Source organism: Streptomyces sp. NPDC085946, assembly GCF_044540485.1.
GTDB lineage: Bacteria > Actinomycetota > Actinomycetes > Streptomycetales > Streptomycetaceae > Streptomyces.
Genome location: NZ_JBITSF010000012.1, coordinates 1 through 230,686, shown reverse-complemented (window position 1 = coordinate 230,686; position 230,686 = coordinate 1). Strand labels below are relative to the sequence as shown.

The 230,686-nt window shown below is 74.8% G+C and carries 168 protein-coding genes and 7 pseudogenes; 99 read left to right on the top strand and 76 right to left on the bottom strand.

What is annotated here, in order from left to right; all coding sequences use genetic code 11:
- Window positions 1-83: 83 nt before the first annotated feature.
- Together ACIF8T_RS24200 and ACIF8T_RS24195 are read right to left on the bottom strand one after the other, a co-directional pair.
- Window positions 84-530, bottom strand: a complete 447-nt coding sequence (locus ACIF8T_RS24200; protein WP_400038182.1) for a type II toxin-antitoxin system PemK/MazF family toxin — start codon at window positions 528-530, stop codon at window positions 84-86.
- A gap of 28 nt (window positions 531-558) precedes the next feature.
- A complete protein-coding gene (locus ACIF8T_RS24195; protein ID WP_400038181.1) occupies window positions 559-1,998 on the bottom strand; it encodes an amidase in 1,440 nt (479 codons plus the stop codon).
- Between the two features lie 259 nt (window positions 1,999-2,257).
- Here ACIF8T_RS24195 and ACIF8T_RS24190 point away from each other — a divergent pair, with 259 nt between their 5' ends.
- A complete protein-coding gene (locus ACIF8T_RS24190; protein WP_400038180.1) occupies window positions 2,258-3,643 on the top strand; it encodes a glycoside hydrolase family 43 protein in 1,386 nt (461 codons plus the stop codon).
- 30 nt (window positions 3,644-3,673) lie between these two features.
- Here ACIF8T_RS24190 and ACIF8T_RS24185 read toward each other — a convergent pair whose 3' ends face one another.
- Entirely contained in the window at window positions 3,674-4,870 is a 1,197-nt protein-coding gene (locus ACIF8T_RS24185; protein ID WP_400038179.1) for a hypothetical protein, read from the bottom strand.
- A 131-nt stretch (window positions 4,871-5,001) separates the two neighbouring features.
- Between ACIF8T_RS24185 and ACIF8T_RS24180 the strand changes: the two genes are divergently transcribed.
- The 13 genes and pseudogenes from ACIF8T_RS24180 (at window position 5,002) to ACIF8T_RS24120 (ending at window position 21,049) form a co-directional block, all read left to right on the top strand.
- Window positions 5,002-5,979 carry an ABC transporter substrate-binding protein gene (locus ACIF8T_RS24180; protein ID WP_400038178.1) on the top strand — a complete coding sequence of 326 codons (978 nt, stop codon included), beginning with the start codon at window positions 5,002-5,004 and terminating at the stop codon, window positions 5,977-5,979.
- Window positions 5,980-6,080: 101 nt separating this feature from the next.
- Window positions 6,081-7,040, top strand: a pseudogene (locus ACIF8T_RS24175) (FecCD family ABC transporter permease); the annotation flags it as partial.
- A 350-nt stretch (window positions 7,041-7,390) separates the two neighbouring features.
- On the top strand, window positions 7,391-8,398 hold the full coding sequence (locus ACIF8T_RS24170) for a FecCD family ABC transporter permease (protein ID WP_400038177.1): 1,008 nt from the start codon (window positions 7,391-7,393) through the stop codon (window positions 8,396-8,398).
- Between the two features lie 283 nt (window positions 8,399-8,681).
- Window positions 8,682-9,504 (top strand): annotated as a pseudogene (locus tag ACIF8T_RS24165) (ABC transporter ATP-binding protein).
- Between the two features lie 56 nt (window positions 9,505-9,560).
- A complete protein-coding gene (amiA, locus tag ACIF8T_RS24160; RefSeq protein WP_243900507.1) occupies window positions 9,561-9,674 on the top strand; it encodes a streptamidine family RiPP in 114 nt (37 codons plus the stop codon).
- 107 nt (window positions 9,675-9,781) lie between these two features.
- Complete coding sequence (locus ACIF8T_RS24155) at window positions 9,782-10,612, top strand: hypothetical protein (RefSeq protein WP_400038176.1); 831 nt, start codon at window positions 9,782-9,784, stop codon at window positions 10,610-10,612.
- A complete protein-coding gene (locus ACIF8T_RS24150; RefSeq protein ID WP_400038175.1) occupies window positions 10,609-12,090 on the top strand; it encodes a CocE/NonD family hydrolase in 1,482 nt (493 codons plus the stop codon). Before ACIF8T_RS24155 ends, ACIF8T_RS24150 begins: the two co-directional genes overlap by 4 nt.
- On the top strand, window positions 12,087-13,466 hold the full coding sequence (locus tag ACIF8T_RS24145) for a YcaO-like family protein (RefSeq protein WP_400038174.1): 1,380 nt from the start codon (window positions 12,087-12,089) through the stop codon (window positions 13,464-13,466). The genes ACIF8T_RS24150 and ACIF8T_RS24145 overlap by 4 nt, the downstream gene beginning before the upstream one ends.
- An 85-nt stretch (window positions 13,467-13,551) precedes the next feature.
- A complete protein-coding gene (locus ACIF8T_RS24140; RefSeq protein WP_400038173.1) occupies window positions 13,552-14,871 on the top strand; it encodes a SagB/ThcOx family dehydrogenase in 1,320 nt (439 codons plus the stop codon).
- On the top strand, window positions 14,868-16,607 hold the full coding sequence (locus ACIF8T_RS24135) for an ABC transporter ATP-binding protein/permease (protein ID WP_400038172.1): 1,740 nt from the start codon (window positions 14,868-14,870) through the stop codon (window positions 16,605-16,607). The genes ACIF8T_RS24140 and ACIF8T_RS24135 overlap by 4 nt, the downstream gene beginning before the upstream one ends.
- Window positions 16,604-18,361: an ABC transporter ATP-binding protein gene (locus tag ACIF8T_RS24130; RefSeq protein WP_400038171.1), complete on the top strand. Its 1,758-nt coding sequence runs from the start codon at window positions 16,604-16,606 to the stop codon at window positions 18,359-18,361. The genes ACIF8T_RS24135 and ACIF8T_RS24130 overlap by 4 nt, the downstream gene beginning before the upstream one ends.
- A gap of 343 nt (window positions 18,362-18,704) precedes the next feature.
- Window positions 18,705-19,502 carry a serine/threonine protein kinase gene (locus tag ACIF8T_RS24125; RefSeq protein WP_400038170.1) on the top strand — a complete coding sequence of 266 codons (798 nt, stop codon included), beginning with the start codon at window positions 18,705-18,707 and terminating at the stop codon, window positions 19,500-19,502.
- Window positions 19,499-21,049 carry a serine/threonine-protein kinase gene (locus tag ACIF8T_RS24120; protein ID WP_400038169.1) on the top strand — a complete coding sequence of 517 codons (1,551 nt, stop codon included), beginning with the start codon at window positions 19,499-19,501 and terminating at the stop codon, window positions 21,047-21,049. The genes ACIF8T_RS24125 and ACIF8T_RS24120 overlap by 4 nt, the downstream gene beginning before the upstream one ends.
- A 424-nt stretch (window positions 21,050-21,473) precedes the next feature.
- On the opposite strand, the gene ACIF8T_RS24115 is transcribed toward ACIF8T_RS24120, so the two are convergent.
- On the bottom strand, window positions 21,474-22,112 hold the full coding sequence (locus ACIF8T_RS24115; RefSeq protein ID WP_400038168.1) for a LysE family translocator: 639 nt from the start codon (window positions 22,110-22,112) through the stop codon (window positions 21,474-21,476).
- A gap of 238 nt (window positions 22,113-22,350) precedes the next feature.
- Between ACIF8T_RS24115 and ACIF8T_RS24110 the strand changes: the two genes are divergently transcribed.
- Window positions 22,351-22,779, top strand: coding sequence for a VOC family protein (locus ACIF8T_RS24110; protein WP_400038167.1), 429 nt, complete (start codon window positions 22,351-22,353; stop codon window positions 22,777-22,779).
- A gap of 64 nt (window positions 22,780-22,843) precedes the next feature.
- Here the strand turns inward: ACIF8T_RS24110 and ACIF8T_RS24105 are convergent, their stop codons facing one another.
- The gene (locus ACIF8T_RS24105; RefSeq protein WP_400038166.1) at window positions 22,844-23,296 is read right to left on the bottom strand and encodes a YbhB/YbcL family Raf kinase inhibitor-like protein; all 453 of its coding nucleotides are present in this window, start codon (window positions 23,294-23,296) and stop codon (window positions 22,844-22,846) included.
- A gap of 107 nt (window positions 23,297-23,403) precedes the next feature.
- Between ACIF8T_RS24105 and ACIF8T_RS24100 the strand changes: the two genes are divergently transcribed.
- Complete coding sequence (locus ACIF8T_RS24100; protein WP_400038165.1) at window positions 23,404-24,423, top strand: RNA polymerase sigma factor RpoD/SigA; 1,020 nt, start codon at window positions 23,404-23,406, stop codon at window positions 24,421-24,423.
- 272 nt (window positions 24,424-24,695) lie between these two features.
- Here ACIF8T_RS24100 and ACIF8T_RS24095 read toward each other — a convergent pair whose 3' ends face one another.
- Window positions 24,696-25,820 carry a CapA family protein gene (locus tag ACIF8T_RS24095; protein ID WP_400038164.1) on the bottom strand — a complete coding sequence of 375 codons (1,125 nt, stop codon included), beginning with the start codon at window positions 25,818-25,820 and terminating at the stop codon, window positions 24,696-24,698.
- A 78-nt stretch (window positions 25,821-25,898) separates the two neighbouring features.
- Between ACIF8T_RS24095 and ACIF8T_RS24090 the strand changes: the two genes are divergently transcribed.
- The gene (locus ACIF8T_RS24090) at window positions 25,899-27,323 is read left to right on the top strand and encodes an RtcB family protein (RefSeq protein WP_400038163.1); all 1,425 of its coding nucleotides are present in this window, start codon (window positions 25,899-25,901) and stop codon (window positions 27,321-27,323) included.
- A 108-nt stretch (window positions 27,324-27,431) separates the two neighbouring features.
- On the opposite strand, the gene ACIF8T_RS24085 is transcribed toward ACIF8T_RS24090, so the two are convergent.
- Window positions 27,432-27,887 carry an archease gene (locus ACIF8T_RS24085; RefSeq protein ID WP_400038162.1) on the bottom strand — a complete coding sequence of 152 codons (456 nt, stop codon included), beginning with the start codon at window positions 27,885-27,887 and terminating at the stop codon, window positions 27,432-27,434.
- A 180-nt stretch (window positions 27,888-28,067) separates the two neighbouring features.
- Here ACIF8T_RS24085 and ACIF8T_RS24080 point away from each other — a divergent pair, with 180 nt between their 5' ends.
- Window positions 28,068-28,724, top strand: a complete 657-nt coding sequence (locus ACIF8T_RS24080; RefSeq protein ID WP_400038161.1) for a dienelactone hydrolase family protein — start codon at window positions 28,068-28,070, stop codon at window positions 28,722-28,724.
- 28 nt (window positions 28,725-28,752) lie between these two features.
- Here ACIF8T_RS24080 and ACIF8T_RS24075 read toward each other — a convergent pair whose 3' ends face one another.
- Both ACIF8T_RS24075 and ACIF8T_RS24070 read right to left on the bottom strand, forming a co-directional pair.
- Window positions 28,753-30,198, bottom strand: coding sequence for an FAD-dependent oxidoreductase (locus tag ACIF8T_RS24075; protein WP_400038160.1), 1,446 nt, complete (start codon window positions 30,196-30,198; stop codon window positions 28,753-28,755).
- A 57-nt stretch (window positions 30,199-30,255) separates the two neighbouring features.
- Entirely contained in the window at window positions 30,256-31,458 is a 1,203-nt protein-coding gene (locus tag ACIF8T_RS24070; protein WP_400038159.1) for a polysaccharide pyruvyl transferase family protein, read from the bottom strand.
- 241 nt (window positions 31,459-31,699) lie between these two features.
- Here ACIF8T_RS24070 and ACIF8T_RS24065 point away from each other — a divergent pair, with 241 nt between their 5' ends.
- Window positions 31,700-32,359, top strand: a complete 660-nt coding sequence (locus ACIF8T_RS24065) for a phosphoribosyltransferase (RefSeq protein WP_400038158.1) — start codon at window positions 31,700-31,702, stop codon at window positions 32,357-32,359.
- 316 nt (window positions 32,360-32,675) lie between these two features.
- Here the strand turns inward: ACIF8T_RS24065 and ACIF8T_RS24060 are convergent, their stop codons facing one another.
- The gene (locus ACIF8T_RS24060; protein ID WP_400038157.1) at window positions 32,676-33,239 is read right to left on the bottom strand and encodes an NAD(P)H-dependent oxidoreductase; all 564 of its coding nucleotides are present in this window, start codon (window positions 33,237-33,239) and stop codon (window positions 32,676-32,678) included.
- A 117-nt stretch (window positions 33,240-33,356) separates the two neighbouring features.
- On the opposite strand from ACIF8T_RS24060, the gene ACIF8T_RS24055 reads away from it, so the two are divergent.
- From ACIF8T_RS24055 to ACIF8T_RS24045, 3 genes are all read left to right on the top strand, one after another.
- Window positions 33,357-34,022 carry a TetR/AcrR family transcriptional regulator gene (locus ACIF8T_RS24055; RefSeq protein WP_400038156.1) on the top strand — a complete coding sequence of 222 codons (666 nt, stop codon included), beginning with the start codon at window positions 33,357-33,359 and terminating at the stop codon, window positions 34,020-34,022.
- 89 nt (window positions 34,023-34,111) lie between these two features.
- Window positions 34,112-35,140 carry a LacI family DNA-binding transcriptional regulator gene (locus ACIF8T_RS24050; RefSeq protein WP_400038155.1) on the top strand — a complete coding sequence of 343 codons (1,029 nt, stop codon included), beginning with the start codon at window positions 34,112-34,114 and terminating at the stop codon, window positions 35,138-35,140.
- Between the two features lie 218 nt (window positions 35,141-35,358).
- Window positions 35,359-36,795, top strand: a complete 1,437-nt coding sequence (locus ACIF8T_RS24045) for an aldehyde dehydrogenase family protein (protein ID WP_400038154.1) — start codon at window positions 35,359-35,361, stop codon at window positions 36,793-36,795.
- Window positions 36,796-36,819: 24 nt separating this feature from the next.
- On the opposite strand, the gene trxA is transcribed toward ACIF8T_RS24045, so the two are convergent.
- Entirely contained in the window at window positions 36,820-37,203 is a 384-nt protein-coding gene (trxA, locus tag ACIF8T_RS24040) for a thioredoxin (protein WP_400038153.1), read from the bottom strand.
- Between the two features lie 120 nt (window positions 37,204-37,323).
- Here trxA and ACIF8T_RS24035 point away from each other — a divergent pair, with 120 nt between their 5' ends.
- A complete protein-coding gene (locus tag ACIF8T_RS24035; protein WP_400038152.1) occupies window positions 37,324-38,754 on the top strand; it encodes a dihydrolipoyl dehydrogenase family protein in 1,431 nt (476 codons plus the stop codon).
- A gap of 45 nt (window positions 38,755-38,799) precedes the next feature.
- Here ACIF8T_RS24035 and ACIF8T_RS24030 read toward each other — a convergent pair whose 3' ends face one another.
- Entirely contained in the window at window positions 38,800-39,444 is a 645-nt protein-coding gene (locus tag ACIF8T_RS24030) for a peptide deformylase (RefSeq protein WP_400038151.1), read from the bottom strand.
- A gap of 139 nt (window positions 39,445-39,583) precedes the next feature.
- On the opposite strand from ACIF8T_RS24030, the gene ACIF8T_RS24025 reads away from it, so the two are divergent.
- Window positions 39,584-40,993: a PepSY-associated TM helix domain-containing protein gene (locus ACIF8T_RS24025; RefSeq protein WP_400038150.1), complete on the top strand. Its 1,410-nt coding sequence runs from the start codon at window positions 39,584-39,586 to the stop codon at window positions 40,991-40,993.
- Window positions 40,994-41,059: 66 nt separating this feature from the next.
- Here ACIF8T_RS24025 and ACIF8T_RS24020 read toward each other — a convergent pair whose 3' ends face one another.
- A complete protein-coding gene (locus ACIF8T_RS24020) occupies window positions 41,060-41,407 on the bottom strand; it encodes a tetratricopeptide repeat protein (protein ID WP_400038149.1) in 348 nt (115 codons plus the stop codon).
- A gap of 215 nt (window positions 41,408-41,622) precedes the next feature.
- Here ACIF8T_RS24020 and ACIF8T_RS24015 point away from each other — a divergent pair, with 215 nt between their 5' ends.
- The gene (locus tag ACIF8T_RS24015; RefSeq protein WP_400038148.1) at window positions 41,623-43,935 is read left to right on the top strand and encodes an ATP-binding cassette domain-containing protein; all 2,313 of its coding nucleotides are present in this window, start codon (window positions 41,623-41,625) and stop codon (window positions 43,933-43,935) included.
- 33 nt (window positions 43,936-43,968) lie between these two features.
- On the opposite strand, the gene ACIF8T_RS24010 is transcribed toward ACIF8T_RS24015, so the two are convergent.
- The gene (locus ACIF8T_RS24010; protein WP_400038147.1) at window positions 43,969-44,730 is read right to left on the bottom strand and encodes a thioesterase II family protein; all 762 of its coding nucleotides are present in this window, start codon (window positions 44,728-44,730) and stop codon (window positions 43,969-43,971) included.
- 269 nt (window positions 44,731-44,999) lie between these two features.
- On the opposite strand from ACIF8T_RS24010, the gene ACIF8T_RS24005 reads away from it, so the two are divergent.
- From ACIF8T_RS24005 to ACIF8T_RS23995, 3 genes are all read left to right on the top strand, one after another.
- Window positions 45,000-45,644 carry a DUF6875 domain-containing protein gene (locus tag ACIF8T_RS24005; RefSeq protein ID WP_400038146.1) on the top strand — a complete coding sequence of 215 codons (645 nt, stop codon included), beginning with the start codon at window positions 45,000-45,002 and terminating at the stop codon, window positions 45,642-45,644.
- On the top strand, window positions 45,622-46,482 hold the full coding sequence (locus ACIF8T_RS24000; protein ID WP_400038145.1) for a tryptophan 2,3-dioxygenase: 861 nt from the start codon (window positions 45,622-45,624) through the stop codon (window positions 46,480-46,482). The genes ACIF8T_RS24005 and ACIF8T_RS24000 overlap by 23 nt, the downstream gene beginning before the upstream one ends.
- Before the next feature lie 69 nt (window positions 46,483-46,551).
- Window positions 46,552-47,592: a methyltransferase gene (locus tag ACIF8T_RS23995; RefSeq protein ID WP_400038144.1), complete on the top strand. Its 1,041-nt coding sequence runs from the start codon at window positions 46,552-46,554 to the stop codon at window positions 47,590-47,592.
- Window positions 47,593-47,650: 58 nt separating this feature from the next.
- Here the strand turns inward: ACIF8T_RS23995 and ACIF8T_RS23990 are convergent, their stop codons facing one another.
- The 4 genes from ACIF8T_RS23990 to ACIF8T_RS23975 form a co-directional block, all read right to left on the bottom strand.
- Entirely contained in the window at window positions 47,651-48,292 is a 642-nt protein-coding gene (locus ACIF8T_RS23990) for an LmbU family transcriptional regulator (RefSeq protein WP_400038143.1), read from the bottom strand.
- Between the two features lie 551 nt (window positions 48,293-48,843).
- A complete protein-coding gene (locus ACIF8T_RS23985) occupies window positions 48,844-49,725 on the bottom strand; it encodes a siderophore-interacting protein (RefSeq protein WP_400038142.1) in 882 nt (293 codons plus the stop codon).
- A gap of 149 nt (window positions 49,726-49,874) precedes the next feature.
- Window positions 49,875-62,627: an amino acid adenylation domain-containing protein gene (locus tag ACIF8T_RS23980; RefSeq protein WP_400038141.1), complete on the bottom strand. Its 12,753-nt coding sequence runs from the start codon at window positions 62,625-62,627 to the stop codon at window positions 49,875-49,877.
- Window positions 62,627-70,495 carry an amino acid adenylation domain-containing protein gene (locus tag ACIF8T_RS23975; protein ID WP_400038140.1) on the bottom strand — a complete coding sequence of 2,623 codons (7,869 nt, stop codon included), beginning with the start codon at window positions 70,493-70,495 and terminating at the stop codon, window positions 62,627-62,629. Before ACIF8T_RS23975 ends, ACIF8T_RS23980 begins: the two co-directional genes overlap by 1 nt.
- Before the next feature lie 255 nt (window positions 70,496-70,750).
- Between ACIF8T_RS23975 and ACIF8T_RS23970 the strand changes: the two genes are divergently transcribed.
- The 5 genes from ACIF8T_RS23970 (at window position 70,751) to ACIF8T_RS23950 (ending at window position 75,242) form a co-directional block, all read left to right on the top strand.
- Window positions 70,751-72,118, top strand: a complete 1,368-nt coding sequence (locus ACIF8T_RS23970; RefSeq protein ID WP_400038139.1) for a class I adenylate-forming enzyme family protein — start codon at window positions 70,751-70,753, stop codon at window positions 72,116-72,118.
- Window positions 72,119-72,140: 22 nt separating this feature from the next.
- Window positions 72,141-72,386, top strand: coding sequence for an acyl carrier protein (locus ACIF8T_RS23965; protein WP_400038138.1), 246 nt, complete (start codon window positions 72,141-72,143; stop codon window positions 72,384-72,386).
- A 112-nt stretch (window positions 72,387-72,498) separates the two neighbouring features.
- Window positions 72,499-73,464 carry an ABC transporter ATP-binding protein gene (locus tag ACIF8T_RS23960; RefSeq protein WP_400038137.1) on the top strand — a complete coding sequence of 322 codons (966 nt, stop codon included), beginning with the start codon at window positions 72,499-72,501 and terminating at the stop codon, window positions 73,462-73,464.
- Window positions 73,461-74,309: an ABC transporter permease gene (locus ACIF8T_RS23955; protein WP_400038136.1), complete on the top strand. Its 849-nt coding sequence runs from the start codon at window positions 73,461-73,463 to the stop codon at window positions 74,307-74,309. The genes ACIF8T_RS23960 and ACIF8T_RS23955 overlap by 4 nt, the downstream gene beginning before the upstream one ends.
- A 111-nt stretch (window positions 74,310-74,420) precedes the next feature.
- Complete coding sequence (locus ACIF8T_RS23950; protein WP_400038135.1) at window positions 74,421-75,242, top strand: TetR/AcrR family transcriptional regulator; 822 nt, start codon at window positions 74,421-74,423, stop codon at window positions 75,240-75,242.
- A 67-nt stretch (window positions 75,243-75,309) separates the two neighbouring features.
- Here the strand turns inward: ACIF8T_RS23950 and ACIF8T_RS23945 are convergent, their stop codons facing one another.
- From ACIF8T_RS23945 to ACIF8T_RS23930, 4 genes are all read right to left on the bottom strand, one after another.
- Window positions 75,310-76,425, bottom strand: a complete 1,116-nt coding sequence (locus ACIF8T_RS23945; RefSeq protein ID WP_400038134.1) for an SIS domain-containing protein — start codon at window positions 76,423-76,425, stop codon at window positions 75,310-75,312.
- A 35-nt stretch (window positions 76,426-76,460) separates the two neighbouring features.
- Window positions 76,461-77,204 (bottom strand): SDR family NAD(P)-dependent oxidoreductase, encoded by a 744-nt coding sequence (locus ACIF8T_RS23940; RefSeq protein ID WP_400038133.1) that lies wholly within the window; start codon window positions 77,202-77,204, stop codon window positions 76,461-76,463.
- Between the two features lie 63 nt (window positions 77,205-77,267).
- Window positions 77,268-78,500, bottom strand: coding sequence for a cytochrome P450 (locus ACIF8T_RS23935; protein WP_400038132.1), 1,233 nt, complete (start codon window positions 78,498-78,500; stop codon window positions 77,268-77,270).
- A 100-nt stretch (window positions 78,501-78,600) separates the two neighbouring features.
- A complete protein-coding gene (locus ACIF8T_RS23930) occupies window positions 78,601-79,554 on the bottom strand; it encodes a chlorinating enzyme (RefSeq protein ID WP_400038131.1) in 954 nt (317 codons plus the stop codon).
- A 453-nt stretch (window positions 79,555-80,007) separates the two neighbouring features.
- On the opposite strand from ACIF8T_RS23930, the gene ACIF8T_RS23925 reads away from it, so the two are divergent.
- From ACIF8T_RS23925 to ACIF8T_RS23895, 7 genes are all read left to right on the top strand, one after another.
- Window positions 80,008-87,846: an amino acid adenylation domain-containing protein gene (locus ACIF8T_RS23925; protein WP_400038130.1), complete on the top strand. Its 7,839-nt coding sequence runs from the start codon at window positions 80,008-80,010 to the stop codon at window positions 87,844-87,846.
- 2 nt (window positions 87,847-87,848) lie between these two features.
- Window positions 87,849-100,637, top strand: coding sequence for an amino acid adenylation domain-containing protein (locus tag ACIF8T_RS23920; protein WP_400038129.1), 12,789 nt, complete (start codon window positions 87,849-87,851; stop codon window positions 100,635-100,637).
- Complete coding sequence (locus ACIF8T_RS23915) at window positions 100,634-101,536, top strand: alpha/beta hydrolase (protein WP_400038128.1); 903 nt, start codon at window positions 100,634-100,636, stop codon at window positions 101,534-101,536. Before ACIF8T_RS23920 ends, ACIF8T_RS23915 begins: the two co-directional genes overlap by 4 nt.
- Window positions 101,533-102,822 (top strand): kynureninase, encoded by a 1,290-nt coding sequence (gene kynU / locus ACIF8T_RS23910; protein ID WP_400038127.1) that lies wholly within the window; start codon window positions 101,533-101,535, stop codon window positions 102,820-102,822. The genes ACIF8T_RS23915 and kynU overlap by 4 nt, the downstream gene beginning before the upstream one ends.
- Window positions 102,823-102,903: 81 nt before the next feature.
- The gene (locus tag ACIF8T_RS23905; RefSeq protein WP_400038126.1) at window positions 102,904-104,244 is read left to right on the top strand and encodes a cation:proton antiporter; all 1,341 of its coding nucleotides are present in this window, start codon (window positions 102,904-102,906) and stop codon (window positions 104,242-104,244) included.
- 99 nt (window positions 104,245-104,343) lie between these two features.
- Entirely contained in the window at window positions 104,344-104,556 is a 213-nt protein-coding gene (locus ACIF8T_RS23900; protein ID WP_359147955.1) for an MbtH family protein, read from the top strand.
- Complete coding sequence (locus tag ACIF8T_RS23895) at window positions 104,556-105,119, top strand: hypothetical protein (RefSeq protein ID WP_400038125.1); 564 nt, start codon at window positions 104,556-104,558, stop codon at window positions 105,117-105,119. Before ACIF8T_RS23900 ends, ACIF8T_RS23895 begins: the two co-directional genes overlap by 1 nt.
- Window positions 105,120-105,259: 140 nt before the next feature.
- On the opposite strand, the gene ACIF8T_RS23890 is transcribed toward ACIF8T_RS23895, so the two are convergent.
- Window positions 105,260-105,895 carry a DUF6875 domain-containing protein gene (locus tag ACIF8T_RS23890; protein ID WP_400038124.1) on the bottom strand — a complete coding sequence of 212 codons (636 nt, stop codon included), beginning with the start codon at window positions 105,893-105,895 and terminating at the stop codon, window positions 105,260-105,262.
- Between the two features lie 206 nt (window positions 105,896-106,101).
- Here ACIF8T_RS23890 and ACIF8T_RS23885 point away from each other — a divergent pair, with 206 nt between their 5' ends.
- The 6 genes from ACIF8T_RS23885 (at window position 106,102) to ACIF8T_RS23860 (ending at window position 110,838) form a co-directional block, all read left to right on the top strand.
- Entirely contained in the window at window positions 106,102-106,296 is a 195-nt protein-coding gene (locus ACIF8T_RS23885) for a ferredoxin (RefSeq protein WP_400038123.1), read from the top strand.
- 24 nt (window positions 106,297-106,320) lie between these two features.
- The gene (locus ACIF8T_RS23880; RefSeq protein WP_400038122.1) at window positions 106,321-107,616 is read left to right on the top strand and encodes a cytochrome P450; all 1,296 of its coding nucleotides are present in this window, start codon (window positions 106,321-106,323) and stop codon (window positions 107,614-107,616) included.
- Window positions 107,617-108,122: 506 nt separating this feature from the next.
- A complete protein-coding gene (locus ACIF8T_RS23875; protein WP_400038121.1) occupies window positions 108,123-108,233 on the top strand; it encodes a keywimysin-related RiPP in 111 nt (36 codons plus the stop codon).
- A gap of 27 nt (window positions 108,234-108,260) precedes the next feature.
- Window positions 108,261-110,120 carry a lasso peptide isopeptide bond-forming cyclase gene (locus ACIF8T_RS23870; protein ID WP_400038120.1) on the top strand — a complete coding sequence of 620 codons (1,860 nt, stop codon included), beginning with the start codon at window positions 108,261-108,263 and terminating at the stop codon, window positions 110,118-110,120.
- 29 nt (window positions 110,121-110,149) lie between these two features.
- The gene (locus ACIF8T_RS23865) at window positions 110,150-110,404 is read left to right on the top strand and encodes a lasso peptide biosynthesis PqqD family chaperone (RefSeq protein WP_400038119.1); all 255 of its coding nucleotides are present in this window, start codon (window positions 110,150-110,152) and stop codon (window positions 110,402-110,404) included.
- Window positions 110,401-110,838, top strand: coding sequence for a lasso peptide biosynthesis B2 protein (locus tag ACIF8T_RS23860; RefSeq protein ID WP_400038118.1), 438 nt, complete (start codon window positions 110,401-110,403; stop codon window positions 110,836-110,838). The genes ACIF8T_RS23865 and ACIF8T_RS23860 overlap by 4 nt, the downstream gene beginning before the upstream one ends.
- Window positions 110,839-110,934: 96 nt before the next feature.
- On the opposite strand, the gene ACIF8T_RS23855 is transcribed toward ACIF8T_RS23860, so the two are convergent.
- From ACIF8T_RS23855 to ACIF8T_RS23810, 10 genes are read right to left on the bottom strand one after another with little or no spacing between them, the layout of a single operon-like run.
- A complete protein-coding gene (locus ACIF8T_RS23855; protein WP_400038117.1) occupies window positions 110,935-111,585 on the bottom strand; it encodes a CoA transferase subunit B in 651 nt (216 codons plus the stop codon).
- Window positions 111,585-112,343, bottom strand: coding sequence for a CoA transferase subunit A (locus ACIF8T_RS23850; protein WP_400038116.1), 759 nt, complete (start codon window positions 112,341-112,343; stop codon window positions 111,585-111,587). The genes ACIF8T_RS23855 and ACIF8T_RS23850 overlap by 1 nt, the downstream gene beginning before the upstream one ends.
- A 16-nt stretch (window positions 112,344-112,359) precedes the next feature.
- The gene (locus ACIF8T_RS23845; RefSeq protein ID WP_400038115.1) at window positions 112,360-113,136 is read right to left on the bottom strand and encodes an SDR family NAD(P)-dependent oxidoreductase; all 777 of its coding nucleotides are present in this window, start codon (window positions 113,134-113,136) and stop codon (window positions 112,360-112,362) included.
- Window positions 113,133-113,885 (bottom strand): SDR family NAD(P)-dependent oxidoreductase, encoded by a 753-nt coding sequence (locus ACIF8T_RS23840; RefSeq protein ID WP_400038114.1) that lies wholly within the window; start codon window positions 113,883-113,885, stop codon window positions 113,133-113,135. The genes ACIF8T_RS23845 and ACIF8T_RS23840 overlap by 4 nt, the downstream gene beginning before the upstream one ends.
- Window positions 113,882-114,853, bottom strand: a complete 972-nt coding sequence (locus ACIF8T_RS23835) for a fumarylacetoacetate hydrolase family protein (protein ID WP_400038113.1) — start codon at window positions 114,851-114,853, stop codon at window positions 113,882-113,884. Before ACIF8T_RS23835 ends, ACIF8T_RS23840 begins: the two co-directional genes overlap by 4 nt.
- Window positions 114,854-114,866: 13 nt before the next feature.
- Complete coding sequence (locus ACIF8T_RS23830) at window positions 114,867-115,799, bottom strand: VOC family protein (protein WP_400038112.1); 933 nt, start codon at window positions 115,797-115,799, stop codon at window positions 114,867-114,869.
- A gap of 5 nt (window positions 115,800-115,804) precedes the next feature.
- Window positions 115,805-116,824 (bottom strand): amidohydrolase family protein, encoded by a 1,020-nt coding sequence (locus tag ACIF8T_RS23825; protein WP_400038111.1) that lies wholly within the window; start codon window positions 116,822-116,824, stop codon window positions 115,805-115,807.
- Window positions 116,821-117,951, bottom strand: coding sequence for an FAD-dependent oxidoreductase (locus tag ACIF8T_RS23820; RefSeq protein ID WP_400038110.1), 1,131 nt, complete (start codon window positions 117,949-117,951; stop codon window positions 116,821-116,823). Before ACIF8T_RS23820 ends, ACIF8T_RS23825 begins: the two co-directional genes overlap by 4 nt.
- Before the next feature lie 39 nt (window positions 117,952-117,990).
- Window positions 117,991-118,953: a cyclase family protein gene (locus tag ACIF8T_RS23815; RefSeq protein WP_400038109.1), complete on the bottom strand. Its 963-nt coding sequence runs from the start codon at window positions 118,951-118,953 to the stop codon at window positions 117,991-117,993.
- The gene (locus ACIF8T_RS23810; RefSeq protein WP_400038108.1) at window positions 118,950-119,951 is read right to left on the bottom strand and encodes a fumarylacetoacetate hydrolase family protein; all 1,002 of its coding nucleotides are present in this window, start codon (window positions 119,949-119,951) and stop codon (window positions 118,950-118,952) included. The genes ACIF8T_RS23815 and ACIF8T_RS23810 overlap by 4 nt, the downstream gene beginning before the upstream one ends.
- Before the next feature lie 127 nt (window positions 119,952-120,078).
- Here ACIF8T_RS23810 and ACIF8T_RS23805 point away from each other — a divergent pair, with 127 nt between their 5' ends.
- The gene (locus ACIF8T_RS23805; RefSeq protein WP_400038107.1) at window positions 120,079-121,008 is read left to right on the top strand and encodes a LysR family transcriptional regulator; all 930 of its coding nucleotides are present in this window, start codon (window positions 120,079-120,081) and stop codon (window positions 121,006-121,008) included.
- 374 nt (window positions 121,009-121,382) lie between these two features.
- On the opposite strand, the gene ACIF8T_RS23800 is transcribed toward ACIF8T_RS23805, so the two are convergent.
- The gene (locus ACIF8T_RS23800; protein ID WP_400038106.1) at window positions 121,383-122,393 is read right to left on the bottom strand and encodes a LacI family DNA-binding transcriptional regulator; all 1,011 of its coding nucleotides are present in this window, start codon (window positions 122,391-122,393) and stop codon (window positions 121,383-121,385) included.
- A 93-nt stretch (window positions 122,394-122,486) separates the two neighbouring features.
- Window positions 122,487-123,500: a LacI family DNA-binding transcriptional regulator gene (locus ACIF8T_RS23795; RefSeq protein WP_400038105.1), complete on the bottom strand. Its 1,014-nt coding sequence runs from the start codon at window positions 123,498-123,500 to the stop codon at window positions 122,487-122,489.
- A gap of 282 nt (window positions 123,501-123,782) precedes the next feature.
- On the opposite strand from ACIF8T_RS23795, the gene ACIF8T_RS23790 reads away from it, so the two are divergent.
- The 6 genes from ACIF8T_RS23790 (at window position 123,783) to ACIF8T_RS23765 (ending at window position 131,514) form a co-directional block, all read left to right on the top strand.
- Window positions 123,783-125,102 (top strand): ABC transporter substrate-binding protein, encoded by a 1,320-nt coding sequence (locus ACIF8T_RS23790; RefSeq protein WP_400038104.1) that lies wholly within the window; start codon window positions 123,783-123,785, stop codon window positions 125,100-125,102.
- 93 nt (window positions 125,103-125,195) lie between these two features.
- Window positions 125,196-126,080, top strand: coding sequence for a carbohydrate ABC transporter permease (locus ACIF8T_RS23785; protein ID WP_400038103.1), 885 nt, complete (start codon window positions 125,196-125,198; stop codon window positions 126,078-126,080).
- Window positions 126,081-126,085: 5 nt separating this feature from the next.
- The gene (locus ACIF8T_RS23780; protein ID WP_400038102.1) at window positions 126,086-126,994 is read left to right on the top strand and encodes a carbohydrate ABC transporter permease; all 909 of its coding nucleotides are present in this window, start codon (window positions 126,086-126,088) and stop codon (window positions 126,992-126,994) included.
- Window positions 126,995-127,067: 73 nt separating this feature from the next.
- The gene (locus ACIF8T_RS23775; RefSeq protein WP_400038101.1) at window positions 127,068-129,638 is read left to right on the top strand and encodes a family 78 glycoside hydrolase catalytic domain; all 2,571 of its coding nucleotides are present in this window, start codon (window positions 127,068-127,070) and stop codon (window positions 129,636-129,638) included.
- A 270-nt stretch (window positions 129,639-129,908) separates the two neighbouring features.
- Entirely contained in the window at window positions 129,909-130,301 is a 393-nt protein-coding gene (locus ACIF8T_RS23770; RefSeq protein ID WP_400038100.1) for a VOC family protein, read from the top strand.
- A gap of 193 nt (window positions 130,302-130,494) precedes the next feature.
- A complete protein-coding gene (locus ACIF8T_RS23765) occupies window positions 130,495-131,514 on the top strand; it encodes a LacI family DNA-binding transcriptional regulator (RefSeq protein WP_400038099.1) in 1,020 nt (339 codons plus the stop codon).
- A gap of 6 nt (window positions 131,515-131,520) precedes the next feature.
- Here ACIF8T_RS23765 and ACIF8T_RS23760 read toward each other — a convergent pair whose 3' ends face one another.
- Complete coding sequence (locus ACIF8T_RS23760; RefSeq protein ID WP_400038098.1) at window positions 131,521-135,621, bottom strand: glycosyl hydrolase; 4,101 nt, start codon at window positions 135,619-135,621, stop codon at window positions 131,521-131,523.
- Window positions 135,622-135,855: 234 nt separating this feature from the next.
- Between ACIF8T_RS23760 and ACIF8T_RS23755 the strand changes: the two genes are divergently transcribed.
- The 9 genes from ACIF8T_RS23755 (at window position 135,856) to ACIF8T_RS23715 (ending at window position 144,633) form a co-directional block, all read left to right on the top strand.
- A complete protein-coding gene (locus tag ACIF8T_RS23755; RefSeq protein ID WP_400038097.1) occupies window positions 135,856-137,178 on the top strand; it encodes an MFS transporter in 1,323 nt (440 codons plus the stop codon).
- Window positions 137,179-137,367: 189 nt separating this feature from the next.
- Window positions 137,368-138,882 (top strand): arabinose isomerase, encoded by a 1,515-nt coding sequence (locus tag ACIF8T_RS23750; protein WP_400038096.1) that lies wholly within the window; start codon window positions 137,368-137,370, stop codon window positions 138,880-138,882.
- Window positions 138,883-138,944: 62 nt separating this feature from the next.
- Window positions 138,945-139,643, top strand: coding sequence for a formylglycine-generating enzyme family protein (locus ACIF8T_RS23745; RefSeq protein WP_400038095.1), 699 nt, complete (start codon window positions 138,945-138,947; stop codon window positions 139,641-139,643).
- Window positions 139,644-139,789: 146 nt separating this feature from the next.
- On the top strand, window positions 139,790-140,215 hold the full coding sequence (locus ACIF8T_RS23740; RefSeq protein WP_400038094.1) for a VOC family protein: 426 nt from the start codon (window positions 139,790-139,792) through the stop codon (window positions 140,213-140,215).
- 454 nt (window positions 140,216-140,669) lie between these two features.
- Window positions 140,670-141,317: a hypothetical protein gene (locus ACIF8T_RS23735; RefSeq protein ID WP_400038093.1), complete on the top strand. Its 648-nt coding sequence runs from the start codon at window positions 140,670-140,672 to the stop codon at window positions 141,315-141,317.
- Between the two features lie 273 nt (window positions 141,318-141,590).
- Complete coding sequence (locus ACIF8T_RS23730) at window positions 141,591-142,277, top strand: sigma-70 family RNA polymerase sigma factor (protein WP_400038092.1); 687 nt, start codon at window positions 141,591-141,593, stop codon at window positions 142,275-142,277.
- A gap of 137 nt (window positions 142,278-142,414) precedes the next feature.
- Entirely contained in the window at window positions 142,415-143,104 is a 690-nt protein-coding gene (locus ACIF8T_RS23725; protein ID WP_400038091.1) for a transcriptional regulator, read from the top strand.
- The gene (locus tag ACIF8T_RS23720; RefSeq protein ID WP_400038090.1) at window positions 143,101-144,114 is read left to right on the top strand and encodes a pyridoxal-phosphate dependent enzyme; all 1,014 of its coding nucleotides are present in this window, start codon (window positions 143,101-143,103) and stop codon (window positions 144,112-144,114) included. Before ACIF8T_RS23725 ends, ACIF8T_RS23720 begins: the two co-directional genes overlap by 4 nt.
- Window positions 144,115-144,273: 159 nt before the next feature.
- Window positions 144,274-144,633 (top strand): cupin domain-containing protein, encoded by a 360-nt coding sequence (locus ACIF8T_RS23715; RefSeq protein WP_400038089.1) that lies wholly within the window; start codon window positions 144,274-144,276, stop codon window positions 144,631-144,633.
- Between the two features lie 80 nt (window positions 144,634-144,713).
- On the opposite strand, the gene ACIF8T_RS23710 is transcribed toward ACIF8T_RS23715, so the two are convergent.
- Together ACIF8T_RS23710 and ACIF8T_RS23705 are read right to left on the bottom strand one after the other, a co-directional pair.
- Window positions 144,714-146,072 carry a VWA domain-containing protein gene (locus tag ACIF8T_RS23710; protein ID WP_400038088.1) on the bottom strand — a complete coding sequence of 453 codons (1,359 nt, stop codon included), beginning with the start codon at window positions 146,070-146,072 and terminating at the stop codon, window positions 144,714-144,716.
- The gene (locus ACIF8T_RS23705) at window positions 146,069-146,935 is read right to left on the bottom strand and encodes an AAA family ATPase (protein ID WP_400038087.1); all 867 of its coding nucleotides are present in this window, start codon (window positions 146,933-146,935) and stop codon (window positions 146,069-146,071) included. Before ACIF8T_RS23705 ends, ACIF8T_RS23710 begins: the two co-directional genes overlap by 4 nt.
- A gap of 76 nt (window positions 146,936-147,011) precedes the next feature.
- Between ACIF8T_RS23705 and ACIF8T_RS23700 the strand changes: the two are divergent.
- Window positions 147,012-148,232 (top strand): annotated as a pseudogene (locus ACIF8T_RS23700) (alpha-L-rhamnosidase); the annotation flags it as partial.
- On the opposite strand, the gene ACIF8T_RS23695 reads toward ACIF8T_RS23700, so the two are convergent.
- The 6 genes from ACIF8T_RS23695 to rhaI all read right to left on the bottom strand — a co-directional run bounded on the left by ACIF8T_RS23695 (window position 148,208) and on the right by rhaI (window position 155,929).
- The gene (locus tag ACIF8T_RS23695) at window positions 148,208-148,876 is read right to left on the bottom strand and encodes a lactate utilization protein C (protein WP_400038216.1); all 669 of its coding nucleotides are present in this window, start codon (window positions 148,874-148,876) and stop codon (window positions 148,208-148,210) included. The pseudogene ACIF8T_RS23700 and the gene ACIF8T_RS23695 sit on opposite strands and share 25 nt — an antisense overlap.
- On the bottom strand, window positions 148,873-150,351 hold the full coding sequence (locus ACIF8T_RS23690; protein WP_400038086.1) for a lactate utilization protein B: 1,479 nt from the start codon (window positions 150,349-150,351) through the stop codon (window positions 148,873-148,875). The genes ACIF8T_RS23695 and ACIF8T_RS23690 overlap by 4 nt, the downstream gene beginning before the upstream one ends.
- Complete coding sequence (locus ACIF8T_RS23685) at window positions 150,348-151,103, bottom strand: (Fe-S)-binding protein (protein WP_400038085.1); 756 nt, start codon at window positions 151,101-151,103, stop codon at window positions 150,348-150,350. Before ACIF8T_RS23685 ends, ACIF8T_RS23690 begins: the two co-directional genes overlap by 4 nt.
- Window positions 151,104-151,169: 66 nt before the next feature.
- Window positions 151,170-152,558, bottom strand: coding sequence for a rhamnulokinase family protein (locus ACIF8T_RS23680; protein WP_400038215.1), 1,389 nt, complete (start codon window positions 152,556-152,558; stop codon window positions 151,170-151,172).
- 62 nt (window positions 152,559-152,620) lie between these two features.
- Window positions 152,621-154,660 (bottom strand): bifunctional aldolase/short-chain dehydrogenase, encoded by a 2,040-nt coding sequence (locus ACIF8T_RS23675; protein ID WP_400038084.1) that lies wholly within the window; start codon window positions 154,658-154,660, stop codon window positions 152,621-152,623.
- A 108-nt stretch (window positions 154,661-154,768) separates the two neighbouring features.
- Complete coding sequence (gene rhaI, locus ACIF8T_RS23670; RefSeq protein ID WP_400038083.1) at window positions 154,769-155,929, bottom strand: L-rhamnose isomerase; 1,161 nt, start codon at window positions 155,927-155,929, stop codon at window positions 154,769-154,771.
- Window positions 155,930-156,189: 260 nt separating this feature from the next.
- On the opposite strand from rhaI, the gene ACIF8T_RS23665 reads away from it, so the two are divergent.
- The 9 genes from ACIF8T_RS23665 to ACIF8T_RS23625 all read left to right on the top strand — a co-directional run bounded on the left by ACIF8T_RS23665 (window position 156,190) and on the right by ACIF8T_RS23625 (window position 166,002).
- Complete coding sequence (locus tag ACIF8T_RS23665; RefSeq protein WP_400038082.1) at window positions 156,190-157,707, top strand: sugar ABC transporter ATP-binding protein; 1,518 nt, start codon at window positions 156,190-156,192, stop codon at window positions 157,705-157,707.
- On the top strand, window positions 157,704-158,744 hold the full coding sequence (locus ACIF8T_RS23660; protein WP_400038081.1) for an ABC transporter permease: 1,041 nt from the start codon (window positions 157,704-157,706) through the stop codon (window positions 158,742-158,744). The genes ACIF8T_RS23665 and ACIF8T_RS23660 overlap by 4 nt, the downstream gene beginning before the upstream one ends.
- Window positions 158,737-159,744, top strand: coding sequence for an ABC transporter permease (locus ACIF8T_RS23655; protein ID WP_400038080.1), 1,008 nt, complete (start codon window positions 158,737-158,739; stop codon window positions 159,742-159,744). The genes ACIF8T_RS23660 and ACIF8T_RS23655 overlap by 8 nt, the downstream gene beginning before the upstream one ends.
- A 65-nt stretch (window positions 159,745-159,809) precedes the next feature.
- Window positions 159,810-160,892 carry a rhamnose ABC transporter substrate-binding protein gene (rhaS, locus tag ACIF8T_RS23650; protein WP_400038079.1) on the top strand — a complete coding sequence of 361 codons (1,083 nt, stop codon included), beginning with the start codon at window positions 159,810-159,812 and terminating at the stop codon, window positions 160,890-160,892.
- 64 nt (window positions 160,893-160,956) lie between these two features.
- Window positions 160,957-161,277: an L-rhamnose mutarotase gene (locus ACIF8T_RS23645; protein ID WP_400038078.1), complete on the top strand. Its 321-nt coding sequence runs from the start codon at window positions 160,957-160,959 to the stop codon at window positions 161,275-161,277.
- 13 nt (window positions 161,278-161,290) lie between these two features.
- On the top strand, window positions 161,291-162,703 hold the full coding sequence (locus ACIF8T_RS23640; protein WP_400038077.1) for a BNR repeat-containing protein: 1,413 nt from the start codon (window positions 161,291-161,293) through the stop codon (window positions 162,701-162,703).
- 92 nt (window positions 162,704-162,795) lie between these two features.
- On the top strand, window positions 162,796-163,821 hold the full coding sequence (locus ACIF8T_RS23635; protein WP_400038076.1) for a LacI family DNA-binding transcriptional regulator: 1,026 nt from the start codon (window positions 162,796-162,798) through the stop codon (window positions 163,819-163,821).
- Between the two features lie 97 nt (window positions 163,822-163,918).
- Window positions 163,919-165,217, top strand: coding sequence for an alpha/beta fold hydrolase (locus tag ACIF8T_RS23630; RefSeq protein WP_400038075.1), 1,299 nt, complete (start codon window positions 163,919-163,921; stop codon window positions 165,215-165,217).
- A 41-nt stretch (window positions 165,218-165,258) separates the two neighbouring features.
- A complete protein-coding gene (locus tag ACIF8T_RS23625) occupies window positions 165,259-166,002 on the top strand; it encodes a PIG-L deacetylase family protein (protein WP_400038074.1) in 744 nt (247 codons plus the stop codon).
- A 351-nt stretch (window positions 166,003-166,353) separates the two neighbouring features.
- On the opposite strand, the gene ACIF8T_RS23620 is transcribed toward ACIF8T_RS23625, so the two are convergent.
- On the bottom strand, window positions 166,354-167,862 hold the full coding sequence (locus ACIF8T_RS23620; protein ID WP_400038073.1) for a cytochrome P450: 1,509 nt from the start codon (window positions 167,860-167,862) through the stop codon (window positions 166,354-166,356).
- A 118-nt stretch (window positions 167,863-167,980) separates the two neighbouring features.
- Between ACIF8T_RS23620 and ACIF8T_RS23615 the strand changes: the two genes are divergently transcribed.
- Both ACIF8T_RS23615 and ACIF8T_RS23610 read left to right on the top strand, forming a co-directional pair.
- Window positions 167,981-168,589 (top strand): TetR/AcrR family transcriptional regulator, encoded by a 609-nt coding sequence (locus ACIF8T_RS23615; RefSeq protein WP_400038072.1) that lies wholly within the window; start codon window positions 167,981-167,983, stop codon window positions 168,587-168,589.
- Between the two features lie 125 nt (window positions 168,590-168,714).
- Entirely contained in the window at window positions 168,715-169,443 is a 729-nt protein-coding gene (locus ACIF8T_RS23610) for a DUF2470 domain-containing protein (protein ID WP_400038071.1), read from the top strand.
- Here ACIF8T_RS23610 and ACIF8T_RS23605 read toward each other — a convergent pair.
- The 3 genes from ACIF8T_RS23605 to ACIF8T_RS23595 form a co-directional block, all read right to left on the bottom strand.
- Complete coding sequence (locus ACIF8T_RS23605) at window positions 169,411-170,619, bottom strand: lactonase family protein (RefSeq protein ID WP_400038070.1); 1,209 nt, start codon at window positions 170,617-170,619, stop codon at window positions 169,411-169,413. The genes ACIF8T_RS23610 and ACIF8T_RS23605 overlap by 33 nt on opposite strands.
- Window positions 170,620-170,942: 323 nt before the next feature.
- Window positions 170,943-172,193, bottom strand: a complete 1,251-nt coding sequence (locus ACIF8T_RS23600; protein ID WP_400038069.1) for an aromatic acid exporter family protein — start codon at window positions 172,191-172,193, stop codon at window positions 170,943-170,945.
- A 436-nt stretch (window positions 172,194-172,629) separates the two neighbouring features.
- Complete coding sequence (locus ACIF8T_RS23595; RefSeq protein WP_400038068.1) at window positions 172,630-173,124, bottom strand: FBP domain-containing protein; 495 nt, start codon at window positions 173,122-173,124, stop codon at window positions 172,630-172,632.
- A 340-nt stretch (window positions 173,125-173,464) separates the two neighbouring features.
- On the opposite strand from ACIF8T_RS23595, the gene ACIF8T_RS23590 reads away from it, so the two are divergent.
- Entirely contained in the window at window positions 173,465-173,776 is a 312-nt protein-coding gene (locus ACIF8T_RS23590) for a hypothetical protein (protein WP_400038067.1), read from the top strand.
- A gap of 187 nt (window positions 173,777-173,963) precedes the next feature.
- Here the strand turns inward: ACIF8T_RS23590 and ACIF8T_RS23585 are convergent, their stop codons facing one another.
- From ACIF8T_RS23585 to ACIF8T_RS23575, 3 genes are all read right to left on the bottom strand, one after another.
- Window positions 173,964-174,992: an SDR family oxidoreductase gene (locus tag ACIF8T_RS23585; protein WP_400038066.1), complete on the bottom strand. Its 1,029-nt coding sequence runs from the start codon at window positions 174,990-174,992 to the stop codon at window positions 173,964-173,966.
- A 288-nt stretch (window positions 174,993-175,280) separates the two neighbouring features.
- Window positions 175,281-176,501, bottom strand: a complete 1,221-nt coding sequence (locus tag ACIF8T_RS23580) for an aromatic acid exporter family protein (protein WP_400038065.1) — start codon at window positions 176,499-176,501, stop codon at window positions 175,281-175,283.
- An 89-nt stretch (window positions 176,502-176,590) separates the two neighbouring features.
- Window positions 176,591-177,247 carry an HAD family hydrolase gene (locus ACIF8T_RS23575; protein WP_400038064.1) on the bottom strand — a complete coding sequence of 219 codons (657 nt, stop codon included), beginning with the start codon at window positions 177,245-177,247 and terminating at the stop codon, window positions 176,591-176,593.
- A 286-nt stretch (window positions 177,248-177,533) separates the two neighbouring features.
- Between ACIF8T_RS23575 and ACIF8T_RS23570 the strand changes: the two genes are divergently transcribed.
- The 3 genes from ACIF8T_RS23570 to ACIF8T_RS23560 all read left to right on the top strand — a co-directional run bounded on the left by ACIF8T_RS23570 (window position 177,534) and on the right by ACIF8T_RS23560 (window position 179,675).
- Window positions 177,534-178,340 (top strand): SDR family oxidoreductase, encoded by an 807-nt coding sequence (locus ACIF8T_RS23570; protein ID WP_400038063.1) that lies wholly within the window; start codon window positions 177,534-177,536, stop codon window positions 178,338-178,340.
- Window positions 178,341-178,353: 13 nt separating this feature from the next.
- Window positions 178,354-179,370: a DNA topoisomerase IB gene (locus ACIF8T_RS23565; RefSeq protein ID WP_400038062.1), complete on the top strand. Its 1,017-nt coding sequence runs from the start codon at window positions 178,354-178,356 to the stop codon at window positions 179,368-179,370.
- 68 nt (window positions 179,371-179,438) lie between these two features.
- A complete protein-coding gene (locus tag ACIF8T_RS23560) occupies window positions 179,439-179,675 on the top strand; it encodes a hypothetical protein (protein ID WP_400038061.1) in 237 nt (78 codons plus the stop codon).
- 226 nt (window positions 179,676-179,901) lie between these two features.
- Here ACIF8T_RS23560 and ACIF8T_RS23555 read toward each other — a convergent pair whose 3' ends face one another.
- The 5 genes from ACIF8T_RS23555 to ACIF8T_RS23535 form a co-directional block, all read right to left on the bottom strand.
- Window positions 179,902-181,143 carry a ricin-type beta-trefoil lectin domain protein gene (locus ACIF8T_RS23555; protein ID WP_400038060.1) on the bottom strand — a complete coding sequence of 414 codons (1,242 nt, stop codon included), beginning with the start codon at window positions 181,141-181,143 and terminating at the stop codon, window positions 179,902-179,904.
- Window positions 181,144-181,259: 116 nt separating this feature from the next.
- Window positions 181,260-181,811 carry a VanZ family protein gene (locus tag ACIF8T_RS23550; RefSeq protein ID WP_400038059.1) on the bottom strand — a complete coding sequence of 184 codons (552 nt, stop codon included), beginning with the start codon at window positions 181,809-181,811 and terminating at the stop codon, window positions 181,260-181,262.
- Window positions 181,812-181,928: 117 nt separating this feature from the next.
- Window positions 181,929-182,612 (bottom strand): DUF4230 domain-containing protein, encoded by a 684-nt coding sequence (locus ACIF8T_RS23545; protein ID WP_400038058.1) that lies wholly within the window; start codon window positions 182,610-182,612, stop codon window positions 181,929-181,931.
- Between the two features lie 240 nt (window positions 182,613-182,852).
- Window positions 182,853-183,233, bottom strand: a complete 381-nt coding sequence (locus ACIF8T_RS23540) for an anti-sigma factor antagonist (RefSeq protein ID WP_400038057.1) — start codon at window positions 183,231-183,233, stop codon at window positions 182,853-182,855.
- 248 nt (window positions 183,234-183,481) lie between these two features.
- Complete coding sequence (locus ACIF8T_RS23535) at window positions 183,482-184,432, bottom strand: NADP-dependent oxidoreductase (protein ID WP_400038056.1); 951 nt, start codon at window positions 184,430-184,432, stop codon at window positions 183,482-183,484.
- 71 nt (window positions 184,433-184,503) lie between these two features.
- On the opposite strand from ACIF8T_RS23535, the gene ACIF8T_RS23530 reads away from it, so the two are divergent.
- The 6 genes from ACIF8T_RS23530 (at window position 184,504) to ACIF8T_RS23505 (ending at window position 190,102) form a co-directional block, all read left to right on the top strand.
- Window positions 184,504-185,460: a GlxA family transcriptional regulator gene (locus ACIF8T_RS23530; RefSeq protein ID WP_400038055.1), complete on the top strand. Its 957-nt coding sequence runs from the start codon at window positions 184,504-184,506 to the stop codon at window positions 185,458-185,460.
- 285 nt (window positions 185,461-185,745) lie between these two features.
- Window positions 185,746-187,485 (top strand): ATP-binding protein, encoded by a 1,740-nt coding sequence (locus tag ACIF8T_RS23525; protein WP_400038054.1) that lies wholly within the window; start codon window positions 185,746-185,748, stop codon window positions 187,483-187,485.
- Between the two features lie 5 nt (window positions 187,486-187,490).
- A complete protein-coding gene (locus ACIF8T_RS23520; RefSeq protein ID WP_400038053.1) occupies window positions 187,491-187,901 on the top strand; it encodes a roadblock/LC7 domain-containing protein in 411 nt (136 codons plus the stop codon).
- Entirely contained in the window at window positions 187,898-188,269 is a 372-nt protein-coding gene (locus ACIF8T_RS23515) for a DUF742 domain-containing protein (protein ID WP_400038052.1), read from the top strand. The genes ACIF8T_RS23520 and ACIF8T_RS23515 overlap by 4 nt, the downstream gene beginning before the upstream one ends.
- Window positions 188,250-188,855 (top strand): GTP-binding protein, encoded by a 606-nt coding sequence (locus tag ACIF8T_RS23510; protein WP_400038051.1) that lies wholly within the window; start codon window positions 188,250-188,252, stop codon window positions 188,853-188,855. Before ACIF8T_RS23515 ends, ACIF8T_RS23510 begins: the two co-directional genes overlap by 20 nt.
- Window positions 188,852-190,102, top strand: coding sequence for a cytochrome P450 (locus ACIF8T_RS23505; protein WP_400038050.1), 1,251 nt, complete (start codon window positions 188,852-188,854; stop codon window positions 190,100-190,102). Before ACIF8T_RS23510 ends, ACIF8T_RS23505 begins: the two co-directional genes overlap by 4 nt.
- Window positions 190,103-190,266: 164 nt before the next feature.
- On the opposite strand, the gene ACIF8T_RS23500 is transcribed toward ACIF8T_RS23505, so the two are convergent.
- Complete coding sequence (locus tag ACIF8T_RS23500; protein WP_400038049.1) at window positions 190,267-191,298, bottom strand: 7-epi-alpha-eudesmol synthase; 1,032 nt, start codon at window positions 191,296-191,298, stop codon at window positions 190,267-190,269.
- A gap of 398 nt (window positions 191,299-191,696) precedes the next feature.
- Here ACIF8T_RS23500 and ACIF8T_RS23495 point away from each other — a divergent pair, with 398 nt between their 5' ends.
- Entirely contained in the window at window positions 191,697-192,089 is a 393-nt protein-coding gene (locus ACIF8T_RS23495; protein ID WP_400038048.1) for a VOC family protein, read from the top strand.
- A 185-nt stretch (window positions 192,090-192,274) separates the two neighbouring features.
- Here the strand turns inward: ACIF8T_RS23495 and ACIF8T_RS23490 are convergent, their stop codons facing one another.
- Together ACIF8T_RS23490 and ACIF8T_RS23485 are read right to left on the bottom strand one after the other, a co-directional pair.
- Window positions 192,275-192,571, bottom strand: coding sequence for a DUF4235 domain-containing protein (locus tag ACIF8T_RS23490; RefSeq protein WP_400038047.1), 297 nt, complete (start codon window positions 192,569-192,571; stop codon window positions 192,275-192,277).
- Between the two features lie 51 nt (window positions 192,572-192,622).
- Entirely contained in the window at window positions 192,623-193,648 is a 1,026-nt protein-coding gene (locus ACIF8T_RS23485; RefSeq protein WP_400038046.1) for a glutathione S-transferase family protein, read from the bottom strand.
- A gap of 146 nt (window positions 193,649-193,794) precedes the next feature.
- On the opposite strand from ACIF8T_RS23485, the gene ACIF8T_RS23480 reads away from it, so the two are divergent.
- The 6 genes from ACIF8T_RS23480 (at window position 193,795) to ACIF8T_RS23455 (ending at window position 200,612) form a co-directional block, all read left to right on the top strand.
- Complete coding sequence (locus ACIF8T_RS23480) at window positions 193,795-194,715, top strand: cation diffusion facilitator family transporter (RefSeq protein WP_400038214.1); 921 nt, start codon at window positions 193,795-193,797, stop codon at window positions 194,713-194,715.
- Window positions 194,716-195,019: 304 nt separating this feature from the next.
- Window positions 195,020-196,216 (top strand): cytochrome P450, encoded by a 1,197-nt coding sequence (locus ACIF8T_RS23475; RefSeq protein WP_400038045.1) that lies wholly within the window; start codon window positions 195,020-195,022, stop codon window positions 196,214-196,216.
- Between the two features lie 11 nt (window positions 196,217-196,227).
- A complete protein-coding gene (locus tag ACIF8T_RS23470) occupies window positions 196,228-196,428 on the top strand; it encodes a ferredoxin (protein WP_400038044.1) in 201 nt (66 codons plus the stop codon).
- Window positions 196,429-196,522: 94 nt separating this feature from the next.
- Window positions 196,523-197,056 carry a flavoprotein gene (locus ACIF8T_RS23465; RefSeq protein WP_400038043.1) on the top strand — a complete coding sequence of 178 codons (534 nt, stop codon included), beginning with the start codon at window positions 196,523-196,525 and terminating at the stop codon, window positions 197,054-197,056.
- A 100-nt stretch (window positions 197,057-197,156) separates the two neighbouring features.
- Window positions 197,157-198,125: an aldo/keto reductase gene (locus ACIF8T_RS23460; RefSeq protein ID WP_400038042.1), complete on the top strand. Its 969-nt coding sequence runs from the start codon at window positions 197,157-197,159 to the stop codon at window positions 198,123-198,125.
- A gap of 471 nt (window positions 198,126-198,596) precedes the next feature.
- A complete protein-coding gene (locus tag ACIF8T_RS23455) occupies window positions 198,597-200,612 on the top strand; it encodes a ricin-type beta-trefoil lectin domain protein (RefSeq protein WP_400038041.1) in 2,016 nt (671 codons plus the stop codon).
- Between the two features lie 179 nt (window positions 200,613-200,791).
- Here ACIF8T_RS23455 and ACIF8T_RS23450 read toward each other — a convergent pair whose 3' ends face one another.
- Window positions 200,792-203,203 (bottom strand): SpoIIE family protein phosphatase, encoded by a 2,412-nt coding sequence (locus tag ACIF8T_RS23450; protein WP_400038040.1) that lies wholly within the window; start codon window positions 203,201-203,203, stop codon window positions 200,792-200,794.
- 991 nt (window positions 203,204-204,194) lie between these two features.
- Between ACIF8T_RS23450 and ACIF8T_RS23445 the strand changes: the two genes are divergently transcribed.
- From ACIF8T_RS23445 to ACIF8T_RS23430, 4 genes are all read left to right on the top strand, one after another.
- Window positions 204,195-206,438 carry a glycoside hydrolase family 9 protein gene (locus ACIF8T_RS23445; RefSeq protein WP_400038039.1) on the top strand — a complete coding sequence of 748 codons (2,244 nt, stop codon included), beginning with the start codon at window positions 204,195-204,197 and terminating at the stop codon, window positions 206,436-206,438.
- Between the two features lie 143 nt (window positions 206,439-206,581).
- Window positions 206,582-206,827 (top strand): hypothetical protein, encoded by a 246-nt coding sequence (locus tag ACIF8T_RS23440; protein WP_400038038.1) that lies wholly within the window; start codon window positions 206,582-206,584, stop codon window positions 206,825-206,827.
- A 3-nt stretch (window positions 206,828-206,830) separates the two neighbouring features.
- Complete coding sequence (locus ACIF8T_RS23435; protein ID WP_400038037.1) at window positions 206,831-207,208, top strand: toxin Doc; 378 nt, start codon at window positions 206,831-206,833, stop codon at window positions 207,206-207,208.
- A gap of 342 nt (window positions 207,209-207,550) precedes the next feature.
- Window positions 207,551-209,170 carry an RICIN domain-containing protein gene (locus tag ACIF8T_RS23430; protein ID WP_400038036.1) on the top strand — a complete coding sequence of 540 codons (1,620 nt, stop codon included), beginning with the start codon at window positions 207,551-207,553 and terminating at the stop codon, window positions 209,168-209,170.
- A 210-nt stretch (window positions 209,171-209,380) separates the two neighbouring features.
- Here ACIF8T_RS23430 and ACIF8T_RS23425 read toward each other — a convergent pair.
- The 6 genes and pseudogenes from ACIF8T_RS23425 to ACIF8T_RS23400 form a co-directional block, all read right to left on the bottom strand.
- Window positions 209,381-209,983: pseudogene (locus ACIF8T_RS23425) on the bottom strand (transposase); the annotation flags it as partial.
- Window positions 209,984-210,108: 125 nt separating this feature from the next.
- Window positions 210,109-210,234: pseudogene (locus tag ACIF8T_RS23420) on the bottom strand (hypothetical protein); the annotation flags it as partial.
- Complete coding sequence (locus tag ACIF8T_RS23415) at window positions 210,216-210,593, bottom strand: peptidase inhibitor family I36 protein (protein WP_400038035.1); 378 nt, start codon at window positions 210,591-210,593, stop codon at window positions 210,216-210,218. The pseudogene ACIF8T_RS23420 and the gene ACIF8T_RS23415, both read right to left, overlap by 19 nt.
- On the bottom strand, window positions 210,593-211,228 hold the full coding sequence (locus tag ACIF8T_RS23410) for a hypothetical protein (protein WP_400038034.1): 636 nt from the start codon (window positions 211,226-211,228) through the stop codon (window positions 210,593-210,595). Before ACIF8T_RS23410 ends, ACIF8T_RS23415 begins: the two co-directional genes overlap by 1 nt.
- A 462-nt stretch (window positions 211,229-211,690) precedes the next feature.
- Window positions 211,691-212,746, bottom strand: a complete 1,056-nt coding sequence (locus ACIF8T_RS23405; RefSeq protein WP_400038033.1) for a YncE family protein — start codon at window positions 212,744-212,746, stop codon at window positions 211,691-211,693.
- Window positions 212,747-212,828: 82 nt separating this feature from the next.
- Window positions 212,829-214,640: a hypothetical protein gene (locus tag ACIF8T_RS23400; RefSeq protein WP_400038032.1), complete on the bottom strand. Its 1,812-nt coding sequence runs from the start codon at window positions 214,638-214,640 to the stop codon at window positions 212,829-212,831.
- A 134-nt stretch (window positions 214,641-214,774) separates the two neighbouring features.
- Here ACIF8T_RS23400 and fes (ACIF8T_RS23395) point away from each other — a divergent pair, with 134 nt between their 5' ends.
- Complete coding sequence (fes, locus tag ACIF8T_RS23395) at window positions 214,775-216,061, top strand: enterochelin esterase (protein WP_400038031.1); 1,287 nt, start codon at window positions 214,775-214,777, stop codon at window positions 216,059-216,061.
- Between the two features lie 13 nt (window positions 216,062-216,074).
- Here fes (ACIF8T_RS23395) and ACIF8T_RS23390 read toward each other — a convergent pair whose 3' ends face one another.
- The 9 genes from ACIF8T_RS23390 to fes (ACIF8T_RS23350) form a co-directional block, all read right to left on the bottom strand.
- Entirely contained in the window at window positions 216,075-216,269 is a 195-nt protein-coding gene (locus ACIF8T_RS23390; RefSeq protein WP_400038030.1) for an MbtH family NRPS accessory protein, read from the bottom strand.
- Window positions 216,266-220,120, bottom strand: a complete 3,855-nt coding sequence (locus ACIF8T_RS23385; protein ID WP_400038028.1) for an amino acid adenylation domain-containing protein — start codon at window positions 220,118-220,120, stop codon at window positions 216,266-216,268. The genes ACIF8T_RS23390 and ACIF8T_RS23385 overlap by 4 nt, the downstream gene beginning before the upstream one ends.
- Entirely contained in the window at window positions 220,117-220,344 is a 228-nt protein-coding gene (locus tag ACIF8T_RS23380) for a phosphopantetheine-binding protein (RefSeq protein WP_400038026.1), read from the bottom strand. Before ACIF8T_RS23380 ends, ACIF8T_RS23385 begins: the two co-directional genes overlap by 4 nt.
- Window positions 220,345-220,346: 2 nt before the next feature.
- Entirely contained in the window at window positions 220,347-220,979 is a 633-nt protein-coding gene (locus tag ACIF8T_RS23375; protein ID WP_400038024.1) for an isochorismatase family protein, read from the bottom strand.
- A gap of 22 nt (window positions 220,980-221,001) precedes the next feature.
- Entirely contained in the window at window positions 221,002-222,630 is a 1,629-nt protein-coding gene (locus tag ACIF8T_RS23370; protein ID WP_400038022.1) for a (2,3-dihydroxybenzoyl)adenylate synthase, read from the bottom strand.
- Entirely contained in the window at window positions 222,627-223,832 is a 1,206-nt protein-coding gene (locus ACIF8T_RS23365; protein ID WP_400038020.1) for an isochorismate synthase, read from the bottom strand. Before ACIF8T_RS23365 ends, ACIF8T_RS23370 begins: the two co-directional genes overlap by 4 nt.
- Before the next feature lie 41 nt (window positions 223,833-223,873).
- Window positions 223,874-224,656, bottom strand: a complete 783-nt coding sequence (locus ACIF8T_RS23360) for a 2,3-dihydro-2,3-dihydroxybenzoate dehydrogenase (RefSeq protein ID WP_400038018.1) — start codon at window positions 224,654-224,656, stop codon at window positions 223,874-223,876.
- Complete coding sequence (locus ACIF8T_RS23355) at window positions 224,653-225,627, bottom strand: ABC transporter substrate-binding protein (protein ID WP_400038016.1); 975 nt, start codon at window positions 225,625-225,627, stop codon at window positions 224,653-224,655. The genes ACIF8T_RS23360 and ACIF8T_RS23355 overlap by 4 nt, the downstream gene beginning before the upstream one ends.
- A 102-nt stretch (window positions 225,628-225,729) precedes the next feature.
- A complete protein-coding gene (gene fes, locus ACIF8T_RS23350) occupies window positions 225,730-227,058 on the bottom strand; it encodes an enterochelin esterase (RefSeq protein ID WP_400038014.1) in 1,329 nt (442 codons plus the stop codon).
- A gap of 177 nt (window positions 227,059-227,235) precedes the next feature.
- On the opposite strand from fes (ACIF8T_RS23350), the gene ACIF8T_RS23345 reads away from it, so the two are divergent.
- A complete protein-coding gene (locus ACIF8T_RS23345) occupies window positions 227,236-228,288 on the top strand; it encodes a FecCD family ABC transporter permease (RefSeq protein WP_400038012.1) in 1,053 nt (350 codons plus the stop codon).
- Entirely contained in the window at window positions 228,285-229,358 is a 1,074-nt protein-coding gene (locus tag ACIF8T_RS23340; protein ID WP_400038010.1) for a FecCD family ABC transporter permease, read from the top strand. The genes ACIF8T_RS23345 and ACIF8T_RS23340 overlap by 4 nt, the downstream gene beginning before the upstream one ends.
- Here the strand turns inward: ACIF8T_RS23340 and ACIF8T_RS23335 are convergent.
- Window positions 229,275-230,087: pseudogene (locus ACIF8T_RS23335) on the bottom strand (transposase family protein); the annotation flags it as partial. The gene ACIF8T_RS23340 and the pseudogene ACIF8T_RS23335 overlap by 84 nt on opposite strands.
- Before the next feature lie 123 nt (window positions 230,088-230,210).
- On the opposite strand from ACIF8T_RS23335, the pseudogene ACIF8T_RS23330 reads away from it, so the two are divergent.
- Window positions 230,211-230,686 (top strand): annotated as a pseudogene (locus tag ACIF8T_RS23330) (ISAzo13 family transposase); the annotation flags it as partial.

Genomic DNA, 230,686 nt, shown 5'->3' with positions numbered 1-230,686 from the left:
CCCAGACGCCCAGCCCCAGGCGCCCAGCCCCAGCGACAGCCTCGGCCGGCCGCCGCAGCGGGCCGCGGCCCGCCCCGGCGGTCTCAGCTCCAGCCGTACCGCTCGCGCAGCCGGTTGCGCACCAGGTCGAACCGCATGCGGTCCAGAGCGCACGCCTCGCGGCGCATGCCGGCGTCGTGCAGCCGCAGCACCCGGTCCACGTCGACCCAGGACGCCCGGCCCGACCGGTCCCACGGCCCGCTGCCGATCGGCACCCACTCCCGGTCGCCGTCGTGCCGCCTGCTGGACAGCCGCACCGCGAGGACGGTCCCGGCGGCCTCCCGGGCGACGACGAGCACCGGACGGTCCTTGCCCCGGCCGTCGTTCTCCTCGTAGGGCACCCAGGTCCAGACGATCTCCCCGGGGTCGGGGTCGCCGTCGTGCGCGGGCGCGTACTCGGTGCGCACCCGGCCCACCCGGCGGGGGTCGGCCTCGGTGGTGGCGAAGGGGCCGTGGCGGCCGGGGGAGTTCTCATCGGTCATGGCGGTCACAGCCGTACCGTACGGGACCTCCCGCGGCTCAGAGGACCGGGGCGCCGGCGGCGGCGGGCTGGGGCGGCCACGCCTCGTGCCAGCGCAGCTCCGCCTCCAGCTGCGCGGCGAGCCGCACGAGCAGCGGCTCGCTGTGGGCGGGGCCGAGCAGCTGGGCGCCGACGGGCAGGGCGGCGGAGCTGCCCTCGTCCGGCACGAAGCCGGCGGGGACGTTGACGCCGGGCCAGCCCAGCACGTTCCACGGCCAGGCGTAGGGGCAGGCGGCGATGATGGCGCGGTCGGTGGCCAGGCCGCCGAGCCGCGCCAGGGACCCGATGCGCGGCGGGGGAGCCGCGGTGGTCGGCGCGAGGACGACGTCGTACGACGTGAAGAACGCGCCGATCCGCCGGTGCAGGACCGCCTCCGCGCGCCGGGCGGCCCGCAGCGGGGCCCCGCCGAGCAGCCGGCCCAGCCGCGCCGTGCTCCGGGTGCGCCGGTCGAGCAGCGCGGGGAACGGCGCCTCGCTCACCCGCTCGGCGATCCCGGCCGTGGCGCGCGGGACGAACGCCAGCCCGATCCGCCCGTACGGGGGGTCGGCCTCCTCGACCGTGTGCCCGAGCCGGGCGAGCCGCTCGGCGAGGGCGACGACGCGGGCCCGCACCTCCGGCCGGAGCCGGGCGGGCACGGCGGTGAACGGCGGTGTGAGCGACAGCGCGATCCGCAGCCGCCCGGGATCACGGCCGACGGCCTCGAAGGCGCGCACGGGCGGCGGCCGGTGCGGGTCGCCGGGGTGGTTCCCGCTCGCCGCGTCCAGCAGGAGGGCCGCGTCGGCGACCGTGCGGGCGAGGGTGCCGTTGACGGTGATGCCCTGGAAGGACTCGCCGCGCGGCCAGGTGGAGATGCGGCCGCGCTGCGGCTTGATGCCGATCAGGTGGGTCCAGGCGGCCGGGATCCGCACCGATCCGGCGCCGTCCGAGCCGAGCGCGGCGGGCACCAGCCCGGCCGCGACCGCGGCGGCGGAGCCGCCCGAGGAGCCGCCCGGCGTGTGCTGCGTGCTCCACGGGTTGCGGGTCGCGCCGAACGCGGGCCCCTCGGTGAACGGCCACTGGCCGAACTCGCAGGTGTTGGTCTTGCCGACGACGATCGCGCCGGCCGCGCGCAGCCGCCGCACCGCCTCGCCGTCCTCGGCGACCGGCGGGAACTCCCCGCAGCAGCCGAACGCGGTCGGCTCGCCCGCCACGTCCATGTCGTCCTTCACGGCCACCGGCACCCCCAGCAGCGGCCCGCGCGCGCCCGCGGCCAGTTCGCGGTCGGCGGCGTCCGCCTCGGCGAGCGCCGCCTCGGCCCGGACGATCCGGAAGGCGTTGAGCGTGCCCTGCGTCGCCTCGATCCGCGCGAGGGTCCGCTCGACGAGCGCCCGGGACGTCACCTCCCCGGCGGCCAGCGCACGGGCGGTCTCCGTCAGGCCTGCGGCACGGTCGAGCGTCATGCGGACACCTCCGGGAGCGGGTCGTCCACCGCACGGTAATGTCCGCGGCGCCGCCCGCGGAACGCCCGCGGCGGCCGGGCGGCGGAGTTCCCCTCGTCGGCGGTACGCGGCCGGCGCGCGGTCGCTGCGCGGACTCTCCCGCCCGCTCGCCGCCCGCGCGCGAACCATTGACGCCCCCGGACCCCGCCCCTACCGTCTGACCGACTTCCCGAACTCCGTTCGAGATACCGGCAGTTGCCGTCGTCGAGGGAGAGCCGCCGTGACCCCGCCCCCCGCCCCGTCCCGCCGCGCCCTGCTGCGCGCCGCGGCCGTCCTGCCCGCCTCGGCGGCCCTGCTGGGCCGGACGCCCGGCCTGCTCGGCAGCGCCCGGGCCGCCCCGCCGCCGGGCGGCTCGGCCACCCGCTGCACGATCCTGCCGTTCCCCGACAGCGGCGACGGCACGGTGGACCTCTACCAGTCCGACGACGCCACCGACTTCCGGCTGGTGCGCGCGTCCGCGTACCGGCCGCCGGTCCACCGCATCCGCGACGCGAGCGTCATGAGGCACACGGACGGCTTCGCCTACCTCACCTACACGACGCGCACCTGGCAGGACACCAGCACCACGATCGGCTTCGCCCGCAGCTCCGACCTCGTCGACTGGACGTTCCTGTACGACCACCCGGTCCCCGTCCCGAACCTCTCCCGGGCGTGGGCGCCGGAGTGGTTCGTCGACGGCGACGGCAGCGTGCACGTGATCGTCTCCTGCTCCACGGCCGACGACGAGTGGATCTTCACGCCGTACGCGCTCCGGGCGGCCGACCCCGCCCTCAGGACATGGGGGCCGCCGGTGCCCCTGGCCGGCATCGGCGCCAACCACATCGACACCTTCCTGGTGAAGCTCGGCCCGACCTACCACGCCTTCACCAAGAACGAGACGACCAAGTACGTCGAGTACGCCACCGCCGCGCGGCTCACCGGCCCGTACACCCTGCGCAGGACCGGCGACTGGGCGGGCTGGGGCAGCTACCGGGAGGGCCCGGCGCTGGTGCGGCTGGACAACGGCGACTGGCGGATCTTCCTCGACGGGTACGGCGACGGCGGCTACTACTACAGCGACAGCCGCGACACCTTCGCCACCTGGACCGCGCCGGCCCGGCTGCCCGGCATCTCCGGCACCGCACGCCACTTCACCGTGCTGAAGGAGACGGTCCCCGGCGGCCCGTCCCTGGCCCGGAACGCGCCCCGCTCCTTCCGGTCCGTCAACTACCCGGCCCGGTACTGGCAGCAGCGGTCCGCCCTGCTCGACCTCGCGGTGGTGAGCGGGACCGCCACCGCCGCCGAGCGGAGCGCGGCCACCTTCACCGTCGTCGCCGGCCTGGCCGACGCGGGCGGCTGCTCCTTCCGGGACGCGACCGGCGCGTACCTGCGCCACCGGGACTTCCGCGCCCGCTTCGACACCGGCGACGGCACGGCCGCCTTCGCCCGGGACGCCACCTTCGTGCCGCGGGCCGGCACGGCCCCGGGCTCCGTCCGCTTCGAGTCGTACGGCCATCCCGGCCGTTATCTGCGGCACTACGGCTACCAGGTGCGCGTGGACCTGCCGGACGGCACGGAGCTGTTCCGGCAGGACAGTTCCTTCACACCGGTGACCGCCTGGGCGTAGGGCGCGCCGGGCCGGTGCCGTACGCCGGGGTCAGCGGCCCACGGGGTCGGCCTCCGCGCCGTCGGCCGGGGTGCGCAGCAGGGCGTGGCCGCCGTGGTGGAGCGGGGTGCCGGTCCTCAGGCGGGCCGCCTCGCGGCCCGTCCGGGCGTCGACGACGTGCACCTCGCCGTGGCCGCCGCGGGTGACCGCCACCCAGGGCGCGCCCGGTGAGGCGGCCACCGCGCGGCGCTGGACGCCCTCCCAGGGGGTGCCGCCCCGGCGCGGGGCGCCGTCCATCGCGGGCAGCGGCATGCGGCGGATCCGGCCGGCAGCGTCCAGCAGGACCAGTTCGTCGCCGTCCGGGTGGACGCGGGTGAACGCGGTGTGGTCCGCGGCGAGGGCCAGCCGGAAGACCAGCCCGGGGCCGAGCTCCGTCACGGTCGTGCGGCCCGTCCCCAGGTCGTGGCGCCACGCGTGGTTCGTCCACCGCGGCCACCGCAGGGGATCGGCCGGGCCGCCCCGCAGCGTCGACCACAGGGCCCGGCGCCGCGGATCGAGGCGCAGGTACCAGCCGCGAGCGGGCGCGCCCCAGGGGATCACCGGCTCCGCCACGAGCGCGTCGCCCTCCCGGCGCGCCCGGTGCACGCCCTCGCCCGTGGCCGCGAACACCCGCCCGTGCAGCGGGTCCTGGGCGTCCCCGTGGCCGTCGTCCGGCAGCGGGAGACCGGTGTGCGGGGCGGCCGGCGGGCAGCCGGGCGGCGCGGCGAGCAGGTCGGCGAACCGGTGGACGGCCAGCGCGCCGGGTTCCCGGTGCCGCAGGACGACGAGGGGGTCGCCGCCGCCGAGGACCGTCACCCCCGGTTCGCCCGCGCGGGTGCGGACCCGGGCCGCGTCGCCGGTGGCGAGGTCGGCGACCGTCAGCAGGTCCGACCACGGCTCCCCGTTCCCGCCCAGTCCCGTGGTGACGGCCACCCGGCGGCCGGACGGGTCGCAGGCGAGGTGCTCGGCCGGTACGGCGACGGGGACCGCGGCGACCAGCAGCTCGGGCCCGAACGGGTCCAGCACCAGCAGCTCGCCCCGGCGGTCGTCGACGCAGGCCGCCCGGCCGTCCGGCAGTGCGAGGAAGCCGGCGTGCTCGGAGAGGTGACGGCCCGTCAGGCGGTGGGTCTCGACGCCGTCCGGCACGGTCAGCACGTGGACGGTTCCCGCCACGTGGTCGGCGAGGAGCAGGCGCGGGGCGTCGGTCATCGAGGGCCTCCGGGGGCGGTGGGGCGGGGCAGGGGCGAGGAGCGGAGCGGGGACGCGCAGCGATCTTCTGAAAATGATTATCATGTATCTTCGTGGGCGATCCGACACCCTGAGAAGAAGTGAGGGCATCGATGCTCCGCTCACCGTCGAGACTCGTCCGCGGCGCCGTCGCCGCCGCCCTGGCCGGCACGGTCCTGGCCGGCTGCGGCACCACCGCGGAACCCGCGGGCGACAAGGCCCGGGCGACCGGCGCGACGACCGACGTCACCGTCGAACCCATCAAGGCGGCGAGGGAGGTGACCGACGCGAACGGCGTCCGGATCTCCCTCGACAAGGAACCCGAGCGCATCGTCTGCCTGTTCGCGCTGTGCGACGACATCCTCACCGAGCTGGGCATCGTGCCCACCGCCACCAACAGCGCCCTCCTGGCCCACCCCGCCTTCCTGGGCGAGAAGAAGGCCGGGGAGGTCGACGTCGTGCCCGGCGGGTTCATCGCGCCCGAGGTCGAGGCGGTCCTCTCCCACAAGCCCGACCTCGTGATCGGCCTGGAGGACACGCACGGCAAGCTCGCCCCGGCCCTGAAGGACGCGACCACGTTCTGGCCGATGCAGCCCGAGACCTGGCAGGACAGCGTGGGTTACCTGCGCGACGTCGCCGCGCTGACCGGACGCACCGCCGAGGGCGAGAAGGCGGAGAAGGCCTTCCGCACCAAGCTCGCCGCGGCCGAACGGGCCAGGAGCGGCAGGACCGCGCTGATCATCTACGGCAGCGACGAGAACTTCGGTGTCGCCACCCCGGAGACGGACGTCGCCGCCAGCCTCTTCCCGAAGATCGCCGACTATCCCTGGAAGTCCCGTGGCGTGGAGGGGAGTTACAGTCTGGAGGAGATCCTCGCCCGGGACGTCGACGTGCTGTTCGTGGAGACGATGAGCTTCGGCGAGACGGACGGCACGCTGTCCGAGAAGCTGTCCGGGAACCCGCTGTGGGGCAAGATCCCGGCCGTGCGCGACGGCGACGTCCACGAGGTGAACTCCGAGGTGTGGGCGAAGGGCCGGGGCACCCGCTCGCTGGGCCTCGTCCTCGACGAGGCCACGGCCGCACTGCGGTGAGCGCGTCCGCCACCCGGCCGGCACCACGGGACGCCCCCGGAGGCGCACCGCGGCGCCGGCCGCGCACGCACGGGCGCGGACAACTCCTCGCGCTCCTCGGGCTGACGGCGCTCGCCGCCGCCTGCTCCCTCAGCCTGGGCACGCCCTGGGTGCCGCCGCACCGGCTGCCCGCCGCGCTCCTGGAGGGCGACACCTCGCTCGCCGGGATCGTCGTCACCGAACTGCGCGTGCCGCGCCTGCTGCTCGGACTGCTCGCCGGGGCCTGCCTGGGCGCGGCGGGGCTCGTCCTGCAGGAGGCGCTGCGCAACCCGCTGGCCGTCCCGGAGATGCTCGGCGTCTCGTCCGGGGCCGCGCTCGGGGTGGCCGCGCCGCTGGTGCTCGCGGTGTCGGTCCCGGCCGCCGTCCAGCCGCTGCCGGCCCTCGGCGGAGCGGCCCTCGGCGGCGGGCTCACGCTGCTCGCCGCCGGGTGGGGGCGCAGCCCGTCCGCCGTGCTGCTCACCGGCGCGGCGGTGGCCGCCGCGCTGCAGGCCGCGCTGCTCGTGCTGATGGTGATGGCCGACCAGTTGGACCTCCAGCTGATCTACCGCTACCTGCTCGGCTCGCTGTCCGCCCGCACCTGGGACGACGTCACCGGCCTCGGGCCCTGGCTGCTCGTTGCGCTGCCCGCGCTCGTGCTGTGCGCGCCGGTGCTGTCGGTGCTGCGGCTCGGCGACGAGGACGCCGAGGCCCTCGGGGTGCGCGTCCGGCGGGCCCGGCTGGCCGCGCTGGCCATCGCCGTCGTCCTCATCGCGCCCGTGACGGCGGTGTGCGGGCCGGTGGCGTGGGTGGGGTTCCTCGCCCCGCACCTGGCGCGGCGGCTCAACCCCCGCACGGACGCCGTGCGGTGGCTGCCCTGGTCGGCGGCGTGGGGTGCCGCCGTGGTGACGGTGGCCGACGTCCCGGCCCGCCTGGCCCTGGCGCCCGTGGAGACACCGGCCGGGGCCTGGACGGCGCTGCTCGGCGTGCCGGCCGGGGTGGCGCTGCTGCGGTCGGGCGGACGGGGGCGGGCCGCGCCGGGACCGGGAGGACGGTTCCGGGCCCGCGCAGTGCGCTTGCGGCGCCGCACCGCCTCAGAGGATGAGGCGTCGCGTTCCGACGGGAGGGGGAAGGACGTGATCCGGCGGGGCGGGGTGGTCCGGTCCGGTGCGCGGGAGCGTCCCGCGTCCCGCGGGACGGCGGTCCCGCCCGGTGGGCGGACGCCCCCCGTGTTCCGCGGGGCGCTGTTCCGTGTCGATGGCCGTGCGCGCCCCCGGGCGAGGCTCCGGTCCGGCGGGCGGGAACGCGCGCCGTTCTGCGGGGTGCCGTTCCGCTGGGGCGGGCGGGGGCGGGCCGCGGCGGACGCCGCGCGGCCCGGTGGGGCGGAGGTGGCCTCGTGAAGCGGCGGTTCCTGGTGCTCGCCGGGCTCCTCGCCGTGTGCGCCGCCGTGGAGCTGGTGGCCGGTCGGGGCATGTCCCCGGCCGTGGTCCGGGAGGTCCTCGGCGGGGGCGGGGACGCCACGGAGCGGCACATCCTGTTCCAGCTGCGGGTGCCCCGGCTGCTCGTGGCCCTCGCGGCGGGCGCGTGTCTGGGCGTCGCGGGACTCGTGCTCCAGTCGGCCCTGCGCAATCCGCTCGCCGGGCCCGAGGTCACGGGGGTGACGCCGGGCGCGGTGCTCGGTGCCGTCGCCGCGACCGGGCTCGGGCTCGCCGGCTGGGAATCGCCCCTCGCCGTGGTCGTCGCCGCGTGCGTCGGCGGCCTGGCCGGGGCCGGACTGCTGTGGCTGCTCGCCGGGCCCGGCCGGAGCGACCCGGCGCAGACCGCCGTCCACGGCGTGCTCGTGTCCGCGGTGCTGGGCGGGCTCACCGCCATGGTGCTGCTGGTCGCCCCAGGCGAACTCGGCAGTGTCGTGCAGTGGCTCGTCGGCACCACCGAGGGGCGCGTGTGGCAGCACTGGCACCTGCTGTGGCCGTGGGCCCTGGCCTGGGGCGTGGCCGCGTGGCTGCTGGCCGGGCCGCTGACCCTGCTGCGCTGCGGCGACGACATCGCCACCGCCGCCGGGCTGGCCGCGGCGCGGGCCCGGGGCCTCGCCCTGCTGTGCGCGGTGGCGCTCACCGCGGGAGCGGTGGCCGCCGTCGGGGCGCTCGGCTTCGTCGGCCTGCTCGTCCCGCACCTCGCGACGGCCGTGTTCGGAGCGGACCTGCGGGTCGCGCTGCCCGGCGCGGCCCTGGTGGGGGCGGCGGTGGTGTGCGGGGCGGACGCGGCGGCGCAACTCGCCTCCCGGTTCCTGGTGTTCGCCCTGGACGCCGAGCGGCTCACGCTGCCGGTCGGGGCGCTCACCACCTGCCTGGGGGCCGTACTGCTGCTGGTCGTCGTACGCCGGACACCGGACCGGACGTTCTGATGCCGGTGGGGACGGGACCTGCGATGCCGGCGGGGACGGGACTTCTGCGGCCGGCGGGGACGGGATCTCTCGCACCGGTGCAGGCCGGATCTCTCGCATCGGCGGGGACGGGATCTCTCGCACCGGTGCAGGCCGGATCTCTCGCACCGGCGGGGACGGGATCTCTCGCACCGGCGCAGGCCGGATCTCTCATACCGGCGCGGACCGCACCACTCGTGCCGGCAAGGACCGGCCTCCCGGTCCGGGCCGAGGACGGACAGGGACGAAGGACGAAGGACGGAAGATGACCGAACCCGTGGGTATCCACGTCGAGCAAGTCCACTTCGGCTACCCGGAGCGCCCGGTGCTGCGCGGGGTCGACCTGACGGTCGGAGCCGGCGAGCTGACCGCCCTCATCGGGCTCAACGGGTGCGGCAAGTCCACCCTGTTGCGGCTGGCCGCCGGACTGCTGCGGCCCGAGCGGGGCCGTGTCCTGCTCGGCGGGGACGACCTGGCCCGGCTCTCCCGGCGGGCCACCGCCCGGCGGGTCGCGCTGCTGCACCAGTCCACCCCGGCCGTCCCCGGCATGACGGTCCGCCAGCTGGTGCGCCAGGGACGGTACGCGGCCCGCGGCCCGCTCGGCATGCTGCGCGAGGGCGACGACCCCGTCGTGGAGCGGGCCCTGCGCGACGTCGGGGTGGCGGGGTGGGCGGAGCGCCCCGTGGACGCGCTGTCCGGCGGCGAGCGGCAGCGGGTCCGCCTCGCGATGGCCCTCGCCCAGGACACCCGCGTCCTGCTGCTGGACGAGCCGACCACCTACCTAGACCTGCACCACCAGCTCGACGTGCTGCAGACCGTCCTGCGGCTGCGCGAGGAGCGCGGGCTGACCGTGGTGATGGTGCTGCACGACCTGGCCCACGCCGCCCGGTTCGCCGAGCGGATCGTCGCGCTGCGGGACGGCCGGGTGGTGGCGGACGGGCCGCCGAAGGACGTCGTCACCCCCGGGCTGCTGGCGGACGTGCTCAAGGTGGCCGGCCGGGTCGGCCGCGACCCGGAGGGCGGCTGGCCGGTGTGTTACCCGGATCACCCCCTCACAGGGGTAGCGGAATGAAAATCATATTCATTAGAGTGACGTACGGCGCTCAACAGAACGCCGCACCTTCCTTGTGAAGAAGGAGAGTTCATGGACAACGAGCAGATCTTCGCGCCCATCGCCGACCCGGGGCAGCTGGCCCACGACTCGGCCTCCCACTCCAACGCCCTCGTGGAGAACCCCTTCGAGGACACCGAGGAGTAAGCGGCCGAGGGGCCGAACTCCCCTCCAGCGTGGGCCCGCCCGCCGCCTTCCGGGCGGGCCCACCCCCGACCCACCCGTGACCGCCCCCGCCGCCCAGGAGAACCCACGTGTCCCGCAGCCAGCTCGCACCCGGTGTCGAGGTCGTCGCCGTCCCCGGGCGGGGGCTCGCCGTCCGCACGGCCGACGGGGAGTTCCTCAGCGTGCGCACCGGCGACGCGGACCCGGACGCCCTCCTGGCCCGGCTCACCGGCCGGGCGGCGGACGCGGCGGACGCCGGACCCGGACTCGACCGGCTCGTCGGCGCCTTCCGCCGGGCCGGATACCTGACGGATGCCGCGCCGGACCCCCGGTGGCCCGCGGAGCGCCGGGACGTGCGGCTGCTGGGCGACCCGGTGCTGACCGGGCCGCTGACAACCTGCCTGCGGGCCGCCAGCGCCGAACCGCGCCCCGCCCGGTCGCTGGACGAAGCGGCCGACGCCGGGCCCGCCGCCGTCGTGTGGTGCCTCGACGGGCCCGTCCCCGCCGGGCTGTGGGACGCCGCCGACCGGCTGCCCGAGCGCGGCATCGCCTGGCTGCGCTGCCACCGCGAGGGCCGGCAGGCCTGGCTCGAACCCCTGGCCGCCGTGCCCGGGGACGTCACCTCCGCCCACGTCCGCGCCCGCCGGCTCGCCGCCACCCCCGCCCACCGCGAACTGGACGCCTACTGGCGCGGGCCGCGCGCCTCCGGCGCACCCGCCGCCCTGACCGCGCCCGCGGCCGCCCTGCTCGCCGCCCTGCTCGCCGACGACCTGGCCCGGTGGGCCGCCGGCACCCCCGACGGCGGCGGACTGCCGCCGCGGCGCCGGCTGCGCCGCGTCGACCTGCGCACGCTCACCGTCACCGAGCACCCCGTGCTGCCCGTCCCCGCCGTCGCCCCCCGCCCGGAGGACGCCGGATGACGCCGCGCACCGAGACGGTCGCCGGTCTCGCCACCGACGTCCTGCTCCCGGAGGGCGACGGCCCGTTCCCGGCCGTCCTGGTCCGCACGCCCTACGACCGGCTGCGGCACCGCGCCGAACTGCGCGGCTGGGCCCGGCACGGCTTCGCCGCGGTCGCCCAGGACGTCCGCGGGCGGTACGCGTCGCCGGGGGAGTGGCACCCGTACCGCGACGAGACCGCCGACGGCGCCGCCACCGCCCGCTGGATCCGCCGCCAGCCGTGGAGCGACGGGACCCTGGTCGCGGCAGGCGGTTCCTACGCCGCCCACTGCGCCCTGGCCCTCGCCCTCGACGCACCCGAGGACGCCCGCCCGGACGCCGTCGTCGCCGCCGTACCCGCCCTCGGCCCCGCGGAGACCGCCCGGGAACCCTCCGGGGCGGAACGGCTGGCGGCCCGGGCCGGATGGTGGGCCGCCCACGGCGACCGCCCCGACTCCGACGAGGACGCCCTGGCCGAGGCCCGCGCCGCGGACCCCGGCCTGCTCACCCACCTCCCGCTCACCGACCTGCCCCGGCGGCTGGGCCGGGACCTGCCCTCCTGGCCGGACCTGTGGCGCCGGCGCACACCCGACGGGCCCGGCACCCGCGCGCGGACCGCCCGGATCCCGCTGCTCGCGGTGGGCGGCCACCACGACCACTTCACCGCGGACACCGTCGCGCTCTGGCGCCGCTGGGGCGGGCCCTCCGCCCGGCTGCTGCTGGGCCCCTGGGGCCACGGGCTCACCGCCGCACCGGGACCCGGCGCGCACCCGGCCCACCGGATCGACCTCGGGACCCTCTACGCCCGGTGGGCCCGCCGCGCCCTCGCCGGACGGCTGAGGGCGGGGCGCGCGGGCGCGGTCGCGCTGGGCGGCAGCCCGCTGTGGCTGCCCGCCACGCTGGAGGGCGAGCCGCGCACCCAGCGCCTGCGGCTGCTGAGCGGCGCCCGGTTCACCGCCGACCCCGAGCACCCCGTGCGCTCCGACGACCTCACCGTCCCCGCGGCCGGCACCCCGGACCGCTGCCTGCTCGTCACCGCGCCGCTGCCGCGTCCGCTGGACGTCGCCGGACCGGCCGAGGCACGGCTGCGCGCCACCGCCGACACCCCGTCCGCCGACTGGGCCGTACGGCTCGTCGCCGTCACCCCCGGCGGGACGGCCGAGCGACTGGCCGTCGGCGTCGGCCGGCGCGCGGACCCCCCGGGGCGCCCCGCCGCGTTCACCGTCGCCCTCGGGCCGCTCGCCCGGCGGCTGCCCGCGGGCACCCGGCTCCGCCTGGAGATCGCCGGGCACCACTTCCCGGCCCACGCCCGCAACCCGCACACCGGGGAGGACCCGGTCACGGCCACCCGGCTGGCGGCCTCCCGACGGCACGTCGACGCCGGCTCCGTCGCGCTCAGGCTGCCCGTCCTCCCGTCCCGTCCCACCCCCCTCGACCCCGCACAGGAGATAACGCGATGACGGCGCTGCCGCTGGAAGCCCTCGTCGACCCCGTCTGCGGCGTCGTCCGCAAGGTCAAGCCCGTCGAGCACCCCGCGGGCACGCCGCCCCGCTACACCGCGCTCACCGCCGAGATAGCCGACGCCCGCCGGCTCGGCCTGTGGCCCGCCGACCGGGTCTCCCTCGGCACCACCTTCGACGACCCCGGGGCCGCGCGGACGGCGGCGATCGCGGAGGGCGTCGAACGGTACTGCGGCAACCGCGTCCCGCCGCCCGGCCACCCCGGCGCCCCGCTGCGCGCCACGGCCGCCGAGCTGCTGGAGAAGGGGCTGCGGCTGTACGGGCCGGACCAGCTGCCGGCGTATGCCCCCTGGCAGTACGCCCGCGCGCGGTTCCCCTACCGCCCCCTCACCCCCGACACCCCGGCGCTGTGGACGCGCGGCGAGGAGCGGCTGCCCGGCGGCGGCACCGCCGAGGTGTGGGCACCCGTCGCGCTCACCCACCTCAACTGGCGCCAGGGAGAACTGCGTTCCCTGCCCCGCACCCACCACCTGAACTACGCGGGCATCGCCACCGGGCAGGGCCTGGACGACGCGGTCGAACGCGGCCTGCTGGAGATCGTCGAACGCGACGCGCTGGAACTGTGGTGGCACCTCGACGGGCCCGCCCGGGGCATCGACCCGGCCACCGTGCCCGGCCTCGCCGACGACCTCGCCGGGTCCGCCCTCGACGTCCGCCTCGTCGAGATGCCCTCCGAGTTCGCGCCCTGCATGGCGGCCCTCGTCCACGACCCGCGGCTCGGCCTGTACGCCGCCGGGTTCGCCTGCAAGTACGACCCGGCCGAGGCCGCCCGCAAGGCCGTCCTGGAAGCCGTCCACACCTGGGTCTTCACCCAGGGACTGACCGGCCCCGACGGCTGGGTGTTCCAGGCCGTCGAGGCGGGCCTGCTCGCCCGCGGCCTCTACCTCGACCACCGCGCGGACGGCCGCTACCTCGACGCGTGCGGCGAGCAGTTCGAGCACGTCCGGGACCTCGGCGCGCACGTACAGGTCTGGCTGGACGCGCGGATGGCGGCCGAGGCCCGGCGGTTCACCGAGCCCGCGCTCGGCACCGTGGGCATCGAAGAGGTCCGGCCCGGTGACCGGGACCGGCTGGAACGCGCGCTCCACGAGCGCGGCCACCGCGTCATGACCTTCGACCTCACCACCGAGGACGTGGCCGAGACACCGCTGCGCGTCGCCCGCGTCCTCGTCTCCGGCCTCCTCCCCAACGCCCCCGCCGCCTTCGGCTACTTCGGCTGCCCGCGGCTGGCCGAGGCCGCCGTCGAACGGGGCTGGCGCACGACCGCGCCGAGCGCGCCGGAGGACTTCACGCTGGCGCCTCCGCCCCACATGTGAGGCCGGGGTGGAGCACAGGGGGGAGGGACACGGGGCCGGGGGACGGACCGGAACCGCATGCCGGGACGCGTTCGGAGGTGAGGGTGTGGACCGGGCCGGGGGCGAGAGGGCGGGCCGGAGCGGGGACGGCCGCGCGGACCGGGCCGGGGACGGCCGTGCGCTGCGTGCCGGTGGCGAGGACGCGGGCCGGCCCGAGGACGGCGACGCGGGACGGCCCGTGGACCTCGTCGCGGTCCTCGCCCGTGCCCGTTCGACCGAGGCACCCGGACCGGACACGCCCGCCGGACCCGCCGTCCGCCCCTGGCCCGGGCCCTCGCGGCCCCTGCCGGCGGCCGGCCCCGGGGAGCTGGACCTGGACCGGCTGCTCCGGCTCTCCCTGGCCGCCCAGGACGGGACCGGACGGCTGCGGCCCGCGGCGTCCGCGGGGGCCCTCCACCCCGTGGACGCCCGGCTCGTCGTGGGGCCGGGCTGCCCGCTGCCGCCGGGGCGCTACGGGTACGACCCGGTGCGCCACCGCGTCCACCGCCTCGCCCCGGCACCCGACGGGCCACCGCCCGGTGCGACCGTCGAGCTGTCGGTCACCGTCCGCCGCACGGCCTCGCACTACGGCCACCGCGCCTGGCCGCTGGCCCTGCTCGACACCGGGCACGCCGCGGGCGCGCTGTGGCTGGCGGGACGGGCCCGGGGCGGCACGGAGCCCGTCCTCCGCCTGGACGGACGCGGCGAACAGCCGCTCGCCGCGGTGCACTTCGCCCCGCCCGGCGACGCGGCTCCGCTCGCGGCCGGGGCCCACGAGCCGCCGGCCCGCCGCAGCGCCCCGCCCCCGCTGCGGGGCACGCCGTCCCCGGACGACCTGCGGACCGTGCTCGCCACCGCCGCCGAGGCGGGGGCCGGCGAACTCGCCTGGTGCGCGGCCGTCGGCGAACCGCGCCCCGCACTGGTCGGGCTGGCCCCCGACGGCACGCTGCGGCGGCTGGCCGCCGGGGAGGCCCGGCCGACGCTCGCCGTGTGGGCCGCCGGGCAGCGGTGGATCGCGGACGCGGGCGCCGTCCTGCTCGGCTACGGCTGCCCGGCGGACGCCGGACCCCGGCGGATCCGCCGCGCCCACCTGAGAGCGGGCTTCGCCGTCCACCTCGCCCAGGTGGCCGCCGTACGCCGCGGGCTGGGCGCCCGTCCCGTCGGCGCCTGGCAGCAGGCCGACCTCGGCGCCGCGCTCGGCGCCGCACCGGGCCGGGACTGGATCGTCCACGGGCTGGCCCTGGGCACGACGTACCCGGCGACCGGCCCGGCCCCGGGCGCCACCGGACCCCGTCCCGCCCCGGCCTCCGGCACCGCGCGGCCGGGCCCCACCGCCCCGCCCCCCACCATCCGTACCCCCCACCCCGACGAAGAAGGACCCTCGTGATCGTCCACCCCGAGCTGCGCCGGGCCGCACGGTACGCCCGGCGCCCCCTGCTCGCGGCCACCCTGCTGCAGGGCGCCGTCACCCTCACCCACCTCGGGCAGGCCGTGCTGCTGGCCGTCGCGCTCGCCGACACGGCCCGGGGCGACACGGCCCGGCTGCCGCTGCTGCTCGCGGCGGTGCTCGGCGTGGTCGCCGTCCGGGCCGGCCTCGGCTGCCTCCAGCGGCGCACGGCCACCCGCGCCGGGGCCCGGGTGCGGGTCGCCCTGCGCGACGAACTCCTCGCCCACCTGGGGCGGCTCGGCCCCGCCCACCTGACCACCGCGCGCGCCGGAGCCGTCCGCACCACCCTGGTCGACGGGGTCGAGGGCGTCGACGCCTACGTCTCCCGCTACCTCCCCCAGCTCCTCGTCACCCTCACCGTGCCCCCGCTGCTGCTCGTCGCACTGGCGGCTTCCGCACCGGTCGCCCTCCTCGGCCTCGTCCCGGCCCTGCTGCTGGCCCTGGCGGGGCCGCGCGCCTGGGACCGGCTCCTGGCCAGGCGGGGCAAGGAACACTGGGACACCTACGAGCAGTTGGGCGCCGACTACCTGGAGGCCCTGCAGGGCATGCCCGCGCTGCGGGCGGCGGGCGCCGTGGGGCGCACCCGCCGGCGGCTGGAGGAGCGCTCGGCGGCGCTGCACCGGGCGACCGTGGCCAAGCTCCGCGTGTCGCTCGTCGACACCGGGCTCACCGACCTCGCCGTCCAGGGCGGCGTCGTGGCCGCCGCGCTGCTCGCCTGCGGGGCGGCCGTCACCGGGTCCGGCACACCGACCGGCACCTACCTGCTGCTGCTCCTGGCCTCCGAGTGCTTCCGCCCCGTACGCGACCTGTCCCGCGAGTGGCACGCCGGATACCTGGGCGTGTCGTCCGCCGACGGGATCAGGGCCCTGCGGACCGCGGAACCCGCCGTCCCCGACACGGGCACCGCACCGGCCCGCTGGGCGGCTCCGCCCGAAGTGCGCTTCGAACACGTCGAGTTCACGTACGGCGGCGCGGGGGAGCCCGCGCTGCGCGGCGTCACCTTCACCGCCGAGGCGGGACGCACGACCGCGATCGTCGGCCCGTCGGGCGCCGGCAAGTCCACCCTACTCGCCCTGCTCCTGCGCCATCACGCGCCGGGCCGGGGACGGATCACGGTCGACGGCCGGGACGTCGCCGCGTACACGCTCGGCTCGCTGCGGCAGGGCATCGCCGTCGTCTCCCAGGAGACGTACCTGTTCCACGCCACCATCGCCGACAACCTGCGGCTGGCCCGGCCCGACGCGACGGACGACGCGCTGGTCCGCGCGGCCCGCGCCGCGGGCGTCCACGACGAAATCGCCGCCCTTCCCGACGGCTACGCCACGGTCCTCGGCGAACGGGGCGCCACCCTCTCCGGCGGCCAGCGGCAACGGCTCGCCCTCGCACGCGCCCTGCTCGCCGACGCGCCCGTCCTCGTCCTGGACGAGGCGACGAGCGCGGTCGACGAACGCCGCGAGGCCGACATCGTCCGCGAGCTGCTGCGCGCCGCGGGCGGCCGGACCGTCCTGGTCATCGCCCACCGGCTCGCCGCCGTCCGGCACGCCGACCGCGTCGTGGTCCTGGACGGCGGACGCGTCGACGCCGTCGGCGACCACACCGCCCTCGCCGCCGCGGGCGGCCTCTATACACGGCTCGTCACGGCCGGCGAGGTGCGCGAAGGGGGGCGTGCCGCATGACCGGCTCCACGAACACGTCCGGTGCCGCCGCGGTGCCCGCGCGGGGCGCGCTGCGGGCCCTGCTGCCCGCCCTCGCCGCGCACCGGACGATGGTGGCGCGGACCTGCGCGGCCGCGCTCGCCGAACAAGGGTCGCTGGTCGCCGTGTCGACGCTGGCCGCGTACACCGTCGGCACCGCGGTCACCGAGGGCCGTGCCCCCGCGGCCGGCACGGTCGCCGTGCTGGTCGCCCTCGTCCTCCTGCGCGCCCTGACGACCTGGCGCGAGATGGACCTCTCGCACGACCTGGCCTACCGGGTGCTGGCCGCGCTGCGCGTGCGGGTCTTCGACGGACTGGCCCGCAGCGCGCCCGCCCGGGTGGCCGGCCGGCGCAGCGGCGACCTGGCCGCCACCGCGATGGCCGACGTGGAGGCGCTGGAGTTCTTCTACGCCCACACCACCGCCCAACTCCTCGCGTCCGGGACGGTGTTCACCGCGGGGACCGTGCTGCTGGCCGTGGTGGAGCCCTGGCTGCTGACGGCCCTGCTGCCGGTCGCCGCGCTGCTCGCCGCGGCGCCGTTCGCCGACGCGCGGGCCCGTGCGGTGCGCGGCGCCCGCACCCGGGCCGCCGCGGCGACTCTGTCGGCCGACACCGTGGAGGCCGTCGGCGGGCTGCGCGAACTGCTCGCCTTCGGCGGGCTCGACGAGCGCCGCCGCCGCCTCGCCGAGCAGGGCCGCGCGGTGGGCGCGGCCCAGCGGGCGGAGGCCTCCTGGGAGGCGCTGGCCGCGGTCCTGCGTGACGTCCTCATCGTGACCGCGGTGCTCGGCGTGGTGACGGCCGCGGCCCACGCGGCCACCGCCGGCCGGCTGCACGGCGCGTGGGTGCCCGCGGCGATGGCCCTGGCCCTGTCGGTGCTGGGCCCGGTCGCCGAGTCGGCCAGGGCGCTGAGCCAGGCCGTGTCGCTGCGCGCCGCCGCCGCCCGCGTCGACGCCGCCGTCAAGGCGCCCGCGCTCGCCCCGCCGCCCGCCGCGCCGCGCCGCCTCCCGCCCGGCCCGCTGGGCGTACGCCTGCACCGGGTGAGCTTCGGCTACGGGGACCGGCCCGTCCTGGACGGCGTCGAGCTGACGGTCCCCGCGGGCCGGACCGTCGCCCTGGTCGGCGCCTCCGGCGCGGGCAAGACGACCTGCGCCCACCTGCTGGCCCGCTTCTGGGACCCGTCGGGCGGCGCGGTCCAGCTGCTGCCCCGCACCGGCGGCCCCGTCGACCTGCGCGACCTGGCGGACGCCGACCTGCGCCGCGCCGTCGCGGTGGTGGGCCAGGACACCCCCCTCTTCCACGGCACCCTCGCCGAGAACCTGCGGCTGGCCGCGCCGGACGCGGACGACGCGTTCCTCGCCGAGACGGCCCGCCGCTGCGGGGTCGACCGCATCGCCGCGCCGGACACCGTCGTCGGCGAGCGCGGCGCCACCCTCTCCGGCGGCCAGCGCGCCCGCATCGCCCTCGCCCGGGCCCTGCTGGCCCGGCCCCGGGTCCTCGTCCTGGACGAGACCACCGCCCACCTGGACAACACCGGCGACGCGGAACTGGCCGCGGCCCTGGCCGAGGACCCCGACCGCACCACCCTCGTCATCGCGCACCGCCCGGCCACCATCCGCCGCGCCGACCGCGTCGCCGTGCTGGAGGCCGGCCGGATCGCCGAGGAAGGCACCTGGGACGAGCTCACCGCCCGCCCCGACAGCGCCCTGAACCGCGTCCTGAGGCCCGCCGCCCGGTGACCGGCCGGGGGCCCGGCCGCCCCCGTCCCCCGCCCTCGTGCACGCCCGCCCCCACCCGTCCACCCCGACCCCGCTCCCGCCCTCACCACCCCGTCCCCCTCGCCCCCGGCGCGCCGGAATGTCCTTGCGGGCGACCGGAGTTCACCATGAAGACCGGCCTGCCGGAGTCCGCCGCGGACACCGGCCGCCGGACCGCCCGGCACCTCCGTCCGGCACGCACCGCCCGCACGGCGGACGGTGCGTGCCGGTCCGTACCCGGGGCGCGGGACGGCCCGGTCACGCAGGACGGCGGCAAGCGGAAGGCACGCGTACAATCCACGCGACCGATTCGGGGGAGTCACCCATGGAAACGATCATCGTCCAGCTGCCGGGCCCCACGCGGCCGGCCGCGGACGAGACCGGCAGGCCCGAACTGCTGCACCTGGGACCGGGGGACGTCGTCGACTTCGGCCGCGGCACGCCCGGCGGCGGGGGAGTGGCCATCCCCCTGGCCGATCCCGGCGTCTCGCGCCGGGCGGGGCAGCTGGAGGCGGCCGGGGACTACTGGCGGCTGTCCAACTTCAGCCGCAGCGTCTCCTACGTCGTGGAGAACCTGGAGGGCGCCGGCGAGTACCTCACCGTGGCGCCGGGACGGCTCGGCGCGCCCGTGCCGTTCGAGTTCTCCCGGGTGGTGCTGCCCGCGCTGACGGGAACCGCCGCCTTCAAGGTGTTCGCCCCGCAGCACGCCTACCTCGCCGACGGACCGGCCGACGGCGCCGGGGAGCAGACCGTCCACCCCTTCGCCCTGGACCCCACCTCCAAGTACTTCCTCGTCCTGGTCGCGCTGTGCGAACCGCGGCTGCGCGACGCCTCGGACACCGTCCTGCCCGGCGTCGGCGACATCGTGGAACGGCTGCGCCCGCTGGAGTCCTGCCGCGACCTGACCCGCTCGGCGGTCAACTACCACATCGACTACCTGGCCTTCGCCAAGCTGCGCCTCGACCTCGGCGACGACACCGCCGGCGACGGCGCCCGCACCGGCGCCAAACGCGCCCGGCTGGCCTCCGTCGCCCTCCGCTTCGGCCTGGTCCGCGAGGAGCACCTCGCCCTGCTGCCGCCCCGCGGCGCCGGGCGCCCCGCCCCGCAGGAGGCCCGCGCATGACACCGTCCGGCACCCGGGAGCCCCTGGGCGCGCCCCGCCTCCCGGAGGGCTTCCGCATCGACCGCTGGGAGATCGGCGCGGTCATCGGCTCCGGCGGCTGGGGCACCGTGTACGAGGCCCGTACGGTCGCCGACGGCACCCCGGTCGCGGTCAAGGTGCTGCCCACCGACGCCCTCGCCCCCGGCCAGCGCGCCGCGCTCGGCGAACTCGTCGCGCGCGAGGTGCGGTTCAGCTCCGCGGCGGACCACCCCCACCTGGTCCGCACCCGCGCCGTGCGCACCGTCGACGCGCCGGGCCTGCCCGCGCTGGACGGGGCCGTCGCGCTGGTCATGGACCGGGCCGAGGCCAGCCTGAAGGACGTCCTGGACGCCGCCGGGGCCGGCCGCCCGATCCCCGACGCGGGCCGTGTGCTGCGCGGGATCGCCGCCGGGCTCGCCCACATGCACGACGCGGGCTGGGTGCACGGCGACCTCAAGCCCGCCAACGTCCTGCTGGGCGCGGACGGGCAGGTGTGGCTGGCGGACTTCGGGCTGGCCACGGAGCTCGACGGCAGCCACGCCCACCTCCCGCCGCTCGGCACCCTCGACCACCTGCCGCCCGAGTGGTGGTCCCAGCGCACCGGCGCCCGGGGCGCCGTCATCCGGCCGACCGCCGACGTCTGGGCCTTCGGCGTCCTCGCCCACCAGGTGCTCACCGGCGGCCTCCACCCGTTCCCGGGCGCGACGGCCCGGGCCCGCTCGCTCGCCGCGCAGACCTACGCGCGCGGCACCGCGCCGCTGCGCCTGGACGCCGGCCTCGACGAGGGCTGGCGCCGGCTCGTCGCCGACTGCCTGGCCCCGGACCACGCCGCCCGCCTCCCGCACACGGCGCGCACGCTCGCCGCGCGGGTGGAGCGGCTGGCGGGCGGACCGCGCCGCCGGCGCGGACGCCGCGTCGCGGCCGTCGCCACCGCGCTGACCGGCCTGGCCGCCGCCGCGGTCGCCGGGACGCTGCTGCTCGGCGGCGACGGCGACGGCGACACCGGCGGCGACGACCGCGGCCGCGGCACCGCCGCCGTCGTCACCGGCGCGCACAGCACGGCCCCCGGGGAGATCCCCGCCGGCTCCGACGTGCCCCGGGCGCTGCGCCCGGTCATCACCAAGGCCGCCCACCGCTGCACCGACGAGGAGATCACGCCCGCCCTGCTCGCCGCCCTGCTCAAGGCGGAGAGCGGCTTCGACGCGAACGCCGCCCGCCCGGCCACCGACGAGTACGGCATCGCCATGTGGACGCCGTCGGTGTTCCGGGCGTGGGCCGTGGACGGGGACGGCGACGGCGACAAGGACCACATGTCGCCGCCGGACGCCATCGCCTCCATGAGCGGCTACGTGTGCTGGCTCGACCAGCGGTTCAAGGAGGCGGGCCTGCCGAAGGAGGACCTGCCCGCCCTGGTCGCGGCCGGCTACCGCACCAGCGACCGCGCGGTCATCGAGCAGGGCGGGGTGCCCGAGCGGGTCCGCCCGCACGTCGACGAGGTGCTGCGCCACCTCGCCGCGTACGGCGGGTGAGCCGGTCCCCCGTACCGCGGCCCACCCGCCGTGCCCTTCGCCGCCGGTCACGGCTGCGCGACGCCCCCTCGCCGGTCGCCCGGCGTGGGCACCGGCCCGGGACCGGCACGGTCCCGGCGCACACCAGCGGTGACGCGGCCGCGGCCGTCGCACCCGGCCGTCGCACGCCGGCCGCCGCTCCGAGCGGGTGGCCGAGCCGACCGGACCGAGGCCGGGGCACGGCCCGTGCCGGGCGCGGACGGTGCCGCGGCGGTGCCGGTGACCGCGCCACCACGGTAGGAGGACCCGGGGCGGCAGCGGTCCTGACGTCTGTCAGGGGTGTGCGTCCGGCCCGCCGGCTAGGGGCTGTCGTTCGGATCAGGCCGCGGGGAATCGACTGTAGGTCGTCGGCCCCGCGTCCGCGGCGTGATCCGAACGACAGCCCCTAGTCCTTGCGCCCGGTCGCGGCCACGGTGACGCCGAGGCCGATCATCGCGAGGCCGCCCGCCCCGCCGACCAGCGAGAGCCGCCGCGGCGAACGCGCGAACCAGTCCCGGGCGGTGGCCGCGGCGAGGCCCCACACGCTGTCGCAGGCCACGGCGATGACGTTGAAGACCAGACCGAGCAGCAGCAGCTGCGCCGTCACGTGCCCCCGGTCGCGGTCGACGAACTGCGGCAGCACCGCCGCGAAGAACACGATGGTCTTGGGGTTGGCGACCCCGACCGCGAAGCCCTCCCAGAAGGTGCGCCGCCCGCCGGGCGTCGGCCCGTCACCGGTGAACGCGGCCCGCAGCGCGCCGCGTTCGCGCCACGCCCTGACGCCGAGGTGCACCAGGTAGGCGGCGCCCGCCAGCTTCAGCACCGTGAAGAGGAGCACCGAGCGTTCCACGACGGTGCCCACGCCGAGCGCGACGGCCACGACGAGCAGGTAGGCGCCGGCCGTGTTCCCCACCACCGTGACCAGCGCGGCGCGGCGCCCCCGCGCCAGCGCCCGCCCGATCACGAACAGCACGCTGGGACCGGGGATCACGATCAGCACGAGCGACAGCGCCGCGAAGGCGAGCAGACGGTCGGGGGACACCATGGGCCCATGGAAGCACGGGCGGAACCCGGCCGACGATCCGTTTTCCCGGGGCCCCCGGGCCGGTTCCCGGGGCGTCCCGCTCCGTCTCCCCGGGGGCTCCGGCGGCTCCGGCACGGCCGGAAACCGCTCGACGGGCGCGGACCGGCGCGTCTACGATCCGGGTCGCGGCATCGCGTGCCGGTCACCGGCCGGGTGAGGCATGGAGGCGCCGCGGAGATGCCCGTGGAGGCATTGACCCGTGTCAGTCGAGTTCAACCACACCATCGTTCTCTCCCGCGACCGGGAGACGTCCGCACACTTCCTCGCCGACGTCCTGGGACTGGAGGTCGGCGCGCCGGCCGGGATGTTCCTGCCGGTGACGACCGCCAACGGCGTCACGCTGGACTTCGCGACGATCGACGCCGACATCCCCGTGCAGCACTACGCGTTCCTCGTCTCCGAGGACGAGTTCGACGCGGTCCTGGCCCGTCTCGTGGCGCGCGCGATCCCCGTCCAGGCCGATCCGCACGGCAGGCACCCGGGCCGGATCAACCGCAACGACGGCGGTCGCGGCGTGTACTTCAGGGATCCGGCCGGTCACGGCCTGGAGGTCATCACCCGCCCGTACGGCAGCGACCCGTCCTCGGCGCTGAACGGCGTGACGGAGGAGGTGCCGGGGGCCTGCTGAGCCCGCGCCGGGGCCGGGTGCGCGGCACACGTCCGCACCCGGCCCCCGGCGGGGGCCGGGCGGGTCAGCGCCGGTACAGGCCCACCAGCGTCCCGCTGGCGACCTCCTGTTTCCCGACCGCCTCGTGCACCTGGTCCGCGCTGGGCGCGTCGGGCAGCACGCAGGGCCCGGACAGGGCGTAGAGCCGGAAGAAGTAGTGGTGCGCGTCGTCGCCCGGCGGGGGATGCGGCCCGCCCCAGCCCCGTTCGCCGTAGCCGTTGACGAGTTCCGTGCCGCCCGGCGGGCACCGGCCCGCGCCGACGCCCCCGCTGCGGGGGTCGACGCCGACCACCACCCAGTGCGCGAAGGGGCCCGAGGGGGCGTCGGGGTCCTCGCACAGCAGCACCAGTTCCGACGCGTCGTCCGGTACGCCGCTCCAGGCGAGCGGAGGAGAGACGTTCTCGCCTTCGTACGCGTACCGGCGCGCGATGAAGGAATGGTCGTCGAATGCGTCACTGGTGAGTTCGATGCCGGCCATGTGGCCGGGGTACCCCCGCGGTGACCGGATATACGGTTGGGGCCCCGCCGCCCCGGGTACCCGGAGGCCCGCCGGAAGAGAACCGGGAGGGGACGGAGGAAGCGACGATGTCTCCCCGGGCAGAACCCTTCGCAGCGGACACGCACGAGGACCACCGCGCCCGCGCCCGCACCGCCCGGCTGCGCAGCCGCATTCCCGAGCCCGACGAGGAACCCGACCTGCTCGGCCAGTACCTGGCGCAGATCGCGGCGACGCCCCTGCTCGACGCGGCGGACGAGGTACGGCTGGCCCGGCGCATCGAGGCCGGCGTCCGGGCGCTGGAGGAGCTGGAGCGGGCCGACGCCGGCGGACCCGGCCTCACGCCCGAGCGGCGCCGGCAGTGCGAGGAGACCGTCCGCGACGGGCAGGCGGCCAAGGACCACATGGTGCGGGCCAACCTCCGGCTCGTGGTGTCGATGGCCAAGCGGCACGCGCACCGGGGCCTGCCCCTGCTGGACGTCATCCAGGAGGGCAACCTGGGGCTGATCCGGGCGGTGGAGAAGTTCGACCACACCAAGGGCTTCAAGTTCTCCACGTACGCCACCTGGTGGATCCGCCAGGCCATCGAGCGGGGCCTGGCCGCGCACGCCCGGACCGTGCGGCTGCCGATGCACGTCGTGGAGCAGCTGCAGAAGCTCGCCAAGGTCGAACGCAAGCTGCAGCGGGACCTGGAGCGCGAGCCGACCCCCGACGAGGTGGCCCGGGACAGCGGCCTGGCCGTGGAGAGGGTGGTCTGGCTGCGCCGCGTCGGGCGGCACGCGGTCAGCCTGGACACGCCGGTCGACGAGACGGGCGAGACCGTGGTCGGCGACCTCATCCCCGACACGGAGGTGCTCCAGGCCCCCGAGGTCGCCGAGTACCGGGCGCTCGCCGAGGAACTGCGGGAGGCCGTCGGCACGCTCGGGCCGCGCGAGGCGATGATCCTCAGCCTCCGGTACGGCCTGCACGACGGGAAGACCCGCACCCTGGACCAGGTCGCGCGGCACGTGGGCCTCACGCGGGAGCGGGTCCGCCGCCTGGAGAAGGCCTCCCTCGCCCACCTGCGCGCACCGGAGAACCGGGAACGGCTGGGTGCCTGGACGGGCTGACCGGTGACGGCCGGCCAGGGTCCCGGGCGACGGCGGCCGGCCCGCACCCCAGCCCACGGCGGTCGGATCTCGGCCGATGCCGTGGCGGCCCGCACCCGGCCCGCGGCGGTCGGATCTCGGCCGATGTCGTAGCGGCCGGGTTCCCGCCCGAGGTCATGGCGGGTCCCGTACCGCACCCAGCCCGTGGCGGTCGGACCTCGGCCGATGCCGTGGCGAGCCGGGCCCCCTTCCGAGGCCACGGCGGGTCCCGCACCGCACGCACCCGGCACCATTCACGCCTCGCGCGTCCCCACCAGGACGCCGTCCGGCCCCAGCGCCACGCGCACCCCCCTGCCGATCCGGTCCAGCGTCGCCCGCAGCCACGCCCGGTCCGCCCCGGGCGCGGGTTCCAGCCGCATCCGCCGGGCCCGCAGCGGCACCATGCGCAGCCCGGCCAGCCGCCCGGTGCCCGCGTCGAGCCGGACCAGGTAGGCCAGGCGGAGGTCGTCGCGGTACCGCTCGTAGCCGGAGATGCCCTCGTAGTCGTCCACGAAGTCGCCGCAGCCGTACAGGATCAGGCGGTCGCGGTACACCTCCAGCGGGCGCGGGTGGTGCGAGGAGTGCCCGTGCACGACGTCGGCCCCGGCGTCTACCAGCGCGTGCGCGAAGCGGACCTGGTCGCGGGGCACGGAGTAGCCCCAGTTGGAGCCCCAGTGCACGGACACCACCACCAGGTCCCCGGCGCGCCCGGCCCGCCGGACGCGCTCCGCGACGGCGGCGGCCGTCCCGGGCGACAGGTCGGCCAGGTACGCCACGCCGGGCCGGTCCGCCGTCGCCGCCCAGTCGGGCGGGATGCCGCTGGACCGCGCCCCGAGGGCGAACACCAGCACCCGTCCGCCGGGCACCGGCACCGCCGCGGGCGCGTGGGCCCCGGCGGCGTCGCGGCCCGCGCCCGCCGTCCGCAGGCCCGCCGCGGCCAGCGCGTCCAGGGTCTCCAGCAGGCCGGGCCGCCCGAAGTCCAGGACGTGGTTGTTGGCGAGGACGCAGACGTCGGGCCGGAGCGCGGTCAGCGCGGGCAGGTTGCCGGGGTGCATCCGGTAGTGGATGTCCTTGCCGGGCGCGAACGCGCCGCAGCGCGTCACGGACGTCTCCAGGTTCACGATCCGGACGTCGACCGCGGCCTCGTCCAGGACCCGCAGCGCCCCGCCCCACGGCCAGGCGGGGGAGACGGGCGCGGGGACCGGCCCGTGCGCCGACTCCGCGAGCCGGACGTAGACCCGGGCGTCGGACACGTACGCCTCCCGCAGCGCCGGATCGCCGGGGTGCGGCAGGATCTGGTCGATCCCGCGCCCGAGCATCACGTCACCGCACAGGAACAGCGTCACCGCACGGCCGGGGTCACCGCCTGAGCCGCCCATGACTCCACGGTAGGCCGGGTGCGGCGGGTGTCGGCCGGGCCCCGGCGCGGTACTCGCGGCACGTCGCAGGAGGTCGCCATGGAACCGGCCGTCGACCTGGTCGAGGAAAGCCCCTACCGCTTCCGCATCCCGCCCCGGGCGCCGATGCGCGTCCCCGGCGTGGTGTTCGCCTCCCGGGACCTGCTCGCCGACGCCGCCCAGTCGCTGGAGCAGGTCGCCAACGTGGCGACGCTGCCGGGGATCGTCGGCGCCTCGTACGCCATGCCCGACGTGCACTGGGGCTACGGCTTCCCCATCGGCGGGGTCGCGGCCACCGACGTCGACCGGGGCGGAGTGGTCTCGCCCGGCGGGGTCGGCTTCGACATCTCCTGCGGGGTGCGGCTGCTGGCCGCCGACACGGACCGGGACGCGCTCCGGGCGGCGCTGCCCGCCGTCATGGACGGCCTGGACCGGGCGATCCCGCGCGGCGCGGGCCCCGGCGGGGTGTGGCGGCTCTCCGGCCCCGGGCAGCTGGAGCACATCCTGCGCGGCGGCTCCCGGTACGCGGTGCAGGAGGGGTACGGCGAGGAACGCGACCTGCTGCGCTGCGAGGACGGCGGCGCGGTCGCCGACGCCGACACCGGGCAGGTCGGCGAGCGGGCCCGCGAGCGCGGCCTCGCCCAGGTCGGCAGCCTGGGCTCCGCCAACCACTTCCTGGAGGTCCAGCAGGTCGCCGAGGTCTACGACGAGACGGTCGCCGCCGCCTTCGGACTCGCCGCCGGCCAGGTGTGCGTGATGATCCACTGCGGTTCGCGCGGGCTCGGGCACCAGATCTGCACCGACCACGTCCGGGCCATGGACCGCGCGATGGCCCGGTACCGCATCACCGTGCCCGACCGGCAGCTCGCCTGCACCCCGGCCGGCTCCCCGGAGGGACGGCGCTACCTGGGCGCGATGGCCGCCGCCGCCAACTACGGCCGCGCCAACCGCCAGCTCCTCGCCGACGCGGCCCGCCGCGTCTTCCGCCGGACCGCCGGCACCCGCCTGACCCTGGTCTACGACGTCTCCCACAACCTCGCCAAGACCGAGACCCACGAGGTCGACGGGCAGTCGCGCCGGCTGTGCGTGCACCGCAAGGGCGCCACCCGCGCCTTCCCGCCCGGCCATCCCGAACTCCCCGCGGACATCCGGGAGTTCGGCCAGCCGGTGCTCATTCCCGGCACCATGGGCACGGCCTCGTACGTGCTCGCCGGCGTGCCCGGCGGCGGCGCCTTCTTCTCCACCTGCCACGGCGCCGGCCGGGTGCTCAGCCGCCACCGGGCCGCCCGCGCGGTCACCGGCAGGGAGCTGCGCACCCGGCTGGAGGCGTCCGGCATCGCGGTCCGCCCCAAGTCCTGGCGGGGCCTGGCCGAGGAGACGCCGGAGGCCTACAAGGACGTCGACGCGGTGGTGGCCGCGAGCGAGGGCGCCGGCCTGTGCCGCACGGTGGCCCGGCTGGTCCCCCTCGGCGTGGTCAAGGGCTGACCGTCCCGGAGCCGCCGGCGTCGCTCACGCGCCGACGACCGACCGTCCCGGAGCCCTCGGCGCCGCTCACGCGCCGACGACCGACCGCCCCGGAGCCCCCGGCGCCGCTCACGCGTCGATCGTCACCGCGCAGGACCACCCGTAGGGGCCCGGCCCGATCCGCAGCTCGTTCCAGGCCACGGCCTTCGGCACGGCCCCGGTGATCTCCACGTCCGCGAGCCGGGCGACCGCCAGCCGCACGTCCAGGTCGCCGTCGGCCTCGTCCGCCTCCACGTCCACGGGCACCTGCCCGTGGACCTCCAGCCGGTAGATCACCTCGTCCAGCAGCGCGGCCAGCAGATCGTCGTCGCTGGCCTCGGCCAGCCGGACCCGGTCCACGGCGGTGGGCCGCACCCCCGAGAGGTCGGCGAAGCACTCCACCATCCCCAGCACGGCCTCCGCCAGACAGTGCTCCCGGCTCCCCGCCCACGCCTCGATTCTGATGTCGGCGGTGTGCGGCACCGCCCGGTGCCCGCTCCCACCCGGCCGCCGTACCCGCCCGTCGTCGCCCGTGTCACCGACCATGTCTTCCGACTGCCCGATCACCGGCGACGCATGCGGGGGCGCGGGGGAGGAACGTGCCGGGGAAGCGCGCGCCGGACGCGCGCCCTCGGGGCGCGGGACAGCACGGCCCGCCGTGTGCACCCCGCCGCCACCCGGGTACGCGGCCCGAGGGGGCCACCACCGGGGGAGAGGAGGCCGACCATGATCTCCCGGACGGTCACCGTGCCCGCCGACGGGCGGGAGCTCGTGGGTGATCTCGCGGTGCCGGCGCCCGCGCGGGCCGCCGTGCTGTTCGCGCACGGCAGCGGCAGTTCGCGGCACAGTCCGCGCAACCGGCAGGTCGCGACCGGGCTGCGCACCGCGGGGCTCGGCACCCTGCTGATCGACCTGCTCACCGAGGCGGAGGAGCGGCAGGACCTGGTCACCGCCGAGCTGCGCTTCGACATCCCCCTGCTGGGGCGGCGCCTGATGGCCGCGATCGACTGGCTGGGGGCGGAGCCCGCCACCCGGAACCTGCCCCTCGTCCTGTTCGGCGCGAGCACCGGTGCCGCCGCCGCGCTGGTCGCCGCCGCCGGCCGGCCCGACCGGGTCCTCACCGTCGTCTCGCGCGGCGGGCGGCCCGACCTGGCGGGCGACGCCCTGGACGCGGTGCGCGCGCCGGTGCTGCTGATCGTGGGCGGCCGCGACCACGAGGTCCTGCGGCTCAACCAGGACGCGGCGCGGCGGCTGCACGCCCCGCACGCCCTGCACGTCGTGCCCGGCGCCACCCACCTGTTCGAGGAACCCGGCGCCCTGGAGGAGGTCACCGACGCGGCCCGGCGGTGGTGCGACGAGCGGCTGAGCGCGGCGGCGCGCTGACCCCGCGACGCCCCGCCGGCCGCCCCCTTCAGATCGCCTCGGGCACCTCCGTACGCAGGCGCGCGCCCTGCCGCAGCAGTTCGCGCTGCACCAGCCGGTACGGCACGCCCCGCGGCCCGTGCCCGTGGCGGACGGTCAGCGCGGCGCACACGCCGGCCGCCTGGCCGGTCGCCATCGCGATGGGCATGACGCGGTACGACGAGTGCGCCACGTGCGTCCCGGAGATGCAGCGGCCGGCGACCAGCAGCCGGTCGGTCCCACGCGGGACGAGACACCGCAGCGGGATGTCGTAGAAGCTGCCCTCCGGGACCCGTTTGAGGGTGGTGCCGGAGCCGCGCGGGTTGTGGATGTCGACCGGGTACGCGCCGTGCGCGACGACGTCCGGGAAGGGGCGCGCGGCCAGGATGTCGTGACCGGTGAGCTGATAGTCGCCGAGGACGCGCCGGGTCTCCCGCACCCCGATGTGGCTGCCGCTCTGCACCACGTACGACTCCTCGAAGCCGGGCACGCGGGTGCGCAGGAAGCGGTCGATCTGGGCGAGCTGGCGCCGGGCCGTGTACTCGGCGCGGGTCAGGTCCCACACGCTGGTGCCCAGCACCCTGGTCACGCGGGTGCTGTTGACGGCGACCTCGCGGGGACGCGGCGTCGCGAAGAACAGGATGTCCTCGCGCGGCAGCCGCAGGTCGCCGTCGGCCCGGGCCTCCTCGATCAGGTCCCACAGGCCGTGCACCCCGCGCCACTGGTCCGGGTGCGCCCGCACGTACTCGGCGAAGTCCGGCCGCGCGAAGTCCGCGACGCGGAACATCAGCGTCATCGGCTGCACCAGCCCGTCCTCCGGGCGGCCGATCTCGTACGGCGCCCCGCAGGCGGCCGCCACGTCGCCGTCGCCGGTCGCGTCCACGACCACCCCGGCGTCGATCACCACCGGCCCCGACTTGGTCTCGAACACCACCCGCCACCCGGAGTCGTCCGCCAGGCGCAGCGCGGTGGAGGCGAAGGCGTGGAACAGCATCCGCACCCCCGACTCGTCCATCATGTCGAGCAGGACCAGCTTGAACAGCTCCGGGTCGAACGGGACCGTGTACCCGGTCTTCCGGGAGGGCGGCAGGCAGCCGCCGCGCCCGGCGAGCTGGTCCAGCAGCCGCCACAGCACGCCCGCGACCACCGGCTCGCCGTCGCCGTGGTCGGTGGGCAGCAGCCGGGCGTTGTCCCCGGACTCGGTGAACATGGCCTGCTTGTGCTCGTTGTGGAACGACATCAGCGGCATCACCAGCGCCACCGTCGCGTTGCCGCCGAGGAACCCGTACCGCTCGACCAGGACGGTCTCGGCCCCGGCGTCGGCCGCGGCGACCGCGGCGGCGCACCCGGCGGGGCCGCCGCCGACCACCAGGACGTCGGTCCGGCCCCCGTGGCGGGCGGGCCGCGGGGGCAGGGTGACCGTGCGGGGGTCAGGGGGCTCGTGCAGGATCGGCATCGGGGTCCTTCCGCGCGACGGGCTCGGCGGCGGCTGCGTGCGGCGCGCTCGGCGGCGTCACACGCCCAGCGGGCGCGGCTCCGCGCGGGCCCGGGCCGCCGCGTCGGACCCGCCGTCGACCTCGTCGAGCAGCACCCCGCAGCGCGCGCAGGTCTCCCGGGCGAGCACGGTCAGCTCCCGCATCCGCGCCTGCAGGTCCGTACGGCGCTGCGGATACTCGTCCCACAGCCGGTCCACCTCCGCCAGCAGCAGCCCGGCCTGCTCGCGGGCCACGCCCACCAGCGCGGGCGCGCCGATGCGGCTGGCGAAGTCGAACACCTTGCCCGAGTAGGGCAGCGGCAGCACCGGCAGCCCGGACAGCGCCGCGAAGATCACGAAGTGCAGCCGCATGCCGACGGCCAGGTCCAGGTGGCGCATGAACCCCAGGACCTGCCCGGGGCTGTAGGAGCCGTGCAGGATGCGTCCCTTGTCCGGCGCGGTCATGTGGGACAGCACCGCGTGCGCGTGGCGCACGTCGTGCCGCTCCATCGGCAGGAACACCACGTGTGCGTCCAGGCGCCGCACCAGGAAGTCCGCCACGTCGGCGAGGAGCGCGTGGTAGTCGGCCTCGTCCAGCTTCTCGGCCGCCCGGCCGGGCTCCCGCACCGACATCCCCACCAGCCGGGAGTCGGTGGGCACGCCCTCGTGGCGCATCATCCCGTCGGTGAAGGGCTCCGACGTCAGCAGCAGTGCCGGGTCGGCGGTGACGGTGATGTCCCGCTCGACGCCGACCTCCTCCAGCACCAGCCGGGACTCCTCGTCGCGCACCACGACGTCGTCGAAGTCCGCCAGCACGGTGCGCACGGCCTCCCGGTCGTCGGCCTCCCGCAGCGGGCCGGCGCCCAGCGCGTAGGCGAACGTGCGGATGCCGCGTTCCTGCGCGGCGCGCACCAGCCGCAGGTAGCGGCGCGCCTCGCCGTCGAACAGGAGCCCGCCGCCGCCCAGCACCAGCAGGTCCAGGGAGGCCAGCGCGTCCATGACCCGGTGGCGGCTGACGCCCTCCCAGTCCACCACCTCGTCGGCGCCCGGGTGGTGGGCGCGGGTGTGTTCGGCGTTCCGGCTGAACACCACCAGCCGCGCCCCGGGCCGCTGCGCCCGCAGGCAGCCGAGGACGCAGGTCAGGATCGACTCGTCGCCGATGTTGAAACCGCCGTACGAACCCAGCACGCCGATGCGCGGGCCCGGCCGGTCGAGCGGGGGGTGGGGAGGGGCACTGATCATCCGGGAGCTCCCGTCACGTCGGGGACTGCGGGGACTGGGGTGCCGGTGACGCGCACGGGCCGTGTGCGTGCCTGCCCGTGCGCACGGTCCCGGGTTGCCTGCGGACCCGGCCGGAAACACCCCGCGTTCCGAGTGTGACCGAGGTCCGCCCGGCGCGCATCGCGCGCGGGGGGAGGGGTACGCGGGCAGACGGACCGAAAGGCCGTCCCCGGTGACGCAGGACGCAGGAAGGGGGCCCGCCATGCGGTTCCGTGACCGCCGGCAGGCCGGCCGGCAACTGGCCGAACGACTGCTCGCCCGTCAGCGTGAGGGCGCCCTGCCGGACCCCGTCGTCCTCGCCCTGCCCCGCGGCGGCGTCGCCGTCGCCGAGGAGGTCGCCCGGCTGCTGGACGCCCCGCTCGACGTCCTCGTCGTCCGCAAGATCGGCGCCCCCTTCCAGGAGGAGCTGGGCGTCGGCGCGATGGCCGGCGACGGGGAGCCGCTCTTCGACGAGGACGCCCTGCGCCGGCTCCGCCTGAGCAAGACCGAGCTGGGCCCCGTGGTGGAGCGGGAACGCGCGGAGCTGCGCCGCCGGGAGCGGATCTACCGGCAGGGCCGCCCCGCCCCCGAACTGCGCGGCCGCACGGTGATCGTGGTCGACGACGGCCTGGCGACCGGCTCCACCGCCCGCGCCGCGCTGCGCTCCGTCCGCCGCCAGGACCCCGCCCGGCTCGTGCTCGCCGCCCCGGTCGCCTCCCCGGAGGCGGCCGACCTGATGAGCGCGGAGGCCGACGAGGTGCACTGCCTGGCCCGGCCGGCCGCGTTCCTGGCCGTCGGGCTCTGGTACGACGACTTCGACCAGCTGACGGACGAGGACGTGCTGTCGGCGCTGCGGGGCCGGCACGGGCACGTGGGCCGCTGACCCGGTGCGGCGGCACGGGAGCGTGAGCCGGTGACCCGGTCCCGGCGGGCGGGGTTCGGCGCCGCGACCCGCCGGCCCACCTCCTCCCGCACCTGCCGGTCACCCGGGTCCGCTGCCTGAACGGCACGCGCGCAGGCTCCTGACCCGCACCCGGGCGGGCGGTCGCGTCCGCCCGGCGGTGGCGGCCGCGCTGCGGGACCCGGCGCCCACGGCGGTGGCCCGAGGGGCGCGGTCCGGGGCGCACCGGTGCCCGGACGTGCCCGAGGGGGCCGCGGCCGGTCCGGCCGCGGCCCCCTCGGGGTGCCGTGCGGAGGTGTCAGGCGGCGGCGGGCTCGGTGGCCGTGCCCTGCACCCGGGTGATGACCTCGGTGAGCTGCGCGGCGACCTCGGCGTCGTCGGCCGGGTGGGTCTCGGCGAACCGGGTCATCGAGCCGGGGATGGACAGCTTGATGTCCTCGATCACCTTGGCGCCGGCCAGGCCCACGGACTTGCGGGTGTCGTCGTGCGCCCAGACACCGCCGTACTGGCCGAAGGCGGTGCCGACCACGGCGACCGGCTTGCCGTTGAGGGCGCCGGCGCCGTACGGGCGGGACAGCCAGTCGATGGCGTTCTTCAGCACGGCCGGCATGGTGCCGTTGTACTCGGGCGTGAAGAAGATCAGGGCGTCGGCGGCGCCGGCGGCCTCGCGCAGCTTGACGGCGGCGGCCGGGGTGCTGCCCTCGACGTCGACGTCCTCGTTGTAGAAGGGCACGTCGGCCAGGCCCTCGAACACCTCCACCTCGGTCCCTTCCGGGGCGAGCTTGACGGCCGCCTCGGCGAGCTGGCGGTTGTGCGAACCGGCGCGAAGGCTGCCGACGAGCGCAAGGATGCGGACAGACATGAAGAACTCCCAGGGGATGAAACACTGCCGTAACGATCCGGACCGAGGTCCGTTTAAGTTCTAGCACCCTAAACGGACCGCGGTCCAGTTTTCTTCCCGATGCTCTACCCTGGTGCCATGTCCGCCGCTCCGCCCTTCCCGACCCCCCAGGAACCCGTCCACCGGCGCGAACTGCCGCAGCTCGGCACCGACACGGACTTCGTCGAGCCCTGCCTGCGGGCCGACGCCGCCCGCAACCGCGCCCGGCTGCTGGAGGCCGCCGCCCGGCTGGTGGCGGAGCGCGGCGCGGCCGGCGTCACGATGGAGGCGGTGGCCGCGGCGGCCTCGGTCGGCAAGGGCACGGTCTTCCGCCGCTTCGGCGACCGCACCGGCCTGCTGACGGCCCTGCTCGACCACACGGAGAAGAAGTTCCAGGCCGCCTTCCTCAGCGGCCCGCCGCCGCTCGGCCCGGGCGCGCCGCCCGCGGAGCGGCTGCGCGCGTTCGGCCAGGCCATGCTGCGCCGGTCGGCCGACGAACTGGAACTGATGCTGGCCGCCGAGCCGGGCGCGGACCGCCGGTTCGCCGCCCCGCCCCGCCGCGTGCTGCACCAGCACGTGGCGATGCTGCTGCGGCAGGCGGTCCCGGACGCGGACTGCGAGCTCCTCGCCCACGCCCTGATGAGCCAGCTCGACCCGGCCCTGGTCCACCACCTGACCCGGCAGAACGGGGTGCCGCTGGAACGCCTGGAGGCCGCGTGGGCCGATCTGGTCGACCGGGTGACGGGCTGCGGCGGGGCCTGCTGACCGGGAGCGGCGCGGCCGGCCCCCACGGTTCCCTCACAACTCCCCCGGCCGACACCCCGATCCGGGCTTCTGCAAGGATGCGGGGCGTCATGGTGCAGATACCCAACACGCCCCCGCCCGCACCACCGCGCTCCGTTCCCACGAGCGCCGATGTGGCCCGCCTGGCCGGCGTCTCGCGCGCGACCGTCTCCTACGTGCTGAACAACACCAGCGCGGTACGGATCAGCGAGCCCACCCGCCGGCGCGTCCACGAGGCCGCCAAGGAACTCGGGTACGTCCCGCACGCGGCCGCCCGCAGCCTGCGCGCCGGGCACAGCCGGATGGTCCTGATGCCCGCGCCGGACTTCCCGGTCGGGCCGCTCTACAGCCGGTTCCTCACCGACCTGCAGGCCGCGCTCGCCCGCCTCGACTACACGGTCGTGCAGTACGGCACCGCCGGCCGGCACGGCGACGAGGCCGCCCGCGCCTGGGCCGAGCTGCGGCCCGTCGCCGTCCTCGTGCCCGGCTCCGGCCTCGGCCCGCACGGGGTGGCGGTGCTCAAGCGGTCCGGCGCCCGCGCGGTGGTCACCCTGGGGCCGGAGACCGTCGAGGGCGCGTACGCCCTGCTCATGGAGCACGAGGCCGTCGGCCGCAGCGCCGGGGCCCACCTCCACGACCGCGGCCGGCGCCGGATCGGCGTCGTCGTCCCCCGGGAACCCGGTCTGGAGGTGTTCTCCGCGCCCCGCCTGGAGGGCGTGCGCCAGGCGCTGCGCGGCACCGGCGCCACGGTCACCGAGCTGCCCCTCGCCTACGACGAGGAGGCCGCCGCGCGGCTCGCCGCGCGCTGGCGGGACCTCGGTCTGGACGGCGTGTTCGCCTACAACGACGAGTACGCGATGCTGCTGATGCGCGCCCTGCAGGACGAGGGGGTGCGGATCCCGCAGGAGACGGCCGTGGTCGGGGCCGACGACCTGATGCTCGGCCGGCTGCTGCGGCCGCGGCTCAGCACGGTCCGCCTCCGGCTGCCCTCCGGCCGGGAGCTCGCCGAACTGGTCGACCGCGCGGTGCGCGACCCCGGGGCCGCGCCCGGGACACACAAGGTGCTGGGCACCACGGTGATCCACCGCGACTCCAGCTGACCGGCCGCCGCTCACCGCCCGGCCGTCCCCGTCGTGCCGCCCGCAACGGCCGGGCGGATACTCGGGGATGTGCCCGCTCCCGGGTGCGGCCGGCGACGCGCGGCCCCGCGGCATCGGATGCGGCCCGGCCGGCCGCGCCGGACCGCCGCTCCGGTACGCGCCGCGCACCGCACGGGCGTCCGCCCGCCTCCTGGGCCGGTGACCGATCGGAGAGCCCCATGCCGCTGCTCGACCCCCGGACCTGGCAGCCCCGCGCCCTGGCGGGCAGGGAGCACACCGTCATCGAGCCCGCCACCGGCGGCCCGCTCGGCACCCTCACCCTCGCCGCCGCCGAGGACGTCGACGCGGCCGCCGCGGCCGCGGCGGCCGCCCAGGCCGAGTGGGCGCGCGTGCCGCACTTCGCGCGCGCCAGGGTGCTGCGCCGGGCCGGCGACCTGTTCACCGCGCACGCCGGCGAACTGCGCGAGTGGCTGGTGCGCGAATCGGGCTCCGTCCCGGACAAGGCCGACTTCGAACTGCACGTCGCCGCCCAGGAGTGCTACGAGGCCGCCGCCCTCGCCTCCCGCCCCTCCGGGCACGTCCTGCCCACCGAGGCGGCCCGCCTGTCCTACACGCGGCGCGTCCCGGTCGGCGTGGTCGGCGTGATCTCCCCGTTCAACGCGCCGCTCATCCTGTCCGTCCGCTCCGTCGCCCCGGCCCTGGCGCTCGGCAACGCCGTCGTCCTGAAGCCGGACCCGCGCACCGCGGTCTGCGGCGGGCTGTCCCTCGCCGCGGTCCTCGCCGAGGCGGGCCTGCCCGAGGGCCTCTTCCACGTGCTGCCGGGCGGGCCGGAGGCCGGACAGGCCCTGGTCGCCGACCCGCGCGTGCCCGTGCTGTCCTTCACCGGCTCCACCGCCGCCGGCCGGGCCGTGGGCGAGGCGGCCGGCCGCCACCTCAAGCGGGCCCACCTGGAACTGGGCGGCAACTCCGCCCTGATCGTGCTGGAGGACGCCGACCTCGACGCGGTGATCTCCACCGCCGCCTGGGGCTCGTTCTTCCACCAGGGCCAGGTCTGCATGACCACCGGCCGCCACCTCGTGCACGCGTCCCTGTACGACGAGTACGTGGAGCGGCTGGCCGCGAAGGCGGAGTCGCTCGCCGTGGGCGACCCGCACCGCGAGCGGGTCCACCTGGGCCCGGTCATCGACGCCCGTCAGCTCGGCAGGATCCACGCGCTGGTCGAGGCCAGCACCGCGCGGGGCGCCGAGCTCGCCGCGGGCGGCACGCACGAGGGGCTCTTCTACCGGCCGACCGTCCTCGCCGGCGTCGACGACGCCACGCCCGCGTACGTGGAGGAGGTCTTCGGCCCGGTGGCACCCGTGCGGCGGTTCGGCACCGCCGGGGAGGCGGCCGCCCTGGCCGCGCGGAGCGCGTACGGACTCTCCCTGGGCATCGTCACCTGCGACCCCGCCCGCGGCCTGGCGCTGGCCGAGCGGATCCCCACCGGCATCGTGCACATCAACGACCAGACGGTGAACGACGAGGCCGTGGCGCCCTTCGGCGGCGTCGCCGCCTCCGGCACCGGTGTCCGCTTCGGCGGCGAGTCCAACCTGGAGGCCTTCACCGAGCTGCGCTGGACCACGGTGCGCGGGGACGTGGCGACGTACCCGTTCTGACGGCCGCCCGGGGCGGCCTCCGGCTCACTCGCCCGGCTGCGGCTCCTGGGCCTGCTGCTCGGCGATCTGCTTGCGCACCTCGTCCATGTCCAGCTTGCGGGCCTGCCCGATCACGTCCGTCAGCACGGCCTCGGGCAGCGCGCCCGGCTGGGCGAACACGGCGACCTGGTCGCGGACGATCATCAGCGTCGGGATCGACTGGATGCCGAAGGCGGCGGCCAGCTCGGGCTGCGCCTCGGTGTCGACCTTGCCGAACACCAGGTCGGGGTTCTCCTCGGCGGCCTTCTCGTAGACCGGGGCGAACTGCCGGCACGGCCCGCACCAGGACGCCCAGAAGTCGATCAGGACGAACTCGTTGTCCGTGACCGTCTGGTCGAAGTTCTCCTTGGTGAGCTCCACAGTGCTCATGGCGTGTTTCCCTCTTCCTGGTAGCGGGGCGGGCCGTCGGCGACAACACGGCCGACCGGGCGCGTATTCCGCGCACGTACCCCTGTGGCCCCCGCGCACACCACCCACCAGACTGACCCCATGACGCAAACGGATTCCATCGCGTACGACGTCGTGGTGCTGGGCGCCGGTCCGGTGGGGGAGAACGTCGCCGACCGCACCCGCGCGGCCGGCCTGACCACCGCGGTCGTGGAGAGCGAACTGGTCGGCGGCGAGTGCTCGTACTGGGCGTGCATGCCCAGCAAGGCCCTGCTGCGGCCGGTCGTCGCGCGGGCCGACGCGCGCCGCGTGCCGGGCCTGCGCCAGGCGGTGCAGGGCCCCCTCGACGCGGCCGCGGTCCTCGCCCACCGCGACTTCTACACCTCGCACTGGCACGACGACGGCCAGGTCGGCTGGCTGGACGGCATCGGCGCCGACCTGTACCGCGGTCACGGGCGGCTCACCGGCCCCCGCACGGTGACCGTGACCGGCCCCGACGGCACCGAGCGGGTGCTGACCGCCCGGCACGCCGTGGCCGTCTGCACCGGCAGCCGGGCCGCGCTGCCCGACCTGCCGGGGCTCGACGGCGTGCGGCCGTGGACGAGCCGGGAGGCCACCAGCGCCGAGGCCGTGCCCGGCCGGCTCGTCGTGGTCGGCGGCGGTGTGGTCGCCACCGAGATGGCCACCGCCTGGCAGGCCCTCGGCGCGCGGGTCACGCTGCTGGTCCGCGGCAAGGGCCTGCTCAACCGCATGGAGCCGTTCGCCGGGGAACTGGTCGCCGAGGCGCTCACCGAGGCGGGCGCCGACGTGCGCACCGGCACCTCCGTGGAATCCGTGACCCGCGAGAACGGCACCGTCGTGGTCGTCACCGGCACCGGCGAGCGCATCGAGGCCGACGAGATCCTCTTCGCCACCGGCCGCGCCCCGCGCACCGACGACATCGGCCTGGAGACGGTCGGCCTGGAACCCGGCGGCTGGCTGGAGGCCGACGACAGCCTCCGCGTCCCCGGCCACGACTGGCTGTACGCGGTCGGCGACGTCAACCACCGTGCCCTGCTCACCCACCAGGGCAAGTACCAGGCCCGCATCGCGGGCGCGGCCATCGCCGCCCGGGCCACCGGCGGCCCCCTCACCGAGGACGCGTGGGGCGCCCACGCCGCGACCGCCGACCACGCCGCCGTCCCCCAGGTCGTCTTCACCGACCCGGAGGCCGCGGCCGTGGGCCTGTCCCTGGCCGAGGCCGAGGAGGCCGGGCACCGGGTGCGCGCCGTCGACGTCGACCTGTCCTCCGTCGCGGGCGCGGGCCTGTACGCCGACGGCTACAAGGGCCGCGCCCGCATGGTCGTCGACCTGGAGGACGAGATCCTGCGCGGCGTCACCCTGGTCGGCCCCGGCGTCGGCGAACTCATCCACTCGGCGACCGTCGCCGTCGCCGGGCAGGTGCCCGTCGGCCGCCTGTGGCACGCCGTGCCGTCCTACCCGACCATCAGCGAGGTGTGGCTGCGGCTGCTGGAGGCGTACCGCGACAGCTGACACGGCGGCCGGCCGGGGCCCACCGGTCCCGGCCCGCCGGGCCCGTCAGGGCAGTTCGAACCCCAGCGCCCGCGCGGCCTCTTCGGGCGTCGGCTGGGACCAGCGCTCCGCCACCGCCCGGTTGGCCGACAGCGAGCGCAGCTCCGCCCGGTCCAGGTACAGCGTGCCGTCGAGGTGGTCCGTCTCGTGCTGCACGATCCGCGCGGGCCAGCCGCCGACCTCCTCGTCCACCGCCCGCCCGGACTCGTCCTGCCCGGTCAGCCGCACCCGCGCGTACCGCGCCACCACCGCCTGCCAGCCGGGCACGCTCAGACAGCCCTCGAAGAACGCGGCCCGCGCGGTGCCGGCCGGCGCGTAGGACGGGTTGACCAGCACCCGGAACGGCAGCGGCTCCCGCCCGCGCGCCCGGCGCACCTCCTCCGGCACCGGCGCCGGGTCCTCGATCACCGCGATCCGCAGCTCCACCCCCACCTGCGGCGCGGCCAGCCCGACCCCCGGCGCCGCGCGCATGGTGACGCGCAGCGCCTCGACGAACCGGGCCAGCAGCGCGGGATCCAGCTGGCCGTCGTAGGGCGCGGTGCCGCGCCGCAGCACCGGGTCGCCGGCCGCGACGATCGGCAACGGGCCGCCGGCGGCGAGGAGTTCCTCGACGCGCTCGGCCAACGGCGGGCGTTCGTACGGAGTTCCCATCGCGCCAGCATGCCACGGCCCGTGCCGTCACCCCGCTCCGCCGTGTGACCCAGCTCACTTCTCCTCCCGGGAACCCGGTGCCCCGCCACCCCGACTACTGCTCTGCCACGGCCCCTTGACGTCCCCGGAGAACCCGCTGATGACCACCGCTCCCCCGACCGCCACGGACGAGGCCCCGCCACCGGACGCCACCGCGCCGCACCGGAGCACCTGGGCCCCGTTGCGTCCCCTGGTCCTGCGCCTGCACTTCTACGCCGGAGTGCTGGTGGCGCCCTTCCTGCTCGTCGCCGCCGTCACCGGCCTGCTGTACGCCGCCTCCTTCCAGGCCGAGAAGCTCGTGTACCGCCACGAGACGACCGTCCCGGTCGGTGACCGCAGACTGCCGGTCTCCGAGCAGGTCGCCGCCGCCCGCGAGGCCCACCCCGGCGGCACGGTCGCGGCGGTGCGCCCCGCGCCCGAGGCCGACGCGACCACCCGGGTGCTGCTGTCCGGCGTGCCGGGCGTCGACGAGACCCACACCCTCGCCGTCTTCGTCGACCCGTACACCGGGCGGGTGCGCGGCGCCCTGGAGCAGTACGGCTCGACGGGCGCGCTGCCGCTGCGCACCTGGATCGACGAGTTCCACCGCGACCTGCACCTCGGCGAGAGCGGCCGCCTCTACAGCGAGCTGGCGGCCAGCTGGCTGTGGGTGATCGCGGGCGGCGGCCTGGTGCTGTGGTTCTCCCGGCGCCGGGCCCGGCGCACGGTGCGCGGCACCGCCGGGCGCCGCCGCACCCTCGGGCTGCACGGCACCGTCGGGGTCTGGGCCGCCGCCGGGTTCTTCTTCCTGTCGGCCACCGGCCTGACCTGGTCGGCGTATGCCGGAGCCACCGTCGACGAGCTGCGCACCTCGCTCGGCCAGGCCACCCCGGTCCTCTCGGCCGCGGCCGGCGAGGAGCACTCCGGGCACGGTGCCGCGGCCGGTTCCGGCGGCAGCGGCGCGCACGGCGTCGGCCTGGACCGGGTGCTGGCCGCCGCCCGCGCCGAGGGGCTGGGCGACCCCGTCGAGATCGTCCCGCCCGCGGACGCCGGGTCCGCCTACGTCGTCAAGCAGGTGCAGCGCAGCTGGCCGACCAAGCAGGACGCGGTCGCGGTGGACCCGGCCACCGGCGAGGTCACCGACGTCCTGCGGTTCGCCGACCACCCGGTGCTCGCCAAGCTCACCCGCTGGGGCATCGACCTGCACACCGGTGTGCTGTTCGGCCTGGTCAACCAGATCGCGCTGATGCTGCTGGCGCTCGCCCTGATCCTGCTGATCGTCTGGGGCTACCGCATGTGGTGGCAGCGCGGCCGCGGCGGCGCGTTCGGCCGGCCGATTCCGCGCGGAGCCTGGCAGCAGGTGCCGCCGTACGTCCTCGTCCCGCTGCTCGCGGCGGTCGCGGTGCTCGGCTACTTCCTGCCGCTGCTCGGCATCTCCCTGGCCGCCTTCCTCGCCGTCGACATCGTCCTCGGGGAGGTCGCCCACCGGCGGGGACGGCGCACGTACGGCAGGGGGCCGGCCGCCCCGTAGCGCCCGGGACGCGCCGGTGCCCGGCTCCGGGGGACGGAACCGGGCACCGGGGCCGCGGGGTGCCGCTCAGAGCCGCGCGAAGTCACCCGCGAGGGCGGCGGCGAGGCGCAGGTGCGGTTCCGCCTCGGCGTGCCGGCCCTGCCGCTGGAGCGTGCGGCCCAGCATCAGCCGGGCGTAGTGCTCCACCGGGTCGCGCTCGACGAGGAGGCGCAACTCGGCCTCGGCGCGGCCCAGTTGGGCCGAGTGGTAGTAGGCGCGCGCCAGCAGCAGGCGCGGCCCGGTCTGCTCCGGCACCTCGGCGACCAGTCCGGCCAGGACGCGCGTGGCGGCGGTGTAGTCCTTGGCCTCGAAGAACTGCCCCGCGCGCTCCCAGCGCTCCGTCAGGGTGCCGTGGTCGTAGTACGTGGTGTCCACTGGTGACCTCCTTCGAGGCCGTCAACGGACCCTGTTCGTTGAATATTCCACTACTTCCGGGGGTGGGCGCGGAGGTGTTCCGCGCCGGCCCCCGTCCGGGCGAACTCCCCGTCGGCAACGCCCTTTTCGCGTGCGTTCCCGAGAACTGGTTAGATCGGTCCGGGTGACGGGGCGGGGCCGTGACGGTGGCCCGGGCGTGACAGAGGGAGACGGCAATGAGCAGGGCCGCGAGGACGGACACGGCGTCGTGCGCGCCGCACGTCGCCGACAGTCACGACGTGATCCGCGTGCAGGGCGCGCGGGTGAACAACCTCAAGAACGTCAGCGTCGAGATCCCGAAGCGGCGGCTGACGGTGCTGACCGGCGTCTCCGGCTCCGGCAAGAGCTCGCTGGTGTTCGACACGATCGCCGCGGAGTCGCAGCGGCTGATCAACGAGACGTACAGCGCCTTCGTGCAGACCTTCATGCCGACGCTCGCGCGGCCGGAGGTCGACGTGCTGGAGGGGCTGACCACGGTCATCGTCGTCGACCAGGAGCGGATGGGGGCCAACGCCCGTTCCACGGTCGGCACCGCGACCGACGCCAACGCGATGCTGCGGATCGTCTTCAGCCGGCTCGGCGAGCCGAGCGCCGGGCCGGCGTTCCACTACAGCTTCAACCAGCCCGCCGGCGCGTGCCCGCGGTGCCAGGGCACGGGCCAGGTGACCGACCTCGACCTGACGCAGTTCTACGACGAGAGCAAGTCGCTCGCGGACGGCGCGATCACCGTCCCCGGCTACAAGGCGGGCGGCTGGTTCGTGCGGGTCTTCGCCGGGTCGGGTTTCGTCGACCCCGACAAGCCGATCCGTGACTACAGCGGGACGGAACTCCACGACTTCCTGCACCGCGAGCCGACCAAGGTGAAGGTCGACGGCATCAACGTCACCTACGAGGGGCTGATCCCCAAGGTGCGCAAGTCCATCCTGGCCAAGGACAAGGACGGACTGCAGCCGCACGTCCGGGCGTTCGTGGAGCGGGCGGTCACCTTCGTCACCTGCCCCGAGTGCGACGGGACCCGGCTGAACGAGGCGGCCAGGGCGTCGAGGATCGAGGGGATCAACATCGCCGACGCGTGCGCGATGGAGGTCCGCGACCTGGCCGGGTGGGTCCGCGGCCTCGACCGGCCCTCGGTCGCACCCCTGCTGGCCACGCTGCGCAGGACCCTCGACTCGTTCGTGGAGATGGGACTCGGCTACCTCTCGCTGGACCGGCCCGCGGGCACCCTGTCGGGTGGCGAGGCGCAGCGCGTGAAGATGGTGCGCCATCTCGGCTCGTCGCTCACCGACGTCACCTACGTGTTCGACGAGCCCAGCACGGGTCTGCACCCCCATGACGTCCAGCGCATGAACGAACTGCTGCTGCGGCTGCGGGACAAGGGCAACACCGTGCTCGTGGTGGAGCACAAGCCCGAGGTCATCGCGTTCGCTGACCACGTGATCGATCTGGGACCCGGCGCGGGGACGGCGGGGGGCACCGTCTGTTTCGAGGGCAGTGTCGAAGGACTGCGGGGAAGCGGGACGCTGACCGGGCGGCACCTGGACGACCGGGCGTCGCTGAAGGAGTCGGTGCGCAAGCCGAACGGTGCGCTGGAGATCCGCGGGGCGCGGGCGAACAACCTCCGGGACGTCGACGTGGACATCCCGCTCGGGGTGCTGACCGTGGTGACCGGAGTCGCCGGGTCCGGCAAGAGCTCGCTGCTGCACGGGTCGGTCCCGGCGAGCGCGGGAGTGGTGTCGGTCGACCAGGCGCCCATCCGCGGCTCGCGGCGCAGCAACCCCGCCACCTACACCGGGCTGCTCGACCCGGTCCGCAAGGCCTTCGCCAAGGCCAACGGCGTCAAGCCCGCCCTGTTCAGCGCCAACTCCGAGGGTGCCTGCCCCACCTGCAACGGCGCCGGGGTCGTCTACACCGACCTGGCGATGATGGCCGGCGTCGCCACCCCCTGCGAGGAGTGCGGGGGCAAGCGGTTCCAGGCCGCGGTGCTGGAGTACCGGCTCGGCGGACGGGACATCAGCGAGGTGCTGGCGATGCCGGTGGCGGAGGCGGAGGAGTTCTTCCGCGCCGGCGAGGCGCGCGTCCCCGCGGCCCATGCCGTCCTCGGCCGGCTCGCGGACGTCGGGCTGGGCTACCTGACTCTGGGCCAGCCGCTGACCACGCTCTCCGGCGGCGAGCGGCAGCGGCTGAAGCTGGCCACCCACATGGCCGAGAAGGGCGGGATCTACGTCCTGGACGAGCCGACCACGGGGCTGCACCTCGCCGACGTCGAGCAGCTGCTCGGGCTGCTGGACCGGCTGGTCGACTCCGGCAAGTCGGTCATCGTCATCGAGCACCACCAGGCGGTGATGGCGCACGCGGACTGGATCGTCGACCTCGGCCCCGGCGCCGGTCACGACGGCGGCCGCGTCGTCTTCGAGGGCACCCCGGCCGACCTGGTCGCCGCCCGCTCCACGCTCACCGGTGAGCACCTGGCGGCCTACGTCGGCGCCTGACCGGCAGGACCCCGCCGCGTACCGCCGCCGGAATCAGCGGCGGTACGCCGCGGGGGAGGGGGCGAGGTGCCCGCGCAGGATCCCGCACACCCGGTCGCGCTGGGCGTCCAGGAAGAAGTGGCCGCCGGGCAGTTCGTGCAACGCGAAGCCGTGGCGGGTGAGCCCGGACCAGGCGGCGGCCTCCGCGACCCGCACGTACGGGTCGGCGGTACCGGTGAGGGCCACGATCGGGCAGTCCAGGACGGGCTCGTCGCTCCGGCGGTACGTCTCGATGGCCCGGTGGTCGGCACGGATGGCGGGCAGCAGGACGTCGAGCAGTTCGGGGTCGGCGAGGACGGCCGCGTCCGTCGCGCCCAGGCGTTCCAGTTCCGCGGCCAGCCGGTCGTCGGGGAGGGCGTGGACGCCGCGGTCGCGCCGGGCCGAGGGAGTGCTCTGCCCGGAGACGAAGAAGGTCCGCAGCCGGTGGCCCCGGGCCTGGAGCCGCAGCGCCACCTCGTAGGCCACGGCGGCTCCCATGCTGTGGCCGAAGAAGGACAGCGGCCGGTGCAGGAGCGGACGCACCGCGTCGGCCACCCGGTCGGCCAGCTCGCCGACGCTGTCGACGGGCGGTTCCCGGAAGCGTTCTTGCCGGCCCGGGTACTGGACGGCGAGGATGTCGATGTCCGGAGCGAGCGCCGCCGCCATCGGACGGTAGTAGCCCGCGGTGCCCCCGGCATGGGGGAAGCACAGGAGCCGCGAGGGCGCGGCCGGCGCGGGACCGAGACTGCGAATCCAGGGATCGACCGGAAAGAACACGTGTTCTCCGAGCTGTTTCGGGACATGGTGGGCACTGCATTTCCATGATTGCGGCCGGTGCATTCCGTGTCCCGCCGGCGGGACACTCGCCGCATTTCCGCCCGCCGGGCCGGGGGTGTGCCCGGCCACTCCTGCCTTGATTCGGCTTTCCGGCCGCCGATATGGTTCCGCGAGCCAATAATTCGGCGCGGGAAACGTCGGCGAAAGCCTGCGTTCATTTCTTGACGGTGCCGTCGGAGGGGAAATCGACAGTAATGTCAATAGATGTGTTGGCAGTCGACGTCGGGAAAGCCCTCGACAGCGTCGACGAATGGCTGGATTCCTATATCACCCAGCCCCACGAGCAACTCGGCAGGTCCGGCGCGGTGTGTCCGTTCGTGGCGCCCGCCCGGCGGGCCGGCGCGGTCGAGACAGCGGTGCGGCTGGTGGGCCCCGCCGCCGGCCTCCCGCTGCTCAAAGAGGTCGTCCGCTGCGGGCTGGACGAGTTCGAGCAGCTCGGCTGGCGGACGTCGAACCCGGCCCTGCGGTCGCTGATCATCGTGCTGCCGGACCTGCCGCCCGAGGCGTTCGCGCTGCTCGACGAGGCGCACGCGCAGGTCAAGACCGAGAGCGTGGAACGCGGCCTGATGATCGGCCAGTTCCATCCGGCCTGTGCCGAACCCGCCGCCCGCAACCCGGCCTTCGAGGTCAGCCGGTCACCGGTCCCGCTGGTCGCGGTACGGGCGATGGCGGTGCACGACATCCTCTTCCTGGGCGAACGGGCGGACTGGTTCGCCCAGTACCACCGCCGTTTCGGCGAGCGGTACCGGTCCCGGCCGGCCGGCATCGGCCCGCTGCTCACGACGCTGTACCACAAGGCCCTGGCCCTGCACGGACCCGGAGGGACACCGGATGACCGCCGCACGACCGGGTGACGGGCGGGACGGCGCGGTGGCGACGCGCTGCCCCTACGGCGGCGCGGTGGACGCGCCCCCGACGGCGTACGCCGAGTACGCGGAGATGGACGCCCTCCTGGCGCTGCAGCGTCCCCGGACGACGGCGGCCACGGAGCCCGGCTTCATCATCATGAGCCAGGTCATGGAACTCCTCTTCAAGCTGCTGCACACCGAATTCACGGCGACCCGCGACCGGCTGGCCGACGACGACGTGGACGCCGCGCTGTGGACGTTGCGCAGGGCGGCTCGGGTGCAGCAGGTGGCGCTGTCGTCGTGGGACTTCTTCAGCGCGATGACGCCGGGTGAATTCGCCGAGTTCCGCGAGGTCCTGGGCACGGCCTCGGGGTTCCAGTCCGCCTCGTACCGGCGGCTGGAATTCCTGCTCGGGAACAAGGACCCGCGGATGGTCGGGCCGCACCGCGACGCGTCGAGCCATGAGGCGGTGGCCCGCCAGCTGCGCGAGCCGAGCCTGTACGACGCCGTGCTGGCCCTGCTGCGCCGGCGCGGCCTGCCCGTCGCGGACGCCGTGCTAACGCGCCCGTGCGAGGCGCCGTACGAACCCCACGACAGTGTCGAGCGGGCGTGGCGCGAGGTGTACGACGACGGCGCCGGGCACCGCCCGCTGTTCCTCCTCGGAGAGGCGCTGACCGATGCCGCCGACTCCTTCGCCCGATGGCGCTACACGCACCTGACGGTGGTGCAGCGCGTGCTCGGGGGCAAACCCGGCACCGGCGGCACCGACGGCGTGTCGTGGCTGGAGCGCATCGCGGGCCACCGGTTCTTCCCGGAACTGTGGTCCGTGCGGTCGCTCCTGTAGGGCGGAACGCCCGGCTGCCCGCCCCTCCGCTGTCACCTATCGATCACCGACCCCACGAGGGAGTCCTTCATGACCAAAGCCGGTTCCGTGGACCACGAAGACCTGACCCGGATCCTCTTCGGCGCCTCCGCCTTCCACCTGCTGCACGCCGGGTGCGAACTCGGCCTCTTCACGCGGCTGTTCGAGGAGGGACCGCTGACCACGGAGCAGGTGTGCGCCGGTCTGAAGCTGGAGCCGCGGGCGGCGCAGATCCTGCTGCTGGGCACGACCTCGCTCGGTCTGACCGCCTGCCACAGCCGCCGCTACCTCAACGCCGAGCTGATCGACTCGATGATCTCCGACGGCACGTGGAGCATCATCGAGGACATCGTGCGGTTCCAGGAGCGGATCGCCATGCCGGCCGCCGCCGACCTGGTGGAGGCGCTGCGGCAGAACACCAACGTCGGCCTGCGCCGTATCCCGGGCGAGGGCGGCGACCTGTACCACCGGTTGGCGTCACAGCCGGAACTGGAGGCGCTGTTCTACCGCTGCATGCGCTCGTGGTCGCGGCTGTCCAACCCGGTCCTGGTGGACCGGGCCGACCTGAGCGGGGTGTCCCGGGTGCTGGACGTCGGCGGCGGCGACGGGGTGAACGCGATCGCGCTGGCGGAGGCGAACCCGGGGACGTCCTTCACGGTGGTCGACATGCCGGGGGCCCTCGACATCGCCGAGCGCAGGATCGCCGAGCGCGGCCTGGGCGACCGCATCGCCGTGCGGGCGGGCGACATCTTCACCGACGACTTCCCGGCGGGCCACGACTGCGTGCTGTTCGCCAACCAGCTCGTCATCTGGTCGCCCGAGCAGAACGCGGCCCTGCTGCGCAAGGCGTTCGACTGCCTGCCGCCGGGCGGGCAGGTGCTCATCTTCAACGCGTTCTCCGACGACACCGGGGACGGGCCGCTGTACGCCGCGCTCGACAACGTCTACTTCGCCACGCTGCCGGCACCGAACAGCACCCTCTACCACTGGGGGCAGTACGAGGAGTGGCTGCGCGGCGCCGGGTTCCGGCGGGTCGAGCGGCTGCCGGGCGGGACGTGGACGCCGCACGGAGTGCTGCGCGCGTGGAAGTAGGCGGGACCCGGAGCGGGTGGGGCGGGCCAGGTGCCCGGCCCACCCGCTCCGGCGGGCGTCACCCGGGAAGGCTGGCGAGCGCCGCCTCGTCGAGGGCCCGGAGCACCCACTGCTCGAACTTGTCGCCGGAGAGTTCGGCGGCCTTGCGCCACCGCTGCACCCGCTCGGCCGGGGCGCTGAGCTTCGGCAGGTAGTCCTTCGGCGGTTCGCCCTTGCCGTCGCCCTGCCGGTGGGAGCGTATGTTGCGGCGCAGTTCGTTGCGTGACCAGTTGAACTCGTCGGCCAGGTCCAGCCACTTGTCCTGCTCGCAGGGCGGCAGGGAACTCACCTCGGCGTGGTGCTGGAAGCTCAGCGTCTCGCGGCGGCGGCCCAGCTCGAACTTGCGGGCCACCCACGCGTAGTTGCGCAGCGTCTGGTAGTCCAGCCCACAGGCCTCGATCGCCCGCAGGTACCGGTCCGAGAACTCCTCCTGCCCGTACACCAGCCAGTCGCCGAGGCACCAGGACGAGGAGTCGACGATGCGCGAGATCTGCGAACCGACGTGCTGCCACCGTTCGAAGGTGAGGGCCTCGGGGATCCTCAGTCCGACGCGTGTCGTGAGGATGTCCTTGCCTTGCCGCCCTCCGTCGGTTCTGTTCCTCCGAACGGGCGCGCTGGTACGCGGGCGGTTCCGCTGAGCGCGGTCCACGGAGTGCTGCATACGAACCTCTCTTCCGCCGGTGGTCATGCCTCTGGTGGTACAGAAGCCGCGTGGTTGAGGTGATGCGGGCGACGGACGCGACAAAGCGCCGGCTGGATGCCGGATACCGACCGCGGCCGTGCGCCGGAGCAGCCGAACGCCGAAAAAGACGTCCGGTGCGGATGGGTGGTTCTTCGCGGTGGCAGCTGATGGTGAGGGCGGCGTGGAGGTCGAAGCCCGCCGCTGTGAGATACCTGCTAAAGGCTGCGATATCTCGGATGGCTCACATGGCCCGCGATGATCGATTTCAAAGAAAACACCCCCGTTGAAATTCTGGCGAGGCAGACGAGCCGAGAAACCGCGTCGCCGTCCGGGCGGCGACGCCGACCGGCTATGCCGTGCACATATTATCGGATCAGTGCCGAGGGCGGGGGTGGGCGTAGCAAGAAAATATTCTCACCCGCATGAGGCGAATTATTTGGCTTGATAGGGATCCGCGGTCTTGACGGCGCCGGCAGACGAACGACCGGGACGCGTCGGCGGGTGACGCGTCCCGGTCGGGGAGCGGCGGATCAGGAAGCCTGGGCCTGCGCCTCCGCCAGGCGCTCCTGCGCCTCGGCGAGGTCCTCCGCGGTGGGGGCGTCGTCCTGGGTGAGCTTCAGGCGCCAGCAGCCGGAGAACTCGATCCGGCTCTTGGCCATGCCGCGGTCGTCCACCAGGTGCCGCCGCATCCGGCGCACCAGACCGGCCTCGCCGGCGATCCAGGCGAACCCCTCGCCGTCGGGCAGCGTGGCGGCCCGCAGCGCGTCGGCCAGCGCCTCGCTGTGCCCCGGCTCGGTCGCGCCGCGGTGCAGCCACGTCGTGGTCAGATCGGCCTCGGTACGGAAAGGCTGCTCGTCGGCCGCCTCCTGGACCTCGACGAACGCCAGCGCCCGCTTGCCGGCCGGCAGGCTCTCGACGATGGTCGCCATGCCGGGGACGGCGGTGTCGTCACCGGCCAGCAGCACCCAGTCGGCCTCCGCGAGCGAGGCGGACAGCGGCCTGGGGCGCGCGAAGTAGTCGCTGGGCCCGAACACGCCCAGGCAGTCGCCCTCCTTGGCGTCCATCGCCCACCGCGTGGCCGGTCCGGCGTGCCGGTGCAGGACGAAGTCGAAGGTGAGGGAGTCCGTGGCCGGGTCGTGCGCGCGGATCGTGTAGCTGCGCATCCACGGCCGCTCGTCCTCGGGGATGGCGCTGAAGGCCTGGTACCACGACGTGAGGTCGGTGGTCCCGGTGACTTCCGGCAGGACCGGCCGGGACTGCCCGGGGCGCGGGAAGTAGAGCTTGACCTGTTGGTCGGGTTCCGTGAGGGAAAAGCCCCGGACGTCGTCGCCGGTGAGGGTGATGCGTGCCATGTGGGGGGTGATCTGCTCTGTCCGGCTGACGTGCAGGAGCCAGATCGGCAAGCTGTTCATGGATTCCTTCGCGCGATCGGGGCGGATGGTGAGGGGGGTGTCGCCCGTCCGGTGCCGCCGCCCCGGCCGTGACGTCTCCCCCGACCCTCTTGCCCACAACACTTTACGGCATAAGGAGCTATCGGGGCGGGTCCGCGGGACGGCACCGGTCAGTCCCGGCCGTCGGCGTACGCGGCGAGTTTCTCCCCGACCAGCCGGCCGATCGCCTCCAGCGAGGCCTCCCGGTTCAGCAGGGTGCCGTGCTCGCCCGGCAGGCCGTGCCGCTCGATGCGCCCCGCCACCCAGGGCGTCCACGCGCGGTGCGTCTCCGCCGGGTCCTGCTGGTCGGCGGCGGTCAGCAGCAGCAGGTCGCCGGACAGGCGCTCGGGGCGGTAGTCGATGAGCAGGCGCGTGTTGTTGGCGGAGATCTCCATGATCGCCCGCAGCTGCTCCTCCCCGAGGTTCGCCAGCGCGCTGCCCCGCTGCCGCAGGATCTCGTTGGTGCGCTCGAACGTCAGCCGTTCCCCCTCGCCGAGCGCGAACGACTCGTCGACGAGCCCCACGAGGTAGGCGAGGTGCTCGTGCAGGTCCTCCTCGTCCAGCTCGGGCACGTCGTCGTGGGTCAGCCCCTTCCAGCCCGGGCAGGCGTCCACGACGGCGAGCACCCCCACCCGCTCCCCGCGCCGCCGCAGTTCCACGGCCACCGCGTAGGCCGCCACTCCGCCGAACGACCAGCCGAGCAGATGGTAGGGGCCCGCGGGCTGGACCCGCTGGATCTCGTCGGCGTAGTCGGCCGCCATCGCCTCCAGCGTGTCCGGGCGGGGTTCCGGCTTGCCCAGACCGCGCGCCTGGAGCCCGTAGACCGGCCGCTCGGGGTCGAGGTGCCTCAGCAGACCGGCGTACGACCAGCTGATGCCGCCGCCGGGATGCACACAGAACAGCGCCTCCCGCCCGCCGCGCGGGCGCAGCGGCAGCAGCACCTCGTAGCCGTCGCCCGGGGCGCCGTCCCGGAGGCGTTCCGCCATGCCGGACGGGGTCGGCGTCTCGAACAGCGCGCGCAGTCCCACGTCCACGCCGAAGGCCGCGCGGATCCGGGCCTTGAGCCGGGCCGCCAGCAGCGAGTGGCCGCCCAGCTGGAAGAAGTCGTCGTCGACCCGGACCCGGGGCAGACCGAGCACCTCGGCGAACAGCTCGCACATCAGCTCCTCCTGCGGCAGCCGCGGAGCACGGCCGTCCGGGCCGGAGCCGAGGTCCGGGGCGGGCAGCGCCGAACGGTCCAGCTTGCCGTTGCGGGTCAGCGGCAGCCGGCTGAGCGGCACCACCGCGCTGGGCACCATGTACTCCGGCAAGTGCCGCCGGGCGTGGTCGAGCACGCTGCCCACCAGCGCGCCCGCCGCCCGCGCGGTCAGCGGCGCCCGCACCCAACGGGTCACCGGCGTACCGGTGCCCAGCGGGGACCGCGGCCGGTACAGATCCACCACCGAGGGGGCGGACTCCGGATCGGTGAACACCACGTCCAGGCGGCCGGGGTCGGCCGACCAGGTCACGTGCGCGGCGAACCCGAGCCGGCCGGCCAGCTCGTCGAACGCCGCGAGCGGCGGGGCGCCGCCCGCGACCTCCGGGTCGTGCTCGTGGATCGCCGCCTCGACGGCCGCGTCCTCGGCCAGGCGCTCGTTCGGCACCCCGGTGACCCGCAGCGGCACCCGCGCCCGGCGCAGCATTTCCTCCAGCCCGGCCGGCCCCGCCGCGTCGTCCCAGGCGACGACGGGCACCTCGCGCGCCGAGACGAGCGGCGCCCCACCCTCCTTGAAGAGCGTGACGTCATAGCGGTACCGCGTCAGCTCGTTGTGGAAGGTGCCCCGCTTGACCTCGACGCGGGCCCCCGCGAGGCCGCCGACGTGCTCGCCCAGCCCGGCGAACAGCTCGGGCGCGACGAGCAGTTCCTTCTCCATCACCAGGGCGCGCTCGACGGCCCGCCGCAGGCTCGCGCGGTCGTGCCGGTCGTGCACCCTGCGGGCCAGCGCCGCGGAGGTGAGCATGCGGTGCAGACGCAGGTCGCGTACGTCGCCGAGGAACAGGGCGCCGCCCGGAGCGAGCAGCCGCAGGGCCGACTCGATCACCCGCAGCAGGTACTCGGAGCTCGGGAAGTACTGCACGATCGAGTTCAGCACCACGGTGTCGAAGTGTCCCCGCGGCAGATCCCCGGCGTCATGGGCAGCCAGGACCCGCAGCCGCACCCGGTCGCGCAGCTCCGGATCGCCCGCCACGTGTCCGCGCAGCGTCTCGACGACCGCGGGGGAGAAGTCCGTGGCCCAGTACTCCCGCGCGTCCCGGGCGAGCCGTGACAGCAGCAGGCCGGTACCGGCGCCGATCTCCAGCACCCGGCGCGGCCGCAGCCGCCGGATGCGGGCGACCGTCTCGCGACGCCACTCCCGCATCTCCTCCAGGGGGATGGGCGCGGCGTCGTAGCTGCTGTTCCAGCCGGAGAAGTCCTCGCCGAACGCGGCCGTCGGCGCGGCGTACAGGGACTCGTAGATCCCCTGCCAGGCCTGGACCTGGTCCTGCTCGGCCGCCTCGTCGTGCTCCGCGGCCTCCGGGTCGGCGACCACGTACGCCACCAGGCGCGGGTCGGCCGGCCGGTCCTCGCGGACCAGCACCGCCGCCTGCCCCACGCCGGGATGACGCAGCAGCACGCCCTCCACCTCGCCCGGCTCGACCCGGAACCCGCGCAGCTTGACCTGGTCGTCGTCGCGCCCGACGTAGTCCAGCGCGCCGTCCGCCGTCCACCGCACCAGGTCCCCGGTCCGGTACATGCGCGCGCCCGGCTTGCCGAACGGGTCGGCGACGAACCGCCGCGCGGTCAGCTCCGCCCGGCCCGGGTAGCCGCGGGCCAGACCGGTGCCGGCGATGTACAGCTCGCCGACCACCCCGGGCGGGACCGGGCGCAGCTCCGGATCCAGCACGTACAGCCGGGTGTTGGCCATCGGGCGCCCGATCGGCACCGACGTGGCGTCGGCGGGCAGCGCGTCGACCGGCCAGCTCGCGGCGAAGGTGGTCGTCTCGGTCGGCCCGTACCCGTTGACGACGACCAGGCCGGGGCAGACCGCCAGCGCCGTGCGCACCGCGTGCGGCGACACCGCCTCGCCGCCCGTCCACACCTGCCGGACCCCGGCCAGGCACTCGGGCACGCTCTCGGCGACCAGCGTGAACAGGGAACTGGTCAGCCACAGACCGGTGACCCGCTGCCGCACGATCGTGTCGGCGAGCACGTGCAGGTCGAGTTCGCCGTCCGGGCCGATCACGACGGTGCCGCCGGTGAGCAGCGGCACCCACAGCTCGTACGTCGACGCGTCGAACGCCGGTGACGAGTGCAGCAGCACCCGCCGCTGGGCCTCGGTGCGCCAGCGCGGGTCGGCCGCCAGCTCGGCCACGTTGCGGTGGGTGACCCCGATGCCCTTGGGGCTGCCGGTGGAGCCGGAGGTGTACATGATGTACGCCAGATCGTCCGGGCCCGGCCGGCCGGCCGGGGCGGGGAAGGGCGCCCCCTCCTCCTCCTGCGGTACGAACCCGTCACCGAGGTCGGTGCCGACGAGGACGACCGTCGTGCCCTCGGGCAGCGACTCCGGCGCCGGGGCGCGGTCGGTGACCAGGACCCGGGCCCCGGTCTCGGCCAGCACCGCGCGCGTCCGGGCCGCCGGGTGGCGCGGGTCCAGCGGCACGTAGGCGGCGCCCGCCCCGAGGATGCCGAGGACCGCGGCGACCAGGCCGGGGGAGCGCGGCATGAGCAGCGCCACCGTACTCGCCCGGCGCACACCGCGGCGCGCCAGCACCGCCGCGACGTCCTCGGCGGCGTCGCGCAGCGCGCGGTAGCCGATCTCGCGGTCGCCGTGCACCAGGGCCGGTGCGTCGGGGCGCTCGGCGACCCGGGCGGCGAACAGCTCGGGCAGACCGGCCTCGGCCGCCGGCCGGTCGGTGTCGTTGTGCCGCTCCAGCAGCAGGCTCTCCCGCGCGGTGAGCAGATCGGCCGAACCGATCGTCCGGTGCGGCGCCGCCACCAACGACGTCAGCAGCCGCACCCAGCGGTCGAACAGGCCGGTCACCGTGCCGGCGTCGTACAGGTCGCTCGCGTACTCGACGACCCCGGTGATGCCCTGCGCGCCGCCCGTGCCGTCGAGGTGCTCCGACAGACTGAAGAACAGGTCGAACTTGGCCGAGCCGGTGCGCCCCGGTTCGATGTCGACGCGCAGCCCGGGCAGCCGGAAGGAACCGGCCGGCGCGTTCTGGAGCGCCAGCATCGTCTGGAACAGCGGGTGCCGGCCGAGCGAGCGCGGCGGGTTGAGCCGCTCCACCAGGTACTCGAACGGCACGTCCTGATGGGCGTACGCGCCCAGCGCGGTGTCGCGCACCCGGGCTATCAGCTCCCGGAAGCTCGGCCGCCCCGAGGTGTCGGTGCGCAGCACCAGCGTGTTGACGAAGAAGCCCACCAGGTCGTCGAGTTCCTGGTCGGTGCGCCCGGCGATCGGGCTGCCGATCGGGATGTCCGTGCTGCCGCTCAGCCGGGACAGCAGCGCCGCGAGCCCGGCCTGGAGCACCATGAACACCGTCGCGCCGGACTCCCGGGCCAGTTCCGCGATCCGCCGGTGCAGCTCCGCGTCGATGCCGACCCTGACGTAGTCGCCCCGGTAGGAGGCCACGGCCGGCCGCGGACGGTCGGCGGGCAGCCGCAGCTCCTCCGGCAGGGCGCGCAGGCGCCGCACCCAGTAGTCGAGCTGGGTGGCGAAGAGGCTGTCCGCGTCGCCCCGGTCGCCCAGCAGTTCGTTCTGCCACAGCGTGTAGTCGGCGTACTGCACCGGCAGCGCCGCCCACGACGGGGCCTCGCCCCGGCACCGCGCCTCGTACGCCCGGGCCAGGTCACGGGCCAGCGGGTTCAGCGACCAGCCGTCGCCGGCGATGTGGTGCACCACCAGCAGCAGCACGTGCTCCTCGGCGGACAGCGCGAACAGGCGCACCCGCAGCGGCGGTTCGGCGGACAGGTCGAAGCCCTGGCGGGCGGCGGAGTCCAGCCGCGCGGCCAGGCCCTCCTGGTCCGTGCCCACCACCTCCACCGCGGGAGCCGCCTGCGCCGGGTCCATCACCCGCTGCCACGGCACCCCGCCGCTCTCCGGGAAGACCGTGCGCAGGCTCTCGTGGCGCGTCACCACGTCGGCGAGGGCCGCCCGCAACGCGCTCCGGTCCAGGGACCCGGTCAGGCGCAGCGCGAGCGGGATGTTGTACGCCGGGCCGGTCCCCTCCAGCTTGTGGATGAACCACAGCCTGCGCTGGGCGAACGACAGCGGCAGCCGCTCGGGCCGGGCCCGGCGGGCGAGCCGCAGCCGGCTCGGCGCCGCGGTGTCCACCCGGGCGGCCACCGCCGCCGGGGTGGCGTTCTCGAACAGCGCCCGCAGGGCCAGTTCCACGCCGAACGTGGCGCGGACCGCGGCGATCAGCCGGGTGGCGAGCAGCGAGTGCCCGCCCAGCTCGAAGAAGCTGTCGTCGGCACCCACCCGGGGCAGCCCCAGGACCTGCGCGAACAGGTCGCACACGATCTGCTCCTGCGGGGTGCGCGGATCGCGGCCGGTGCCGCCCGCGGTCAGCGTCGGCGCGGGCAGCGCGGCCCGGTTCAGCTTGCCGTTGGCGGTCAGCGGCAGCGCGCTGACCGGCACGAACGCGCTCGGCACCATCGGGGACGGCAGCGTCCGCTCCACGTGCCGGCGCAGCCGCGCCATCAGGGTGCCGCTGGTGCGCGGCACCATCGGGTCGCTGGTGAGAGCCGACAGGCCGGTGCGCGGACCGGGCGCGGACACCGGCGGGCAGGTGCCGGTGAGCGGGGCGTCCCCGCGGGCCAGCACGAAGTCCACCAGCCGCGGATGCGACGACCACGCCGCCGCCGTGCGGTAGCCCAGCTCCGCGCCCAGCCGGTGCAGGTCCGCCAGGTCCACGGCGGGCGCGGGCACCACCGGTCCGTCACCGGTGCGTATCGCCTCGGCCAGCGCCAGCTCGGCCGCGACCCGGTCGTTCGGGACACCGGTCAGCCGCAGCCGCTCCGGGCGCCGCTCGGCGAGGTGCGCCCGGACGGCCGCCAGGTCCCCGAGCTCGTCCCAGGGCACCGCGGGGGCGTCCCCGACGTCGGTCGTGGGCGCGTCCCGGTGGTGCAGCGTCACGTCGTAGCGGTAGCGGCTCAGCTCGTTGTCGTAGGAGCCCTCCTTCAGCGACACGCCCACCGCGCCGATGCCCGGCAGGCGCTCGGCGACCGCGGCGAAGTAGTCCGGGTCGACGAGGAGTTCCTTCTCCGTCATCAGGTCGTGCTCGACCTCGCGGCGCAGCGCGGCGAGGTCCGGCGGCCCGGACGCCCGGTGCGCGTGGACGCCGGCCTTCAGCGCCCGCAGCAGCCGCACGTTGCGCACGTCGCCGACGAACAGCGTGCCGCCGGGCGCCAGCAGGCGGGCCGCGGTGGTGAGGACCTCGGTCAGGTAGTCGGCGCTGGGGAAGTACTGGACGACGGAGTTCAGCACGATCGTGTCGAAGTGCCCGGCGGGCAGCCCGCCCGGATCGTGCGCCGCCTGGACCCGCAGCGTGACGCGCTCGCGCAGCGCCGCGTCGGCCGCCACGTGCCGGCCCAGCTCCCCGACGACGTGCTCGGAGAAGTCGGTGCCCCAGTACTCCGCGCAGTGCGGCGCGATCCGGGACAGCAGCAGGCCCGTGCCCACGCCGAGTTCCAGCACCCGGCGCGGCCGGAGGCCGAGGATCCGCCGCACCGTGTGCTCCCGCCACTCCCGCATCTCGGGCAGCGGGATGGGCTCACCGGTGTAGCTGCTGTTCCAGCTGGCGAAGTCCTCCCCGAACGGCGCCTCGGCGGCCCCCGCGTACACCGAGTCGTACAGCAGCCGCCAGTCCTCCAGCTGGTGCCGCTCCGCGCCCTCCTCGCGCGCGTCCGGCGTGGCACCGGGCACGACGTACGCCACCAGCCGCCGGTCGCCGGGCCGGTCCTCGCGCACGGTGACGGCGGCCTGCCGCACCCCGGGCTGCCCGCCGAGGACGCGCTCGATCTCGCCGGGTTCGATCCGGAAGCCGCGCAGCTTGACCTGGTCGTCGGCGCGGCCGGCGAACTCCAGCCGCCCGTCGCCGGTCCAGCGGGCGAGGTCGCCGGTCCGGTACATCCGCTCACCCGGCGCCCCGTGCCGGCAGGCCACGAAGCGGGAGGCCGTCAGGCCCGCCCGGCGCAGATAGCCGTGGGCCAGACCGGTCCCGGCGAGGTACAGGTCCCCGACGACACCGGGCGGCACCGGCCGCAGGCGCGCGTCGAGCACGTACGCCCGGGTGTTGTCGATCGGCGTGCCGATCAGCGGGGGCCGCGTCCCCGGCTCCCGGCTCGCGGTCGACCAGATCGTCGTCTCGGTCGGCCCGTACAGGTTCAGCACCTCGCCCAGCTCCGCCAGCTCCGCCGCCAGCCGCTCGGGCAGCGCCTCGCCGCCGGTGAGGACGCGCAGGCCCCGCAGCGGCGCCGGGTCGTGCGCCACCAGCGTCTGCCACAGCGACGGCGTCGCCTGCATGACGGTGATCCCCTGCGTCGCCACCCGCTCCAGCAGCGCCGACGGCTGCCGCACCACGTCGCGGGGAGCGAGGACGACCCGGGCGCCCCGCAGCAGCGGGAGCCAGATCTCCAGGGCGGCGATGTCGAACGAGACCGTGGTGACGGCCAGCAGCCGGTCCTGCGAGGTGAGCGGCACCAGCCGCCCCATCGCGTGCAGGAAGTTCGCCAGCGCCTCGTGCGGGACGACCACGCCCTTCGGTGTGCCGGTCGACCCCGAGGTGTACAGGACGTACGCCGGCTGCCGCGGCGCGAGACGGACCCGCGGCGGGACGGCCGGGCGCGCGCCCAGGGCCTCGACCGTCCCCGGATCGTCCAGCGTGATCCGCGCCGGGCCGTCGGCGTCGGCGTCGGCGTCGAGCACGAGCTTGCCGGCGGCCCGGGTGGTGAGCAGCACCGCGGGCCGGGCGTCGCGCAGCATGAACTCCAGCCGGGACACCGGGTAGTCGGTGTCGAGCGGCAGATAGGCCGCGCCGGCCCGCAGCACCGCCAGCAGCGCGACGGGCAGCACCTCCGTGCGCGGCAGCGCCAGGGCGACCACCGTGCCCGGCCCGCCGCCGTGCGCCAGGATCTCCCCGGCCAGCCGGTTCGCCCGCTCGTCCAGCTCGCGGTACGTCAGCGTGGCACCGTCGGCCACCACGGCGACGGCGTCGGGCGCCGCCGCCGCCCGCTCCTCCAGCAGCCTCGGCAGCGGCCGCGGCGCGACCGGCACCGAGGTGTCGTTCCACCCGCGCAGCACCTGCTCCCGCTCGGCGGCCGTCAGCACGTCGACGTCCGCGATCGGCCGGTCCGGGGCGTCCGCGACGGCGGCCAGCAGCCGCCGCCAGCGCGTGAACAGGGCGCGGACCGTGGCCGGTTCGTACAGGTCGCCGGCGTACTCCACCGCACCCTCGATGCCGGCCGGCGCCCCGTCCCGCGTCGTGCGCTCCACCAGGCTGAAGAACAGGTCGAACTTGGCGGTGCCGGTGCGCGCCTGGGAGACGGCGACCTCCAGACCCGGCAGTTCGAACCTGCCCTCCGGCGCGTTCTGCAACGCCAGCATCACCTGGAACAACGGGTGGTGGGCCAGCGAACGGGCCGGGTTGAGCACCTCCACCAGGTACTCGAACGGCACGTCCTGGTGGGCGTACGCGTTCAGCGCCGTGTCCCGCACCCGCCGCAGCAGCTGCGTGAACGTCGGGTCGCCGGAGGTGTCGGTGCGCAGCACCAGGGTGTTGACGAAGAATCCGATCAGGTCGTCCATGGCCTGGTCGGTGCGCCCGGCGATCGGGCTGCCGATCGGGACGTCCGTGCCGCAGCCCATCCGCGTCATCAGCGCGGCCAGCCCGGCCTGGAGCACCATGAACACCGTGGTGCCGTTGCGCCGGGCCAGCCCGGCCAGGGCGCGGTGCAGGTCCGCGTCCAGCCCCACCTCGACGTAGTCACCGGTGTACGACGCGGCCGACGGGCGCGGCCGGTCGCCCGGCAGCGTCACCTGCTCGGGCAGGCCCTCCAGCGCGGCCCGCCAGTAGGCGACCTGCCGGGCGAGCAGGCTGTCGTCGTTGTCGTGCTCGCCGAGCAGGTCGTTCTGCCAGAGGGTGTAGTCGGCGTACTGGACCGGCAGGGGCCGCCAGGCGGGTTCCCGCCCCTCGGCGCGCGCGGCGTAGGCGCGGGTCAGGTCGGCCGCCAGCGGGTTCAGCGACCAGCCGTCGCCGGCGATGTGGTGCAGCACCAGGAGCAGCACGTGGTCGTCGGGCGCGAGCGCGAACAGCTCGGCCCGCACCGGGCACTCGGCGTCCAGCCGGAACGCGTGCCGGGCCGCCGCGGTGAGCAGGCCCGGCAGGCTCTCCCCGGTGGCCGGCGTGACCGGCAGCGGCGGGACGGCCCGCTCGGGGTCGAGGACGTGCTGGGCGGGGACGCCGCCGGTCTCCGGGAAGAGGGTGCGCAGACTCTCGTGACGGGCGACGACGTCGCCGAGGGCGGCCCGGAGGGCGGCGTGGTCGAGAGCCCCGGTGAAGCGCAGCGCGAGCGGGATGTTGTACGTCGCGCTCGGCCCCTCCAGCTGGTGCAGGAACCACAGCCGCCGCTGGGCGAACGACAGCGGCAGCACCTGCGGACGGTCCCGCCGGGTCAGGGCCGGGCGGGCCGGGCCGCCGTCGTCCAGCCGCTGCGCCAGCCCGGCCGGGGTGCGGGCCTCGAAGACGGCGCGCACCCCGGTCTCCGCGCCGAACGTGGCGCGGATCCGGGCCGCGAGCCGGGTGGCGAGCAGCGAGTGGCCGCCCAGGTCGAAGAAGTCGTCGTCGGCGCCGACCCGGGACAGGCCCAGGACCTGTGCGAACAGGTCGCACAGGATCTGCTCCTGCGGGGTGTGCGGGTCGCGGCCGGCCCCGGCCCGGGTGAGGTCCGGGGCGGGCAGGGCGGCGCGGTCGAGCTTGCCGTTGGGGGTGAGGGGGAGGGCGGGGAGGGGAACGACGGCCGCGGGCACCATGTAGTCGGGCAGCCGGTCGCGCAGGAAGCCGCGCAGGGCGTGCGGGTCCGGCGCGCGGTCCGCGACGGGCACCGCGTAGGCGACCAGCCGCTGGTCCCCGGGCCGGTCCTGGCGCACGAGGACGGTGGCCTGCGCCACGTCGGCGTGCCCGGTCAGGGCCGCCTCGATCTCGCCGGGCTCGATGCGGAAGCCGCGGACCTTGAGCTGGTCGTCGGCGCGGCCCAGGAACTCCAGGTGGCCGTCCGGCGTCCAGCGGGCGAGGTCGCCGGTGCGGTACATGCGGTCGCCGGGCCGGCCGTACGGGTCGGCGACGAACCGCTGGGAGGTCAGGGCGGGCCGGCCGAGGTAGCCGCGGGCCAGGCCGGGGGTGTTGGTGTACAGCTCGCCGGTGGCGCCGGGCGGCACCGGGCGCAGCGCGTGGTCCAGGAGGTAGACGCGCACGTTGTCGACGGGCCGGCCCAGCGGCGCGGCGGCCGGCCAGGCCGCGGGGTCGTCGGGCAGGGTGTGGGCGGTGAGGACCTGGGCCTCGGTGGGCCCGTAGTGGTTGTGCAGACGGCGCGGGGTGTGCTCGTGGAAGGCGCGCATCCGCCGGCTCAGGGTCAGCGCCTCACCGGCCTGCGCGATCTGCCCCAGCGACGGCACGTCCAGGCCCGCCTCGCCGGCGGCCTCGGCGAGGGACTCCAGGACGGTGCTGGGGGCGAAGATCTCGTTCACCCGGTGCTCGGTGAGCCAGGCGGCGAAGCGCCGCGGGTCGCGGCGGGTGTCCTCGTCGGGCACCACCAGCGTCTTGCCGAACAGCAGCGCGGAGAGGACCTCCTGCACCGACACGTCGAAGCTGATCGCGGTGAACTGCGCGGTCCGGGTGCCGGGGCCGCCGCCGAGCTGGCCGTGGTGCCAGCGCAGCATGTTCGCCACGCCCAGCCCGGTCATCTGCACCGCCTTCGGCCGGCCCGTCGACCCCGAGGTGTAGATGACGTACGCCGGGCTCGCGAGCGTCAGCGGCCCCGGCCGCTCGGCGGGGGAGGGGTCGGTGTCCGGGCCGTCCGCGATCAGGGCGGCGGTGCGCGGATCGTCCAGGACCAGCAGGGGGGTCGGGTCGTCGTCCGGGACCGCCGACCGGGTCCCGGCACCGGTGAGCACGACGGCCGGGCGGGCGTCCGTGAGCATGTACCGGATGCGCGCGGCCGGGTGGTCCGGGTCGAGCGGCAGGTGGGCGGCGCCCGCCTTGACGACGGCCAGCAGCGCGACGATGTGGGCGGGCGAGCGCGGCAGGGCGAGCGCGACGATGCTCTCCGGCCCGACGCCGCGCCGGATCAGGGCGTGCGCGAGCCGGTTGGCGCGCCGGTTCAGCTCCGCGTACGACAGGGTCTCGTCGCCGAAGCGGACGGCGGACGCGTCCGGGGTGGCGGCGACCTGCGCCTGGAACCAGTCCGGCAGCAGCGGCAGCTCCCCGTCGCGCCGGGTGTCGTTCCAGGTCTCCAGCAGCAGACGGCGCTCCTCGGCGCTGGTCACGTCGACCCGGCCGGTGAGCGTGCCGGGGTCCGCGGCGACAGCGGCGAGGACCAGGCGCAGCCGGTCCAGGAGCGCCTGCGCGGTCGCCCGGTCGAACAGGTCGTCGCGGTAGTCCAGCCGCAGGTACAGCCGCCGGCCCGGTGCGGCGACGAGGGTGAGCGGATAGTGGGTGGCGTCCCGGCCGCGCTCCAGGGCCGGGGCGACCCGCACCCCGGCGTCCAGCCCGGCGGCGGCGTTCTGGGCGGGCCCGTCCCACGGGTAGTTCTCGAACACCATCATCGTGTCGAACAGCTCCGGCACACCCGCCGCCCGCTGGATGTCCGACAGCCCCAGGTGGTGGTGGGCGGTCAGTGCGGACTGGGCGCGCTGCACCTCGCCGACCAGTTCCGACAACGACCGTCCCGGTGCGACCCGCACCCGCACCGGGACGATGTTGATGAACAGCCCCACCATCGACTCGACGCCGGGCAGCTGCGGGGTGCGGCCGGAGACGATGGCGCCGAACACCACGTCCCGATGCCCGGTCGTGCGGCTCAGCGTCAGCCCCCACGCGGCCTGGAGCAGGGTGTTCACCGTCACCCCGAGCTCCTGCGCCCGCGCCCGCAGCGCCGCGGTCAGCTCCTGCGGCGCCTCGGTCACCACCCGCTCGGGCAGCCGGGGGACGCGCGCCGGATCGGCCGGGGCCACCCGGGTCGCCTGGTCCATACCGGCCAGCTCCCGCCGCCACGCCTCCTCGGCCGCCGCCCGGTCCTGGCGGCCCAGCCAGGCCAGATAGTCCCGGAACGGCGTCACCCTCGGCAGGGCGGCGGCGTCCCCGTCCCGGGCGTACAGGGTGAACAGCTCCCGTACCACGATCGGCGTCGACCAGCCGTCCAGCAGGATGTGATGGCTGGTCAGCAGCAGGCAGTGCCGCTCCGCCGCGAGCCGGACCAGCGTGAACCGCAGCAGCGGGGGCCGCGCCAGGTCGAAGCGGCGGCGGTGGTCCTCCCGGCCCAGCCGGTCCAGCTCCGCGCGCGCCTGCGCCTCCGGAAGCCCGCTCAGGTCCGCCTCGGTCCACGGCACGGTCACCTCGGCCGGGATCAGCTGCACCGGCTGACCGTCCGTCACCTGCGGGAACGCCGCGCGCAGGTTGGGGTGCCGGGCCACCAGCGCCTGCGCCGCGGTACGCAGCCGCCGCGCGTCCAGCGGACCCGTGAGGTCGAAGACCTGCTGCACCATGTACACATCGGGACCGTCCACGTCGTACAGCGCGTGGAAGAGCATGCCCTCCTGCATCGGTGTCAGCGGGAGGATGTCGACCAGGTTGCCGCGGGTCATTACCGAGTCCTCCACATGTCCTCGAGCTGTTCGACGTCGTGCTGGGCGAGTCCGACGAGCGGGAAGTCGGACGGGGTGAAGCCGCCGTCCCCCTGCTCGGAGCCGTGCCGCGCCAGGCCGCGCAGGGCCTGGAACCAGTACTCCGCGACGGCCCGGGCGTCGGCCTCGGGCCACATCCCGGGAGCCCACCGCCAGGTGGCCGTCAGGCGCGGCCCGTCCGGGTGGTCGCGCACCGCCGCGTCGACCTCCAGGCCGTGCGCCAGGGGAAGGGCGGCGTCGCTGCCGCCGACCAGCCCGATCTCGCCGGCCACCCGCCACTCGGGGTGCTCCCGGACGATCGGGGTGCCGGGCGCCGGGAACCGGCCCACGTAGTTGAAGCCGACCTGGGGCACGGCCGCGCCGGCCAGCTCCGCCGCGGTGTCGGGGTTCAGGTAGCGCAGCAGGCCGAATCCCCGGCCGTGCGCGGGGACGGCGCGCATCTGCTCCTTGACCCGTTTGACCGCGGCTCCCGTGCCGGGCGCGCCGGCGGTCACGTCCTCCCACGCGTGCGCGCCGGGGTCGAGCCGGACCGGGTACAGACTGGTGAACCAGCCCACCGTGCGGGAGAGATCGGCCCCGCTGCCGTCCTCGTCGCGGCCGTGCCCCTCCACGTCGACGAGGACGGCGCCGCCCTCACCGCGGCCCCGCTCCCGGCGGAAGTGGCCGAGCGCCAGGGCCAGCGCGGCCAGCAGCACGTCCTGGACCCCGGCGTGGAACGCGGTCGGCACGCCGGTGAGCAGGGGCTCGGTGACGTCGGGCGGCAGGGTGGCGGTGAACCGGGCGGCGGTGCCGGTCACGTCCCGTGCCCGGTCGAGGGCGCGTGCGGTCAGCAGGGGGTCCGGTTCCCCCACCGTCCGCGTCCACCAGGCCAGTTCGCCCACCGTCCCGGGCTGCCGGGCCCGCGTGTGCAGGGTGCGTGACCAGGCGCGCACGGAGGTGCCGACGGGGGGCGGCGGGGTCCCGTCCAGCGCGGCCAGCAGGTCCGGCACCAGGATGCGCCAGGAGACCCCGTCGACCGCGAGGTGGTGGATCACCATCAGCAGCCTGCCCTCCCGGCCAGGCCCGGCGTCCAGCCAGACGAACTGGGCCATCCGGCCGTCCCGGGGCGAGAGCCGGTCCGTCGCGGCCTCGGCCTCGCGCTCGACGGCCGCCCGCAGGGCGTCGGCGGACCGCTCATGCGCGTCGTTCGCGCGGTCCGGTCCGGTGGACGGCAGGTCCACCACGTGGACCAGGCCGGCCGGGTCCACCTCGCCCGCGGGGCGGATCTCCAGGGCCCAGCGGTCCGTGTCCGGCTCCTCCGTCAGGCGGGCGCGCAGGGCGGCGTGCCGGTCGGTCAGCGCGCCGACGGCGGCGGTGAGCCGTTCCCGGTCCGGCCGGTGGGGTGTCCGCAGCAGCAGGGACTGGGAGAACCGGTCGACCGGGCCGCCGCGGTCCTGGAGCCAGCACATGATCGGGGTGGGCGGGACCGGCCCGTCGCCCGTCCCGGAGTCGTCCCCGGCCGGGGGCGGTGCCGTCAGATCGCCGACGGCCTCCGCCAGGCGCGCGGCCGTCCGGTGCTCGAAGACGTCCCGTACGCCGGCGTCCAGACCGGCGGCGCGGGCCTGGGAGACCAGCCGGATCGAGAGGATGCTGTCGCCCCCGAGGGCGAAGAAGTCGTCGTCGGCGCCGACCGGGTCCAGGCCGAGGACCTGGGAGAACAGCTCGCACAGCAGCTTCTCGCGGGGCGTGCCGGGGTCCCGGCGGCCGGTCGCGGGCAGGACGGGTTCCGGCAGGGCGGCCCGGTCGACCTTTCCGTTGGGGGTCAGGGGGAGCGCGGGGAGCGGGACGAAGGCCGCGGGGACCATGTAGTCGGGCAGCCGCTCGGCGGCGTACGCGCGCAGCGCGGCCGGGTCGGCCTCCGTCACCGGGTAGGCGACCAGCCGCGCACCGCCGGTGCGGTCCGGGCGGGCCAGTACGGCGGCGCGGACCACGTCCGGATGCCCGGTGAGCACCGCCTCGATCTCGCCGGGTTCGATGCGGAACCCGCGGATCTTGACCTGGTCGTCCGAGCGCCCCGCGAACTCCAGCACGCCCGCGCCGTTCCAGCGCACCAGGTCGCCGGTGCGGTACATGCGGGCGCCGGGCGGTCCGAACGGGTCGGCGACGAACCGCCCCGCGGTCAGCGCGGGCTGCCCGAGGTAGCCGCGGGCCAGCCCCGACCCGGCGATGTACAGCTCGCCGACGACTCCCTCGGGCACCGGGCGCAGACCGGCGTCCAGGACGTAGGTCCGGGTACCGGCCAGCGGCCGGCCGATGGGCACGGCCGGGGCGTCCGGCGCGAGCTCGCGCAGGGTGTGGCTGGTGGCGAAGGTGGTGGTCTCGGTGGGGCCGTAGCCGTTGACCACCGCCGTTCCGGGGCAGGCGGCCAGGACCCGGCCGACCGCGGCCGGGGACAGCGCCTCGCCGCCCGCCCACACCTGCCGGACCGCCGCGAAGCAGCCGGGGTCGTGCTCGGCCACCACGTCGAACAGCGCGGCGGTCAGCCACAGGCCGGTGACCCCCGATCCGGTGATCAGCCCGGCCAGCGTCGGCACGTCCAGGTCGCCGGGCGGCGCCACCACCACCCGGCCGCCGCGCAGCAGCGGCACCCACAGTTCGTAGGTGGACGCGTCGAACGCCAGTGGCGAGTGGAGCAGCACCCGGTCGTGCGCGGCGCCCGACCAGCAGGGGTCCGAGGCGAGCGCGGCGACGTTCGCGTGGGTGACGACGATCCCCTTCGGCCGGCCCGTCGAGCCCGAGGTGTACATGATGTAGGCGGCGTCGGCGGGTGCCGCCGGGACGCGGGGACCGGCCGCCGGTCCGGCGGCCGGCCCGGCGACCGCGGCCGGGTCGTCGAGATCGAGGCGGGGGACGCCGTCGAGCGCGGGGGCGCCCCTGGTGGTGAGCAGCAGCGCGGGCCGGGTGTCGCGCACGATCAGCGCGGTCCGCGCCGCGGGGAGCCGGGGGTCGAGGGGGACGTAGGCGGCGCCCGCCTTGAGCACCGCCAGGATCGCCACCACCGCGTCGACGGACCGCTCCAGGCGCAGCGCGACCGCGTCGCCCCGCCGGACGCCGCGGGCCCGCAGCAGGCGGGCGAGCCGGTCGGCCCGGGCGTTCAGGTCCGAGCGGGTCAGCTCGGTGTCCCCGGCGACCAGCGCCACCGCGTCCGGTTCCGCCGCGGCGCGCGCCTCGAACAGCGCGGGCAGCGTCAGGTCCGGCACCGGCCGGCCGGGACCGGTGCCGTAGCGCAGGATCCGCTCCCGCTGCGCCGGGGTCAGCAGGTCGACACCGGTGACGGGGGCCCCGGGGTCGGTGACCGCGGCGTCGAGCAGCCGCACCCAGCGGTCCCACAGGGCCAGCACCGACTCCGGTTCGAACAGGTCGTCGGCGTACTCGACGAGCCCGTGGATCCCGGCCGGCCGGCCGTCGCCGTCGTACTCCTCGGTGAGGCTGAGGAACAGGTCGAACTTGGCGGTGCCGGTGCGGCCCAGCTCCGAGCGCACCCGGAGGCCGGGCAGGTCGAAAGAGGCGTCCGTGGCGTTCTGGAGCCCCAGCACCACCTGGAAGAGCGGATGGTGGGACAGGGAGCGCGACGGGCTGAGGACGTCGACCAGGTACTCGAACGGCACGTCCTGGTGGGCGTGGGCGGCCAGCGCGGTCTCCCGCACCCTGGCCACCAGCTCGGCGAAGGAGGGGGCGCCGGCGGTGTCGGTGCGGATCACCTGGGTGTTGACGAAGAGGCCCACCAGGTCGTCGAGCGCCTGGTCGGTGCGCCCGGCGATCGGCGTGCCGACGGGGATGTCCGTGCCGGCGCCGAGCCGGGACAGCAGGGCCGCGAGGCCCGCCATGAGCACCATGAAGAGGCTGGCGTTCGCGGCCCGTGCCGTCTTCAGCAGCCGCCGGTGCAGGTCGGCGTCGATCTCGGCGGCGAGGTGGTCGCCCCGGTGCGAGGCGACCGCGGGCCGCGGGCGGTCGGTGGGCAGGGCGAGGCACTCCGGCAGCCCGGCCAGCTGGCGCCGCCAGTAGGCGACCTGGGCGGCGAACACGCTGCCGGCGTCCTCCGGGTCGCCGAGCAGGTCGCGCTGCCACAGGGTGTAGTCGGCGTACTGCACGGGCAGTTCGGGCAGTTCGGGCCGCTCGCCCCGGCTGCGGGCGCCGTAGGCGGCGGCCAGGTCACGGGAGAGCGGGCCGACCGACCAGCCGTCCGCGGCGATGTGGTGCAGGACGAGCAGCAGGACGTGCTCGTCGGCCGAGAGGCTGATCAGTTCGGCCCGCAGGGGCGGCTCGGCGGCGAGGTCGAACCGGCGGCGCACCGCCTCGGTCACCTGGTCCGGCAGCTCCGCCGGGTCGCCGCCGCGCGCGGTGAACGGCGTCTCGACGTCCTCCAGCACGACCTGGTACGGAACGCCGTCCAGCTCGCGGACGACGGTGCGCAGGCTCTCGTGCCGGGCCACGACGTCGCCGAGGGCGGCGCGCAGCGCGGCCCGGTCCAGCGGGCCGGACAGCCGCAGCACGAACGGGGTGTTGTAGGTGGCGTCCGGCCCGTCCAGCCGGTGCAGGAACCACAGCCGCTTCTGCGCGAACGACAGCGGCAGCGGCCGCGGGCGGGCGCGCCGGACCAGCGGCGGGCGGGCCGGTGCCGCGTGGTCCAGCAGCCGGGCGAGCGCGGCCGGCGTCGCCGCCTCGAACAGGGCGCGCAGGCTCAGCTCGGCCCCGTACGCCGTGCGCAGCCGGGAGGTCAGCCGGGTGGCCAGCACCGAATGGCCGCCGAGGTCGAAGAAGTTGTCGTCGGGCCCGACCCCGTCCACGCCGAGGACCTCGGCGAACAGGTCGCACACGGCCTGCTCGCGCGGGGTCCGGGCCGGCCGGTGCGGGTCGCGCGGCGACGCCCGGTCCGGGGCGGGCAGCGCGGCCCGGTCCAGCTTGCCGTTCGGGGTGAGGGGGAGCCGGTCGAGCGGGACCACGGCGGCCGGCACCATGTGCTCCGGCAGCCGGTCACGGACGAACGCGCGCAGCTCCTCCGGCCGCACCCCGGCTCCCGCGGCGGGCACCACGTAGGCGACCAGCCGGTCGTCGTCGAGCCGGTCCCGGCGCACCAGCACGGCGACCTGGGCGACGTCCTCGTGCTCGGCCAGGGCCGCCTCGATCTCGCCGGGCTCGATGCGGAACCCGCGGACCTTCACCTGGTCGTCGGAGCGGCCCAGGTACTCCAGCAGCCCGTCGGCGGTCCAGCGGACCACGTCCCCGGTGCGGTACATCCGGGTGCCGGGCGGCCCGTAGGGGTCGGCGACGAAACGCTGCCCGGTCAGTCCCGGGCGGCGCAGGTAGCCGCGGGCCAGTCCGGCGCCGGCCACGTGGAGCTCGCCGGGCACACCGGGCGGCACGGGGCGCAGACCCGGGTCCAGGACGTAGGTGCGCAGGTCGTCCAGGCCGGTGCCGATGACGCTCGTCTCCGCGGCGGCCGCCCGGTCGCGGTCCAGGTCCAGCCGGGTGACGTGCACGGTGGTCTCGGTGATCCCGTACATGTTGACCAGCGCCGGCGCGGTGTCCGGGTGGCGCTCGTACCAGGGGCGCAGCCGGTCCGGGCGCAATGCCTCACCGCCGAAGACGACCGTGCGCAGGGCGAGGCGGTCGCCGAGCGCGGGCTCCTCCCGGTCGGCCTGCATCAGCTGGTAGAAGGCGGACGGCGTCTGGTTGAGCACCGTCACGCCCTCGTCGGCCAGCAGCCGCAGCAGCCGCGTCGGCGTGCGGCTGACGTCGTACGGGACGACGACCAGGCGGCCCCCGTGCAGCAGCGCCCCCCAGATCTCCCAGGTGGAGAAGTCGAACGCGGCGGAGTGGAACAGGGTCCACACGTCCCGCTCGTCGAAGGCGAAGCGCTCCCGGGTGGTGTCGAACAGGCGGACCACGTTCTGGTGGGTGACCAGGACGCCTTTGGGCCGGCCGGTGGACCCCGAGGTGTAGATGACGTACGCGGGATGGTCGGGGGTCAGCGGGTGGGTCCGGTCGCCGTCTGCGGGGTCGGCCGCCGGCTGCGCGCCGAGCGGGCCGGCCGTGGCGGCCTCGTCCAGGACGAGCGCGGGCGCGCCGGACGGCAGCGAGGGCGCGGTCCGCCGGTCGGTGACCACCAGCACCGGGGCGGCGTCCGCCACCATGAACGCCAGCCGGGCGGCCGGATAGGCCGGATCCAGCGGCAGGTAGGCCGCGCCCGCCTTGGTGACGGCGAGCAGGGCGACGACCAGGTCGACGGACCGGGGCAGGGCCACCGCGACGATCTTCTCCGGCCCGGCGCCCCGGGCGATCAGCAGGCGCGCGAGCCGGTTGGCCCGGGTGTTCAGCTCCGCGTAGGACAGCCGGGTGCCGTCCAGGGAGACGGCGGTCGCGTCCGGGCCCGCCGTCGCCCGCGCCTGGAACAGCTCCGGCAGGGTGGCGCGGCGCGCGGGGGCCGCGGCGGCCGGGGGCGGCAGGAGCGTGCGGCGCTCCGCCGCGGTCAGCAGGTCGACCCGGCCGACCGGGGCGTCCGGGTCGGCCTCGGTCACCGCGTCCAGCAGGGCCACGAACCGGTCCTGATGGGCCGTCAGCGTCTGCCGGTCGCAGACCTCCGGGTGGGCGGTCAGGTCGATCTGGAGGCCGGAGCCGTCCCGCCGGTCCCACACGGCGATCGCCAGGTCGCCCACCAGGCCGGAGGACAGGTTGTGCACGGTCGCCGGAAGCGCGCCGAACCGCAGGTCGTAGTCGAAGGACATGACGTTGACCAGCGGCGCGTACCGGGTGGCGGCCGCGTCCGGCAGCGCGGTGTCCCGGTGCACGTCCTCGCCCCGGTAGCGCTGGTGGGCCACCACGTCACGGACCCGGTCGCTCACCGCGCGCAGCAGCCCGGCGACGCTCAGGTCCGGCCGCACCGGCACCCGCAGCGGCAGGACGTTGGAGGTCATGCCGGGGGTCTGGCGCACCACGACGTCCGTGCGCGCGGCGACGGGCAGGCCCACCACCACGTCATCGGCGCCCGTCATCCGGTGCACGTACGCCGTGGCCGCCGCGATCGCCAGCTGGGACCACGGCACCCTGGCCCGGCGGGTGATCTCCCGGATGCGCTCCAGCCGGTCCTGGCCGAGCCGGGTGGTGCTGCGCAGCAGCTCGGCCGGCGTGCTCCGCGACGGCACCACGAGCCGGGGCGTCCGCGGCCGGTCGGCGAACAGGCCGGTCCAGAACGCCCGGTCGCGGGCGAACTGTTCGGAGGAGCGGTAGACGGCGTCGCTGTGGACCAGCCGGCGCAGGGAGCCGAACGGCGACGGGCCGCACGGCCGCCCCTCGGTGAACGCGGTGTACACCGCCGCCACCCGCCGGGCGATGAGCTGGGCGCCGAACGCGTCCATGACGATGTGGTGGTAACTGTGGTACCAGATGTGGCGGTCGTCCCCGAGCCCGATCAGCGCGTGCCGGAACAGCGGCCCGCGGGCGAGGTCCATCGGTTTGCGGAGGTCCTCGCGCATCCACGCCGTCGCCGCCGCCGACGGGTCCGGCCGGCCGCCGGCGTCGACGTACGGCAGCGGCCAGTCGGCCACCTGCCGCAGTGTCTGCCGGGCGTCGTCGCCGGACTCGGTGAACCGGACGTGCAGCGCGTCGGCCTCGCCGACCGTCTGCCGCAGCGCCCGTTCGAACAGCGCGGTGTCGAGCGGGCCGTCGATCCGCACGTATTCCCCGACCCGGTAGACGCTGTTCGTCGATGCGAGGCGCTGCTCGGCGAACCAGATCTCACGCTGTGCGGCCGACAGGGGCAGAATCGCACCATCGGGCTCACGACCAGACAATCTTCAGCCTCCGGTTGCGTAGCGCCGTCTGATTTGGATATGTCGGCGGGAAGAATGCAAACGGTTGTCGCGCGAGTCGGTTTTCCCGCTGTCCGGACACCGCCCGAACCTAACACGGCGGTTCGCGGAGTCAACGTGGTGAACAGGCCCGCGGGCAGCGCCGGCTGTCCCGCCGGCGGGACAGTGAATTCCCGCCTGGCGCGCCCATAATCACCCTGCTAACTTCCCGATTCTTCCAGCCGGTGAGGGAGAGGCATGGCAATAGCGTCCTGGTGGGGTGAATCATTGCTGGGCGCCGGTGCGGACCGGCAGCCCTGGGTTGTTTCACGCACCGCGGAATCCAGATCCGAACTGCGCTCCGCGGTGGCCGAACTCGGCCGTACCTTCCGCGATCAAGGAATAGGCGAGAACAGTACCGTTCTGCTCCGCATGAGGCCGAGCCTCACCTACGTCCGCGTGCTGCTCGCCCTGTGGAGCCGGGGCGCGCAGGTCCTCCTGGTCGACTTCCGGGCGGCACCCGCCGAGTACGAGCCACTGGCCGCGCTGCTCCGGCCCCAGTACACGATCGACTCCGACGGGCACACCGGACCGGCGACCGGCTTCGAGGAGGAGGTCGCCTTCCGCACCTGCCCCCGGCCGTCCGGGCGCCCCGCCGCGTCCGAGGCCTGCCTCGTCCAGTTCAGCTCCGGCTCCACCGGCCGGCCCAAGGTGATCGGCCGCACCCCCGCCTCGCTCCTCGCCGAGCTCGACCGCCACGCCGCCCTGCCGGAACTGCCCGGCGCCGGCGACCGCCTGGTGCTGCTCAACTCCCTCGTGCACACGATGGGCCTGGTCACCGGCGTACTGCACGCCCTGCGGCAGGGCGCGACCGTGGTGCTGCCGCCCCTGCCCACACCGGCCGAGGTGCTGCGGGCGGCCCGGGAGACGGAGGCGATGGCGATCTACGGGGTGCCGGCCCACTTCGAACTGTTGGTCAGGACCCCGCGGGTGCCCCCGCTGCCCGCGCTCCGGCTGGCCGTCACCGGCGGCGAACGGCTGCCCGTCGAGGTGTACGAGGAGTTCCACCGCAGGTACGGGGTCCGCCTGAGCCAGGTGTATGGCGTGACCGAGACGGGCCTGCTCGCGGCCGGGCTGCACGGGCCGCGCCCGCCGCTGCTCGGCGGCACGGTGCCCGGGGTCGAGACGAAGATCGTCGACCAGGAGCTGCACGTACGCCTGGACCGGTCGCCGTACGTGCTCGACGACCAGCCCGACCGGTACGTCGACGGGTGGCTGCGCACCTTCGACCGCTTCGCCGTGGACGACGCCACCGGCGAGCTGAGCATCCTCGGCCGGCTGGACTCGCTCGTCACCGTCGGCGGCCTCAAGGTCGACCTCGCCGAGGTCGAGACCGTGCTGCGGGCGCACCCCGCGGTCGAGGAGGCGGTGGTGCTCCACCACGAGGTGATCGAGGCGTACGTCGGGGGCGAGGCGGTGCCGGAGGCGGGCGAGCTGATCGCCTGGTGCCGGGAACGGCTGAGCGCCGTCAAGGCCCCCAAGCGGTTCTTCGTCGCCCGCGCGCTGCCGCGGAACAGGACCGGCAAGCTCGTCCGCGACCGGAACGCGATCCGCTCCACCCTGTGACCCGACCCGGAGGAGAACACCAGTGATCAGCAAGGACGAGATCAGGGAGATCCTCTCCCAGAGCCGCTCGTTGGCGCTGTCCGCCGACCTCGGCGACGACGCGGAGTTCGTCATGGACTCCTTCACCCTGGTCACTCTCCAGGCGTCGCTGGAGGACCGGTACGGCATCCGTCTCGACCCCCGGTTCGAAGAGCTCCAGTCGCTGAACTCGGTCGACGAGATCCACGCGTACCTGCTCGACCGCTTCCCCGGACACGTGGCCCGCTGAGGCGGCCCTCCCCCCTTCCGCCCCTCCCGGCTCCGGCGCGCGACCGGTGCCGGGAGGGGCGGCGTGCTAACGTTTTACGCTGTAATGAGATAGCGGAAGGAGGGGAGTGACGATGCGTGCCAACGAGGCGGCGCAGCCCGCCATCGAGGTCACCGACCTGCGCATGAACTACGGATCCACGACCGTCCTGCACGGGGTGACCTTCCGGGTCGCCAGGGGCGAGGTCGTCGCACTGCTCGGCCCCAACGGCGCCGGGAAGACCACGACGATCGAGATCCTCGAGGGCTTCCGGCTGCGCTCCGCCGGCGACGTGCGGGTCCTCGGCACCGACCCGGCGCACGGCGGCGAGGAGTGGCGGGCCCGCCTGGGCGTGGTCCTGCAGTCCTGGCGGGACCACGCGAAGTGGCCGGTCCGCGAGTTCCTGGCGCACTACGGCTCCCTGTACGCGCCCTACTCCACCGAACGGGTCACCCGTCCGCGTGACGTCGACGAACTCCTCGACGCCGTCGGGCTCGCCGAGCAGGCGGGCCGCCGCGTCGGACAGCTCTCCGGCGGTCAGCGGCGCCGGCTCGACGTGGCGATCGGCATCGTCGGCCGCCCCGAGGTGCTGTTCCTCGACGAGCCGACCGTGGGCTTCGACCCGGAGGCGCGCCAGGAGTTCCACGCGCTGGTGCGCCGGCTCGCCGAGGTCGAGGGCACCACGATCCTGCTGACCACCCACGACCTGGGCGAGGCCGAGAAGCTGGCCGACCGCATCGTGATCCTGGCCCGGGGGCGGATCGTGGCCGACGCCGCCCCCGAGGAGCTGGCCCGGCAGGTGGAGACCGGCGCCGAGGTGCGCTGGGTCCGCGACGGCGAACGCTTCACCGCCTCGACCAGGACCCCGACCCGGTTCGTCCGCGAGCTGTTCGCCGCGCACGGCGCCGGCGTCGACAAGCTGGAGGTCCGCCGGGCCACCCTGGAGGACACCTACCTGGCCATGGTGCACGCCGCCGAGTCCGGCCGGGACGACGCCGGGCTCCCGGCGCTGGGCGCCCCGCGGGCCGCCGAGGAGCGGGTGGCGGAGGTGTCGTCATGAGCGTGACCGCGACCGCGACCGCCGTCCGCAGCGGACTGGCGGCGGGCCGGATCGAGACCCGGCAGTCGCTCGCCAGCGTCCAGGACGTCCTCGGCATGCTGTTCATCCCGGTCGTCCTGCTCGTCGTCGCCCTGCTCCGGCGCGGCTCCGACATCGGCGGCACCGGCTTCTCGCTCGGCTCCACCACCCTGGCCGGCCTGCTCGGCCTGACCCTCGCCTTCAACGGTTTCCAGGCCGTGGCCTTCAACCTGCTGATGGAACGCGAGGACGGCACCCTGCTGCGGGCGAAGGCCGCCCCCAACGGCATGGTCGCCTATCTGATCGGCAAGATCGTCCACTCGGCGGCGACGACCCTGATCACCACCGCCCTGCTGCTGGTGCCCGGTGTCCTGCTCTTCGACGGCGTGCGCCTGGACAGCGTCGGCGCCTGGCTCACGCTGGCCTGGGTGCTCGTGCTCGGGATGCTCGCCACGATGCCGATCGGCGCCGTCCTCGGCTCGGTGCTCACCAGCCCGCGCAACATCGGCGTCGTCATGTTCCCGCTCCTGGCCCTCTTCGGCGTCTCGGGCATTTTCTTCCCGGTCACCGAGGCACCGGAATGGCTTCAGTGGACCGCCCAGGTGTTCCCCGTCTACTGGCTCGGCCTCGGAATGCGTGCCGCATTGCTGCCGGACGAGTTCGCCGCGGTGGAGATCGGGAATTCCTGGCGGTACGTCGAGACGTTCTGCGCACTCGGCGCGTGGGCCGTCCTCGGTCTTCTGCTGGCCCCCGTCGTGCTGCGCCGAATGGCACGCAAGGAATCCGGCTCGGTCGTCGAAGAGCGCCGGAAAGCGGCTATGCAGTAGAAATCGGTGCGGGGCCGTCACGACTTCGGCGGCCCCGCGCGAAGGACGGCCGCCGATGGGCCGTGCGGTAAGGTAATGACCATCCGGTTCGGTACCAGTCAAGGGGATGTGGTGGTGGTTTTCGCCGGCCAGGGAGATTTCCGTCGTTCCTTGGCCCTGCTGTGGCGCACCCCCGGCGAGGCGGCCCCCCGGAGCGGTCCGGGACCCAGGCCGGGACTGACCGTGGACGCCATCGTGGACGCCGGGATCGCCATCGCCGACGCCTCCGGGATCTCGGCGGTCTCCATGCGCGAGGTGGGAAAGCGCGTCGGACGGACCGGAATGGCGCTGTACACCTACGTGCCCAGCAAGGACGAGCTGGTCGACCTCATGTACGACCGCGCCCTCGCCGAACTGCCCACCGACTACGACCTCACGCACGGCTGGCGCGCCGCGCTCTCGGCCTGGACGCACGACTACTGGGCGTTCTGCCTGCGCCACCCCTGGACCCTCCAGGTCTCTCAGGCGCGCCCGGTCCTCGGACCGAACGAGAACGCCATGCTGGAGACCGTCCTGCGCATCCTCTTCGCGACCGGGCTGGGCGCGCAGGTGCTGCGGCGGGTCGTCGGCACGCTGATCAACCACGTCCGGGGCGCCGCGCAGACGGTGGTCGACTCCCGGCAGGCCGCCGCCGCGACCGGGGTCTCCGACGAGGACTGGTGGGCCGCCCGCTCCGCGGCCTTCGAGGAGGTCGTGCCCGACTTCGCCGAGCGTTTCCCGACGGTCGTCCGGCTCGCCCGGGAGGCCGCGACGACCCCGCCCGACCCGGAAGGGCCGTACCTGGAACGGGAGGCGACCGAGACCTTCGACGCCGGCCTGGCGGTCCTGCTGGACGGGATCGAGGCCATCGTCCGCCGCGGCGCGCAGGACGCGCCGCGGGTGCGGGTGCCGTGAGGCCGCGCAGGGCCCGCCGTCCGGATCGCGCCGCGGCGGCGGGCCCTGCCCCGGTCCTCCCGGGCCGTCAGCCCGACGTCTTCGCCATCGCGGACTCGGCCAGGATGGAGGTCGTGTGGTACCACGGGTTGCCGGCGGCCTCGGAGATCAGGTCGCGGGACCTGGTGTCGTAGAGGCGGCCCAGGTGCAGCGCCGTGTGCTGGACGAACTCCAGCGCGGTGAAGTACTTGCGCATGAAGGTCGGCTGGTCGAGCGCGAACTCGGTCACCGTGACGTTCCGGTTCTGCGGGATGTCCCGGGTGAGCAGCCGGACGAGGTTGTCCATCTTCTGCCGCGTGTAGGCGTCGTCGTCGCTGTCCCGGAACAGCAGGACGCTGTGCCGGCGGTCCGGGTCGGACAGCGTGGCGACCTCGCTGTGGCAGAACTCGTGGAAGAAGTTCCGGGTCGCCGGTGCCATCGCCATCTCGTTGAAGTGCATCTTGGCCAGCTTCAGCAGGCTCGTGTACCACTTCGGCGACGCCAGCATGATGATGTTCGCGTCCCTGGAACTCAGGGCGGTCGCGCGGGCCAGCTCCTCCAGCGCCGGGGTGAAGTCCGTGGCCAGATGGCCCGCCAGGGCCGCGACCTCCGCCCGGTGGTCGTCCTTGACCAGGCCCAGCCGCGGGAACATGTCGAGCAGGATCGCGAAGTACTGGCCGACGTGGAAGAGCGGGTACTCCCGGTCCGGTTCGCTCAGTTCCCACCGCGCCACCGACACCCCGGCCCGCCGGCCCAGTTCGGCCAGCCGGCCGCCGGAGGTCAGCAGCAGGGTGCGGTGGTAGCGGTCCGCGAGCTGGTGGAAGACCCGCACCGGCTCCTCGGAGTGACCGCTGTAGGAGCTGACGACGAACAGCGTCCCCTCGTCGTCGACCACCGACCGCGGGACCAGGTAGGGGAAGTCGTAGTCGTTGAAGACCAGGACCTCCACTCCCGCCCCCGAGGCGTTGAGGAACGTCCCGATCACATCGGAGACGATGGCCGAGCAGCCCATCCCGGAGAAGACGATGCGGTGGAACTGCCCACTCTCGATGCGCTCGCGCAGTTCGGGTGTGACCTCGGCGAGGGAGTACTCGCCGGACTTGAGGAAGTCGGAGCGATACCTGGTCTTGAGGAAATCGGCGTACCGGTCGAGGCGTGCGAACATGAAGGGCTCTTCTCTCTCGAACAGGGCGGTGGCCGCTACCACATGAACTGGCCACCGTCGACGATGAGTTTCTGGCCGGTGATGTAGCGGGCCCCGTCGCCGACCAGGAACTCCAGGGCGTCCGCCATCTCCTCGGGCGAGCCGATCCGGCCCTGCGGGATCCCGGCGAGCAGCTCGGCGCGCGCCGTCGGGTCGGCAACCCGGTACCGGGTGCGCATCTCCTCGGTGTCGATCATCCCCGGGATCAGGCAGTTGACCCTGACGGCCGGGGCCAGTTCCAGCGCGAGGCACTTGGTGAGATGCAGCAGCCCCGCCTTGCTCGCGCAGTAGTTGACGCCGTTCGGCCGGGGCCGGATCGCGGTCGTCGCCCCGATGTTGACGACACTGGCGCCGCCCTCCAGGCCGAGCATGGCCGGGGCGAAGGCCCTGGTCAGGTGGAACGGCCCGGACAGGTTGACGTCGAGCACCTGCCGCCAGTCGTCGTCCGACATCCTGAGGAACGGCCCGTCGATGTTGCGGCCCGCGTTGTTGACCAGCACGTGGGGGGCGCCGTGCGCGGTCAGCACCCGCTCGGCGAAGGCGGCCACCGCCTCCGGGTCGGCCACGTCCAGGCGGACCGTCTCGACCTGGTCGCCGAGTTCCTCGCTCAGCAGGTCCGCGGCGGCCTTGTCGGCGCGGTACACCGCGACGACGTGGTGGCCGAGCCGGGCCAGGCGCCGGCTGAGCGCGGCCCCGATCCCCTTGGTTCCTCCGGTGCCGACAGCGGTGCGGTTCGGCATGGTCCTCTCACCGTCTCCTCGGCGCGTCGGCGGACAGCCGGGCGTACGGAACCCCCGACCCGGTCATCCGAGGACGACCGGCAGTTCGCGGAAGCGGGTCCACAACGGCATCGGCTCCAGGGCGAGTTCGGTGCGGTCGACGGCGAGCGAGAGACCGGGGTGCCGCTCGAACAGCACCTGGAGCGCCACCCGGGCCTCCATCCGGGCCAGGTTGGCCCCCAGGCAGAAGTGCACGCCGTGGCCGAAGGCGAGATGCGGGTTGGGCGAGCGGGTGACGTCGAAGCGCTCCGGCTCCTCGAACACCTCCGGGTCCCGGTTGGCGGCCGCGAGCAGCGGCAGCACCGACGCCCCCGCGGGCACGGTCCGCCCGTGCCACTCGATGTCCTCGACCGCGGTGGCCGGCCGGGTGCCGGTGATCGGCGGCAGACAGCGCGCCACCTCGTCGACCGCCGACCGCCACAGCGCCTCGTCGTCCGGCGCCGCCCGCAGCAGACCGAGCTGGTCGGGGTGGTCCAGGAGGGCGGCCACCGCGTTCGTGATCAGGTTGTACGTCGTCTCGTAGCCCGCCGTCACCAGGCTGAACACCATGGCCACCAGCTCGGTGTCGTCCAGCCGGTCGCCGGCCTCCTCGGCCTCGATCAGGCCGGTGACGAGGTCGTCCCCGGGCTCGGCCCGCTTGCGGGCGACCAGGTCGCGGGTGACGGCGACGAGGTCGCGCACCTGCGCCTCCCAGTCCTCCCGGGAGCCGCTGAACCCGCTCATCAGCGCCGTGACACCCTGCTGGAAGCGGACGCGGTCCTGCTCGCCGACCCCGACCAGGTCGGCGATGACGGTGTAGGTCACGGGGAGCGCGAAATCCCGGCGCAGGTCGACCGGGCCGCCGCCGTCCCTGCCGAGCGCGTCCAGGCGCCGCTCGGCGAGCACCCGGACCTGCTCGCCGAGATGCTCGATGCGCTTCGGCGTGAAGGGGGCGGCCACCAGGGAGCGCAGCCGGCGGTGCTCGTCGCCGTCCTTCATGTCCAGCGTGGAACTGACCAGGCGGATGTGCTCGGGGATCTCGACGCCCGGCGGAGCCCCGTACGGGGACCGCAGCAGGCGGGGATCGGTGAGCAGCGCCTTGCAGTCCGCGTAGCGGGAGACCACCCAGACGTCCTGGGCGAACGCCCCGAAGTCCAGCCGGACCTGACCCAGCGGGGCGTTCTCCCGCAGCCAGGTGTAGTGGGCGAGCGGATCGGCGGCGAACTCCGCGCCCCCCATGACGATCGGCAGGGTGACGGAGCTTGGGGTGACGGTCATGCGGGTGCCCTCCTCCAGGCAGGGGTGCGCGGCACGGGCCGGCCGGAGCCGCGCCCGTGCGGGGCACCCCTCCGGTCGGCCGGGTGTGCGGGGGTCCGGCTCAGCTCAGGAACTCGGAGATCGGAGTGCCGCGCAGCGACTCGCGCAGGATCTTGTTGTGGCCGGTGCCGTCCTCACCGCTGACCAGGACCGCGCCCCACTTGTCGAGCGGGATGCTGCCGCCGTACTCCTCGACCCGGTCGGTGTCCGGGTAGACCCGCACGCTGGTCGGGACGTAGCGGGTGGCGAAGCCCATCCGGTGGCTCTTCGCCGTGACGTTGGGCAGCGAGGCGTGCATCAGGGTGGACCAGAAGATCACGCACTGGCCGCGTCGCATCACCAGGTCGAAGGCGTCCTCCTCGGACGGCTTCCAGTCCGGGTCGATCTGGAGCTCACGGTAGTCGTAGCCGAAGAAGCCGCGCGGAACGCCGTCCTTGACCTTGGAGTTGATCTGCGTGGTGTCGTAGTTCATCCGCTTGGTCTCGTCGTAGTTCATCCGGTGGTGCGAGCCGGGGATGACCTGGAGACAGCCGTTCTCCCGGGTGGCGTCGGTGAACGCCGTCCACACCGTGAGGGTGCCCTTGCCGAACTCGGTGTCGGTCTCGCCGGGCCACAGGATCTGCGGCTTGCCGCTGGCGTTGGCGAAGGTGTCCGCCTGGTGCCAGTCGGTCCCCTCGTCGCCCGGGTACTTCGGGAAGAACTCCGTGCGCCAGCACAGGACGTCGGGTCCCAGGATGGACGCGACCCGATCGGTGATCCTCCGGTTGCACACGTGCTTCATGAGCAGGTCGACGTCGAGGTGGCGGTCGTAGTTCGCGATGTTGGTCGCGCCGGACATCGCCTCGTCGACCGGGTAGGCCGCGTGCGAGCGGTCGAGGACCTCGCGACGGGCCCGGCGCCACAGGGCGTCCATCTCTTCCGGGGTGTAAATCGTCAGCGGTCCGATGTAGCCGTTCTCCCGGAAGAACTCGAGCTCGGTTTCCGAGAGCTGCCACTGGTGAGTGTCAAGTGTCATGCTGGATTCTCTCCGGATGCGTCCTCGAATTACTGGCGGACGATTGCGGGACGCGTCGGTCAAAGCCGTGACGGAAGGGGAAAGGAGTCGCGACGTCCCGGATGCGCTGGAAGTTCGGCGTGATCGGAACCTAGCCGAGCACCGAAGCATTGTCGACGCGTAGGCCATCCGGCGGCAGCGTCGTCCTGTCCCGCCGGCGGGACACCGCAGCACGCTCCGCACACCCCGGGTGACCTGCTCCTCGGGGCACGGCACGGCCGGCCTCCGCCCATTTCCCCCGCGGGATCGCCGGGCTTGTACCGGGCCCGGGGCGCGGTTACGTTCGGCCGAAGCGAATTCGCTGTACTGATTTCTCGTTCCCCGGCCCGCCCGTACCGGCACGACGCGCCGGCTGATTCGGTTCCCGGGTGGTTCCGCGCTTCCAGTAGGAAATCTCGGAGGTCGTCGATCTTGTTGAACGCCGACACAATGCTGCCCCTGCTGGCAGCGCAGCGTGAGATCTGGTTCGCCGAACAGCGCCTGAGCGACGGCAATTCGGTGTATCAGGTCGGCGAGTACGTCGATGTGCAGGGCGCGTTCGACACGGAGATCTTCGAGCGCGCGCTGCGGTCGGTCGTCGCCGGCCTGGACACTGTGCACAGCCGGTTCCACCAGGACCGCGGCCGGGTCGGGCAGACCATCGAGCCGGACCGCCCGTGGGAGCTGCGCGCCGTCGACCTCTGCGGTGCCGCCGATCCGCAGGCCGAGGCCGACGCGTGGATGCGACGGGAGCTGGCCCGGCCGACCGACCTCACCGACGGTCCGCTGTTCCGCTTCGCGGTGCTGCGCCTCGGCCCGGAACGGCACCTGTGGTACCAGAACTACCACCACATCGCCATGGACGCCTACGGCTCCTCCCTGGTCTCGCGCCGGGTCGCCGAGGTCTACACGGCGCTCGCCGAGGGGCGCGATCCGGGCCCGAACCCGTTCGGCTCGCTGCGCGAACTCGCCGACGAGGACGCCGCGTACCGCTCCGCCCCGGACTTCCGGCAGGACCGCGACTTCTGGCTCGGGCAGCTGGGCGGCCGGCCGGCGCCCTCCCCGCTCGTCAGCCGGTCCCGGGGCGCGGCCGCCGAGTTCCGCGGTGTGACGCGCTGGCTGTCCGAGGAGCGGTTCGACGCCGTGCGCGGGACCGCCCGCGGCGCCCGGGTGCCCTGGCCGGTGGTCGTCACGGCCGCCGCGGCACTCCACGTCCACCGGCAGACCGGGGACGAGAACGTCCTCCTCGCGTTCCCGCTCTCCGCCCGGGCGAGCCAGCTCGCCCGGCAGACCCCCGCGAACCTCGCCAACGTCCTGCCGCTGCCGCTCACCATCCGCCCGGACCTGACCGTCACCGCCCTGCTGGAGCACGTGGCCGAGCAGATGGCCGCGGCCGTGGCACACCAGCGCTATCGCGGGGTGGACCTCCAGCGGGACCTCGGCACGGCCCACGCCACGTCCCTGCTGCCGGTCGTCAACGTCATCTCGCACCCCTACAACCTGCGGTTCGGCGCGGCGCGCGGCACGATGCGCAACCTCTCCTCCGGCCTGGTGGGCAACCTGCTCTTCATGATCTGGGACCGCCGGGACGGGCAGGGCCTCCAGATCGACGTCAACGGCCGGGACGACCTCGGACTGGCCGACCACCGCGACGCGTTCACCGCGACGCTGGAGGCGCTCACCGCCACCGACCCGGCGCGGCCGGTCGGCGGTGTCGGCGGCCCCGCCCCGGCGCCCGAGGCCGCCGCCGCACGGACCACGGCCCGCGGGGACGCGGCCCGTGAGAGCGCGGCGGCCGCCGCCGTCCCCGCTGCGGCCACGCTCCCCGGGCTGTTCGCCGCGCAGGCCGCCGCCACCCCGGACGCCCCGGCGCTCACCGCGGACGGCACCACCTGGTCGTACCGGGAACTCGACGAGCGGTCGAACCGGCTCGCACGCGCCCTCGTCGCACGCGGCATCGGGCCGGAGGACGTCGTCGCGGTCGCCCTGCCCCGCTCCGCGGACCTCGTCCTCGCCCTGCTCGGCGTGCTCAAGTCCGGCGCGGCCTACGTCGCCGTCGACCCCGACTACCCGCCCGCCCGTATCGCGTACATGCTCCAGGACGCGGCACCCGGGCTGCTGATCACCTCCACCGCGACCGGGATCGCCACGGACCGGGACCGTCTGCTCATCGACGCGCCCGAGTTCCTCGCCGACGCGGACGGCCGTGACCCGGGCCCCGTGACCGCCGCCGAACGGCTCCGGCCGCTGGAGCCCGGCTGCGCCGCCTACCTCACCTACACCTCGGGGTCCACGGGCCACCCGAAGGGCGTGATCACCTCCCACGAGAACGTCGTCCGCCTCTTCACCGCCACCCGTGACCGGCTCGGCCTCGGCCGCGACGACGTCTGGACGCTGTTCCACTCGGCCGCCTTCGACTTCTCCGTCTGGGAGATCTGGGGTGCCCTGCTGCACGGCGGCCGGCTGGTCGTCGTCCCCTTCGAGGTGAGCCGCGCCCCGCAGCGGTTCCTGCGGCTGCTCGCCGACGAGCGGGTGACCGTGCTCAGCCAGACGCCCTCGGCGTTCTACCAGCTCATGGCCGCCGACCAGGAGCTGCCCGAGGTGAGCCGCCGGCTGCGGCTGCGCACCGTGGTCTTCGGCGGCGAAGCGCTCCAGCCCGCCCGCCTCGCCGACTGGCGCCGCCGCCACGGCACCGCCGGACCGGCGCTGGTGAACATGTACGGCATCACCGAGACCACGGTCCACGTCACCCACGTCACCCTGGACCCCGAGCCCGGCCCGGACAGCGTCATCGGCGTCCCGCTCGCCGACCTGACGGTCCATCTGCTCGACGAGCGGCTGCGGCCGGTCCCGGTCGGCGCGATCGGCGAGATGTACGTCTCCGGACCCGGCCTGGCCCGCGGCTACCTCGGCCGCCCGGCCCTCACCGCGCAGCGGTTCGTCGCCGGCCCGCACGGGCGGCCCGGCGAGCGCATGTACCGCACCGGCGACCTGGCCCGCCGCGACCCGGCCGGCCGGCTCACCTTCGTCGGACGCTCGGACGACCAGCTCAAGGTCCGCGGCTTCCGGATCGAGCCCGGCGAGATCGAGGCCGCGCTCACCGGGTTCCCCGGCGTGGCGCTCGCGGCGGTCGCCGTGACCGAGGAACGGGAGGACGACCAGCGCCTGGTCGCCTTCGTCGTCGCCGAGGACGGCGCCGACCCCGCGCCGGAGGAGATCAGGGAGGCGGTCCGCGCCCGTCTGCCCGAGTACATGGTGCCCGGCCGGATCGTCCGGACCGACGCGCTGCCGCTCACCGCCAACGGCAAGCTCGACCGCGCCGCCCTGACCGCGGCCGCGGACCCCGCGCGCACCCCCGCCGGCGGCGGGCTCTCCTCCCGGCTCGACATCATGTGCGCGCTCTTCGCGCTCGTGCTCGACGAACCCGAGGTCGGCCCCGACGACGACTTCTTCGACCTCGGCGGCCACTCCGTGCTCGCCACCTCGCTGATCACCCGCATCCGGTCGACGTTCTCCGTCGAGGTGGACCTGCGCGTCCTGTTCGACGACCCGACCCCGCGCGCGGTGACGGCCGCCCTGGACGACGCGGGACTGGCCCGCCCGCGCCTGGTCCGGCGGGAGCGGCCCGCCGAGCTGGAGGCCTCCCACGCCCAGCGCCGGATGTGGTTCCTCCAGCAGATGGACGGCCCCGGCGGCGCCTACCACATCCCCTCGGTGCTGCACATCGACGGCCCCCTGGACGTCACCGCCCTCGGCACCGCCCTCGGGGACGTCCTCGCCCGCCACGAGAGCCTGCGCACCGTCCTCCCGTACCTCGACGGCCGCCTCCTCCAGCAGGTGCTGCCGCCCGCCGCGCCCGCCCTGCGCGCGACCCCCGTCACCGAGGCCGAACTCGACGAACGCCTCGCCGCGGGCGCCCGCCGCCCCTTCGACCTCGCCGTCGAACCGCCGCTGCGCGCCGAGCTGTTCACCACCGGTGCCGACGCGCACGTCCTGCTGCTCGTCCTGCACCACTGCGCCTGCGACGCGCTGTCGATGCGGCTGATCGCCCGTGACCTGGACCGCGCCTACGCCGCCCGCGCCGCCGGCCGCGCGCCGCGGCTCGACCCGGTACCGGTGCGCTACAGCGACTACACGCTCTGGCAGAACGAACTGCTCGCCGCGGACGGCACCGGCGGCGGCCTGCTGGAGACGCAGGTGGCGTACTGGCGCGAGCAACTGGCCGGACTGCCCGAGCAGATCGAGCTGCCCACGGACCGGCCCCGGCCCGCCGTCGCCTCGTACACCGGCGACCACATCACCGTCTCCCTCGACGCCGGACTGCACCGCCGCCTCGTCGACCTGGGCCGGGCCTCGGGCGCCAGCCTGTTCATGGTGCTGCACGCCGGCCTCGCGGCTCTGCTGTCCCGCCTCGGCGCCGGTGACGACATCGCCGTCGGCAGTCCCGTCGCGGGCCGTCTCGACCAGGCGCTGGACGAGGTGGTCGGTGCCTTCGTGAACACCCTCGTCCTGCGCACCGACGTGTCGGGCCGCCCGGCCTTCACCGACCTGCTCCAGCGGGTCCGCGAGACGGCCCTGGCCGCCTACGCCCACCAGGACGTGCCGTTCGAGTACCTCACGGACGTCCTCGCCCCCGAGCGGTCGCTGGCCCGCCACCCCCTGTTCCAGGTGATGCTGGGTCTCCAGGACACCGCTCCCGCCGGTGAGTTCACCCTGCCCGGCCTCACCGTCTCCACCGAGCTGGGCCGCACCGGGACCGCCAAGTTCGACCTCTTCCTCAACCTGGTCGAACGGCACTCGGCCGACGGCACCCCGGCCGGCCTGGACGGCCACGTCGAGTACGCCGCCGACCTGTTCGAACCGGAGACCGTGCGCACCCTGTTCGACCGGTTCGCGCGGCTGCTCGCCGAGGCCGCCGCCGACCCGGACCGCCCCGTCGACCGGATCGACCTGCTCACCTCCGAGGAGCGCGCCCGCCTGCTGGCGGCGGGTGCCCCCGGCACGGCGGACCTGCCCGAGGCGACCGTCACCGGCCTCTTCGCGCGGCAGGCCGGCGCCACCCCGTCCGCGGTCGCCGTCTCGGCGGACGGCCGCGACCTCACCTACGCCGACCTCGACGCGCGCGCCGACCGGTGGGCCCGTGCGCTGGCCGGGCACGGCGTCCGCGCCGGGGACACCGTCGCCGTGGCCCTGCCGCGCTCACCCGAGTTCGTGGTCGCCCTGCTCGCCGTCCTGAAGGCCGGGGCCGCCTACGTCCCGGTCGACCCCCGCTACCCGGCCGCCCAGGTCGCGTCGATGCTCGACGAGACCCGGCCGAGGGCGGTGCTCACCTCCCGCGACACCGACGCCCCCCGCCTGCCGGACACCGCGGCGCCCCGCCTGCTGCCGGACGACCTGGACACGGGGACGGCCCCGGCGGCGCAGGACCCGGCCCCGCCTGCGCCCGTGCCGCACCCGCTCTCCGCCGCCTACGTCATGTACACCTCCGGCTCGACGGGGCGGCCCAAGGGCATCGTGGTGACCCACCGCGACGTCGCCGCCCTGGCGGCCGACCCGCGCTTCGGGGACGGGGTCTGCGCCGACGTCCTGGTGCACTCGCCCGCCGCCTTCGACGCGTCGACGTTCGAGATCTGGGCGCCGCTGCTGCGGGGCGGCCGGCTGATCGTCGCGCCCCCGCACGAGCTGGACGCCGAGGAGTACGCGGACCTGATCGTCCGTCACCGGCCGAGCGCGCTGTGGCTCACCGCCGCGCTGTTCGCCGTCCTCGCCGAGTACCGGCCCGACTGCTTCACCGGCGTCCGCCAGGTGTGGGCGGGCGGCGAGGAGGTCGCGCCGTCGGCGGTCCGCCGGGTGCTGGCCGCCTGCCCGGACACCGTCGTCGTCAACGGCTACGGCCCGACGGAGACCACCACCTTCGCCACCAGCCACGCCGTGCGCGACCTCGCCCCGGACGCCCGCGGCGTGCCGATCGGCCGCCCGCTCGCCGGTGTGCGCGCCTACGTCCTGGACGCCGCCCTGCAACCGCTGCCCCCGGGCGCCACGGGCGAGCTGTACCTGGCCGGCGCCGGGGTCGCCCGCGGCTACCTCGGCCGGCCCGCGCAGACCGCGGAGCGGTTCGTCGCCGACCCGTACGGCCCGGCGGGGGAGCGCATGTACCGCACCGGCGACCTCGCCCGCCGGACCCCGGACGGCGTCCTGGAGTACCGGGGGCGCACCGACCGGCAGGTCAAGCTCCGCGGCTTCCGCGTCGAACCCGGCCAGGTCGAGGCGGTGCTGCGGGAGCACCCCGCCGTCGCCCGGGCCGTGGCCGAGGTCCGCCGCGCGGGCGACGGGCAACCGCGGCTGGTCGCCTACGTCGTCCCGGCGCAGGGCGGACGGCCCACCCGTGACGCGCTGCGCGCCTTCGCCGGGCGCCGCGTGCCGCAGTACCTGGTCCCGCACGAGATCGTCGTCCTCGACGCCCTGCCGGTGACCGCGCACGGCAAGCTGGACCGCGCGGCCCTGCCCGCGGTCACCGCCCGGCCGAGCGGACGCGCCCCCGCCGGACGGGCCGAACACCTGCTGTGCTCGCTCATGGCCCGGGTGCTGGGGCGGGACACGGTCGGCGCGGACGACGACTTCTTCGGCCTCGGCGGTGACAGCATCTGCGCGATCCGGCTGGTGAGCGCCGCCCGCGCCGAGGGACTCGCCTTCACCGTGCGGGACGTGTTCGCGCACCGGACCGCGGCGGAGCTGAGCCGGAGCGCCGGCGCGGCGGACGCCCCCGCGGACGGCGCGGACGACGACACCGGCACCGGCCCGGTCCCGGCCACCCCCATCGTCCACTGGCTGCGCGAACGCGGCGCCCCGGTGGGCCGCTTCGCCCAGTCCCTGCTGCTGTCCTGCCCGCCCGGCCTCTCCGAGGACGCCCTCCGGGCCGCCGTCCGCGCGGTGACCGACACCCACGACGCGCTCCGCCTGAGGCTGGTCGACCGGGACGACTCCTGGACCCTGGAGATCCAGCCGCCCGGACGGGCCGCCGACGCCGACCCCGTGCGCCGCGTCGACGCCACCGGCCTGGGCGAGGACGACCTCGCCGGCCGGGCCCGCGAGGAGGTGTCGGCCGCGGCCGACCGGCTCGACCCGTACGCCGGACGGATCGCGCGGTTCGTCTGGTTCGACCGGGGGCCCGAGGCGCCCGGCCGGCTCCTCCTCGTCGTCCACCACCTGGCCGTCGACGGGGTCTCCTGGCGCATCCTCACCGACGACCTGGTCCAGGCGTACACCCGGGCCGCCGCCGGCCGCACGCCGGACCTGCCGCCGGCCGGCACCTCGCTGCGCCACTGGGCGCGGCGCCTCACCGCGCAGGCCACCCAGCCCCACCGGCTGGCCGAACTGCCCCGCTGGATGGACGTCCTCGCCGCCCCCGACCCCCTGCTGACGCCGAAACCGGCCGACCCCCGGCTCGACCTGGCCGCCGACACCGTCGAGACCGTCACCACGCTCCCGGAGGACGTCGTCGGCCCCCTGCTGACGACCGTCCCGGCCGCCTTCCACTGCGGCGTCGAGGACGTGCTGCTGACCGCGCTCGGACTGGCCGTGGCCGCCTGGCGCCGCGACCGGGGGGACGACACGGCCGACGGCGTGCTCGTCGACGTCGAGGGCCACGGCCGCGAGGACGTCGTCCCGGGCGCCGACGTGTCGCGCACGCTCGGCTGGTTCACCACCCTGCACCCGGTCAGGATCGACCCGGGCCGGGTCGCCTGGGCCGAGGTGACCTCGGGCGCGCCGCGCCTGGGCGACGCCGTCAAACGGGTCAAGGAGCAGGTGTGCGCGGCACCGGACGGCGGCATCGGCTTCGGGCTGCTGCGCCACCTGGCGCCCGGCTGCCGCGAGGTGCTGGCCCGCCTCGGCACCCCGCAGATCGGGTTCAACTACCTCGGGCGGTTCGCCGCCCCCGGTGCCCCGCTGGGCGGCGGACCCGGCTGGGCCATGGCCCCCGAGGCGGTCATGGTGACGGCCACCGACCCCGGCCTGCCCGTCGCGCACGGCCTGGAGGTGCACGCCGTCGTGCACGACGCCCCCGCCGGGTCCCGACTGACGGTCACCTGGACCGGAGCGAGGCGGCTGTGGTCGGACGCCGACCTCACCGACCTAGGCGGGCGGTGGCGGGCCGCCCTCGAAGGCGTCGTCCGGCACGCCCTCTCCCCGGACGCGGGCGGGCACAGCCCTTCCGACTTCCCGCTGGCCGACCTGACCCAGAACGACATCGACGACGTCGAAGCCGCGTGGTGACCATGGTGAAACCGTCCCGTCTGGAAGACATCCTCCCGCTCAGCCCGATGCAGGAAGGGCTGCTGTTCCAGACCGAGTACGACCGGTCCGGACCGGACGTGTACGCCGTGCAGCACACGATCGAGGTCGAGGGCCCGCTCGACGCCGCGCTGCTGCGCGGCTGCGCCCGGGCCCTGATCGACCGGCACGCCGTCCTGCGCACCGGCTTCCGCCGGGCCCGCTCGGGCCGCTCGCTCCAGATCGTGGCCCGTGCCGTGCCGCTGCCGTGGACCGAGTCCGACCTCGGCGACCTGCCGCCCGCGCGGGCGGACGCGGAGGGCGAACGCCTGGCGGCGGCGGACCACGCCGAGCGGTTCGACCTGGCGAAGCCGCCGCTGATCCGCTTCCGCCTGCTGCGCCTCGGCCCCGCGCGCCACCGCCTCGTCGTGACCAGCCACCACATCGTCCTCGACGGCTGGTCCACCCCGGTCCTGCTGCGCGAGCTGTTCACGCTGTACGGCGACGGCGGCGACCCGCGGGCCCTGCCGCCCGTCACGCCGTACAAGGAGTACCTCGACTGGCTCGCACGCCAGGACCGCCGCGCCGCCGGGAAGGCGTGGCGGGCGGCGCTCGCCGGGGTCGACACGGCGACCCGGATCTCCCCGTCCGACCCCCGCTCCCCGCGGCTCCCGGACCGCCTGGTGCGGCCCGCCGACGCCCGGCTCACCGCGGCCCTGGAGGAGACCGCCCGCGGCCTCGGCGTCACCCTCAACACCGTGGTGCAGGCCGCCTGGGGCCTCGTGCTGGCCCGGGCGACCGGCCGCCAGGACGTCGTCTTCGGCGCGATCGCCTCCGGCCGGCCGCCCGAGCTGCCCGGAGTCGAGTCGATGGTCGGCCTGTTCATCGCGATGCTCCCCGTACGGGTGCGGTGGGCGCCGGCCGAGTCGCTGCGCGAGCTGCTGACCCGGTTGCAGGCCGAGCAGTCCGCGCTCGCCGACCACCATCACCTCGGCCTGACCGGCATCCAGCAGGAGGCACCGGTCGCCGACCTCTTCGACACCGCCGTGGTGTTCGAGAACTACCCCTTCGCCGACCGCGCCGCCGACGCGGGCGACGTCCGGTTCCGGCTGGTCCTCGGCGCGAGCCGCGACGCCACCCACTACCCGCTCACCCTGCTCGCCGCTCCGGGCGAGCGGCTCTACCTGCGGCTCGACCATCGCGCCGACGCGGTCGACCGGGCGGCCGCGCAGACCCTGATGGACCGGCTGCACCAGGTGCTGCGCACCCTCGCCGACGATCCCGGCCGCCCGGTCCGCGCGGTCGACGGGCTGCTCGGCCCCGAGCGGCGGCTCGTCCTCGACCGGTGGAACGCGCCGGGCGACGCCGAAGAGGGCGCACCGGACGCCGCCGGCGAGCCGGAGGACGCCGCGAGCCACCTTCCCGGGCTGTTCGAGCGGCAGGCCGCCGCCCACCCGGACGCGATCGCGGTGACCGGTGCCGGGCGGCAGCTCACCTACGCCGAGCTGAACGCCGCGGCCAACCGCCTGGCCCGCGAACTCGTCGCCCACGGCGCCGGCCCGGAGAGCGTCGTCGCGCTCGTCCTGCCCCGTTCGCCGGAGCTGGTGACGGCGGTGCTGGCGGTGCTGAAGGCGGGGGCCGCCTACCTCCCGGTCGACCCCGAACACCCGGCCGCGCGCGTGGCGTCCCTGCTGAGCGACGCCGCTCCGCACCTGGTGCTCACCCATGCCCGCCTCGCCGGCCACCTGCCCGAGGGGCCGCCACGACTCCTCCTCGACGCGCCGGGGACCCGCGCGCGCGTCGCCGGCCGGGCGCCCGGCGACCTGTCCGCCGCCGACCGCACCGCCCCGCTGACCGGCGACCACCCGGTCTACGTCATGTACACCTCGGGCTCCACGGGCACGCCGAAGGCCGTCGTCATGCCCGGAGCGCCCTTGATCAACCTGATGCGCTGGCATCACCGCCGCATCGGGGGAGGGGCCGGCACCCGGGTCGCGCAGTTCACCGCGATCGGCTTCGACGTCTCCGCCCAGGAGATCCTGTCGGCGCTGCTGGCCGGCAAGACGCTGGTGATGCCGGACGACGGGACGCGGCGGGACGCCGCCCGCCTGGCCGCCTGGCTCGACGCCATGGAGATCACCGAGCTGTACGCGCCGAACCTCGTCCTCGACGCGGTCGCCCAGGCCGCCCTGGAGCAGGACCTGGACCTGCCGTGCCTGCGCCACGTGGCCCAGGCCGGGGAGGCGCTGACCCCGTCGGCCGCCCTGCGGGCGTTCTTCGACCGCGTCCCCGGCCGCCGCCTGCACAACCACTACGGACCCACCGAGACACACGTCGTCACCGGTACGACGCTGCCCGCCGAACCCGCCGACTGGCCGGCGGCACCCCCGCTCGGCCGCCCCGTCACGCACACGCGGTGCTACGTCCTCACCGCCGACCTGCGGCCGGTCCCGCCCGGCGTGCCGGGCGAGCTGTACCTGGGCGGCGCGGCCCCGGCCCGCGGATACCTGCGCCGGCCGGGCATGACGGCCGGGCGGTTCGTCGCCGACCCGTTCGGCGGGCCCGGCGCGCGGATGTACCGCACGGGCGACCTCGCCCGCTGGACCGGGCACGGCGAACTGGAGTACCTGGGCCGCGCCGACCACCAGGTCAAGATCCGGGGCTTCCGGGTCGAGCCGGGCGAGGTTGAGGCGGTCCTCGCCCGCCATCCCGGCGTCGGCGGCGTGGCCGTCGTCCCCCGCGCGGACGGCGGACACCAGCGCCTGGTCGGCTACGTCGTACCGGCCCGCGGGGCCGCCGTGCCGGTGGAGGAGCTGCGCGGCCTCGCACAGGACCGCCTCCCCGAGTTCATGGTGCCGTCCGCGTTCGTGCTGCTGGACGCGCTGCCGCTCACCCCGAACGGCAAGCTCGACCGCGCCGCCCTCCCCGAACCCGAGCGGACCGCCGCCCTGGCGCGGACCGGGCGCACCCCGCAGGAGCAGATCGTCTGCGAGCTGTTCGCCCAGGTCCTCGGGCTGCCCCGGGTCGGCGTGACCGAGAGCTTCTTCGACCTCGGCGGGCACTCGCTGACCGCCACCCGGCTGGCCGCCCGCCTGCGCCACACCTTCGGCGCCGAGCTGGGCCTGCGGGACCTGTTCGAGTCGTCCACCCCCGAGGCGGTGGCCGCCCTGCTCGGCACGGCCGGCCCGGCCCGGCCCGCGCTGGCGCGCCGCCCCCGCCCCGAGGTGCTGCCGCTGTCCTACGCCCAGCGCCGGCTGTGGTTCCTGCACAAGATGGAAGGGCCCAGCCCCACCTACAACATCCCGATGCAGCTGCGCCTGACCGGGGAACTCGACCACGCGGCCCTGGAACAGGCGCTCGGCGACCTGGTGACCCGGCACGAGAGCCTGCGGACCGTGTTCCCGGAGGCGGCCGGAGTGCCCTGCCAGCGGGTCCTGCCGCCGCACGAGGCGGCACCGCGGCTGGTCACGACGGCCGTCGGGGACGGCGAACTGCCCGACGCGCTGCGCCGCGGCGCCCGCTGCGCCATCGACCTGATGACCGAACCGCCGCTCCGGGCCCACCTGTTCCGGACGGGACCGCGCGACCACGTGCTCCAGCTGGTGATCCACCACATCGCCGGGGACGGCTGGTCGCTCGCCCCGGTCGCCTCCGACCTGGCCCGCGCCTACGCCGCCCGCACCGCCGGGACGGCACCCGACTGGGACGAACTGCCGGTCCAGTACGCCGACTACACCCTGTGGCAGAACGAGATCCTCGGCGAGCAGCAGGACCCCGGCAGCCTCCTCGCCCGGCAGGTCTCGCACTGGACTGCCCGGCTGGCCGGGCTGCCCGACGAGCTGGCGCTGCCCACCGACCGGCCGCGCCCCGACGTCGCCTCCTACCGGGGCGACTACCTGACGGTGGAATGGGACGCCGATCTGCACCGCGCGCTGGACGCCCTGGCCCGGCGCTGCGGCGCCACCCTCTTCATGGTGCTCCAGGCGGGCCTCGCGGCCCTGCTGTCCCGGCTCGGCGCGGGCCACGACATCCCGATCGGCAGCCCCATCGCCGGCCGCGCCGACCAGGCGCTCGACGACCTCGCGGGCTTCTTCGTCAACACCCTGGTGCTGCGCACCGACACCTCCGGCGAGCCGACCTTCGAGGAACTGGTCCGCCGGGTGCGGGACACCGCGCTGGACGCCTACGCCCACCAGGACGTGCCGTTCGAGTACCTGGTGGAGGTGCTGAACCCGCCCCGCTCCCTGGGCCGCCACCCGCTGTTCCAGGTGATGTTCGCCCTCCAGAACGCGCCCGAGGCGCACTTCCGGCTGCCCGGCCTGGAGGTCGAGGTCTCGTCCGGCCGGACCGGCACCGCCAAGTTCGACCTGTTCTTCAGCATGGCCGAGCACCGGGACGCCACCGGCGCGCCCGCCGGCATCGAGGGCGCCGTAGAGTACGCCACCGACCTGTACGACGCGGACACCGTGCGCGTCCTGTTCCGCCGGTGGACGCGGCTGCTCGCCCGGGCCGCCGCCGACCCCTCCGAGCGGCTCGGCCGGATCGACGTGCTCGACGCGGCCGAGCGGCGCACCCTGCTGCACGACCGCAACGCGACCCGCGCGGAAGGGGAACGGCCCCCGTTCACCGAGCTGTTCGCCCGGCAGGCCGAACGCACACCGCACGCCGCGGCGGTCGTCGCCGACGACGCGGAACTGACCTACGGCGCGCTGCACGAACGGTCGAACCGGCTCGCCCGGCTGCTCGCCCGGCACGGCGCCGGGCCGGGCCGGCTGGTCGCCGTCGCGCTGCCGCGCACGGCCGACCTGGTCGTCGCGCTGCTGGCGATCGCCAAGACCGGCGCCGCCCACGTCCCCCTCGACCCGGCCCACCCGGCCGCGCGGACCGGGCTGATCCTGCGGGAGGCGCGGCCCGCGCTGGTCGTCGGCACCGGGGCGTCGCTGGCGGACCTGCCCGACGCGGGCGGGACCCCGCTGGCCCTGGACGACCCGCGGGTGCGGGCCGCCGTCGCCGCGATGCCCGGCGAGGCCCCGGACGTACGGCCCGGACCGTCGGACGCGGCGTACGTCATCTTCACCTCCGGGTCCACCGGCCGCCCCAAGGGCGTCGTCGTGGAGCACGGCGCGCTGACCAACCTCCTGCTCGGCATGGCCGGCCTCGTGCCGATGGGCTCCGAGGACGCGCTGCTCGCGGTGACGACGGTCGCCTTCGACATCGCCGCCCTGGAGCTGTTCCTGCCGCTGGTCCGCGGCGCACGCGTGGTGCTCGCGGCCGAGGAGACCGTCGCCCGGCCCGCCGCCCTGGCGGAGCTGATCCGGCGGACCGGGGTCACCGTGGTCCAGGCGACGCCGTCCTGGTGGCAGATGGTCGCCGCGCACGACCTCGAAGCGCTGCGCGGCCTGCGCGTGCTGGTCGGCGGCGAGGCGCTGCCGGAGCCGCTGGCCGCCCGCCTGCGCGAGACCGGCCGCGAGGTGCTCAACGTCTACGGCCCGACCGAGACGACGATCTGGTCCACCGCCGCCGCCCTGTCCGGCCGCACCGACACCGTCATCGGCCGCCCGATCCGCAACACCCGGGTCTACGTACTGGACACGGCCCTGCGCCCGGTGCCCCCCGGCACGCTCGGCGAGCTGTACCTCGCCGGCGACGGACTGGCCCGCGGCTACCTCGGCCGGCCGTCCCTGACCGCCGGACGCTTCACCGCGGACCCCTACGGCCCCGCCGGAACCCGCATGTACCGCACCGGCGACCTGGTCCGCTGGACCGCCGACGGCCACCTGGAGTTCGCCGGCCGGGCCGACCACCAGGTCAAGCTCCGCGGCTTCCGCATCGAACTCGGCGAGGTCGAGTCGGTGCTCGCCGCCCACCCCGAGGTCGCCCGGGCGGCGGCCGTCGTCCGCGAGGACCGGCCGGGCGACCGGCGCCTGGTGGCCTACGTCGTGCCGGACGCCGGCGGCGCCTCGCCGGACACCGGCCGGGACCGGGAGCACGACCAGATCGACGCCTGGCGGGACCTGTACGACACGGTCTACGCCGGCTCCGGCCCGGTGCCCCTCGGCGAGGACTTCGCGAGCTGGAACAGCAGCTACGACGGCCGTCCCCTGCCGCTCGACGAGATGCGCGAGTGGCGTGACCGCACGGTGGACCGCATCCGCGAACTGCGGCCCCGGCGCGTGCTGGAGATCGGCGTCGGCACCGGCCTGCTGCTGTCCCGGCTCGCCGCCGACTGCGAGACCTACTGGGGCACGGACATCTCCCCGTCGGTGATCGACACCCTGCGCGGCCAGACGGCCGCCGACCCGGAACTCGCCGAGCGGGTCCGCCTGTCGGTGCGGCCGGCCCACGACACCGAGGGCCTGCCCGAGGAGCACTTCGACGTCGTCGTCCTCAACTCGGTGATCCAGTACTTCCCGCACGCCGACTACCTCGAACGCGTGATCGGCGGCGTCCTGCGGCTGCTCGCCCCGGGCGGCGCGGTCTTCCTCGGCGACGTACGCGACCTGCGGCTGCAACGCACCTTCGTCACCGGCGTGCAGGCCGCCCGCGGGCGTACCGGCGACAACCCCGACGAGCTGCGCCGGGCCGTCGAGCACGGCGTGATCCTGGAGAAGGAACTCCTGGTCGACCCCGACTTCTTCACCGCGCTCCAGCACCGGCTGCCCGAACTGACCGCCCACACCGTCCAGGTCAAGCGGGGCCGGGCGCACAACGAGATGACCCGCTACCGGTACGACGTCGTGCTGCGCAAGCGGGGCGCCCCGGTCCACGAGATCACCGGGACCGCACAGCGGCCCTGGCCCGCCGACGGCACGGCCGGGCTGGCCGCGCTGCTCGGCGGCGAACGGCCCGCCGCGGTACGCGTCACCGGCATCCCGAACGGCCGGATCGCCGCCGAGGCGGCCCTCGCGCAGGCGGTGCGGGACGGCGTCCGGCCGCCCGCCGCACCGGCCGCCGGCGGTGTCGAACCGGAGGACCTGTACGACCTGGCGGCCGCCCACGGCTACCGGGTGTGGGTGACCTGGTCGGCGTCCGACCCGAACGCCCTGGAGGCCGTCTTCGCCGACCCCGGAGCCGTCCCCGCCGCACACCCGGCGTCCGGGCCGCCGGCCGGCCTCTACCGGCCCGCCGTCTCCCCGTCCTCCCGGGCCCGCCTGTCGTCGTTCACCAACAGCCCGCTGACCGCGCGCGACACCGGCGCCCTCATCACCCGGCTGCGCGAGCACCTGCGCGCACGGCTCCCCGACTACATGGTGCCGTCGGCGTTCGTCCCGCTGAACGCCCTTCCGCTGACCCCCAACCGCAAACTGGACCGCACGGCGCTGCCCGCGCCGGACATCGTCGTCAGCGGCTCCTCCCGCGCGGCGCGCACCCCGCAGGAGCACATCGTGTGCGACCTGTTCGCGCAGGTCCTCGGCCTCGCGCGGGTCGGCGTGCACGACGGCTTCTTCGACCTCGGCGGCCACTCGCTGCTCGCCACCCAGCTCATCGCCCGGCTGCGCGCCGTGTTCGGCGTCGAACTGCCGCTGCGCGTCCTGTTCGAGGCTTCCACCCCGGCCGGGGTGGCCGCCCGGCTCGACGAGGGCGGCGCAGCCCGCCCCGCCCTCGGACGCCGGCCGCGCCCGGAGGTGCTGCCCCTGTCGTACGCCCAGCGCCGCCTGTGGTTCATCCACCAGATGGAAGGCCTGGGCGGGATGTACAACATCCCGCTCGGCCTCCGGCTGACCGGCACGCTGGACCGCTCGGCCCTCCAGGCCGCGCTGGGCGACGTCGTCGCCCGGCACGAGAGCCTGCGCACGGTCTTCCCGGACGACGGGGGAGTGCCGCGCCAGGCGATCCTCGCCCCCGAGTCGGCGAAGCTGGTCCTGCACGACCGGGCGGTCACCGAACAGGACCTGCCGACCGCGCTGGAGCGGGCCGCGCGCTACCCGTTCGACCTCGCGACGGAACCCCCGGTCCGCGCCGACCTGTTCCGGCTCGCCCCCGACGAGCACGTCCTGCTGCTGGTGGTGCACCACATCGCCGGGGACGGCTGGTCGCTCGGCCCGCTCGCTGGCGACCTGGCCCGCGCCTACGCCGCCCGCACGGCCGGGACGGAGCCCGACTGGGCGGAACTGCCGGTCCAGTACGCCGACTACACGCTGTGGCAGAACGAGCTGCTGGGCGACCACGACGACGCCGGCAGCCTGCTCGCCCGCCAGCTCGCCTACTGGACACGCCAGCTGGCCGGCGCCCCGGCTGCACTGGAGCTGCCCACGGACCGGCCCCGGCCGCCGGTGGCCTCCTACCGGGGCGACCACGTCACCGTGCGGATCCCGGCCGCGCTCCACGAGCGGCTGGCCGACCTCGCGCGGCAGACCGGCACGACCCTGTTCATGGTGCTCCAGGCGGGCCTGTCCGCCCTGCTGCACCGGCTCGGCGCCGGCACCGACATCGTCACCGGCAGCCCGATCGCCGGACGCACCGACCAGACCCTGGACGAGCTGATCGGCTTCTTCGTCAACACCCTGGTGCTGCGCACCGACCTGTCCGGCGACCCCACCTTCGAGGAACTGGTGGCCCGGGTCCGGGAGACCGCGCTGGCCGCCTACGCCCACCAGGACGTGCCGTTCGAGTACCTGGTGGAGAAGCTGAACCCGCCGCGCTCACTGGGCCGGCACCCCTTCTTCGGCGTGATGTTCGCCCTCCAGAACGCCTCCGGGGGCACCTTCCGGCTGCCCGGCCTCGGCGTGGAGATCGCCCACGGACGCACCGGCACCGCCAAGTTCGACCTGTTCTTCAGCCTCGCCGAACAGCGCGGCGCGCAGGGCACGGCCGACGGGATCGCCGGTGTCGTCGAGTTCGCCAGTGACCTCTACGACGCCGCGACCGTACGCGACCTCTTCGCCCGCTGGGTACGGCTCCTGGAGTCGGCGGTGGCCGGCCCGCGCCGGCCGGTGAGCGGGCTGGACCTGCTGGCCGCGCACGAACGGCACGAGATGCTCGCCGCCGCGTCCGGGCCCGCCCTGCCCACCCGCCCGGCCGGACTGCCCGCGCTGTTCGCCGCCCGGGCGGCGGCCACCCCCGACGCCGTCGCGGTGGCCGACGACGACACCGCCGTCACCTACGCGGAACTCGACGCCTGGTCCGCGCGGCTGGCCGCCGTGCTGGCCGACCGGGGCGTCACCCGGGGCAGCACGGTCGCCCTGCTCATGCAGCGCTCGCCCGCCCTGGTCGCCGCCGTCCTCGCGGTGCTGCGCGCGGGCGCGGCCTACGTCCCGCTCGATTCCCGCTACCCCGCCTCCCGCCGGCGCCTCGTCCTGGCGGAGACCGGCAGCACGCTGCTCCTGACGGACCCCGCCTCCCGGGCGGACCTGGACGACCACGGGACCCCGCTGCTCGTGCTCGACTCGCGGCCGGACCACTGTGCCGCGCCCGCACCGCCCCCGGTGGAGACCGATAGCGACGACGCGGCGTACATCATGTACACCTCCGGCTCGACGGGACGCCCGAAGGGCGTGGTCGTCACCCACCGCAACATCGCCGACTTCGTCGCCGACCCCTGCTGGCACGGCGGAGCGCAGCGCCGGGTGCTGCTGCACTCGCCGCTCGCCTTCGACCTGTCGACGTACGAGCTGTGGGTGCCGCTGCTCACCGGCGGACGCGTCGAGCTGGCCCCGCCCGGCGACCTCGACGCGCACACCCTCGCCGAGGTCGTCACGCGCCGGCGGATCACCTCCCTGTGGCTGACCAGCTCGCTGTTCAACCTGATGGCCGACCTGGAGCCGGACTGCTTCGCCGGCGTCGAGCAGGTGTGGGCCGGTGGCGAACCGGTGTCCGTCGCCTCCGTGCGGCGGCTGCTGGAGGCCCACCCCCGGCTGCTCGTGGTCGACGGCTACGGCCCCACCGAGGCGACCACCTTCGCCAGCTACCACCCCGTGCCCGCCGCCGACGCCGCCGCCCTCGGCACGTCGGTGCCGATCGGACGGCCGATGGCGAACATGGGCACCTACGTGCTCGACGCCGCGCTGCGGCCCGTACCGCCGGGCGTGGTCGGCGAGCTGTACCTGGCCGGGACCGGTGTCGCCCGCGGCTACCTGGAGCGCCCCGGACTGACCGCCGAGCGGTTCGTCGCCTGCCCCTTCGGACCGCCCGGCCTGCGCATGTACCGCACCGGCGACCTCGCCCGCTGGACCCCGGACCACGTCCTGGAGTACGCCGGCCGCGTCGACCAGCAGGTCAAGCTCCGCGGCTTCCGCATCGAGCCCGGGGAGGTCGAGGCCGTCCTGCTCGACCACCCCGGCGTGGCGCAGGCCGCGGCGGTGCTGCGCCGTGACCTCGCCGAGGAGGCCCAGCTCGTCGCCTACGTCGTGCCCGGCACCACCGGACGGGACCGGCGGGCGGAGGCCGAACAGGTCGGCGAGTGGCTCCAGGTCCACGACTCCCTGTACGGGGCCGAGCGGGACGAGGCCCTCGGCGAGGACTTCACCGGCTGGGTCAGCAGCTACGACGGGCAGCCCATCGCCGGGTACGCCATGCGCGAGTGGCGTGAGCGGACCGTCGAGCGCATCCGCGAGCTGAACCCCCGCCGGGTCCTGGAGATCGGCGCCGGCACCGGTCTGCTGCTCGCCCGCCTGGCCCCCGACGCCGAGGAGTACACGGCCACCGACTTCTCGCCCGCGGTCGTCGAGGCGCTGTGGCGCCGGGTGGCGGCCGATCCCGCCCTGGCCGCCCGGGTGCGTCTGCGGACCCGGGCCGCCCACGAACTCGCCGGGCTGCCCGAGGGGCACTTCGACACGGTCGTCGTCAACTCGGTGGTCCAGTACTTCCCGAACGCCGACTACCTGACCGACGTCCTCGGCACGGCCCTGCGGCTGCTCGCTCCCGGCGGTTCCGTCTTCGTCGGCGACGTGCGCAACCTGCGGCTGCTGGACGCCTTCGCCGCCGGGGTCCAGGCCGCCCGCACCGGCACGCACGACCTGGCCGCGCTGCGCGACGCCGTCGCCCAGACCATCCGGCTGGAGAACGAACTCCTCGTCGACCCCGGCTACTTCACGGCCCTGCGGGAGAGGCTGCCGGACCTGGACGCGGTGTCCGTACGCCTCAAGCGCGGCCGCCACGACACCGAACTCACCCGCTTCCGCTACGACGTGGTCCTGCGCAAGCGCGACGGCCGCCCCGCTCCCGGCCTCGCCCCGCAGACCGTGGAGTGGACAGCCGTCGCCGGGCGGGCGGCGGTGGCCGGGCGGCTGGCGTCCGCCCGGCCCGCGGCCCTGGTCGTCAAGAACGTGCCCAACCCCCGGGTCGCCGCCGACGTGGCCCTCGCGGGCGCCCTGCGCACCGGCGAGCCGGCCCCCGTCCCCGCCGCCGACGCCACCGTCGACGACTGGTACGACCTGGGGGAGCGGCTGTCGTACCGGACCGCCGTCACCTGGTCGGACACCGCCCGCGACCGCGTCGACGTGGTCTTCGCCGACGCCGCGGTCCTGCCCGGCGTCCCCGACCCGCTGCCCGCCGTCGTGGGCTCCGCGCCGCCCGCGGCGGGCGCACCGGAACCGGCGGCGCGCTTCACCAACGACCCGACCGCGGCCCGCGGCGACACCGCCCTGGTGACGTCGCTACGCGAGTTCGCCCAGGAGCGGCTGCCCGCCTTCATGGTGCCGTCGGTGTTCGTCCCCCTGGAGGCGCTGCCGCTCACCCCGAACGGAAAGCTCGACCGGGCCGCCCTGCCCCGGCACACCCCGGGCGCCGGCGCCGCCGCCCGGGCCCCGCGCACCCCGCACGAGCAGGTCATGTGCGAACTCTTCGCCGAACTGCTCGGCATTCCCTCCGTCGGGCTGGACGGCAACTTCTTCGACCTCGGCGGACACTCCCTGCTCGCCACCCGGCTCATCGCCCGGATCAAGACGGCCTTCGGCGTGGACGTCGGCCTGCGCACCCTGTTCGAGTCGCCGACCCCGGCCGGGATCGCGGCCCGCCTGGACATGGACGACGTCGGCAGCGGTTACGACATCGTCCTGCCGCTGCGCGCCACCGGCAACGAGCCGCCGCTGTTCTGCGTGCACCCCGGCGGCGGCATCGGCTGGTCCTACATGGGCCTGATCCGCCACCTCGACCCGGACATCCCCGTCTACGCGGTGCAGGCCCGGGGACTGGCCCGGCCGGAGGACGACCTCCCGGCCGACATGGCGCAGATGGCCGCCGACTACGCGGACCACCTGGAGGCCGCCTTCCCCGGCGGGCCGTACCGCGTCCTGGGCTGGTCGTTCGGCGGACTCGCGGCGCACGCCCTCGCCACCGAGCTGCAACGGCGCGGCCGGACGGTGCAGTCGCTGACCGTCGTCGACGTCCACCCCGGCTGGCTGGGCCTCACCCACGACGACGTACCACCCCTGGACGACCGGAACATGCGCCCCCACCTGGAGTACCTGATGCGGCTCGTCGGCCTCGACCCCGACCTGTTCGACGCGGAGGTGTTCGTCTTCGACGAGGTCATGAAACTGCTGCGCGAGCGCGGCAGCGCCCTGGGAGCCCTGGACGAGGACCGGCTGCGCTCGATCATGGCGATCTCCGCCAACAACAACCACCTGATGATCGACTACCGGCCCGCGGTGTACGACGGGGACATCCTGCTCCTCGCCGCCACCGACCAGCAGAAGCCCGAGGCCACCGCCGCCGCCTGGCGCCCGTACCTCACCGGAGAGGTCCGCACCCACGTCGTCCCCGGCGACCACGGCACCCTGCTGTCCCGCCCGGGCTCGCTCACCCGGGTCGGCGCCCTCCTCTCCGAGGCCCTGCGCGGAACGGGCGTGTCATGACCGACCGGACACCCCCGGCCGGGGCCCGGCTGGACCGCGAGTACTCGCCGAGCCACCTGGTGCCGAGCCTGCGGCACTACCTCGACGCATACGCCGCCCGCAGCGCCGAGGCCCGCCGCGCCCCCGGCGTACGCACCGGGCTGCGCTACGGCCCGGGCTCCGCCGAGAAGCTCGACTTCTGGCCCGCGCGACCGGGACCGGCCCCGGTCCAGATCTTCGTGCACGGCGGCAACTGGCAGGAACTGACCGAGCGCAGCTCGGCGTTCGCGGCGCTCCCCTTCCGCCGGGCCGGCGCCGCGTTCGCCGCCGTCGGGTACGGGCTCGCCCCGGCAACCCCGCTGGACGAGATCGTGGCCAGCGTGCGCCGGTGCGTGTGCTGGATCCACGAGCACGCCGCCGACCTCGGCGTCGACCCGCGGCGGCTGTACCTCAGCGGCACCTCCGCCGGCGCCCATCTCGCCGCGATGGCGCTCGTCCCGGCCGGCCCGCGCGAGCCCGCGGCGGCCGGGCTGCTGGCCGGCGCCGCCCTGCTCAGCGGGATCTACGACCTCGAACCGGTCAGCCGCTCCTACGTCAACGAGGCGCTGAGGCTGGACGCCGACGCGGTCCGCCGCAACAGCCCGCCCGCACTGCTGCCGGACGAGCTGCCCCCGGTCGTCCTGGCCCGCGGCGGCGTCGAGACCCGGGAGTACGTGCGCCAGCACGACCTGATGGCCGACGCCCTGCGCCGCCGCGGCGCCCTCGTGGCGAACGTCGTGGAAGACCGCCGCAACCACTTCGACCTGCCGTACGACCTCGCCGACCCGGCGACGCCGCTCGGCCGCGCGGTCCTGGCACAGATGCGGCTCCCCGACGGCCGGGGCGGCCGCGACGACCGATCCGCGGAGGCGACCGCATGACGACGGACACGCTCACCTCGCCGGCGAGCCGCTTCGACGGCACTCGCGAGGAAGCCGAACGGTACGACCGGACCGACCCGCTCGGATTCCTGCGCGACCGGTTCGTGCACGCCGAGCCCGACCTGCTCTACCTGGACGGCAACTCGCTCGGACGGCTGCCCGCCGACACCCCGGAGTTCGTCGCCGACGTGATCCGGGGCGGCTGGGGCCGCGGCCTGATCCGCTCCTGGAACGACTGGATCGACTGGAACCGGCAGATCGGCGACCGGCTCGCGGAGCACGTCCTCGGCGCCCGCCCGGGCGAGGTGGTGCTCTCGGACTCGACCACCGTCAACCTGTACAAGCTGGCCTGGGCGGCGCTCGACCACGCCCCCGGCCGGCGCGCCCTCGTGGTGGACGCCGACGACTTCCCCACCAACCGGTACGTCGCCCAGGGCCTGGCCCGCCAGCGCGGCCTGGAGCTGCGCGTCGTCCACTCCGACATGGACCGGGGCCTGGACCTGGAGGGCCTGCGGGCCGCACTCGACGATCAGGTGGCGCTGGTCGTCCTGTCGCACGTGGCCTACCGCAGCGGGGCGCTGGCCGACATGGCCGCGGTCAACGCCCTGGCCCGGGAGGCCGGGGCACTGGTGCTGTGGGACCTGTCGCACGCCGCCGGGGCGGTCCCGGTCCGGCTCACCGAGGACGGCGCGGATCTCGCGGTCGGCTGCACCTACAAGTACCTCAACGGCGGCCCCGGCTCACCCGCCTTCCTCTATGTCCGCCGCTCGCTCCAGCGGCGGCTGCGGCAGCCGATCCAGGGCTGGTTCGGGCAGCGCGACCAGTTCGCCATGGGGCCCGACTTCGACCCCGTCGAGACGGTCGACCGGTTCCTGACGGGCACGCCGCCGATGCTCTCCGCCGCCGCGCTCGTGCCCGCGCTCGCCCTGACCGAGGAAGCGGGGGTCGACCGGCTGCGGGCCAAGGGGCGGCTGCTCGGCGAGCTGGCCGTGGACCTCGCGGCCCGCCGGCTCGCGCCCCTGGGCTTCCGCCTGGCCTCGCCCGAGGACCCGGACCGGCGCGGCTCGCACGTCACCCTGTGGCACCGGGACGCCTGGCGGATCTGCCGGGCGCTGGCCGACGAGGGCGTCGTCTGCGACTACCGGGAACCGGACCGGCTGCGCATCGGACCGTCCCCGGCGTACACCCGTTTCACCGACGTGTGGGACGCCCTGGAACGCACCAGGCGCCTGGTGGAGAGCGGCCGGCACACCCGGCTGCCGCGTGCGAAGGCACGCATCACCTGACGCCGCGTCCGCCCGCCCGCGGACGGAGACGACGACTGACGACCGCAGACCACCGAACCGCGTCATCGGGAGCATACGGCTGTGAGTACTCATCAGGTGACCCTGCTCTTCCTCGCCCTGGCCGCGATCTCGCTCCTGGCCTTCGCCGCCGGAGCCCTCGCCCGGCGGCTGCGGCAGCCCCCCGTCATCGGTGAGGTGCTCCTCGGCGTGCTGCTGGGGCCGACGCTGCTGAACGGCGCCGTCTCCGACGCCCTGTTCCCCGAGGAGATCAGGCCCTTCCTCGCGGCCCTCGCCAACATCGGCGTGGCCCTGTTCATGTTCACCGTCGGCGCGGAGCTGGACGCCGGCCTGATGCGCGGACGCCGGTTCGTGGCCGGCACCGTCGCCGTCGGCTCCATCGTCCTGCCGTTCCTGCTCGGCACGCTGCTCGCCCAGTACCTGTTCGACAACCATCCGACCGACGACCGGGCGGGGTTCGTGCTGTTCATGGGAGCGGCGATGTCCGTCACCGCGTTCCCGGTGCTGGCCCGCATCCTCACCGACCGCGGCATGCAGCGCACCTGGCTGGGGACGGTCGCGCTGGCCTGCGCGGCGATCGACGACGTCCTGGCCTGGACCCTGCTGGCCGCGGTGGTGGCGATGAGCGGGGCGGGCACCGGCTCGCAGTGGCTCCTGCTGCTGTTCGTGCCGTACGTCGCGCTGATGTTCACCGTCGTCCGGCCCGTTCTGCGCCGCCTCCTGGACCACCGGCGGCTCGCCGGACCCGGCAACCCGGCCGCGATGGTGCTCACCCTCACCGGCCTGCTGTCGTCGGCCGCCTTCACCGAGTGGATCGGCCTGCACTTCATCTTCGGTGCCTTCGTCTTCGGCGCGGTCATGCCGCGGCGCACCATGCGCGGCGAGCCCTCAAACGTCACCGGCCAGGTGCGGGAGCGCGTCTCCTCCCTCAACGACCTCCTGCTGCTGCCGATGTTCTTCATCGTCGCGGGCCTCAAGGTGGACCTGTCCGGCATGAACGGCACGGACCTGCTGGAACTCGGCCTCATCCTGGCCGTCGCGGTGGGCGGCAAGTTCGTCGGCGCCTTCGCCGCGGCGCGCGGCACCGGTATGCAGAACCGTCCGGCGACCGCGCTCGCCGTGCTGATCAACACACGGGGCCTGACGGAACTCATCATCCTCACCGTCGGCCTGCAGCTGGGCGCGCTCGACGGTGAGCTGTACTCCGTCATGGTCGTGATGGCCCTGGTCACCACGGCGATGGCCGGACCCCTGCTGCACCTGCTCTACCCCGTACGCCCGGTGTCCCCGGGCACCGCCCCGGCTGTCCCGCCGGCGGGACGGAAAGGTGCGGGACAGGAGATCTTCCTCACCGGCCCGGCGCCGGATAATGTGAATTCCGAGAACGCGCCCGTCAGGGAATGACCGGCGCCCTGCGAACGTCATTTCCGGCGCCGTGGTGTTCCGCGTGAGGAATGCGCGAGAGAAATACGTGTGTCCGCCGCCCTACTGAGGGAGCAGAGAATGTCCAATCCTTTCGACGACCCCGACGGAACGTTTCTCGTGCTCGTCAACGAGGAAGGCCAGCATTCGCTTTGGCCGGCCTTCGCCGAGGTGCCGGCGGGCTGGACCGTGGCCCTCACGGAGACCGACCGGCAGTCGTGCCTGGACTACGTCGAGGAGAACTGGACCGATATGCGCCCGCTGAGCCTCGTACGCCAGATGGGGGAAGCGTGATGGGCGACACCGTGGAGCGGTTCCTGCTGACCGAGGACGATCTCGAGGAGTCGTTCTTCGGAGAGGAGCCCAGTGTCGCGTACGACCCCGTCTTCCTCTCCGGCGACGAGTCCGGCCGGGTCCTCATCGACCTGATCAACACGCTCACGCACGGCTCCCACCCGGAGGCGGTGGAGCACGCGGCCGGGCTCTACACCAACGTGGTCGGCTCGGTGGTCTTCCATCACGTCGCGCGGTTCCGGGGCGACGCCGCCCGGCGGGTCCTCCAGGAGTTCGTGGAGGCCCTGCACAAGTGCGACAGCTACCGGATGCAGCTCAACGACGGCATGCAGTTCGACGTCACCAAGGCCGCCGTGGAGCCGCTCCAGGACATCGCCGGCGACGGCGTCGTCACCCGGTGGGTGACGACGTCCGACGGCTACCGGATCGAGGGCTCCTGGGCGGTCGCCGTCAGCGGGGACATCCTCTCGTTCGTCAACGTGCGCCTTCCCGACCTGGCCGGGATCCACCGGCTGGCCCGCACCGCTCTGGAGCGCGCCGCGGCGGGGGCGGCCCCCTCCTGATCCTGGCCGGCGCTCCCGGCTCCGCCGGTGGCGGCCGGTCCCGGCGCGGCGGTCGCGGACGTACGAGGCGGCGGGCCCCGGACCGGGCCCGCCGCCTCGGCGTTCCTGCGTACCGGCCGCCCGCCGCGCCGGCCGCCCCGCTACGTCGGGTAGCCGTACGCCCGGGCCGCCCGCCGGTAGTGCTCCACCCGGAACCGGTCCTCGGTCTCCATGGCCTGCGGCGTGTAGGACTGCCCGAACTTCTCCCGGTACTTCTCGAACCAGTGCCGGTGCTCGGCCAGGAAGAAGATGTCGTGCAGCGCGATCGTGCGGATCGCCAGGACCGGCACCGGCGCCCTGCTCACCGCGAAGTCCGGGTTGCGGGCCGCCGGGACCTCGCAGTTCTCGTGGAACTGGCCCACCATCAGGCCCTGCGCGACGAACTCGTCCTTCACGCGGACCTGCGCCTCGTCGAGCAGCTTCGTGTCCTCGGAGCGCAGGTCCGGCAGGGCCACGACCATCGCCCGCAGCATGGGGTTGCGCCCCTGCCAGGAGACCAGCCCGTACTCGCGCAGACTGCTGCGCGCGATCTCCTCGACGAGTTCGAGCGTGGGCGAGTGGCCCACGAACCGCACCCGTATCTCCATCGTCCGGTTCTTGCGCGAGGGTGCCACGAACGGGCAGATGGGGCCGATGCGGCCGATCTCCGGATGGCGGGCCGAAATGTATTCGGTCAGCCACGAGTCGACGGCGGCGAGCGTGGAGTCGATGCTGACGGCACTTTCATCGGAACTCATGAAATGCAGCCTCTCAATCAGCGCCGGCGGGCATGAATGGTCGTCGGTCTGTCCCGCTGGCGGGACAATCCGAAGGGGCCCGGGGTGAGTTACGACCAGCTTGCCCGATCGAAACTCCCTGCACTAGCGTCGACCGCACGGTGCCGATATCGATGACACGGCAGAATTCGTGCCACCGCCCTCCAGGAATCAGAGGAGCCGCACACGTGCGCATCAGCATCGACCGAGACGGCTGTATCGGCAGCGGCCAGTGCACACTGACCGCCCCCGCCCTGTTCGCCCAGGACGACACGGGCATCGTCTACGTACTGCCCGAGGGCGCGGACGGCACGGACGACCCCTCGGTCCGCGAGGCCGAACTGGCCTGCCCCGTGCAGGCCATCACCGTTGCCGAGGACTGACGTCACGAGGAGAAGCCGAAGCGCATGTCCACGTCTCCCCCCGTTCCGCAGAACGAGCTCGACGCCGAACCGCACGCCATGCACCCGGACCTGATGGCCGATCCGTTCGGCGGCTACGGGCGCCTCAGGGAACAGGCGCCCGTCGTGCACGGACGGTACCTCGACGGCACGCCGGCCTGGTTCGTCACCCGTCACGACGACGTCCGCGCGCTGTTGCACGACCGCCGCCTGGTCAACACCCCGGCCTCGGTGCCCGGGGCGACGGGCGACGACCCGCGGCTGAAGATGATGGACATGCTCGCCATCCCCGAGGAGCTGCGTCCCTACCTGATGGGGTCGATGCTCGACACCGATCCGCCCGAGCACACCCGGCTGCGCAAGCGGGTGCTGCGCGAGTTCACGGCCCGCCGGGTGATGGACATGCGGCCCCGGATCGAGGAGATCGCCGGCCGGCTGCTGGACGCCCTGCCGCGGCACACCGCCGACGGGGCCGTCGACCTGCTCGCGCACTACGCCTACCCGCTGTCGATCCAGGTCATCTGCAACCTGGTGGGCGTGCCGGAGGCGGACAGCGACAAGTGGCAGCAGTGGGGCGAGGACCTGATCGCCATGCGGCCGGAACGGCTCGCGACCTCGTTCCCCGCGATGATCGAGCACACCCACCGGCTCATCGTGGAACGCCGTGCCGACCTCGGCGACGACCTGCTCAGCGGACTCATCCGCGGCCAGGACACGTCGGAGGGCGACATCAGCGACGTCGAACTGGTCACGTTCGTGGTGACCCTGGTCCTCGCCGGCCACGAGACGACGGCCCACCTCATCAGCAACGGCACCGCCGTCCTGCTCTCCCACCCCGACCAGCTCGCCCACCTCCGCTCCCACCCCGAGGTCACGCCCGGCGCGGTGCACGAACTGATGCGGTGGTGCGGGCCCGTGCAGACGAGCAGGCTGCGCTACGCCGCCGAGGACCTGGAGGTCGCCGGCACCCGGATCCCGCGCGGCGACGCCGTCCTCCTGGTCTTCGTCTCGGCCAACTTCGACCCGCGCCGCTACACCGATCCGGACCGCCTCGACCTGCGCCGGTACCCCGTCGGCCAGGCCGAGAACCACCTCGGCTTCGGCCACGGCATCCACTACTGCCTGGGCGCCTCCCTCGCCCGGCTCGAAGCCGAGATCGCCTTCGGCTCGCTGTTCGACCGCTACCCGGACATCCGCCTCGCCCTGGAACCGGCCGAACTGGAACGGCGTGAACGCATGCGTCTGCCCGGACAGTGGCGCCTGACCCGGCTGCCGGTGGTCCTCGGACCCGGCTGCCCCTGAGCCCGCGAAGTCCGTGCGGCCCGGAAGGCCGCCGGCCCCGGTCCGCGTCCGGTCCGCCGCGGTGCGCTGAACGGGAACCGGGTCATCCGGATGGAACGGTCCGGTTCCGGTGGAGGGCGAGAAGGGGGTGTGCGGTACGGCGAGCGGAATGCGCTGGTCGGCGACCTCAGGACGCCGTTCGCGCCGGCCCGCGCCGGGTGCGGTGAGCACGGCGGACGCGCTGGTGGAAAGGTTTCTCCTGGCCGGATATCGACGTCGGCAGAATTGTTTCTCCTTTAACTATGCCTGAATTCCGTGCCCGATTGATCGTTTTCGCGCGCCAAGTCATACGAGATGACTTGCATTTGTTCCATTGCCATGGGCGCGTGGCAAGCGGCTAGCTTCGTTCCGGTCGCCGCCTCCCGTCCCGGGCCTCCGACAGGCCCGGGCGTCGGCGGTCACGAGCCGGTCCTCCGGCTGGTGGCCGGCGGGGGAGACGGCGCGGACACCGGCATGAGGAGAAAATCATGAAGAAGGTGTACGAAGCGCCGACGCTCGCCCGGCTCGGTTCGTTCCGGAAGAAGACCGGGCTCCTGGGATTCGCCGGCAACGACCGCCTGGTCCTGAGCAAGAACTGACGGTCCACGGCTCGTCGATCCGACGCCATGACTGAACCGCACGAGGGTGCGGGTCCGGGCCCCGGCGCCGCGCACTTCGCGGTCTTTCCCGACCGCGAGGACGCGGCCGCCGTGGCCCGCTCCTTCTTCACCCGCCCCGGAACACGCACGCTGCCCCACCCCTCGGGGCGGCCCTGGCTGGTCGGCCGCTGGCACGACGACGAGATCGTCACCGCCCGCGCCGGCTCGGCCTCCCTCGCCCTCGTCGGCTGCTGCCCCCTCGGCACGGCGGAACTGGCCGTGCGGGCCGGCCGGCTGCGGGACCTCGCCCACCTCGACGGCCTGGCACGCACCGCGGCGGGCAGCTTCCACCTGGTGGCCGCGCTCGACGGACGGCTGAGGGTGCAGGGCACCGCGTCCGGTCTCCGGCTGGTGTTCCACACCCTGGTCGACGGCGTGCGGGTGGCCGCCACCCGCGCCGACGTGCTCGCCGCCGCGCTGGGCGCCGCTCCCGACCCGGAACGGATCGCCGTCCGGCTGCTGTGGCCCGTGCCCCACCCGCTCGCCGAGGCACCCCTGTGGCGGGAGGTCACCGCGGTCGGCCCGCAGGACGCCCTGACCGTCGCGGCCGACGGGCGCACCGCGCGCCACACCCGCTGGTGGACCCCGCCGGAACCGGTCCGCACGCTCGCCGAGGGCGCCCCCGCCGTCCGGGAGGCGCTCGCCGGGGCCGTCGACGCCCGGACCCGGCAGGCGGGCGTGGTCAGCTGCGACCTGTCCGGCGGCCTGGACTCGACCTCCGTCTGCTTCCTGGCCGCCCGGTCGCCCGCCAGGGTGGTGGCGAACACCTGGCCGGGACGCGACCCCGCCGACACCGACCTGCACTGGGCGCGGCGGGCGGCCCGCCACCTGCCGGACGCCGAGCACGTGGTGTGGGACGCCGACGCCTCGCCCCTCGTCTACCAGGACCTGCTCGGCATCGACGACCTCCTGGACGAGCCGACCATCGGCGTCATGGACCGCTCCCGGGTCCTGCACCACCTGCCCGCCATGGCGGAACGCGGCAGCCGGCTGCACCTGACCGGCATCGGCGGCGACCACGTCGCCTGGTGCTCCGAGGCGTACTACCACCGGCTGCTGCGCACCCGCCCGGTGTTCGCCCTGCGGCAGCTGCGCGGCTTCCGGGCGCTGTGGCAGTGGCCGCTCGGCGCCACGGCACGGGCGCTGGCCGACACCCGGCCGTACGGCAGGTGGCTGGCGGACGCCGGGCGCGGGCTGCGCGACCCGCGGCCCGCGTCCGTGCGCACCGCTCTGGGATGGGGCATGCCCCCGCGGCTCTTCGCGTGGGCCACCCCCGACGCCGAACGGGCGGCCGCCCGGGCGCTGCGGGAGGCGGCCGGCGGCGCGCTGCCGCTGCACCCGGACCGGGGGATGCACACCGACCTGGACCAGATCCGGTCCTGCACGCGCATCGTCCGGCAGTGGGACGCGATGGCCGCCCGTGCCGGGGTGCCGATGGCCTCCCCGTTCCTGGACGACCGCGTCATCGAGGCGTGCCTGGCCGTCCGGCCCGCCGAGCGCGTGACCCCCTGGCAGTACAAGCCGCTGCTGTCCGCGGCCATGCGGGGGATCGTGCCCGAGGAGTGCCTGCGGCGCACCGACAAGGCCGCGGCCTCGATGGACGCCGCCGACGGGCTGCGGGAGCACCGCGGCGACCTGCTGGCGCTGTGGGAGGAATCGCGCCTGGAACGGCTCGGCCTGGTGGACGGCGCGGCCCTGCGCCGCCTCGCGCAGCGGCCGGCCGCCCCCGGGCTGCGCGACGCGATCCTCTACTCGACGATCGCCGCCGAGGTGTGGCTGCGCGGCCTGCCGCGCGCCACGGGACGGCCGGCGCCCGTCATCCCCTGAGACCGCCTCCGAGCGAAAGGGAACCCACCATGACACTGCGATTCGGCGCCGACGTCTCCACGGCGGAGACCGCCTACGGCACCGTCCTGCTGGACGAACGCAAGGGAGAGTACTGGGAGTTGAACCCCACCGGCACCCTGGTCGTGCGCACCCTGATGGCGGGGGCCGACGAGGCGGCGGCCGCCGACGCCCTCGTGGCGGAGTTCGGCGTCGACCGGGCCCGGGCGGAGCAGGACGTCACGGCCCTGGTGGCACAGCTGCGGGCGGCGGGGCTGGTCGCATGACCACGCCCAGCGCGCTGGAGCGGCCGACCGGTGTGCCCCTGGCCCGGCGGCTGGCGGCCCGGCTGGTCCTGCCGCCCGCCGTCGCGCTGTCCTTCCTGCCGCCGCACCGGCTGCGCGCCGTGCTCGGTGTGCTGCGCCGCGGAGCCGTCCCGGCCACCGCCGCCCAGGCGAAGAACGCCCGGGACGCCCTGTGCGCGGTGAGCCTGCACTGCGCCGGGCCGCGCGGCTGCCTGCCCCGCTCCATCGGTGCGGCGCTGCTGTGCCGGCTGGGCGGGAGCTGGCCGACCTGGTGCACCGGCGTGCGCGTCGTGCCGCCCTTCACCGCCCACGCCTGGATCGAGGTCGGGGGCCGTCCCGTGGACGAGGGCGTGCCCGACGACTACTTCACCCGGCTGATCACCGTCGCCCCGCGGGCGCGGACGACGACGCGGTGACCGGCGGCGCGCGCCCCCCGCCGGTCGCTCGGCGGGGGCGCGGCCGCGTCCGTGCGCCGGCTCACGGCGGGCCCGGGAGCCGGGCCCTCGCCCCGGTCAGCAGGTGGCCGTCACACCGTCCAGCCGCAGCGGCGCGCCGGTGCGGGCCGTGATCTCCTCGACGGTGACGCCCGGGGCGGTCTCCACCAGGGCGAGGCCGCCGTCGGTGACGTCGAGGACGCCGAGGTCGGTGATGATCCGGTGCACGCAGCGTTCACCGGTGAGCGGGAGGGTGCACTCCCGGAGGATCTTGGGGCTGCCGTCCTTGGCGGTGTGGTCCGTCAGGACGATGACGCGGCGGGCGCCGTGGACCAGGTCCATCGCGCCGCCCATGCCCTTGACCATCTTGCCGGGGATCATCCAGTTGGCCAGGTCGCCGTGCTGGGAGACCTGCATGGCCCCCAGCACGGCGGTGTCGATGTGGCCGCCGCGGATCATGCCGAAGGAGAGCGCGGAGTCGAAGAAGCTCGCGCCGGGCAGGACGGTGACGGTCTCCTTCCCCGCGTTGATCAGGTCCGGGTCGACCTCGTCCGCGTGCGGGTAGGGGCCGGTGCCGAGGATGCCGTTCTCGGAGTGGAGCACCACGTGGACGCCCGGGGGGAGGTGGCCGGGGATCAGGGTGGGCAGGCCGATGCCGAGGTTGACGTAGGAGCCGTCGGCGAGTTCGGCGGCGGCGCGGGCGGCCATCTGGTCGCGGGTCCAGGCCATCAGGAACGTACCGTCCTCTTCTCGATGTGCTTGTCGGCCGCCTCGCCGGCGGTGAGGGCCACCACCCGCTGGACGAAGACGCCGGGCAGGTGGACCTCGTCGGGGCGCAGCCCGCCCGGTTCGACGAGCTCCTCCACCTCGGCGACGGTGACGCGGCCGGCCATGGCGGCCAGCGGGTTGAAGTTGGCGGCGGCCCGGCGGAAGACGAGGTTGCCGTGCCGGTCGCCGCGCCAGGCGCGCACGAGGGCGTAGTCGGTGGTGATGCCGTGCTCCAGGACGTACGGGCGGCCCGCGAAGTCCCGGGTCTCCTTGGGCGGGGAGGCGACCGCGACCGAGCCGCCCCCGGCCGCGTACCGCCAGGGCAGTCCGCCCCGCGCGACCTGGGTGCCGACGCCCGCCGGGGTGTAGAAGGCGGGGATGCCCGCGCCGCCGGCGCGCAGGCGTTCGGCGAGGGTGCCCTGCGGGACCAGCTCCACCTCCAGCTCGCCGGAGAGGTACTGCCGGGCGAACTCCTTGTTCTCCCCGACGTACGAGCCGGTGACCCGGGCGATGCGGCCCGCGCCGAGCAGGACGCCGAGGCCGCGGCCGTCGACGCCGCAGTTGTTGGAGACGACCGACAGGCCGTCCGCCCCCTGCGCGTACAGGGCACGGATCAGGACGTCGGGTACGCCGCTGAGGCCGAAGCCGCCTACGGCCAGCGAGGCACCGGCGGGGATGTCGGCGACCGCCTCGGCGGCACTGCCGATGACCTTGTCCACGGTGTGCGTGTTCCTTTCAGGGGGTGGCGCCGGGCAGGACGGCGGACCAGCCGCCGTCCACGACGAGGTGGGCGCCGGTGATGCAGGACGCCTCGTCGGAGGCGAGGAAGACGGCGGCACTGACCACGTCGGGGGCGCCGACCCGGCCGAGGGGGATGTGACGGGCGATGCCGCGCATCGGGTGGCCGTCCGCCGGCAGGCCGGTGCGCGAGCCCTCGGTGTCGATCGGGCCGGGGCTGACGCAGTTGGCACGGACGCCGTACGGGGCTCCCTCGGCGGCGAGTTGACGGGTCAGGGCGATCACGGCGCCCTTGGCGGCGGAACGGGCCGTGCGCCGGTCGGTGAGCGAGCCGGTCAGCCCCGCGGTGGAGCCGACGGTGAGGACGCAGCCGCGACCGGCGACCAGGTGCCGCCAGGCCGCCCGGACGGTCAGCCGGACCGAGTCCAGTTCGGCACGCGGGGTGAAGGAGAAGTCGTCGTACGGCCGGTCGCCGATGCCCCCGAAGCGGACGGCGCCCGCGTCGGCGTAGACGATGTCGACCCCGCCGAAGGCGTCCGCCGCCTCCTCCACCCAGGCGCGGACCGAGTCCTCGTCGGTGACGTCCAGCGGACCGGGGGTGAGCGCCGTGCCGCCCTCCCGGGCGATCAGCCGCTGGGTCTCCAGGGCCTCCTCGTGCCGCAGGTCGCCGCCGACGACGAGCGCGCCCTCGGCCGCGAACCGCAGGGCCGCGGCCCTGCCCTGACCGCGCGCGGTGCCGGGGATCAGGGCGACCTTGCCCTCCAGCCGCTTCACGACGCCCCCTCGCGAAGGGCGTCGGAGACGGACTTCACGCCGCCGTGCGCGGTCAGCCCGCCGTCGACCGGGATGTCGGCGCCGGTGATGAACGACGACTCGTCCGACAGCAGGAACACGACCAGCGGGGCGACCTCGGCGACGGTCCCCGTGCGCCCCAGGGGTGTCTCCCGGATGTTGGCGTCGCGGAAGGCGGGGGCGGCGGAGGCGGTCATCTCCGTCTCGATGTAACCGGGGTGGATCGTGTTGACGCGGATGCCGCGCGGCCCGAGTTCCGTCGCGGCCGTCCTGGAGAGCCCCCGCAGCCCCCACTTGCTGGCCGTGTAGGCGACCGGGTAGTGGGCCGTGAGGGCCGCCGAGGAACCGACGTTGACGATCGAGGAGCCGGGCGGCATGAGCGGGGCGAGGTGCTGGATGCCCAGCAGCGGGCCGGTGACGTTGACCGTGTGGACCCGGTCGAAGTCCTCGGCCCGTACCTCGCCGACGCGGGCGCGCCAGGTGACGCCCGCGTTGTTGACCAGGCCGTGCACCTGCCCGTACGACTCCTTCAGCTCGGCGGCGAGGCCGGCCCACTCCTGATCGCTGGTCACGTCCAGGCGCCGGCAGCCGCCTTCCGGCCGTACGTCGGTGGCGATCACCCGGGCGCCCTCCCGGGCCAGCGCCTCGGCCTCGGCGGCGCCCTGGCCGCGGGCCGCACCCGTGACGACGACGACCTTGCCGAGCAGCCTCCCGGGCCGCGGCCCGCTCACGGCCGCTCCCGGGTGCGACGGCGGCCGGCGGGCAGCGGCACCGGACCGGGGCCCGGCACCACCGTGTTGGCGACCGTGCCGATGCCCTCCACGGTCAGGGCGACCGTGTCGCCGGGCTTCAGCGGCGGCGGGGTCCGCTCGCCCCGCCGGCCCCACAGCTCGGCCAGGCAGCCGCCGTTGCCGCAGGTGCCCGAGCCGAGGACGTCGCCGGGCACCACCCGGGTGCCGCGCGAGGCGTAGGCGGTCATCTCCTCGAAGGTCCAGCTCATGTTGGACAGCAGGTCCCGGCCGACGACCTCGCCGTTGACCTCGGCGGTCAGCGCCAGGCGCAGGAAGCCGTCCGCGTCCCGGTACGGCTCCAGTTCGTCGGCGGTGACCAGGTACGGCCCGAGGGTGGTGGCGGTGTCCTTGCCCTTGCACGGTCCGAGGCCGACCTTCATCTCGGCGGACTGCAGGTCGCGGGCGGACCAGTCGTTGAACACCGTGTAGCCGACGATGTGGTCGCGGGCCTGCTCGGGGGTGAGGTCACGGCCCTCCCGGCCGATCACCGCGCCCACTTCGAGCTCGAAGTCGAGCACGGCCGACCCGGGCGGCACGGGGATGTCGTCGTGCGGGCCGTACACCGCGTGCGGGTTGGTGAAGTAGAACGTCGGTGCCGCGTACCACTGCTCGGGCACGCCCGAGACGCCGTCCACGGACCGGCGGACACCCTCGACGTGTTCTTCGAAGGTGACGAAGTCCCGTACGGAGGCGGGCCGCAGGGGCGGCAGCAGCCGCACCCGGGAGACGTGCGGCCCGGGCGGCATGTCGAGCGAGGCGGCGCCGGCGTCGAGGAGCGCCGGCAACCCCCCGCCGGCGGTGAGGAGTTCGGTCAGCGAGCGGACCCCGGGGACGGGGTGGAGGGTGCCGTCGTCGTCCACGACGGCGACCCGCTGCTGCTCCTGGTGCAGATAGGTGGCGAAACGCATGGCGGGGCTCCTCTCACACCGGCGGGGCGACGAAGACGCCGCGGTCCGGGTCGTTGAACGACTCCTTGGCGACGAGCTCGTTCATCGGGTTCGCGGTGCCCCACTGGTCGGTGACCTCGGGCTGGGAGAAGTCGTAGACGTGCGGGTGCCAGGTGTCCTCGTCGAGGAGCTCCAGCTCGGTGGTGTACTCGACGGTGTTGCCGTGCGGGTCGAGGAAGTAGGTGAAGGTGTTGTCGCCCGCCATGTGCCGGCCCGGGCCCCAGACCTTCTTGTACCCGGCGCGGATGACCCGGCCGGAACCGCGCATGTACTCGTCGATGCCGCGCATCTCGAAGGAGATGTGGTGCAGGGAGGTGTGCGGGCCCTTCGCCAGCGCCATGGAGTGGTGCTGGTTGCTGATCCGCATGAAGTGCATGACCTCGCCCATGTGCGGCGAGCTGAGCGTGTCGGAGAGGCGGAAGCCGAGGTGCCGCTCGTACCACTCCCGGGTCCGGTTCAGGTCGGGGGAGTTGAGGACGACGTGGGAGAGCTTGACCGGGATGGCCTCCTTCTCCTCGATCTTGCGGTGCCGCCGGACCTCGACGTCGGCGCTGACCTCGATGGTGCGGCCGTCGACGTCGAAGAACCGGAAGCCGTAGCCGCCGCCGGGGGTGTCGACCTTGCCCGGCCGGGAGATCAACTGCACGCCTCCGGCCAGCAGTCGCTCGGCCAGCGTGTCCACGTCGGCGGCGGAGGCCGCGCCGTAGGAGACCAGGTCGAGGCGCTTCTCGTCGGCCTTGCGCAGCCGGACCACGTACTGCTCCGGGGAGCCCTCGGCGGCCAGGAAGGAGATGCCGGAGTCCTCGGCGACCTTGGTCAGGCCCCAGACGCCGGAGTAGAAGTCGAGCTGCTTGTCGTAGTCGGGCACGGCGAGGTCGACGTGCCGCAGGTGGGTGAGCAGACGCATGGTGGTCAGTCCTTCCGGAGGAGGCCGGTGGCGTTGCCGCCTCGTACGGCGTGGAAGTCGGCATCGGACAGGCGCGCGGCGCGCAGCGCGCCGAGCGGGTCGTCGGTGCCCATGTCGAACGGGAAGTCGGAGCCGAGCAGCACCCGGTCGGGTCCCGCGGCGCGGATCAGCTCCCGCAGCACGTGCGGGTCGTGGACGAGCGAGTCGAAGTACAGCCGCTTGAGGTAGCTGCTGGGCGGGTGCGCGCAGCCGGCGCCCGCGTCGGGGCGGGCGGCCCAGGCGTGGTCGGAGCGGCCGATGTGGGTGGGCAGGTAGCCGCCGCCGTGCGCCGCGACCAGCTTCAGACCCGGGTGCCGGTCCAGCACCCCGGAGAAGATCAGGTGGGAGAGCGCGACGGCGTTCTCGGTGGGCTGCCCGACGGTGTTGGACAGGTACCACCGGTCCAGCCGCTCGTCCAGGGTGCACCCGAAGGGGTGCAGGAAGACGATCGCGCCGGTCTCCCCGGCCCGGGCCCACAGGGGTTCGTAGGCGGGGTCGGAGAGTTCGCGGCCCGGCGCGTGGCTGGAGATCTCCACACCGGCCAGCCCTTGGTCCAGGGCGTGGTCGAGGGCGTCCACCGCCAGGTCCGGGTGCTGCAGCGGCGCCAGTCCGAGGCCGCGCAGCCGGTCGGGGGCGGCCGAACAGTGAGCGGCGGTCGCCTCGTTGGCCAGCCGGTACAGCTTCCCGGCCGTCTCCTCGTCCGCCCAGTAGTGGTAGTGCGAGGGCGACGGGCTGACCAGTTGCACGTCGACGCCCTGGGCGTCCATCGCGGCCAGGCGCACGGACACGTCGGTGAGCCTCGGGATGCGCTCGCGGACCATGGGCCCGCTGACGGCGAGCGCGGCGGGGCCGTTGCGCCGGGCGTCCAGTTCCCTCGCCTCGGCGTGGCCGGGCAGGCCCGCCACCAGGGCCTCGATCTCGGGCAGCAGGACGTGGGCGTGCACGTCGACGGTGGGCAGGCCGCGCGGGTCGGCGCCGGAGGTCACGGCAGCTCCCTCAGCATCGTCATGGTGCGGCCCATCAGGCCGGGGACGTCGGCGTCGCGCACCCCGTCGAGCTGCCACTGCCCGAGCTGCACGGACGCCTCCACCACGGGCCGCACCCGGCCGACGCGGCGCTCGTAGTACGCCTGGAGCAGCGCGTCGTCCCAGGTGCCGGCCCCGGTCAGCATCTGCGTGAGCACCCAGGCGTCCTCCAGGGACAGGGCGGCGCCCTGCGCGAGGGTGGGCGGACAGCAGTGCGCGGCGTCGCCGACCAGCACCACCCGGCCGCGGTGCCAGGAACCCTCGACCAGCAACCGGTCGAACCAGGTGTAGTTGACCTCCGCCGGGTCGGTGATGTGCGCGGTGATCTCCGGCCAGAACCCGCCGTAGGAGCGGGCCAGGCGCAGCATCTCGTCGGCGTACGACTCCGGCGGGATGGCGGCCCGGTCGCGGTTGGCCTCGACGACGTACGCGTACAGGGTGGTGTCGCTGGTCGGGCAGTACCCGGCGATGTAGGCCGGGCCGCCGTAGGCCAGGTCGGTGCGGACCACGCCGGCCGGGCGCGGGGCGGCGACGCGCCAGATGGCCATGCCGGTCGGTTCGGGCTTGGCGGTGATGCCGATGGCGGCGCGGGTCGTGGAGCCGAGGCCGTCGGCGGCGATCACCAGGTCGTAGCGGCCCGCGGTGCCGTCGGTGAAGCGCACGTCGACGCCGTCGCCGTCCTGGACCAGGGACTCGGCCCGGGTGCCCAGGCGGACGCGGGCGCCGCTCGCGCGGACCGCCTCGATGAGGATGCCCTGGAGCCGGGGGCGCTGCATGCCGAGGGTGGCGGGCAGGTCGTCGCCGCCGGTGCGCAGGTCGCGCTGGACGTGCAGGACGGTGCCGTCGGGGGCGGTGATGCCGACCGAGCCGAACGCGAAGCCGGACGCCTGCACCTGCTCCCAGACGCCGAGTTCGCGCAGCACGCGCAGGGCGTTGCCCTGCAGGGTGATGCCGGAGCCGGCGGTGGCGTTCCAGTCGTCCTTGGCCTCGACCAGGTCCACCGCGATGCCGGCGCGGCGCAGCAGGATCGTCACGGCGTTGCCGGCCGCGCCGCCTCCGACGACGAGGACCGTGCGGGGTGGGGTCATGGGGAACTCCCTTGTTCCTCGGGCCCGTGGGGCCCCGGGTTACTTGACGGCGACGGGGTTGACGGGGGAGCCGACCGCGCCGGTGATGGGCAGGGGCGCGGCGGTGAGCCAGAACGCGTACGCGCCGTCGGCCGCGCAGTCCTCGGCGAGCGCCTCCAGGTCCCACATCTCGCCGATCAGCAGGCCGATGCGCGGGATGGCGATCTGGTGCAGCGGCTGGAAGGCGTGCTCGAACTCGTTGGGCCGCACCTCGAAGCCCCAGGTGTCGGTGGCGATCGCGGCGATCTCGGTGCCGTGCAGCCAGCCGGCGCTGGTGAAGGACAGGCCCGGGGCCGGTCCGCCGGCGTAGTCGCCCCAGCCGTCGCGGCGGGCCCGGGCGAGCTGCCCGGTGCGCACCAGCACGATGTCGCCGCGCCCGACGGTCACCCCGTGCGCCTCGGCCGTGGCCGTCAGGTGCTCCTCGGTGATCGCGAACCCGTCGGGCAGTTCACCGCCGGTGCCGACCACGCGGCCCACGTCCAGCAGCACGCCGCGCCCGGCGACGTGCGGCGCCATGTGCTCGATGCCGGTGACCAGGTCGCCCTCGGAGGTGACGACCCGCTCGGCCGGGCGGCCGTTCCACGCCTTGCCGTGGTCGAAGATGTGCCCGAGACCGTCCCACTGGGTGGAGCACTGCAACGGCATCGCGATCACGTCGTCGGCGCCGCCGAGACCGTGCGGGAACCCCTGGTTGCCGAGCGCGGCGTCCACGCCGGTGTCCAGCATGGTGTGCACCGGGTTGGTGCGCCGGCGCCAGCCCTTCTGCGGGCCGTCCATGTCGAACCGCTGCGACAGCGAGAAGCTGACGCCCCGCCGGACGAGCGCGGCGCCCTCGCGGCGCTTGGCCTCGTCGAGGAAGTTCAGGGTGCCGAGCACGTCGTCCGCGCCCCAGCGGCCCCAGTTGGAGTACGCCTCGGCGGCGCGGGCGATCTCGCCCTCCGGGTCGTGGCGGTCGAGGGTCACGACGCGGCCTCCGCCACACAGCGGGTGCGCTGCACGCCGAGCCCGGTGACCGACCCCTCCATGACGTCGCCGTCGCGCAGCAGCCGCCCCCAGTGCATGCCGTTGCCGGCCGGGGACCCGGTGAGCACCAGGTCGCCGGGGAGCAGGCGCGCGGTCTGTGAGGCGTACGCCACCATCCGCGCCACGGTGAAGATCATGTCCTGGGTGGACTCGTCCTGCATGGTCTCGCCGTTGAGCTTCAGCGTCACCCGCAGGTCGCCGGGGTCCGCGATCGACCCGGCGGGCACCAGCCACGGGCCCAGCGGCGTGAAGCCCGGCGCGTTCTTGCTGCGCAGCCAGTCGGTGCCGATCTGCGGCATGTCCCGGCGGAAGACGGTGGCCCGGTCGGTGAGGTCGTTGGCGATGGTGTAGCCGGCGACGTACTCCAGGGCCTCCTCGACGGGCACCCGGTACGCGGGACGGCCGATCACGGCGGCCAACTCCAGCTCCCAGTCGGGCTGTTCGGCCCAGGCGGGCAGGACGACGTCGTCGTACGGACCCGTGACCGCGCTCGGCAGGCCGATGAACACGTACGGCAGGTCCTCGGCCGCCCGGCGGTCCATGATCTCCGCCGCCTCGGCGCGCCGCTCCTCCTCGGGCCGGTCGTCGCCCGGGGCGCGGTGCGCGACGTGCAGGTCGATCACGTGCTGCCGGTAGTTCGCCCCCGACTGGAAGACCTGGCGCGGCTCCACCGGGGCGTGCACGCGGAAGTCCGCCAGCGGCCTGCGCCGCGCGCTCCCGTCGCCGGCCAGCGCCCGCAGCCTCGGCAGGACGGCCGGCCACTCCTCCAGCAGGCTCCGGACGGTCGACCGGGCGTCGCCGAGGGCGGCCCGCAGGTCGAGCACCTGGGCGTCGGGCGTGACGAGGGCGGGGAACGCGGGCTCCCCGGGAGCCGAGAGCGTGGCGAGGGCGAACGGTCCGGCGAAGAGCGCGGACACGGGTTCAGGTTTCACGGACATGTCCTCCTGATTGCGGTGTGACTAATCTGGACCCGGCACCCGCGATCGGGGAAATAGATTCTGTGGATCGGTGCCATCCATCCGGTGGATTCGCCCTGGTCGGCGTCGTACATGCGAGGGGAAGCCCGTGAACCTGGCCCGCCTGGACCTCAACCTGGTCGTCGCCCTGCGCGCCCTGCTGGAGGAGCGCAACGTCACCCGCGCCGGGCAGCGCGTCGGTCTGAGCCAGCCCGCGATGAGCGCCGCCCTGGCCCGCCTGCGCCGCCACTTCGACGACGACCTGCTCGCCCGGGTCGGCGGCCACTACGAACTCACCGCGCTCGGGCAGGTCCTCCTCGACCGCACCGCCACCGCCTACGACCTGCTGGAACGCCTCTTCACCAGCCAGGCGCACTTCGACCCGGCCGAGGAGCAGCGGGAGTTCAAGCTCGTGGCGTCCGACTACGCCGTGGCCGTGTTCGGCGCCGAACTGGCCCGGGTGGTGCACGAGGAGGCCCCGGGCATCCGGCTGCGCTTCGCGCAGACGCCGACCAGCGTGGTCGACGACACGGCCTCCCTGCTGAGCGCCACCGACGGCCTGCTCATGCCGCGCGGCGTGATCAGCGACTTCCCCGCCACCGACCTCTACGAGGACCGCTGGGTGTTCCTCGTCGCCGACGACCACCCGAGCGTCGAGGACCGGCTCACCCGGCAGGACCTCGCCCGGCTGCCGTGGGTGACCTACCAGCGCACCTACGACGCCCCGGCCGTGCGCCAGCTCGGCATGCTCGGCGTCGAGCCGCGCGTGGAGGTCTCCGTCGACAGCTTCCAGCTCCTGCCCCTGCTGGTGGCCGGCACCCGGCGCATCGCCCTGATCCAGGCGCGCCTGGCCCGCCTCCTCACGTCGCTGGCCGCGGTCCGCGTCCTGGAGCCGCCGTACGAGGCGGTGTCGCTCCAGGAGGCCCTGTGGTGGCACCCCGTGCACACCCACGACGCGGCCCATATCTGGCTGCGGGAGACGGCCGCCCGGGTCGGCCGGCGGATGGCCGACGTGCCCGGGCTCCAGGGCCCGCCGTGAGAGGCCGTCGTGAGAAGGCCGCCGTGAGAGGCCGCCGTGAGAGGCCGTCGTGAGAGGGCCGTCGAGCCAGGTCCCGCGGTGACGGGCCGCCGGCCGCGACGGACGGGCCCGGGCGCGGGGCAGGCGGCGCGGACGGGGGGCGGACGTGGCCGGGGGCGGGCGGAGGCCGCGGGAGCCGGGGCGGCCGGACGCAGGTCGGCGGGAGCCGGCGAGATCCGGGGCGGCCGCGCGGGGGCGGACGCGAGCCGGGACGGAATCCGTGCCTCCGCGGTCCGCGCGATCCCGGTCCCGGATGCCGGTGATCCGGCGCGTGGATACCCCGACGCCTCACCCGCGGCGGCGAGACCCCGTGCCACCGCGCCGGCCGGACACCGTCACCGCGCCGGCGCCGCCATGGTCGAGCGGCGCACCACCAGTTCCGGACGCAGGACGACATGGGCGTGCTCGTGGCCGGCGCCCGGGGCGGTGTCCGCGAGGAGCAGGCGGCCGGCCTGCCGTCCCGCCGCGGCGGCCGGCCGCCGGACCGAGGTGAGCGGGACGACGGCGGACGCGGCGGACTCGACGTCGTCGTACCCGACCACCGCGATGTCCTCGGGCACCCGCAACCCGGCCTCGTACAGCGCCTGGAGCACGCCGAGGGCGAGCAGGTCGCTGCCGCAGAACACGGCGGTCGGCCGGTCCGGCAGGCCGAGCAGGCGGTGCCCGGCGTCCCGGCCCGCGCCCACGGTCGGGGCCGGGCACGGCAGCTCCCGCAGGCAGGCGGCCGGGAGTCCGGCCTCCCGGACCGCGCCGAGGGCCCCGCGGTGCCGGTCGCGCACCTGCTGCAGGAGGCCGGGGCCGCTGACGTGGGCGATGCTGCGGTGGCCGCGCTCCAGCAGGTGCCGGACCGCCGCGTGACCGCCCGCCACGTCGTCGATCCCGACCGAGCAGGCGCCGGGCTGGGGCGCGTTCCGGCCGGCCACCACGAAGGGGACCGCGTGGCGGCGGAAGGCGGCGGCGGTGCGGCCGGTTCCCTCGCCGGAGGTCAGCACGGCACCGCGGACCTGGTGGGAGGCGAGCAGCGCCAGGTGGCGCGCGGTCTCGGCGGGGTCGCGGGCGCCGGTGCACACCAGGACGCCGAGACCGGCCTCGCGCGCGGCCTCCTCCACCCCCGTGGCCAGCGCCGTGCAGAACGGATCGCCCAGGTCGAGGACGAGGACGGCGATCACGCGGGAGGCCAGGCCGCGCAACGGCCGGGCGCCCTCGCCCCGGACGTAGCCCAGCGTGTCGATCGCGTCGAGGACCCGGGCGCGGGTGGGCTCGGCCACGATCTCCGGCCGGTTCAGCACGTTGGAGACGGTCCCGAGCGACACGCCGGCCTCCCGCGCGACGTCCTTGACGCCCACTCTCCGGCCTCCCGCCGTCCCGCCGGTCCGCCGCCCGGTCCCCGGCTCCCGGTGGGCCGCGCGCGCCGTCCCGGCCCCGCGCCGGTCCACGGCCTAACCGCCCTGGGGAGCCGCGGTGCTGCCGCGCACCACCAGCCGCGGGGTCATCGTGGTCCGCATGGCCCGGTCCCGCCGGCCCTCCACCCGCTCGATGAGCATCCGCGCGGCGCCGGCGCCCATGGTGTGCCCGGCCTGGTCGACGCTGGTCAGCCGCACGGTGGCCAGGGCGGCGAGCGCAGTGTTGTTGTAGCCGACGAGCGAGAGGTCGTCCGGGATGCGCAGGCCGAGCTCGTGGGCCGCGCGGTAGATGCCGAGGGCGGCGACGTCGGCGCCGGTCATGACGGCGGTCGGCCGGCGTTCGGCGGTCAGCAGGGTCATCCCCGCCTTGAAGCCGCCGTCGTCGGAGTAGGCCGCGTGCTGCACGCGCGCGTGCTCCGTGAGGCCGTGGCGTTCCATGGCCCGGAGGTAGCCGTCGGTCAGCACGATCTCGGGGGTGCGCTTCCAGCGGTTGGCCGGGGTGCCGGGGGCCGAGACCAGGGCGATGTCGCGGTGGCCCAGCGCGACCAGGTGGTCGACGACGAGGCCGGCGCCGAGGTCGTCGGCGTCCACCACCGAGTCGTGGAGGTCGGACGCGTCGTGGTGGCCGATGACCACGGTCGGCGTCGCCCCGGCCGTGGCCAGGACCTCCTCGCGCGCCGTCCCCGGCGCGATGAGGATCAGGCCGTCCATCTGCCGGTCGACCATCGCGCGGATGGTCCGGGCCTGTTCCCCGGGGTCGAAGCCGGCCGCCCCGATGAGCACGGTGTACTCGCTGGAGCGGAGCTCGTCCCGGATGCCGTCGAGGATGTCCGCGAAGAACGCGTTGCGGACGTTGTCCAGCAGCACCCCGATCGTGTAGGTCCGGCCGCGCATCCCCCGCGCCGCCGCGTGCGGGCGGTAGCCGAGCTCGGCGATGGCGGCCCTGACCTTCTCCTGCATCGCCGGGCTCACGCCGTAGGCGTTGCGCAGCACCTTGGAGACGGCGGCGGTGGACACGCCGGCGTGCCGGGCGACATCGGTGATGGTCACGCGTCTGTTCTGCCTGGCGTCCGCGGCCCGGTCCATCGTCAGCACTCCGGTTGTCGTAGTGATGGGTATAACGGTCTACACGGCCACCCCCGGGTTTCGTCAACCCCTCCGGCGCGTCACCGTGGCGTTACGTGTCTGTGTCTTGACGGGATCGGGGGACGGGTGCAGGGTGTTGCCCACTCGCTGTAGAGAACGTTTTACACGGCATCCGCCGGGCCCGCCGAGCCGCCCCGGCGCTCCTCTCGCACCTCGCCTCCTCTCCAGATCCCACCGGGAGTCTCCGTGTCCCCTCGCATGCCCCGTGCCCGTCGTCGTGCGCGTCTGAGCCTGTACACGGCCGGGACCGCCTCACTGGCCCTGCTCGCGACCGCCTGCGGCGGCAGCGGCGGTGGTTCCTCGGCCGCGCCCAAGGAGTTCAGCTACCTGAGCGTCACCGAGAACACCACCGTCAAGACCGCCCTGACCACCCTCTCCCACGGGGAGTGCAAGGCCGCGAACGACGCCCTGCCGCTGAAGGTGGAGACCGTCCCGCAGGCGAGCCTCGACCAGAAGCTCCAGCTGCTCGCGGGCCAGAACGCGCTGCCGGTGCAGTTCGCGGCGGGCAACGCCCCGGCCCTCACCCAGCAGCTGGCGAAGTCCGGCAAGATCGCCGACCTGGAGAAGGAACTCACGTCCCTCGGCGTCTACGACCGGCTGGAGCCGGCCGCCGTCTCCACGGTCAAGGCGCTGTACGGCGGGAAGTTCCGGGTGCTGCCGTACGAGTACAACATCGAGGGGATCTTCTACAACAAGAAGCTCTTCGAGGAGAACGGGCTGAAGGTGCCCGGCACCTGGGACGAGCTGGTCTCGGCCGCGGCGAAGCTGGAGTCGGCGGGCGTTCGGCCGTTCTCCGCCTCCGGGCAGCAGGGCTGGCCGCTGACCCGGATGATCAGCGGCTACCTCTACCGGAGCCTGGGTCCCGACGCGCTGCAGAAGGTGGCGGACGGTGAGGCGAAGCTGACCGACCCGGAGTACGTGAAGGCCGCCGAGGAGGTCGCCGAGCTGGGGGAGAAGGGCTACTTCGGCAAGGGCGTCGGCTCCATCGACTACGACACCGCGATGAACGAGTTCCTGAACGGCAAGGCCGCCATGTTCTACATGGGCAGCTGGGCGCTGGCGAACATCTCCGACGAGAAGCAGAACAAGGTCGGCGCCGAGAACGTCGGCTTCATGCCCTTCCCGGCCGTCTCCGGCGGCAAGGGCTCGATCGACCAGTACCCCTCGAACGTCGGCCTCGGTATCACCCTCGGGGCCAAGTCCTTCGACGCCAGGACCGGCGACTGGGTCTCCTGCATCGCGAAGAACTACGGCAGCACCGCGCTGAAGGACCACGGCACCATCTCCGGCTTCAAGGTCGGCACCGAGGTCAAGGACGCCGACGCGGTCACCACCCAGGTTCGCGACACCATCAGCTCCTCGAAGCGGAACGTGCTGTGGTTCGAGGCCCTGTTCTCCACCAAGGCCACCACCGTCAGCCAGACCAACGCGGCGAGCCTGGTAGCCGGCGGCATGAGCCCGAAGCAGTTCATGCAGACCGTGCAGGACGCCCTGTCCGCACGGTGACCGGCCGGGGGCGGCCCGCACGCCTCCCCGCGTGCGCCGCCCCCCGCCGCCGCAGGCAGGCCTTCCCGACGGAAACGAAGTGGACCGACATCCATGCACCGCGTACTCGGGGACCGCAGGGCCATCGCGCTCCTGCTCGGTCCCGCCCTCCTCGTCTACTCAGCGATCATGCTCGTGCCGATGGCGTGGTCGCTCGGGTACTCCTTCACCCGGGGCAACACCATCGACGGCTTCACCGGCAACGGCGTCGCCAACTTCTCCCGCCTGCTCGACGACCCGGCCGTCCACGACGCCCTGTGGTTCACGCTGAAGTACGCCGCCGTCGTGACGGCCGGACAGGTCGTCGCCGGCTACCTCCTGGCCCTGCTGTACGTCTTCTTCCTGAGGCGGGCCTCGGCGCTCGTCCGCACGCTGGTGTTCTTCCCCGTGGTGCTGCCCACCGTCGCCGTCGGCCTGCTGTTCCAGAAGCTCTTCCAGGTGGCCCCGCAGACCGGCCCGGTCAACTCCCTCCTGAACGCCGTCGGCATCGAGCCGGTCGACTTCTTCGGCAGCGCCGGACACGCGTTCTGGGTGCTGATCGCCATGGACGTCTGGCGCTCCATGGGCTTCTACGCCGTCCTGCTCTTCGCCGGTCTCGTCGACATCCCCGACGAGGTCCTGGAGTCCGCCCGCCTGGACGGTGCCACGGGCCTGCGGCTGATCCGCCACGTCGTGCTGCCGCTGTCCCTGCCGGTGCTGATGTCGTCGCTGATCTTCAGCATCAACGGCACCCTGAAGGTCTTCGACTCGATCGTCGCCCTGACCGGCGGCGGACCCGGCAACGGCACCACCCCGCTGACCCTGTACATGTTCCAGACGTCGTTCACCTACAGCGACTACGGCTACGGAAGCACCATCGCCCTGCTGCTGACCGTGGTGTGCCTGCTGGTGAGCCTGGCCGTCTACCGCGTCTCGCGGCGCGACCTCACGGAGGGCTGAGAGCCATGGCCGTCGACACACCGGTGAAGAACCCCGCGGGGCACCGCGGCCGCGGGCCGTCCGGCGCCACCGCGCGGACGCGCGGACGCCGCCCCGGGAGCCGGCCGTGGGTACGGATCGTCGTCGCCCTGCTGCTGGTCGTGGAGGTCTACCCGCTGGTCTGGATGTTCCTGACGTCGCTGAAGTCCAACGACGACTACCTGAACAACTCCACCTGGAGCCTGCCCACCACCTGGGAGTGGGGCAACTACACCGAGGCGTGGACCACCGGCAACATCGGCCTGTACGTGCAGAACAGCGCGCTCGCCGTGGTGCCCGCGCTCGCCCTGATGCTGCTGCTGGGCACGGCCGCCGGGTTCGCCCTGCAGATCATGGTCTGGAAGGGCCGCAGCCTGACCCTGCTGGTCTTCCTCGCGGGCATGATGGTGCCCCCGCAGATGATCCTGCTGCCCCTGTTCACCGTGTACTTCCAAACCGGGCTGTCCGGCACCCTGTGGCCGCTGATCCTCACCTACACCGGCACCGGCCTGCCGCTGACGGTCTTCATGATGGCCACCTACTACCGCGGCGTCCCCCGGGAGATGTTCGAGGCCGCCACCCTCGACGGCGCCGGCATCCTGCGCGCCTTCTGGACCATCAGCGTGCCCATGGTCCGCAACGCGCTCCTCACCGTCGGACTGGTGCAGTTCTTCTTCATCTGGAACGACCTGCTCATCGCGCTGACCTTCACCAACGGCCAGGACCTGCGCACCGTCCAGGTCGGCCTGCTCAACTTCACCGGCGACTTCGGCGCCACGCAGTACGGCCCCCTCTTCGCCGCCGTCTGCATCAACGTCTTCGGCACCCTCCTGATCTACCTGTTCCTCAACCAGAAGGTCATGAAGGGCCTCACCTCGGGAGCGGTCAAGGGCTGACCCGGCCCCGGCACCCACCGCCCCCGCGCACGTGAACGAAAGGTTTGCCTTGCTGCCCCCTCAGCCTTCCCCGGTGTCCTTCGAACACCTCACGGACGGCCTCGGCATCGGCGTCCCCGCCCCCCGCCTCACCTGGACCCTCCCCTCCGGCGCCGGCCGCCAGGAGGCCTACGAGCTGGAACTCGACCGCTCCGGCGCCGTGCACCGCACCGGCCGCGTCGCCGGACCCGGCCAGGTCCTGGTGGACTGGCCCGGCGCGCCGCTGGCCTCCCGGGAACGCGTGGCCGTCCGGGTCCGCGTCTGGACCCCGGGCGCCGACGGACCCTCCCCCTGGAGCGAGCCCCGCGCCGTCGAGGCCGGCCTCCTCGACCCGGCGGACTGGCGGGCGGTCCCCGTGGGCGCCGGCTGGGACGAGGACCCGCGGGCCGAGCGCCGCCCGGCCCGCGTCCGCAAGGACTTCCGCCTCGACCGCCCCGTCGCGCGGGCCCGCCTGTACGTCTCGGCGCACGGCCTGTACGAGGTGGAGATCAACGGCCGCCGGGTCGGCGACGAGGCCCTCGCCCCGGGCTGGACCGTCTACCCGCACCGGCTGCGCTACCGCACCCACGACGTCACCGGCCACCTCGCCGAGGGCGCCAACACCATCGGCGCCTGGCTCGCCGACGGCTGGTACCGCGGCAAGTACGGCTTCGACGGCGGCACCCGCAACATCTACGGCACCGACCAGTCCCTGCTCGCCCAGCTGGAGGTGACCCACGCCGACGGCAGCACCGTCGTCATCGCCACGGACGGCACCTGGAGCGCCGCACCCGGCCCCCTCCTGGCCAGCGGCCTGTACGAGGGCGAGACCTTCGACGCCCGCCTGCACGACCCGCACTGGGCCACGCCCCGCGGCACCCGCTCCGCCGACTGGACCCCCGTCCGCACCGGCAGCCGCGACCCGCGCACCCTGGTCGCCCCGCAGGGACCGCCGGTGCGCTGCACCCAGGAGGTCACCCCGGTCGCGGTCCGCCGCACGGACGACGGCCGGCACCTGCTCGACTTCGGCCAGAACCTCGTGGGCCGCCTGCGCGTCACCGTCGACGGCCCCGCCGGCACCGCCGTCACCCTGCGGCACGCCGAGGTCCTGCAGGACGGCGAACTCGCCACCCGCCCGCTGCGCGAGGCGCACGCCACCGACACGCTGATCCTCGCCGGGCAGGGCCCGCTCACCTGGGAGCCCCGCTTCACCCTGCACGGCTTCCGGTACGCCGAAGTCACCGGCTGGCCGGGCGAGTTGGCCGCCGACGCGGTCACCGCCCGGGTGTACCACACCGACATGCGCCGCACCGGCTGGTTCGAGTGCAGCGACCCGCTGGTCAACCGCCTGCACGAGAACGTGGTGTGGAGCATGCGCGGCAACTTCGTCGACATCCCCACCGACTGCCCGCAGCGCGACGAACGCCTCGGCTGGACCGGCGACATCCAGGTCTTCGCCCCCACCGCGAGCTTCCTCTACGACTGCGCCGGCATGCTCGACTCCTGGCTCACCGACGTCGGCCTGGAACAGCTCCCGGACGGCACGATCCCCTGGTACGTCCCCGTCATCCCCGGCGAACCGATGTGGACCCCCGTCCGGCCCGGGGCCGCCTGGGGCGACGTCGCCACCCTCACCCCCTGGACGCTCTACCGGCGCTTCGGCGACCTGGACCTGCTGCGCCGCCACTACCCCATGGCCCGCGCCTGGGTCGAGCTCATGGCCCGCCTCGCAGGCCCCGGCCGCCTGTGGGACACCGGCTTCCAGCTGGGGGACTGGCTCGACCCCGCCGCCCCGCCGGACGACCCGGCCGCCGGCCGCACCGACCGCTACCTCGTCGCCACCGCCTACTTCGCCCACTCGGCCCGCCATCTCGCCCGTGCCGCCGCCGAGTTGGGGGACGACGCGGACGCGGCGCGCTACACCGCGCTGGCCGACGAGGTGGCCGACGCGTTCCGCCGCCGCTACGTGCTGCCCTCCGGGCGCATGACCAGCGACAGCCCCACCGCGTACGCCCTGGGCGTCGCCTTCGGCCTGCTCACCGGACGGCAGCGGCAGGCCGCGGGCGACCGGCTCGCCGAACTCGTCCTCGCGGACGACGCCCGCATCGCCACCGGGTTCGTCGGTACCCCGCTGATCTGCGACGCGCTCACCGACACCGGCCACCTGGACGTCGCCTACCGCCTGCTGCTGCAGACCGAGTGCCCGTCCTGGCTCTACCCCGTCACCATGGGCGCCACGACCGTCTGGGAACGCTGGGACAGCCTGCGGCCCGACGGCACCCTCAACCCCGGCGGCATGACCTCCTTCAACCACTACGCCCTCGGAGCCGTCGCCGACTGGCTGCACCGGGTCGTCGGCGGCATCGACGCCACCGCCCCCGGCTACCGCGAGATCGCCTTCCGCCCGCGCCCCGGCGGAGGGATCACCTGGGCCCGCACCCGCCACGAGACCCCCTACGGCACGGCCTCCCTGTCCTGGGAGCTGACCGCCACCGGCCTCACCGCCCGGGTCACCGTGCCCGAGGGCTGCCGGGCCACCGCCGAACTGCCCGGCTGCGCCCCGGTCGCGCTGGCCCCGGGCGAACACGTCCTCGACAGCGCCGGCCCGGCCGGGAAGGCGGCCTGAACCACGCACCGCCGAGCCGGGGCCGGCCGGGAACCTGACCTCCCGGCCGGCCCCTCGGCGTGCCCGCCGGGTTCCCGGCCGCACGGTCCACGGCCTCGGCGGGACACGCACGGCAAGACGCCTCCGGCGGCCGCACGACGCCCCGCGCCCGGCCGGGCGGCGGCCCTGGCGACGGCGTCCCCAGGCTCCGCGTGCCCGGGGACGCCGTCGCCGCGGGCCTCCCCTCTCCGCCTCGTGCGAGCTTGCGGCGTATGCGGGTACCGGTGCGGCATGACGTCCACACCGCGACTCACGTTGTCCAGCACCACTCTCGACGCACCGGACGCAGCGGAACTGGCCCGGTTCTACCAGGCGCTGCTCGGCTGGCGCGTGACCAAGAACGAGCAGGACTGGGTGGAGATCGCGCCGCCCGGCGGCACGACCGGGCTGGCCTTCCAGACGGAGTCCGCCTACCGGCGCCCCCGGTGGCCGGGCACCCCCGCGGACCAGCAGATGATGATGCACCTGGACATCGAGGTGGACGACCTGCCCGCGGCCGTCGCACACGCCGTCGCCCTCGGCGCGACGGTCGCCGACTTCCAGCCCCAGGAGGACGTGCGCGTCCTCCTCGACCCGGCGGGCCATCCGTTCTGCCTGTACATCGGCACCGAGCACGCCGAGTAGGCCGGGCACCCGAGGACCACCGCCCGGCCCGGCATCGTGCCCCGACGGCCGCCGGTCCGGGCGGTGCTCCCCTGCTGGAGCCGCTGACGCGTGCCCGACGCGGAGAAAATCGTTCTCCATCCCGTCACGCTATACTCGCGGCGCTCATGCGGACCGTCGTCGTGCCCGGTCGCACGGCTGTCACAGCGAGGGGGTGGAGGCCATTCCGGCACGCCCCGCCCGCATCCAGGACGTCGCCGCCCGGGCGGGCGTCTCCGTGTCCACGGTGTCGAACGTGCTCAACCGGCCCGAGCGCGTCAACGCACGCACGGCCCAGCGGGTCCGCGACGCGATCGCGGCGCTCGACTACGTGCCCCACTTCGGGGCCGCCGGCCTGCGCACCGGGCACTCCTCCTCCCTCGGGCTGATCCTGCCCGACGTGGCCAACTCCTTCTACTCACGCATCGCGCGGGGCGCCGCGGAGGCCGCCTACGACCACGGCTACTCCCTCGTGCTCTGCCACAGCGGGGACGACCCGGAGCGCGAGCAGGGCTACTTCACCATGCTCGTCGAGCAGCGGGCCGTCGGGGTCGTCGTCGTGCCGCTCGGCGCCGACCCGGGCCGGCTGACCCGGCTGCGCGAGCGCGGCATCCCGCTGGTGCTGGCCGACCGCGCGATGCCGGACCGGGACGGCTGTTCCGTCTCCGTCGACGACGTGGCCGGCGGGCGCCTCGCCGTGCGGCACCTGCTGGACCGCGGCGCGCGGCGCGTCCTCGTCGTCAACGGGGAGCGCGGCATCCGCCAGTGCGCCGACCGCCACCAGGGCGCCCGGCAGGCCGTGCGCAGCCGGCGCGGGGCCCGGCTGGAGCAGGTCGTCGCCGAGGAGATGACGGTGGCCTACGGAGCGAAGATCGCCGACCAGCTCGACGACCTGCCCGACGGCGTCTTCTGCACCAACGACTTCCTCGCGGCGGGGCTGTGCCGCGGCCTCACCGGGCGGGGCGCCCGCATCCCCGAGGACGTGCAGGTCGTCGGCTACGGCGACCTCGACGTCGCGAGTTTCGGCGCCACCGCCCTGACGACGGTCCGCCAGCCCGTCGAGGAGATCGGCCGGGCCGCCGTGGAGTTGCTGCTCGACGAGATCGAGGCCCGCGCGGAGCACGTCCACGAGACCCGCGTCTTCGCCCCCGGCCTCGTCCAGCGGGACTCCACGAGACCGCCCGCCGGCGGCTGAACACCGTCAGGGCCCGGGGATCGTGAGCGTCACCGGCCCCAGCAGACCCGACGTCAGCTGGGAGGGGAACGCCCAGGCCGTCGGCGTCGACTCGGCCAGGAAGGGCGCCAGCGTGTTGCGCACGGTCACCTCGACCCGCACGGTGCGCCCGGCGGCCCCGCGCAGCGGGAAGCGGTACGGGGGACAGAACGCCTCGCCGACGGGCTCCCCGTCCACCGCCACCTCGACGCTGCCGCGCACCCGCCCCAGGTCCAGCACGGCCTCCGGCCCCGGCGGCACCGCGACCGCACGCGCGTAGGCCACCCCGCCGCTCCAGCCGGCCAGCCCCAGCGCGCGCCAGTCGCCCAGCGCCAGCGGCGCCGGAACGGCACGCACCCGTACCGGCCCGCGCCAGGCGGAACCGCCCCGCAGGACGGCCGTGGGCGCGGTGACCACCTCCACCTCCGTCGGCTCCTCCAAAGGCGCGGGGAGCGTGAGCACGGGCCCGTCCAGGGCGCGGTACGCGCCGTCGCCGACCCGGACCCGGGCGGGGAGCTCCAGCGGCAGCGTGAGCGCGACGGTGCCGGGCGGCACGGTGAGACGGAAGCGCTGCGGCGCCGCACGGACGTCGTCGGTGGCCCGCAGCGGCCCGGCCGTGCGGCCGAGCACCGGCGGGCCGGCGAGCCACCGGGCGCCGGGCAGCGGATGGGCCCGCACGGCGGCGTGACAGTGCTGCAACTCGCCCCGCCTGGTGCCGTCCTCGACGGTACGGCCCCGCACGCGGCCCGCCGCGGCCTCCCAGCCGGCCCCGCTGACCAGCGCGGTCGCGAACGGCCCGGAGCGTGCCACGAGGTCCACGAAGACCGCGTCCCGGGCGCCGCCGCCCTCGGCGACCACGTCGAGCACGTGCTCACCCGCGTCCAGGGTCAGCGTGTGGCGGAAGAAGGCCGGCACCGCGCCCCAGTCCGCCGCGTAGTACTCCGTCCTCTCCTGCCGCGCCACCACCACCCCGTCGCACCGCACGGTGACCGCCGTCGCCGCCCCCACGACCAGCACCGCCCGCGCCCCGCCGCGCGCGAGCCGCAGCCGCCCGCGGTAGGTGACCGGGCCGTCGGGGCACGCGCCGTCGGGCAGCCGCATGAACCGGGGGCGCGGTGCGAAACCGTCCGGCGGGGCCAGGCAGAAGAAGCTGCCCAGCGGTGTGCCGGCGGTCGCGGAGATCGCCGAGGGGCGGTCCTGCGCGTCGGACAGCTCGTACTCCAGGACGTTGCGGGACCGGGCCACCGTGATCCGGGCGGACGCCAGATAGCCGCCGCCCGTGCCGAGCGGCTCGCCGTTCCACCACACGCGCTTGGCCGCCTCGGCGCCGACGTGCAGGTCGGCCGGCCCCCGGTGGGCGGTCTCCACGACGGCCCGGACCCGGGCGACCCGCCCGGTGCCCGGCGGCGGGACCCGGACGAACTCCTCGGGCACCAGCGCCTTGGTGCCGAGCAGCCCGTCCGCGTCGGGTGCGCCGCGGCTCGGCGAGTACACGGCGACGCCCCAGCCTTCCCCCGGCGGCACCAGCGGCAGCTCCCCGGCCAGCACCCGCTCCACGCGGTCGGCGTCGAGCGGCCCGGGGGCCCGCCCGGCCGGCACCGGCGGCAGGACGCGCACCCGGTCGCCGTACGTCACCCGCGCCGGCCGCCACGCCGCCTCCTGCGGCGCGCCGGCCGCCGCCTCGGTCCACCGCAGGTCCCAGATCTGCGGCTCGGCGACGGACGTGCCCGGGGGCAGGGCCAGATCGCCCCAGGTGTTGTCGAGCGTGGGGACCAGGCGGCCCTGCCAGCCGGCCGAGACGTCGATCGTCCGCTCCCGCCGCGGCACGGGCGCCGCAGGGCCGGACGTCGGAGGGTCGGCCGACGCAGGGCCCTCGCGCCAGACGACGAGGACGGCGGGAGCGCCGTCCAGGGGGACGTCGAGGGTGGAGACGCCGTCCGCGCCGACGGTGACGCGCGCCGGAGCGCGGGCGCCGGTGGCCGGGTTCCACACCTCGGCCTCGGCGACCGGCGCGCGCACCGTGACGGTCGAGGCGCGGGCGCGGCGGGCCGGGTCGACGGTGTGGCCGCGGCGCGGTGCGGGGGCGCCGGTGCGCGACCGCGCGGGCAGCCCGGCGTCGGGGAAGGCCGCCGTCACCAGGGCGACGGCGTGCCGGCCCTTCCGCCGGACGAGCAGCGGGACCTCTCCGGTGGCGTACCCGGACGCGTCGGCCACCGCCGCCGCGGCGGCGGTGGCGTCGGGCACCCGCTCCAGCCGCGGATGGGCGAGCAGCGCCGCCACCACGGAGTCGTCCCCGGCCAGGCCGGCGGCCGTCGCGGGCGGCCGCCCCACGGCCACCACCCGGCCGCCGCCGTCGAGCAGCCGGGTCAGCCGGCGTGCCGTCTCCTCCTCCAGCACGCTCGCCGAGGGCAGCAGCACGACCCGGTACGCCAGGTCCCTGACGCGCAGCGCCCCGCCGTCGGCCCCGGCGCGCCGGACCGAGTCGTCGTCGACGACGTCGAAGGAGATGCCGCCCCGGTCCAGGGCGCCGATCCGCGGCCGCAGCCAGTTGTCGCAGCCGCACAGGTCCAGGTAGGTCTCCTGCGTCCCGTCGGCGTCGGCGTGACCGTCGCCCAGCCGGCCGTCTCCGAAGTGGTGGACGGGCGCGTCCAGCGGGACGAGGGCCTGCACGGTGGTCGTGGGGTGCAGCACCGCCACGTCGGCCGCGTAGCTCCCCCAGGACAGGATCGAGCAGAGGCGGGCCACGGCCCGCGCGAACGCCGGGTACTGACGCCAGTAGGGCTGACGCCAGTCGGTGGACGGCGGCGCCCACTCGAACCAGCCGCCCGCGGTGCTGAAGTAACTGGCGTGCGGGTTGTACAGGTTGGCGCCGCGGCGCAGGAACGGCAGCAGCCACTCGTAGGTGTCCTCCAGCGTGCCGCCCCAGCCGGAGGAGTGGAACGCCTCGATCCACACCCGCTCGTGGCCGTACAGGTGCGCCATGGAGGAGTGGACCTTGGCGTCGCCGTGGTGGTCGCTGCCGGCGGCGCCGTACCAGCGGTGGGTGCGGAAGTAGTCCGTGTAGAGCTGCGTCGCCTGGACCGGCAGGCCCGCGCGGGCCGGGTTGCTCTGGTCGGCCCCGATCAGCATGCCGCGCTCCTCGTGCCAGGCGGCGAGCGGCCGGAAGAGGCCCTCCTCGGTGAGCGCGGCGCGGACCGCGTAGTAGTCGGCGCGGACCTTCGCCGCCCGCCCGGTGTCCGTGGCGCCGCCCGTGCCGTCGGCCGCGCCGAACAGGGCCGGCAGGTGGTCCAGCAGGTCGTAGCCGCGGCGGGCGCGGAACTCGGCGGGGAAGCGGCGGCTCCAGGAGTTCGTGGCCGGCAGCTCGTCCTGGAAGCTGCCCGCGACGACGTTCCCCAGGTAGCCGGGCACACGGCGGTCGAAGTGGCGGTGGACCGCGTCCAGCAGCAGGGACGCGGCGTCGGGAGCCAGGTAGTCGAAGGCCGTGGGGACGGCGGTGACCAGCCGCACGACGGTGCCCTCGGCGGCCGCGACCTCGGCGCGGCCGGACGTCCCGGCGAGTGCGGCGGGCGCCGCCGTCCCGGCCGGGTCCGCCGGGCCGGACGTCCCGCCGGCGTCCGTGACCGCCGGCAGGCGCTGGCCGCCGGGGCCGTACGCGGCCACCAGGGTCTCGGCGTCCCGCAGGGCCACCGCGCCCCCGGTGACGGTCGCCGGGCGGGTGCGCAGGGCCAGGCCCGCCGCCCCGGGACGGCAACGGGTCACCCCGCCCTGGACGTTGGCGCCGGAAAACCCGATCTGGTCGTAGAACCACAGGCGCGTGCCGAGCTCGGCGGCGAGCGCGCAGGCGTCGGTGAAGCGGTCCCACCACTCCTCGCCGAACCACGCCGGTTCGTCGGCGCGGGCGCCGAAGCACGGCCCCGCGGGCGCCAGGTTGATCACCACGAGGTTGTGGACGCCGCCCTGCGCCAGCCTGCGCATCTGCCAGGCCATGCGCGTCCGGGTGACCTTCGCGCCCGACCACCACCACAGGGGGGTGGGGCCGTAGGCGCGGGGCGGATCCTCGAAGAGGCGCTGCAGCGCGGGAGAGATCACGGGGGCGGTCCTTCCGGGGTGACGCGGGAGGGGCGCACGGGACCTGGAACGTTTTCAACCCGCCCTCACGGTAGGCGAACCGGCCCGCTCCCGCCATGCCCCGGGCGCTCGGGGCCCGGGGCGGGACCGTGCCGGGAATGGCCGCACGACGCCTTGTTGCAACGTTTTTCGCCCCCTATATTCACTGCGACCCGGCCCCCGGACTGCCATGTCACACGACGACGGAGTCGCCTCATGGCCCGTACCCCGACCGCACCGGAGTCCATCCCTCCGGATCCCCTCAAGCGCCCCGTCCCCCGGCACCTGTGGAAGGCTGCGGCCCTGTCGGGCATGGCCTCCTACCTCGATGCCGGGCTGATCGTCGGCATCTCCGTCAACCTGGCCCTCTACCGGGACAGTTACGCGATGGGCGTGTGGATGGCGGGCGCGATCAGCGCGATCGTCACCGCCTGCATCGCCGTCGGCTCCCTCGCCGGCGGCTGGCTCGCCGACCGGTTCGGCCGCCGCCGCGTCTACAACCTGGACATCTTCTGCTACGCCCTCGGCGCACTCGTCATCACCGTGGCGCCCGACGACCTCGTGCTGCTCGCCGGCGTCCTCGTCGCGGGACTGGCGGCGGGCGCCGACCTGCCGACGTCGCTGGCCGTGGTCTCGGACGCCGCCCCCGCCTGGGCGCGCGGACGGCTCGTGGCCTTCACGCAAGTCATGTGGATGCTGGGGATCACGGTCGCCGTCCTCCTCGGCTTCGCCCTGTCGACCACGGGCATGACCGGGGCCAGGATCATCACCGGTCAGCTGGCCCTCGCCGCCTTCGTCACCTGGCTGCTCCGCGCCCGGCTGGAACTGCCCGCCGAGCCGGACGGGGCACCGGACCGGGCCGCCGCCGACGCGCCCGGACGGCCGGCCGCCCCGCACGCCCTCGCGCTGCGCGACGTGTGGACGCGGGCCGCGCTGCTGCCCATGGCCGCGACCTTCGTCTTCTACGTCACCTGGGGCCTGGGGGCCAACACCTTCGGCCAGTTCGGCACCTACCTGCTGGTCACGGTCAGCGACGCCTCGCAGAGCCTGGCCACCGGGATCAACCTCGCCTTCGTCCCGATCGGCGTGCTGCTGACCCTGGCCTTCGTCCGCGTCGCCGACAGCCCCTGGCGGGACCGGCTGTTCCACGTGGCCGCCGCCGTGCAGGTCCTCGCCTTCGTCACCGCGTCCCTGACCGCCGGCTCCCTCGCCGGCATGCTCGTCTTCTTCGTCCTGTACCAGCTCTCCAACCCGTTCGCGGGAGAGGCCAATTACAAGGTCTGGTCGCAGCTCATGCTGCCCGCGGACACCCGGGGCACCACCCAGGGCCTCACCTACGCCCTGTCGCGCGGCGTCTTCGCGGTCGCCGCGTTCTTCACCCCCGCCCTGGCCGAGTACAGCGCGGCCGTCCTGCTCTGGTCCATCACCGCCTGCATGACGCTGGCGGCGTTCGCGGGCGTCTTCATCATCCGGGTCCTGGTCCCGCGCGCCCCGGGCGTCGCGCCCGCCCGACCGGACCTGAAGACCGCGCGGACCTGAGGGCCGTACGGCCTTGAGGGCTGTACGGCCTTGAGGCCGCAAGGGCCCCATAACCACCCCGATAACCAAGCGACTTGAGGCCCGTGCGGACCCTCACGCCGTACGGGACTCCCGAGCCGTACAGGGCTCCCGAGCCGTACGGACCCGAGCCGCTCCCGCCGTATCCGACCTCCCCGAGGAGCACCGACCATGGCATCGACCGGACGCACGACGGCATCCGCGCGGACGACCCGGTCCACGGCGCGGACGCCGCAGGACCCGGGCGCCGACCGGACCGCCCCGCTGCGCGACCTGCTGCCCCCGGTCACCCGCCGCCGCACCCGGATCGGGCTGGTCGCCGGGGGACTCGGCACCTACTGGCCGCAGTTCCCCGGCCTCCTGCCGCAGTTGCGGGAGTCGGCCGGGTACGTCGCCGAGCGGCTGCGGGGCATGGACGCGGAGGTGACCGACGCCGGGTTCGTCTCCGACGCCGAGGAGGGAGCCGCCGCCGCGGAGAGGCTGCGCCGGGCCGACTGCGACCTGATCGTGCTGTTCCTGACCACCTACCTGACCTCGTCGATGGTGCTGCCGATCGCGCGGCGCTCCCACGCCCCCGTCCTGGTCGTCGACCTCCAGCCGACCGAGCGGATGGACCACGCGTCCTTCGACACCGGGGCCTGGCTGGCGTACTGCGCCCAGTGCCCGGTGCCCGAGATAGGCAACGTCTTCCGCCGCGCGGGCATCCCCTTCCGGTCGGTCTCCGGCTGGCTGCGGCAGGAGTCGGCCTGGCGGCGCATCGGGCAGTGGGTGCGCGCCGCGCACGTCCGCGCCGCGCTGCGGCACGCCCGGCACGGCCTGATGGGGCACCTGTACCCGGGCATGCTGGACGTCTCGACCGATCTCACCCTGCTTCCCGCGACGTTCGGCTCGCACGTGGAGGTGCTGGAGTTCGACGACCTGCGGCACCGGGTGGAGCGGGTGACCGAGGCGGAGACCCGGGAGCGCATGGCGCTCGCCCGGCGGGTCTTCACCCTCGACGACAGCGTGGCGGACGAGGACTTCGCGTGGGGCGCGACCGTGTCGGTCGCCCTCGACCGGCTCGTGGCGGACTTCGGGCTCGACACCCTCGCCTACTACCACCGGGGTCTCGACGGCGAACTGCACGAGCGGCTCGGCGCCGGCATGATCCTGGGCGCCTCCCTGCTGACCGCCCGGGGCGTGCCCGCCACCGGCGAGTACGAACTGCGCACCAGTGTCGCCCAGTTGGCCTCCGAGTGCGTCGGCGGCGGCGGGACCTTCACCGAGATCCAGGCGCTCGACTTCAAGGACGGCGTGGTGGAGATGGGCCACGACGGGCCCGGCCACCTGGCGGTCGGCTCCCGGGACCCGCTGCTGCGCGGGCTCGGCGTCTACCACGGCAAGCGGGGCTGGGGCGTGAGCGTGGAGTTCGACGTCCGGCGGGGGCCCGTCACCCTGCTGGGGCTCGGTCAGGACGCCGACGGCACGCTGTCCTTCGTCACCTGCGAGGGGACCGTCGTCCCGGGGCCGCTGCTGACCATCGGCAACACCACCAGCCGGGTCGACTTCGGCCGCGACCCGGGGGAGTGGGTCGACGCCTGGAGCGCCACGGGGGTGGGCCACCACTGGTCCCTCGCCGTCGGCCACCACGCGGCGGACTTCGGGGCGGCCGCGAGCCTGCTCGGGATCGACCACCGGCAGCTGTGAGGGACACCGGCGGCGTCCTCGGTCCCGTGCCCGGGGAACGGCCGGCCGCTAGGGTGCCTGTCGTGGACACGGAAGCAGGACGTGCGGTGGGGGCCGGGATCGAGACGGTGGCCGTGCCCCCGGGGCGGGTGACGCTGTCGGACCGGCGGACGCGGCGCACCTGGCCGGTGGAGGTCGCGCCGTTCCGGATGGCGGTGTTCCCGGTCACCCAGGCGTGCTACGAGCAGGTCACCGGACTGCGGCCGAGCACCGCGCGGGGGGACCGGCTGCCCGTCGAGGGCGTCTCGTGGTGGGACGCGGTCCGGTTCTGCGACGCCCTGTCGCTGCGCGAGGGACTGACCCCGGCGTACCGCGTGCGGGACGGGGAGGAGACGGTCGCGTGGGACGCCTCCGCCGACGGGTACCGGCTGCCGACCGAGGCGGAGTGGGAGCACGCCTGCCGCGCCGGGACCACCGGCCCGCGCTACGGCGCCCTCGACGACATCGCCTGGTACCGCGGGAACGCGGACGGGCGGATCCACCCCGTGGGCGGCAGACGGCCCAACGCGTGGGGCCTGTACGACATGCTGGGCAACGTCTGGGACTGGTGCTGGGACCTCTACGACGCCGAGGTGTACGGCAGCTACCGGGTGCTCCGGGGCGGCGGCTGGTCCGACGAGCACTGGAGCTGCCGGGCCTCGGTGCGGCGCCGCAGCCACCCGACCTTCCGCATCGACGACGTCGGCTTCCGCGTGGCGCGTTCGGTCCCGGCACCGCGCTGACCGGTTCCGCGCGGGACGCCGGGACCGCCCGCGCCCCCCACCGGCCGGTGCCGGCCGTAGGTCGTCCGGCCGCGCACGGCAGGCCGTCGCCGGTGGCCCGCGCTACTGTCCGGAGGACCGGCCCTCGCCCCGCTCCGGGAGGAACCATGTCCTCGCGCCTCAACCCCTACCTCAGCTTCGACGGCGACGCCCGGCAGGCGATGGAGCACTACCGGGAGGTCTTCGGCGGCAGCCTGCGGCTCACCACCTACGGCGAGTTCGGCCGGCGGGACGCCCCGGACGCCGACAAGGTCATGCACGCCCTGCTGGAGACCGCCGGCGGCTTCGTCCTGATGGGCGCCGACGCCCCGCCCGGCATGCCGTACAACCCCGGCAACAACTTCTCCGTGAGCGTGAGCGGCGACGACGAGGGCGAGCTGCGCGGCTACTGGGAGAAGCTGTCGGCGGGCGGCTCGGTGTCCGTGGCGCTGGAGCGGCAGATGTGGGGCGACGTCTTCGGCATGTGCACGGACCGCTTCGGCATCCCCTGGATGGTCAACATCAGCCGGCCGCTCACCGACGGCCCCCGCTGACCGGCGTCCCGGCGGCACCCGGGACCGCGAGCGGCCCGGCGCCCGCACCCGCGCCCCTCCGCCGAGCGCATCCGGCCACGCGCGGCGCCCCCACGAGCGCGCAGTCCGCCGGCGTCGGCCCCGCCGCTCCCGTACCGGTGCACCGCCCGCTCGCCCCTCCCGCACGGGGCACGCCCCCGTGCGGGGCACGGGACGTCCGGCCTGCTCCCACGGCGTACGGACGTCCGGGCCCGGGCGACGGCCTGTTCACCGGCGGAACCGCCCGCCGCAGGCCGCGGGCGATCCCCGCGCCCACGGGGACGGCCGCGTCGACGCCGACGCCCTGCCCGTCGGGCCGCCCCCGGCGCCGTACCCCCTGCCGAGCCCGGGACGGGGGCGGCGGGGTTGAGCGGACTCCGGCCGTTTTCCGTACCCATGGGTGCGGGTCGGGATCCGGATGCGAGGATGGAACGCCATGACGGCAGGGTGGTGCGCTCGCGCGACACGGGCCGCGGTCTTCGCGGCCGTCTGTGTCGTGCTCGCGGCCCTGGGGCACGTCATGATGTCCGGCGACCACGTGTCCCCGGGCACCCTGGCGGCCGGCTGGGCCGCGACCGGCGCCGCCGGCTGGTGCCTGGCGGGCCGTGAGCGCGGACCCGCGCCGGTCACCGCCGTCGCCGTCGCCGTGCAGGCACTGCTGCACTCCGCCTTCTCCCTCGCGCCGTTCCCGCCCGGCGGCGGCCCGCACGCCGCGGACACGAACCCCCTGCCCATGCCGGCGCACGCGGTCGTGTCCGCGGGACACGGCACGGGCGGGCACCTCGCGCACGCCGGGCACACCGCGCCCGGCGACTCGTCCGCCGGCATGCTCGCCGCCCACCTGCTGGCCGCCCTGCTGTGCGGCCTGTGGCTGGGGCACGGGGAGCGGGCCGTCTTCCGCCTGCTGCGGGCGGTGGGCGGACGGCTGGCCGCGCCGCTGCGCCTGCTCCTCGCCCTGCCCGCGCCGCCGCACCGGCCGCCCGTACGCGTGCGCCGGGCCCGTTCCGGCCGGGCGCCGCGGCATCTCCTCCTCGTCCACGCGATCACCTCCCGGGGGCCTCCGGCCGGGGCCGCTGCCGCCTGACGGCAGCCGGCACACCCGGGACCGCCCTCGCGCACCCGGGTCACGGCCGTCCGCCCGAGCCGCCCGCACGCGAACGCGCCGTGCGGCGGGCCGGCGTACGGCCGTCCACCCCGCTCACGGGACCACGTGCCGCCGCGCACGCACCCGCGCACAGCCGTGTACGGCGTCCCCGCGTGGGACACGCACGTGTCCGCCACCCCGCGCAGGGGCGGAGGCACGTGTGCCGCCCACCCGCGCGCGGCTCCGGTCCCGGACCTCCGAGAAGGACACCAGGTGATCACTCCTGCCCTCCCCGCCGCACGCGGGAGAACGACGACCCCGTCGGCCGACGAGGCGGCCACCGCCTGGGCGCTGGCCGCACGCGGCGGCGACTCCGACGCCGTCGACCGCTTCGTCCGCGCCCTGCACCGCGACGTCGTCCGCTACGTCGCCCACCTGTCCGGCGACCCGCAGGCGGTGGACGACCTGACGCAGGACACGTTCCTGCGGGCGCTGGGCAGCCTGCACCGGTTCGAGGGCCGTTCCTCGGCGCGGTCCTGGCTGCTGGCCATCGCCCGGCGCGCGGTGGCCGACAGCCATCGGTACGCCGCCGTACGGCCCCGCCCGGCCGACACGGCGGACTGGCGGCTCGCCGTCGAACGCGTCCAGCCGCGCGGCCTGCCCGGCTTCGACGACGGCGTCGTCCTGCTCGACCTGCTCGCCTCGCTGCCGGCCGAGCGGCGCGAGGCGTTCGTCCTCACCCAGCTGCTCGGCCTGCCGTACGCGGAGGCCGCCGCCCGCAGCGGCTGCCCGGTCGGCACGGTCCGCTCCCGGGTGGCCCGCGCCCGGGCGGCCCTGACGGCCCTGCTCGCCGAAGGGGACGAGGCCGTTCCCGCACCGGCCGACCGCGCAGCGGCCGCTCCCGCGACGGCCGTTCCCGCGACGGCCGTTCCCACGACGGCCGCTCTCGCCGTCGCCTGAGAGGAGTCCCGCGTCCCCTGCGGCAGGGCCGGCGCCCGTGCGGCGGGCGCCGGCCCTCCCGCCCGGACTCCTGTCCTGGACTAGGAGTCCAAGTGGTGGACGTGTAGTCTAAGAACCCCCGTGGAACAGGAGGGGCCATGACGGCCGGGCGAGCCCTGGAGGCGGAGCGCGACGCGATCCTCGCGGCGCTGACCCCCGTGGTGGACGGGATCGCGGCGACCTTCGGGCCGCTGTGCGAGGTCGTGCTGCACGACTACCGCACCCCGGAGAGGTCCGTGACCGCCGTGGCCGGTTCGGTGACCGGGCGCTCGGTGGGCGGGGCGATGAGCGAGATCGGCATGCGGGTGCTGGCCCGCGGCGACGAGGCGGCCGACGAGCTCAACTACCTCACCCGGACCGGCGGCGGCACGCTGGTGAAGTCCTCGACGATGGTGCTGCGGGACTCCACCGGGGCCGTGTTCGGCGCCCTGTGCGTCAACGTCGACGTCACCGCGGTCGGCCGGGTCCACAGCCTGCTCGGCGCGCTCGCCGGCCTCGGCGGCGACCCGGCCGAGCTGCCGACGACCACCTTCGGCGACGACATCGACTCGGTCGTCGACGCCCTCGTCGACGCCCACCGGCTGCGGCAGCGCGGGAGCTGGGCGGAGCTCGGCCGGGAGGAGCGCGTCGAGCTGTTCCGCGGCCTGGACGCGCGCGGCGTCTTCGCGGTCCGCCGCGCCGTCGAGCAGGTCGCCGCCCGCCTCGGCATCTCCCGCGCCTCCGCCTACAACTACCTCGCCCTGGCCAGGGCCGCGACCGGCACGACATCCCCAGGAGGAGACGCGTGACGCCCACCACCCCGCCCGCAGGCCCGGCCGGCACCCCGCCCGCGGCCCCGCCGGTCACCCTCGACGACGTCCGCGACGCCGCGGCCCGGTTGAAGGGCTCCGCCCACCGCACCCCCGTCCTGCGCTCCCGCACCCTGGACGCGCTCGTCGGCGCCGAGGTCCTCCTCAAGTGCGAGAACTTCCAGCGCGGCGGCGCCTTCAAGTTCCGCGGCGCCTACAACGCCGCCTCCCGCCTCACCGCCGGGCAGCTGGCCCGGGGCATCGTCGCGTACTCGTCGGGCAACCACGCCCAGGCCGTCGCCCTGGCCGCCCGGGAGCTGGGCACCACCGCGGTCATCGTCATGCCGGAGGACGCCCCGCCGTCCAAGCGGGCGGCCACCGCCGGCTACGGCGCCGAGATCGTCACCTACGACCGCTACCGCGGCGACCGCGTCGCCGTCGCCGAGGCCCTGGCCGCCGAACGGGGCCTGGCGCTCATCCCGCCCTACGAGCACCCGCACGTCATCGCCGGGCAGGGCACCGCGGCACTCGAACTGCTGGAAGAGGCGGGAGAGCTGGACGCGCTGGTCGCGCCGGTCGGCGGCGGCGGGCTGATCGCCGGCAGCGCCACCGTCGTCAAGGGCCTCCACCCGGCGGCACGGGTCATCGGCGTGGAGCCCGAGGCCGGCGACGACACCAAGCGGTCGCTGGAGGCGGGCCACCGCGTCAGCATCCCCGTCCCGCGCACCATCGCCGACGGCCAGGCACTGCACACCCCCGGCGAACTCACCTTCTCCGTGAACCGGCGGCTCCTGGACGGTGTGGTCCTGGTCGGCGACGACGAGATCAGGGACGCCATGCGGTTCGCCTTCGAGCGCCTGAAGATCGTGCTCGAGCCCAGCGGCGCCACGGGGCTGGCCGCGCTGCTCACCGGCCGCACCGGACCCCTCCCGGGCCGGGTCGGCGTGATCCTCTCGGGCGGCAACGTCGACGCCGAGCGCTTCGCCCGCCTCTGCGGCACACCGGCCTGAGGACGCGGGCCCGGGCACCCGGTCCCCGCCCCGCCCCGAATGGCGCCCCCGGTGCGCCGGGCGGACGATGGAAGGCAGGGCGCGGACTACCGCCGTGCCGGCCGGGGCAGACGGAGACCGGCCCGGGCCGCGGGGAGAGCGGCCGGAAGGAGGAGCGTCATGCTGGAGGTCAAGACGCTCGACAAGCCCGACGAGCGGCGCGATTTCCCCCGGGGGCACCTCGAAGCCGTCCACATGACCGGACTGGACTTCGCCGTGGCCACCTTCGAACCGGGCTGGCGCTGGTCGGAGTCCGTCAAGCCGATCGCGGGGACCGACAGCTGCCAGATCCACCACAACTGCTACCTCGCCGAGGGCCGGCTGTGCATCCGCATGGACAGCGGCGAGGAGCGCGAGGTGGGACCCGGCGAGGTGTTCGTGTGTCCGCCGGGACACGACGCCTGGGTCGTCGGGGACGAACCCGTCGTCTGCTACGACTTCGCCGGGCAGATGGCCCAGGAGTACGCCAAGGCCGACTAGGGGCTGTCTGACGATTCCCGTCGTCGCCCGGAGGGAATTGTCAGACAGACCCCAGGCCGGGCACGCGCGGACCCCGCCGTTCACACCGGCAGCAGGCGGCCCACCAGCGCGCTCAACTGCCGGGCGGTGCGGCACTCGTGCATCTCGGCCACCTCGGCGTAGGCCGGGGCGGCCGAGTCGCCGGTGCCCCAGTGGGAACGCTGCTCGGGGTTCAGCCAGTACACGCGGCGGGCCCGTCCGGCCAGCCGGCGCACGGCCGGCAGGTTCGGGTCCGTCCCGTTCGTCCGGGCGTCGCCGAGGACGAACACGGTGGTGCGCGGGCCGACCGCGTCGGCGTACCGCTCGGCGAACTCGCCCAGCGCGACGCCGTAGTCGCTGCTGCCGTGCCAGCCGGTGAGCGTCGCCTCGGAGCGGATGCGGGCGCCGAGTCCGCCCGGGTCGGCGGCGCCGTGCACCAGCAGCCGGGTCACCTCGTCGACCCGGTTGACGAAGGCGAACACCCGCACCCTGGCGAACTGGTCGTGCAGCGCCTGCACCAGCAGCATCGTGAAGTCCGAGAACCCCGAGACCGAGCCCGACACGTCGCACAGCAGCACCAGTTCGGGACGGGCCGGGCGGCGCCGGCGCAGCACCGGCCGCATCGGCACCCCGCCCGTCGACAGCGAGCCGCGCAGGGTGCGCCGCAGGTCGACGGTGCCGCGGGACGCCCGGCGGCGCCGGGCGGCCAGCCGGGTGGCGAGTTTGCGGGCGAGCGGCTGAACGGTCCTGCGCAGTTCGGCCAGTTGGTCGCGTCCGGCGAACAGGAAGTCGACGCGGTCGGGGGAGGGGGCCACGGCCCGGCGGGCGATCTCGTCCCGGCCGCGCCGCTCGGCGACCCGGCGCCGCGCCTCCGCCGCCACCATCCGGCGGAACGTCTCGATGCGCCGCCGGATCTCGTCCTCCAGCAGCCGGTCCGCGAACCCGTCGCCGCCGCCCCGGGCCCGGACGTCGTCGCGCACCCGCGCCAGCAGCGTCTGCGGCCGGAGCCGGTCGAGCGTCTGGTACGACGACCAGCCGTCCGACGCCGGTGAACTCCCGTACCCGCCCAGGCCGTCGACCGCCTCCGCGGCCAGCCGGCCCAGGAGTGCCGCGTCGTCGGCGGCGAGCGCGGCCGCCAGCCGCTCGCGCAGGTCCTCCCGGTCGCCGGGCTCCGCCCCGGGCGCGCCGACGGCTCGCGGGAAGTACAGGTCGAAGACCGCGTCGAACACCGGCCGCTGGCCCGCGGTGTGCAGCAGGGTCGCCGCCAGTCCCTCCCGCAGCAGCTCCCGGTCCGCGAACCCCAGCGCGGCCGCCGCCCGCGCCGCGTCCACGGTCTCGCCGGTGCCGACGCGCACCCCGTGCGAGCGCAGCGCCCCGACGAAGCCGGTCAGCCGCGACGCGACGTCCGCGGTCGCCGTCACAGGGCGTCCAGGGCGTCCAGATCGAGCTTGGCCGCCGCCTTCAGCACGTCGTCCTGGTGCTTGAGGAGCACGCCCAGGGTGTCCCGCACGACGGTCTCGTCGAGGGTGCCGGCGCCGAGCGCGAGCAGGGTGCGCGCCCAGTCGACGGTCTCCGCGACCGACGGGGCCTTGCGCAGGTCCATCGCGCGCAGCGCGCCGACGACCCGTACCACGGACCGGGCCAGCGCCGCGTCGGTCCCCGGCACCTTCAGCCGCACGATCCGCCGCTCCAGCTCCTCGTCGGGGAAACCGATGTGCAGGAACAGGCAGCGGCGCCGCAGCGCCTCGGACAGCTCGCGGGTCGCGTTGGAGGTGAGCACCACGAAGGGGCGGCGGGTGGCGGTGACGGTGCCGAGTTCGGGCACGGTGACCTGGAAGTCGCTGAGCACCTCCAGCAGCAGGCCCTCCACCTCGACGTCCGCCTTGTCGGTCTCGTCGATCAGCAGCACCTTGGGGTCGTCGCCGCGCAGGGCGGTCAGCAGCGGGCGGGGGAGCAGGAACTCCTCGCTGAAGACGTCCGTGCGCGCCTCGTCCCAGCTCTCGCCGCGTCCGGCGCTGATGCGCAGCAGCTGCTTGGCGTGGTTCCACTCGTACAGTGCCCGCGCCTCGTCGACGCCCTCGTAGCACTGGAGCCGCACGAGCCGGGCCCCGGCCACCTGGGCGACGGCCTTGGCGAGTTCCGTCTTGCCGACCCCGGCGGGGCCCTCCACCAGCAGCGGCTTGCCGAGCCGGTCGGCGAGGAACACGGTGGTGGCGACGGCGGGCGACGCCAGGTAGCCGGTCTCGGCGAGGCGCGCGGAGACGTCGTCGACGGAAGTGAACACCAGGGCCTCCGGCCGGGGTCGCGGAACGACGGGTGTCCGGGCATCCCCCCGGATGCCCGGACACCTATCTAAGCGCTTGCTCACTCCTTCTGTCACCCGGTCGGACGGGGTGGCCGCCGTCACGCGGTCACGGCCACCGCCCGGACCGCCGGGCGCGGTCTGCCTCCTGTCCCGCTTCCAGGACATCCTGAGCGACGCGCAGCGCATCCACGGCCTGGACGGCGCCCGGTTCACCGCCGTGGCGCCGGGCGACCGCTGCACCGCCGAGGCGCCGGTGAGCGGATGGGCCGACCGCGGGGGCGTCGTCCCCTGGACGCGGTGGCAGATGACCGGCGACACCACCGTCATCGACCGCAGCCGGACCGCGATGACCCGCTACCTGGACTGGATCCGCGGCCGCACCGGCGACACCTGCGCCGGCCGGGGCGCCCTCTTCGCCGACCGGCCGGCCCCGCGGGGCACCGGCACCCGGCTGATGAGCGACGTCCACTACGGCCCCAGCACCCGCCTGATGGCCCAGACGGCCCGCGCGACCGGACGCACCTCGGAGGCCGCCGCCCACGACGACCTCCTCGCCCGCATCGAGCGCGCCTTCGTCGCCGGGTACCTCGCCACCGAGGACGGCGGGACCACCGTCCGCTCCGGCCTCGGCGGCAGGCCGATCCTCGGCGGACCGCCCGAGGACGACGGCCGGACCGCCCTGCTGTGGGTGCTCGAGCCCGGCCTGTACGACACCGGGGCCCAGCGCCGCCGGCCGGTCGCGTCGCTCGCCGAGAACATCGGCAACGACGCCGCCTGCCAGGCCGCCCGCCCCGGCACCACCCGCGTCGGGTACGCCGGGAACACCCTCGCCGTCGGCTTCCTCGGGGTGGACGTCCTCGCCCCGGTCCTCACCGACGAGGGCCGCGCCGGCCTCGCCCACGTGCTCCTCCACCGGGACGCCCCGCCGTCCTGGCCGTACTCGGTGAAGAACGGCGCCACCACCGTCCGGGAGCGCTGGAACTCGTACTCCTCCGAGGACGGCTTCGGCCCGGTCGACATGAACCCGTTCAACCACTCCGCCTACGGCGCGATCGTCAGCGAGTGGACCGCGCGGGACCGGACCCTGGCCCACCGGGCCGTCGTCCCCGCCGGCAGCACGGCGACACTGCGGCCGGCGGCCACCGGACCCGACGGCGTGCGCGAGGGCCGGACCCCGCCGTCACGCGCCGAGGGCGTGCGCTGCCTGGGCTTCGCGGACGGCACCGCCTCCTACCGGCTGCCCTCCGGCCGCTACGAGGTGACGTCCGCGCTCGCCCGACCGTCCACCAGCACCACCTCCAGGGTGCGCGGACCGTGCACCCCCTCGACCCGGTCCAGCTCGATGTCGCTGGTCGCCGACGGCCCGGAGATCCACGTCAGCGGGCGGGCTGGGTCGAGGCGTTCGAGGGCCAGGGGGACCGAGGCGACCACCTGGTCGGGGACGCGGACCACGCAGACGTGGTGGTCGGGGACGAGCGTGATGCGGCGGCGGCCCTGGTCGGGGGAGCCGTCCAGCACGATCGTGCCGGTCTCCGCGACGGCGAGCGCGCAGCCCGTCACCACGCTGTCGACCCGGTCCAGCTCGTGCGGGCCGGTCCCCGCCCGGTCCGGCACCCGCTCGACGCCGGCCGCCGCCAGCCACCCGGGGTCCAGGCCGGGCGGCACGACGACCGTCCTCGCGCCCCGCGCGGCGAGCAACGAGGCGATCAGCGACGGGAGTCCGGCGGCGGTGCAGCGGTGCACGACCGCCCGGTAGTCCGCCAGGTTCTCGGCGAGCAGGTCCACCGTCTGCTCCACGGTCCGCTCGCCGTGCTCCCGCGCGTACCCGCGCACCACGGCCTCGTCGTACGGCGTGTCGTCGGCCGGCACGTCCGCCAGCGCGCGCCGCACCCGGCCCAGGATCCGTTCCCTGCTGCTCACTTGCCGCCGTCCTTTCCGCCCTGCGTGCGCTGCCACCAGTCCCGGAACGGCTCCGCCGGCACCTGCGGCAGGTCCCGGGTCCCGCTCCACGCCCGGCCCGGTCCGGGCAGGGTGCGCGGATGCAGGCGGCGGGTGCGGGAGGCGAGCCGCTGCCCGGCGCGCAGCGCGCCGGGGCGGGCGAACGCCCAGCGGGCCGCCCGCATCGCCGCCCGCTCGGCCGCGTGGCCCTTGGCCGGCCTGAGCACCACCTTGTTGCCGCCGCGGGTCACCTCGCCGCCCTGCGCCACCCGCTCCCGCAGGTGCACCAGCACCTCGGGGATGTCGATGGCGACGGGGCACACCTCGTAGCAGGCCCCGCACAGGCTGGACGCGTACGGCAGCGAGGCGTCGATCTCGCTGCCCGTGCCCCGCAGCTGGGGGCTGAGGATGGCGCCGATCGGGCCGGGGTAGACCGAGCCGTAGGCGTGGCCGCCGGCCCGCTCGTACACCGGGCAGACGTTCAGGCAGGCCGAGCAGCGGATGCAGCGCAGCGCCTGGCGGCCGACCTCGTCGGCGAGGGTGTCGGTGCGGCCGTTGTCCAGCAGCACCAGGTGGAAGGTGCCCGGCCCGTCCCCGTCCGCGGTGCCGGTCCAGGTGGAGGTGTACGGGTTCATGCGCTCGGCCGTCGAGGAGCGGGGGAGGGTCTGGAGGAACACCTCCAGGTCCCGCCAGGTCGGCACGACCTTCTCGATGCCGACCACCGAGATCAGCGTCTCGGGCAGGGTCAGGCACATCCGGCCGTTGCCCTCGGACTCCACGACGACCAGCGTGCCGGTCTCGGCGACCATGAAGTTGGCGCCGGAGACGCCGACCCTGGCCCGCAGGAACTTCTCCCGCAGGTGCAGCCGGGCCGCCTCGGCGAGCTCGGCGGGGGAGTCCGTCAGGCCCTCGGGGGCCGCGCGGCCCCACTCGGCCATCTCCGCGCGGAAGATGTCCCGGATCTCGCCCCGGTTGCGGTGGATCGCGGGGACCAGGATGTGCGAGGGCCGGTCCTTGCCCAGCTGCACGATCAGCTCGGCGAGATCGGTCTCGTAGGCGCGGATGCCCGCCGCCTCCAGGGCCTCGTTGAGCCCGATCTCCTGCGTGGCCATCGACTTGACCTTGACGACCTCGCTCTCGCCGGTCGCCCTCACCAGGTCCGTCACGATCCGGTTGGCCTCGTCGGCGTCGGCGGCCCAGTGGACCGTGCCGCCGGCCGCCGTCACCGCCTCCTCCAACTGCACCAGGTAACGGTCGAGATGGCGCAGGGTGTGGTCCTTGATCCGCTTGCCCGCCTCGCGCAGCGCCGCCCAGTCGGACATCTCCTCGACGGCCCTGGCCCGCTTGGCGCGGATGGTGTGGGTGGCGTGCCGCAGGTTGCCGCGCAGCGTGGTGTCGTGCACCGCCTCGCGCGCGGCCTCGGGGAAGGCCGGCATGCCGACGAACGTTCCGCTCATGCCGCCGGGTCCTCCTCGGTGCTCGCCAGGATCTCCGCGATGTGCACCGGCCGCATGCCGGTGCGCAGCCGGGTCATCGTGCCGCCGATGTGCATCAGGCAGGAGTTGTCGGCCGCGCACAGCACCTCGGCGCCCGTCGACTCGGCGTTGCGCACCTTGTCCGCGCCCATCGCCGCCGAGACGTCGGCGTTCTTCACCGCGAAGGTGCCGCCGAAGCCGCAGCACTCCTCGGCACCCGGCAGCTCGACCAGCTCCAGCCCCTTCACGGCCTGCAGCAGCCGCCGCGGCCGCTCGCCCAGCCCCAGGCCGCGCAGCCCGTGGCAGGTCGGGTGGTAGGTCACCTTGTGCGGGTAGTACGCGCCGACGTCCGTCACCCCCAGCACGTCCACCAGGAACTCGGTGAGCTCGTACGTCTTCGGCACCACCGGCGCCAGGGTGGCCGCGAGGGCGCCCCCGCGCCCCTCCGCCCGGGCCCGCTCGCCCATCCGCGGGTACAGCTCCCGCACCATCGCCCCGCACGACCCGGACGGCGTCACGATCGCCTCGTACCGGCCGAACACGTCGGCGAAGTGCCGGGCCAGCGGCTCCGCCTGGTGGCGGTAGCCGGTGTTGTAGTGCGCCTGTCCGCAGCAGGTCTGGGCCATCGGGAAGTCGACCTCGACGCCCAGCCTGGTCAGCAGTCTCACCACGGCGCGCCCGGTGTCCGGATAGAGCGTGTCGTTGACACAGGTCAGGAACAGGGCGACACGCATCGCGGCTCCTCGGGGTCGATGTCGATGGGAAGCGTAATCAGGGGCGGGGGACCGGGACAGTCCTCGTCACCCCGCGACGAGCCGGGCCTGCGCGGCCCGCCACCGTTCCGTGCCGCCGCGCGGCTCGTACCGGGTGAGCGGCTGGGTGCGGGTCAGCAGCGACCGCATGCCGGCCAGGTCGCCGACCAGCCCGTGCGCCCGGGCCTGCACCAGCACGTTGCCGAGCGCGGCGGCCTCCGTCGGCCCCGCCACCACCGGCAGCCCGCAGGCGTCGGCGGTCAGCTGGCACAGCAGGGCGTTGCGGGTGCCGCCGCCCACGATGTGCACCACGTCGACCGGGTGGTCCGCGAGCCGCTGGGCGTCCGCCACCGCCTTGCGGTGGGCGAGCGCCAGCGAGTCGAGGATGCAGCGCGTGATCTCGGCGGGCGTCGCCGGCACCGGCTGCCCCGAGGCCCGGCAGGCCTCGGCGATCCGCTCCGGCATCCGGCCCGGCGCCAGGAACGCGGCGTCGCCCGCGTCGACGACCGACCGCAGCGCCGGCACCTTCGCCGCCTCCAGCAGCAGCGCGCCCAGGTCCGGCTCGCCCCAGGCCCGCACGCACTCCTGGAGCAGCCACAGGCCCATGATGTTGCGCAGGTAGCGGACCGTGCCGTCCAGTCCCAGCTCGTTGGTGAAGTTGGCGGCCCGGCTCTCCTCGGTCAGCACCGGCGCGGCCAGCTCCAGGCCGGCCAGCGACCAGGTGCCGGTGCAGATGTACGCGAACCGCTCGCCCACGGCCGGGACGGCGGCCACCGCGGAGGCCGTGTCGTGCGAGCCGACCGTGGTCACCGGCACCGGACCGGTCAGCCCGGTCTCCTCCAGCACCTCCGGCCGCAGCACGCCCGCCGGGTCCCCGGGCCGCCGCAGCGGCGCGAACAGCCCGAGGTCCACCCCCAGCCGCTCCGCCACGTCGTACGACCACTCCCGGGTGCGCGGGTCGATCAGCTGGGTCGTCGAGGCGTTGGTCAGCTCGGTGCCCTGCTCGCCGGTCAGCCAGTACGCGAGCAGGTCGGGGATGAGCAGCAGCCGCTTCGCCGCGGCGAACTGGGCGGTGGAGCGGGCCGCGGTCAGCTGGTACAGCGTGTTGAACGGCGCGTACTGCAGCCCGGTCGCCGCGTACAGCTCGTCGGCGGGCAGGGTCGCCCACACCTTCTCCGCGACGCCCTCGGTCCGGCCGTCGCGGTAGTGCACGGGGTTGCCGAGCAGCGCCCCGTCGGCGTCCAGCAGGCCGTAGTCCACGGCCCAGCTGTCGATGCCGACGGAATCGGCCCGCCCCGCCGCGCGCAGCCCCTGGAGCACCCCCGCGTACAGGGACAGGACGTCCCAGCGCAGCCCCTCGGGCACCCGGACGGGCCGGTTGGGGAAGCGGTGGACCTCGGTGAGCTCCAGGCGGTCGGGGTCGACGCGGCCGACCATGACGCGCCCGCTGGACGCGCCGAGGTCGACCGCCGCGTACGACTTCACCGGTGCCACCGCCGTCACCGCAGGAACGCGGCGGCGACGCCGGCGTCGACCGGGACGTGCAGGCCGGTGGTGTGCGTGAGGTCGCCGCCGGTCAGCGCGAACACGGCGTTCGCCACGTGCTCGGGCAGCACCTCCCGCTTGAGCAGGGTGCGCTGCGCGTAGAACTCGCCCAGCTTCTCCTCCGGCACCCCGTAGACGGCGGCCCGCTGCGCGCCCCAGCCGCCGGCGAAGATGCCGGAACCGCGCACCACGCCGTCCGGGTTGACGCCGTTGACGCGGATGCCGTGCTCGCCGAGCTCGGCCGCCAGCAGCCGCACCTGGTGGGCCTGGTCGGCCTTGGTGGCGGAGTAGGCGATGTTGTTGGGACCGGCGAAGACGGCGTTCTTGGAGGCGATGTAGACGATGTCGCCGCCCAGGCCCTGCGCGATCATCACGCGGGCCGCCTCGCGGGAGACGAGGAACGAGCCGCGGGCCATGATGTCGTGCTGGAGGTCCCAGTCCTTCGCGGTCGTCTCCAGCAGCGGCTTGGAGATGGAGATGCCCGCGTTGTTCACGACGAGGTCGACGCCGCCGAAGGCCAGCACCGCCGCCCGGAACGCCTCGGCGATCCGCTCCTCGTCGGTCACGTCCACGGTCACGGCGACGGCCTTGTCCGGCCCGCCCAGCTCCTCGGCCACCTGCGCCGCGTTGTCGCCGTTCAGGTCCGCGACCACCACGCACGCGCCCTCGGCGACCAGCCGGTGGGCGATCGCCCGCCCGATCCCGCTGCCCGCGCCGGTCACCAGCGCCACCCGGGTCGCCAGCGGCTTCGGCTTCGGCATCCGCTGGAGCTTGGCCTCCTCCAGCGCCCAGTACTCGATGCGGAACTTCTCCGACTCCTCGATCGGCGCGTACGCCGACACCGCCTCGGCGCCGCGCATCACGTTGATGGCGTTGACGTAGAACTCGCCGGCCACCCGCGCGGTCTGCTTGTCCTTGCCGAAGGAGAACATGCCCACGCCCGGGACCAGCACGATCGCCGGGTCGGCGCCGCGCATCGCGGGGGAGCCGGGCTCGGCGTGCCGCCGGTAGTACGCGGCGTACTCCTCGCGGTAGGAGGCGTGCAGCTCCTTCAGGCGGGCGATGACCTCGTCCAGGGGGGCCGCCGGCGGCAGGTCCAGCACCAGCGGCCGGACCTTCGTGCGCAGGAAGTGGTCGGGGCAGGAGGTGCCGAGCGCGGCCAGCCGCGGGTGCTCGGCCCGGGCGAGGAAGTCCAGGACCACGTCGCTGTCCGTGAAGTGCCCGACCTGCGGCCGGTCCTGCGAGGCCACGGCGCGCACGTACGGCGCCAGCGCCGCCGCCCGCTCCCGCCGCTCGCCCTCGGGCAGCGGCTCGTACCCCTCGATCACCGGACCGAACGGCTCGGCCTTGCCGCGCTCGGCCAGGAACCGTTCCGCGGTGCGGATGATGTGCAGCGAGTTGCGCTCGCACTCCTCGGAGGTCGCGCCCCACGCCGTGATCCCGTGCCCGCCCAGGACGCACCCGACGGCCTGCGGGTTGGCCTCCTTCACGGCGGCGATGTCCAGCCCCAGCTGGAAGCCGGGCCGCCGCCACGGCACCCACACCACCGTGTCGCCGAAGCACTCGGCGGTCAGCTTCTCCCCGTCCGCAGCGCAGGCCAGCGCGATCCCGGAGTCGGGGTGCAGGTGGTCGACGTGCGCGGCCTCGACCAGCCCGTGCATCGCGGTGTCGATGGAGGGCGCCGCGCCCCCCTTGCCGTGCAGGCAGTAGTCGAACGCGGCGACCATCTCGTCCTCGCGCTCGACGCCCGGGTAGACGTCCTTCAGGGCCCGCAGCCGGTCCAGCCGCAGCACGGCCAGCCCCGCCTCGGTCAGGGTCCCGAGGTCGCCACCGGACCCCTTCACCCACATCAGCTCGACCTCGCCCCCGGTCACGGGGTCGGTCTCGGTGCCCTTCGCGGACGCGTTGCCGCCGGCGTAGTTGGTGTTGCGGGGATCGGAACCGAGCCGGTGGGAACGGGCGAGCAGGGCTTCGGCTTCGGGGTGAGGTGCCATGAGTGAGAGTTCCTTTTCAGAAGGGAGGGGTGGAGAAAGGGGCGCGGGGAACCGGGTGGACGGCCGCGAGGGGCCCGCCCCCCGGGGACGGCGGAACCGGGCGGACGCTCAGGCCCCCCACCCCGCCTGCTCCCCGCCGACCCGCTCGGCCACGATCTTCTCGGCCCACCCGGACCGCCGGTAGGCGGCGAGAGGCTCGGGGTCCAGCCCCATCTCCTTCCGCACCTCCCGCAGCAGCGGCCGCACGTCGGTGTTGTAGGCGTCCATCAGCACGGCGTTGGCCTCCAGCACGTCGCCCGAGGCCTGCGCCGCGGCCAGCGCGTCGCCGTCGACCAGCAGCGCCTTCGCGGTCGCCTCCTGCACGTTCATCACCGACCGGATGATCGCGGGGATCTTCGCCTCGATGTTGTGGCACTGGTCGAGCATGAACGCGACCTCGGGGGTGAACCCGCCCCCGCGCACCACCTCGTACATGATCCGGAACAGCTGGAAGGGGTCGGCGGCGCCGACCATCAGGTCGTCGTCCGCGTAGAAGCGGGAGTTGAAGTCGAACCCGCCGAGCTTGCCCTCGCGCAGCAGCGTGGCCACGATGAACTCGATGTTGGTGCCCGGGGCGTGGTGCCCGGTGTCGACCACGACCTGCGCCTTCGGCCCCAGCTTCAGGCAGTGGGCGTAGGCGGTGCCCCAGTCCGGGACGTCCGTGGTGTAGAAGGCGGGCTCGAAGAACTTGTACTCCAGCAGCATCCGCTGCCCCTCGCCGAGCCGCTCGTAGACCTCCGCGAGCCCTTCGGCGAGGCGGTCCTGCCGGGCGCGGATGTCGTCCTGCCCGGGGTAGTTGGTGCCGTCGGCGAACCACAGCTTCAGGTCCCTGGACCCGGTGGCGTCCATGATGTCGACGCACTCCAGCAGGTGGTCGACGGCCTTGCGGCGCACCGCCGCGTCGGGGTGGCAGATGCTGCCGAGCTTGTAGTCGTCGTCCTGGAAGGTGTTGGAGTTGATCGCGCCGAGCCGCACGCCGCGTTCCCCGGCGTGCTCGGCCAGGGCGGCGTAGTCGTCGACCTTGTCCCACGGGATGTGCAGCGCCACCGTGGGCGCGACCCCCGTGAACTCGTGGACCTTGGCCGCGTCGTCCAGCTTCTCGAACGGCGTGCGGGGGACGCCCGCCTGCGCGAACACCTTGAAGCGCGTGCCCGAGTTGCCGTACGCCCACGACGGCGTCTCGACGGCCTGTGTCTTGAGAGCGGCCTTCGCCGCGGCGAGCTCGGTCACGTCAGCTCCTGTGACATCGGGTCGTGAGACCAGCGAGTGAAACGATTCAGAAGGGGAAGCTATGGGGCGCCACGAGGGGTGTCAAGCCCTCGCGTCGCCCCCTCTTTTCGTGACCCTCGCGTGACCTTCGGCTATCGAAACTTTTTCGAACCGGACCCATTGACGTGACATGGGTGACGCGCTTAGCGTCCCGGCAACCCAGTTGAAACCTTTCACGACGCTGTGAGGGCCGTCCCGCCGGCGTCGTCGAGGAGCCCCCAATGACCCACCCGTCCACCACGGGTCCGGCCCCGGTCCTGGCGCTCAGGGACGTCTCCAAATCCTTCGGCGCGGTCCGCGCCCTGCGGGACGTCTCCCTGGAGCTGTTCCCCGGGGAGGTGCACGCCCTCGCCGGGGAGAACGGAGCCGGCAAGTCGACCCTCATCAAGACGCTCGCGGGAGTGCACCGGCCGGACGCCGGCCAGGTGCTGCTCGACGGCGAGCCCGTGGTCTTCCACGGACCCGGCGACGCCCGCGACGCGGGCATCGCCGTGATCTACCAGGAGCCCACGCTCTTCCCCGATCTTTCGATCGCCGAGAACATCTTCATGGGCCGGCAGCCCCGCCGCGCCCTCGGCCGGATCGACCACAAGGCCACCCACGCCGCGACCGCCGCCCTGATGCAGCGGCTCGGGGTCGAGCTCGACCCCGACCGCCCCGCCCGCGGCCTGTCCATCGCCGACCAGCAGATCGTGGAGATCGCCAAGGCGCTCTCCTTCGACGCCCGCGTCCTGATCATGGACGAGCCGACCGCGGCCCTCACCGGCAGCGAGGTCGCCCGCCTCTTCGGCGTCGTGCGCGCCCTGCGCGAACAGGGCGCCGCGGTGCTCTTCATCTCCCACCGCCTGGAAGAGATCTTCGCGATCTGCCGGCGGGTCACCACGCTGCGCGACGGCGCCTTCATCGCCAGCGAGCCGCTGGACGGCATGACCGAGGACGACCTCGTGCGCCGCATGGTCGGCCGCGACCTGGACGAGCTCTACCCCAAGCAGGACGTCAGCCCCGGTGAGATCGCGCTGAGCGTGCGCCGCCTGACCCGCGAGGGCGTCTTCACCGACGTCTCCTTCGACGTGCGGCGCGGCGAGATTGTCGGCCTCGCCGGCCTCGTCGGCGCCGGGCGCACCGAGGTCGCCCGGGCGGTGTTCGGCATCGACCGCTGGGACGCCGGCGAGGTCGAGGTCGACGGCAGGCCCCTGGTCAACGGCGCCCCGTCCACCGCCATGGCCGCCGGACTCGCCCTCGTCCCCGAGGACCGGCGCGCCCAGGGCCTGGTGATGGACATGTCCATCGAGCGGAACATCGGCCTGACCGGACTCCGTACGACCACCAGGGCCGGCCTCGTCGACCGGGGCGCCGAACGCAGCCGCTCGCTCGACTGGGCGGTGAAGCTCCAGGTCAAGTACGCCCGGATCGCCGACACCGTCGCCACCCTGTCCGGCGGCAACCAGCAGAAGGTCGTCCTCGCCAAGTGGCTGGCCACCGGCCCGAAGGTGCTGATCGTCGACGAGCCGACCCGCGGCATCGACGTCGGCACCAAGGCCGAGGTGCACCGGCTGCTCAGCGAGCTGGCCGCCGACGGCGTGGCCGTCCTGATGATCTCCTCCGACCTGCCCGAGATCCTCGGCATGGCCGACCGCGTGCTGGTGATGCACGAGGGCCGGCTCACCGCCGAGATCCCGCGCTCCGACGCCACCGAGGAAACCGTGATGGCCGCCGCCACCGGGAGGGCCGCCGCATGACGGTCACCGCCCCCGACCCCGCCACCGTCGCCGAGGTGCCCAAGTCCGGCGGCACCCGCCTGGTCGACCGCGTCTTCAGGATGCGCGAACTCGCCATCGGCGTCGTCCTGCTGGTGATGCTCGCCGTCACCCAGGCCGGCAACAGCGAGTTCCTCTCCCAGCAGGGCGTCAAGGACCTGCTGCTGAACGCCACCATCCTGGTCCTGGTCGCCACCGGCCAGTCCCTGGTCGTCATCACCCGCAACGTCGACCTGTCGGTCGGCTCCACCCTCGGCATCAGCGCCTTCGCCGCCGGCACCTACCTCCAGGGCGGCGGCAACCCGGCGGTGGCCGTGCTGCTGGCCGTCCTCATGGGCGTCGGCTTCGGCCTGCTCAACGGGCTGCTCGTCAGCCTCGGCCAGGTGCCCGCGCTCGTCGTCACCCTCGGCACGCTCTACATCATCCGCGGCATCGACTCCATCTGGGTCGGCTCCCGCCAGATCACCGCCGCCGACCTGCCCGGCTCCTTCGTCGACTTCGGCTCCGGCGGCATCTCGGCGGTGCCGTGGCTGGCCCTGATCGCCCTGGCGGTGCTGGTGGCGACGGCGTACTACCTGAAGCACTTCGGCAGCGGACGCGAGCTGTACGCGCTCGGCTCCAACCCGGAGGCCGCCCGCCTCGCCGGCATCCCTGTCCGCAAGCGGATCCTCGCCGCCTACACCTTCTGCGGCGCCCTCGCCGGACTCGCCGGCGCGCTCTACCTGGCCCGCTTCGGCAACGTCGACTCCGGCACCGGCAACGGCTACGAACTCACCGTCGTCAGCGCGGTCGTGGTCGGCGGCGTCGTCTTCACCGGCGGCTCCGGCAGCGTCTACGGCGCCGCCCTCGGCGCGCTGCTGCTGACCTCCGTCAACAGCGTGCTGCCCGCCCTCGGCGTCAGCTCGGTCTGGGTGCTCGCCATCAACGGCATCCTGCTCATCCTGGCCATCGCGGTCGACCGGGTCGTCGCGCTGCGCGTGGCCTCGGCCCTGAAGAAGAGGAACGCCCGCCATGCCTGAGTCCCTCACGCGTGCGATCCGGTGGGACACGGTGGTCGGCGCCCTGCTGATCGTGGTCCTGCTGCTGTCCTTCGGTTTCGTGGACGGCTTCGGCAACGCCCTGAACCTGTCCTTCCTCATCGGCAACACCCTGCCGATCGCGCTCGTCGCCCTGCCCATGACCCTGCTGGTGGTCTCCGGCGAGATCGACCTCTCGGTCGCCTCGACGGCGGGCCTGTCGGGAGCGGTGATGGGCGCCCTGTGGAACCAGGGCATGGCGATCGAGGCGATCATCCCGGTCTGCCTGCTGCTCGGCGTGGTCTGCGGCCTGGTCAACGGCCTGCTCGTGACCCGGCTCGGGCTGCCGTCCCTCGCCGTCACCATCGGCACGCTCGCCGCCTACCGGGGCATCGCCCAGATCGTGCTCGGCTCCGACGCGGTCACCGACTTCCCCGCGCCCTACCTGGACTTCGCGGCCGGCCGCATCGGCGACACCTTCGTCCCCTACGCCCTGCTGCCCTTCCTGGCCCTGCTCGCCGTCGCCGTCGTCGCCCTGCACGCCACCCCGTTCGGCCGGTCGCTGTTCGCGATCGGGGCCAGCGAGGAGGCCGCCCGGTTCACCGGCATCCGCGTCAAGCGGCAGAAGCTGGTCCTGTTCACGGTGACCGGCCTGATGGCCTCCCTCACCGGGATCTTCTGGGCGCTGCACTACGCCAGCGCCCGCTACGACAACGCCACCGGCCTGGAACTGTCCGTGGTGGCCGCCGTGCTGCTCGGCGGCATCGACTTCGACGGCGGCAAGGGCACGCTCGGCGGCGCGATCGCCGGCGTCTTCCTGCTCGGCGCGCTGCAGAACGTGATGAGCCTGCAGGACGTCTCCGCCCAGTCGCAGATCGTCGTCACCGGCGTCCTGCTCGTCCTGTCCGTCCTCGGCCCCCGGGTCGCCCGCCAGATCGCCGTCGCCAGGGCGGGCCGCAGGGCCGCGGCGCCGGCGTCCAAGGCACCCAGCCCGTCCCCGTGACCCCCCGGCCGCCCGCCCGTCCGCTCCTGCCCCGCCCCGCCCTCACCCGCAAAGGACCCACCGCCATGCGCACCGCCTCCCTCCGCCGCACCTGCGCGGCCCTGGCCGCCGTCACCTCCCTCGCCCTGGCCGCCACCGCCTGCGGCGGCACCACCAAGAAGGACGTCGAGAACGAGGGCGGCTCGGCCGCCGCCGCCGGCAAGGCCGACCCGGACGCCGCACTGAAGAAGGGCCTGACCGTCGGCTTCCTGCCCAAGCAGGTCAACAACCCCTACTTCACCACCGCCGACAAGGGCGGCGAGAAGGCCCTGAAGGAGCTCGGCTCCACCTACAAGGAGGTCGGCCCGTCCAGCGCCACCGACACCTCCGGCCAGGTCTCCTACGTCAACACGCTCACCCAGCAGCAGGTCGACGCGATGGCCGTCTCCGCGCAGGACCCCGGCGCGCTGTGCACCGCGCTGAAGCAGGCCATGAAGAACGGCATCAAGGTCGTCACCTACGACTCCGACACCAAGCCCGACTGCCGCAACGCCTTCATCTCCCAGGCGTCCGCCGAGGACCTGGGCCGCACCGAGGTCCAGCTGCTCGCCGAACAGATCGGCTACAAGGGCGAGATCGCGATCCTGTCCGCCGCGCAGACCGCGACCAACCAGAACACCTGGATCGAGTTCATGAAGGACGAACTCGAGGACCCCAAGTACAAGGACATGAAGCTCGTCAAGGTCGCCTACGGCAACGACGACGCCCAGCAGTCCTTCCAGCAGACCCAGGGCCTGCTCCAGGAGTACCCGAACCTGAAGGGGATCATCTCCCCGACCACCGTCGGCATCAAGGCGGCCGCCCAGTACCTGTCCGGCTCCAAGTACAAGGGCAAGGTCAAGCTGACCGGCCTCGGCACCCCCAACGACATGCGCAAGTACGTCAAGAACGGCACCGTCGAGGGGTTCGAGCTGTGGGACCCGGCCAAGCTCGGCGAGCTGGCCGCGCGCACCGCCGTCGCCCTGTCCTCCGGGCAGATCACCGGCAAGGAGGGCGAGACCTTCACGGCCGGCGCCCTGGGCGAGTACACCATCGGCAAGGACGGCGTGATCAACCTCGGCAAGCCGACCGTGTTCGACGCGAAGAACATCGACCAGTTCGACTTCTAGGCCGCCCGGCCCCGGCCCGGCCCGGCTTCGGGCCACGATCTCCACGACACGAAAGGGACCGCAGATGCGCCGCGTGTGCTTCCTGCTGAAGGTCCGGGCGGACCGCCTGGACGAGTACCGCGAGCGGCACGCCGCCGTGTGGCCGGAGATGCGCGACGCGCTCCGCGCCACCGGCTGGCACAACTACTCGCTGTTCCTGCGCGAGGACGGGCTGCTCGTCGGCTACCTGGAGACCGAGGACTTCGAGACCGCCCGGGCCGGCATGGAGGCCACCGAGGTCAACGCCCGCTGGCAGAAGGAGATGGCGCCGTTCTTCGAGTCGCTGGACGGCGCCCGGCCCGACGAGGCCATGGCCCCCCTGACCGAGGTCTTCCACCTCGACTGAACGGAGACCGCCCATGAAGAGACGCAGTGTGCTGGCCACCGCCCTGCTGGGCGTGGTCGCGGCACCCGGCACCGCCCGCGCCGCCGACCCCGGCCCGTCGGTCACCCGGACCGGCACCACCACGCTCGACACCCGGGCCCTGTACTTCGTGTCCTACGACGGACTGGTCAACAACAACTCCTTCCAGAAGAACGGCCTGCTCACCTACAAGGGCCACCAGTACGCCGCCTGGTACACGGCCGACCGCAACGCCGTCGTCGGCCGCCGCGCCCTCGGCGCGACCACCTGGCAGACCGTCAGGGTCGGGCACACCCTCCGCTACGACGACTCCCACAACGTCATCTCCATGGGCGTCTCCCGGGTGGACGGCCGCCTGCACCTGAACATGGACTCCCACAGCGACGGCTTCACCTACGTCAAGTCCGTCGCCGGGCTCCTGGACGACCCGGCCGGGCTGAGCTGGACCGCGAGCCGCTTCGGCACGCCCCGGCCCACGCTCGACGGGCTCACCCTCACCCCGCAGTTCACCTACCCGCAGTTCGTCGCCACCCCCGAGGGCCGGCTCCAGCTCAGCTACCGCGCCGGTGTCTCCGGCAACGGGCGCAACGCCCTCGCCGAGTACGACGGCACCAGGTGGACGGCGCTGGGGGAGTGGACCGGCTCGACCGGCACGTACACCAGCGAGCACGGCTCGTCCACCGCCCGCAACATGTACCTGCACGGCATCGACTACGACCGCAACGGCCGGCTGCACGCCTTCTTCACCTGGCGGGAGCAGAACGGGGCGGTGATGTGCGCGAGCGGCGGGATCACCAACCACGACACCGGATACGTCTGGTCCGACGACCGGGGCCGTACCTGGCGCAACGACGCGGGCGCGGTCGTGGGCGTCACCGGCGGCTCCGACCGGGTCTCCGTGACCGACCCGGGTCTGGTCGTGGACCCGCTGAACCCCGACCACTCCCTGATGAACCAGGAGAGCCAGTCCACCGACTCCGCGGGCCGGCCGCACGCGATCATCTCCTACGTGCCCGGCCGCTTCGGCCAGTGCACCACGGACTACGTCGCCGACCGCACCGCGAACGGCCGCGCCTTCCACGTCCGCCGCGACGCCTCCGGGAGCTGGCGGAAGACGGAGATCCCCGTCCCGCTGAACTCCAGCCAGCGCACCAAGCTGGTCCTGGACGCGTACGACAACGCCTACGCCGTCCTCCCCTACGGCCGGATCGCGGGCGCGTCGAAGGCCTCCGGCCACACCGACTGGAGACTGCTCTTCGACGGCGGCGGCCTCAACGCCTTCGGCGAGGTCGTCGTCGACGAGACGCGCGTCGCGCAGGACGGGGTGCTCTCCGTCCTGTACCAGGAGAGGTCCAGCGGCACGACCCCCTCGCCGCTGCGCGTCGCCGACTTCCGGCTGCCCGCCTGACCGGCCGCACCGCGCCGGCATGACGGTAATGTGAAGGCCCTCCGGCCGCCCCCCGTCCCCTTCGGACTCGTCCCTTTGGAGGTCCCTGCCCGATGGCCCAGTCGGTCGGTATCAAGGACGTCGCCCGCGTCGCCGGCGTGTCCGTCGGCACGGTCTCGAACGTCATCAACCGGCCGGAGACGGTCGCCGCCGAGACCCGGGCGCGGGTGCTGTCCGCGATCGACCGGCTCGGCTACGTCCGCAGCGAGTCGGCGCGCCAGCTGCGCGCCGGCCGCAGCCGGATCATGGGGCTGCTCGTCCTCGACATGGGCAACCCCTTCTTCGTCGACGTGGCGCGCGGCGCCGAGCGCGCCGCCCGCGAGGCCGGACTCGGCGTGATGGTCTGCAACAGCGCCCAGAACCCGCGCGAGGAGGCCGAGTACCTGTCGCTCTTCGCCGAACAGCGGGTGCGGGGCGTGCTGCTCACGCCCACCGACGCCAGCGGCCCCGGCATCGCCTCCTTCCGCCGCCACGGCATCCCCTTCGTCCTCGTCGACCGGGTCGCCGAGGGCACCACCGAGTGCTCGGTCTCCGTGGACGACGTGGCGGGCGGCGCGCTGGCCGTCCGCCACCTCGTCGACGCCGGGCACCGCTCCCTGGCCTACGTCAGCGGCCCGTCCGGCCTCAACCAGGTGCGGGACCGCCGCACGGGCGCCCTGAACGCCCTCGCCGAGGCGGGGCTCGGACCGGAGTGCCTGCGCGAACTGCCCACCGAGCGGCTGGACGTCGCCGCGGGCCGGGACGCCGGCGCCCGGCTCCTGGGCCTCGCCGACCGCCCCACCGCCGTCTTCTGCGCCAACGACCTGCTCGCCCTCGGCGTCCTGCAGGCCATGTACGCGGCCGGCGTCGACGTGCCCGACGACCTCGCGATCGTCGGCTACGACGACATCGAGTTCGCGGCCGCCGCGGCCGTCCCGCTCACCTCGGTGCGGCAGCCCGCCGTCACGATGGGCGCCCTCGCCGCCGGCCTGCTCCTGGAGGAGACCGAGGCGGAGGGCACCGCGGGGAAGCACGAGCACCGGCGGGTCGTCCTCCAGCCCGAGCTGGTGGTCCGCCGCTCCAGCATGTCCGCCCGCTGATCCGCGCTCAGGGACACCGCGTTCCCCGGCACGGCCGGCGCGGCACCGTGTGCTCCACTGGGACACGGTCCGCAAACCGTCCGTCCCGGGAGCCCCCTTGACCAGCTACCGCCAGCCCGGTGTCGTCCTCACCGACCGCCGCTTCACCGTGCCCCTCGACCACGACGACCCCGCCGGGGAGACGATCGAGCTCTACGCCCGGGAGGTCGTCGCGAGCGACCGGGCGGACCGGGACCTGCCGTGGCTGCTCTGGCTCCAGGGCGGCCCGGGCTTCGGCGCGCACCGGTTCGTCGGCCGGCAGGCCTGGCTCGACCGCGCCCTGCGGGAGTTCCGGGTCCTCCTGCTCGACCAGCGCGGTACCGGCGGCTCCACGCCCGCCAACCGCCAGACCCTCCCGCTGCGCGGCGGCCCCGCCGAACAGGCCGACTACCTCACGCACTTCCGCGCCGACGCGATCGTGCGCGACTGCGAGGCGATCCGCCCCGCCGTCACCGGCGGCGCCCCCTGGACCGTGCTCGGCCAGAGCTTCGGCGGCTTCTGCACGGTGACCTACCTGTCCCTGGCGCCCGAGGGCCTGTCCACCGCCCTGATCACCGGCGGCCTGCCCTCCCTGGACGCCCACGCCGACGACGTCTACCGGGCCGCCTACCCGCGCGTCGAACGCAAGGTCGCCGCCCACTACGACCGCTACCCGCAGGACGTGGAGCGGGCCCGGCGCATCGCCGAGCACCTGCTGACGCACGACGTGATCCTGCCGGGCGGCTACCGCCTCACCGCCGAGGCGTTCCAGTCCCTCGGCATCCTCCTCGGCACCGGTGACGGCAGCCACCGCCTGCACTACCTCCTGGAGGACGCCTTCGTCCGCACCCCGCAGGGCCCGGCCCTGTCCGACGCCTTCCAGGAGCAGGTGCAGGGCCTGCTGTCGTACGCCGGCCACCCGCTGTACGCGCTCGTCCACGAGGCGATCTACGGCCAGGACGCCCGGCCCACCGCCTGGTCGGCCGAGCGGGTGCGGGCGGAGTTCCCCCGGTTCGACGCGGCGAAGACCCTCGCGGGCGACGAACCGCTGCTGTTCACCGGCGAGTCCGTCCACCCCTGGACGTTCGACTGCGACCCCGCCCTGCGCCCCCTGCGCGAGACCGCCCGCCTGCTCGCCGCCCGCACCGACTGGACACCGCTGTACGACCCGGCCCGCCTCGCCGCCAACGAGGTCCCGGTCGCGGCGGCCGTCTACCACGACGACCTGTACGTCGACACGGAGCACTCCCTGCGCACCGCCCGCGCGATCCGCGGTCTGCGCACCTGGGTCACCGACGAGTTCGAGCACGACGGCATCCGGGTCGGCGGCCCCCGCGTCCTGGACCGGCTGCTGGCGCTGGTGCGCGACGAGGTCTGACGTCCCGCGCCGGGAGCGGGCCCGCGGGCTAGTCTGCGCACATGACCGAGCAGGCGACCACGCCCCTGGAGCCCATGCCCGCCGACTGGCGGCGCGCCCTGGCCGTCGTGGCCCACCCCGACGACCTCGAGTACGGCTGCTCGGCGGCGATCGCGGCGTGGACCGACGAAGGCCGCGAGGTCGCCTACGTGCTGGCGACCCGCGGCGAGGCGGGCATCGGCACGCTGGAGCCCGCCCGGTGCGGCCCGCTGCGGGAGCGGGAGCAGCGGGCGAGCGCGGCCGTGGTCGGTGTGTCCGTCGTGGAGTTCCTCGGCCACCGAGACGGCGTCGTCGAGTACGGCACCGCCCTGCGCCGCGACATCGCCGCGGCCGTCCGCCGCCACCGGCCCGAACTGGTCATCACCCTCAATCACCGCGACACCTGGGGCGGGACCGTCTGGAACACCCCGGACCACGTGGCGGTCGGCCGGGCCACCCTCGACGCGGTGGCCGACGCCGGCAACCGGTGGATCTTCCCCGAACTCCTCGCCCGGGGCCTGGAGCCCTGGGACGGGGTGCGCTGGGTCGCCGTCGCCGGGTCCGGCTCGCCCACGCACGCCGTGGACGCCACGCCCGGCCTGGACCGCGCGGTGCGCTCCCTGCTCGAACACCGCACGTACATCGAGGCGTTGACCGACGAGGACCCGGAGACGTACGCCCGGGACTTCCTCACCGGGCACACGCGGGAGACGGGGAAGCGGTTCGGGGGCAGGCCGGCGGTGGCCTTCGAGCTGTTCACGCGATGACCGACCGCCGGACGGCGGCACCGTGCCGCCCCGCGCGGCGGGGACTCCCCGGGGCGCTGCCCGGGCTCCCGCACCCGGACGTGGTGCCGCGGGCCGGCGCCCTCGTGGGGGGCCCGGCCGTCTCCCGGCCGGTGCGCGGCGCGGAGGCGGTGGCCGGCCGGGCGCTCGCCTTCGCCCGGTCCGCCGGGTCCGCGCGGCCGGCGCTCGGCGACGGCGCGGCCGGGGGCGTCCCGCACCGGACGGGCACCCGCGCCCGGTCAGCGGCGCCACCGCCGCCGCCGCCGACGGCCGGACCGCCGGTCCGTATGTCCTCACGGACCCCGCCGGGCGCAGGCGGTCGCCCCGCGGCCGTCAGCCGCTCGGGGTGTTCCCGCCGGCCGGGCCGGCCCCGGCCTCCCGCGCGGGAACGCGCGGGCCCGGTGCCCGTCGCTCCAGCCGCAGCCGCAGCCCTTCCGGCATCAGCGTCAGGCGCTCGGTGACCCGCAGCCGGTAGGCCGGGTCGGGCCGCAGTTCGTAGCGGCGCAGCAGCAGGCCGAGCACCAGCGTGGCCTCGTGCAGGGCGAACTGCCGGCCGATGCACGCCCGCGCCCCGGTGCCGAACGGCTTGAAGACGTGCGGGGGCCGGGACCGCACGGCCCGGGCGTCGAAGCGGTCCGGGTCGAACCGCTCGGCGTCCGGCCCCCACACCTCCGGGTCCCGGTGCAGCATGGGCGTCAGCACCAGCGCCCACGCGCCCCGCCGCATCGGATGGACGCCGGCCAGCTCCGTGTCCTCGCGCGCCTCCCGGGCGAACGCGGGGGCGGTGGGCCACAGCCGCAGCGACTCGTCCAGCACCCGGCGGACGTACCGCAGCCTGGCCACCTGGTCGTAGGCCGGTGCCGCCGACGGTCCCCAGACCCGGTCCACCTCGGCGCGGGCGCGGTCGGCGGCCTCGGGGTGCAGGGCGAGGTAGTGCAGCGCGAAGGAGAGCGCCCCGGAGGTGGTCTCGTGGCCCGCGACGAGGAAGGTGATGACCTGGCGGCGGACGTTCTGCGGGGAGAGCCGTTCCCCGGTGACGGGATGGGCGGTGTCCAGCATCCGGTCGAGCAGGTCCCCGGCGCCGCCCCCGCCGGCGCGGCGGGCCTCGACGAGGCCGTCGACCGTGCGGTTCAGGTGGGCGATGTCGGCCGCGTTGCGCCGGCCGGCGCCGCGCAGCAGCAGCGGGACCAGGGGCGCGGGCACGGTGTTGAGGCGCTGGGCGTGGGTGAGCGTGCCCACCATCGCCCGGACGAAGGGGTGCGGCCGGGCACGGTCGAAGGAGCCGAAGTCGTGCCCGAAGCCGGTGCGCGCGATCGTCTCCAGCGTCAGCTTCGTCATGTCGCCGGGCACGTCCACCGTCCGGCCGGCGGCCAGTGCGCGGTCCCAGTGGCCGGTCAGGCGCTCCGCCACGTCCAGCATCATCGGGTGGTAGCCGGCCATGGCCTCGCGGCTGAAGCCCGGCGCCAGCACGTCGTGCGCGAGCTGCCAGTTGGGTTCGTGGTTGTACGCGGTGAACAGGCCGTCCCCGGCCACCGGCCGCAGGTTGGCGATGCCGAGCCCGACGTGCTTGGCGAAGCGGGACTCGTCGGCGAGGTCGGCCACCAGACCCGCGCCCCACACGAACACGAACTCCTTGCCGAACGCCCGGCGCCGGAAGATCGGCCCGAGCCGCCGCGCGTACCGCAGCGAGTCCTGCACCGGGGTGCTCCGGCCGGCGCCGAGCACGTCGCCGAGGAACGGCAGCCGGTGCGGCGGGTGCGGTATGCGGTGCAGCGCGGGCCAGCCGTGCTCGGCACTGCGGAACCCCTTCGGCCGCGCGGTGTCCGTCGTCGTCTCCGCCATGGCGCGATCTCCCTCGGTCCACCGGCAGTCGATCGTGTGGTACGTCGGCGTTGTACGTCGGTTCAATAAGACGTCAGTCTCGTCCGGCTGTTGAACCGGCGTCAAGTAAAGTGCGGGCATGGCCGCGAACCAGGGGGAGCGCACCCGCCGCCGGCTCAGTACCGCCGAGCGCCGCGAGCAGCTGCTCTCGGTCGGCGCCCGGCTGTTCTCCGAGAGCCCGTACGACGAGGTGTGGATCGAGCGGGTCGCGGAGATCGCCGGCGTCTCGCGGGGGCTGCTGTACCACTACTTCCCGACCAAGCGGGACTTCTTCGCGGCGGTCGTCGAGCGGGAGAGCGAGCGGATGCTGCGCCTGACGGCGGCCGTGCCCGGCCTCCCGGTGCGCGAGCAGCTGGCCGCGGGCCTCGACACCTACCTGGAGCACGTCCAGGCCCACGCGCACGGCTACCGCGCCTTCCACCGCGCCGAGGCGGCGGGGGACCGGGCGGTGCGCCGGGTCTACCGGCAGGCACTGGCCGCCCAGGAGCGGCAGATCCTGGCGGCCCTCGCCGCCGATCCGGAGTTCGGCCCGGACTTCGGGGAGCGGCCCGGCGTGCGGCTGGCCGTGCGGGGGTGGCTGGCGTTCACCACGGCGGTCTGCCTGGAGTGGCTGCGCGGCGCGGAGTCGACCCGGGAGCAGGTGCGCGAGCTGTGCGCGCGGGCACTGCTGGGTGTTCTCGCGCCCTGAGGCGGCGCCGTACGCCCGCGGCCGCGCCGCACGCGCCGAGAGGTCCCGTGAAGATCGCACCCTCCGGTTGGCGCGCACTCCGATCTCCGATAGGTTAGGTGAGGCTTACCTAAGGGAGGTTTGGGATGGGTGACGACAGCCACAGCTGGACGGCCGTACCCGGCGCGGCGGAACGCGCCCGCTCGGTGCTCGCCGTCGCATGGTCCTGCGCGGTGACCGCGGAGGGCAGCCGCGAGGAGCTCGTCGGGGCGCACACCGTGACCGACGACGGCCGGGTGCTGCTGGAGGTGCCCGAGGACAGCGCCCTGCGCGCGGCCGCGATCTGCGCGCCCCGCGGCGAGCCGTCCGCCGTGCTGGAGTTCGCCGACGTCGCGCCCGTCCCGGTACGCCACCGGATCCGCGCCCGGCTGTGGCTCGCCGGCTGGTTCGCCGCCGAGGACGGCGCCCTCGCCTTCCGGCCCACGCGCGTCGTGCTGCGGCAGCCGTCCGGGGCCGTGGTCGTCGGCCTCGACGAGTTCGCCGCCGCCGCGCCCGACCCGCTGGCCGTCGCCGAGGCCCGGCTGCTGACCCACCTCGCGGACTGCCACCCCGACGCCGTCGAGCGGCTCACCCGGCTCGTCGACCACGCCAGTCTGCACGGCGCCGTCCGGGTCCAGCCGCTCGCCGTCGACCGGCACGGACTGACCCTGCGCATCGAACGCGTCCGCGCCCACGGCGACGTGCGCCTGCCCTTCCACCGGCCCGCCGACACCGTCGCGCAGCTCACCGAGCGCATGCACGTCCTGCTCGGGCAGGCGAGTGCCGCCGCCTGCCCCCGGTCCCTACAGCGGCAGCGCGCAGACGGCGACCGGTGACGCGAAGGGCCGGTCCGCCGCCCGCAGTTCCCCGCTGCCGGTGTCCACGTGGAACACGCTGACGCTGCCGGACCGCTGGTTCGCCGCGAAGAGCAGCGCCCCGTCCGGCGAGAAGGCGATCTGGCGGGGGAAGTCACCGCCCACCGGCACGGTGTCCAGCAGCCTGAGCCGGGCGCCGTCGTCCTCGACCGCGTACCGCGTGAGGCTGTTGTCGCCCCGGTTGGCGAGATAGGCGTGGCGGCCGTCCGCGGTGACCAGGATCTGCGCCGGGTAGCTGGTGCCCGGCCCCGTCCCCGTGGACTGCGGCTCGCCGACGGCCAGCCGGCCGGTGTCCGGGTCGTACGCGCAGACGGCCACCGTGTTGTCGACCTCGTTGGCGAGGTAGGCGTACCGGCCGCCGGGGTGGAAGGTGAGGTGGCGCGGTCCGGCGCCCGGCCGGGTGCGGGCCCGCGCCACCTCCGCGAGGGTGCCCTCCTTCTCGTCCAGCCGGTAGGTGTAGACGGTGTCGGTGCCCAGATCGACGGCGAGCACGTGGTCCCGGTCCGGACCGGTCACGATCTGGTGGGCGTGCGGGCCCTGCTGCCCCGGTCCGGGCGGCGGAGCGGAGTGCGTGACCAGGCCGGTGCGCTCGCCCAGCGCGCCCGAGGCCGTGATCGGGTGCACGGCCACGCTGCCGGAGCCGTAGTTGGCGCTGAACAGCCAGCGCCCGCCCGGATGCACCGACAGGTGGCAGGGGGCCGCGCCGCCGGTGCTCCGGCTGCCCAGGACCGTGCGGTCGGCGAGGCGGACGGCGGTCACGGCGCCGTCCTGCCGTTCGTTCACCGCGTACAGCGTGCGGCCGTCCGGATGCACCGCGAGGTAGGACGGGTCGCCGACACCGGTCAGCGTGCCGGTGCCGGTCACGCGGCCGGTGGCGGGGTCGTACGCGGCCAGCCCGATGCCCTTGCCGCCGCCCTCGGCGGAGGTGTACGTGCCGAGGTACAGGGGGCGCGGTCCTGAGGGGGTGCCGGTCCCCGCCGACGGGCCCGTGCCCGCGGCGGTCCGGCCGCCGGACGGCGACGGCGGTGCCGACCCGGCCGGGGCCGGCGCGCCGCCGCACCCCGGGAGGGCCACCGCGGCGGCCGCCCCCGCCAGGGCGCCGGCGAAGCGCCGCCTGCTCCAGTCACTGCTGCCCATCCGCGCACCTCGGGTCGTCGGCCGTCACGGTCGTGACCGCCACCCTCACCCGGATCACCCGCGGGCCGCAAGGACGGCCGTCCGCGTCGCGCGCCCGGCCACCGGTCGCCATCCCCCGACGGCGCAACCGGCGCGTGTCCGGCGGCGCGGTCCGGTGCGGGGCGGGCGCCACCGCGGCGCGTGATCGTCCCCGAGCCGGTCGCCGGCCGGCCCGACCGCCCCGGACGGGTCCGCCGGGGCCGGGCGCGGCCCGCCCCGGTCGCGGTGGTCGTGGCGGTCGGGGCAGGGCAGGCCCGCGCGGGTGCGCCGGCCGCCGGGCGCCGTCACCGGGAACGGTGCGCCGACGCCCGGCGGTCCCGGCGCCGGCCCGAGACGCGCAGCCGGTCCTGCAGCCGGGTCAGCCGTGGCAGGCGTTCGCGCTGCTCACGCGTGTGACGGTCCAGTTCCTCCAGCAGGCGGTGCGAGCGGTGCTCGGTGTCCATCTCGTCGAGGATGCGGTTGACCTCGGAGAGGACCGCGCCGTGCAGCTGCCACTGGCGGGCGTCGCGCTGCACCTCGTCCAGCAGCAGCTGGGCCAGCTTGTCGCGGGTGGCCGAGGCCTGCCGCAGCTCGGCGGAGAGCCGCTCCTCGGCGGACTCGGCGTTCGCGCTGACGCTGGTGGTGACCAGCACCGCGAAGCTCACCACCGCGTCGGCGATCTCGGACAGCAATTGCTCCACCGTCGCGCCCGTCTCCGGGGCGAACAGCGGCTCGGGCTCGCGCTCCTTCGCCAGGTCCGTCAGGCTGCGCGCCAGCACCCGCAGGACGACCGTGCAGATCTCCAGGGTGTCCAGGCCGGTGCGCAGCACGACCCGGTGCAGCAGGCCCTCGCGGACCCGCGGGTTGAGCCGCAGGCTGTCCTCGGCCTGCCGCAGCGCCGCGTCCACCTCGACGATGTCGTGGTCCAGGCGCCGCGCCTCGTGCAGGCGCTCCGCGGCCTGGTGCGCGGGCATGCGCCCCGCGGCCTCCTCGCCCATCCTCAGCATCAGCTGCCGCAGGCGCCGCGCCAGCCCCTCGATCGACTCGCCCGCCTCCTCCACCCACACCGGCGGGGCGAGGAGCAGGTTGAAGGCGAGCCCGACCACCGCGCCGATCAGCGTCTCCAGGATCCGCGCCCAGGCGGTGTCGCCGATGGAGGTCACGCCCAGCACGAGCATCGCGCTGATCGCCACTTCGGGCACGTACTCGTCGACCCGGACCAGGTGCCCCACGGCCAGCGAGGCCACGATCAGCAGCGCGAGACTCCACCAGGTCAGACCCACCAGCAGGCTGAACGCGATGGCGACGACGACTCCGGCGACCACCGCGTTGACCCGGCGGATGCCGTTCGTGAGGGTGGCGTACAGGGTCACCTGGACGACCAGCAGCGCGGTCAGGGGGGCGGTCAGGGGTGCCGCCTCCGGACTCAGGCGCAGCGCGATCACGTAGGCGATCGTCGCCGCGGCGGCCGAGCGCAGGGCCTGCACGACCACGGGGTCCCGGCGCCGCTTCACCCATTGCACGGTCGACGCTGTCCACTCACGTACTTCTTGCATTCTCTGGGCTGTTCCCCTTCCCCGGGCATATCGAACGCTTTCCTGATCGACGGTAGTCGCCCGGGGGAAGGACGGCGGTAACCGGCCAGCGGAACGCCCCGCGTGTTGCTGTGCGGTCCCTCACGCCATCCGTACGGCGGGACCGGCCGGGCGCGGCGCGGCTCGTGCGGGACGACGCCCGTCGGAGCGGCCCGGACCTGGCGGTTCGCCGCCACGGGGGAGCGGGTGACGCCGAGGGGGAAGGCCCGCCCCGGCAGCGGGCCGCGGCGCGCCGGAGGATCCGGTCCCGCACCCGGGCGCACGGCGGGCGCAGCTAATCGGCCACCGGTCATCGGTCGCCGGCCGCCGGCCGCCGGTCGCGGCAGGAGGCGGGGCGGGGCGCGGTGACCCGCCCGTCGTCCGGCCGGCTCGTCGTCCGGCCGGCGTGGCCGGGCCGTCAGGCGGACAGCTTGTCCAGGAAGGCGAACAGGTGGCCCAGGGTGCGGGCGATCTGCTCCTCCAGGGTCAGGCTCTCCTCGAAGCGGCCCCCGCTCTCCGGGACCTTCTTGCCGCGCAGGTAGAGCGAGCAGGCGAGGTCGGTGCACATGTACGCGCCCACCGAGTTGCCCTCCCGGCCCGCCGGGCCCGCCTTGCGCGCGGTCATCAGCGACACGCCGCCGCGGGGATGGGTCGTCAGGCACAGCGAGCACATGCTGCGGTGCAGGAAACCGCGCTGCGCGGGCTGGAAGCGCAGGGCCACGCCGACGGGCCGCCCCTCGCGCTCGGCGACCAGGTAGCTGCGGTCGGGTGCCCCCGGATCACGCCAGCCCAGGAAGTCGAGGTCGTCCCAGGGGCGCTCGGCGAGGTCCCGGGGGACGGCCAGGCGCTTGGCCTCGCCCTTCGAGCAGTTGACGAACGAGGTGCGGATCTGCTGCTCGGTGAGGGGTTTCACGGGGGGTCTCCTGGTCGTCCGGGGCTCGGGGCCCAAAACCTAGGGGGTCTAGGTTCGGAGGGTCAGCGTAGACAGGGCGGCCAGGGGGAGCCAACGGAATTTCGCGGGGCGACGTCACCGCGCGGGCGGGCGCCCGGGTGGCGGTGAGGACGGGCGAGCGGGCGCCGGGTGCGTGCTGCCGCGTCACACGATCGCTCCGCGGAGGGGCGCGGCGGCACCGGGGCGGGGTGCGGTCGCGCCGGTGGGGGCTCGCGGGGAGCCGCCGGGGTTTCGCCGGTGGGCGCGGAGGTACTCGCGTGGCGCCGTGCGGACGTGCAGGGCGACGCGAGAGGAGCAGACCGTGACGGACCACCGCAGCGAGGCGCCCGGCGAGAACGGCGCGCCCATCCCGCGGGACATGCCGGACCAGCAGGTCGGCGAGGGCGAGGACCCGTGGGACGTCGCCCCCGGCCGGACGGCGGACGGATCCGCCGAGGACGAGGCGTCCGGCGACTCCGCCGGCGCCGGGGAGACTGGCGCCTCCGACGTGCCCGACACGGACGAGGCCGGGTCGGGCCGACGGGGGGAGTCGCGCTCGGGCGGCACGCACCCCGAACAGCCGGTACCGGACGAGCCCTCCGAGCAGCCGGTACCGGAAGAGCCCTCCGGCTGATCCGGCCGCCCCTCGGTCCCTCCCCGGCCGGCCCTCACGGTCCCGCCGCCTCTCCCGGCCGGGGCCCCGCCGGCCCGCCGCGCCCCCGGCCGACCCGGCCCTCGTGTTCCGGCCCCCCACCTCCCCGGTGGGGGGCCGCGACAGCTCCGCGTGACCTCGAAACGGACCAGCCCCGGGGCACCCCGGCTCAGCCCACCTTCCCGCCGTGCAGCGGCTCCGTCCGTGCCCCGCCGCCCTGCTGCAGGCCCCGCAGGAACTCCTCCACGACCTCCGTCGCCGTGCGCTCCGGACGCCAGCCCAGCTCCGCACGCGCCCGCGTGCAGTCCATCAGCGGCAGGCGCAGCACCGCGTCGAAGAGGTGCGGGGAGGCCGGCAGCAGGTGCAGGCCCCAGGCCGCGGCGATCGCCGTGCGGGCCGCGGTACGGGGCAGCCGGAACGGGCGGGCGCCGAACATCTCGCCGAGCAGTTCGGCGTCCACCGGCGGTTCGGCCGCGAGGTTGAAGGGGCCGCGGACGTCGGAGCGCACCGCGAGCCGGTAGGCGTTCGCCGCGTCGTCGGTGTGCAGGACCTGCATCCGCAGCCCGGGCACGTCGGGCAGGAAGGGCAGCAGCTCCGGGCGGGCCAGCGAACCCGGCAGGAACCGGCCGCCGAAGATGCGCCGCTGCTCGCTCGCCGACTCCCACTTGAACAGGAAGGCGGGCCGCATCCGCACCACCCGCGTCCCGGGGTGGTCGCGTTCGAAGATGTCCAGGGCGCGCTCCAGGTACGCCTTCTCCCGGCAGTACGCCGCGTCCGGCCAGCCGTGCGTCGGCCAGGACTCGTCCACGGCGCGGTCCTTCGGGCCGGGGGAGTACGCGCCGACCGACGAGGCGTGCACCAGCGCCGGCACCCCGGCGGCGGCCACCGCCTCGAAGACCCGCATGCTGCCGAGCACGTTGGTGCGCCAGGTCGTCGCCGGGTCGTGCGTCGGCTGGAACGCCCAGGCCAGGTGGACGACCGCGTCGGCGCCCGTGAACTCCTTGGCCAGGTCGGACTGCTCGGAGGCCAGGTCGACCGCGGCCCAGTCCGTCTTCGGCGGCGACCAGTCGGGCAGCCGCCTGGCCATCCCCAGCACGGATCCGACGTCCGGGTCCTCGGAGAGGAGTCGCACCACGCTGGTGCCCACGTTGCCGGTGGCACCCGTGACGACGACCCTCATGCCCGTTGCGCTGCTCACCTTCCGCTCCTCTCGGCCGACGGCTCGCACAGAGGTGGCCGGGTACCCGGTCGCGGGGCAGGGAAAAGCCCCGACCACGACGGGGGGATCGCGGCCGGGGCGGCTCGGGGGCGGGTACGGACGGCGGTCGCCTCGCGGCGAAACGCTCCACAGGGCTTCAGCCGAACGATCGTCCCTGTGGGCAGAAGATGAGGCCCGGGGACACTGTCCCGTCCGTACCCACGGTTGGTTCAACGGGCAACCACCGTGGTCTGTTCCGCTTCCCGTCCTCCGGTGCGGTGAGGTGCGTCACGCGCCCCGCGCGTCCGGCACGGTATCGGCCCAGAGGTTCTCGGCCTGCAGCAGCAGGGTGCCCAGGACCGCCGTCCGCGCCGCGCCCCGCCCGGCGTGTTCCCGCAGCTCCTCCTGCAGCCGGCCGTGCAGCTCCCGGCGCGCGGCCTCGGCCCGCTCGTCCGCGGCCGCGCCCTCACCGCCGTCCGGCAGGCGCTCCGCCTCGGCCAGGCAGGCGTCGCCGACGAGCTCCAGCAGACGCGCGTACGCGCGCAGGGCGCGGCCGTCGGGCAGGGCGGGCGTCCGGGCGTCGTCGGCCGCCACCACCAGGGTCCGGACCAGCGCCGTGAGGTCCGCGGTGACGCGGGCGAAGCGCTCGTCCTCCTCGACGGGGGGCAGGGCGGCCCGCGGAGCGCGGTGGAACACGCGCAGCGGCCCGGAGGTGAGCCGCAGGCTCTCCTGGCTCCAGCCGCGGGCCGAGCGCAGCGCCTCCAGGCGCCGCTCCAGCCGTGCCGATGCGGCGAGCCAGTCCGGGACGCGGTCCGCGTCCCACGCCCCGCGGCGCAGGTCGGCGGCGAGGGCGTGCAGCACCTCGCCCGCCTCCCGGGCGAGCGCCGCCAGGTTCTCCCGCACGTCCCGCAGGTGGATCGGCGGCAGGACCAGCGCGTTCACGGCCACGCCGATGACCGCGCCGAGCGCCGCCTGCCCCACCCGGTGGCCGACCGCGGCCGCGCTGAAGGCCCCCGAGGTGAGCGTGAACAGCGCGGTGGTGGCCGCGTAGATGCCCTGGTCGCCGAAGCGCGGCCAGTTCGCGAGCAGCACCAGCACCGGGACGCACAGCGCGAGCGCGACCGTGACGTCCCCGGTGAGCGCCTGCGCGGCCGACGCCAGCAGGGTGCCCACGCAGATCGCCCCGCACTGCCGCGCCGCCTGGACCAGCGAGCTGTACACGGTGGCCTGCACCAGCACCACGGCCACCCAGGGCGCCATCAGGGCCAGCGGATCGTCGAGCCACACGCCGGCCACCAGCCAGGCCAGCAGCGCCGCCCCGGCGGCCTTCAGCGACTGCACGACCAGGTCGCGCTCCCGCCCCGGCCCCCGCCAGGCGGCCCGCGCGGCCTCCGCGACGCCCCGTCCCTCACGCCGTACGGCGTCCGCGGCCCGGGCCGCCGTCGCCGCGCCCGGCCGTCGCCGTCCGGCACGCCCCTGCCTCCGTATCGCATCCGTCCCACCGGTCATCCGGTGCGGGTATCCGCGCGACCGGGGGCGTCACGCCGGAGTGTGACCGGACGCACTCGCCCGGGAACGCGCGGGCCGGGGCGGCGGCGTCACGCCAGGGGGCTGTCCGGCAGCGACGCCAGCAGGTCGGCGGGATCGGCGTAGACGTGGTCCGCGCCGGCCTCCTCCAGGTCGGCGCGCGGGACGCCGCCGCACAGCACGCCCACGCAGCGCACCCCGGCCCGGCTGCCGGCGCGCATGTCCCACACCGTGTCGCCGACGAACACCGCGCGCTCGGCGGGCACCCCGGCCAGGTCCAGGGCGTGCCGGACCGGCTCGGGCGAGGGCTTGCCCTCCTCGACGTCGTCGGCACTGGCGGTCGCGGTGATGGCGTCGTCCGCGTCGAGCGCCCGGCGCAGCGCGGACAGCTCCGCACCGCTCGCCGAGGTGGCGAGCACCACCTTCCAGCCGTCGCCGTGCAGGCGCCGCAGGAGCTCCCCGGCGCCGGGCAGGGCGGGCAGCCGGTCGAAGTACTGCCCGTACAGCGCCTTGTGCGCGGCGCTCAGCTTCCCGTCCTGTTCCGGGTCGCGGTCGTCGCCGAGCAGGTGGGCGACGAGGTCGGTGGAGGGCAGGCCGACGGCCCGGTGGACGGCGTGCATCGGCACCCGGTGGCCCGCCTGCCGCAGCGCCTCCCACCAGGACACGACGTGCAGGTGGTTGGTGTCGACCAGAGTGCCGTCGACGTCGAACACGGCCGCCCGTTCCATGTGTGAAGTCCTTTCCTCGCTCGCCCCGCGGGTACCACCTCAGCGGCCCGCCACGCCCGCCGGCACCCGCGCCGCGGTGCGGAACGCGCGCACGCGGCAGGCCGGCGCCGGGGACCGCTCCCGCGGGAAGGCGATCCGGTCCAGTGCCTCCGGGGGGTCCGTCCGTCACCTCCCGGCACCGGGGTTCCCCCGCACCGCCGGGGCCGCACGAGGGACCGCGCGGTTTGCCCGGTACGCCCCCGGGTACTGCGATGCGTCGTCCCCCACGCCGACGAGGAGGCATGCCATGTCCACTTCCGCCGTCCCGCGCAAGGTCGCCGTCGTCACCGGTGCCGACTCCGGCATCGGCAGGGCCACGGCCGTACGGCTGGCACAGGCGGGCCTGGACGTCGGCATCACCTGGCACAGCGACGAGAAGGGCGCCGAGCAGACCGCCGAGGAGGTCCGCTCGCACGGCCGGCGCGCCGAGGTGGCGCGGATGGACCTCACCCGGCTGCCGGAGGCCGCCGACACCGTCGACGAGCTGTGCGAGCGCCTCGGCCGCGTCGACGTGCTGGTCAACAACGCCGGTACGGGCACCATGACGCCCTTCCTGGACCTGGGGCTCGACGACGTCCGCGAAGTCCTCGACGTCGACCTCGTCGGCCCGTTCCTGTGCGGGCAGAAGGCCGCGCGGCACATGATCCGGCAGGGCGACGGCGGCCGGATCGTCAACGTCACCTCCGTCCACGAGCACCAGCCGCGCGTCGGCGCCGCCCCGTACTGCGCGGCCAAGGGCGGCCTCGGTCTGCTCACCCAGGTCATGGCCCTGGAACTCGCCGAGCACGGCATCACGGTCAACGCCGTCGCCCCCGGCGAGATCTCCACGCCGATGACCGGCCAGGAGGACACCGACCCGCACACCGAGAGCCGTCCCGGCGTGCCCCTCGGGCGGCCCGGCGACGCCCGCGAGGTCGCCGCCGTCATCGCCTTCCTCGCGAGCGCGGACGCCTCGTACGTCACCGGCGCCTCCTGGAGCGTGGACGGCGGCATGCTGCGGATGGGCCCGCAGGCCGGATCGCATCTGACCGGCGACGACTGGCGACGGCCCTGAGGGGCGGGGCGCCGTGAGACTGCGCACCAGCTCCTGCGAGCAGCCGGGCTTCCGCCGCGTCCGCCACGGGCGCGGCTTCCGCTACCTGGACGCGAAGGGCGAGCCGCTCACCGACCGCGACCAGCTCGCCCGGATCAAGGCCCTGGCCGTCCCGCCCGCCTGGCGGGACGTGTGGATCTGCCGCTGGCCCAACGGCCACCTCCAGGCGGTCGGCACCGACGACGCCGGACGCCGCCAGTACCTGTACCACGAGGAGTTCCGCGCCCGGCAGGACCAGGCCAAGCACCAGCACGTCCGCCAGGTCGCCCGGGCCCTGCCCGAGCTGCGCGCCCGGGTCGCCGGCGACCTCGCCGGGCGGGGACTGAGCCGCGCCCGGGTCACCGCCTGCGCGGTCCGCCTGCTGGACCTCGGCTTCTTCCGCATCGGCAGCGACCGGCACACCCGCACCAGCGAGACCTACGGCCTGACGACGATGCTGCGCGAGCACGTCAGGTGCGGCCGCGGCGAGATCGCGTTCCACTACCCGGCCAAGGGCGGCATCGAACTGGTCCGGGCCCTGGTGGACGAGCAGGCCCACGCCGTCGTCCGGGCCCTGCTGCGCCGGCGGCGCGGCGGGGAGCGGCTGCTGATGTTCCACGAGCGCGGCGCCTGGCACGAACTGCACGGCGGCGATCTGAACGAGGCGCTGCGCCGGCTGTCCGGCACCGACATCACCGCCAAGGACTTCCGCACCTGGCACGCGACCGTCCTCGCCTCCGTCGCGCTGGCGGTCACCGCCGAGGAGGCCCGGGCGACCGCCGCGGCCAGGAAGCGGCAGACGGCCCGGGCCGTGCGCGAGGTCAGCCACTACCTGGGCAACACGCCCGCGGTGTGCCGGGCCTCCTACATCGACCCGCGCGTCTTCGAACTGTTCGAACAGGGCGAGACCATCGCCCCCGCGCTGACCCGGCTGGGCGAGCACGGCGACTTCGGGCGCCCGGCCACCCAGGGCGCGATCGAGGCGGCGGTGCTGGACCTGCTCGGCGACTGACCCGGCCCCGCGGGGGGCCGGGTCCCGTGGACCCCGCACGGGCGGCGGTTCGGTTCTACGCTCGATGCATGACCGAAATCGCGAGCCCGCACATCTCCCACCCGCGGATCCTCGTGCTCGGGGTCCAGCCGGGCACGCCGCCGTTCCGGATCGTGGAGATCGACGGCCAGGTGGTCGGCGAGGCGAAGGCCGTCACCGACGTCCTCCAGGCCGCCGCCGCGTGGGGCATCACCGTCCACGACCTGGACGACCCGGAGGTGGTCCGCTGGGTGGGTGGGGACAAGTTCACCTGGACCGTGCGCTAGGGGCTGTCGTTCGGATCACGCCGCGGACGCGGGGCCCGGCACGCGCATCCGCGGCGTTGTCGTCGGTTGCCGATGCTCCGCATCGCCGCCCTCCTCCGCCTTGCGGCTACACGCACCGGGCCCCGCTCACCAGCGCCGACGACCTACAGTCGATTCCCCGCGACCTGATCCGAACGACAGCCCCTAGGCGCGCTGTGCGGACGGACCGCCGGCGCGGCCGGCCGGCTCAGCCGACCGTCCACTTCTGGTTGGCGCCGCCCGTGCAGGTCCAGATCTGCAGCCGGGTGCCGTTGGCCGAGCTGTTGCCCGTGGCGTCCAGGCACTTGTCGGCCTGCGGGTTGACGATGTCGCGCGCCGCGGTCACGACCCACCGCTGGGCGGCGGTGCCGTTGCAGTCCCACAGCTGGGTGGGGGTGCCGTCCGCGGTGCCGCCCGAGGCGACGTCCAGGCACTTGCCGAGCGCGCGCAGCGTGCCGTCGGCGCCGACGGTCCACTGCTGGGCGGCGGTGCCGTTGCAGTCGTAGAGCTGCACCGGGGTGCCGTTGGCGGGGTTCGCCCCGGCGACGTCCACGCACTTGCCGGCCAGGCCGCGGATCGGCACGCCGGCCGCCGAGTCGCTCGTCGTCACCGACACGTGGTCCACGAGCAGCTGCTGCGGGAAGACCGTGGAGCCGTCCGGGTCGCCGGGCCAGTAGCCGCCGACCGCCAGGTTCAGGATCAGGAAGAACGGCTTGTCGAACACCCACTGCCGCCCGCCCAGGTCGGCCGGGGTACGCCGCTGGTAGACCTGGCCGTCCACCGACCAGGTGATCGAGCCGGGCGCCCAGTCGACGGCGAAGGTGTGGAAGGCGTCCGCGAAGGCCTGGCCGTTCGGCAGGGTGTAGCCCGCGCCGATGCCGCCCGAACCCGAGTAGCCCGGCCCGTGGATCGTGCCGTGGACGGTGGACGGCTCGAAGCCGACGTTCTCCATCACGTCGATCTCGCCGGAGTTCGGCCAGCCGACCTGGCCGAGGTCGGTGCCCAGCATCCAGAAGGCGGGCCACATGCCCTGCCCGCGCGGGATCTTCATCCGCGCCTCGACGTGCCCGTACTGCGCCGCGAACTTCCCGGAGGTGTTCAGCCGGGCCGAGGTGTACTGGCAGGTGCCGTACCAGCACTGGTAGTTGGCCGGGTTCTCCCGGCGGGCGGTGATGACCAGGTGGCCCTGGCCGTCCAGGGCGGCGTTGCGGGTGTCGGCGGTGTAGTACTGCCGCTCGTGGTTGTTGACGTTGTCGCCGGTCTCGGTCTGCCACTTGGAGGAGTCGACCGCGGCCCCGGCGGGCCCGTCGAACGTGTCGGAGAACGTCACGGCGGCGGCCCCGGCGTCCGCCGACGGGGCGGCCTGCGCGGGGCCGGCGAGGGCCGATCCGGTCAGCACGGCGGACAGGACGGCGAGGAGACATCTGCGAAGCAGGCGTGGGGAGTTCACGGTTCTTCCCTTCCGTACGGCGGCACGCGGGCGCGCCGAGGGGGGTGGGGGGTGAAGGGTGCCCTCCGATTGAAGAAGTGAAGGGAAGCGGCCGTCAATACCCTGGTACGGACCAATCAGTTGGAGGGGCGGGGCCTGCGGGCGTGCACCGCGCGGCTCAGCCGCCGTCCGAGGAGCAGGTAACCGATCAGCGCCCCGGTGGTGTTGAGGATGACGTCGTCGATGTCGAAGGCCCGCCCGGTGATCATCGCGCCCTGCGCGAACTCCACCAGCAGCATGACGAGGGCCGTCAGCAGCAGCACCCGCAGGATCTTGCGGGTCCGCGGCGCGACGACGGGCACCAGCACGCCGAAGGGCACGCCGAGCAGCAGGTTGCCGCCGATCTGCTTGGCGGCGTCGCGCAGGCCGGGCTGGTCCAGATAGGCCCGCAGGGAGCGGCCGGGGTGCACGTTCGTGTGGGTCAGCGCCTCGGAGGCGGGGGAGGGCTGCAGGGTCAGCCGGGCCAGCACCACCGCGAAGGCGACCATGAACACGAAGGCGCACAGCATGGCCAGCAGGCGCAGCGGCAGGGGCAGCGGCCGCCGCTCGCGGTCGGCGCCGACGGGGTGCCTCGTCGGAGCGGGGCGCCGGCGCAACACCGAGCGCGGGCCTGAGACTGCACGGGCCATGCGGTCCTCCCAGTTCGTCAAGTGCGTTTGCTGCAGAGCCGGTTACCCGCGGTCCGGCCGGCGATGCCGTCGCCGGCCGGACACCTCCCGCGCACCGCGCGGAAACGGCCGCTCGGTTCACTTCCCGTACGAGACCCGCACCTTCTCGAAGCCGAGGGAGCCCAGCAGCCCCTGCAGCATCTCCGTGGTGTTGGACTCGGCGCGCGCGGTCAGCCCGCTCTCCTCGGCCGCGTCGCCGATGTGCCGCACGGCGAGCTGCTGCACGGCCTGTTCGCTGTTGGGATTGTCCGAGAACAGGTCCCCGAGGCGGTCGAGGAAACCGCGCTGCTTGGAGACGGCGTAGGAGCGGTCGGGGTCGAGGGCGGGCCTGCCGAGCTGTGCGCGGGGCAGCCGGAGCGTGGCCGAGGTGCGGTCCTCGTCGACCCGTACGTCGTTCTCGCCGACCTTCCCGAGGTCGACGTAGGCGTCCACCGTGCCCGCGCCGACGTACAGGGTGCGGCTGCCGCGGATCGCGTCCGGCAGGAACTTGGCGTCCTTCTCCAGGTCCACGACGACCTGGAAGTTGCCGGAGGCGGCGTCGTAGCGGCTGATGTCCTGGATGGACTTCAGCAGCGCCGGGCCCGAGCGGTCCTGGGTCTCGGTGCCGAACAGGTCCTTCAGGCCCGGGAGCACGGTCAGCCGGAGCCCGACGAAGAGCACGGCGAGCACCAGCACGACCGCGGTCACCGCCTTCGCCCAGCCGGGTACGCGCCGCGGGGTCCTGCTGTCGGAACCGGGGGTGCGCTTGACCGAAGTCGTCATGGCGACGGTCCTCCTTCCTACCGTCCGGATGCCCTCGACTCGCCCTGCCAGACGCCCGGTTGACGACGGACCGGTTCGCGGGGAGGCACACGGGGCGCACGGCGCGCCGCCGTCCGGCGGAGGATGCCGGAGGGGTGGCGGAGGGCGGCGGAAGGACGGCGGAGGGACGGCGGAGGGACGGCGGCGCCGGTGCGAGGACCGGACGGGCGGGCCGGGAGGGGAGCGGGCGGTCGGCGGCGCTCACACCTGGCCGGAAGTGGCCTCCGGCAGGGCGAGGGCGGCCTCCACCGACGGCTGCGGGGGCAGCAGCCGGGCCAGACCGGTGACGCGCAGGACGCGCAGGGTCAGCGGGTGGGTGCAGACCAGCAGCAGGCGGCCGTGCCGGTCCAGCACCCGGCTGCGGGCGCGGTAGAGCAGCCGCAGCCCGGAGCAGTCGAAGAACTCCACCCGCGTCAGGTCGATGACGATCCGCGCCTCGGGGCGCGCCGTCACCCGGTCCAGGCACGGGGCGATCTCCGCCGCCGCGGCGATGTCGATCTCACCGCGGAGCTCCAGCACCGTGTGCCCCCGGTCCTGGCGGATGCGCAGATGCCGGGAGGACGGTGCAGGTTCCTGCCGCACGACGACATCGCCTCCAGCCTGCTGCGTGCGTGGGGGAGGGCGGGTCCCGAAACAGCTCCCCGCCCAGCAAGTTACCCTCGGCAGACTGCATTTGAGCATGTTCGATTGACATATGTCTTCGAATTGCGACGGAGTTCCGGCCAGGTTCGCGCGGGGCGGGCGCGCCGGAGCACGCCCGGCGCACCCGCCCCGTCCACCCCGTGCGGCGCTCCGCCGGCGACCGGCACGCACCACCCCGGCGCCCCCGCTCAGTCGACGACCAGCACCAGCTTCCCCGTGGTGCGGCCGGTACCGCCCAGCGCGTGCGCCTCGGCGGCCTCGGCGAGCGGGAAGGTCCGCTCCACGGAGGCGCGCAGCCGGCCGGTCTCCACCAGCTCCGCGATCGCCTTCATGTCGTGGTGGTCGGCGTCGACCAGCATCCGGACCGCCCGGACCCCGAGCCGCTCGGCCTCCGCCGGGAAGTCGTCCGAGCCGACCGGCAGGATCGACACCACGACGCCGCCGGGGCGCAGCACCCGCAGCGAGCGCATCGCGGTGTCCCCGCCGATCGTGTCCAGCACGACGTCGACGTCCTTCACGACCTCGGCGAAGTCCGTCTCCCGGTAGTCGACCGGCTCGTCCACACCGATGTCGCGCAGGAACGCGTGCTTGCCCGCGCTCGCGGTGCCGACGACGTACGCGCCGCGCGCCTTGGCGATCTGCACGGCCACGTGCCCGACCCCGCCCGCCGCCGCGTGGACCAGCACCCGCTGCCCGGGCCGCACGTCCGCGTACTCGACGAGGGCCTGCCATGCCGTCAGCGAGACGAGCGGGAGCGCGCCCGCCTGCGTGTGGTCGATCCCGGCCGGCTTGCGGGCGAAGGCGCGCGCGGGGCCGGTGACGTACTCGGCGTGCGAGCCGTGGCCGAAGGGGTAGGGCAGCATGCCGAACACCTCGTCGCCCGGCTGGAACAGGGCGACACCGACACCCACGGCCTCCACCACCCCGGAGACGTCCCAGCCGAGGACGAAGGGCGGCCGGCCGAGGAAACCGCCGTTCTCGCGGTGCTTCCAGTCGGTGGGGTTCACCCCGGCGGCGCGCACCCGCACCAGCACCTCGTTGGGGCGCGGCGCGGGCCGCTCCAGCCGTACTTCCTTGAGGACCTCGGGACCGCCGAGGACGTCCTGGCCGATGGCGCGCATCGTGTCGTCGTTGCTCATGGGAACCAGCCTGCCCGGCGGACTCCGCCTCCGTAACTGGCACGAATGTCATGCTCCGATAGGATCGTGCCATGCGGCACGCGAAGCGCCCGGAACGGGTCATGGTCCTCGCCCTCGACGGCGTCTACCCCTTCGAGCTGGGCATCCCCAGCCGGATCCTCGGCGCGGCCGACGGCCGGTACGAGGTGTTCACCTGTACGGCCGACGGCCGTCCGGTGCGCACCGACGCGGACTTCACCGTCACCGCCGAGCACGGCCCCGGGATCCTCGCCACCGCCGACACGGCGGTGATCGCACCGGTGGCGCCGTCCCACGTGACCCCCGGGCTGCCGGACGGCGTCCGTGCCGCCCTGGACCTGATCCGCCCCGAGGCCCGGATCGTCTCGATCTGCACCGGCGCCTTCGTGCTCGCCGCCGCCGGGCTCCTCGACGGGCGCCGGGCCACCACGCACTGGCAGCTCACCGGGCACTTCCGGCGCCTCTTCCCCCGCGTGGAGCTGGATCCGGACGTTCTCTTCGTCCAGGACGGCCGGTTCCTGACCTCCGCCGGAGCCGCCTCCGGCGTCGACGCCTGCCTCCACCTGGTCCGCGAGGACCACGGCAGCCGCCTGGCCAACACCGTCGCCCGCCGCTGCGTCGTCCCGCCGTTCCGGGACGGCGGCCAGGCCCAGTACATCGAGCAGCCGGTCCCCGAGCAGGGGGCCGCGAGCACGGCGGCCACCCGCGCCTGGGCCCTGGAGCACCTCGGCGAACCGCTCACCCTGGCCGACCTCGCCGCCCACGCCCGCATGAGCCTGCGCACCTTCGCCCGCCGCTTCCAGGACGAGGTGGGCCTGAGCCCCGGCCGCTGGCTCATCCAGCAGCGCGTGGCCCGCGCCCGCCACCTGCTGGAGTCCAGCGACCTGACGGTCGACCAGATCTCGGCCCGGGTCGGCTTCGCGACCGGCGCGTCCCTGCGCCAGCACCTGCACGCCGCGATCGGCGTCTCGCCCCAGGCGTACCGGCGGACGTTCCGGACCGCGCGGTGAGCCGGGGGCGCGAGGGCGGCCGCGCGCCGGCCGGGGAGAAGCGCGGGAACGTACAACTCCACTGGTCCGCATAGGTATTTGTCGACTCGTCGCGCCCTCCCGGAGCGTGACCGAACCCCCACGTCCGGGACCTGGTGCGATTGATCCTTTCGCGTCCGGAGCCGATAAGCTCCCGACCGGCGCTGCGAGTTGACGCGAACCGCGACGAGTCGACCCGCGGTGCGCACTCATGAGTGCGGTCCCTTGCACACCCCCCCTGCTCGATCATTGCTTCAAAGGATGCAGATGCAACTCGCCACTCCGCCACCGGCGGCGCGGCCACCCGTCGCCTGGTACAGCTGGTGGCTGATGCCGCTGGGCCTGGGAGGCGGGACGGTCGCGGCCACGTTCATGAGCTCGGAGCGCGTCACCGCGGCCGTCGCGGGTGCCGCGGCGACGGCGGCCGGCGCCGTGTGCGTACGCCTCCTGCTGCGCACCCGCTCCCGGCTGAGCCGGGCGGAGAGCACCTTCCGCGCCGCACGGACCGAGCACGCCGAGCAGTGGCAGCGCCACGTGGCGGGACTGGAGCGCGAGTTCGCCGCCGAACGCGCTGCCCAGGAGAGCCGGTTCGCCGAGCAGGGCGCCGCCTACGAGACCCGGCTGGCCGAGCGGTCCCGGGCCTGCGAGGAGCAGCTGGCCGAGCAGGCCGCGTCGTACGAGGCCCGGCTCGCCGACCAGGCCGCGGACCGGCAGGAGCAGCTGTCCCACCAGCTGGCCGCCGTCGCGCGCCTCGCGGACGAGCAGTTGCCCGAGGCGATCTCCCGGCTGCGCGCCGGCGACGCCATCGACGACGTGCTCCCCGCCGTCGAGCAGTGCGCGAAGGTCGGCGCCGACCTCCGGGCCGAGCTGCGCAAGATCCTGCGCACCGCGCTGATCGGCGTGGAGGAGGAGCTCGACCGCTCCACCTCCGCCGAGCAGGCCGTGATCAGCATCGGCAACCGCATCCACGTGCTGACCAGCAAGCTGCGCGGCCGGCTGCACGAGATGCAGGGCGAGCACGGCCGCCTGCCGGCGGTCGCCCGGGGCCTGATGGAGCTCGACCAGGAGATCGGCCCCGCCGACTGCCTGGCGGCCAGCATCGGGGTGCTCGGCGGCTCGGACCGGCCCGGTCGCCAGTGGCAGGAGCCGCAGCGCCTGCTGAGCGTGGTGCGCGGCGGCATCGGCCGCATCAAGGACTTCCACCGGGTGCAGATCCGCCACCTGCCCGAACTCGGCGTCGACGGCGGCCTGGTGGACCACCTCACCCTGGTCTTCGCCCACCTGCTGGACAACGCGGCCCGCTACTCGCCGCCCACCGAGCCGGTCGTGGTCTTCGGCAAGGAGGTCCCCAACGGCGTCGGCATCGAGATCCAGGACTCCGGCAAGGGCCTGAGCGAGGAGAAGAAGCGCGAGGCCGAGCACGCCCTGGCGGGCACCGCGCCCGGCGCCGGCCTCGGCGGCGTCACGGAGGACGCCAACATCGGCCTGCGGGTCGTCGGCATCCTCGCCCGCCGCTACGGCATCCGCGTCACCTTCGCGGACTCGCCGTGGCTCGGCACCTCCGTCGTCGTGGTCGTCCCGCACAAGTACTTCAGCCCGCTGCCCCCGGCGGCCACCGCCCCGGCGGGCCGTACCGCCGGGACCGCCCCGCGGCCCGGCGCCCCCGCCGCGGTCCCGGCCGCGACCGCCGCGCCGTCCGGGGCCGTCGGTACCGACGGCCCCGGCGAGTCCGCCGACGGCGTGGAGACCACCCCCGGCGGCCTGCCCAAGCGCCGCAGCGGGCGGACCGGGACGGCCGCGCCGCGGCAGGCCGACGGCACCGGCCGGACCGCCCGGGGCACCGTCTCCGCCGAAGTCTCCGCCGTACCGCCGGACGCGTCCTTCGCCGGTCTCGCCGCCTTCGCCACCGCCGGACGCGGCTCCGGCGGGGCGTACCCCGCGGCCGGCGACCGCGCCGCGTCCGCCGGACGCGAGTCCACCGAGCACCGCACCGAAGAGAGCGACTAGTCCACATGACGCAACAGGGAACCGACGTGAGCTGGGCGCTCCGTGATCTCGTCGAGAGCATCCAGGAGATCCGTTTCGCCCTCGTGGCCTCCAGCGACGGCAAGGCCATCACCTCCTACGGCGCCGAAGACCCCGACGACGTGGACCGCTTCGCGGCCGTGGTGGCCGGCCTCCAGGCCCTGGCCCAGCCGGTCGCCGAGCAGTTCCCCAAGTACGCCGGCCGGCTGCGGCTGGCGATGATCGAGGTCGACGGCGGCCACCTCTTCGTGGTCCGCGCGGGCGTGGAGACGTATCTCGGCGTCCTCGCCCGGGAGGGCCTCGACCAGGGACTGCTCGGACACCAGATGAGGGACCTCGCCCGCCGGATGGGCGAGCTCCTCGGCACCACCGCGCGCCTGGAGGAGCACTCTGGATGAGTGCTCCCCGCCGGCCGACGGACCCGTCCGGTCTCGAGCGCTACTACGTCCTCACCGGAGGGCGCAGCGGACCGGGCGGTTCGGCGCCGAGCCTCGACGTGGCGACCCTCATCGTCTCCCGCGCGGCACCCGGACCGGGCATGCAGCACGAGCACGAGGAGATCCTCAGGCGCTGCCGCGATCCGCTGTCGGTCGCCGAACTCGGCGCCCACCTCGGATTACCGTTCAACATTCTCGCGGTGCTGCTGTCGGACCTGCTGGACGCAGGCCGCGTCGAAGCCCGTGACCCCGTCCCGGCGCACGCCGCCGGCCGCGGGCCCGACCTGGCGCTCCTCGAGGAGGTACTCAGTGGACTCCAAAGGCTTTGACCGACTCGGACGGGACGCGTCCGGGGGCACCCGCTCGGTGAAGATCATGATCGCCGGCGGCTTCGGCACCGGGAAGACCACCATGGTCGGGTCGGTCAGCGACATCAAGCCGCTCACCACCGAGGAGACCCTCACCCAGGCGAGCGCCGGCGTCGACCCCCTCATCGGCGTCACCGACAAGACGCAGACCACCGTCAGCCTCGACTTCGGCAAGATCGGCCTCAACGACAGCCTGGTGCTGTACCTGTTCGGCACCCCGGGCCAGGAGCGCTTCTGGTTCCTGTGGAACGGCCTGTTCAAGGGGGCGCTCGGCGCGGTCGTCCTGGTGGACACCCGGCGCCTGGCCTCCAGCTTCCGCGCCATCGAGGAGATGGAGCGGCAGGACGTGCCCTTCGTCGTCGCCCTCAACGTCTTCCCGGACTCCCGGACCTACCCGGTCGAGGAGATCCGGGACGCCCTGGACATCCCCGCGCACATCCCGGTGGTGTCCTTCGACGCCCGCGACCGGGCCTCCAGCCGCGACGTGCTCGTCGCCCTGGTCCACCACCTGAAGGAACGCTCGGCCGTCGCAGTGGAGTCCCGATGAACGACGAGAACGCACCCGCCCCGGGCCCTCCGCGCGGCTGCCCGGCCGCCCGTCACGGTGCCGGACCCACGCGCCTGTACGGGCCGGAGGCGGCGACCGACCCGGCCGCCGTCTACGAGCGGCTGCGCAAGGAGCACGGCACCGTCGCGCCGGTCCTGCTGGAGGGCGACGTGCCCGCCTGGCTGGTGCTGGGCTACCGCGACAACCGGCGGGTGCTGGACAACCCGCGCCGGTTCAGCCGGGACGCCCGCATCTGGCGGGACTGGGCGCAGGGCCGCATCGAGGAGACCTCGCCGCTGGTGCCGATGCTCGGCTGGCGCCCGGACTGCGTCTCCCAGGACGGCGAGCCGCACCGCCGGCTGCGCGGGGCGGTCACCGACGGCCTCCAGGCGGCGACCGCCCGGGGCGTCCGGCGGCACGCCACGCACTTCGCGAACCAGCAGATCGACGCCTTCGCGGACGCCGGGCAGGCCGACCTCGTGGCGGACTACGCCGAGTACCTGCCGATGCTGGTCCTCACCCGCGTCCTGGGGCTGCCCCAGGGGGAGGGGCGCACCCTGGTCGAGTCCTGCGCCCAGGTCCTCAAGGGCGGCGAGGACGCCGTGACGCACGACGCGCGCATCAAGGAGATCCTCGGGGAGCTCGCCGAACGCAAGCGCGCCGAACCCGGGCCCGACTTCACCACGGCCCTGCTGCAGCACCCCGCGGGGCTCGACGCGGACGAGGTCGTCAGTCACCTGCGGCTGGTGCTGATCGCCGCGCACACCACGACCAGCAACCTGCTGGCCCGGGTGCTGCAGCTGGTCCTCACCGACACCTCCCGGCTGTCCGGGCTGATCAGCGGGCAGCTGAACGTCACGGCGGTGGTGGAGGAGGTCATGTGGAACTCGCCGCCGCTGGCGGTCCTGCCGGGCCGGTTCGCCGCGGGGGACCTGGAGCTGGGCGGCCAGCGGATCGAGGAGGGCGACCTGCTGGTCCTCGGCCTCGCGGCGGGCAACCTCGACCCCGACATCCGGCCGGACCCACACGTCTCCATGCAGGGCAACCAGTCGCACCTGGCGTTCAGTTCGGGCCCCCACGAGTGCCCCGGGCAGAACATCGGCCAGGCGATCATCGAGGTCGCGGTGGACGTCCTGCTGCACCGCCTCCCGGACCTGCGCCTGGCCGTACCGCCGGAGGAACTCGGCTCGACGGCGTCGACCTGGGAGTCCCGGCTGGACAGCCTGCCGGTCGAGTTCGCCGTCTAGTCTCCTGACTCAGAAGACCAGGGGCTGCCGCCCGGATCACGCCGCGGACGCGGGGCCGGCCCGCGCGTCCGCGGCGCTGCCGTCGGTCGCCGGTGCTCCGCACCGCCGCCCGGCTGCCGCGGGGGCGGCCGGGCGCGCCGTGCACGCGGCCCGGTCCGCGCGGCTCACACGGTCAGCAGGTCGTCCACCGCGCCGCGCCCGGCCAGCTCCGCCGTGGCCACCGCCCCCTCCTTCGCCACCGCGTAGCGGCCCGTGGTCAGCGCCCACTCGTAGTTGCCGCCGATCCAGTGCTGGACGGCTTCCACGCCCATCCGCACCCGGTGGCGCTCGTCGTCGTCGAGGCCGAGCTCGTCGCACATCCGCGGGACGCGTGCCTCCAGTTCCAGGTACTCGCCGAGGCAGGCGGTCGTCATCCGGTACGCCTCGTCGGCCGCCTCCCGCCACGAGCAGCCGCGCTCCCGGTGCAGCACGGCGATGAGGTTGTGGCCGTCGCCGCGGCGCTGCTCGCGCTCGAAGGAGTGGATGTCGTTCATGAACCCGATGGTGTCGGCGGCCAGGTCGCGCATCCGCTCCATCAGCGGATGCGCCATGGCCTGCGGCGGCACCTCGAAGCCGCGGCTGCGCTCGCCCGCGTCGATGCTGTGGTGGATGCCGACCGTACGGCGCCGGAACGCGGCGTACTCGTCCAGCGCCAGCGTGCCGGCCAGCCCGCGGGCCGCCAGGTCCACCTCCTCGCAGTGCGCGACCAGGAACCGCCCCCACGAGGCCGCGAACCGCGTCTGCCACGTCAGGGACATGCCATCCGAGAGGTGCCGCCACACCTGCGCCCACGCCAGGGTGATCGGGCAGACCACCCGCGGCATGCTGCCCGCCGGCCGCAGCGGCGTGACGGCGAGCTCCCGCGCCACCTCCGCTATCCGGTCCGCCCGGTCGGGCCGGCCGGTGTCGAACTGGTCGTCGAAGAGGAAGGCCAGGGAGAACCAGTTCATCAGGACGACCATGTCGTCCGCCGAGGCGTGCGGGTAGGTACGGGCGGCGGCCTGCGGAAGGTCCCAGGACCTGTACTCCTCGAACCCGGCCCGGCTGCGCACCAGACCCATGTCCCACACCCAGCGCAGGTGGCGCGCGCGGGCGTACTCCAGGTGCCCGCTCACAGGCGTGTCGAAGGGCAGGTCGAACCGGACGTCCTGAGGCATGTGCTTCCTTTCGGGAGACGGACCGCAGAGCCCCCCACCCCTGCGAGCGGAGGGCCGCGATCGGCCGCCCGCACACTCGAACTCTGCTTCGTGATCCGAACACCGGACCGAGAAGCGGTACGAGGCTGCCCGCCGCGGGATTCGGCCATACCGGGACGCGTTCGTGATCTTCGTTACTGTCGGCGCCTCCTGAGGTGCGTACACTCCCGCGCCTCCCGTGCACCCCCTTCTCCCCTTCCGCCCCGGACGGCCCGCCGACGGTCAACGCCCTTGCGGATGTGCGGTGTTCGCGCCACGGGGACGGGCCGGCGGCCGACTGAATCGGCCGGGCCGGGATATCCGCTAGGTACCGGGCGCGGGGCACCCCAGTCCCGCGCCCCGAATCCTGCGGAGGAGAGATGGCACTGGTGAACGCGGGCGTCGTGGTGCTCGACTGCGCCGAGCCCGAAAGGCTCGCCGTGTTCTACACGGAGCTGCTGGAGGGGGAGCAGACCGACGCGACCGCCAACCGGGTGGAGATCAAGGGGGCCGACGGCTTCCGGCTGGCACTGCGCCGCGACGTGAACGCCACCCCGCCGAGCTGGCCGCGGCCCGAGAACTCCCTCCAGGCGCACCTGGAGTTCGTGGTGGACGACCTGGACGCGACGGAACGCCGGATCGTCGGCCTCGGCGGGCGCCCGCTGGAGGCCAAGGACGCGCCGGGCCCCCTGGAGGAACGCGGCTTCGCCGACCCGGCGGGCCACTCCTTCGTTGTGCGCCGCACCACGCCGACGGCCCCCAAGCAGGGGTGAGCGGCCGGGACCTCGCACCACCGCCGGGGGGGGGGGGGGGGGGGGGGGGGGGGGGGGGGCGGGGGGCCGCGGGGGGGGCGGCCGGGGGGGGGGCCCCCCCCCCCCCCCCCGCCCGCCGGCGGGCCCCCCGCCCCCCCCCCCCCCCCCCCCCCCCCCCCCGGCGGTTTCCGAGGGGCCCGGACCCGTCAGTCCCGGCCCTTGCCGTCGCCGGCCGGCCAGGTGCCGGTGGAGCGTTCGATGACCTGCGCGCCCGCACGGTCCACGGCACTGCGCACCACGGCGAAGAGGGCGCCCTGCACGGCCGCGGCCAGCAGGATCTCCCCCCAGCCGCGGTCCTTGTCCAGCGCGTCGGGCGCGTTGTCCTCGTGCCGGATCACCTGCCACGTCTTCTGGAAGGCCAGCCCCGCCAGCCAGCCGCTCGACCAGCCCAGCACGAACCCGAGGGGCTTGTAGGCGAGGGGCAGCTTCTTCTTCTTGGCCACGTTCTTCTCCTTGGTGGATGGGCGGTTGTTCGGTTCGGTGGTCGGAGGGGGTCAGGGCCGGCCGGGGACCGGGATCCGCTCGCCGGCCGGGGGCGGGCCGGGCGGCGAGCCGTCCCCGAACGGCCGGCCGCCCAGCTCCTCGCGGTGATGGGGCGTCAGCCAGCCCGCCAGATCGGGCCCCAGGGGCACGATCCCGGTGGGATTGATCCCGGTGTGCACCTGGTAGTAGTGCCGCTTGATGTGGTCGAAGTCGACGGTGTCGCCGAAGCCGGGCGTCTGGAACAGGTCGCGGGCGTACGCCCACAGCACCCGGTTCTCCGTCAGCTTCCACCGGTTGCACTTGAAGTGGCCGTGGTAGACGGCGTCGAACCGCACCAGGGTGGTGAACAGCCGGATGTCGGCCTCGGTGAGGGTGTCGCCGACCAGGTACCGCTGCCCGCGCAGCCGCTCGGCCAGCAGTTCCAGCCGCCGGAACACGGCCGTGCAGGCGGCCTCGTACTCCTTCTGGCCGGTGGCGAAACCTGCCCGGTACACCCCGTTGTTGACGTCCTCGAAGACGTCCGCCATCACGGCGTCGATCTCGTCGCGCCGCTCCCGCGGGTACAGGTCGGGCGCCCCCTCGCGGTGCAGGGCCGTCCACTCGGTGGCGAAGTCGAGGGTGATCCGCTGGTAGTCGTTGGTGACCAGCCGCCCGCTCGGGACGTCCACCAGCGCCGGCACGCTCACCCCGCCCGGACGGCCCGCCTCCCGCCGGTCGTACGCCTCGGCGAGGTAGCGGATGCCGAGCACCGGGTCGCGGCCGTCCGGGTCCAGGGTGAAGCGCCAGCTGCGGTCGTCCTGGACCGGGTCGGCGACGGCCAGCGACACGGCGTCCTCCAGGCCGAGCAGCCGCCGGGACACCAGCGACCGACTGGCCCACGGGCAGGCGCGGCTGACGACGAGCCGGTACCGGCCCGCCTCCACGGGCCAGCCGTCCCGGCCGTCCGCGGTGACGCGGTCCGTGAAGTGCGCCGGGGACCGCTTGAACGCCTTCCTCCCGTAGGCGGCGTTGCCGGCGTCCTGCTTGTCGCGGCTCATGACGTCCTCCTCCCTCCCGTGCGTATGCCCTGGTGACGGTGTTCCCCGGGTTCCCCGATTTCCGTCCCCGGCACGGTGTGAGCTACGCCGACCGGGGGCAATCGGCGGTGGTGAGTACACGAGAGGACCGGAGGACACGCGTCACCGTGCTGGTGGCGCTCGCGGCCAACCTGGTGATAGCGGCGGCCAAGGCCGTGGGGGGACTCGCCGCGGGATCACCCGCCCTGCTGTCGGAGGCGGCGCACTCGGTCGCCGACAGCCTGAACGAGGTCTTCCTGCTCGCCGCGCTGCGCCGCAGCCGGCGCCCGGCGGACCGGCGGCACCCCTTCGGGTACGGCAAGGAGCGGTTCTTCTGGTCGCTGCTCGCCGCCGTCGGCATCTTCGTCATGGGTGGCTGCTTCTCCTTCTACCAGGGCGTCGAGGCCCTCAGGACCGACACCGAGGAGGAACTCGGCGGATACACCGCCGGTCTCGTCGTGCTCGTGGTCGCCCTGCTCGCCGAGGGGGGCTCCCTGCTGCGGGCCCTGTACCAGGCGCGCCGGCAGGGCGGGATGGAGGACGGGCTGCGCGACCCGGCGCTGCGCACGGTGGTCGCCGAGGACGGCACCGCCGTGCTCGGGGTGAGCCTGGCCATCGTCGGCATGGTGCTGCACATGGTCACCGACCAGGTGGCGTGGGAGGCCGCCGCGTCCCTCGCGATCGGCGCGCTCCTGGTGTTCGTCGCCTACCGGCTGGGGCGCGAGGCCCGCGACCAGCTGATCGGGGAGGCCGCCGACCCGCGGGCCAGCGGCCGCATCCAGGCCCTGCTGGAGGCGCAGCCCGAGATCGACAGCGTGGAGGCGCTGTTCACCATGAAGACGGGGCTCGACTCGGTCCTGGTGGCCGCGCGGGTCGACCTGGCGCCCGGGCTGGACAGCGAGCACGTCGAGGAGGTCGCGGTCCGCATCAAGCGGTCCATCGCCCGTACGGTGCCCGAGGCGGACCAGATCTTCCTCGACGTGACGGACCGGCTCGCCCAGGAGGCGGCGGAAAGCCCCGCCGCGACGGGGGAGCGCGGCGGGGCCTGACCCACGAGTGCCCGCCGCGGGGAAGATCATGTCCGCCCCCGGGAGGAAACCCCGGCGGCCCGTCCTCTTCCGGCGGTCGCGGTACGGCGGGAAGCGGCCACCACCCGTCACCGCCGCCGACCTCACGGGCCGTCAGGTTCCCCGCCGGTTCCCGTCACGGGTGCGGTCGTTCGAACGGCGGACGATGCTCCTCGGCCAGATCGCCCCCTTCACCGATCTGGCCGAACTTCGCGTACGTCCCATAGGTGCCTGGGGCATCTAATGAAGATCGGCACGACGCACACTCCGTCTGCGAGGTCTTCCCATGCCGGACCCGACCGCACCCGTCGCCTTCCCCCAGGACCGCACCTGCCCCTATCAGCCGCCCGCCTCCTACGATCCGCTGCGCGCCGCCCGGCCGCTGGCCAGGATCACCCTCTACGACGGCCGCGAGGCCTGGCTGGTCACCGGGCACGCTGCGGCCCGCGACCTGCTCGCCGACCCGCGCCTGTCCTCCGACCGCACCCGCCCCGGCTTCCCGGCGCCCACCGCGCGCTTCGCCGCCGTCCGGTCCCGCACCGCCGCGCTGCTGGGCGTCGACGACCCCGAACACCGCGCCCAACGCCGCACGGTGGCCGCCGACTTCACCCTGAAGCGCGCCGTCGCCCTGCGCCCGCGGATCCAGCAGATCGTCGACGAGCGGCTCGACGCCATGATCGCGCAGGGCCCGCCCGCCGAGCTGGTGAGCGCCTTCGCGCTGCCCGTGCCCTCCATGGTGATCTGCGCCCTGCTCGGCATCCCCTACGCCGACCACGACTTCTTCGAGACGCAGTCGCGGCGGCTGCTGCGCGGCCCGTCGGCCGCCGACGTGGAGGACGCCCGCGCCCGACTGGAGGAATATCTCGGCGAGTTGATCGACCGCAAGCACGAGGACCCCGGCACCGGTCTGCTGGACGACCTCGTGCGGCGCGGGCTGCGCGAGGGCGCGGTCGACCGCGACCACCTGGTGTCCATGGCGATCATCCTGCTGGTCGCCGGCCACGAGACGACCGCCAACATGATCTCGCTGGGCACCTACACCCTGTTGCGGCACCCCGGCCGGCTGGCCGAGCTGCGCGCCGACCCGGCGCTGCTGCCCGCGGCGGTCGAGGAGCTGATGCGGGTGCTGTCGATCGCGGACGGGCTGCTGCGCGTCGCCGTCGAGGACATCGAGGTGGCCGGGACGACGATCCGCGCCGGCGACGGGGTGCTCTTCGCGACCTCCGTCATCAACCGCGACGAGACCGTCTACCCCGACCCCGACGCCCTCGACTGGCACCGCTCCGCCCGCCACCACGTCGCGTTCGGCTTCGGCATCCACCAGTGCCTCGGCCAGAACCTGGCCCGCACCGAGCTGGAGATCGCCCTCGGCACCCTCTTCGAACGGCTGCCGGGACTGCGTCTGGCGGCCCCGGCCGACGAGATCCCCTTCAAGCCGGGCGACACCATCCAGGGGATGCTCGAACTCCCCGTGACCTGGTGAGGCGGCCGCGCATGCGCATCGGCATCGACAGGGACGTCTGCATCGGCGCGGGCCAGTGCGCCCTGACCGCACCGGACGTCTTCACCCAGGACGACGACGGCTACAGCGTGCTGCTGCCCGGCCGCGAGGACGGCGGCGGCAGCCCGCTCGTGCGGGAGGCGGCCCGCGCCTGCCCCGTCGGCGCCGTCACCGTCGGGGAGACGGCGAGCTGACGGCGCCCCGGCACGGGACACCGCCCGCGGACGGCCGGGACCGGGCACCGGCCCGGTGCCGCGCGGCATCGCGCCGGTCACTAAGGTGCATCGGGTGACCCGACCGGCCCGTATCCCCTTCCTCTACGTCGTCGTCTGCGCCGCCGGCGTCGCCGCGGACGTCGGCGACCTCGTCGCCGCCGCGCGGGACCGCGGCTGGGACGTCGGCGTCATCGCGACACCGCACGCCCTGAACGGCTTCTTCGACGCCGCCGCCGTCCAGGAGCGGACGGGCCGCCCCGTCCGCTCCGCCTGGCGCTCCCCGGGAGACCCCCGGCCCTTCCCGCCCCCGGACGCCGTGGTGGTGGCGCCCGCCACCTTCAACACGGTCAACAAGTGGGCCGCCGGCATCGCCGACACCCTCGCCCTGGGCACCCTGTGCGAGGCCGCGGGCCTCGGCGTCCCCGTCGCCGTCCTGCCGTGCGTGGCCGACGCGCTGGCCGCCCACCCCGCCTACCGGGACAGCGTGACGCGGCTGCGCGGGATGGGCGTGCGGTTCGGGGAGCCGTACACGGGCGAGGCCGACACGGACGGCACCCGGCCCGCCTTCGGCTGGGAACGCGCGCTGGACCTGCTCGAACGCCGGTGACCGCGGCAGCGGCCGGGCCGCCGCACCGTACGGCGTGGAGCACGGTCGAAGACGTACGCTCCCTCCTGGCAAACCGTCCCGGAGACAGGAGCAGCAACGCATGCAGTACGTGAAGCTCGGTTCGACCGGCCTGGACGTGTCGCGCGTCTGCCTGGGCTGCATGACCTACGGCCTGCCCGACCGCGGCACGCACGAATGGACCCTGGACGAGGAGGCCTCCCGCCCGCTGATCCGGCAGGCGGTGGAGGCGGGCATCACGTTCTTCGACACGGCGAACGTCTACTCCGACGGCACCAGCGAGGAGATCGTCGGCCGCGCCCTGAAGGACTTCGCCCGCCGGGACGAGATCGTGCTCGCCACCAAGGTGCACGGCCGCATGCGGCCCGGACCCAACGGCGGCGGCCTCTCCCGCAAGGCCGTCATGAGCGAGCTCGACGCGAGCCTGCGCCGGCTCGGCACCGACTACGTCGACCTGTACCAGATCCACCGCTGGGACCCGCACACCCCCGTCGAGGAGACCATGGAGGCGCTGCACGACGTGGTGAAGGCGGGCAAGGTCCGCTACATCGGCGCCAGTTCGATGTACGCCTGGCAGTTCTCCAAGGCCCAGTACACGGCGCTGCTGCACGGCTGGACGCGCTTCGTGTCCATGCAGAACCACTACAACCTCCTCTACCGCGAGGAGGAGCGCGAGATGCTGCCCCTGTGCGCGGACCAGGGCGTCGGCGTGCTGCCCTGGAGCCCGCTGGCCCGCGGCCGCCTCACCCGCGACTGGGGCACCACCACCGGCCGCAGCGCGACCGACGCCTTCGGCAGCACCCTGTACCAGGAGGGCGACCGCACCATCGTCGAGGCCGTCACCCGCATCGCCGGCGAGCGCGGGGTGCCGCGCGCGCGGATCGCCCTCGCCTGGCTGCTGCACCAGGACACGGTGACCGCGCCGATCATCGGCGCGTCCAGGCCGCAGCACATCGAGGACGCCGTGGCCGCCGTCGACCTGGAGCTGAGCGACGAGGAGATCGAGGAACTGGAGCGGCCCTACACCCCGCACCCGGTCGCCGGTCACTGACGACGCGCAGGGCCCGCCCCACGGCCGGGGCGGGCCCGCGGACCGCCGGCGCGACGGAGACGGAAAAGGGGCGGGCCGCCCCGCGAGGCGGTCCCCGCACGTGCGCGCGCACCGCCCGGCGGGAAAGACGAATACACCCGGCACATTTCCGTTCCGGCAGCGCGCTATTGCCCGGCCGCCGTTATTCGACAGTCCGTCAAAAAGCTTTTACGGAACGCTTGATGCGCGACATCACGCGATCTCTTGTTCCGTCTCGCTGACCTGTGCAAAGGTGTGCCTCGTCGGCGTGCGGGCCACACGTCCCCCTCCCGCACGCGCGAGGCCGCTCCCGTACGCGTCCCGCTTCGGGAGAACCGCCCGTGAAGCGCATCCGAAACGCCGCATCCGATACGGACGGGTCCGTCGTGACGCCGACGGGTCGCATGCCCTTGGTACGGACTTTTCCCGCACGTCCTCGAGAGGAATGCAGTCGTGAAAGACGAAGGCCCGCCGAATTCCCCGGCCCCGGCCCGCCGGTTCGGCGCGACGGACGAGCAACTGAGCGCCGAGCTCAGGAAATGGACCGGGGCGACCCCCGCGCTCCAGCCCGTCGGCGAACTGCTGGACCGGCACTGGGAGGCGGGCTTCGCCTACGCGCGGCTGTGCACCGACGGCCCGCGTCCGGCGGGCATCCTCACCACCGCCGCCTTCACCCGGCTGTTCGGCGAGACCCTGCGGCAGAACGGGCCGACCGCCGCCTGGCGGCCCCACCTGCTCGTCACGGTCCGGCGCATCGCCGCCGAGTGGGACACCGAAGCCCGGCGCGCACTGCTCCACCCCGCCCTGCGGTCCGGGACCGGGGAGGGAGAACGCCCGGCGGCCCGGCTGCTGCCGCCGCCGGAGCGGCGCCTGCTGTCCGGCGCCTTCCAGCGGCTGCCCCAGTCCGCCCGCTGCCTGCTCTGGCACACCGAGGTCGAGGCCGAGCCGCTCGCCGTCCCCGCCGGACTGCTCGGCCTGGACGCGGAGGGCGCCCGCACCGCCCTGGGACGGGCCCGCGGCCGGCTCCGCGAGGAGTGCCTCCACCTGCACCGCGAACTCGCGCCCGACCAGGAGTGCCGGCGTTACCTGCGCCTGCTGGACGTGACCTGCCGGCGCGGCGACGTCGCCCTCGACCCCGACCTGCGCGCGCACCTGGAGGGCTGCGCCCACTGCCGGCACGGCGCCGACCAGCTCGACCGGTTCAACCAGGGGCTCGGGCTGCCGCTGGCCGAGGCGGTGCTCGGCTGGGGCGCGCGGGACTACGTCCTGAGCAGGGCGAGCGGCACGAGCGACGCCGGTGGTCCGGACACCGCCGGAGGGGGGCGTCCCGAGGACGTCGCCGGTCTGGCGGAGGCGGCGCGCGCCGAGAGCGCCGGGGCGGCCCTCCCCGGGGCGTCCCCCTCCGGCGGCGCCACCGGGGAGGCGTTCACCGGCCCCGGCGCCCCGCGGCCGTCCGCCGGCGCCGGGCGCCCGCCCCACCCCGCCGCCGCACCCGGCCCGCTCCCGCCCGGCGCCCGGACCGGCACGCACGCCGCCTCCGGCACCGGTCCCGCGACCGCCCCGCGCGGCGCGTCCCGCCGCTCCGCGCTCCGGGCGGCCCGCCGCGCCGCCCGGCGCCGGAACCTCACGGTGGGCGCCCTCACCGTCGGCGGGCTGCTCGTCCTCCCGCTGGTCCTGTGGGCGTCCGGCGGGTCCGGTGACGACACCGCGCCGGCCGGCGCCGGCCGGCCCGCCCGCACGCCCGGCCCGGGCACCGCGAGCGACGACCCGTCCCGGATCGGGTCGGGCGACGCCGCCCGGGGCGCGCTGCGCGGCCGGCTGCGCAACCTCGCCTCGCACCTGTGCGTCGGCATCGCCGGCGGCAGGGCGGCCGAGGGCGCGGAGGCGGAGCTCACCACGTGCTCCCGGGCCGCGACCCAGCAGTGGACGTACGAGACCGACGGACTGCTGCGCAGCGCGGCGGACCCCGGGCTCTGCCTGGACTCCCGCCTCGGCCACTCGGTGCGCCTGGCCCCGTGCGCGGACGCCTCCCGGCCGGAGTCCGGGGACGTCCGCTACGACTTCACCCTCCGGGGCGTCCTGGTGCCCCGCCGGGACCAGGACCTGGCCCTCGCGCCCGCCGCGACCGACGGCTCCGGAGCCCTGGTCGTCAAGACCCGCGCGGACGGCGACGCCCAGCGCTGGGTGATCGACACCTCCAGGGCCGACCTGAAGACGGAGGCCGTGCACCGGGACGTCCGCGCCACCGCTCCCGCGCCCGCGCCGTCCACCGCCGGGCCGGGGACGCCGTCCGTCCCGCCGTCCGCCGCGCGCTCCGGCACCCCGGCCCCGCGGCCCGCGGCGACGGGCCCGTCCCCGGCCGTCACCTGCGCCTCCGGCTCCTCCTGCGCCGGGAACGGCCCGGACCGGCCCGGCGGCGGCCACGGCGACGGACACGGCGACGGACACGGGGGAGGCCACCGCCGCTGACGAAGGCCGGGCGCGGCGGGCCTCCGACGGCGGCCGGAGCCGACCGGAGAGGGCCGCCGTCGCCGGCCCGGGGCCGGGCGTGGCGGGCCCATGACGCGGACCGGAGGAGGTCACCGCCGGACGGGGGCCGGGCGTGCGGCGGGCCCCGGCGCCCGCCGCAGGAGACCAGGAGGAGGCGGTCAGGCCTCGCCCAGCAGCCCGATCTCGGCCCAGATCGTCTTGCCCTCGGCGGTGTGCCGGCTGCCCCAGCGCTGGGTGAGCTGGGCGACCAGGAGCAGCCCGCGGCCGCCCTCGTCCCAGGTCTTGGCCCGGCGCAGGTGCGGGGCCGTGGGGCTGGTGTCGGACACCTCGCAGATCAGCGTCGGCGCGTCGTGGATCAGCCGCAGCCGGATGGGCGGGGCGCCGTACCGGATGGCGTTGGTGACCAGTTCGCTGACCACCAGCTCGGCGGTGAACGAGGCGTCCGCCAGCGCCCAGTCGTCGAGCTGCGAGAGGACCTGCTTGCGGATCGGGGCGACGAGCGCCGGATCGGCGGGGATGTCCCACGTCGCGACCCGGGAGGCGGGCAGTCCCCGGGTACGGGCCAGCAGCAGCGCCACGTCGTCGGCGGCGCCGCCCGACGGGAGCAGAGAGTGCAGGACCCGGTCGCAGGTCTCGTCCAGCGAGGCCGACCCGGCCTCCAGGGCCTCGCACAGCACGCGGTGACCGGCGTCGACGTCCCGCTCGCGGCTCTCCAGCAGCCCGTCGGTGTAGAACGCCAGCACGCTGTCCTCGCGCAGGTCCACCTCGGTGCTCTCGAACGGCAGGCCGCCGAGCCCGAGCGGGGGACCGGAGGGCAGTTCCAGCTGCCGGGCCGGGCCGCCCGGCGGGATCAGCACGGGCGCCGGGTGCCCGGCCCGGGCGAGCGTGCAGCGCCGCGAGATCGGGTCGTACACCGCGTACAGGCAGGTGGCGCCGACCTCCCCGGGACTGCCGTCGCCGCCGGACTCCTCCGACAGCCGGACCACCAGGTCGTCGAGGTGGGTGAGCAGTTCGTCGGGGGCCAGGTCGATGTCGGCGAGGGTGCGCACGGCCGTGCGCAGCCGGCCCATGGTCGCCGAGGCCGGAATCCCGTGGCCGACGACGTCGCCGACGACCATCGCGACCCGCATCCCGGACAGCGGGATGACGTCGAACCAGTCGCCGCCCACCCCGGCGCGGGCGGCCGGCAGGTACCGGGAGGCGGCCTCGACCGCGGCGGTGCGCGGCAGCGACCGGGGCAGCAGGCTGCGCTGGAGGGCGACGGTCGTCTCGCGCTCGCGGGAGTAGCGCCGGGCGTTGTCGATGCAGACGGCGGCGCGGGCCGTGACGTCCTCGGCCAGCAGCACGTCGTCGTGGGTGAAGGGTTCGGGGTGCCGGAAGCGCGTGAAGACCGCGACCCCGAGGGTCGTGCCGCGGGCCTGGAGCGGTACGGACATCGTGGCGTGGATGCCGTGCTCCCGGACCTGCCGCAGCCGCCCCTGGTCCCGGGCGAGCCACTGCTCCAGGTCGCCGGACGGCACCGAGGCCACGATCGTCCGGCCCGCGACCAGCGAGTCCGCCTGCGGGGAGGAGGCCGGGTACAGATCGGTCTCGCCCGGCTTGGGCAGGGCCTCCGGGCCGCCCGGGGTGACGGACCGGTGCGCGGCCCGGCGCAGGCCGACCGGCGCGGTCGGCGGCGCGGCCGGGTCGCCGCCGTGCTCCTGCGGGTCGAGCAGGTCGACGCTGACGAAGTCGGCGAGCGCGGGCACGCACACGTCCGCCAGCTCCTGCGCCGTACGGGTGACGTCGAGGGTGGTGCCGATGCGCACGCTGGCCTCGTTGACCAGCTGGAGCCGCTCGCGCGCCTGGTACTGCTCGGTGAAGTCGTGGGCGGTCACGCACACGCCGCGCACCCGCCCGGCGTCGTCGGTCAGCGGGGCGATGCGGGCCAGCCAGGCGTGCGCCCGGATCTCGCCGCCGGCCTTCATGTGGGTCTGCATGTCGCGCCGCCGGCCGCTGTCGAGCACCTGCCGCATGTGCCGTTCGAGCTCCGCGTGCTGCGGCCGGCCGCCGATCTCGGTGGGCCGCAGGCCGCGCAGGCGGTGGGCCGGCAGGTCGAGCAGCTCCGCCATGGCGTCGTTGATGCCGCGCAGCCGCAGCCGGGCGTCGAAGACCATCGTCGCGCACGGTGACTGCCGTACGGCGGCCCGGACCAGCGGGTCGTCCGGCAGCGCGTGGCCCGCGGGTTCCAGCGGGGTGACGGCGAGCCAGTCGCCCGGGCCGCCGTCCTCGGGCTGCCGGTGGTGGGCCAGCACCCAGGCGGACACGGTGCGGCCGTCGCGGTGCCGCAGCGCGAGCGTGCCGCTCCAGCGGGCGTTCACGGGGACGTACGGCGTGCCCTCGGTGCCGCGCAGGCCGCCGAGTCCCTCGGCGCCGTCGGCCAGCAGGTCGACGGCGGGGCGGCCCAGGACCTCGGCGGCGCTGTGGCCGAGCAGGCGGCGGGCGCCCTCGCTCCACTCCCGGAGCGTGCCGTCGGCGCCGATGACGGCACGGGCCGTCACGGCCTCGTCGACCGGCTCGTGCGGGCTCATCGTCGCCACTCCATCACGGACACTCTCGGTGATCAGACACGTCACTTGAGTTCCAGACTAGTGCGTTCGGGCGTCGCGCGGACCGGAACCCGTGCCCCCGTCCGGCCGGGGCCGGGGCCCCGGCGGGCGTCCGGGGCGGACGGCCGCCACCGCCCCTTCGGCGGCCGTGTCTGACGGGTCGACAGGACGTGTTCGATCACGGTGGGTTGTGAGTGCTTCCGGCGCCTGACGGCACAGGGCCGTCAGGCCGGTCACCCGCAGGGCCGTCCTGCTCGCCTCCACGACGGCGCCCGCGACGGAACGCTCCCGGGCGTCCCGGCGGCCCGGTCCGCCGAGGCGGCCCCCGGGGCCGCCACCCCGTCGCCCTGCGCGCCGGCCGGCGTCTCGCGCCGCTCGACCCGGGCGGCGCCGAGGAGCCCGGCGGCTCCGGCCGGCACCGCGTCGCCCTCGCCCCGCCGCGCGCCCCGGCCGGGTCGCGGATCCCCGTGGAGTCCGGCGGCGTCCGGGCCGGGACGTCCGTCGTGAACGCCTCCGGTGCGGCGGCCGAGCGGGAGGCGGTGTCCCGGAGCTCCGGCCCGGCGCCGCACGGCCGCCCGCACGTCCGCCACGGCCACCGCCGCCGGCGGGCGGACCGGGACCCGCCAACCGGCGCCGGGCGAACCGCCGTTGCGGAACCGCGGCGCCCCGCACCGCCGCACCCCGCGCACCCCCGCCGGCCGAGCCGGACGGCCCGGGTCCCCCTGCGACACCGCCCGGCCGGTGGACGCCCTGCGCGTCGGCCGCCCGGCGGCCCTGCCCGCCCGGGCCGGTCCGTCGTCCGTACGTGTCCGACGCTCCGGACATCTCCCTCGCGTCCGGAGGGGCCGGTCCAACCCGTCCCGTCCGGACCGTTGACGTTCTGTCGCCTCAGCCACAAGCATGTCTGCGTCCGCTTTTTGGGAGCGCTCCCATTCGCACCACGCACCCGCACCTCCCGACGAGGAGCCCAGACGTGAAACGACGCAGAACCGCCCTGCTGCCCCTGACGGCCCTGCTGGCGGCCGCGCTCACCGCGCTGCCCGCCGCCCCGGCCGGGGCGGACGAGGTGGAGCAGGTCAGGAACGGCACCTTCGACACCACCACCGACCCCTGGTGGGCGAGCAGCAACGTGACCGCCGGCCTGTCCGAGGGGCGCCTGTGCGCCGACGTCCCCGGCGGCACCGTCAACCGCTGGGACGCCGCCGTCGGGCAGAACGACCTCACCCTCGTGAAGGGCGAGTCCTACCGCTTCTCCTTCACCGCCACCGGCTCGCCCGCCGGGCACGCGGTCCGGGCGATCGTCGGCCTGTCGGTGTCGCCGTACGACACGTACCACGAGGTCACGCCGCAGCTCAGCGTCTCCGGCGACCGGTACTCCTACACCTTCACCTCGCCCGTCGACACCACCCAGGGGCAGGTCGGCTTCCAGCTCGGCGGCAGCGCCGACCCCTGGCGGTTCTGCGTGGACGACGTGTCGCTGCTCGGCGGGGTGGCGCCCGAGCCGTACGAGCCCGACACCGGGCCCCGGGTCCGCGTCAACCAGGTCGCCTACCTGCCCGCCGGGCCGAAGAACGCCACCCTGGTCACCGACGCCACCGCGAAGCTGCCCTGGCAGCTGAAGAACGCCGGCGGCACGGTGGTCGCGCGCGGCTGGACCGTGCCGCGCGGCGTCGACGCCTCCTCCGGGCAGAACGTCCACTCCATCGACTTCGGCGCCCACCGCGTGCGCGGCACCGGCTACACCCTGGTCGCCGACGGCGAGACCAGCCGCCCCTTCGACATCGACGCCCGCGCCTACGACCGGCTCCGCCTGGATGCGGCGAAGTACTACTACACGCAGCGCAGCGGCACCCCGATCCGCGACGACCTGCGTCCCGGCTACGGCCGCCTGGCCGGCCACGTGGGCGTGGCCCCCAACCAGGGCGACACCGAGGTGCCCTGCCAGCCGGGCGTGTGCGACTACACGCTCGACGTCAGCGGCGGCTGGTACGACGCCGGCGACCACGGCAAGTACGTCGTCAACGGCGGCATCTCCACCTGGGAGGTGCTCAGCACCTACGAGCGGGCCCTGCACACCCGCACCGGCGACGCGGACGCCCTCGGCGACGGCACCCTCGCCCTCCCCGAGAGCGGCAACAAGGTGCCCGACCTCCTCGACGAGGTCCGCTGGGAGCTGGACTTCCTGCTGAAGATGCAGGTGCCGGACGGCGAGCCGCTGGCCGGCATGGCACACCACAAGATCCACGACGAGAACTGGACCGGGCTGCCGCTGCTGCCCAGCGACGACCCGCAGAAGCGCGAGCTGCACCCGCCGACCACCGCGGCGACGCTGAACCTGGCGGCGACGGCCGCGCAGGCGGCCCGCCTGTACAAGCCCTACGACCGGGAGTTCGCGGCGCGGACGCTGAAGGCCGCGCGCACCGCCTGGGCGGCGGCCCTCGCCCACCCCGAGGTCTACGCGGACCCGGACGACGGCATCGGCGGCGGCGCCTACCCCGACACCGACGTCACCGACGAGTTCTACTGGGCGGCGGCCCAGCTGTACCTGACCACGGGGGAGAAGGACTTCGAGCGGTACGTGCTGGACTCCCCGGTGCACACCGCCGACATCTTCGGCCCGACCGGCTTCGACTGGGCGCGCACGGCCGCGGCCGGCCGCCTCGACCTCGCGCTGGTGCCGAGCCGGCTGCCCGGCCGGGACAAGGTCCGCGCCTCCGTCGTCAAGGGCGCCGACCGCTACCTGGCCACGCTGAAGGCCCACCCGTACGGCATGCCGTACGCCCCCGAGGGCCAGCGGTACGACTGGGGCTCCAGCCACCAGGTCCTCAACAACGCCGTGGTCCTCGCCACCGCGTACGACCTGACCGGCGCCGCGAAGTACCGCGACGGCGCGCTGCAGAGCATGGACTACATCCTGGGCCGCAACGCGCTGAACATCTCGTACGTCACCGGCTACGGCGAGGTCAACGCCCACAACCAGCACAGCCGCTGGTACGCCCGCCAGCTCGACCCCGCGCTGCCCGCCCCGCCGGACGGCACCCTCTCGGGCGGTCCCAACTCCAGCATCCAGGACCCCCTCGCCCAGGCGAAACTGCAGGGCTGCGTCGGCCAGTTCTGCTTCATCGACGACATCCAGTCCTGGTCGACGAACGAGCACACCATCAACTGGAACGCCGCCCTGACCCGCATGGCCTCCTTCGTGGCGGACCAGGCGTAGGCGCGGCGTGACCGGGCGCGGGCCGGGGGCCGTCCTGCGGGACGCCTCCGGCCCGCACCGGTCGTGACCTGCCGGGTACCGTGCGATCTCCGTCCTGACCTGGGGCTATTTACGAGCCAGTACCCGAGCGGTACCGTGGAGGCATGCCAGCTCTCAACGTCGAGTTCACGGACCGCGAGCTAGAGGACCTGCGGCAGATCGCCAAGGAACGCGGTACGTCCATGAAGGCGCTGGTGCGGGAGGCGGCCGCGGCCGACATAGCCCGCCACCGGGCGCTGCAGGAGGGCGCGGAGGCCTTCCGCCGGTTCTTCGCCTCCCACGCCGACGAGTTCGCGGCCGCCTTCCCCGAGGACGAGCCGGCCGCCAAGGGCGAGGGCCGGGCCGCCTGACCGATGGCACCCGTCCTGCACATCGACGTGCCCTGGCTCCTCCAGCGCCACGAGGAGGTCCTGCCGGACCAGCCCGTCATCAACGACTTCTCCGCGCTGGTCGCCGCCGTCGCCCGGCACCGCGTCGACCCGCCCCGCCTCGGCGTGGACTCCGACCCGGCCTGGCGGGCCGCCGCGCTGCTGCACACCCTCGCCGTGCTCCGCCCGCTGCCGTCGGCCAACGCCCGCTTCGCCTGCGCGACCGCCGTGGCGTACATGTTCGTCAGCGGCGTCGGCATCGACCCGCCCTACGGGGCCCTGGTCGACCTCGCCCGCGACCTGATGTCCGGCACGACCGACATCTACGGCGCGGCCGACCGGCTGCGCTCCTGGCAGATCTGAACCCGGGCCCCGCACTCGCTCCCGCCCGGGCCGCCGGACACGTGTCATCACGTGTGAGGTCGAATGTGCATGCGGATGTGGTGGCGGCGGGCCCCGTCTGACTGTCTTTCAAAGGGACGGATGTTGCTGGAGCGCCTTGTTGGCCGTGCGGGGACTGTGCGAGAGTGACTCACCCGTGCGGGGGGTGAGGGCCGGGCGTCGCACGCGCGGTGCCGGACGGGCCCGATGCGCCGGCCGGCGCATGCCTGCTCCCCGTGCCCGCCGGAAGGGGCCCGCGACCGGGAGCTCCTTCTCGGTGACGGGACTTCCGTGTCATGCGCGTGTGGGAAGGAACCCATCTCAGTGCCCACCCCCCACCCCCCTCGTCCTCCGTACCCCCCGCCCGGCGGGGATCCGGGGGAGTCCGACGAATCCCTCGCCGCCCGTCTGCGGGACCGTCCGGGGAGCGAGGCCGCCGCCCACTGCGTCGCACTGCTGTCGGCGCGCCACTGGCGGTCGGTCCACGACTACGCGGTCATCTGCCTCGCCTCGTCCGCGCAGGTCGCGGACATGATCACCGCCACCGCCCTGCACCGGACCCTGAACCGCCTGGCCTTCGGCGAACCGGCCGACGCGCTGCGGCCCGCGCTGCTGGTGACCGTGCGGGACACGGTCCGGGAGTGGTCCGCCGACGCACGGATATCCGCCGTCCTGCCGGATCTGGAGAAACCCGCCGGCGGTCGCGGCATGCGCGCGTCGACCTCCATGACCCCCGAGAACCGGGCCCTGGCGGAAAGGGCGTTCCGCGCCCTCCCCGGCCGCGCCCGCTGCGTGCTGTGGCACGCCGAGGTGGAGGCCGACCCGCTCACCGTCCCGGCCGGTCTGCTGGGCACCGACACCGACACCGCGTCGGCCCTGCTCGAACAGGCGCGGGAGCAGTTCCGCGCGGGCTGCGTGCGCGCCCACCGGGAACTCGCGCCGACCGGCGACTGCCGCTTCTACAACCGCCTGCTGGACGTGCCGATCCGCCGCGGCGGCGCCCTCCTCCCGGAGGTCCAGGACCATCTGGCGCAGTGCGCCCACTGCCGGTACGCCGCCGAGCAACTGGGCCACTTCGACAGCGGGCTGGGTGTCCTGATCGCCGAGGCGGTGCTCGGCTGGGGCGCCCGCCGCTACCTCGACTCGCGTCCGGGCCGCGCCGCGCGCGGCGCGCGCGGCGGCCGGGGCGGGCGGCGCAGGGCCGGGGCGTCCGGCGTCCGGGCGCGGCTGCTCGCCAGGATCCCGGTGCCCGCCGGCCTCGTCCCGGACACCCTGCGCCCTTCCCGGGCGCTCGCGTCGGGGGTCGGCGCCTTCTCCGCCGGGGTCCTGGCCACCGTGCTGATCGTCGGCACGTCGCCGCAGGGCGGCGGGGGCGCCGACCCGGCCGGCTCCACCGGCGCCACCGGCGGCGGTGCCGTACCGCCCGGCGCGTCCACGACGGCGCCCGGCACCGCCGGACACCCCGCGGCACCGGGGGAGACCCGGCTGCGCAGCGTCATCGCCGACCTGTGCCTCGACGTCCGGGGCAGGCCGCGAGAGGGCGTGGGCGTCCGGCTGGCGGAGTGCTCCGCCGCGTGGACCCAGCGCTGGACGTTCGAGGAGGACGGGCTGCTGCGCAACGCGGCCGACCCCGGGCTGTGCCTGGACTCGCACAAGGACGCGGGCGTCGTCGTCCTCGGCACCTGCGCCGCCGCGGACGGCGAGCGCGGCGACGACGTGCGCTACGACCTGACCGTCCAGGGGGAGTTGCTGCCCCGCTGGGACGAGCGGCTCGCCCTCGCCCCGGTGGGCGGCGCCCCGGACGCGGACGTCGTCGTCCGGGTCCGCGACCGGTCCGACGGCCAGCGCTGGCGGACCGACCCGGTGCCGGCCGCGGCCGGCGCGCTGTCCGGCGCCGCCCCGGCGGCTCCCACCGCCCGGGCCGTGACCCTCTCCGGCCGCTAGGGTCTGTCCGACCGTTCCCGCCTGTCTCGCGATGCCGTGCACGCACTCTCGCCGCACCGGGCGCCGCGGGACCGCCCTCCGGGCGACGACGGCAATGGTCGGACAGCCCCTGGTACTCCAGTCAGAAATCGTTGCCTGGGCTGCGACGGCGGCCACGAACGCGTGGGCGAGCACGGCCAGGGTGATGTGCCGGTACCAACCCGGATATCGGCGGACCTCGTACTGGTCGAGGCCGCATGCGTTTCTTGCGGCCTGGCAGGCTTCCTCGATCGCCCAGCGCGATCCGGCGATGCGGACCAGGTCGGCGACGCTGGTGCCGTTCGGTGCGTAGGCGAGGCAGTAGGCGCTCTCCTGCGGTCGGGCCGGGCTGCGGCGGGCCAGCACCCATCGCTGATGGGTGGGCCGGTCACCGTCGAAGACATCGATCACCGGCAGACGGGCGGCTGCCCGGTCGTAAGCACGCGGGCCTTTGGCCCCGTCGCCGCAGGAGCGTCGTTCCCATGCCTCGCCGGGAGCGTCGGCGATGGCCTGGTCGGTACGGCCGAAAGGAGCGTGCAGTTGCTGGGACTTCGACGCGGCCAGGACGTAGCCGACACCGGCTTCCTCCGGGGTGCGGCGCATGTGCCGTTCCTGTCCGTAGGCGCAGTCTCCCGTCACCCAGGCGGTGGGGAGGGGCGAAGCAAGAGCTCGCAGGATCGTCGCGCGGGCCAGTTCTCCCTTGGTCGCGAAGCCACGACCGTCAGGGACTTTCGCCGCCCGGCACCGGTCCGCGCGGGCGGTCCAGGACTCGGGCAGGCAGAGCTCCCGGTCCACCAGGGCTCTTCCCCTTGAGGAGGCATACGCGGCGAAGACCCCGATCTGGCTGGGGGTACCTCCTCTGGGGGATTCTCGGTGCGGTCGGCGGTGCCGGAGTACTGCCGTTGTACGCCCGCAGGGGTGGTGCTCTTCTTCGGGAAGCCGGTGTCGTCGATGATCAGAACCCCGTCCAGGGTGCCGAACCGCCCGGGGTCGGAGGAGGGAAGGACCCCGGGCAGCGCGTCAGGCGTCAGCAGCCGTGGGCCCACGTGTGGGAGTCGCCTTCGTCGTTGGCCGCGCCGTTGTAGGCGACTTCCTGGCCGGGGGCGAGGCAGATGGTCATGTGGCCGCCCTGATGGGCGGAGCTGTAGACCTGTACGTAAGCCGGGATTCCTGGTCCCGCGATGCCGTGGTTGGCCCAGGAGGAATCGGCGTCGGCGATGTAGCCCTCCCACCAGCCGTCGTCACCGTGCCAGTTCGCCCGCTGGCCCTGGAAATCGGCATGTTCCCAGGCGCAGAACTGGCCGCTGGGACAGTCGGCCGCGCCGGCCGGAGGGGCCGTGGCGAGGCTGCCGGTGAGAACGAGGAAGGCCGCAGCGGCGGAGGTGAGCAGTTTGCTGACGGTCATCAAGGGGTGTTGCCTTTCGGGTGGGGGGTGGGACGGCCGGCCAGGAGGCCGGCCGCGCGCCGCACTGCGCGGTCGCGCAGGCGGTCGTGGGTGGTGATGGCGTCGCGGTGCGCGGCGCGGACCTGTGCGAGCCGGGCCGGCTCCAGCCGGTCCCGCAGCCGCTCGAGGCCGCTTGCCCGGATACACGCGGTGTCGTGGTCGTCGCAGGCCGCCCGGCGAGCAAGAGCGGCCCGGTAGCCGGCATCGTCGCGGAGCCGCGCCTGCGCTTCGGGGCGCAGGTTGTTGACGGTGACCTGGGCGTGGAACCAGCGTTCCTGGTCGCCGTAGAGGTAGCGGTGCGCTTCGGCCAGGCAGCCGTCGGTGTGGGCGCGGACGGTGTAACCGGTGGTGAGCGTGACCGACAGCTCGGTGGGCCCGGCCCCGAACAGCACCTCGTGCCGCGGGGACGGCCCGGTGGCACCGCGCGCTTGCAGGCACTGGTGCACGAGGATCTGCTGGGCGGTCGCGATCAGGTCACTGCGGCCCTGCTCCGAGGCAGGAAGGGCCGGTCGCGGCTGTGCCGTGCAGGCCCCGGCGAGCAGCACCGTCAGCACGGCGGCCACCATGGCCCGCACCGAGGGAGCGTTGATCGTCACACCGTCTCAAACGATCACGTGGTCCCGAGGGCACGGCGGGCAGCGGATCGACACTGACGTGGCACAGGCAACTCGCCCTGGATCCAGGGCAGGACACGTGGTGCACCCCGCGTTGCCCCTCGGACGTCTTGCTCAGCGGTGCCGAGCCCTTCGCCGTTCACGGCCCGGTGCGCCGGTGCCGGAGGCCTGCCTGCAGCTTGAATTCCAGGTCGAGGAGGTCGGTGAGTTCTGCTTCGAGGCCACGGGCGCGGCTGTCGCTGTCACGGAAGCAGACCTCGCCCAGGGCCTGGGCGGCGACCTGGCGGAGCCGGTCCTCGGTGGCGCCACTGTCTTGGGCCCGGAAGAGACGGGCGGCCTGCTGGGGGGCAGGGGGCGAGGGGCAGGTGGCGCACGCGGGCGCCGCCCGGCACCTCCCGCCGCTGAGAGACGGTGGGAGGTGCCGGGCGGCGGTGAGCGGAGGTGTCAGCGCGCGAGGCGGATGCGGGTCAGTGCGTCCTCGGTCTGGGTGGCGCCGGACTTGTCGGTCACGTAGGCGGTGCCGTCGGTGATCTCCACGTGGTTGGGGTTGGCGCCGGTGGCGACGGTCTCCTCGACCGCGCCCTTGCGCGGGTCGACCACGGTGAGGGTGGCGGCGGTGCGGTTGACCACCACGACGTCGCCGGAGCGCTCGTCGGTGGCGACCGAGAGGGCGCCGGCGCCGGTCGCCACGGACTTGGTTACGACGCCCGTCTTGAGGTCGATCACGGACAGGGTGCCCGAGGTCTGGTTTGCGGTGTAGGCGGTCCGGCCGTTCTCGGACAGGGAGACCGAGATCGGGCCGTCGCCGACCGTGATGAAGCGCGGGGTCGTGGAGCCGCGCTGCAGTTCGACGAGCCGGTCGTTGTTGAGGTCGGCGGCGTAGAGAGCGCCGGTCTTTTCGTTGACGGTCAGGCCGGTCGGGCCCGCCCCCTCGACGGTGATCCGCTCCTTCTCCTTGAGGGACTCGGTGTCGAAGGCGACCAGGGTGCCGTCGCCGAAGCCGCTCGCCCAGACCGTGTCGTGCCGCTCGTCGACGACGATCTCGCGGGCGTGGTCGACGTTCGGCAGGCTGGCCAGGCGTTCGCCGGTGCGCTGGCTGTAGACGGAGACAGTGTTGTTGCGGGTGTTGGTCGTCCAGACGGTGTTGTGCTCGTCGTCCACGGCGATGCCGTAGACCGCCGCGACGGCACCGGTGGCGGCGTCGGTGACCGGCGGGGTGTAGTCGGCCTCGATCTCCAGGGTCTCCGGGTCGACCTTCAGCAGGTGGGACTCGGTGACCGGCGGGCGGCCGACGGCGGCGGTGACCCACAGGACGTCGTTCCGTTCGGAGTAGGACGACTGGTACAGACCCTTGGTCAGCTTCGCGGTGGTGACCGTCGAGCCGGTGGAGTGCGCGGACGCGGTGCCCGCCAGGGTCAGGGTGCTGCCCGCGGCGAGCGCCACGGCGACGGCCGCGGCGACCGCGGTGCGGCGGGAGGTGCGGGTGGTAGGAACGGACATGGTGGTGGAACTCCCTTTCTCGGGGATCAACGGGGTGTTACGGCATGGGAGAAGTGGCTCGGGGCCGCACGGTGGCGGCGTGTCAGCTGCTCGGCGTGGTGTTCCCGGCGGTGCGCCGACGGACGACGAGCAGTGTGGTGGCCGTGGCTCCGGCGGCGCCGCCGGCTGCGGCGGCCGCTGCGGACCAGGCGATCGTGGCGTAAGAGACGGGGACCGCCCGGGACGTGGCCGCGAGGGCCTCGGTGCTCTTCGTCTCTGGTGCGGTGGTCGAGGAGGCCGCGGGCGGTCCGGCGCCGTCCGTCCCGGCCGCGGTGACCGTGAAGGCCACCTTCAGCGAGGTGGGCGGGTTGGGCGCGAGGAACCGCAGCCAGTGGTCGCCGGCCGCCGTGTCCGCGGGGACCGTCACGTCGCCCTCGTAGGAGCCGTCGCTGCCGGTCTTCCACTGGCCGAGAATGGCTTCGTCGTCGAGCTTGATCGTGACCTGCTCCCCGGTGGGAAACCCGGTCACCTCGAAGTGGAGCGTGCCGCCGGCCGGTACCTGGCTGGCCGTGATCCGGGCCTTCGCCCCGGCGTCGTCGGTGGCGGAGGCCGGGGCGCCCGACGCGGCCGGGACGGGGGGCGCACCCGCCGCATCGGCTCCGGTGCCGCCCGCCGTGCCGCCCGCGCCGGTGCCGGACGTGACGGTGAAGTCGGCCTTGAGGCTGGTCGGCGGGTTCGGGGCGAGGAAGCGCAGCCAGTGGGCGCCCTTCGTGGCGTCGGCGGGCACTGTGACGCTGCCGGAGTACGACCCGTCGGAGCCGACTGTCCACTGGCCGAGGATCGTGCTGTCGTCCAGCTTCACCGTCAGCCGCTGACCGGCCGGGAAGCCGGTCACCCGGAACGAGACCCTGCCGCCCGCGGCCACCTGCGAGCCCGCGGTGATGGTGGCGGACGTGCCTGTCGCCGCGCCGCCGGAGCCGGAACCACCCGTCGTACCCGACGAACCGCCGGCAGTGCCCGTACCGCCTGTGTTGCCGCCCGTACCGCTGCCGCCTGTACCGCCGCCGCCCGTCGAACCTCCGCCCGAGCCGCCGCCCGGGGACGGGACGACGGTGATGTCGGCCTTCAGACTGGTGGCCGGGGCGGGCGCGAGGAACCGCAGCCAGTGCTGGCCGGCCGGGACGGAGGCGGGGACGGTCACCGTGCCGGAGAACGTCCCGTCGGCCTTCACCGCGTCGGGCCACCGGGCGAGGATCTCGCCGTCGTCCAGCTTCACCGTGATGTCTTGGCCTTTGACGAAACCCGAGAGGGTGAAGGAGACCTTGCCGCCGGCCGCCACCTCCGACCCGCCGGTGAGCTTCACCGCGGGATCGGTGTCCGTCGACGGGGAGGGCGTGGGGGTGGGCTTCGGGGTCTGCGTGGGCGTGGGCGTGGGCTTCGGGGTCTGCGGGGGAGTGGGGGCCGGTGTCGGAGCGGGAGCGGCGGCCGTGACCGTCAGTTCCTCGCTGCGGACGCTCGTCTGCGGGGCCAGGAACCGCAGCCAGTGCCCGCCGCCGGCGCTCGCGTCGACGGGGACGGTGACCGAGTCCGAGACGCTTCCGTCGTCGCCGACGCTGAACTGCTTCAGCAGCGTCTTGTCGTCGAACTTGACGCTCAGTGTGCTCCCGGCCGGGAACCCGGTGGCCGTGAAGGACACCTCGCCGCCCTGCTTCACATTCCTGGTGCCCAGGGTGACCGAGGGTGCGGCCGTGTCCGCCGCCAGTGCCACCGTGTCGGTGGCCTCCACGCCGCCGGGACCGGCCGTGGCCAGGGGGGTGGCGCAGAGGACGCCCAGGCCCAGGGTCGCGCCGGCGGTCAGTGCGACCACGCGGCCCAGCCGGGCGCCGGAGGGCGAAGCGGATCTGTCAGAGGTCATGAGGGCTGCTCCTGGCAGGCGAAACATCATGAAGAAGGAAGTTTTGGCAATAGATGGACACATCGGGGGCGGCGAGGCCGGCGCAGAACACGATGTGTGATCAACTAAGGTAAGGCTAACCTAACCTAAAGATCATGGGCAGTCAATTGGAATCCGTACGCACGCACCTTCCGGAGCCCCCGGAAGACACCCCGAACCACCCGCCCCGCCTGCCCAGACCACATCCGGTGCCCCGCCTCGCCCAACCGGTGTGCACGCTGCCCGAGCCGGGCGGCGAGGACGCCTTCTGGGCGGACGTGCGGGCGCGCGGTGGCACACCCCTGGTGGGCCCCGACCCGCGAGGCAGCGCCGACCACCGGGCAGTGACGTTCCTGTGGCGCGGCACCCCCGGCACCCGTGCCGTCCAGGTCCTGCCGAACAAGCTCGGCGACCCGCACGACCCCGGCGGCAACCTCATGGAGCGCGTCCCCGGCACGGACGTCTGGCACTGGACCCTGCGCCTGAGACACGACTGGCGCGGCACCTACGACCTGTACGTCGAGGAGGGCGACGGCCCGGACCCAGGAACACCCGCGTACCGGCGCCGCCTGCGCACCCTGCGCCGCACCGATCCCTTCAACTCCCGCACACTGCCCCACCGCTGGGAGGCGGAGCCGGTGTCGTACGCGGAACTCCCGGCCGCCCCGCGCGCGGTGGACTGGGAGCCGCGCCCCGGCATCCCGCGCGGCACCGTCACCGAGCACACCGTGGCGAGCACCCGCCTCGGACGTTCCCGCCAGGTCTGGCTGTACGAACCGCCCGGCGGGAACCGGGAGTCGGAAGGGCTGCCGGTGCTGGTACTGCTCGACGGCGAGCACTGGCAACCCCGCCTCAGGCTCTCCCACCTCCTCGACAACCTCGTCGCCGACGGCCGGATCCCACCCGTCGCCGCCGTACTGCCCGAAGCCGTGGACGAGGCCACACGCTGGGCCGAACTGTCCTGCCGGCCCGAGTACGTCGACTTCCTCGCGGGCGAACTGCTGCCCTGGGCGGCAGGGCTCCTGCCCCTCAGCGACGATCCGGCGCACACCGTCATCGCCGGCCAAAGCCTCGGCGGACTCACCGCCGCCTACGCCGCGGCGGCAGCACCGCACCGCTTCGGCAACGCCCTCGTCCAGTCGGGCTCGTTCTGGTGGCCGACGGGACCGGACCCGGAGTGGCTCACCCGGGCCCTCGCCGGGACGCCTCGGCTGCCGGTGCGCTTCAGGCTCTCCTTCGGCACACAGGAATGGGTGGCCCTGCCCGCCGCGCGCAGGCTGCGCGACACCCTGACGGCCCTTGGCTACCACGACTCCTCCTACCGGGAGTTCAACGGCGGTCACGACTACCTCTGCTGGCGCACTGAACTGGCGGACGGGCTGGTGGAACTCCTGGGCCGCTGAGTCGGCCCGGGGATCACTCCCGGCCCGCCACCACCCGGCGCACGCACCGCTCGTGCGGTGCGGGGCCGAAGCAGGGCGCCCAGCCGGACGGCACCGCGCGCCACACGGGCCATAGGCACCAGCGGCCCTCGGCGTTCTCCAGGAGCAGATGCCCCTCCCGGCCGTCGTCGGGTCCGGGATCGAAGGGGCCGACCGGGTCCGGGATCATGCGTCCAGCTCCTTCAGGCGGGCGGCCAGGACCGCCGCGATGTCGTCGAGGTACCGGTCCCGCATCAGCTGCGGGTGGGTGCAGTCGAGGTCGTGGTTGTCGAGAGTGCCGGTGACGTACGGACGCCAGGACTCCCTGGTCAGCCAGTCCTCGGCGCGCGGGGCGGCGGCCGTGAAGAACAGCACGTCGCCGTCGTACGGGCGGTGCTCGTGCTCGCGCATCATGCGGGCGTGGTTGGGCACGATGTCGACGATCCGGGACAGGGTGCGGTCGCTGAGTCCGGCCAGTGGGCTGCCCGCCCGGCGCAGCGTGGCGAGCACGTCCTCGCGGGTGCGTTCGCCGGTGCGGTCGAAGCCCGCCATGCGCAGCACGGCCGTCAGCGCGTCGCCCTCCTCCGGTGCGGGACGCTCCCGCCACTGTTCGGAGGGGAAGGCGTCCAGCAGCGCGAGAAGTTCCACCTCCTCGCCGGCCTCCTGCAGCAGGACGGCGACCGTGTGCGCGAGGACGCCGCCGACCGACCAGCCCAGTAGGCGGTACGGGCCGTGCGGCTGGATCTCGCGGATCCGCCCGGCGTAGTCCTCGGCCTCCTCCTGGAGCGTGCGCGGCAGCGCCTCGTCACCGGTCAGGCCGCGGGCCTGGAGCCCGTACACCGGCTGCTGCGGGCCGAGCCGCGCGGTGAGTCCCGCGTAGCACCAGGCGAGGCCGCCCGCCGGATGGATGCCGAACAGCGGTGTCCGTTCGCCTTCGGCGCGCAGCGGCAGGACGACGCCGAGAGCGTCCCCGGCGGCCGGCGCGGCGGCGTCCAGCCGGGCGGCGAGCGCGGCCGGCGTCGTCGCCTCGAACAGGGAGCCGATGGTCAGCTCGGCGCCGAACTCCTCGCGGACACGGCCGACCAGGCGCACCGCGAGCAGCGAGGTCCCGCCCAGGTCGAAGAACGCGTCGTCGGGGCCGATCCCCTCCACGCCCAGCACCTCGGCGAACAGACCGGCCAGCGCCGCCTCGCGGGCGGAGGCGTACGGCCGCCCGCCGGCGCCGCCGGCGAACACGGGGCCGGGCAGCCCACTTCGCTCCAGCTTGCCGTTGGGGGAGAGCGGGAAGGCATCCAGCGCGATGACGGCCGCCGGGACCATGTGCTCGGGCAGTTCGCGGGCCAGCGCCGCCTTGACCCCGGCCGGGTCGGCGCTGCCGGTCACGTAGCCGATGAGCCGGTCGTCGCGGACCAGGGCGCACGCCGCGTCCACGCCGGGACGGGCGGCCAGCGCGGCCTCGATCTCACCGAGTTCGATGCGCTGGCCGCGCAGCTTGACCTGGTGATCGGTGCGGCCGAGGTACTCGACCTCGCCCTTCTCCGTCCACCGGGCCAGGTCTCCTGTGCGGTACATGCGAGTGCCGGCCGGTCCGAAGGGGTCGGCGACGAACCGGGCCGCGGTCAGCTCCGGCCGGCCCAGGTAGCCGTCGGCAAGCTGCGCACCCGCCAGGTACAGCTCACCGGGTACGCCGGGTGGGCAGGGCTGGAGGGCGGCGTCCAGGACGTACAGGCGGGTGTTCCACACCGGCCGCCCGATGGGCACCGGACCCCGGTCCGCCGGGTCGCACGCGTGGTGTGTCACGTCGACGGCGGCCTCGGTCGGCCCGTAGAGGTTGTGCAGCTCCACGCCGGGCAGGACGCGGGCGAACGCGGACGCCGTCTCGCGCTGGAGGGCCTCGCCGCTGCAGAACACCCGGCGCAGTGCCTCCGCGCATCCAGCGGCCTCCGAGGCGCTCAGGAACACCTGGAGCATCGACGGTACGAAGTGACAAGTGGTAACGGCCTGCTCGCGGATCAGCCGGGCCAGGTAGAGCGGGTCCTTGTGGCCGCCCGGCTCGGCGACGACCAGCGTCGCGCCCTCCCGCAGCGGCCAGAAGAACTCCCACACCGACACGTCGAACGACGACGGCGTCTTCTGCAGCACCCGGTCCCCGGCCGTCAGCCCGTACTCGTGCTGCATCCACCGCAGCCGGTTGTCGATCGCCCGGTGCGGCACCACCACACCCTTGGGGCGGCCGGTGGAACCGGAGGTGTAGATGACGTACGCGGGATGGGCGGGGGTGAGGGCGCGAGCCGGGTCCGTCCGGGCGTACGACGACACGTCGAGCCCGTCCAGCACGACCACTTCGGTGCCGGTGTCGTCCGGGAGGCGGCCGGCGCGGTCGGTGACGGCGCACACCGGCGCGGCGTCGCCGAGCATGTAGGCCAGCCTCTGCGCCGGATAGTCCGGGTCGAGCGGCAGATAGGCGGCGCCTGCTTTCAGCACCGCGAGCAGAGTCACGACCAGGTCCACCGAGCGCGGTACCGACACCGCCACCACCGCGCCCGGCCGGGCGCCGAGGGTCTGGAGGTGCCGGGCGAGCCGGTTGGCGCGGGCGTTCAGCTCCGCATAGGTCAGCGCGGTGTCCCCGAAGACCAGCGCGGTGGCGTCCGGGGTGCGGGCCGCCCGCGCCTCGATCGGTCCGATGAGCGTGGTCGGCGGCAGGGCCCGCTCCGTGCGGTTGAACTCGTCGACTACCAGGGCGACCTCCACCGGGGTCGCGACTGTGTGCACCGCGAGGGGATGCTGCGGGTCGGTGCCGGTCAGCCGGTCCAGCAGGTGCAGGAACCGTTCCTGGTGCGCGGCGAGGTCGGAGTCCTCGTACAGTGCGGGGTTGCCGTCGTGGTCGATGCGCAGGCCCCGGCCGTCGGCGCGGTCGTAGACGTTGACCGTCAGGTCGTCCACCGGGCCCGCCGACAGGTTCCACGCCCGGGCGGGGGCGCCCGCGAAGTCCACGCCGTAGTCGAAGGGCATGACGTTGACGAGCGGGCCGACCAGCGCCCGGCTCTCGCCGACCAGGCCCAGGTCGCGGCGGATGTCCTCGTAGCGGTAGCGCTGGTGGCGGCGGATCTCGCGGATGCCGAGCACCACCTGCCGGACCAGCTCGGCGAAGGTCCCCTCGGGGGAGACGGCCAGCCGCAACGGCAGCACGTTCATGACCATGCCGGGCACGCGCAGCGCCACCGACCCCATGCGGCCCATCATCGGCAGGCCCAGCACCACGTCGGTACGGGCCGTGGCGCGGGCGGTGTAGAGAGCCTGCGCGGCGATCAGTACGTCCGGCCAGGTCGCGCCGAGCCGGGTCGCGAGGTCCTTGAGCCGCTCGGTGGTGTCAGGGGAGAGGTGAGCTGTGCGGCGCAGGAAGGTGCGGGACGGCAGTGCGCCGCGGCCCGCGAGCCGTGGTGCCTCCGGCCGGTCGGCGAACGCCGCGGCCCAGTGCGCACGGTCGGACTCGAACGCGGCCGACTCCCGGTACGCGGTGTCGTCCGCGACCAGGTCGGCCAGGTGACCGAAGCCGCGCGGGGCGGGTTCCTCGCCGCGGACGAGCGCTGAGTACACCTCGGCGGTGCGGCGCACCAGCAGCGAGTAGCCGTAGCCGTCCATGACGAGGTGATGGACGCGCTGGTACCACAGCCACCGGTCGTCGCGGACCTGGAACAGAGCGTGGCGGAACAACGGACCGGCCGCCAGGTCGAACGGCTCGGCGAGATCGGCGCGCATCCACGCCTCGGCCTCGGCCTCGGTGTCGGCCTCCCGTACGGTCAACGGCAGCTCGATCGCTTCCGACACGTGCTGCACGGGGCCGTCGGGGGTGTCCTCGACCCGGACCCGCAACGCCTCGGCCTCCTCCGCCACCCGGCGCAGGGCGTCCGCGAACCGTCCCGGATCGAGCGGTCCGTCGATCCGGAGGCACTCGGCGGTGTTCTGCGCGGGACTGAGCGGGTCCAGGGCCTGCGCGAACCACATGCCCGACTGGGCCGCCGTCAGAGGCAGGACGCTCATACCGCCCCCAGCAGGGACGCCCACGCCTTGAGGACGGGCCGCTCGGCGAGGTCGGCGAAGGAAGCGGTCACGGCGTGCTCCCGGCGCCATCGCTCCAGCAGCGTCATGATGCGGACCGAGTCGAGCCCGTGGTCGATCAGGTTCTCGTCGACGGGTATGTCCGCCGGGGCCTCTCCGAGGCAGTCGGCGACGTCGGTGCGCAGCCGCTCAACGGTCAGTGCCATGGTCAGACCTCCGCCAGGAGCGCGTCAGTGGTGGTGACGACCGCGCAGCGGCCGGCGGCCCAGCGCAGCGCCATGTCGTGGTCGGCGCGGGAGAAGTCGGCGACGGCGTCGGCGACGACAAACGCCTGGATGTCCCGCTGCCAGGCGTCGGCGGCGGTCATCAGCACGCCGATGTGCGCGTACAAGCCGGCGATGACGATCTGGTCGCGGCCCTTCTCGCGCATCAGGTCCGCCAGTCCGGTGCGGACGAACGCGCTGTACTTCCACTTGGTGAGCACCGTCTCCCCCTCCTCGGGGGCGACGGCCTCGGGCGTGGCGAGTCCCTCCGGGTCGTCGGGAACGCCGGGGCCCCAGAAGTCGAGCTGGAGACCGCGCTGTGCGGGCGTCTGGCCGCCGAGCTGGGCGGAGTGGAGGACCGGCACGCCCAGGCGCCGGTACTCCTTGAGCAGGCGGGCGGTGTTGCCGAGCATGTCGGTCAGGGGCGGTTCGCCGGCCGGGAAGGCGGACAGGAAGTGCTGTTGCAGGTCGTGCGCGAGCAGCACGGCACGTGCGGGGTCCACGGTCCAGGACACCCGGTTCTCGGGGAGTTCTTCCGGTGCCGGCAGTGGATAGGGGGTGATGGCGGGAAGTGCCATGGGGGGAGGCCTCTCGGTACGGTCAGGACTGTCCGGCGGCGGACCGCAGCTGCGTCTTGCTGATCTTGCCGACGCCGGTCCGGGGGAAGGCGTCGACGAACTCGACGAGGTCGGGGACCTTGTAGGCGGCGATGCCGCGCTCGCGGACGAACCGCTTGATCGCGGCCGGCCTCAGCGGTTCGGTGTCCCCGCGCAGGATCACGTAGGCGAGGGAGCGTTCGCCGAGGTAGTCGTCCGGGACCGAGACCACCGACACGTCGTGCACCGACGGGTGGGCGAGGATGATGTTCTCGACCTCTTCCGGCGCGATCTTTTCGCCGCCCCGGTTGATCTGGTCTTTGGCCCGGCCCTCCACCACGAGGTGGCCGGCCGGGGTGCGGCGCACGATGTCGCCGGTGCGGTAGAAACCGTCCTCGGTGAAGGCACGCCGGTTGTGCTCCGGAGCCCGCCAGTAGCCGCGGATGGTGTACGGGCCGCGGGTCAGCAGATGCCCGAACTCGCCCTCGGGGACATCGTGGTCCTCGTCGTCGACGATGCGGACCTCGTCGTCCGGGGAGATCGGCCGGCCCTGCGTGGTGACGACCGTCTCGGTGTCGTCGTCCAGCCGCGTGTAGTTGACCAGACCCTCGGCCATGCCGAACACCTGCATCAGCCTGCAGCCGAGCGCGGGTTCCAGCCGGCGGGCCGCCTGCTCGCTGTACTTGGCGCCGCCGACCAGCGTCAGCTCCAGGCTGGACAGGTCGTGCCCGGTGGCGGGAGCGGCCTCGGTCCACACCAGGGCCAGCGGCGGCACCAGGGCCGTCATGGTGATCCGCTCGGACGCGATCAGCGGGAACGCGGTGTCCGGGTCGGGCTTCGGGGCGAGCACCACCGTGCCGCCGGCGTACAGGACGCCCAGCCAGCCGGGCGAACTCATCGGGAAGTTGTGCGCGGCCGGCAGTACGACGAGGAAGCGGGTGCCGCCGTCCACGCCACAGATCTCGTCGGAGCCCCGCAGCGAGTACATGTAGTCGTCGTGGGTGCGCGGGATCAGCTTGGACACGCCGGTCGTCCCGCCGGAGAGCTGGAGGAACGCCAGCTCGTGCGGCTCGGGCCCGTCGAACGGACCGGACGGCTCGCACGGCACCTCGCTCAGCGCCGTGTGCTCACCGGGGTCCCCGGCCACGAACACGTGCTTCAGGCCAGGCGTCCGCTTCCGTATCCGCGTGGCCAGTTCGCGGTGGTCGTAGCCGTCGTGCACGTCCGGGACGACATAGGCGACGGCTTCGGCGAGGGAACAGAAGTGGGAGATCTCCGTCTCGCGGTGCGCGGGCAGCGCGTACACCGGCAGCGCGCCGATGCGGAAGAGGGCGAAGACGACCTCGACGAACTCGCCGATGTTCGGCAACTGCACGACGACCCGGTCGCCCTTGGCGATGCCGCGCGCCAGGAATCCGGCGGCGAGCCGGTCGGCGCACGCGTCCAGCTCCCGGTACGTCCAGGTGCGGCGCTCGGGCGCCGGGTCGACCAGGGCGATCCGGTCGGGGTGGGTGGCGGCCCGCTCGCGCAGCATGCCGCCGAAGGTCTCGCCGCGCCAGTAACCGGCGGCCCGGTAGCGCTCGGCGAACTCGGGCGGCCAGGTGGGAGCGTCCACTCCGGGGGTGAGGGTCACAGCGCTGCTCCTACGGCGTGCAGGAAGGTACGGAACTTGGCGGCGGTCTCCGCGACCTCGGCCTCCGGGGTGGACGCGGCCACGATCCCGGCACCGGCGAACAGCCGCAGGGTCCTGCCCTCGGCCTCGGCGCAGCGGATCGTCACCACCCACTCGCCGTCGCCGTCGGCGTCCTGCCAGCCGACCATGCCGGTGTAGGCACCGCGGTCGAAGGGCTCCGACTCGGCGATCACCCGCCGGGCCGGCTCGGTGGGCGTGCCGCAGACCGCCGGGGTGGGGTGCAGCGCGGACGCCAGGTCCAGGGCGGTGGTGTCCGGAGCGGAGACCTCGCCGGTAACTGTGGTCGACAGGTGCCACATGGCGGCGGTGCGCACCAGCGTGGGCCGCTCGGGCACCTCCAGGGTGGTGCACAACGGCACCAGCGCCTCCCGTACGGCGGCCACGACGACGGCATGCTCGTGCAGGTCCTTCTCGGACTCCAGCAGGGCGACCGCGCGCCGCACGTCCTCGGCGAGGTCCGTGCTGCGCGGTGCCGATCCCGCCAGGGGGTTGGCGATGAGCCGGCCGCCCCAGCGGGAGACCAGCAGTTCGGGGCTGGCGCCGACCAGGGTGCGGCCCGGTCCGCTCGGCACGGCGAAGGTGTAGCCGGCCGGGTCGCGGCGGGCCAGGCGACGCAGCATGGCCGGCAGGTCCGGTTCCCGGGCGGAGGTCAGCTCCAGAGTGCGGGCGAGGACGACCTTGTCGAACTCCCCGGCCCGCATCCGCGCCACCGCGGCGGCGACTGCCTCGCCGTACCGTCTTGCGGCCGGGACCTCCCGGACCTGCCACTCGGGACGGTCCCCGTCCTCGGGCACGGGCAGCGCGATCAGCGGGTCCTCGCGCAGCGGCGGCGCCCAGCGCACCGACTCCGGCACCGTCAGCGTGGCCGGGGCGTCCGGGGCGAAAGGCAGCGCCCCCACGACCACCGGCTCGGAGGCGCCCGGGCGGCGCAGCGTCTCCAGCGTCTCCCGCACCCGCCTTGCCGGCGGACGGGAGTCCTGGGGTATCTCGGCCGCGGTGCCGCGGCCGAGGAGCGTGCGGTGGGGGGTGGCGAGGAAGCGGTCGGTGGCGGGTCGGTAGGACTCCAGAAGTGCGGTCGCGGCGCCGGGGGTGACCGGCGTGCCGGTGGGCCGGCGCAGGGGTTCGTACAGGGAAAGGGACATGGCTGTCTCCAGTAGGGCGGGACGTGTGCCGTGGGCCTGGGTCAGGCCCGCAGGGTGGCGCCGCCGTCGACGTACAGGTCGTGCATGGTGATGTGCCGGGCGCGGTCGGAGGCCAGGAAGACGACGGCGTCGGCGATGTCGGAGGGTTCGGCGATACGGCCGAGCGGGATGCCCGTGCGGTAGGACGCCAAGTCGCCCTCGATCACCCGCCGGGTGGACGCCTCCTCCTCGCCTGCGGTCCACAGGGCGCGCTGCATGTCGGTCATGGTCGAGCCGGGGGAGACCGTGTTGCAGCGCACGCCCTGCCGCGCGACCTCCAAGCCCAGACACTTGGTGAACATGACTGTGGCGGCCTTGGAGGCGGCGTAGGCGGCGAGGCCCGCGCGGGGGATGCCGCCCGCATTGGAGGCGACGGTGACGATGCTGCCGCGGCCGCGTCCGGTCATGCGGCGGGCGGCGGCGCGCGAGACGTGGAACACGCCGGTGGTGTTGACCGCGAAATGCGCCGCCCAGTCCTCGTCGGAGAGACCGACGACGGGCCCGTCGCGCAGGATCCCGGCAACGTTGACGGCGATGTCCAGCGGGCCGTGGGTGCTCTCGACCCCGGCCACCAGCGCCTCCACGGCGATGGCGTCGGTGACGTCCAGCGGACGGGCGGTGACCCGCTCGCCGTGCCGGGCGGCGAGTGTCTCCACGCCCGCGCGGTCGACGTCGGTGGCGACCACGCGGACCCCCTCCTCGACGAGGGCTGTGACCACCGCCGCGCCGATGCCCCGGCCCGCTCCCGTCACGAGGGCGAGCCGGCCGTCGAGTCCGGGCGTCATGAGGCCAGAGCCTTCGCCACGTCGTCCAGGACGATCCGGGCGGCCAGCGGGCCGCCGGCACTGTTCCAGGCGGAGCCCTGGACGACCACGACGTGGCCCTCCTGCTCGGCCTTCAGCCTGGTGAAGTTGGGTACCTTCTCGGCCTCGGCGTACGCCTTCTCGCCGTCGGCCTTCTCGCCGAGAGTGCCGAAGAACAGCCAGTCGCCGTCGATGGTGGACAGCTTCTCCAGGCTGACCGGCTCGCTGTGGCCGGTGCCCACGCCCTGCTGGTCCTTCGGCCGCTGAAGGCCCAGGGCGGTCAGGGTGGCGCCCACGTGGCCCACGCCCCGGCCGACCGCCGATGGTGCCTTGTTCTGCCAGCGGATCACGCTGACGACCGCTCCGGCGTTGTCGCCGAGCTTCGCCTTGGTGGCCGCCACGTCGGCGTCGAATCCGGTGAGGATCTTCTCGGCCTCGGCCTTCCGGTTCAGCGCATCGGCGGTGGTGGTGAACGCCTTCTTCCAGTCTTCGTTCAGCTCGGCGGTGACCACGGTCGGGGCTATGGACTCCAGCTTGGAGACCTCGCCCTTCACCGCCGTGGTCTCGTCGAGCAGGATCAGGTCGGGCTGGAGTGCGGCCAGCTTCTCCATGTCGGCCTCGGCGACCGTGGCGACGACCTGCGCCTTGCCCGCCTTGCCGGCCAGATAGGTGGACACGCCCTTCTGCCCGCGCCCGGCGGTGGCGCCGACCGGCTCGACGCCGAGCGCGAGGGCGGCGTCCAGGGTGGGCTCGCTGAGCGTGACGACCTTCTTCGGGTCGGCCGGCACGTCCACCTCGCGGCCCGTGGCATCGGTGACCTGACGGGTGTCGGCCTCCTTGCTGCCGGCGCTGTCGCCGCCGCCGTCACCGCAGCCGGTCAGAAACAGGGTCCCGGTGACGACGGCGGCGGCGGAGGTGAGAACGGTTCTGCGGGAGACACGTGCGGGGGACATGAAGGGGTCGCTCCTCGGAAGAGTGGTGGGAAACGGAAAGGGGGCGGGATACGAAAAGGGGAGCCGGAGCACGGAAGGGGGCGGGATGCGCGAGGCCGTGGATCAGGAGGCGGGGCCGCCCAGCAGACGGTCCAGGCCGTCTGCCAGAGCGCCGTGCCAACAGGCGTAGTCGTGACCGCCGTTGAATTCGTCGTAAGTGACCCGGTGGCCGGTCGTGCGCAGCACGTCGTACAGGGCGCGGTTGTGGTCGACCATGTCGCCCTCGTGCAGTCCCACGTCCAGATGGACGCGCACCGGCCGGGAGGCTCCGGCGGCGTAGCGGGCGACGAGCCAGGGCGTGCCGTACACCGGTGGCTTGGGCCCGGCCGGCGGCGGCAGTCCGGGCCGCCACCACAGGGAGGCGGACTGGGCGAGGACGTTGCCGAACCGGTCGGGCCGCAGGTATGCGGCGTACAGCGCGGTCATGCCGCCGAGGCTCTGCCCGGCGACCACGGTCCGTCGCGGGTCCGTGGCCAGCGGCCAGCGTCCGGCCGCCCAGGGCAGCAACTCGTCCGCCAGGAAACCGACGAAGGGCTTCCGGCAGCCGAGGTCACGCCAACGGGTCCGCCGGTCCACGGCATCCGGCGCCACCACGGCCAGCGGCGGCAGCGCGCCGTCGGCGATCAGCGCGTCCAGCGTGTCGCCGAGGCCGAGCCGCCCGAACCACATGTCGCCGTCGCACAGCACCACGGCCGGCAGGGGCGCGCCGACGCCGCGTTCGTGACCAGGCGGCAGATAGACCCAGGCGTCCCGGTCGCCGACCGGCGCCGAGCCCGGGACCCTGTGCCGCTCGACCCGCCCGGCCGGCACCGTGCCCCGCCGCCCGGCCCACGGCTGGGCGGGGGCGTCGGGCAGGGCGAAGACCGAGGCGGCGGACTCCTGCCAACGGGTGCTGATGGTACGGGGGTTGAGTGGATCAGCCGCGGCGAATGCGGTCAGCGACCGCAGTCGCTGCTGGAGGCCGTCCGGGTCCGAGGGCGGTTCCTTGAGCGAGATGTCGGCGGCCAGCCGGTAGGAGCCGCGGTGGTCGGCGCGCAACCGGAGCCCCAGGTGCCAGACGTCGGTGCCGGGGATCCGCTGCAGCAGTGAACCGGCCAGGTGGGCGCGGTCGGTGAGGCGGTTGCCGAACAACAGCACCTGCCGAGTGGCGCGGTGACCCCGCCACAGGAACGTGACCGCCCGATGACCGGGCGAGCCGTCGAGTTCCTCGACGAGCGGGGTGCCCAGGCTTTCCGCCTCCTTCCAGAACTCGGCGGCCAAGGCGGCCCGTCGGGTGTCGTCGGCGCCCTCCACGGCCTCCAGCAGCCGCGCGACGCGCGGTCCCGTCACCCGCATCGGGCGGACGTCCAGTGCTGTGGCATCGCGAGGGGTGGATCGGGCGAGCGTGGTCATCGACGTTCTCCGTGAACCGCTGGTCGGAGGGCAAGACAGGCCGGAACTGCCGACAAAATCGTCAACAGCTAAGGTAAGGCTAGCCTAAGCTAAACACATGTCTCTCGGAATATGCGTCCTACAACTAGTCGTTGCGGCGTACGTCGTTCGGCGCTCCGCCCCCCGGACGGCCGCCTCATGAGCACCACGACGGCCGCCGCCCCGCCGGGGAGGAAGCGCGAAGCGGAAAAGCCCCGCACCAGGGCGTCCCGGTGTGCGGCGGACCTGCTTCTCGGTGTCTTCTTGCTCGTCGGGGCGGCCACCCTCTCCCTGGCCGTGGGCGCCAGGCAGATACCGATCGACCAGGTCTGGTCGGCCCTGTTCACTCCGTCCGGGACTGAGAACGACGCGATCGTCCGGGACCTGCGCTTGCCCCGCACCCTCATCGGCGCCGCCGTCGGCGCCGCCCTCGGCCTCGGCGGCGCCGTCATGCAGACCCTGACCCGCAACCCGCTCGCCGACCCCGGACTCCTCGGCGTCAACGCGGGCGCGTCGGCTGCGGTCGTCACCGCGATCGGGGTCCTCGGCATCACGTCCTTCACCGGATACCTGTGGTTCGCGCTCGCCGGCGCGGCCCTCGCCGCCACCGCCGTCAGCGCCCTCGGCGGCGGCCGGTGGGCGACGCCGGTCCGGCTCGCGCTGGCCGGCACCGCCGTCAACGCGGCCCTGTTCGGCTACGCCAACGGCCTGTCGCTGTGGCACCTGAGCACGCTGGACGAAATGCGGTTCTGGTCGGTCGGCACCCTCGCCAACCGGGAGGTGCCCCTGCTGGCCACCGTGGCGCCGCTGCTCCTGGGCGGTGCCGTGCTCGCCATGGCCCTGGCCCGGCCGCTCGGCACCATCGCCCTCGGCGAGGACCACGCGCGGGCGCTGGGCACCCGGGTGCGGCGTGTGCGGGTACTGTCCGTCGTCGCCATCACCCTGCTGTGCGGCGGAGCCACCGCCGTGTGCGGGCCGATCGGCTTCATCGGCCTGATGATCCCGCACGCCGCCCGTGCCCTCTGCGGGCCCGACCCGCGCCGGCTCATCCCCTGCTGCGCGGTGTTCGCGCCGGTGCTGCTGCTCGTCTCGGACGTGATCGGGCGCATCGTGATGCCGCCGTCCGAGATCGAGGTCGGCACGGTCACCGCGTTCCTCGGCGGACTGCTCTTCATCCATCTCGTACGGCAGCGGAAGGTGGCCCAGTTGTGAGCCTTGTGAAGGACGCCCCCGCGCGGACCTGCGCGGAGATACGACGCGGGCTGCTACGCGCCGGCCGCTGGTCACTGCGCTACGACAGCCGGGCCCTGCTGGTCTGCGTGCTGCTCGCCGTGCTCACGGCGAGCGCCATGGTGCTGGCCATCGGCACCGGGACCTACGAACTGTCCCCGGTCGAGGTGCTCGGCACGCTCGCCGGCGACGGCCCCCCGGGAGCCGAGTTCGTCGTGCTCGACCTGCGCCTTCCCAGAGCCGTCGTGGCTGCGCTGGTCGGCTTCGGACTGGGCATGGCGGGCGCGGTCTTCCAGTCCCTGACCCGCAACCCGCTGGGCAGCCCCGACGTCATCGGCTTCGGCAACGGCGCCTCGGCCGGCGCACTCGTGGCGATCATCGCCCTCGACGCGGGCGCCGTGCAGACGGCCGTCGGCGCGGTGTGCGGCGGCGTGGCGACCGCCGCCGCCGTCTATCTGCTGGCCTGGAAGCGCGGGGTGCACGGCTACCGGCTGGTCCTCGTCGGCATCGGAGCCTCCTCGGTGTTGGGCGCGACGACCAGCTTCCTGTACCTGCGCGCCGACATAGGCAAGGCCGCGCAGGCCGCCGCCTGGACGATCGGCTCGCTCAACGCCCGGGACTGGAACGACGTCCGTGTCGCCGCGCTGGGGCTGGTGGTGCTGGCGCCGGTCGCCCTGGCGTACGGACGACGGCTGACCATGCTGGAGATGGGCGACGACACCGCTGCCGGGCTCGGCGTGCCGCCCGAGCGGAGCCGCCTGGTGCTGCTCGGCGCGGGCACGGGTCTCACCGCCATGGCGGTGGCCGCGGCAGGACCCGTCCCGTTCGTCGCGATGGCCGCGCCGCAACTGGCCCGCCGGGTGACGCGGGCGGCAGGCCCGAACGTCCTTCCCGCCGGCTGGACGGGAGCATTCCTGGTGACCGCCGCGGACCTGGTCACCCAGCGTCTGACCGGCTCCGCCCTACTGCCGGTCGGTGTGGTGACCGGCGTGGCCGGCGGGGCCTACCTGGCCTGGCTGCTGCGCGCCGAACGCCGGGGCTCCCGGCTGTGACGGGGGGACCGGCTGCAGGGCGGGCATTCGCATGCATAACGCAACGAACTCGCAGGGTCTGGGCATGCCCACACCTCCGCTTTCCGGCGGTCCGTCTCTCCGGAAGCGATTGTCGGAAGCAGACGGCGGTGCCTTCGTTGCGTGCGGCGGTCGCATCATGCATCCGTCCAGGTCGCATGGCATCGACCCATGACGTGCGTCCCTGGCCGTCGCGAGGACGGTGGCCTTCGTCGTGTCCTGCTTCTTCTTTCCCGACAGGAACGCCTGCCGCCCACCGCGGCCGGCCGGCGGCCTGCGGACCTGGATCTCGGTGGCGTCCAGACGTAGTTCGATCCCTTCCGCCTGGGCATGGGCGAACACACTGGCCAGGGTTCGAAGCCGCAGACCGGGGCGGTCGGGCACCGCGCACCCCCGCTCGGCCGGCAGGGCACGTATCTCCGCGATCGCGCGAGTGGTGGTGGAGCGGTCGACGCCGGACAGCAGCCCCGGCACCGAGTGCGGCAGGTCGTGCCGCAGACGGATCGGCGTGGCCACCAACCGGTCGACGAACACCAGCTGATGGCGGGCGCCGGCACCCGCGGCCCGCTTCCTGACGCCGCCCGGCGCAGCATGACGACGACCTTCGAGATCAGCCTCCTACGGCACCGCCAACTCCTCGGCCAGGGAGACCAGATGACGCTGCGAGATCCCCGTGAACAGCCGATGCGCCAGCACCGTCCGACTGACCACGATCGCCACAGTGGGATGATGCCATCAGCCAGGCAACACGCTCATCCGCTATCACGCACCAGCTCGTTAGGGCTCGCAGAGAATTAAGGTGTTGCTTCCCGTGATGTGGTTCGTTGTTGTGGTATGAGCGTCTCCGACGAGGTTCGCGGTCAACTCGCTGTGAGGTTCGGGGTGTTGTTCCCGCACCTCGACGAACGGCAGCGGCGGCTGATGATGGGGGCCGAAGCCCGGATCCTGGGTCACGGCGGTATCCGGGCGGTCGCACGAGCGGCCCAGGTCAGCGAGACGACGGTCCGCAAGGGCGTGGACGAGCTGGAGGTCGGCGAGGAACCTCTGGGCCGGGTACGCAGGCCCGGCGGTGGCCGGAAGAAGTCCGCAGATCTTGATCCGGGTCTGCGGCCCGCGCTGCTGGCACTGGTGGAACCCGACGAGCGGGGCGATCCGATGTCGCCGCTGCGCTGGACGGTGAAGTCGACCAGAAGTCTCGCGGCCGAGCTCACCGGTAGGGGCACCGGGTGAGCGCGGACACTGTCGGGGACCTGCTGCGGGAGGAGGGCTTCAGCCTGCAGGCCGGCGTCAAGACGCTCGAGGGCAGGCAG

Excerpts from the sequence above, each read along its gene's own strand:
- ACIF8T_RS24195 (WP_400038181.1), bottom strand. The coding sequence starts at position 1,998 with ATGACGCTCGACCGTGCCGCAGGCCTGACGGAGACCGCCCGTGCGCTG.
- ACIF8T_RS24185 (WP_400038179.1), bottom strand. The coding sequence starts at position 4,870 with ATGACCGACGCCCCGCGCCTGCTCCTCGCCGACCACGTGGCGGGAACC.
- ACIF8T_RS24180 (WP_400038178.1), top strand. The coding sequence starts at position 5,002 with ATGCTCCGCTCACCGTCGAGACTCGTCCGCGGCGCCGTCGCCGCCGCC.
- amiA (WP_243900507.1), top strand. The coding sequence starts at position 9,561 with ATGGACAACGAGCAGATCTTCGCGCCCATCGCCGACCCGGGGCAGCTG.
- ACIF8T_RS24150 (WP_400038175.1), top strand. The coding sequence starts at position 10,609 with ATGACGCCGCGCACCGAGACGGTCGCCGGTCTCGCCACCGACGTCCTG.
- ACIF8T_RS24145 (WP_400038174.1), top strand. The coding sequence starts at position 12,087 with ATGACGGCGCTGCCGCTGGAAGCCCTCGTCGACCCCGTCTGCGGCGTC.
- ACIF8T_RS24130 (WP_400038171.1), top strand. The coding sequence starts at position 16,604 with ATGACCGGCTCCACGAACACGTCCGGTGCCGCCGCGGTGCCCGCGCGG.
- ACIF8T_RS24125 (WP_400038170.1), top strand. The coding sequence starts at position 18,705 with ATGGAAACGATCATCGTCCAGCTGCCGGGCCCCACGCGGCCGGCCGCG.
- ACIF8T_RS24120 (WP_400038169.1), top strand. The coding sequence starts at position 19,499 with ATGACACCGTCCGGCACCCGGGAGCCCCTGGGCGCGCCCCGCCTCCCG.
- ACIF8T_RS24115 (WP_400038168.1), bottom strand. The coding sequence starts at position 22,112 with ATGGTGTCCCCCGACCGTCTGCTCGCCTTCGCGGCGCTGTCGCTCGTG.
- ACIF8T_RS24105 (WP_400038166.1), bottom strand. The coding sequence starts at position 23,296 with ATGGCCGGCATCGAACTCACCAGTGACGCATTCGACGACCATTCCTTC.
- ACIF8T_RS24100 (WP_400038165.1), top strand. The coding sequence starts at position 23,404 with ATGTCTCCCCGGGCAGAACCCTTCGCAGCGGACACGCACGAGGACCAC.
- ACIF8T_RS24095 (WP_400038164.1), bottom strand. The coding sequence starts at position 25,820 with ATGGGCGGCTCAGGCGGTGACCCCGGCCGTGCGGTGACGCTGTTCCTG.
- ACIF8T_RS24090 (WP_400038163.1), top strand. The coding sequence starts at position 25,899 with ATGGAACCGGCCGTCGACCTGGTCGAGGAAAGCCCCTACCGCTTCCGC.
- ACIF8T_RS24085 (WP_400038162.1), bottom strand. The coding sequence starts at position 27,887 with ATGGTCGGTGACACGGGCGACGACGGGCGGGTACGGCGGCCGGGTGGG.
- ACIF8T_RS24080 (WP_400038161.1), top strand. The coding sequence starts at position 28,068 with ATGATCTCCCGGACGGTCACCGTGCCCGCCGACGGGCGGGAGCTCGTG.
- ACIF8T_RS24075 (WP_400038160.1), bottom strand. The coding sequence starts at position 30,198 with ATGCCGATCCTGCACGAGCCCCCTGACCCCCGCACGGTCACCCTGCCC.
- ACIF8T_RS24070 (WP_400038159.1), bottom strand. The coding sequence starts at position 31,458 with ATGATCAGTGCCCCTCCCCACCCCCCGCTCGACCGGCCGGGCCCGCGC.
- ACIF8T_RS24065 (WP_400038158.1), top strand. The coding sequence starts at position 31,700 with ATGCGGTTCCGTGACCGCCGGCAGGCCGGCCGGCAACTGGCCGAACGA.
- ACIF8T_RS24060 (WP_400038157.1), bottom strand. The coding sequence starts at position 33,239 with ATGTCTGTCCGCATCCTTGCGCTCGTCGGCAGCCTTCGCGCCGGTTCG.
- ACIF8T_RS24055 (WP_400038156.1), top strand. The coding sequence starts at position 33,357 with ATGTCCGCCGCTCCGCCCTTCCCGACCCCCCAGGAACCCGTCCACCGG.
- ACIF8T_RS24050 (WP_400038155.1), top strand. The coding sequence starts at position 34,112 with ATGGTGCAGATACCCAACACGCCCCCGCCCGCACCACCGCGCTCCGTT.
- ACIF8T_RS24045 (WP_400038154.1), top strand. The coding sequence starts at position 35,359 with ATGCCGCTGCTCGACCCCCGGACCTGGCAGCCCCGCGCCCTGGCGGGC.
- trxA (WP_400038153.1), bottom strand. The coding sequence starts at position 37,203 with ATGAGCACTGTGGAGCTCACCAAGGAGAACTTCGACCAGACGGTCACG.
- ACIF8T_RS24035 (WP_400038152.1), top strand. The coding sequence starts at position 37,324 with ATGACGCAAACGGATTCCATCGCGTACGACGTCGTGGTGCTGGGCGCC.
- ACIF8T_RS24030 (WP_400038151.1), bottom strand. The coding sequence starts at position 39,444 with ATGGGAACTCCGTACGAACGCCCGCCGTTGGCCGAGCGCGTCGAGGAA.
- ACIF8T_RS24025 (WP_400038150.1), top strand. The coding sequence starts at position 39,584 with ATGACCACCGCTCCCCCGACCGCCACGGACGAGGCCCCGCCACCGGAC.
- ACIF8T_RS24015 (WP_400038148.1), top strand. The coding sequence starts at position 41,623 with ATGAGCAGGGCCGCGAGGACGGACACGGCGTCGTGCGCGCCGCACGTC.
- ACIF8T_RS24000 (WP_400038145.1), top strand. The coding sequence starts at position 45,622 with ATGACCGCCGCACGACCGGGTGACGGGCGGGACGGCGCGGTGGCGACG.
- ACIF8T_RS23995 (WP_400038144.1), top strand. The coding sequence starts at position 46,552 with ATGACCAAAGCCGGTTCCGTGGACCACGAAGACCTGACCCGGATCCTC.
- ACIF8T_RS23990 (WP_400038143.1), bottom strand. The coding sequence starts at position 48,292 with ATGCAGCACTCCGTGGACCGCGCTCAGCGGAACCGCCCGCGTACCAGC.
- ACIF8T_RS23985 (WP_400038142.1), bottom strand. The coding sequence starts at position 49,725 with ATGAACAGCTTGCCGATCTGGCTCCTGCACGTCAGCCGGACAGAGCAG.
- ACIF8T_RS23980 (WP_400038141.1), bottom strand. The coding sequence starts at position 62,627 with ATGACCCGCGGCAACCTGGTCGACATCCTCCCGCTGACACCGATGCAG.
- ACIF8T_RS23970 (WP_400038139.1), top strand. The coding sequence starts at position 70,751 with ATGGCAATAGCGTCCTGGTGGGGTGAATCATTGCTGGGCGCCGGTGCG.
- ACIF8T_RS23960 (WP_400038137.1), top strand. The coding sequence starts at position 72,499 with ATGCGTGCCAACGAGGCGGCGCAGCCCGCCATCGAGGTCACCGACCTG.
- ACIF8T_RS23955 (WP_400038136.1), top strand. The coding sequence starts at position 73,461 with ATGAGCGTGACCGCGACCGCGACCGCCGTCCGCAGCGGACTGGCGGCG.
- ACIF8T_RS23945 (WP_400038134.1), bottom strand. The coding sequence starts at position 76,425 with ATGTTCGCACGCCTCGACCGGTACGCCGATTTCCTCAAGACCAGGTAT.
- ACIF8T_RS23940 (WP_400038133.1), bottom strand. The coding sequence starts at position 77,204 with ATGCCGAACCGCACCGCTGTCGGCACCGGAGGAACCAAGGGGATCGGG.
- ACIF8T_RS23935 (WP_400038132.1), bottom strand. The coding sequence starts at position 78,500 with ATGACCGTCACCCCAAGCTCCGTCACCCTGCCGATCGTCATGGGGGGC.
- ACIF8T_RS23930 (WP_400038131.1), bottom strand. The coding sequence starts at position 79,554 with ATGACACTTGACACTCACCAGTGGCAGCTCTCGGAAACCGAGCTCGAG.
- ACIF8T_RS23920 (WP_400038129.1), top strand. The coding sequence starts at position 87,849 with ATGGTGAAACCGTCCCGTCTGGAAGACATCCTCCCGCTCAGCCCGATG.
- ACIF8T_RS23915 (WP_400038128.1), top strand. The coding sequence starts at position 100,634 with ATGACCGACCGGACACCCCCGGCCGGGGCCCGGCTGGACCGCGAGTAC.
- kynU (WP_400038127.1), top strand. The coding sequence starts at position 101,533 with ATGACGACGGACACGCTCACCTCGCCGGCGAGCCGCTTCGACGGCACT.
- ACIF8T_RS23900 (WP_359147955.1), top strand. The coding sequence starts at position 104,344 with ATGTCCAATCCTTTCGACGACCCCGACGGAACGTTTCTCGTGCTCGTC.
- ACIF8T_RS23895 (WP_400038125.1), top strand. The coding sequence starts at position 104,556 with ATGGGCGACACCGTGGAGCGGTTCCTGCTGACCGAGGACGATCTCGAG.
- ACIF8T_RS23890 (WP_400038124.1), bottom strand. The coding sequence starts at position 105,895 with ATGAGTTCCGATGAAAGTGCCGTCAGCATCGACTCCACGCTCGCCGCC.
- ACIF8T_RS23880 (WP_400038122.1), top strand. The coding sequence starts at position 106,321 with ATGTCCACGTCTCCCCCCGTTCCGCAGAACGAGCTCGACGCCGAACCG.
- ACIF8T_RS23875 (WP_400038121.1), top strand. The coding sequence starts at position 108,123 with ATGAAGAAGGTGTACGAAGCGCCGACGCTCGCCCGGCTCGGTTCGTTC.
- ACIF8T_RS23870 (WP_400038120.1), top strand. The coding sequence starts at position 108,261 with ATGACTGAACCGCACGAGGGTGCGGGTCCGGGCCCCGGCGCCGCGCAC.
- ACIF8T_RS23865 (WP_400038119.1), top strand. The coding sequence starts at position 110,150 with ATGACACTGCGATTCGGCGCCGACGTCTCCACGGCGGAGACCGCCTAC.
- ACIF8T_RS23860 (WP_400038118.1), top strand. The coding sequence starts at position 110,401 with ATGACCACGCCCAGCGCGCTGGAGCGGCCGACCGGTGTGCCCCTGGCC.
- ACIF8T_RS23855 (WP_400038117.1), bottom strand. The coding sequence starts at position 111,585 with ATGGCCTGGACCCGCGACCAGATGGCCGCCCGCGCCGCCGCCGAACTC.
- ACIF8T_RS23835 (WP_400038113.1), bottom strand. The coding sequence starts at position 114,853 with ATGCGTTTCGCCACCTATCTGCACCAGGAGCAGCAGCGGGTCGCCGTC.
- ACIF8T_RS23830 (WP_400038112.1), bottom strand. The coding sequence starts at position 115,799 with ATGCGTCTGCTCACCCACCTGCGGCACGTCGACCTCGCCGTGCCCGAC.
- ACIF8T_RS23820 (WP_400038110.1), bottom strand. The coding sequence starts at position 117,951 with ATGACCCCACCCCGCACGGTCCTCGTCGTCGGAGGCGGCGCGGCCGGC.
- ACIF8T_RS23810 (WP_400038108.1), bottom strand. The coding sequence starts at position 119,951 with ATGTCCGTGAAACCTGAACCCGTGTCCGCGCTCTTCGCCGGACCGTTC.
- ACIF8T_RS23785 (WP_400038103.1), top strand. The coding sequence starts at position 125,196 with ATGCACCGCGTACTCGGGGACCGCAGGGCCATCGCGCTCCTGCTCGGT.
- ACIF8T_RS23780 (WP_400038102.1), top strand. The coding sequence starts at position 126,086 with ATGGCCGTCGACACACCGGTGAAGAACCCCGCGGGGCACCGCGGCCGC.
- ACIF8T_RS23770 (WP_400038100.1), top strand. The coding sequence starts at position 129,909 with ATGACGTCCACACCGCGACTCACGTTGTCCAGCACCACTCTCGACGCA.
- ACIF8T_RS23755 (WP_400038097.1), top strand. The coding sequence starts at position 135,856 with ATGGCCCGTACCCCGACCGCACCGGAGTCCATCCCTCCGGATCCCCTC.
- ACIF8T_RS23750 (WP_400038096.1), top strand. The coding sequence starts at position 137,368 with ATGGCATCGACCGGACGCACGACGGCATCCGCGCGGACGACCCGGTCC.
- ACIF8T_RS23740 (WP_400038094.1), top strand. The coding sequence starts at position 139,790 with ATGTCCTCGCGCCTCAACCCCTACCTCAGCTTCGACGGCGACGCCCGG.
- ACIF8T_RS23735 (WP_400038093.1), top strand. The coding sequence starts at position 140,670 with ATGACGGCAGGGTGGTGCGCTCGCGCGACACGGGCCGCGGTCTTCGCG.
- ACIF8T_RS23725 (WP_400038091.1), top strand. The coding sequence starts at position 142,415 with ATGACGGCCGGGCGAGCCCTGGAGGCGGAGCGCGACGCGATCCTCGCG.
- ACIF8T_RS23715 (WP_400038089.1), top strand. The coding sequence starts at position 144,274 with ATGCTGGAGGTCAAGACGCTCGACAAGCCCGACGAGCGGCGCGATTTC.
- ACIF8T_RS23690 (WP_400038086.1), bottom strand. The coding sequence starts at position 150,351 with ATGAGCGGAACGTTCGTCGGCATGCCGGCCTTCCCCGAGGCCGCGCGC.
- ACIF8T_RS23685 (WP_400038085.1), bottom strand. The coding sequence starts at position 151,103 with ATGCGTGTCGCCCTGTTCCTGACCTGTGTCAACGACACGCTCTATCCG.
- ACIF8T_RS23680 (WP_400038215.1), bottom strand. The coding sequence starts at position 152,558 with ATGGTCGGCCGCGTCGACCCCGACCGCCTGGAGCTCACCGAGGTCCAC.
- ACIF8T_RS23675 (WP_400038084.1), bottom strand. The coding sequence starts at position 154,660 with ATGGCACCTCACCCCGAAGCCGAAGCCCTGCTCGCCCGTTCCCACCGG.
- ACIF8T_RS23665 (WP_400038082.1), top strand. The coding sequence starts at position 156,190 with ATGACCCACCCGTCCACCACGGGTCCGGCCCCGGTCCTGGCGCTCAGG.
- ACIF8T_RS23660 (WP_400038081.1), top strand. The coding sequence starts at position 157,704 with ATGACGGTCACCGCCCCCGACCCCGCCACCGTCGCCGAGGTGCCCAAG.
- ACIF8T_RS23655 (WP_400038080.1), top strand. The coding sequence starts at position 158,737 with ATGCCTGAGTCCCTCACGCGTGCGATCCGGTGGGACACGGTGGTCGGC.
- rhaS (WP_400038079.1), top strand. The coding sequence starts at position 159,810 with ATGCGCACCGCCTCCCTCCGCCGCACCTGCGCGGCCCTGGCCGCCGTC.
- ACIF8T_RS23645 (WP_400038078.1), top strand. The coding sequence starts at position 160,957 with ATGCGCCGCGTGTGCTTCCTGCTGAAGGTCCGGGCGGACCGCCTGGAC.
- ACIF8T_RS23640 (WP_400038077.1), top strand. The coding sequence starts at position 161,291 with ATGAAGAGACGCAGTGTGCTGGCCACCGCCCTGCTGGGCGTGGTCGCG.
- ACIF8T_RS23635 (WP_400038076.1), top strand. The coding sequence starts at position 162,796 with ATGGCCCAGTCGGTCGGTATCAAGGACGTCGCCCGCGTCGCCGGCGTG.
- ACIF8T_RS23625 (WP_400038074.1), top strand. The coding sequence starts at position 165,259 with ATGACCGAGCAGGCGACCACGCCCCTGGAGCCCATGCCCGCCGACTGG.
- ACIF8T_RS23620 (WP_400038073.1), bottom strand. The coding sequence starts at position 167,862 with ATGGCGGAGACGACGACGGACACCGCGCGGCCGAAGGGGTTCCGCAGT.
- ACIF8T_RS23615 (WP_400038072.1), top strand. The coding sequence starts at position 167,981 with ATGGCCGCGAACCAGGGGGAGCGCACCCGCCGCCGGCTCAGTACCGCC.
- ACIF8T_RS23610 (WP_400038071.1), top strand. The coding sequence starts at position 168,715 with ATGGGTGACGACAGCCACAGCTGGACGGCCGTACCCGGCGCGGCGGAA.
- ACIF8T_RS23605 (WP_400038070.1), bottom strand. The coding sequence starts at position 170,619 with ATGGGCAGCAGTGACTGGAGCAGGCGGCGCTTCGCCGGCGCCCTGGCG.
- ACIF8T_RS23600 (WP_400038069.1), bottom strand. The coding sequence starts at position 172,193 with ATGCAAGAAGTACGTGAGTGGACAGCGTCGACCGTGCAATGGGTGAAG.
- ACIF8T_RS23580 (WP_400038065.1), bottom strand. The coding sequence starts at position 176,501 with ATGACCGGTGGGACGGATGCGATACGGAGGCAGGGGCGTGCCGGACGG.
- ACIF8T_RS23575 (WP_400038064.1), bottom strand. The coding sequence starts at position 177,247 with ATGGAACGGGCGGCCGTGTTCGACGTCGACGGCACTCTGGTCGACACC.
- ACIF8T_RS23570 (WP_400038063.1), top strand. The coding sequence starts at position 177,534 with ATGTCCACTTCCGCCGTCCCGCGCAAGGTCGCCGTCGTCACCGGTGCC.
- ACIF8T_RS23560 (WP_400038061.1), top strand. The coding sequence starts at position 179,439 with ATGACCGAAATCGCGAGCCCGCACATCTCCCACCCGCGGATCCTCGTG.
- ACIF8T_RS23550 (WP_400038059.1), bottom strand. The coding sequence starts at position 181,811 with ATGGCCCGTGCAGTCTCAGGCCCGCGCTCGGTGTTGCGCCGGCGCCCC.
- ACIF8T_RS23545 (WP_400038058.1), bottom strand. The coding sequence starts at position 182,612 with ATGACGACTTCGGTCAAGCGCACCCCCGGTTCCGACAGCAGGACCCCG.
- ACIF8T_RS23535 (WP_400038056.1), bottom strand. The coding sequence starts at position 184,432 with ATGAGCAACGACGACACGATGCGCGCCATCGGCCAGGACGTCCTCGGC.
- ACIF8T_RS23530 (WP_400038055.1), top strand. The coding sequence starts at position 184,504 with ATGCGGCACGCGAAGCGCCCGGAACGGGTCATGGTCCTCGCCCTCGAC.
- ACIF8T_RS23525 (WP_400038054.1), top strand. The coding sequence starts at position 185,746 with ATGCAACTCGCCACTCCGCCACCGGCGGCGCGGCCACCCGTCGCCTGG.
- ACIF8T_RS23520 (WP_400038053.1), top strand. The coding sequence starts at position 187,491 with ATGACGCAACAGGGAACCGACGTGAGCTGGGCGCTCCGTGATCTCGTC.
- ACIF8T_RS23515 (WP_400038052.1), top strand. The coding sequence starts at position 187,898 with ATGAGTGCTCCCCGCCGGCCGACGGACCCGTCCGGTCTCGAGCGCTAC.
- ACIF8T_RS23505 (WP_400038050.1), top strand. The coding sequence starts at position 188,852 with ATGAACGACGAGAACGCACCCGCCCCGGGCCCTCCGCGCGGCTGCCCG.
- ACIF8T_RS23500 (WP_400038049.1), bottom strand. The coding sequence starts at position 191,298 with ATGCCTCAGGACGTCCGGTTCGACCTGCCCTTCGACACGCCTGTGAGC.
- ACIF8T_RS23495 (WP_400038048.1), top strand. The coding sequence starts at position 191,697 with ATGGCACTGGTGAACGCGGGCGTCGTGGTGCTCGACTGCGCCGAGCCC.
- ACIF8T_RS23485 (WP_400038046.1), bottom strand. The coding sequence starts at position 193,648 with ATGAGCCGCGACAAGCAGGACGCCGGCAACGCCGCCTACGGGAGGAAG.
- ACIF8T_RS23475 (WP_400038045.1), top strand. The coding sequence starts at position 195,020 with ATGCCGGACCCGACCGCACCCGTCGCCTTCCCCCAGGACCGCACCTGC.
- ACIF8T_RS23470 (WP_400038044.1), top strand. The coding sequence starts at position 196,228 with ATGCGCATCGGCATCGACAGGGACGTCTGCATCGGCGCGGGCCAGTGC.
- ACIF8T_RS23460 (WP_400038042.1), top strand. The coding sequence starts at position 197,157 with ATGCAGTACGTGAAGCTCGGTTCGACCGGCCTGGACGTGTCGCGCGTC.
- ACIF8T_RS23450 (WP_400038040.1), bottom strand. The coding sequence starts at position 203,203 with ATGAGCCCGCACGAGCCGGTCGACGAGGCCGTGACGGCCCGTGCCGTC.
- ACIF8T_RS23440 (WP_400038038.1), top strand. The coding sequence starts at position 206,582 with ATGCCAGCTCTCAACGTCGAGTTCACGGACCGCGAGCTAGAGGACCTG.
- ACIF8T_RS23435 (WP_400038037.1), top strand. The coding sequence starts at position 206,831 with ATGGCACCCGTCCTGCACATCGACGTGCCCTGGCTCCTCCAGCGCCAC.
- ACIF8T_RS23415 (WP_400038035.1), bottom strand. The coding sequence starts at position 210,593 with ATGACCGTCAGCAAACTGCTCACCTCCGCCGCTGCGGCCTTCCTCGTT.
- ACIF8T_RS23405 (WP_400038033.1), bottom strand. The coding sequence starts at position 212,746 with ATGTCCGTTCCTACCACCCGCACCTCCCGCCGCACCGCGGTCGCCGCG.
- ACIF8T_RS23400 (WP_400038032.1), bottom strand. The coding sequence starts at position 214,640 with ATGACCTCTGACAGATCCGCTTCGCCCTCCGGCGCCCGGCTGGGCCGC.
- fes (WP_400038031.1), top strand. The coding sequence starts at position 214,775 with ATGGGCAGTCAATTGGAATCCGTACGCACGCACCTTCCGGAGCCCCCG.
- ACIF8T_RS23390 (WP_400038030.1), bottom strand. The coding sequence starts at position 216,269 with ATGATCCCGGACCCGGTCGGCCCCTTCGATCCCGGACCCGACGACGGC.
- ACIF8T_RS23385 (WP_400038028.1), bottom strand. The coding sequence starts at position 220,120 with ATGAGCGTCCTGCCTCTGACGGCGGCCCAGTCGGGCATGTGGTTCGCG.
- ACIF8T_RS23380 (WP_400038026.1), bottom strand. The coding sequence starts at position 220,344 with ATGGCACTGACCGTTGAGCGGCTGCGCACCGACGTCGCCGACTGCCTC.
- ACIF8T_RS23375 (WP_400038024.1), bottom strand. The coding sequence starts at position 220,979 with ATGGCACTTCCCGCCATCACCCCCTATCCACTGCCGGCACCGGAAGAA.
- ACIF8T_RS23365 (WP_400038020.1), bottom strand. The coding sequence starts at position 223,832 with ATGTCCCTTTCCCTGTACGAACCCCTGCGCCGGCCCACCGGCACGCCG.
- ACIF8T_RS23360 (WP_400038018.1), bottom strand. The coding sequence starts at position 224,656 with ATGACGCCCGGACTCGACGGCCGGCTCGCCCTCGTGACGGGAGCGGGC.
- ACIF8T_RS23355 (WP_400038016.1), bottom strand. The coding sequence starts at position 225,627 with ATGTCCCCCGCACGTGTCTCCCGCAGAACCGTTCTCACCTCCGCCGCC.
- fes (WP_400038014.1), bottom strand. The coding sequence starts at position 227,058 with ATGACCACGCTCGCCCGATCCACCCCTCGCGATGCCACAGCACTGGAC.
- ACIF8T_RS23345 (WP_400038012.1), top strand. The coding sequence starts at position 227,236 with ATGAGCACCACGACGGCCGCCGCCCCGCCGGGGAGGAAGCGCGAAGCG.